At 32.7% G+C, this 230686-nt stretch carries 217 protein-coding genes, 3 tRNA genes and 2 pseudogenes (1 of these 222 cut by a window edge); 112 read left to right on the forward strand and 110 right to left on the reverse strand.

Annotation, left to right across the window (positions count from 1 at the left end):
• From BLV84_RS12585 to BLV84_RS05575, 11 genes and pseudogenes are all read right to left on the reverse strand, one after another.
• A pseudogene (locus tag BLV84_RS12585) lies at positions 1 to 131 on the reverse strand (cation transporter); the annotation flags it as partial.
• Positions 132 to 2622: 2491 nt separating this feature from the next.
• Entirely contained in the window at positions 2623 to 3081 is a 459-nt protein-coding gene (locus tag BLV84_RS05530; RefSeq protein WP_093241173.1) for a GNAT family N-acetyltransferase, read from the reverse strand.
• A 748-nt stretch (positions 3082 to 3829) separates the two neighbouring features.
• Positions 3830 to 4291 carry a hypothetical protein gene (locus BLV84_RS05535; RefSeq protein ID WP_093241178.1) on the reverse strand — a complete coding sequence of 154 codons (462 nt, stop codon included), beginning with the start codon at positions 4289 to 4291 and terminating at the stop codon, positions 3830 to 3832.
• A 61-nt stretch (positions 4292 to 4352) separates the two neighbouring features.
• A complete protein-coding gene (locus BLV84_RS05540; protein WP_093241181.1) occupies positions 4353 to 6095 on the reverse strand; it encodes a tyrosine-type recombinase/integrase in 1743 nt (580 codons plus the stop codon).
• Positions 6096 to 6278: 183 nt separating this feature from the next.
• Positions 6279 to 7712: an MltF family protein gene (locus BLV84_RS05545; protein ID WP_093241184.1), complete on the reverse strand. Its 1434-nt coding sequence runs from the start codon at positions 7710 to 7712 to the stop codon at positions 6279 to 6281.
• A 169-nt stretch (positions 7713 to 7881) separates the two neighbouring features.
• A complete protein-coding gene (locus BLV84_RS05550) occupies positions 7882 to 8493 on the reverse strand; it encodes a porin family protein (RefSeq protein ID WP_093241188.1) in 612 nt (203 codons plus the stop codon).
• A gap of 101 nt (positions 8494 to 8594) precedes the next feature.
• Positions 8595 to 9461 carry a sigma-70 family RNA polymerase sigma factor gene (locus tag BLV84_RS05555; RefSeq protein ID WP_093241191.1) on the reverse strand — a complete coding sequence of 289 codons (867 nt, stop codon included), beginning with the start codon at positions 9459 to 9461 and terminating at the stop codon, positions 8595 to 8597.
• A 247-nt stretch (positions 9462 to 9708) separates the two neighbouring features.
• Entirely contained in the window at positions 9709 to 10143 is a 435-nt protein-coding gene (locus BLV84_RS05560) for an FKBP-type peptidyl-prolyl cis-trans isomerase (protein ID WP_093241194.1), read from the reverse strand.
• Positions 10144 to 10298: 155 nt separating this feature from the next.
• The gene (locus tag BLV84_RS05565) at positions 10299 to 11141 is read right to left on the reverse strand and encodes an OmpA/MotB family protein (protein ID WP_093241198.1); all 843 of its coding nucleotides are present in this window, start codon (positions 11139 to 11141) and stop codon (positions 10299 to 10301) included.
• Between the two features lie 5 nt (positions 11142 to 11146).
• Positions 11147 to 11794: a uracil phosphoribosyltransferase gene (gene upp, locus BLV84_RS05570; protein ID WP_093241201.1), complete on the reverse strand. Its 648-nt coding sequence runs from the start codon at positions 11792 to 11794 to the stop codon at positions 11147 to 11149.
• Positions 11795 to 11839: 45 nt separating this feature from the next.
• A complete protein-coding gene (locus BLV84_RS05575) occupies positions 11840 to 12268 on the reverse strand; it encodes an ArsC family transcriptional regulator (protein ID WP_234953101.1) in 429 nt (142 codons plus the stop codon).
• A gap of 88 nt (positions 12269 to 12356) precedes the next feature.
• Here BLV84_RS05575 and BLV84_RS05580 point away from each other — a divergent pair, with 88 nt between their 5' ends.
• Both BLV84_RS05580 and BLV84_RS12425 read left to right on the forward strand, forming a co-directional pair.
• The gene (locus BLV84_RS05580; RefSeq protein ID WP_093241207.1) at positions 12357 to 13592 is read left to right on the forward strand and encodes an NAD(P)/FAD-dependent oxidoreductase; all 1236 of its coding nucleotides are present in this window, start codon (positions 12357 to 12359) and stop codon (positions 13590 to 13592) included.
• Between the two features lie 206 nt (positions 13593 to 13798).
• Positions 13799 to 13966 carry a Lacal_2735 family protein gene (locus BLV84_RS12425; RefSeq protein WP_143521329.1) on the forward strand — a complete coding sequence of 56 codons (168 nt, stop codon included), beginning with the start codon at positions 13799 to 13801 and terminating at the stop codon, positions 13964 to 13966.
• 1 nt (position 13967) lies between these two features.
• Here the strand turns inward: BLV84_RS12425 and BLV84_RS05585 are convergent, their stop codons facing one another.
• The 5 genes from BLV84_RS05585 to BLV84_RS05605 form a co-directional block, all read right to left on the reverse strand.
• Positions 13968 to 14813, reverse strand: coding sequence for a phospholipase A (locus tag BLV84_RS05585; RefSeq protein ID WP_093241211.1), 846 nt, complete (start codon positions 14811 to 14813; stop codon positions 13968 to 13970).
• A 95-nt stretch (positions 14814 to 14908) separates the two neighbouring features.
• The gene (locus tag BLV84_RS05590) at positions 14909 to 15952 is read right to left on the reverse strand and encodes an NAD(P)-dependent alcohol dehydrogenase (protein ID WP_093241214.1); all 1044 of its coding nucleotides are present in this window, start codon (positions 15950 to 15952) and stop codon (positions 14909 to 14911) included.
• Positions 15953 to 16154: 202 nt separating this feature from the next.
• A complete protein-coding gene (locus BLV84_RS05595) occupies positions 16155 to 16334 on the reverse strand; it encodes a hypothetical protein (RefSeq protein ID WP_093241217.1) in 180 nt (59 codons plus the stop codon).
• Positions 16335 to 16436: 102 nt separating this feature from the next.
• Positions 16437 to 18233 (reverse strand): SLC13 family permease, encoded by a 1797-nt coding sequence (locus BLV84_RS05600; protein WP_093241220.1) that lies wholly within the window; start codon positions 18231 to 18233, stop codon positions 16437 to 16439.
• A gap of 66 nt (positions 18234 to 18299) precedes the next feature.
• Entirely contained in the window at positions 18300 to 18737 is a 438-nt protein-coding gene (locus BLV84_RS05605) for an RrF2 family transcriptional regulator (protein ID WP_093241223.1), read from the reverse strand.
• A 91-nt stretch (positions 18738 to 18828) separates the two neighbouring features.
• Between BLV84_RS05605 and recQ the strand changes: the two genes are divergently transcribed.
• The gene (gene recQ, locus BLV84_RS05610) at positions 18829 to 20904 is read left to right on the forward strand and encodes a DNA helicase RecQ (protein WP_093241226.1); all 2076 of its coding nucleotides are present in this window, start codon (positions 18829 to 18831) and stop codon (positions 20902 to 20904) included.
• Between the two features lie 3 nt (positions 20905 to 20907).
• On the opposite strand, the gene BLV84_RS05615 is transcribed toward recQ, so the two are convergent.
• Positions 20908 to 21540, reverse strand: a complete 633-nt coding sequence (locus BLV84_RS05615) for a LamG domain-containing protein (protein ID WP_093241229.1) — start codon at positions 21538 to 21540, stop codon at positions 20908 to 20910.
• Between the two features lie 167 nt (positions 21541 to 21707).
• On the opposite strand from BLV84_RS05615, the gene BLV84_RS05620 reads away from it, so the two are divergent.
• Positions 21708 to 22679 carry a PepSY-like domain-containing protein gene (locus tag BLV84_RS05620; RefSeq protein ID WP_093241234.1) on the forward strand — a complete coding sequence of 324 codons (972 nt, stop codon included), beginning with the start codon at positions 21708 to 21710 and terminating at the stop codon, positions 22677 to 22679.
• Positions 22680 to 22755: 76 nt separating this feature from the next.
• Here the strand turns inward: BLV84_RS05620 and bcp are convergent, their stop codons facing one another.
• Positions 22756 to 23211 (reverse strand): thioredoxin-dependent thiol peroxidase, encoded by a 456-nt coding sequence (bcp, locus tag BLV84_RS05625; RefSeq protein WP_093241238.1) that lies wholly within the window; start codon positions 23209 to 23211, stop codon positions 22756 to 22758.
• A 31-nt stretch (positions 23212 to 23242) separates the two neighbouring features.
• On the opposite strand from bcp, the gene BLV84_RS05630 reads away from it, so the two are divergent.
• Complete coding sequence (locus tag BLV84_RS05630) at positions 23243 to 23908, forward strand: endonuclease III domain-containing protein (RefSeq protein WP_093241242.1); 666 nt, start codon at positions 23243 to 23245, stop codon at positions 23906 to 23908.
• 106 nt (positions 23909 to 24014) lie between these two features.
• Here the strand turns inward: BLV84_RS05630 and BLV84_RS12555 are convergent, their stop codons facing one another.
• Together BLV84_RS12555 and BLV84_RS05635 are read right to left on the reverse strand one after the other, a co-directional pair.
• Positions 24015 to 24167 (reverse strand): hypothetical protein, encoded by a 153-nt coding sequence (locus BLV84_RS12555; RefSeq protein ID WP_200796263.1) that lies wholly within the window; start codon positions 24165 to 24167, stop codon positions 24015 to 24017.
• A 52-nt stretch (positions 24168 to 24219) separates the two neighbouring features.
• Positions 24220 to 24807: an RNA polymerase sigma factor gene (locus tag BLV84_RS05635; protein WP_093241245.1), complete on the reverse strand. Its 588-nt coding sequence runs from the start codon at positions 24805 to 24807 to the stop codon at positions 24220 to 24222.
• A 320-nt stretch (positions 24808 to 25127) separates the two neighbouring features.
• On the opposite strand from BLV84_RS05635, the gene uvrA reads away from it, so the two are divergent.
• On the forward strand, positions 25128 to 27917 hold the full coding sequence (gene uvrA, locus BLV84_RS05640; RefSeq protein WP_093241248.1) for an excinuclease ABC subunit UvrA: 2790 nt from the start codon (positions 25128 to 25130) through the stop codon (positions 27915 to 27917).
• Between the two features lie 29 nt (positions 27918 to 27946).
• Here the strand turns inward: uvrA and BLV84_RS05645 are convergent, their stop codons facing one another.
• The 3 genes from BLV84_RS05645 to BLV84_RS05655 are packed head-to-tail and all read right to left on the reverse strand — an operon-like array spanning position 27947 to position 31918.
• Entirely contained in the window at positions 27947 to 29230 is a 1284-nt protein-coding gene (locus BLV84_RS05645) for a glycosyltransferase family protein (protein WP_093241251.1), read from the reverse strand.
• Entirely contained in the window at positions 29231 to 31651 is a 2421-nt protein-coding gene (locus BLV84_RS05650) for a YfhO family protein (protein WP_093241254.1), read from the reverse strand.
• Between the two features lie 9 nt (positions 31652 to 31660).
• Positions 31661 to 31918, reverse strand: coding sequence for a DUF4834 family protein (locus BLV84_RS05655; protein ID WP_093241257.1), 258 nt, complete (start codon positions 31916 to 31918; stop codon positions 31661 to 31663).
• 107 nt (positions 31919 to 32025) lie between these two features.
• On the opposite strand from BLV84_RS05655, the gene BLV84_RS05660 reads away from it, so the two are divergent.
• Genes BLV84_RS05660 through BLV84_RS05690 form a run of 7 tightly spaced genes read left to right on the forward strand, consistent with a single transcriptional unit; the run spans position 32026 to position 37648 of the window.
• Positions 32026 to 32982, forward strand: coding sequence for a transporter (locus BLV84_RS05660; protein WP_093241261.1), 957 nt, complete (start codon positions 32026 to 32028; stop codon positions 32980 to 32982).
• An 18-nt stretch (positions 32983 to 33000) separates the two neighbouring features.
• Positions 33001 to 33582 (forward strand): DUF1599 domain-containing protein, encoded by a 582-nt coding sequence (locus tag BLV84_RS05665; RefSeq protein WP_093241264.1) that lies wholly within the window; start codon positions 33001 to 33003, stop codon positions 33580 to 33582.
• A complete protein-coding gene (locus BLV84_RS05670) occupies positions 33572 to 34663 on the forward strand; it encodes a BT_3928 family protein (RefSeq protein WP_093241267.1) in 1092 nt (363 codons plus the stop codon). The genes BLV84_RS05665 and BLV84_RS05670 overlap by 11 nt, the downstream gene beginning before the upstream one ends.
• Before the next feature lie 15 nt (positions 34664 to 34678).
• Positions 34679 to 35746 (forward strand): ABC transporter permease, encoded by a 1068-nt coding sequence (locus BLV84_RS05675; RefSeq protein ID WP_093241270.1) that lies wholly within the window; start codon positions 34679 to 34681, stop codon positions 35744 to 35746.
• Between the two features lie 18 nt (positions 35747 to 35764).
• A complete protein-coding gene (gene tpiA / locus BLV84_RS05680) occupies positions 35765 to 36517 on the forward strand; it encodes a triose-phosphate isomerase (RefSeq protein ID WP_093241273.1) in 753 nt (250 codons plus the stop codon).
• On the forward strand, positions 36514 to 37341 hold the full coding sequence (prmA, locus tag BLV84_RS05685) for a 50S ribosomal protein L11 methyltransferase (protein ID WP_093241276.1): 828 nt from the start codon (positions 36514 to 36516) through the stop codon (positions 37339 to 37341). Before tpiA ends, prmA begins: the two co-directional genes overlap by 4 nt.
• A gap of 31 nt (positions 37342 to 37372) precedes the next feature.
• On the forward strand, positions 37373 to 37648 hold the full coding sequence (locus tag BLV84_RS05690) for an ATP-dependent Clp protease adaptor ClpS (protein WP_093241279.1): 276 nt from the start codon (positions 37373 to 37375) through the stop codon (positions 37646 to 37648).
• Between the two features lie 85 nt (positions 37649 to 37733).
• Here the strand turns inward: BLV84_RS05690 and BLV84_RS05695 are convergent, their stop codons facing one another.
• The 4 genes from BLV84_RS05695 to gyrA form a co-directional block, all read right to left on the reverse strand.
• Positions 37734 to 37937, reverse strand: a complete 204-nt coding sequence (locus BLV84_RS05695) for a hypothetical protein (RefSeq protein ID WP_093241282.1) — start codon at positions 37935 to 37937, stop codon at positions 37734 to 37736.
• Positions 37938 to 38040: 103 nt separating this feature from the next.
• Complete coding sequence (locus BLV84_RS05700; RefSeq protein WP_093241285.1) at positions 38041 to 38700, reverse strand: class I SAM-dependent methyltransferase; 660 nt, start codon at positions 38698 to 38700, stop codon at positions 38041 to 38043.
• Positions 38701 to 38965: 265 nt separating this feature from the next.
• Positions 38966 to 40231: a tetratricopeptide repeat protein gene (locus BLV84_RS05705; RefSeq protein WP_093242244.1), complete on the reverse strand. Its 1266-nt coding sequence runs from the start codon at positions 40229 to 40231 to the stop codon at positions 38966 to 38968.
• A gap of 16 nt (positions 40232 to 40247) precedes the next feature.
• Positions 40248 to 42809 (reverse strand): DNA gyrase subunit A, encoded by a 2562-nt coding sequence (gene gyrA, locus BLV84_RS05710; protein ID WP_093241288.1) that lies wholly within the window; start codon positions 42807 to 42809, stop codon positions 40248 to 40250.
• Positions 42810 to 43018: 209 nt separating this feature from the next.
• On the opposite strand from gyrA, the gene BLV84_RS05715 reads away from it, so the two are divergent.
• Together BLV84_RS05715 and BLV84_RS05720 are read left to right on the forward strand one after the other, a co-directional pair.
• Positions 43019 to 45580, forward strand: coding sequence for an ATP-dependent Clp protease ATP-binding subunit (locus BLV84_RS05715; protein WP_093241292.1), 2562 nt, complete (start codon positions 43019 to 43021; stop codon positions 45578 to 45580).
• A gap of 144 nt (positions 45581 to 45724) precedes the next feature.
• A complete protein-coding gene (locus BLV84_RS05720) occupies positions 45725 to 46411 on the forward strand; it encodes a phosphoadenylyl-sulfate reductase (protein ID WP_093241295.1) in 687 nt (228 codons plus the stop codon).
• Between the two features lie 24 nt (positions 46412 to 46435).
• On the opposite strand, the gene BLV84_RS05725 is transcribed toward BLV84_RS05720, so the two are convergent.
• Together BLV84_RS05725 and yaaA are read right to left on the reverse strand one after the other, a co-directional pair.
• Positions 46436 to 47116 carry a rhodanese-like domain-containing protein gene (locus BLV84_RS05725; protein WP_093241298.1) on the reverse strand — a complete coding sequence of 227 codons (681 nt, stop codon included), beginning with the start codon at positions 47114 to 47116 and terminating at the stop codon, positions 46436 to 46438.
• 85 nt (positions 47117 to 47201) lie between these two features.
• Positions 47202 to 47960, reverse strand: a complete 759-nt coding sequence (yaaA, locus tag BLV84_RS05730) for a peroxide stress protein YaaA (protein ID WP_093241301.1) — start codon at positions 47958 to 47960, stop codon at positions 47202 to 47204.
• 217 nt (positions 47961 to 48177) lie between these two features.
• Between yaaA and BLV84_RS12685 the strand changes: the two are divergent.
• The 3 genes and pseudogenes from BLV84_RS12685 to BLV84_RS05740 form a co-directional block, all read left to right on the forward strand.
• Positions 48178 to 49935, forward strand: a pseudogene (locus tag BLV84_RS12685) (AMP-binding protein); the annotation flags it as partial.
• A 153-nt stretch (positions 49936 to 50088) separates the two neighbouring features.
• Positions 50089 to 52035: an acetate--CoA ligase gene (gene acs / locus BLV84_RS12690; RefSeq protein ID WP_394330498.1), complete on the forward strand. Its 1947-nt coding sequence runs from the start codon at positions 50089 to 50091 to the stop codon at positions 52033 to 52035.
• 70 nt (positions 52036 to 52105) lie between these two features.
• Positions 52106 to 52357 (forward strand): hypothetical protein, encoded by a 252-nt coding sequence (locus BLV84_RS05740; RefSeq protein ID WP_143521330.1) that lies wholly within the window; start codon positions 52106 to 52108, stop codon positions 52355 to 52357.
• Here BLV84_RS05740 and BLV84_RS05745 read toward each other — a convergent pair.
• The gene (locus BLV84_RS05745) at positions 52354 to 53388 is read right to left on the reverse strand and encodes an FAD:protein FMN transferase (protein ID WP_093241310.1); all 1035 of its coding nucleotides are present in this window, start codon (positions 53386 to 53388) and stop codon (positions 52354 to 52356) included. The genes BLV84_RS05740 and BLV84_RS05745 overlap by 4 nt on opposite strands.
• A 78-nt stretch (positions 53389 to 53466) precedes the next feature.
• Between BLV84_RS05745 and BLV84_RS05750 the strand changes: the two genes are divergently transcribed.
• The 4 genes from BLV84_RS05750 to clpB all read left to right on the forward strand — a co-directional run bounded on the left by BLV84_RS05750 (position 53467) and on the right by clpB (position 58404).
• Complete coding sequence (locus BLV84_RS05750; protein WP_093241313.1) at positions 53467 to 53844, forward strand: PH domain-containing protein; 378 nt, start codon at positions 53467 to 53469, stop codon at positions 53842 to 53844.
• 31 nt (positions 53845 to 53875) lie between these two features.
• Complete coding sequence (locus BLV84_RS05755; RefSeq protein ID WP_159429397.1) at positions 53876 to 54901, forward strand: serine hydrolase domain-containing protein; 1026 nt, start codon at positions 53876 to 53878, stop codon at positions 54899 to 54901.
• Between the two features lie 73 nt (positions 54902 to 54974).
• Positions 54975 to 55655, forward strand: coding sequence for an OmpW/AlkL family protein (locus tag BLV84_RS05760; protein WP_093241321.1), 681 nt, complete (start codon positions 54975 to 54977; stop codon positions 55653 to 55655).
• A 151-nt stretch (positions 55656 to 55806) separates the two neighbouring features.
• The gene (clpB, locus tag BLV84_RS05765) at positions 55807 to 58404 is read left to right on the forward strand and encodes an ATP-dependent chaperone ClpB (protein ID WP_093241325.1); all 2598 of its coding nucleotides are present in this window, start codon (positions 55807 to 55809) and stop codon (positions 58402 to 58404) included.
• Positions 58405 to 58495: 91 nt separating this feature from the next.
• On the opposite strand, the gene BLV84_RS05770 is transcribed toward clpB, so the two are convergent.
• Both BLV84_RS05770 and aroC read right to left on the reverse strand, forming a co-directional pair.
• Positions 58496 to 59809 carry a dicarboxylate/amino acid:cation symporter gene (locus BLV84_RS05770; protein ID WP_093241329.1) on the reverse strand — a complete coding sequence of 438 codons (1314 nt, stop codon included), beginning with the start codon at positions 59807 to 59809 and terminating at the stop codon, positions 58496 to 58498.
• Entirely contained in the window at positions 59806 to 60867 is a 1062-nt protein-coding gene (gene aroC, locus BLV84_RS05775; RefSeq protein WP_093241334.1) for a chorismate synthase, read from the reverse strand. Before aroC ends, BLV84_RS05770 begins: the two co-directional genes overlap by 4 nt.
• A 178-nt stretch (positions 60868 to 61045) precedes the next feature.
• Here aroC and BLV84_RS05780 point away from each other — a divergent pair, with 178 nt between their 5' ends.
• Positions 61046 to 61855, forward strand: coding sequence for a hypothetical protein (locus BLV84_RS05780; RefSeq protein ID WP_093241339.1), 810 nt, complete (start codon positions 61046 to 61048; stop codon positions 61853 to 61855).
• 3 nt (positions 61856 to 61858) lie between these two features.
• Here BLV84_RS05780 and BLV84_RS05785 read toward each other — a convergent pair whose 3' ends face one another.
• The gene (locus tag BLV84_RS05785) at positions 61859 to 64780 is read right to left on the reverse strand and encodes an FAD-binding and (Fe-S)-binding domain-containing protein (RefSeq protein WP_093241343.1); all 2922 of its coding nucleotides are present in this window, start codon (positions 64778 to 64780) and stop codon (positions 61859 to 61861) included.
• Between the two features lie 177 nt (positions 64781 to 64957).
• On the opposite strand from BLV84_RS05785, the gene hpf reads away from it, so the two are divergent.
• The gene (gene hpf / locus BLV84_RS05790) at positions 64958 to 65260 is read left to right on the forward strand and encodes a ribosome hibernation-promoting factor, HPF/YfiA family (RefSeq protein WP_093241348.1); all 303 of its coding nucleotides are present in this window, start codon (positions 64958 to 64960) and stop codon (positions 65258 to 65260) included.
• A gap of 94 nt (positions 65261 to 65354) precedes the next feature.
• Here hpf and BLV84_RS05795 read toward each other — a convergent pair whose 3' ends face one another.
• A complete protein-coding gene (locus BLV84_RS05795; protein ID WP_093241353.1) occupies positions 65355 to 66074 on the reverse strand; it encodes an SDR family oxidoreductase in 720 nt (239 codons plus the stop codon).
• A gap of 114 nt (positions 66075 to 66188) precedes the next feature.
• On the opposite strand from BLV84_RS05795, the gene BLV84_RS05800 reads away from it, so the two are divergent.
• A complete protein-coding gene (locus tag BLV84_RS05800; protein ID WP_093241356.1) occupies positions 66189 to 68468 on the forward strand; it encodes a transglycosylase domain-containing protein in 2280 nt (759 codons plus the stop codon).
• Between the two features lie 19 nt (positions 68469 to 68487).
• Here BLV84_RS05800 and BLV84_RS05805 read toward each other — a convergent pair whose 3' ends face one another.
• Entirely contained in the window at positions 68488 to 69366 is an 879-nt protein-coding gene (locus BLV84_RS05805) for a hypothetical protein (RefSeq protein WP_093241361.1), read from the reverse strand.
• Between the two features lie 51 nt (positions 69367 to 69417).
• On the opposite strand from BLV84_RS05805, the gene BLV84_RS05810 reads away from it, so the two are divergent.
• Positions 69418 to 70698: a mechanosensitive ion channel family protein gene (locus BLV84_RS05810; protein ID WP_093241366.1), complete on the forward strand. Its 1281-nt coding sequence runs from the start codon at positions 69418 to 69420 to the stop codon at positions 70696 to 70698.
• An 82-nt stretch (positions 70699 to 70780) separates the two neighbouring features.
• Entirely contained in the window at positions 70781 to 71398 is a 618-nt protein-coding gene (locus tag BLV84_RS05815) for a YqaA family protein (RefSeq protein WP_093241374.1), read from the forward strand.
• Positions 71399 to 71475: 77 nt separating this feature from the next.
• On the opposite strand, the gene BLV84_RS05820 is transcribed toward BLV84_RS05815, so the two are convergent.
• Complete coding sequence (locus tag BLV84_RS05820) at positions 71476 to 72975, reverse strand: DEAD/DEAH box helicase (RefSeq protein WP_093241377.1); 1500 nt, start codon at positions 72973 to 72975, stop codon at positions 71476 to 71478.
• Between the two features lie 304 nt (positions 72976 to 73279).
• On the opposite strand from BLV84_RS05820, the gene BLV84_RS05825 reads away from it, so the two are divergent.
• Both BLV84_RS05825 and BLV84_RS05830 read left to right on the forward strand, forming a co-directional pair.
• Positions 73280 to 73657, forward strand: coding sequence for a hypothetical protein (locus BLV84_RS05825; RefSeq protein WP_093241380.1), 378 nt, complete (start codon positions 73280 to 73282; stop codon positions 73655 to 73657).
• Positions 73658 to 73663: 6 nt separating this feature from the next.
• Positions 73664 to 74380: a YebC/PmpR family DNA-binding transcriptional regulator gene (locus BLV84_RS05830; RefSeq protein ID WP_093241383.1), complete on the forward strand. Its 717-nt coding sequence runs from the start codon at positions 73664 to 73666 to the stop codon at positions 74378 to 74380.
• A gap of 88 nt (positions 74381 to 74468) precedes the next feature.
• Here BLV84_RS05830 and BLV84_RS05835 read toward each other — a convergent pair whose 3' ends face one another.
• Together BLV84_RS05835 and BLV84_RS05840 are read right to left on the reverse strand one after the other, a co-directional pair.
• On the reverse strand, positions 74469 to 74948 hold the full coding sequence (locus tag BLV84_RS05835) for an Lrp/AsnC family transcriptional regulator (protein WP_093241386.1): 480 nt from the start codon (positions 74946 to 74948) through the stop codon (positions 74469 to 74471).
• Between the two features lie 83 nt (positions 74949 to 75031).
• Positions 75032 to 76204 carry a M14 family zinc carboxypeptidase gene (locus tag BLV84_RS05840; RefSeq protein WP_093241395.1) on the reverse strand — a complete coding sequence of 391 codons (1173 nt, stop codon included), beginning with the start codon at positions 76202 to 76204 and terminating at the stop codon, positions 75032 to 75034.
• A 287-nt stretch (positions 76205 to 76491) separates the two neighbouring features.
• On the opposite strand from BLV84_RS05840, the gene BLV84_RS05845 reads away from it, so the two are divergent.
• Complete coding sequence (locus tag BLV84_RS05845) at positions 76492 to 76893, forward strand: helix-turn-helix transcriptional regulator (RefSeq protein WP_093241400.1); 402 nt, start codon at positions 76492 to 76494, stop codon at positions 76891 to 76893.
• A gap of 24 nt (positions 76894 to 76917) precedes the next feature.
• Complete coding sequence (locus tag BLV84_RS05850) at positions 76918 to 77292, forward strand: DNA topoisomerase IV (protein WP_093241403.1); 375 nt, start codon at positions 76918 to 76920, stop codon at positions 77290 to 77292.
• On the opposite strand, the gene BLV84_RS05855 is transcribed toward BLV84_RS05850, so the two are convergent.
• The 7 genes from BLV84_RS05855 to BLV84_RS05885 form a co-directional block, all read right to left on the reverse strand.
• The gene (locus tag BLV84_RS05855; RefSeq protein WP_093241406.1) at positions 77289 to 79856 is read right to left on the reverse strand and encodes a DNA gyrase/topoisomerase IV subunit A; all 2568 of its coding nucleotides are present in this window, start codon (positions 79854 to 79856) and stop codon (positions 77289 to 77291) included. The genes BLV84_RS05850 and BLV84_RS05855 overlap by 4 nt on opposite strands.
• Positions 79857 to 79859: 3 nt before the next feature.
• Positions 79860 to 80345, reverse strand: a complete 486-nt coding sequence (locus BLV84_RS05860) for a hypothetical protein (RefSeq protein WP_093241409.1) — start codon at positions 80343 to 80345, stop codon at positions 79860 to 79862.
• Positions 80332 to 82194 (reverse strand): DNA topoisomerase IV subunit B, encoded by a 1863-nt coding sequence (locus tag BLV84_RS05865; protein WP_093241412.1) that lies wholly within the window; start codon positions 82192 to 82194, stop codon positions 80332 to 80334. The genes BLV84_RS05860 and BLV84_RS05865 overlap by 14 nt, the downstream gene beginning before the upstream one ends.
• A 226-nt stretch (positions 82195 to 82420) precedes the next feature.
• Positions 82421 to 82795 (reverse strand): bacillithiol system redox-active protein YtxJ, encoded by a 375-nt coding sequence (gene ytxJ / locus BLV84_RS05870; protein ID WP_093241415.1) that lies wholly within the window; start codon positions 82793 to 82795, stop codon positions 82421 to 82423.
• 11 nt (positions 82796 to 82806) lie between these two features.
• Positions 82807 to 83844 (reverse strand): RluA family pseudouridine synthase, encoded by a 1038-nt coding sequence (locus BLV84_RS05875; RefSeq protein WP_093241417.1) that lies wholly within the window; start codon positions 83842 to 83844, stop codon positions 82807 to 82809.
• Positions 83837 to 84454 carry a PASTA domain-containing protein gene (locus BLV84_RS05880; protein ID WP_093241420.1) on the reverse strand — a complete coding sequence of 206 codons (618 nt, stop codon included), beginning with the start codon at positions 84452 to 84454 and terminating at the stop codon, positions 83837 to 83839. Before BLV84_RS05880 ends, BLV84_RS05875 begins: the two co-directional genes overlap by 8 nt.
• Positions 84455 to 84594: 140 nt before the next feature.
• A complete protein-coding gene (locus BLV84_RS05885) occupies positions 84595 to 84945 on the reverse strand; it encodes a 4Fe-4S binding protein (RefSeq protein ID WP_093241423.1) in 351 nt (116 codons plus the stop codon).
• Positions 84946 to 85008: 63 nt separating this feature from the next.
• Here BLV84_RS05885 and BLV84_RS05890 point away from each other — a divergent pair, with 63 nt between their 5' ends.
• From BLV84_RS05890 to BLV84_RS05925, 8 genes are read left to right on the forward strand one after another with little or no spacing between them, the layout of a single operon-like run.
• Positions 85009 to 86046, forward strand: coding sequence for an aldehyde dehydrogenase family protein (locus tag BLV84_RS05890; protein WP_093241426.1), 1038 nt, complete (start codon positions 85009 to 85011; stop codon positions 86044 to 86046).
• 2 nt (positions 86047 to 86048) lie between these two features.
• Positions 86049 to 87125, forward strand: a complete 1077-nt coding sequence (serC, locus tag BLV84_RS05895) for a 3-phosphoserine/phosphohydroxythreonine transaminase (RefSeq protein WP_093241429.1) — start codon at positions 86049 to 86051, stop codon at positions 87123 to 87125.
• Positions 87125 to 88078: an NAD(P)-dependent oxidoreductase gene (locus tag BLV84_RS05900; protein WP_093241432.1), complete on the forward strand. Its 954-nt coding sequence runs from the start codon at positions 87125 to 87127 to the stop codon at positions 88076 to 88078. Before serC ends, BLV84_RS05900 begins: the two co-directional genes overlap by 1 nt.
• 5 nt (positions 88079 to 88083) lie before the next feature.
• Positions 88084 to 88839 carry a septal ring lytic transglycosylase RlpA family protein gene (locus BLV84_RS05905; RefSeq protein WP_093241436.1) on the forward strand — a complete coding sequence of 252 codons (756 nt, stop codon included), beginning with the start codon at positions 88084 to 88086 and terminating at the stop codon, positions 88837 to 88839.
• 20 nt (positions 88840 to 88859) lie between these two features.
• On the forward strand, positions 88860 to 89264 hold the full coding sequence (locus BLV84_RS05910; RefSeq protein WP_093241441.1) for a DUF6146 family protein: 405 nt from the start codon (positions 88860 to 88862) through the stop codon (positions 89262 to 89264).
• Positions 89265 to 89282: 18 nt separating this feature from the next.
• The gene (locus BLV84_RS05915) at positions 89283 to 89600 is read left to right on the forward strand and encodes a DUF6787 family protein (protein WP_093241445.1); all 318 of its coding nucleotides are present in this window, start codon (positions 89283 to 89285) and stop codon (positions 89598 to 89600) included.
• A 40-nt stretch (positions 89601 to 89640) separates the two neighbouring features.
• Entirely contained in the window at positions 89641 to 91077 is a 1437-nt protein-coding gene (locus BLV84_RS05920; protein WP_093241449.1) for an MBOAT family O-acyltransferase, read from the forward strand.
• A gap of 6 nt (positions 91078 to 91083) precedes the next feature.
• Positions 91084 to 92025 carry a hypothetical protein gene (locus BLV84_RS05925; protein WP_093241454.1) on the forward strand — a complete coding sequence of 314 codons (942 nt, stop codon included), beginning with the start codon at positions 91084 to 91086 and terminating at the stop codon, positions 92023 to 92025.
• Between the two features lie 74 nt (positions 92026 to 92099).
• Here BLV84_RS05925 and BLV84_RS05930 read toward each other — a convergent pair whose 3' ends face one another.
• Positions 92100 to 93452 (reverse strand): NAD-dependent succinate-semialdehyde dehydrogenase, encoded by a 1353-nt coding sequence (locus BLV84_RS05930; RefSeq protein ID WP_093241459.1) that lies wholly within the window; start codon positions 93450 to 93452, stop codon positions 92100 to 92102.
• A 167-nt stretch (positions 93453 to 93619) separates the two neighbouring features.
• On the opposite strand from BLV84_RS05930, the gene corA reads away from it, so the two are divergent.
• Complete coding sequence (gene corA, locus BLV84_RS05935) at positions 93620 to 94642, forward strand: magnesium/cobalt transporter CorA (protein WP_093242249.1); 1023 nt, start codon at positions 93620 to 93622, stop codon at positions 94640 to 94642.
• On the opposite strand, the gene truA is transcribed toward corA, so the two are convergent.
• From truA to BLV84_RS05985, 10 genes are all read right to left on the reverse strand, one after another.
• The gene (truA, locus tag BLV84_RS05940; protein WP_093241464.1) at positions 94639 to 95421 is read right to left on the reverse strand and encodes a tRNA pseudouridine(38-40) synthase TruA; all 783 of its coding nucleotides are present in this window, start codon (positions 95419 to 95421) and stop codon (positions 94639 to 94641) included. The genes corA and truA overlap by 4 nt on opposite strands.
• 8 nt (positions 95422 to 95429) lie before the next feature.
• A complete protein-coding gene (gene hisIE, locus BLV84_RS05945) occupies positions 95430 to 96035 on the reverse strand; it encodes a bifunctional phosphoribosyl-AMP cyclohydrolase/phosphoribosyl-ATP diphosphatase HisIE (protein ID WP_093241469.1) in 606 nt (201 codons plus the stop codon).
• A complete protein-coding gene (gene hisF / locus BLV84_RS05950; RefSeq protein ID WP_093241474.1) occupies positions 96032 to 96790 on the reverse strand; it encodes an imidazole glycerol phosphate synthase subunit HisF in 759 nt (252 codons plus the stop codon). Before hisF ends, hisIE begins: the two co-directional genes overlap by 4 nt.
• 2 nt (positions 96791 to 96792) lie before the next feature.
• Positions 96793 to 97518 carry a 1-(5-phosphoribosyl)-5-[(5-phosphoribosylamino)methylideneamino]imidazole-4-carboxamide isomerase gene (gene hisA / locus BLV84_RS05955; RefSeq protein WP_093241479.1) on the reverse strand — a complete coding sequence of 242 codons (726 nt, stop codon included), beginning with the start codon at positions 97516 to 97518 and terminating at the stop codon, positions 96793 to 96795.
• 2 nt (positions 97519 to 97520) lie between these two features.
• Entirely contained in the window at positions 97521 to 98114 is a 594-nt protein-coding gene (gene hisH / locus BLV84_RS05960; RefSeq protein WP_093241484.1) for an imidazole glycerol phosphate synthase subunit HisH, read from the reverse strand.
• Positions 98114 to 99247, reverse strand: a complete 1134-nt coding sequence (gene hisB / locus BLV84_RS05965; protein ID WP_093241490.1) for a bifunctional histidinol-phosphatase/imidazoleglycerol-phosphate dehydratase HisB — start codon at positions 99245 to 99247, stop codon at positions 98114 to 98116. The genes hisH and hisB overlap by 1 nt, the downstream gene beginning before the upstream one ends.
• Positions 99244 to 100284 (reverse strand): histidinol-phosphate transaminase, encoded by a 1041-nt coding sequence (hisC, locus tag BLV84_RS05970; protein WP_093241494.1) that lies wholly within the window; start codon positions 100282 to 100284, stop codon positions 99244 to 99246. Before hisC ends, hisB begins: the two co-directional genes overlap by 4 nt.
• Complete coding sequence (hisD, locus tag BLV84_RS05975) at positions 100284 to 101576, reverse strand: histidinol dehydrogenase (RefSeq protein ID WP_093242254.1); 1293 nt, start codon at positions 101574 to 101576, stop codon at positions 100284 to 100286. Before hisD ends, hisC begins: the two co-directional genes overlap by 1 nt.
• The gene (gene hisG / locus BLV84_RS05980) at positions 101576 to 102433 is read right to left on the reverse strand and encodes an ATP phosphoribosyltransferase (RefSeq protein ID WP_093241499.1); all 858 of its coding nucleotides are present in this window, start codon (positions 102431 to 102433) and stop codon (positions 101576 to 101578) included. Before hisG ends, hisD begins: the two co-directional genes overlap by 1 nt.
• Positions 102434 to 102673: 240 nt before the next feature.
• Positions 102674 to 103285, reverse strand: a complete 612-nt coding sequence (locus BLV84_RS05985) for a Tll0287-like domain-containing protein (RefSeq protein ID WP_093241504.1) — start codon at positions 103283 to 103285, stop codon at positions 102674 to 102676.
• A 219-nt stretch (positions 103286 to 103504) separates the two neighbouring features.
• Between BLV84_RS05985 and BLV84_RS05990 the strand changes: the two genes are divergently transcribed.
• The 3 genes from BLV84_RS05990 to BLV84_RS06000 all read left to right on the forward strand — a co-directional run bounded on the left by BLV84_RS05990 (position 103505) and on the right by BLV84_RS06000 (position 106764).
• A complete protein-coding gene (locus tag BLV84_RS05990) occupies positions 103505 to 104728 on the forward strand; it encodes an outer membrane beta-barrel protein (RefSeq protein ID WP_093241509.1) in 1224 nt (407 codons plus the stop codon).
• A 97-nt stretch (positions 104729 to 104825) separates the two neighbouring features.
• Entirely contained in the window at positions 104826 to 105953 is a 1128-nt protein-coding gene (locus tag BLV84_RS05995) for a transporter substrate-binding domain-containing protein (RefSeq protein WP_093241514.1), read from the forward strand.
• A gap of 55 nt (positions 105954 to 106008) precedes the next feature.
• Positions 106009 to 106764: a YoaK family protein gene (locus tag BLV84_RS06000; RefSeq protein ID WP_093241517.1), complete on the forward strand. Its 756-nt coding sequence runs from the start codon at positions 106009 to 106011 to the stop codon at positions 106762 to 106764.
• Positions 106765 to 106853: 89 nt separating this feature from the next.
• Here BLV84_RS06000 and BLV84_RS06005 read toward each other — a convergent pair whose 3' ends face one another.
• On the reverse strand, positions 106854 to 108014 hold the full coding sequence (locus BLV84_RS06005) for a baeRF7 domain-containing protein (protein WP_093241521.1): 1161 nt from the start codon (positions 108012 to 108014) through the stop codon (positions 106854 to 106856).
• Between the two features lie 193 nt (positions 108015 to 108207).
• Between BLV84_RS06005 and BLV84_RS06010 the strand changes: the two genes are divergently transcribed.
• Positions 108208 to 110196 carry an aconitate hydratase gene (locus BLV84_RS06010; RefSeq protein ID WP_093241524.1) on the forward strand — a complete coding sequence of 663 codons (1989 nt, stop codon included), beginning with the start codon at positions 108208 to 108210 and terminating at the stop codon, positions 110194 to 110196.
• Positions 110197 to 110284: 88 nt separating this feature from the next.
• On the opposite strand, the gene BLV84_RS06015 is transcribed toward BLV84_RS06010, so the two are convergent.
• From BLV84_RS06015 to BLV84_RS06065, 11 genes are all read right to left on the reverse strand, one after another.
• Positions 110285 to 111103 (reverse strand): prohibitin family protein, encoded by an 819-nt coding sequence (locus BLV84_RS06015; protein WP_093241528.1) that lies wholly within the window; start codon positions 111101 to 111103, stop codon positions 110285 to 110287.
• Between the two features lie 30 nt (positions 111104 to 111133).
• The gene (locus BLV84_RS06020) at positions 111134 to 113143 is read right to left on the reverse strand and encodes a hypothetical protein (RefSeq protein ID WP_093241530.1); all 2010 of its coding nucleotides are present in this window, start codon (positions 113141 to 113143) and stop codon (positions 111134 to 111136) included.
• 4 nt (positions 113144 to 113147) lie between these two features.
• Complete coding sequence (gene fabG, locus BLV84_RS06025; protein ID WP_093241535.1) at positions 113148 to 113894, reverse strand: 3-oxoacyl-[acyl-carrier-protein] reductase; 747 nt, start codon at positions 113892 to 113894, stop codon at positions 113148 to 113150.
• 74 nt (positions 113895 to 113968) lie between these two features.
• Entirely contained in the window at positions 113969 to 114841 is an 873-nt protein-coding gene (gene sucD / locus BLV84_RS06030) for a succinate--CoA ligase subunit alpha (protein WP_093241539.1), read from the reverse strand.
• An 84-nt stretch (positions 114842 to 114925) separates the two neighbouring features.
• Positions 114926 to 115297, reverse strand: a complete 372-nt coding sequence (locus BLV84_RS06035) for a hypothetical protein (protein ID WP_093241552.1) — start codon at positions 115295 to 115297, stop codon at positions 114926 to 114928.
• Positions 115297 to 116226, reverse strand: coding sequence for a UDP-3-O-(3-hydroxymyristoyl)glucosamine N-acyltransferase (locus BLV84_RS06040; RefSeq protein ID WP_093241557.1), 930 nt, complete (start codon positions 116224 to 116226; stop codon positions 115297 to 115299). Before BLV84_RS06040 ends, BLV84_RS06035 begins: the two co-directional genes overlap by 1 nt.
• A 6-nt stretch (positions 116227 to 116232) precedes the next feature.
• Positions 116233 to 116796, reverse strand: a complete 564-nt coding sequence (efp, locus tag BLV84_RS06045) for an elongation factor P (RefSeq protein WP_093241562.1) — start codon at positions 116794 to 116796, stop codon at positions 116233 to 116235.
• A gap of 9 nt (positions 116797 to 116805) precedes the next feature.
• Positions 116806 to 117588, reverse strand: coding sequence for an acyl-ACP--UDP-N-acetylglucosamine O-acyltransferase (gene lpxA / locus BLV84_RS06050; RefSeq protein ID WP_093241566.1), 783 nt, complete (start codon positions 117586 to 117588; stop codon positions 116806 to 116808).
• Positions 117589 to 117590: 2 nt separating this feature from the next.
• The gene (locus tag BLV84_RS06055) at positions 117591 to 118994 is read right to left on the reverse strand and encodes a bifunctional UDP-3-O-[3-hydroxymyristoyl] N-acetylglucosamine deacetylase/3-hydroxyacyl-ACP dehydratase (RefSeq protein WP_093241570.1); all 1404 of its coding nucleotides are present in this window, start codon (positions 118992 to 118994) and stop codon (positions 117591 to 117593) included.
• Entirely contained in the window at positions 118987 to 120018 is a 1032-nt protein-coding gene (lpxD, locus tag BLV84_RS06060; protein ID WP_093241574.1) for a UDP-3-O-(3-hydroxymyristoyl)glucosamine N-acyltransferase, read from the reverse strand. The genes BLV84_RS06055 and lpxD overlap by 8 nt, the downstream gene beginning before the upstream one ends.
• A 24-nt stretch (positions 120019 to 120042) precedes the next feature.
• On the reverse strand, positions 120043 to 121272 hold the full coding sequence (locus BLV84_RS06065) for an HD domain-containing protein (protein ID WP_093241579.1): 1230 nt from the start codon (positions 121270 to 121272) through the stop codon (positions 120043 to 120045).
• Between the two features lie 33 nt (positions 121273 to 121305).
• Here BLV84_RS06065 and porX point away from each other — a divergent pair, with 33 nt between their 5' ends.
• Positions 121306 to 122850 (forward strand): T9SS response regulator signal transducer PorX, encoded by a 1545-nt coding sequence (gene porX, locus BLV84_RS06070; RefSeq protein ID WP_093241584.1) that lies wholly within the window; start codon positions 121306 to 121308, stop codon positions 122848 to 122850.
• Positions 122851 to 122931: 81 nt separating this feature from the next.
• Here porX and BLV84_RS06075 read toward each other — a convergent pair whose 3' ends face one another.
• Positions 122932 to 123171 (reverse strand): hypothetical protein, encoded by a 240-nt coding sequence (locus BLV84_RS06075; protein WP_200796264.1) that lies wholly within the window; start codon positions 123169 to 123171, stop codon positions 122932 to 122934.
• A 226-nt stretch (positions 123172 to 123397) separates the two neighbouring features.
• Here BLV84_RS06075 and tsaE point away from each other — a divergent pair, with 226 nt between their 5' ends.
• From tsaE to BLV84_RS06090, 3 genes are read left to right on the forward strand one after another with little or no spacing between them, the layout of a single operon-like run.
• Positions 123398 to 123805, forward strand: a complete 408-nt coding sequence (gene tsaE / locus BLV84_RS06080; protein WP_093241588.1) for a tRNA (adenosine(37)-N6)-threonylcarbamoyltransferase complex ATPase subunit type 1 TsaE — start codon at positions 123398 to 123400, stop codon at positions 123803 to 123805.
• A 26-nt stretch (positions 123806 to 123831) separates the two neighbouring features.
• Entirely contained in the window at positions 123832 to 125034 is a 1203-nt protein-coding gene (locus BLV84_RS06085; RefSeq protein ID WP_093241593.1) for an alanine dehydrogenase, read from the forward strand.
• 2 nt (positions 125035 to 125036) lie between these two features.
• The gene (locus tag BLV84_RS06090) at positions 125037 to 125408 is read left to right on the forward strand and encodes a hypothetical protein (protein ID WP_093241597.1); all 372 of its coding nucleotides are present in this window, start codon (positions 125037 to 125039) and stop codon (positions 125406 to 125408) included.
• A gap of 92 nt (positions 125409 to 125500) precedes the next feature.
• Here BLV84_RS06090 and rho read toward each other — a convergent pair whose 3' ends face one another.
• On the reverse strand, positions 125501 to 127222 hold the full coding sequence (rho, locus tag BLV84_RS06095; RefSeq protein WP_093241602.1) for a transcription termination factor Rho: 1722 nt from the start codon (positions 127220 to 127222) through the stop codon (positions 125501 to 125503).
• Positions 127223 to 127403: 181 nt separating this feature from the next.
• Between rho and BLV84_RS06100 the strand changes: the two genes are divergently transcribed.
• Positions 127404 to 127814 (forward strand): DUF4293 domain-containing protein, encoded by a 411-nt coding sequence (locus tag BLV84_RS06100; protein ID WP_093241606.1) that lies wholly within the window; start codon positions 127404 to 127406, stop codon positions 127812 to 127814.
• 143 nt (positions 127815 to 127957) lie between these two features.
• A complete protein-coding gene (locus BLV84_RS06105; RefSeq protein WP_093241611.1) occupies positions 127958 to 128422 on the forward strand; it encodes a protease complex subunit PrcB family protein in 465 nt (154 codons plus the stop codon).
• 84 nt (positions 128423 to 128506) lie between these two features.
• On the opposite strand, the gene rpsA is transcribed toward BLV84_RS06105, so the two are convergent.
• The 3 genes from rpsA to BLV84_RS06120 all read right to left on the reverse strand — a co-directional run bounded on the left by rpsA (position 128507) and on the right by BLV84_RS06120 (position 133354).
• Entirely contained in the window at positions 128507 to 130336 is a 1830-nt protein-coding gene (rpsA, locus tag BLV84_RS06110) for a 30S ribosomal protein S1 (protein WP_093241615.1), read from the reverse strand.
• A 263-nt stretch (positions 130337 to 130599) separates the two neighbouring features.
• On the reverse strand, positions 130600 to 131307 hold the full coding sequence (gene cmk / locus BLV84_RS06115) for a (d)CMP kinase (RefSeq protein ID WP_093241620.1): 708 nt from the start codon (positions 131305 to 131307) through the stop codon (positions 130600 to 130602).
• Between the two features lie 4 nt (positions 131308 to 131311).
• Positions 131312 to 133354, reverse strand: coding sequence for an HD family phosphohydrolase (locus BLV84_RS06120; protein WP_093241625.1), 2043 nt, complete (start codon positions 133352 to 133354; stop codon positions 131312 to 131314).
• A gap of 109 nt (positions 133355 to 133463) precedes the next feature.
• Between BLV84_RS06120 and BLV84_RS06125 the strand changes: the two genes are divergently transcribed.
• On the forward strand, positions 133464 to 134642 hold the full coding sequence (locus BLV84_RS06125) for an acetyl-CoA C-acyltransferase (RefSeq protein WP_093241630.1): 1179 nt from the start codon (positions 133464 to 133466) through the stop codon (positions 134640 to 134642).
• Positions 134643 to 134666: 24 nt separating this feature from the next.
• Positions 134667 to 135419, forward strand: a complete 753-nt coding sequence (locus tag BLV84_RS06130; RefSeq protein WP_093241635.1) for a C40 family peptidase — start codon at positions 134667 to 134669, stop codon at positions 135417 to 135419.
• On the opposite strand, the gene BLV84_RS06135 is transcribed toward BLV84_RS06130, so the two are convergent.
• Positions 135416 to 139135: a metallophosphoesterase gene (locus BLV84_RS06135; protein WP_093241640.1), complete on the reverse strand. Its 3720-nt coding sequence runs from the start codon at positions 139133 to 139135 to the stop codon at positions 135416 to 135418. The genes BLV84_RS06130 and BLV84_RS06135 overlap by 4 nt on opposite strands.
• A gap of 93 nt (positions 139136 to 139228) precedes the next feature.
• Here BLV84_RS06135 and BLV84_RS06140 point away from each other — a divergent pair, with 93 nt between their 5' ends.
• Together BLV84_RS06140 and BLV84_RS12660 are read left to right on the forward strand one after the other, a co-directional pair.
• On the forward strand, positions 139229 to 140074 hold the full coding sequence (locus BLV84_RS06140; RefSeq protein WP_317041009.1) for an HD domain-containing protein: 846 nt from the start codon (positions 139229 to 139231) through the stop codon (positions 140072 to 140074).
• Positions 140074 to 140430: a Pycsar system effector family protein gene (locus BLV84_RS12660; protein WP_317041010.1), complete on the forward strand. Its 357-nt coding sequence runs from the start codon at positions 140074 to 140076 to the stop codon at positions 140428 to 140430. The genes BLV84_RS06140 and BLV84_RS12660 overlap by 1 nt, the downstream gene beginning before the upstream one ends.
• Here the strand turns inward: BLV84_RS12660 and BLV84_RS06145 are convergent.
• Complete coding sequence (locus BLV84_RS06145; RefSeq protein WP_093241645.1) at positions 140422 to 142788, reverse strand: GAF domain-containing protein; 2367 nt, start codon at positions 142786 to 142788, stop codon at positions 140422 to 140424. The two genes, BLV84_RS12660 and BLV84_RS06145, sit on opposite strands and share 9 nt — an antisense overlap.
• Positions 142789 to 142929: 141 nt before the next feature.
• Between BLV84_RS06145 and BLV84_RS06150 the strand changes: the two genes are divergently transcribed.
• A complete protein-coding gene (locus BLV84_RS06150; protein WP_093241650.1) occupies positions 142930 to 144048 on the forward strand; it encodes a TlpA disulfide reductase family protein in 1119 nt (372 codons plus the stop codon).
• A gap of 86 nt (positions 144049 to 144134) precedes the next feature.
• Here BLV84_RS06150 and queA read toward each other — a convergent pair whose 3' ends face one another.
• From queA to BLV84_RS06190, 9 genes are all read right to left on the reverse strand, one after another.
• The gene (queA, locus tag BLV84_RS06155) at positions 144135 to 145184 is read right to left on the reverse strand and encodes a tRNA preQ1(34) S-adenosylmethionine ribosyltransferase-isomerase QueA (RefSeq protein WP_093242259.1); all 1050 of its coding nucleotides are present in this window, start codon (positions 145182 to 145184) and stop codon (positions 144135 to 144137) included.
• A gap of 87 nt (positions 145185 to 145271) precedes the next feature.
• Complete coding sequence (gene aroA, locus BLV84_RS06160; RefSeq protein ID WP_234953102.1) at positions 145272 to 146495, reverse strand: 3-phosphoshikimate 1-carboxyvinyltransferase; 1224 nt, start codon at positions 146493 to 146495, stop codon at positions 145272 to 145274.
• 4 nt (positions 146496 to 146499) lie between these two features.
• The gene (locus BLV84_RS12430; protein WP_143521331.1) at positions 146500 to 146751 is read right to left on the reverse strand and encodes a hypothetical protein; all 252 of its coding nucleotides are present in this window, start codon (positions 146749 to 146751) and stop codon (positions 146500 to 146502) included.
• Positions 146751 to 147077, reverse strand: a complete 327-nt coding sequence (locus BLV84_RS06165; RefSeq protein ID WP_093241660.1) for a nucleotide pyrophosphohydrolase — start codon at positions 147075 to 147077, stop codon at positions 146751 to 146753. The genes BLV84_RS12430 and BLV84_RS06165 overlap by 1 nt, the downstream gene beginning before the upstream one ends.
• A 3-nt stretch (positions 147078 to 147080) precedes the next feature.
• Positions 147081 to 149078, reverse strand: a complete 1998-nt coding sequence (locus BLV84_RS06170) for a DUF3857 domain-containing protein (RefSeq protein ID WP_093241665.1) — start codon at positions 149076 to 149078, stop codon at positions 147081 to 147083.
• A gap of 7 nt (positions 149079 to 149085) precedes the next feature.
• A complete protein-coding gene (locus BLV84_RS06175; protein ID WP_093241670.1) occupies positions 149086 to 150963 on the reverse strand; it encodes a DUF3857 domain-containing transglutaminase family protein in 1878 nt (625 codons plus the stop codon).
• A gap of 56 nt (positions 150964 to 151019) precedes the next feature.
• Positions 151020 to 151463 carry a D-aminoacyl-tRNA deacylase gene (dtd, locus tag BLV84_RS06180; protein ID WP_093241674.1) on the reverse strand — a complete coding sequence of 148 codons (444 nt, stop codon included), beginning with the start codon at positions 151461 to 151463 and terminating at the stop codon, positions 151020 to 151022.
• Entirely contained in the window at positions 151463 to 152416 is a 954-nt protein-coding gene (rsgA, locus tag BLV84_RS06185; protein ID WP_093241680.1) for a ribosome small subunit-dependent GTPase A, read from the reverse strand. Before rsgA ends, dtd begins: the two co-directional genes overlap by 1 nt.
• A complete protein-coding gene (locus BLV84_RS06190; protein ID WP_093241684.1) occupies positions 152417 to 153505 on the reverse strand; it encodes a bifunctional 3-deoxy-7-phosphoheptulonate synthase/chorismate mutase type II in 1089 nt (362 codons plus the stop codon).
• 124 nt (positions 153506 to 153629) lie between these two features.
• Between BLV84_RS06190 and BLV84_RS06195 the strand changes: the two genes are divergently transcribed.
• From BLV84_RS06195 to BLV84_RS06230, 8 genes are all read left to right on the forward strand, one after another.
• On the forward strand, positions 153630 to 154526 hold the full coding sequence (locus BLV84_RS06195; protein WP_093241689.1) for an ATP-binding cassette domain-containing protein: 897 nt from the start codon (positions 153630 to 153632) through the stop codon (positions 154524 to 154526).
• A 138-nt stretch (positions 154527 to 154664) separates the two neighbouring features.
• Positions 154665 to 155225, forward strand: a complete 561-nt coding sequence (locus BLV84_RS06200; RefSeq protein WP_093241694.1) for a helix-turn-helix domain-containing protein — start codon at positions 154665 to 154667, stop codon at positions 155223 to 155225.
• A 95-nt stretch (positions 155226 to 155320) separates the two neighbouring features.
• Positions 155321 to 155911, forward strand: coding sequence for a hypothetical protein (locus BLV84_RS06205; RefSeq protein ID WP_093242264.1), 591 nt, complete (start codon positions 155321 to 155323; stop codon positions 155909 to 155911).
• 72 nt (positions 155912 to 155983) lie between these two features.
• Complete coding sequence (locus BLV84_RS06210) at positions 155984 to 156373, forward strand: group III truncated hemoglobin (protein ID WP_093241698.1); 390 nt, start codon at positions 155984 to 155986, stop codon at positions 156371 to 156373.
• Complete coding sequence (locus BLV84_RS06215; RefSeq protein WP_093241703.1) at positions 156373 to 156723, forward strand: DUF488 domain-containing protein; 351 nt, start codon at positions 156373 to 156375, stop codon at positions 156721 to 156723. The genes BLV84_RS06210 and BLV84_RS06215 overlap by 1 nt, the downstream gene beginning before the upstream one ends.
• Before the next feature lie 2 nt (positions 156724 to 156725).
• On the forward strand, positions 156726 to 157046 hold the full coding sequence (locus tag BLV84_RS06220) for a phosphoribosylpyrophosphate synthetase (protein WP_093241711.1): 321 nt from the start codon (positions 156726 to 156728) through the stop codon (positions 157044 to 157046).
• 11 nt (positions 157047 to 157057) lie between these two features.
• Positions 157058 to 157522, forward strand: coding sequence for a hemerythrin domain-containing protein (locus BLV84_RS06225; RefSeq protein ID WP_093241715.1), 465 nt, complete (start codon positions 157058 to 157060; stop codon positions 157520 to 157522).
• Between the two features lie 21 nt (positions 157523 to 157543).
• Entirely contained in the window at positions 157544 to 158329 is a 786-nt protein-coding gene (locus BLV84_RS06230) for a formyl transferase (RefSeq protein WP_093241718.1), read from the forward strand.
• Here BLV84_RS06230 and BLV84_RS06235 read toward each other — a convergent pair.
• From BLV84_RS06235 to BLV84_RS06270, 8 genes are all read right to left on the reverse strand, one after another.
• A complete protein-coding gene (locus BLV84_RS06235; RefSeq protein WP_093241721.1) occupies positions 158326 to 159534 on the reverse strand; it encodes a hypothetical protein in 1209 nt (402 codons plus the stop codon). The genes BLV84_RS06230 and BLV84_RS06235 overlap by 4 nt on opposite strands.
• Positions 159535 to 160317 (reverse strand): ABC transporter permease, encoded by a 783-nt coding sequence (locus BLV84_RS06240; RefSeq protein ID WP_093241734.1) that lies wholly within the window; start codon positions 160315 to 160317, stop codon positions 159535 to 159537.
• Positions 160310 to 161017 carry an ABC transporter ATP-binding protein gene (locus tag BLV84_RS06245; protein WP_093241737.1) on the reverse strand — a complete coding sequence of 236 codons (708 nt, stop codon included), beginning with the start codon at positions 161015 to 161017 and terminating at the stop codon, positions 160310 to 160312. The genes BLV84_RS06240 and BLV84_RS06245 overlap by 8 nt, the downstream gene beginning before the upstream one ends.
• On the reverse strand, positions 161010 to 162263 hold the full coding sequence (locus tag BLV84_RS06250; protein ID WP_093241741.1) for a nitrous oxide reductase family maturation protein NosD: 1254 nt from the start codon (positions 162261 to 162263) through the stop codon (positions 161010 to 161012). Before BLV84_RS06250 ends, BLV84_RS06245 begins: the two co-directional genes overlap by 8 nt.
• 39 nt (positions 162264 to 162302) lie before the next feature.
• Positions 162303 to 162731: a nitrous oxide reductase accessory protein NosL gene (locus tag BLV84_RS06255; RefSeq protein WP_093241744.1), complete on the reverse strand. Its 429-nt coding sequence runs from the start codon at positions 162729 to 162731 to the stop codon at positions 162303 to 162305.
• Positions 162732 to 162734: 3 nt separating this feature from the next.
• A complete protein-coding gene (locus BLV84_RS06260; RefSeq protein ID WP_093241747.1) occupies positions 162735 to 163343 on the reverse strand; it encodes a hypothetical protein in 609 nt (202 codons plus the stop codon).
• A 77-nt stretch (positions 163344 to 163420) separates the two neighbouring features.
• On the reverse strand, positions 163421 to 165379 hold the full coding sequence (nosZ, locus tag BLV84_RS06265; protein WP_093241751.1) for a Sec-dependent nitrous-oxide reductase: 1959 nt from the start codon (positions 165377 to 165379) through the stop codon (positions 163421 to 163423).
• A 25-nt stretch (positions 165380 to 165404) separates the two neighbouring features.
• The gene (locus BLV84_RS06270; protein WP_093241754.1) at positions 165405 to 165914 is read right to left on the reverse strand and encodes a c-type cytochrome; all 510 of its coding nucleotides are present in this window, start codon (positions 165912 to 165914) and stop codon (positions 165405 to 165407) included.
• Positions 165915 to 166044: 130 nt separating this feature from the next.
• On the opposite strand from BLV84_RS06270, the gene BLV84_RS06275 reads away from it, so the two are divergent.
• From BLV84_RS06275 to BLV84_RS06310, 8 genes are all read left to right on the forward strand, one after another.
• Positions 166045 to 166479, forward strand: a complete 435-nt coding sequence (locus BLV84_RS06275) for an RrF2 family transcriptional regulator (RefSeq protein ID WP_093241757.1) — start codon at positions 166045 to 166047, stop codon at positions 166477 to 166479.
• 56 nt (positions 166480 to 166535) lie between these two features.
• Positions 166536 to 167267, forward strand: coding sequence for an iron-sulfur cluster repair di-iron protein (gene ric, locus BLV84_RS06280; RefSeq protein ID WP_093241762.1), 732 nt, complete (start codon positions 166536 to 166538; stop codon positions 167265 to 167267).
• A gap of 178 nt (positions 167268 to 167445) precedes the next feature.
• Positions 167446 to 167838, forward strand: coding sequence for an OsmC family protein (locus BLV84_RS06285; RefSeq protein WP_093241766.1), 393 nt, complete (start codon positions 167446 to 167448; stop codon positions 167836 to 167838).
• A 65-nt stretch (positions 167839 to 167903) separates the two neighbouring features.
• Positions 167904 to 168287 carry a hypothetical protein gene (locus BLV84_RS06290; RefSeq protein ID WP_143521332.1) on the forward strand — a complete coding sequence of 128 codons (384 nt, stop codon included), beginning with the start codon at positions 167904 to 167906 and terminating at the stop codon, positions 168285 to 168287.
• 90 nt (positions 168288 to 168377) lie between these two features.
• Positions 168378 to 170015 carry a bifunctional metallophosphatase/5'-nucleotidase gene (locus BLV84_RS06295; protein WP_093241773.1) on the forward strand — a complete coding sequence of 546 codons (1638 nt, stop codon included), beginning with the start codon at positions 168378 to 168380 and terminating at the stop codon, positions 170013 to 170015.
• Positions 170016 to 170029: 14 nt separating this feature from the next.
• Positions 170030 to 170434, forward strand: coding sequence for a DoxX family protein (locus tag BLV84_RS06300; protein WP_234953104.1), 405 nt, complete (start codon positions 170030 to 170032; stop codon positions 170432 to 170434).
• A 4-nt stretch (positions 170435 to 170438) separates the two neighbouring features.
• Positions 170439 to 170870 carry a DsrE family protein gene (locus tag BLV84_RS06305; protein WP_093241776.1) on the forward strand — a complete coding sequence of 144 codons (432 nt, stop codon included), beginning with the start codon at positions 170439 to 170441 and terminating at the stop codon, positions 170868 to 170870.
• 91 nt (positions 170871 to 170961) lie between these two features.
• Complete coding sequence (locus BLV84_RS06310) at positions 170962 to 171351, forward strand: DUF302 domain-containing protein (RefSeq protein ID WP_093241779.1); 390 nt, start codon at positions 170962 to 170964, stop codon at positions 171349 to 171351.
• Positions 171352 to 171396: 45 nt separating this feature from the next.
• On the opposite strand, the gene BLV84_RS06315 is transcribed toward BLV84_RS06310, so the two are convergent.
• Positions 171397 to 171921 carry an RNA methyltransferase gene (locus tag BLV84_RS06315; RefSeq protein ID WP_093242274.1) on the reverse strand — a complete coding sequence of 175 codons (525 nt, stop codon included), beginning with the start codon at positions 171919 to 171921 and terminating at the stop codon, positions 171397 to 171399.
• Between the two features lie 82 nt (positions 171922 to 172003).
• On the opposite strand from BLV84_RS06315, the gene mutS reads away from it, so the two are divergent.
• The 3 genes from mutS to BLV84_RS06330 all read left to right on the forward strand — a co-directional run bounded on the left by mutS (position 172004) and on the right by BLV84_RS06330 (position 174896).
• A complete protein-coding gene (mutS, locus tag BLV84_RS06320) occupies positions 172004 to 174610 on the forward strand; it encodes a DNA mismatch repair protein MutS (RefSeq protein WP_093241782.1) in 2607 nt (868 codons plus the stop codon).
• A 122-nt stretch (positions 174611 to 174732) separates the two neighbouring features.
• Positions 174733 to 174804, forward strand: a tRNA-Gly gene (locus tag BLV84_RS06325).
• Positions 174805 to 174811: 7 nt separating this feature from the next.
• Positions 174812 to 174896 (forward strand) — tRNA-Leu (locus BLV84_RS06330).
• A gap of 441 nt (positions 174897 to 175337) precedes the next feature.
• Here BLV84_RS06330 and BLV84_RS06335 read toward each other — a convergent pair.
• The 7 genes from BLV84_RS06335 to nhaC all read right to left on the reverse strand — a co-directional run bounded on the left by BLV84_RS06335 (position 175338) and on the right by nhaC (position 183658).
• Positions 175338 to 175718: a hypothetical protein gene (locus BLV84_RS06335; protein ID WP_093241785.1), complete on the reverse strand. Its 381-nt coding sequence runs from the start codon at positions 175716 to 175718 to the stop codon at positions 175338 to 175340.
• Positions 175719 to 175750: 32 nt separating this feature from the next.
• Positions 175751 to 176491, reverse strand: a complete 741-nt coding sequence (locus BLV84_RS06340; RefSeq protein WP_093241788.1) for a hypothetical protein — start codon at positions 176489 to 176491, stop codon at positions 175751 to 175753.
• Positions 176492 to 176589: 98 nt separating this feature from the next.
• Positions 176590 to 180213 (reverse strand): Eco57I restriction-modification methylase domain-containing protein, encoded by a 3624-nt coding sequence (locus tag BLV84_RS12435; RefSeq protein ID WP_143521333.1) that lies wholly within the window; start codon positions 180211 to 180213, stop codon positions 176590 to 176592.
• Between the two features lie 501 nt (positions 180214 to 180714).
• Entirely contained in the window at positions 180715 to 181161 is a 447-nt protein-coding gene (locus tag BLV84_RS06360) for a DsrE family protein (protein WP_093241791.1), read from the reverse strand.
• Between the two features lie 188 nt (positions 181162 to 181349).
• Positions 181350 to 181425, reverse strand: a tRNA-His gene (locus tag BLV84_RS06365).
• A gap of 52 nt (positions 181426 to 181477) precedes the next feature.
• A complete protein-coding gene (gene bshB1 / locus BLV84_RS06370; protein ID WP_093241794.1) occupies positions 181478 to 182194 on the reverse strand; it encodes a bacillithiol biosynthesis deacetylase BshB1 in 717 nt (238 codons plus the stop codon).
• Between the two features lie 6 nt (positions 182195 to 182200).
• The gene (gene nhaC, locus BLV84_RS06375; RefSeq protein ID WP_093241797.1) at positions 182201 to 183658 is read right to left on the reverse strand and encodes a Na+/H+ antiporter NhaC; all 1458 of its coding nucleotides are present in this window, start codon (positions 183656 to 183658) and stop codon (positions 182201 to 182203) included.
• Between the two features lie 176 nt (positions 183659 to 183834).
• Here nhaC and lpdA point away from each other — a divergent pair, with 176 nt between their 5' ends.
• The 9 genes from lpdA (at position 183835) to BLV84_RS06420 (ending at position 191054) form a co-directional block, all read left to right on the forward strand.
• Positions 183835 to 185238, forward strand: coding sequence for a dihydrolipoyl dehydrogenase (lpdA, locus tag BLV84_RS06380; RefSeq protein WP_093242283.1), 1404 nt, complete (start codon positions 183835 to 183837; stop codon positions 185236 to 185238).
• Positions 185239 to 185359: 121 nt separating this feature from the next.
• Positions 185360 to 186262, forward strand: a complete 903-nt coding sequence (locus tag BLV84_RS06385; RefSeq protein WP_093241800.1) for a sterol desaturase family protein — start codon at positions 185360 to 185362, stop codon at positions 186260 to 186262.
• Positions 186263 to 186447: 185 nt separating this feature from the next.
• Entirely contained in the window at positions 186448 to 187158 is a 711-nt protein-coding gene (locus BLV84_RS06390) for a pirin family protein (protein ID WP_093241803.1), read from the forward strand.
• Between the two features lie 88 nt (positions 187159 to 187246).
• Positions 187247 to 187885, forward strand: coding sequence for an SDR family oxidoreductase (locus BLV84_RS06395; RefSeq protein ID WP_093241806.1), 639 nt, complete (start codon positions 187247 to 187249; stop codon positions 187883 to 187885).
• 3 nt (positions 187886 to 187888) lie between these two features.
• Positions 187889 to 188494, forward strand: a complete 606-nt coding sequence (locus BLV84_RS06400; protein ID WP_093241808.1) for a class I SAM-dependent methyltransferase — start codon at positions 187889 to 187891, stop codon at positions 188492 to 188494.
• A gap of 258 nt (positions 188495 to 188752) precedes the next feature.
• Complete coding sequence (locus tag BLV84_RS06405) at positions 188753 to 189166, forward strand: hypothetical protein (RefSeq protein ID WP_093241811.1); 414 nt, start codon at positions 188753 to 188755, stop codon at positions 189164 to 189166.
• A 64-nt stretch (positions 189167 to 189230) separates the two neighbouring features.
• Complete coding sequence (locus BLV84_RS06410) at positions 189231 to 189923, forward strand: hypothetical protein (protein ID WP_093241814.1); 693 nt, start codon at positions 189231 to 189233, stop codon at positions 189921 to 189923.
• Between the two features lie 51 nt (positions 189924 to 189974).
• A complete protein-coding gene (gene trhA / locus BLV84_RS06415) occupies positions 189975 to 190604 on the forward strand; it encodes a PAQR family membrane homeostasis protein TrhA (RefSeq protein ID WP_093241818.1) in 630 nt (209 codons plus the stop codon).
• Positions 190605 to 190610: 6 nt separating this feature from the next.
• Positions 190611 to 191054 (forward strand): copper resistance protein NlpE, encoded by a 444-nt coding sequence (locus tag BLV84_RS06420; RefSeq protein ID WP_093241822.1) that lies wholly within the window; start codon positions 190611 to 190613, stop codon positions 191052 to 191054.
• On the opposite strand, the gene BLV84_RS06425 is transcribed toward BLV84_RS06420, so the two are convergent.
• Positions 191041 to 191640 carry a pseudouridine synthase gene (locus BLV84_RS06425; protein WP_093241827.1) on the reverse strand — a complete coding sequence of 200 codons (600 nt, stop codon included), beginning with the start codon at positions 191638 to 191640 and terminating at the stop codon, positions 191041 to 191043. The genes BLV84_RS06420 and BLV84_RS06425 overlap by 14 nt on opposite strands.
• A gap of 40 nt (positions 191641 to 191680) precedes the next feature.
• On the opposite strand from BLV84_RS06425, the gene BLV84_RS06430 reads away from it, so the two are divergent.
• From BLV84_RS06430 to BLV84_RS06445, 4 genes are read left to right on the forward strand one after another with little or no spacing between them, the layout of a single operon-like run.
• Entirely contained in the window at positions 191681 to 192313 is a 633-nt protein-coding gene (locus BLV84_RS06430; RefSeq protein ID WP_093241832.1) for a Crp/Fnr family transcriptional regulator, read from the forward strand.
• Positions 192314 to 192323: 10 nt separating this feature from the next.
• Complete coding sequence (locus BLV84_RS06435; protein WP_093241837.1) at positions 192324 to 192623, forward strand: rhodanese-like domain-containing protein; 300 nt, start codon at positions 192324 to 192326, stop codon at positions 192621 to 192623.
• Positions 192624 to 192668: 45 nt separating this feature from the next.
• Positions 192669 to 193736, forward strand: coding sequence for a TlpA family protein disulfide reductase (locus tag BLV84_RS06440; protein WP_093241842.1), 1068 nt, complete (start codon positions 192669 to 192671; stop codon positions 193734 to 193736).
• Between the two features lie 30 nt (positions 193737 to 193766).
• A complete protein-coding gene (locus BLV84_RS06445) occupies positions 193767 to 194315 on the forward strand; it encodes a porin family protein (RefSeq protein ID WP_093241846.1) in 549 nt (182 codons plus the stop codon).
• A gap of 3 nt (positions 194316 to 194318) precedes the next feature.
• Here the strand turns inward: BLV84_RS06445 and BLV84_RS06450 are convergent, their stop codons facing one another.
• Entirely contained in the window at positions 194319 to 194618 is a 300-nt protein-coding gene (locus tag BLV84_RS06450; RefSeq protein WP_093241851.1) for a carboxypeptidase-like regulatory domain-containing protein, read from the reverse strand.
• Between the two features lie 11 nt (positions 194619 to 194629).
• Between BLV84_RS06450 and BLV84_RS06455 the strand changes: the two genes are divergently transcribed.
• Positions 194630 to 196282: a M1 family metallopeptidase gene (locus BLV84_RS06455; RefSeq protein WP_093241856.1), complete on the forward strand. Its 1653-nt coding sequence runs from the start codon at positions 194630 to 194632 to the stop codon at positions 196280 to 196282.
• On the opposite strand, the gene BLV84_RS06460 is transcribed toward BLV84_RS06455, so the two are convergent.
• The 6 genes from BLV84_RS06460 to ccsA form a co-directional block, all read right to left on the reverse strand.
• A complete protein-coding gene (locus BLV84_RS06460) occupies positions 196263 to 197381 on the reverse strand; it encodes an AMP-binding protein (RefSeq protein WP_317041011.1) in 1119 nt (372 codons plus the stop codon). The genes BLV84_RS06455 and BLV84_RS06460 overlap by 20 nt on opposite strands.
• Positions 197382 to 197456: 75 nt before the next feature.
• Positions 197457 to 198368, reverse strand: coding sequence for a CPBP family intramembrane glutamic endopeptidase (locus BLV84_RS06465; RefSeq protein ID WP_093241866.1), 912 nt, complete (start codon positions 198366 to 198368; stop codon positions 197457 to 197459).
• Positions 198347 to 199384, reverse strand: coding sequence for an o-succinylbenzoate synthase (locus BLV84_RS06470; RefSeq protein ID WP_093241871.1), 1038 nt, complete (start codon positions 199382 to 199384; stop codon positions 198347 to 198349). The genes BLV84_RS06465 and BLV84_RS06470 overlap by 22 nt, the downstream gene beginning before the upstream one ends.
• Positions 199385 to 199387: 3 nt before the next feature.
• A complete protein-coding gene (locus BLV84_RS06475) occupies positions 199388 to 201346 on the reverse strand; it encodes an endonuclease (protein WP_093241875.1) in 1959 nt (652 codons plus the stop codon).
• A 145-nt stretch (positions 201347 to 201491) separates the two neighbouring features.
• Positions 201492 to 203954 carry a TonB-dependent receptor gene (locus BLV84_RS06480; RefSeq protein ID WP_234953105.1) on the reverse strand — a complete coding sequence of 821 codons (2463 nt, stop codon included), beginning with the start codon at positions 203952 to 203954 and terminating at the stop codon, positions 201492 to 201494.
• Between the two features lie 92 nt (positions 203955 to 204046).
• The gene (ccsA, locus tag BLV84_RS06485; RefSeq protein WP_234953106.1) at positions 204047 to 207304 is read right to left on the reverse strand and encodes a cytochrome c biogenesis protein CcsA; all 3258 of its coding nucleotides are present in this window, start codon (positions 207302 to 207304) and stop codon (positions 204047 to 204049) included.
• A gap of 153 nt (positions 207305 to 207457) precedes the next feature.
• Between ccsA and BLV84_RS06490 the strand changes: the two genes are divergently transcribed.
• The 14 genes from BLV84_RS06490 to BLV84_RS06555 all read left to right on the forward strand — a co-directional run bounded on the left by BLV84_RS06490 (position 207458) and on the right by BLV84_RS06555 (position 220155).
• Positions 207458 to 208216 (forward strand): Rossmann-like and DUF2520 domain-containing protein, encoded by a 759-nt coding sequence (locus BLV84_RS06490; RefSeq protein WP_093241880.1) that lies wholly within the window; start codon positions 207458 to 207460, stop codon positions 208214 to 208216.
• Positions 208200 to 208706 (forward strand): KdsC family phosphatase, encoded by a 507-nt coding sequence (locus tag BLV84_RS06495; RefSeq protein WP_093241884.1) that lies wholly within the window; start codon positions 208200 to 208202, stop codon positions 208704 to 208706. The genes BLV84_RS06490 and BLV84_RS06495 overlap by 17 nt, the downstream gene beginning before the upstream one ends.
• 47 nt (positions 208707 to 208753) lie before the next feature.
• The gene (locus tag BLV84_RS06500; protein ID WP_093241888.1) at positions 208754 to 209599 is read left to right on the forward strand and encodes a UbiA family prenyltransferase; all 846 of its coding nucleotides are present in this window, start codon (positions 208754 to 208756) and stop codon (positions 209597 to 209599) included.
• 186 nt (positions 209600 to 209785) lie between these two features.
• Positions 209786 to 210046, forward strand: a complete 261-nt coding sequence (locus BLV84_RS06505) for a hypothetical protein (protein WP_093241893.1) — start codon at positions 209786 to 209788, stop codon at positions 210044 to 210046.
• A gap of 5 nt (positions 210047 to 210051) precedes the next feature.
• Positions 210052 to 210687, forward strand: a complete 636-nt coding sequence (locus BLV84_RS06510) for a T9SS type A sorting domain-containing protein (protein WP_093241899.1) — start codon at positions 210052 to 210054, stop codon at positions 210685 to 210687.
• A 90-nt stretch (positions 210688 to 210777) separates the two neighbouring features.
• The gene (locus BLV84_RS06515) at positions 210778 to 211374 is read left to right on the forward strand and encodes a Maf family nucleotide pyrophosphatase (protein WP_093241904.1); all 597 of its coding nucleotides are present in this window, start codon (positions 210778 to 210780) and stop codon (positions 211372 to 211374) included.
• A 71-nt stretch (positions 211375 to 211445) separates the two neighbouring features.
• The gene (locus BLV84_RS06520; protein WP_093241910.1) at positions 211446 to 211961 is read left to right on the forward strand and encodes a mechanosensitive ion channel domain-containing protein; all 516 of its coding nucleotides are present in this window, start codon (positions 211446 to 211448) and stop codon (positions 211959 to 211961) included.
• Positions 211962 to 211982: 21 nt separating this feature from the next.
• Positions 211983 to 214463, forward strand: coding sequence for a PIG-L family deacetylase (locus BLV84_RS06525; RefSeq protein ID WP_093241915.1), 2481 nt, complete (start codon positions 211983 to 211985; stop codon positions 214461 to 214463).
• Positions 214464 to 214570: 107 nt separating this feature from the next.
• Entirely contained in the window at positions 214571 to 216247 is a 1677-nt protein-coding gene (locus tag BLV84_RS06530) for a sodium:solute symporter family protein (protein WP_093241920.1), read from the forward strand.
• Positions 216248 to 216341: 94 nt separating this feature from the next.
• Entirely contained in the window at positions 216342 to 217349 is a 1008-nt protein-coding gene (locus tag BLV84_RS06535; protein WP_093241925.1) for a lipoate--protein ligase, read from the forward strand.
• A 34-nt stretch (positions 217350 to 217383) separates the two neighbouring features.
• Positions 217384 to 218379: a metal-dependent hydrolase gene (locus BLV84_RS06540; protein ID WP_093241930.1), complete on the forward strand. Its 996-nt coding sequence runs from the start codon at positions 217384 to 217386 to the stop codon at positions 218377 to 218379.
• Between the two features lie 65 nt (positions 218380 to 218444).
• A complete protein-coding gene (locus tag BLV84_RS06545) occupies positions 218445 to 219026 on the forward strand; it encodes a PhnA domain-containing protein (RefSeq protein WP_093241935.1) in 582 nt (193 codons plus the stop codon).
• A gap of 3 nt (positions 219027 to 219029) precedes the next feature.
• Positions 219030 to 219557 carry a hypothetical protein gene (locus tag BLV84_RS06550; protein WP_093241939.1) on the forward strand — a complete coding sequence of 176 codons (528 nt, stop codon included), beginning with the start codon at positions 219030 to 219032 and terminating at the stop codon, positions 219555 to 219557.
• Positions 219558 to 219660: 103 nt separating this feature from the next.
• Positions 219661 to 220155: a hypothetical protein gene (locus tag BLV84_RS06555; protein ID WP_093241944.1), complete on the forward strand. Its 495-nt coding sequence runs from the start codon at positions 219661 to 219663 to the stop codon at positions 220153 to 220155.
• 12 nt (positions 220156 to 220167) lie between these two features.
• On the opposite strand, the gene BLV84_RS06560 is transcribed toward BLV84_RS06555, so the two are convergent.
• A complete protein-coding gene (locus BLV84_RS06560) occupies positions 220168 to 220626 on the reverse strand; it encodes a YehS family protein (protein WP_093241949.1) in 459 nt (152 codons plus the stop codon).
• A 210-nt stretch (positions 220627 to 220836) separates the two neighbouring features.
• Between BLV84_RS06560 and BLV84_RS06565 the strand changes: the two genes are divergently transcribed.
• The 6 genes from BLV84_RS06565 to BLV84_RS06590 all read left to right on the forward strand — a co-directional run bounded on the left by BLV84_RS06565 (position 220837) and on the right by BLV84_RS06590 (position 226135).
• Positions 220837 to 222027 carry a pyridoxal phosphate-dependent aminotransferase gene (locus tag BLV84_RS06565; RefSeq protein ID WP_093241953.1) on the forward strand — a complete coding sequence of 397 codons (1191 nt, stop codon included), beginning with the start codon at positions 220837 to 220839 and terminating at the stop codon, positions 222025 to 222027.
• Positions 222027 to 223037, forward strand: coding sequence for a UDP-N-acetylmuramate dehydrogenase (murB, locus tag BLV84_RS06570; RefSeq protein ID WP_093242298.1), 1011 nt, complete (start codon positions 222027 to 222029; stop codon positions 223035 to 223037). The genes BLV84_RS06565 and murB overlap by 1 nt, the downstream gene beginning before the upstream one ends.
• A 22-nt stretch (positions 223038 to 223059) precedes the next feature.
• Positions 223060 to 223263, forward strand: a complete 204-nt coding sequence (locus tag BLV84_RS06575; RefSeq protein WP_093241958.1) for a membrane or secreted protein — start codon at positions 223060 to 223062, stop codon at positions 223261 to 223263.
• A gap of 32 nt (positions 223264 to 223295) precedes the next feature.
• Positions 223296 to 224360 (forward strand): glycosyltransferase, encoded by a 1065-nt coding sequence (locus tag BLV84_RS06580; protein WP_093241963.1) that lies wholly within the window; start codon positions 223296 to 223298, stop codon positions 224358 to 224360.
• Positions 224361 to 224366: 6 nt separating this feature from the next.
• Entirely contained in the window at positions 224367 to 224909 is a 543-nt protein-coding gene (locus BLV84_RS06585; RefSeq protein ID WP_093241967.1) for an RNA polymerase sigma factor, read from the forward strand.
• A 218-nt stretch (positions 224910 to 225127) separates the two neighbouring features.
• Complete coding sequence (locus tag BLV84_RS06590; protein ID WP_093241971.1) at positions 225128 to 226135, forward strand: ornithine cyclodeaminase; 1008 nt, start codon at positions 225128 to 225130, stop codon at positions 226133 to 226135.
• 84 nt (positions 226136 to 226219) lie between these two features.
• Here the strand turns inward: BLV84_RS06590 and BLV84_RS06595 are convergent, their stop codons facing one another.
• On the reverse strand, positions 226220 to 226603 hold the full coding sequence (locus BLV84_RS06595) for a rhodanese-like domain-containing protein (RefSeq protein WP_093241976.1): 384 nt from the start codon (positions 226601 to 226603) through the stop codon (positions 226220 to 226222).
• A 300-nt stretch (positions 226604 to 226903) separates the two neighbouring features.
• On the opposite strand from BLV84_RS06595, the gene BLV84_RS06600 reads away from it, so the two are divergent.
• The 4 genes from BLV84_RS06600 to BLV84_RS06615 all read left to right on the forward strand — a co-directional run.
• A complete protein-coding gene (locus tag BLV84_RS06600; RefSeq protein WP_093241981.1) occupies positions 226904 to 228343 on the forward strand; it encodes an SLC13 family permease in 1440 nt (479 codons plus the stop codon).
• A gap of 69 nt (positions 228344 to 228412) precedes the next feature.
• Positions 228413 to 229825: a 23S rRNA (uracil(1939)-C(5))-methyltransferase RlmD gene (gene rlmD, locus BLV84_RS06605; RefSeq protein ID WP_093241986.1), complete on the forward strand. Its 1413-nt coding sequence runs from the start codon at positions 228413 to 228415 to the stop codon at positions 229823 to 229825.
• 4 nt (positions 229826 to 229829) lie between these two features.
• Positions 229830 to 230312, forward strand: a complete 483-nt coding sequence (locus BLV84_RS06610; RefSeq protein ID WP_093241991.1) for a DUF6452 family protein — start codon at positions 229830 to 229832, stop codon at positions 230310 to 230312.
• Positions 230284 to 230686: the 5' portion of a DUF6048 family protein gene (locus BLV84_RS06615; RefSeq protein WP_234953107.1), read on the forward strand. The gene runs 311 nt beyond the window's last position; the window shows 403 of its 714 coding nt (coding positions 1-403); it begins with the start codon at positions 230284 to 230286; the stop codon falls past the right edge of the window. The genes BLV84_RS06610 and BLV84_RS06615 overlap by 29 nt, the downstream gene beginning before the upstream one ends.

Raw genomic sequence — 230686 nt, forward strand, 5'->3', positions numbered from 1 at the left:
ACGGTCAATTTTCGATTCGGAATATCAAAGTCCAAATTCGCAATGCTTGAAATTCCGTCCAATTTCATTCGGATAAGATTTTCCTCTGAAGGACAATCCATTTTGGTAATTTCAAATATTGTTTTATTCACTTGGTTTCTGGGTTTTTCGGCATTACTTACAACGGATTTGTGTATGAGTAGTAGCGAGATTTTAGCTCGTAACTTTTCTCAATTCTAAAACCATAAATTTATAACTTATTTTTGTTTTTCAACACAGACTTCGCTATTACTTATACATAGTGTTAGCGACTGGTTTTTTCTTTTCGATTTAGCTCGCTTTTTAATCAAATATCAACCTTAAAATTCCTCAAAAAAATTTCGAACTTTTTCACCAGTTTGGGATTTGATCAGATTCATTTTCATTCAGCTAGAAACTTATCTTTATTAAATATCTATTTGGCAGATTTGTGTCCAATTCTACGTAGCGATTTTTAATTCCAACATTTTGGCAAGCTCGTCTTAAGTCTAAAATGAAAAATCTTTTGGTTAGCTATAAATTCATTTTTTCGTAGTGATTTTCAATTCTGATAACTTTGGCGAACTCGTTTTGATTCTTAGTGTTAATTTTCTTTGGCAAGCTATGAATTTTTTTTCAGAGTGTGATTTTCCGATTTCTGATTGTTTTTTGAGTTATAAAATTCAATTTATAATCGAAATTATTTTGAGGAACTCTTTCTTCTCAACTTGTCGCTAACGGTTTTGTGTATGAGTAGTAGCGAGATTTTAGCTCGAAACTTTTCTCAATTCTAAAGCCTTAAATTTATAACTTATTTTTGTTTTTCAACACTGACTTCGCTATTACTTATACATAGTGTTAGCGACTGGTTTTTTCTTTTCGATTTAGCTCGCTTTTTAATCAAATATCAACCTTAAAATTCCTCAAAAAAATTTCGAATTTTTTCACCAGTTTGGGATTTGATCAGATTCATTTTCATTCAGCTAGAAATTTATCTTTATTAAATATCTATTTGGCAGATTTGTGGTCAATTCTACGTAGCGATTTTTAATTCCAACATTTTGGTCAGCTCGTTTTAAGTCTAAAATGAAAAATCTTTTGGTTAGCTCTAATTCATTTTTTCGTAGTGATTTTCAATTCTGGAACTTTTGGCGAGCTCGTTTTGATTCTTAGTGTTAATTTTCTTTGGCAAGCTATCAATTTTTTTTCAGAGTGTGATTTTCCGATTTCTGATTGTTTTTGAGTTATAAATTTAATTTATAATCGAAATTATTTTGAGGAACTCTTTCTTCTCAACTTGTCGCTAACGGTTATGTGTATGAGTAGTAGCGAGATTTTAGCTCGAAACTTTTCTCAATTCTAAAGCTATAAATTTATAACATAATTTTCGTTTTTCATCACCGACTTCGCTATTACTTATACACCTTGTTACACGCAGGCTTGATTCATAGAATCAAAGTATTTTCATTCTTGAATTTCATTTCTAAAATATCTTAGAATTGATTTTTTCGTCGTCGTGAGATTTCATCTTATTATTTTTGCTCAGTTTTGATTTTTAAAGGACTTTCCAATTTTAGAAGTCATTTCTCCGTAGCGATTTTCAAATTCCAACATTTAGGCAAGCTTGTCTTTATTCCTAGAATACGATTCCGTTTGGCTGATCAGAATTCAATCCTATTTTCAGAATGATTTACAATTCCGATAATTCGTTTTAGCTTGACTTTATTCTAAATGTTTATTCGTCGAGTTAGCTTAAAGATTTACATTTTTCCATTCAGCTTAATTTCAGCAAAATTTTTATTTTAAAACTTAAATTACAAATAGGGTAGCAGCTCATTTTTTAGCTTGCGTGTAACGGTTATGTGTAAGAGTAGTAGCGAGATTTTAGCTCGAAATTTTTCTCAATTCTTAAGCTATAAATTTAAAACTTAATTTTCGTTTTTCATCACTGACTTCGTTATTACTTTTACACCTTGTTATCACTAGGTTTTTATTTTTCGTATGATCTCAGGTTTTAACTTTTTATTCAACTTAAAATACTTTAAAAATGTATTATTTATTGGCGCGCTTGGGTTTTCATCGTTTCTGGTTTCGTAAAGGTTGATTTCGTCCAACTATAAATTCGGTCGAATAGCTTTAGTCATATTTTCATAACGATTTTCAATTTCAATTCTTTTGGCGAGCTTGTCTTTAGTCTAAGAATACAATTCCGTTTGGCAGCTCAGAATTCATTTCTCCATAGTGATTTTCAAATCCTTTGATTTCGTTCAGCTCGTCATTATTCACCAGTTAAATATCCGTTTGGTCAACTTTCTGATTTTCTCCGTAGTGATTTTCAATTCCGAACATTTGGCAAGCTTGTCTTCAATCTTAATATTATTTTCTTTTGGCAAGCGACAGAATTCATTTCTATTTTCAGAGTGATTTTTCCAATTCAATATTTTCTTTTCTTAAAATACTAGAAATTTAAAATAGGATAGAGGATTTTAAATGTGCGGCTTAACTTAGTGATAACGGTCTAGTATAACCGTCAGTTACGGGTTTAAAATTACTGTTTTTTGGTTAAGCACAGAAGTTAGCAATTCCGAGTGGATTCGGACGTAGTCGAATCCGCCGTAATTGCGGTTATACATTGTTGGCATTAGTTTTTATATTCATTTCCATTTGATAAAGGTCAAAACCTTTTGCCCAAAAATCCTTTTCAACTTTTTCAAGTTCAAATCCCATTTTCTCGTAAAACTTACAAACAAGTTGAGTTGTCCGAACAACTATTAACTCAATATTTTCTTTTTCTTTTAAATGATTAATTCTGTATTGAGTTAATTTTTTTCCGATTCCATTTCCTTGCGAGTTAGGGTCAATCATATCCCACGAAATTCGTGCGAGATTTTGTTCCGTAAAATAATTAATTCCTCCAGCGCCAATAATTTCAGAGTTTACTTCGCAAACAAAATAATCTTCTATTTCATTGTCAAGGTAATATTCAAAATCCTTTTCTTCTGAAGAGTCAAAATATTGAGGTGTATTTTTTCTCAATAATTCAATTATTTTGGGTTTATCAGAATTTAAATATTTTCTTATCATTCTTTGTTAGTTCGGATTTTTTTCAAATTAATGCCAACGGTGTCGCATATACTTAGTGCGACCTTAATTAGCTTTTATTTTGTTTTCAATTTACTGACTTTTATAAAAATACTCAAACTTATTTTTTCATCACCGAACCCAAGCATTAAGTATATGCATTGTTATACGCAGTTTTTTACTTTTCGATTCATCTCATAAGTTTAATCTTATCTAAACCTTAGAAATCCTCAAAAATTTCGAAATTTTTCGGCGCGCTTGGTTTATCAGTATTTTGGATCCAATAGAGATTTATTTCATTAAATTATAGATTCAATCGGCTAGCGCAAGTCATATTTTCGAAGCAATTTTCAAAACCGTTGATTTCGGTTAATTCGTCGTTTTTCTCCAATTAAAATGCATTTGGCTAGCTCTGAATTCATTTCTCCGTAGCGATTCTTAATTCCGACATTTTGGCAAGCTCGTCTTTATTCGTAATATCAATTTTCTTTGGAAAGCTCAAATTTCAATTTTATTCAGAGTATTGATTTTCAGTTCAGAATATTTTTCTGTTTTCAGATTTTTATAATGAATCGAGATTATTTGAGGATAAGTTTGTCTCAAATTGCGTATAACGGTCTCGCATATCGACTCGTTGCGGGTAAATTAGCAATTATTTTTAAATTATAGATTTTAATTTCCAGAAAGTCCCAAACCTTCGATTTCAATCACAAACTCCGCAATGAGCGATATGCAGTGTTGTAAAACGTTTTTATTTTCTTTTCAGTTTGACAGAATCAACAAAAAAGTCCTTTTTAGAAATATTTTTTTGAAAAAATTGTAATAATTCTGATTCAGATTTAAAATCACTTTCTCTCAATTTATCATTTACCTCTGAGTATGTTAGTGTGTTGTTATCAATATTAAAACCGTAAAATACATTCGTTTTCTTGTCCTCATATTCACTAATTATATTCAATATGTTAAATCCATTAATTGTTTTTGAAAAAGCAATGGATTCGTCCATTTTACCATTTTGTATGGTTATCAGCTTATAAGTCTTTTCATTATTTTTTTCAATTCTTAATATTTCATCATCTTCGTTTGACCACTCTCCTATTAATTCGGTTTTTATTCTTTCATCATTCGGTAATGAAAATTTTGATTCTAATGCACAACTTAAGATTAGAAAAATTAGTGAAATTCCGATAATTTTACCTAAATACTTTTTCATATTTTAATTTTTTAAATGTTTTACAACTAGTATATATCCTCAAAGATATATAACTTTTTGCTCAATTTATCTCTTTATTTTTGTTTTTTAAGCGATCTAATGGACTTTGAATTTTTGAATGACTGCCTTTGCTCACATGTGTGTAAATTGTTGTGGTCTTGATACTGTTATGTCCCAAAAATTTCTGTATGAATCGAATATCTGTCCCGCTTTCTAATAAATGCGTTGCGAAACTGTGTCTTAATGCATGTATACCAACCTTTTTATCGATATTGGCCTTTTTAACAGCTTTCCGCATCACTGATCCAGCACTAGCAGTTGAATAAGGCTCTCCCTTTACACGGCCTTCAAATACATAGTCTTTTGTATCATATAAAGATCTGTATATTTTTATATATTCAACAATAGAATAAGGGAGCATCACTAATCTATCCTTTTTGCCCTTACCAGATTTAATCATGATCTGATGTTTTTCTTCGTCAATATCTCTCCATCGTAATTGACATACTTCACTTACTCTCAATCCTGCGCCATAAGCCATTAACAATAAAAGCTTATGTTTTGGCTGATTAACCGCCTCAAATATTCTCTCACATTCACTTTCTGATAATACTGTTGGTAATTTTTTCTCCTTCTTAGGGCGAGGCATTTTCATAAATGACATATCCTCATCCCATTCTTTGACATTTTTGAAATAAAATTTTAACGCATTGACCACTAAATGTCCACTCGAAGATGATAATCCCATTTCAGTGTAATAGGCTAAATACTTCACAACATCTTTTTTTGTAAACTCCTCTGGATCTTTGTAATTGTAGTATTTCAGAAAATTAATGAATGCGTTTGAATAATTCTTTAAAGTTGAACTGCTGTAATTCATTGCCATCAGCATATCAACCATATCTTCAACACAAGGCTTGGCGTGCTCAGGAACTAAATCAAGAATATATTGACGTGTTGAACTGATTTTTTTTGATTTCGAATTAATAAAATTCGATTTTTTTAAATATTTTTTTGGCAAATGAGATTCAATGTCAACTCCTAAAGCATCTGTATGTAATTGCAGAGCTTCATTCATTTCTGGCGTTGCTGGCAACAAATAGGCGTCCTTAGTTTTACTGTAAACACTATAAGATAATCGTTTTAAACAATCAATAAGTCTGTAGTTATTTGAAAATTTAATCAGCATATACCGTGTATCTTCTTTATAAACAAAGATTTCTATGCGTAACTTTTCTTCATGATTATCTTTAATTAAATAATCATCTCCAAACAAGGGGACTCCAAATATCTTTTCTACATTTTTTTTGGCTTCAGGATGACGATAGACCATATAAACTTTGTGATGAGAGTTCCAATAAACGCCTTTAACTTTTTTGAGTTTTTTGACATACTTAGAAACATATTGACATTGTAATACCCAATATTTACCAACATTATCAAGTACTTTTAATTTGAGACGAGGGTCAATCTGATATTCAGATTTATGTGCAGAATGCAAAGGTTTAGTTTTCTCTGACTGCAGTTCAGCCTTTTGGCTTATGGGCAAAGTGTGTCGCTTTTCAGCGCTTGCCTTGTCTGTATTAATAGTCTTGTCAATACTGATATCATAGGTGTCAAAATCTTGTTTAAATTGATGATAAGCTTTCTTAGAATATGATATATACCAGCAGCTTTTGGACTTACTAAAGCGTGCATTTAAGGATTTAAGCTTTTTTTTCATTGATGTATCGTATGCATCATAAGGAAAAAAAATTCCGATACGATGATCACCACGATGCCATATTTTCTTTAAAGAAATCAAAAAACTAAAATTTTATCACGACTTCGTCATCCTGAGTTACATTTTAAGACATAACATAGGATAACATTTATAGACTAACGAATATAATAAAAAATATAATAATTAGCAGTAAATCAAAGGTGTGAAATGTTATTTTTTCAAAAAAAGATTGTTTAATAAAGAAAACAAGGAAAGAATATTGAATTATTTGTCAATAAATTTTTGATAATGCTCATATCTTTCAAAAATTTCATTAACGTAATTATAAGGCTCTAAGCCTCTAACATAGCCATATTTCACAACTTTATTGATGTAATATTTTGGACTGCTCAATTTAAGAACTGCTTCCTCAACATTTTCATCCCAAATAAGTGGATCGTCTCCTAATGATTCAGCTAGCTTCTGCGCATCTCTAATATGATAAAGCCCCGCATTATATGAAGCTAAAGCAAACTTAATGCGCTGAACGGAATCCTGAATTTTATCATGCGCTGCCATCATTTGTGTTAAATAAGCTGAGCCACCTCTCACACTTTGATCAGGATCATTCGGATTGGTAATTTTTAATTCTTCTGCAGTCTTAGGCATAATTTGCATTAAGCCTTGCGCACCAACCCATGATTTTTCATGCGGATCAAACCTTGACTCTTGATAAATAACTGAAGCTAATAAACGCCAATCCCAATTTAGAGTGTCATTTGCATATTTTTTAATCAAATCATCATATTGACTAATTTTTCCTTCATTTAAGCTATAAAAATCACTTTTTACACGGCGTTTAAACAAACGTTTATTCTTAAAATATTTATTATAAATCACATGATAATCTGTCGTTTTCTTAGCTTTCATAATCCATTCATTAACAACTTTAAGTAATTCAGGATTGTTTTGACGTGTTGCCCAAGCTATGCGTTGAGAGAAACTGACTTTTGTACTGATATCTAAAATAGGATAGTAAGAAGCATTGATAAATGCGATATTTTGATCAGCTACTGTATACTTAATTTCACCTTCAGCGATTTTTTTGATAATTTTATCGGCTGACCAGCTCCCTGGAATTGGATCTATATAAATTTCTTCACCAATCTCACTCGATAAATTTTTGATACGATCTGCATAAGATGATTCCTTTTTAACAGAAATCGTATCGCCACTTAACTCAATAGGGTCGGTAATGAGTTCATTTTTAATTTCATGCAATTTCATCTGACGCCAGTACTCAGGTTTTCGTTGTATTAAAACTTGATAAGAGTTGTAAAGTGCATTTGTAAATGAAATTTTTTTCTTACGATCTTCAGTTATTGTAAAGCCATAAGCCAATAAATCTGCATCACCGCGATTAAGCATTTCAATAAGTTTATCTTCGTCTTCAGCGATAATAATTTCAAGTTCAAGATCTAAGCTTTCAGCTAAGCGCTCAAGCATTTCGTATTCAAAACCCATTGGGCGTCCTTTATAAAGAAAGTAGGTTGTACTGCTGTAAGTTGTGATTGCTCTTAAAACACCTTCCTTCTTAATGTCTTCATAGCTTCTTTGAAATTTTGAAGTCTCAATTTCAGTGTTTTTAGAAGCTGATGTATTCGGATTTTGGCATGCATTAAAAAGAATAATCATGAAACTAAGAAGTAAAATCCGCATAAATCAATTTTTTCTCAATATACTAAAATTTATAAAACTCAATTAATTCATGAAATCCCATTATGAATATATTTAGAGAAGATGAACTTAGACTGTATAATTGATGAATTGACATAAAAAAGGAAGACTGTCAAAGTCTTCCTTTATCATATAAAAAGTGATTGTTTGCTTAAAACATAAATCCAACACCAGCTTGAATAACTGAATTATGAGAATCAGTATCTTTTATCAAGTCAGAGAAACCATAGTTGTAACGTGCATCTACGAAAAATCCGTTATCGAATTTGTAACCTGCACCAACAGTACCGCTAAAATCAAAATCTTGAGCTTCAGGCAGCATTGTGTCATCAACGTTGACATCACCAGACTCACAATCAATTTCTTCATTAACCTTAAATCCAATTTGCGGACCTGCGTAAACATTTAATCCTTCAATTAAATAAACTTTAGCTAACAAAGACACTTGAATGTAGTCTAGTTGATATTCAACCTTATTAGTGTCGAAGTTAACTCCAGCTACATTAATGTCTTCAACTTCAAAACCTTGTCCTGAGTAAAACACTTCTGCTTGTAATGAAAAGCGTTCAGAATAAGGAACTTCGGCAACAATACCAGCGTTAAAACTTGTTCTTGAATCAGGGCTATCAAAATCGTCTCCTGTGACAGAGGCAAAGTTGACACCACCTTTAGCACCTAACTGTACGACTTTTGAATCCGATTGAGCATTTGATGTTAGAATTGTTCCAACTGTAATTGCTACTGTTAGCATTAATTTTTTCATAGTTAAATTTTTATTTGTTCATGACAAATGTAACTGTCCATTACTTAAATCGTTCACAAGTAAAGTTTAAAACTATATTAAAAGTCCAGTAGAATTAGGGCTTAACCTAAATATTTCTTTAAAATTTTGTTTTTAGACTGATGTTTCAATCTGCGAATCCCTTTTTCACGAATCTGTCTTACACGTTCTCTACTTAAATCAAACGTGTCACCGATTTCTTGAAGCGTCATCGCAGGCTGATTGCCAATACCATAGTTTAAACGAATGACATCAGCTTCTCTTTGAGATAAAGTATCTAAAGCGCGATTGATTTCCACGCTTAAAGAATCTCTCATAAGTTGATCATCCGGAGTCGGTGATTCAGCTGAACTTAAAACATCGTATAAGTTAGAATCATTTTCACCTTCTTTAAATGGCGCATCCATCGATAAATGACGACCTGAGTTTTTGAGTGCAATTTTTACTTGCGCTTCACTCATATCGAGTTCCTTTGCAATTTCCGTTGGAGAAGGAGGGCGTTCATTAATTTGCTCAAGATGTGAAAAGGTTTTATTAATCTTGTTAATAACACCAATTTTATTTAATGGCAACCTCACAACACGAGATTGCTCTGCCAAAGCTTGAAGAATTGACTGTCTGATCCACCAAACAGCATAAGAAATAAATTTAAAACCTCTCGTTTCATCAAAACGTTTTGCAGCTTTGACTAAACCTACATTTCCCTCGTTGATTAAATCTGGAAGTTTTAAACCTTGATTTTGGTATTGTTTTGCTACTGAAACCACAAAACGTAAATTTGCGTTTGTTAACTTTTCAAGAGCAACTTGGTCACCTTCACGAATACGTTGCGCTAATTCAACCTCTTCATCGGCTGTAATTAAATCAACTTTACTAATATCTTGTAAATACTTATCTAAAGATTTAGATTCTCTATTTGTAACCTGCTTTGTAATTTTAAGTTGTCTCATATACTAAAAAAGAATATTAATACCGTTAATACTGAATCCCGCCAATATAATGATTTTAATCGAGTATTCCAAATATTATTTGATTTTCAGACAGTTACAAGGTGTAATTTGGCTGAAAATTAGCTTTTGAGACACAAAAACAACATCTTAAATGACTTTAAATTTATTTTATCGTTAACTTTCGAATGTTTAAAACACAAAAAAGCCGCTCGAAAAGCGGCTTTTGAATCTATGTGATGTTGTGAAATTATGATTTAATTTCTACAACTTCAAGGTCGAAAGTTAAATCGTGGCCAGCAAGTGGGTGATTAGCATCAACTACAATGTGATCATCTTTAACTTCAGCAACTCTTAATTGTCTTTCAGTTCCATCAGGATTTTGAGAAACTAATCCCATTCCAACTTTTGGTTCAACTTCTTTTGGTAAGTGCTCTTTGTCAACTTTTTGAAACAACTCATCACGAACGTCACCGTAAGCATCATCTTTAGCGATTTCGATTGTTTTCTTTTCATTAACTTTCATATCAATAACACCTTTTTCAAATCCAGGAATTAACATTCCTTCACCAAGTGTAAACTCTAATGGTTCTCTTTCTAAAGAACTGTCAAATACTTGACCATTAGAAGCAATTTTACCTGTGTAATGGACTTTGATTGTGTCTTTGTCTTTTACTTGACTCATAAAATATATTTTTCAAATTAAATATTGGCGCAAAACTATGGTTTATAATGTGTTTATCCTCATTAATGATGATTTATCTTTAAATAAGACCGATATTTTTACATTTTCGAAAGAAATAAGACTGCTTTTCTTAAAAAAATTATGAAATATTTATTCTATCGTCCTAAAATCTCCATGAAAGTTTTTAAATCAGGTGCTAATTTAATCTCTGTTCGTCTGTTTTGCTGGCGACCTTCAGCAGAAGAATTATCTGAAATAGGTGAAAAATGACTTCGTCCTGAGGCTATAATTCTGCTTCCATCAACACTAAATTTATCTTGAAAAATTCTGACGACTGATGCTGAACGTTTTAAACTTAATTCCCAATTGTCCTTTATATATGTATTTGTTGTCACAGGTTGATTGTCTGTATGTCCTTCAACACGAATCATCATAGTAGATTCAGATTGTAAAATCTTAGAAATATGTTTTAAAAGCTGATAAGCTTTAGGATTGACAAAAGCGCTTCCTGACTTAAATAAGATAGATTCTCCAATAGAAATTTCAACCATAGGTTGATGAACTTTCACTTTTAAATCATCAGCGTATTCAGCATTTTCACCTAATTTATTTCTTAATGAAGCTTTGATGTTTTCTTCAAATGCAATGTTCAATGAATCTTGAAAATTTTCAGCTTCAGCTAATCTTGAATCATCAACTTGACTCAAAATACGATTGACTTTATTCCTTGTACTTGGGCTTTCTAAAGATCCATCTTCGGATAAGCGTAAAGTATTTTCATTCTCATCTTGCAATTTTTCAATTTGTGCTTGATACATCATCAAATCATCTTCCATTGATGTTTGATTGTCTTCACAAATTTCGTTCTCTTCTTGCAATTTTGCTATTTCAGCATCACGCATTTCTAACTTATTTTCAGCTTGTGTCAACTTCTTTTTGGAAACACAACTGACAGAGAGCAAAGCAAACCCTGACAAAACAATAACTTTTTTCAACATAAATTTTAAATTTTTGGGCCGTAAGCCAAATCGCCAGCATCACCAAGACCTGGAACGATATATTTTTTTTCGTTTAAACCTTCATCCATTGTTGCAACCCATAGAGTGACATCATCGTCAAGATGCTGTCCAAGATATTCAACACCTTCTGGCGCAGCAACAACAGCAAGAATATGTAACTTTTCTGGTTTGCAAATCTTATGTAATTCTTTGATACTTTCTAACATTGAAATACCCGTTGCAAGCATAGGGTCGACGAGTAAAAGCGTTTTCCCATCAATGATAGGTAATGATTTGTAAGCGAGTTCTACTTTTACACCTTTATCAGTGTTTACACGATTTGCAGATATAAAACCGCTATCTGACATGTCAAAATAATTCATCACGCCTTGGTGTAAGCTTAAACCAGCTCTGAGTATTGAGCAAATGACAACTTTGTCTTGCAGTTCATGTGTTTTCTTAATGCCTAAACTCGTTTCTGTCTGAGATTCCTCATAATGCAAACACTTACTGACTTCATAAGCCATAATTTCACCGATTCTTTCAATATTACGGCGAAAGCGCATGCGATCACTTTGTATATTTTTATCTCGAATTTCATTTAAAAAACCTGTCATTAAAGAAGGTTCATTATCAAATGTTTTAAGGATCATTTATTTTAAATTTTGTACAAAAATAAGTAATTCTTTATGAAAATTTTATGGAATCGTAATGTCATTTGTATCTGGCTCTTGAAGTTTCATAATATCATTGACATTTGTGATAAAAACAGCTTTTTTTCCGCGCACAGCAATACCGTGTTTAAGTATTTCTTGATTATGAGTCAATAATTTCATGGCTTCATTGTCATAAATCTCAGGTTTTTTATGATCAAACTTTTCTTTAATAATGTCATGATCAAAATTAATTAAATCTTGAGGAGAATCTAAGTTCAAAAGATCAGCCAAATCACCCCATTGTGTTTCAGTCAGTTTAACTTCAGATAAATTAACCACTTTTTTGATTGCTTTAGAGGCTTCAGCAACTGCAATACTCTGTTTTGCCATCCTGTTATCAGGATGAACATATAATTTTATTAAATTCTCGTTTTGTGATAAAACTCCCATATCTTTGTTTTTGTTTGACATACTAATTAATTTTTCGTTTAAACTATTAATTATTTTAGTGCTAAACTATTTTATTAATATAATTTTATATTTCTTAATCTAAATAATAATGAATACAAAAGAAATTGCCATCATTGGAGCTGGAATGAGCGGATTAATTGCTGCTCAAAACTTAGAAGAAAAAGGCTACAATTATACAGTTTATGAAAGCACAGATCGCGTAGGAGGTAGGTTAAAAACTGATTATAGAGATGGTTTGCAATTTGATCATGGTTTCCAGATTTTGATGACAGCTTATCCTGCAGTTCAAAAATATTTAGATTTAGATTTATTGAATCTTGAAAAATTTATTTCTGGAGCCAAAATTTTCAAAAATCAAAAAATTGAAACTATTGGTGATCCTAGACAAGATATTTCCTTGGCATTACCAACATTGACAGCTGATATTGGTAGCTTTTCTGATAAACTCAAAGTATTGAAACTTTCTCAAGAAGTCAAAAAGAAATCTTTAGATGACATTTTTTTAGCTGAAGAGAAAACAACATATAAGTATCTAACTGAATATGGTTTTTCTAAAGAAATAATCGATCGCTTTTTTAAACCATTTTTTAGCGGTATTTTCTTGGAAGAAGATTTAGAAACATCTTCAAGACATTTTGAATTCGTCTATAAGATGTTTAGTTCAGGTAATGTTGCTATTCCCAAAAAAGGAATTCAAGCGATTCCGAATCAAATTTATGCAAAACTCAAAAGAGAAAATATTGAGTTTAATAAGAAAGTTAGCTTAATTAAAAATCAAACAGTTTATTTTGAAAATGGAGATCAGAAGTCTTTTGATTACATCATCATTGCAACTGATGCATCACGATTTATTTCAAATTTAAGGAAGCAAGCGGTAGAATGGTATGAAGTTGAAAACTTTTATTTTAAAGTTGAAAAAAGAATTTATAAAAAGAATTTTATCGGTTTAATGCCAAAAGAATCGTTAGTGAATAATTTTAATTATTGTAACTTATCATCAAATGAGGATGTTTTGTCTGTTAGCGTTGTTCGTCAACATAATTTCAGTCAACCACAATTGATTGAGAAAATTAAAGATGAATTTGAGAAGCATGCCGGAATTACCATCAACGAATGCGTGAAGCATTACAAAATTTCTCAAGCTTTGCCAAAAATGGTCTCTGTCAACTACATGATGCCAAAAACAGAAACGCAATTGACAGATTACATCTTTTTAGCTGGTGATCATTTGTCAAACGCTTCTTTAAATGCCGCAATGCTAAATGGAGAATCTGCAGCTCAAGCGATTATTCAAAAAATAGAGAACGGCATCATCAATACCTAAAAGAAGATGGGATATTGATTTTAAGTTTAAACAATTTTAGAAACTTCTATTTTACATAATATAAATTATAGGACAAATATGATTAGTTTGAAATATAAACTATAAAATCAACTTTAAACAAAATAGATAAATCTCATAATTTTTATAACAAATGAATTCATCAATGAACTCTATTTTTATTTTAGTGTTGAAAAAAATCTATCATTATGTTTGGACTATTTAAAAAGAAATCAGAGAAAGAAAAATTACAAGCGGAATACAAAAAATTGCTTGAAGATGCGCACCGACTTTCAACAACCAATAGAAAATTGAGTGATCAAAAAACTTATGAGGCTGACCAAATCTTAAAAAAGATCGATCAATTGCCTGAATGATTTAATTCAGTAAACCTAAATCTTTAGACCGAATCACATAGCCAACACGAATGGAATGAATTTCATCCGTGTAATTGATTAAACTTTCAGAGTAACCATTGAACAACTCTAACATAAATCCTTGATTATTATCTTTAAACGGTGTGTAATAAATTCTTGTTCTGATGGCGCCTTTCCATTCCCAATTTAATCCTTTCCTGACCATCACCTCTGCTTCTAATTTTTCTGGAATCAAAATACGAGAATAGGTTAACTCTGCTAAACCTATATATTCCAACAAGTCAGGGTTTCCTTCTTTATATTGAAAGGGCAACCAAACTTTGGCTTTTAACTTTGATTTTTCTGATAAACTTGTGCGATAACTCAAATGTAAATTGTTCCAACTTCTTGAATAAATACTATCTCGACCGTTAGATTCGTGCTCAAACATCAATGATAAAACGCCTGTTAGTCTGTCGTTTTTAGTGTAAATGGGTTTGCCTAAACCAATTGAAGGGTTAAAGTTAATTTCCTTAAAAGGACTTGATTCGTCATAAATATTCCAGAAAGATTTTTGACTGTAAGTGACAAATAAATAGGTGTCCCATGGTAAAGTATTTCTGGTAATTAATTGCTTGAAACTGACATTATATTTAACATCAGCAGATTGTCGGTCGACCTTTTCATTCAAAGGGATTCCTGTGATAAAGTAATTGTCTTTATAAATCGAAAATCGAGACATTTTTTGAATACTATCATTGACTTGCTCTCGTGTGAGTTTTTCATTTAGCTCATTTTCTTGAGCTAATAAACTCTGGAAGTTGAATATAAGAATGAAGAATAAAATAAATGATAGAGATTTTTTCATGTTTTAGATTTTCAATATTAAGTTATAAAAAATCTGTCTAAACTTGAATTTAGACAGATTTAATTTTTAAAAATGTTTTATACAGAATAGATGTTTTAATTTAGACTCTCCATATCAATAACAAATCTATACTTTACATCTGAACTTGTTACACGATCATAGGCTGTATTAATATTCTGAATATCAATCATCTCAACATCACAAGTGATATTGTGTTCTCCACAGAAATCTAACATTTCTTGAGTCTCTTTAATTCCTCCGATTAAAGAACCTGAAACACGTTTTCTCCCAGCAATAACGCTTCCACCATGCATTGGCTCCAAAGGTTCAATAGCACCGACTAAACAAATTGTTTTGTCTCTTTTCAATAAGCTCAAATATGGATTTAAATCATGTTTTACAGGAATTGTATTTAGTAGAAAATCAAAACTGTTTTTGTGCTTTTTCATTTCATCTTTATCGGTTGAAATCAAAACTTCATGAGCTCCTAAACTCTTCGCATCTTTAGATTTACTTTCGGATCTCGTAATCATCACAACATGCGCACCAAGTGCATTGGCAAATTTGATTCCCATGTGACCTAAACCACCTAAGCCAATGACGCCAACCTTGTCCCCTTTTTTGATATTCCAGTGTTTTAGAGGTGACCATGTTGTAATACCCGCACATAATAAAGGTGCTGTTCCTTTAGGATCAATGTTTTCAGGAATGTTTAAAACAAAATGTTCATCAACAACAATATCTTGAGAATATCCACCATAAGTATGTCCGCCGCTATGTTTGTCTTTTCCGTTGTAAGTACCAACCATTCTTTCTTCACAAAATTGCTCTAAATCATCTTGACATGATGGGCAAGTTCCGCATGAATCAACCATACAACCAACACCAACACGTTGGCCAGGTTTAAAGTTTTTGACGTCACTCCCAACTTCAACAACGCGACCGATAATTTCATGGCCAGGAATCACAGGATATTTTGATCCGCCCCAATCATTTCTGACCGTATGTATATCAGAGTGACAAACACCACAATATTCAATTTTAATGTGAACGTCTTTTGCTGTGAGCTGACGACGCTCAATATTTAAGGGTTTTAAATTTTCTTCTGGCGTTTCGACGCCGTATGCTTTAACTTTCATAAATTCTTTTTTTGTTGAGGCAAATTAAGATTTTTACAAAAGGTATAAATATTCAAACTCTCATTTGTCATATCTTTAACGCTTTGAAAAGGGTTTCAGCATAAAGTTTATACACTTCAAAAACTTGATTTCAAGACTTTTTATGATGACTACTACTCTTTCAGATATTCTATATTTATCAGTAATAATTGATATGAAAATATTATAAAGAATAAAGTACAATACCGCCAATAATCGCAAAAACAAGAGCGGCGTAAATTACTTTTTTCCATCTCAAAGGAATGGTTTCACTTTTATAAACGCCGTAAAGTCCAAGTGGAGGGACGAGAATCAATAAATAGCCAAGGATATATCTGTTATACCATTTCTGCTTGGTTTTCATAATAAATGATTTATACTAAGATACGAAATTCATATCAATAGAAGTTCAATTAATGTCATTTAAAATTTTGATTATTAAAACCATAACAATTAAAGAACCATCTTAAATCATTCCGTAGTAATAAGGAATCAAAAAACTAGCAACCAACCAAAAGATGAGATTTAAACCGAAACCAACCTTGAAGAAGTCTGTGAATTTGTATTGACCGGCACTGTAAACCATGGTATTAGTTTGGTATCCTATCGGTGTCATAAATGTTCCCGAAGCGGCAAGCATCACAGCGATAAGAAAAGGCATCAACTCGTAATTTGCTGAATGTGCTGTTGCAATAGCGATCGGAGCCATCAGTGCAGCAGAAGCATTATTCGACATCATTTCCGTCAGTAATGAAGTGGCTAAATATAAACCAGAAATCAAGGCAATTGGTCCATAAGCGCCTAAAGACGAAATGAGATTATCAGCGATTAAAAGATCTAAACCTGTTTTTTGCATCGCTGTTCCTAGACTGATCGCACCAGCCAATAGAAATACAATCTTCCAGTTAACAGATTGATAAATTTGTTTGATATCCAAGACTTTAGTTAATGCTAATATCACAACAACAGAAATAGCACCAACCATAATATCAATAATGTTCAGAGCTGCTAAAATCACCATCGCTAAAATCAATCCGCCAACAATTCCAAATTTCTTTCGGTTAAAATCAGTCACATGATTTTCTGATAAAAGCACAAAAGGAGCATCTTCTTTGGCTTCAATCTTCTTTAATTCTTTGATATAATGTGTTTTAACTTCTGCCAAGATAATATCACCAGATTTTAAAGTGACATCATAAAGTTGATCATGCTTCAGCTCTTCTCTATGTTTTAAAGCCAAAGGAACAGCTCTAAAAGACCTTCTAAAATCAATATCTCTCAAGGTTTTATTATGAATCATTGATGAAGATGTGATCACCATTTCAACTAAAACAGAATTCGTTCCTTTTAAATTATTATCGGCTAGTTTTAAGGGTGAAATCTTAATTGATTTCGTTTTATCTTTTAAAGATTTTATTTTTTCAACATTACAGCGAACTTTCAGTAAATCTCCTTTCTGTAAAACAAAATCTCCTTGTGGCAAATTAAATCGAGAGCCATTTCTTTTGACTTCAATAATGTCCATATCATAATCTTTCACCAATTCAGAATCCATAATTTTCTGATTAACAGAAGTTGATTCTTCCAGAATTTCAAGATCGGTTAAATAGTTTTTAAGCTTAAATTTATCTTCAAGATTTTCATCGCTTTTTCTATTTGGTAGAATTCTAATGCCGATAAATCGCATATATAAAATCCCAACAACCAATAAACATAGAGCGATTGGCGTCATTTCAAACATATTAATCTCAAGGCCGGTTTCATTTTTAGAAATCCCGCTCACCAATATATTTGTTGATGTTCCAATCAATGTGCACATCCCACCAAAAATTGACGCGAATGAAAGTGGAATCAACATTTTTGATGGACTTTGACCTGTATTATGAGCAATTTGAATCACGACAGGAATAAAAACTGCCACAACTGGCGTATTATTGATAAAGGCTGAAATGGTTGCGATCAGTAGCATCATCATCAATAAACCTGTATCAAATTTGTATTTGAAAATTTTAGATAAGCGATGAGCCAAATATTGAAGTGCTCCTGTTTTGAGTAAAGCTGCACTTAAAATAAACATAAAAGCAACTGTAATTGTTGCTTTATTACTAAAACCTAAAACACCTTCTTCTGGCGTTAAAACACCAGTTATCACAAGTGAAACAACAATTAATAAAGCAATTAAATCAACTGAAATGATTTCAGTTATAAATAAAATAACGGCAATTAGGATAATAATTAAAGTAATGATTGCTGCTGAAGTCATTGGCTATTTTCTGGCTTCAAATATAATTAGTCTATCGGATGTATAGAGTAATTAATTAAAAAAAGTTTAAATTATATTTTTAAGGTTGCCTTCTCGTTTTATAATCTGCTCTAAATCAGCCTTTTTCAAAAGTTCAACAGTTTTATTTCTCACTTCGTAAAAGACATCACGAATACCGCAAGTTTCTTCATCTATACACTCCTCACAGCGTTCATAATAATTATAAGTCACACAAGGTAATAAGGCGATTGCACCATCAAATAATCGCATCACTTCGGCAAGGTTAATTTCTTTAGGTGCTTTTAACATATAGTAACCTCCACCCTTTCCCTTCTTACTAGCCAAGATGCCAGCTTTTTTGAGATCTAATAAAATGGCTTCTAAAAATTTCTGAGGAATATTTTGAGATTCAGAAATATCACTAATACGAATAGGATTATTATTATCTTGCTTAGCGAGGTAAACTAGTGCGTTAATGGCGTATTTCGTCTTTTTTGAAATCATAGCAGCACAAAGATATCATTTTTGTTTGCTTTGTTTCAGAATTCAAATTGTATTTTTGTCATTCTTTTATAATCCCAATTTTTAGTTTCAAATGCAGGCAACTTTAGAAAATTTAAAGCATTATTTTGGTTACGATTCTTTTCGTTTAACACAACAGGAGGCCATTCAAAATTTACTGAATAAAAAAGATGCCTTGGTGATTATGCCTACTGGTGGCGGAAAATCTTTATGTTTTCAATTACCAGCGCTACAATTTTCGGGTTTAACGCTTGTCATCTCTCCTCTGATTGCTTTGATGAAAGATCAAGTGGATGGTTTAAAAGCCAACGGAATTTCAGCTGAATTTTTTAATAGTTCTCAAAATTTTGAAACACAACAAGAAATTTTAGAAAAAATTAGCCGCAAAGAAATCAAGCTTCTCTACACAGCTCCTGAAAGTTTATCAGGACTTCAAGATGTCCTCAAGTCCAATTACATCAGTTGTGTTGCTGTTGATGAAGCGCATTGTATTTCATCTTGGGGACATGATTTTAGGCCTTCATATAAACAACTTGGTTTTCTCAAGAAATCAATGCCAGATGTTCCCATAATTGCTTTAACAGCAACGGCTGACAAGGCAACTCGTGTTGATATTTTGAACCAACTCTCTATTCCGAAAGCAAAGGTTTTTATCAGCTCGTTTAATCGAGAAAATATTTTCCTCAATGTGAAAATGGCAAATAAAAGATTACAGCAAATTGAAAAATTTCTTGACCGTCGCCCTGATGAAGCTGGTATTGTTTATTGTTTGAGCCGTAAATCAACCGAAAAATTAGCGCAAGATTTGGAAGCTTTAGGTTATCAAGCTGAAGCTTATCATGCAGGCTTAGACCATGAAACCAGAAGTGAGATACAGGAGAATTTTATTTATGACAAAACTCAAATTGTTTGTGCTACAGTTGCTTTTGGAATGGGAATCGATAAATCAAATGTGCGTTGGGTGATTCATTATAATATGCCCAAAAATATAGAAAGCTATTACCAAGAAATCGGTCGTGCAGGTCGCGATGGTTTAGCTTCTCAAGCGTTGATGTTTCACTCTTACGCTGATGTGATTCAGTATAGAAATTTTATTGATAACTCTGGAAATCAAGAGGTTCAGTATGCGAAACTTGATAGAATGAAGCAATTCGCTGAAGCAAAATCTTGTCGTCGAAAAATTCTATTGGCTTATTTCGGTGAGTATTTAGAAGAAGATTGTGGTCATTGTGATATTTGCTTAAATCCTCCACAATTTATGGATGGTAAAATCAATGCACAAAAAACCATTTCTGCTGTTGCGAGAGTGCAACAAAATGAACCTATTGGTGTAATTATCGATATTTTGAGAGGTGCCAAGAATCAAAAGATTTTAGACAGAAATTATGACCAATTAAAAACTTATGGTGCTGGGAAAGATGTTGCTTGGCGTGATTGGCAACATTATGTTTTAGAAATGATAAATCAAGGTGTTCTTGATATTGCTTTTCATGATGGAAATAAACTTAAGCTAAATAGTTTATCTAAAAAAGTTTTGTTTGAAGACTATCAAGTCTCACTAACTAAACCGATTGATCCTAAAGTTGAAAAACGAGAAATGATTACAAAATCAAGGAAAAAGAAAACTTTGTTTGAAAGCTTGCGACAGTTGAGAATGCAAATTTCAAAAGAAGAAGACTTACCGCCTTACTTGATTTTTAATGATGCGAGCTTAAAAGAAATGGAAACTCAAAAACCAAAGGATTTATCAGAATTTATGACAATTTCAGGTGTTACTCAAAGAAAGGCTGAACGATTTGCTGAAGAGTTTCTTAACATCATTAATCAACACACCAAAACGAGAAAAAAATCAAAAGGATCGACCTATTTGAAAACTTTTAGGCTTTATGAACAAGGCTTAAGTCTTGATGAGATTTGCAAAAATAGAGGTTTAAAGGACACGACTATCATTTCACATTTAGCTAAGTTATATGCTGATGGTAAAAATGTTAACTTACTCAAATTTGTAACAAAAAAAGAAATCGATCAAGTTTCAAATGTTTTGAATGACATTAAATATGAAGGTGCTTTAAAACCGATTCATGAAGCTTTAGATGGAGAAATACAATATGGAAAAATAAGATTAGCCCTTGCTTATTTAAAAGTGTAAAATTTATTGATTTCTAACAATAACGGTTGATGCCTTGACCCCTGTTAATAAATTCCAAACATTGTGTGCAATGACTTTACCATTGTCAATAGCCTTAAATTCAGCGGTATTTGGGCCAGAATCTCCTTGATTCAATGCGATAAATTCAACTTTATTGAATCCAACTTCAAGTTGAATCGTGATTTCTTTATAAGCATTTTCAAGGAGTAAGTTTTCGATGACAACTTTTCCATTCAACCTAACCTGTACTCTATCACCATCAAACAACATATGATCTCGACACATGAAAACCATTTTATCAGAAGTAGTGACAAAATCACCTATATGCATATCACGACCAAACTCTTCTTTCATTTTCTGATCGTTTTCATTTTCAGGTTTTGAATTAAATTTCTTAGTGTATAAATCGCTAGGATTTGTCATTTGCTCCTTAGGCTGAAAATTGATTCCCTTTTCGGGTTTCTTAAAAATATTATCAACTTTAGATCGATTAGGAATTCCTAAGGTATTATTACCTGAATTTATTTTCCCGCGACTAAAAACAGCTCCACTATTCTTAGTGTCTGATCTCGATGCATCAATTTGAGAATAAGCCAATTGGCCTAAAAAAAGCAATATGATTAGAAAATATTTCATAATAACAAAGATATGGTAATGAGTGATTTAAAGTCACTTGAAATAATATTTTAACACTTGTTAGGTTTTGTATACCCTTTAAGCTAAAGCTAAGTTAAAAACAATCTCGGCCACAATAAAAATTGATTTAACTGGTTTTATTTGCAAATAACCTAAAAATAAATTTTATGAAAACTATGAAGCCTATGTTAGGTCTTTTTGTTGCAGCTTTAACATTTTACAGCTGTAGCAGCGATGATGATGCAGCACCACAGCCGCCAATGACAAAATCATCATTAACTATTAAAGCCCAATCCGGTTTAAACGGAACCGCTGAGAAGATCACCAACGCAGCATCTGATGTTGAGATCAATCAATTCATGATTAACCTATCAGAAATTGAATTTGAATTTGCCGATAACGATCAAAATCAAGTTTTTTCTGTTGGCGCAATGGATGATGAAGATGATCTAGCTTACGAAGATTTACCAGAGGAAATTAAATCTTATTTAGACGATAATTACCCTGAAGATGCTTTCTGTAAAGCTGAACTTGAAGATGATGGTCCTTATATGTACGAAGTGGAATTAGAAAGTGGCTTTGAACTTTATTTCAGAGATGATTTTACACTTTACGCAACTGAAGCGAGTGATGAACCTTGTAATGATGATGGAAACCAGGGTGGAAACGCTTGGGGAAGTCAAGATGATATTGAATTAGCTGGACCTTTTGAATTAGATTTAAGTCAAGGTGAAGTCACAATCGCCAATGTTGAAATTCCAGTTGGTGTTTATGAAGAAATTGAATTTGAAATGGATATCAATAATGATCCTTCTAGTGATCTTTATCAAAAATCAATCATGATTACAGGTATTATTTCTGGTAAACCTTTCACTTTTTACCACACTTTTGAAGAAGAGTTTGAAATTGATTACGAAGATGCTGGTCAGAACCTAGTCATTGAAGAAGGTAGCGACGCCTCTGTTGTTTTTAACTTCGACTTGCAAGCTGTCATTAATACTGTTGACTTATCTTCTGCTCAAGATTTAAATAACGATGGTACAATAGATATCAGTCCAATTGATGAGGACGGTAACAACGCTTTAGCAAACCAAATTAAAAACGCTATTGTTCAGTATGCTGAATTACTTGATGATTAATTAAACATCTAATTGTTATATAAAAAAGGCTCTGAATTTTCAGAGCCTTTTTGCTTTTATTAAATTAACGAAACCCTTATTCAGTTAATATTTGTTCTGCGTGAGCTTTTGTTTTTACTTTCTTAATGATATCAATGATGATTCCTTTTTCATCAATAATAAAAGTTGTTCTGTGAATGCCTTCATATTCTTTACCCATAAACTTTTTTGGTCCCCAAACACCAAAAGCATCAATGACTGATTTGTCTTCATCAGCAATCAAAGGATAAGGCAATTCATACTTCTTTTTAAAATTTTGCTGACGCCTTTTCGTATCGGCACTTACACCAAGAATTTTAAAGCCTTGTTTTTCAAAAGTCTGCCAATTATCCTTTAAATTACAGGCTTCTGCAGTACAACCTGGAGTGCTTGCTTTAGGGTAAAAAAATACGACAAGCTTACTTCCTTCAAAGTCTTTAAGTTGGTGTGTGTTGCCATCTTGATCTTCTGCTGAAAAATTTGGAGCCTTATCTCCTACATTTAATGATGTCATAATTTTGTATTTTTGTTTAAAAATACAAAATATGCGTAAGACTGAAAAAGTTGACTTTGTTATTAAAACTCTAAAAGAACTTTATCCACGTATTCCTGTTCCTTTAGATCATCATGATCCTTACACTTTACTTATTGCAGTTTTACTTTCTGCGCAAAGTACTGATAAGAAAGTCAATCAAATTACGCCTCAATTGTTTGCAAAAGCTGATAATCCTTATGATATGGTCAATTTATCTGTAGAAGAGATCAGAGAAATTATTAAACCAGTTGGTCTCTCTCCTATGAAGTCAAAAGGTATTCATGGTTTATCGAAAATTCTCATTGAAAAACATAATGGTCTAGTCCCGCAAAATTTTGAAGATCTAGAAGAGTTTCCAGCGGTTGGACACAAAACGGCAAGCGTTGTTTTAGCACAAGCTTTTGGAATTCCGACTTTTCCAGTTGATACACATATTCATCGCTTGATGTATCGTTGGAATTTGAGTACAGGTAAAAATGTCGTTCAAACTGAAAAAGATGCGAAGCGGCTTTTTCCTATTGAGTTATGGAATGATTTACATCTGCAAATCATTTGGTATGGTCGTGACTATTCACCAGCACGTGGTTGGGATTTAGAAAAAGATATTATTACAAAAACTATTGGGCGTCAATCTGTTATTAAAGAATATTATAAAAAGAAATCTAATAAGATATAACATTCAACTAATGGTTCAAGTCGCGTTACTAAATATCAATTAGTCAGTGTGTTATAATGTTTTCAAATAATTGAAATCAGTCTATAAAGATTTTATTGATCCACTTCTAATTCTGAAGAGAATCATATTCTCCATTTGAAGTTTTTATAACTCTCAAAGATTGAGAATAGCTTAGAATAAATTGAATTGTATCTCGACTTGGTCGCAAATCATTTTTGTTTTTAAGTTCTGAAGATTTTTTTGAGTAATTTTTTATCATGATGTTATTGTTTATATCCATCATAATAACGTTTGAACTTAAAAAATATTATCTAATTCACGAGAGTCATATTTTTATCATCTATTTCCTTTCTTAAATTAATCAAAGCGTAACGCATTCTTCCTAAGGCTGTGTTGATACTGACATCAGTTTTAAGGGCGATTTCTTTAAAACTCATCTCCTTAAAAATTCGCATTTGTAAAACTTCAAGCTGATCTTTTGGTAATACTTTAATCAATTCATGCAAATCGCCTTCAATTTGATCTTTAATTAATTTATTTTCTGCATCTAAGCTGTCATCTGAAATTAAATCAAAGATTTCAAAATCACCTTTACTATCAAATTTTGGCATGCGTTTATTCTTTCTAAAATGATCAATAACGAGGTTGTGAGCAATTCGCATAATCCATGGTAAAAATTTGCCTTCTTCATTGTATTTACCACGTTTTAAAGTACGGATCACTTTAATAAATGTTTCTTGAAAAATATCTTCGGCGATTGATTTATCCATCACTTTAGAACAGATAAAGCCAAAAATTTTATGTTCATGCCTATTGATAAGCATAACAAGCGCATTTTCATCACCAGCGATGTAGGCACTTACAAGTTCAGATTCAGGAATAGTTTTTAATTCACTCATAACACTAAGTCTTATAGTTTGGATGTATAAAAAATAAATAACTAATAAGTAGTATTATGCAATAGGCAAGAAATTTGTTTGTTAAAGTTGCTAATATATAAAGAATCATATAAGATTATACATGTTCTTAAAATTTTAACACTATTGGTTTAATTTCTTAGCTTTCTCACAAAATTTAAAAACTGCACAATAAATTAATTTAAGGCCTCTTTCATTTTTAAATGATAATATTGCTTAAATGAGGTTAAATTTTCTTGAAAATTACTGTAAACCTAAATAAAAATGGGCTTTATGGCTATATTTGTTTTAGAATATCTTTTATGAAAAATATCGACAAATTAAGTCCTAAAGACTACATTTTAATAAAATCCGCAGCTTTACATAACCTCAAATCTATCGATGTTGCTATACCACGTCATGAGCTTGTTGTCATTACTGGATTGTCTGGCTCCGGCAAGTCTTCCTTAGCTTTTGATACACTCTATGCTGAAGGTCAACGCCGTTATGTGGAAAGTTTGTCAGCTTATGCAAGACAATTTTTAGGTCGTTTACACAAACCAAAAGTTGATTACATTAAAGGGATTGCACCTGCAATTGCCATTGAACAGAAAGTTAACTCAACAAATCCAAGATCCACTGTTGGTACTTCAACTGAAATCTATGACTATTTAAAACTACTTTTTGCGAGAATCGGTGAGACCTTCTCTCCTATTTCTGGAGATAAAGTCAAGAAACACAATGTTTCTGATGTTATTGATTATGTGAAGTCATTTGATGAAAAATTAAAACTTCTTCTCATAGCGCCAATTACAGTTCACGAGAAAAGAACAGCCGCTGAGCAAATAAAAGTCTTACAACAGCAAGGTTTTAGCCGATTAAAAATTGATGGTAAAGTTCAACGTATTGATAAAATTGATTTAGAAAACTTAGCTGACGATGCGACTTTCGATTTAGTTGTTGACAGGATTGTAGTAAAACATGATGAAGATTTCCTCAATCGTTTAGCCGATGCCATTCAAAATGCATTTTATGAAGGTAAAGGTGAAGTTTTTATTGAAGAAATGACTTCTGGTAGTTCAAAAATTTTTAATAATAAATTTGAACTTGATGGCATGACTTTTACAGAACCGAATGAACATTTTTTCAGCTTCAATAATCCGCTTGGGGCTTGTCCGCAATGTGATGGTTATGGTGATGTCATCGATATTGATGAAGACTTAGTCATTCCAAATACGGGTTTAAGTGTATACGAAAATGCCATCGCTCCTTGGAATGGTGAGAAGTTAAGTAAGTATAAAAAAGATTTGATTAAGAATGCACATTATTTTGATTTCCCTGTTCACCGACCTTACTTTGAATTAACAGATGAGCAGAAAGATTTAGTTTGGAATGGCAACTCTTACTTCAAAGGCATCACACCTTTCTTCAATAAAATAGAATCTAAATCTTACAAAATACAGAATCGTGTTTTACTTTCTCGTTACCGTGGCAAAACAAAATGTAAGCTTTGTCAAGGAAAACGCTTAAAGCCAGAAACAAATTATGTCAAATTAAACGGTCAGAATATTTCTAACTTAGTCGATTTACCCATTGATGAATTACGTGATTTTTTTAAAAAATTAAAGTTAAACGAGCATCAAGAAGATGTTGCAAAACGCATTTTAAAAGAAATAAATTCTCGTCTAACTTTTTTGCATGATGTTGGTTTAGATTATTTGACTTTAAACAGGAAATCAAACTCACTTTCTGGAGGTGAGTCACAAAGAATTAATTTAGCAACCTCACTTGGAAGTAGTTTGGTTGGTTCGATGTACATTCTCGATGAGCCTTCAATTGGTTTACATTCTCAAGATAATGAAAAGTTGATAAAAGTGCTTAAAAATTTACGTGATTTAGGAAATACTGTGATTGTCGTGGAACATGACGAGGATATCATGAAAGCTGCGGATTATATTATTGATATCGGTCCAGAAGCTGGAACTCACGGTGGTGAAGTTGTTGCTGAAGGAAATTATAAAAAGATTCTCAAATCAGATTCTTTGACTTCTCATTATTTGAACGGAAAATTAGAAATTGAAGTGCCTCAAAAAAGAAGGACATCCAGAAAAAGTATCATTATCAAAGGAGCAAGAGAAAATAATTTAAAAAACATTGATGTGACAGTTCCTTTAGATTGTTTTACGGTCATTACTGGTGTTTCTGGAAGCGGGAAAAGTACTTTAGTCAAGAATATTTTATACCCAGCCATGATTAAAGCCAACGGCGGCTATGGTTCTAAAACTGGTCAGTTTGATGGTTTAGAAGGCAATTTCAAACATATCACACAAGTTGAGTATGTTGACCAAAACCCAATTGGTCGTTCTTCACGCTCTAATCCTGTCACGTATATTAAAGCTTATGATGATATTCGTAATTTATTTGCGAGTCAAAAATTAGCCAAAATTAGAAATTTTCAAGCAAAGCACTTTAGTTTTAACGTTGATGCTGGACGTTGTGAAACTTGTAAAGGTGAAGGCGAAGTTACTATTGAAATGCAATTTATGGCGGATGTGCATTTAGAATGTGAAGCTTGTAAAGGTAAAAGATTTAAAAAAGAAGTTTTAGAGGTCAAATTTGCAGATAAAAATATTGACGATATTCTTAATATGACTATTGAGGATGCCATTGTTTTTTTAAATGAAAATGATGAAGAGAAGGTGGCCAGGAAACTTCAACCACTTTTAGATGTCGGTTTAGGTTATGTCAAATTAGGTCAAAGCTCTTCTACCCTTTCTGGTGGTGAAGCGCAACGTATCAAGTTAGCTGCTTTTTTAACTAAAAGTCAAACGAAAAACAAAACACTTTTCATTTTTGATGAACCAACAACTGGTTTACATTTTCATGATATCAAAAAATTACTGAAATCTTTTAACGCATTGATTGAAAAAGGACATTCAGTTATTGTAATCGAACATAATATGGATTTAATCAAATGCGCAGATCACATTATAGATCTTGGACCAACAGGAGGAATAAAAGGCGGACATATAGTCGCAGAAGGAACCCCAGAAGAAATAATCAAGGTTAAAGAGTCTTTAACTGGAAAATTTTTAAAAGAGAAGTTGAGTTGATTTACTTAACATTAAGACGTTTTAAACAATTATTTTAAAATAACTTCAGATAGTTTTTTTGTCAAACTCTGTCTGCTGTATTGAGTGATATTATTGGGCTGCACTTTTAGTTTACCATTTAAAAAAGATTTGAAATAGCTAAGAATTAATGCTTTCAAATTCTCTTTGCTATTATAGTCAATACAGTGTCCTGTTTGCGTTTCTTCAATAATTTTTTCAACATCCCAATGTTTAGGTCCAATCGCTAAGATAGGTCTTCCAGTTCGTAAATATTCAAAGACTTTTCCAGGGATAATACCACGGGTTTCTTCTGAATTAATTTCTATTAATAAAAGAACTTGTGAGCTATGTTGAAAATTTAAAGCCGTTTGATGATCGACATAACCCGTAAGATTGAGATACTCTTTAAGTCCATTTTTATAAATAGAATCAATGATTTGTTCGCTGACATTACCAACCAAACGCAACTCAAAGAAAGATTTGAAATGCTCAACTTCTTGAATCAATTCTGACAAAGCTTGCCATAAAATTTCAGGATTTCTTTGACTCATTAAAGAACCTATATGAGAAAGCGTGAAATTTTCATCGAGCTCGACTTCAACAGGATCAGCTTCATCAAAACCATTTGTAATTAGATGAATTGGCTTAGACGTTTTTATTTCAAATTCATTTTTAGTTTCAAAACTTGTCACCAAAATATCGTCTGCTGAATTGAGTATTTCTTTTTCTAAATCAAGATGTTTCTGAGCTGAACTTTCGCTTAATTTTAAATCTTTATGATAACCAATATTTGTCCATGGATCTCGAAAATCTGCAATCCAATGCAATTGAGGGAATTTACTTTTTAATTTATGTCCAATTAAATGTAAACTATGTGGTGGTCCCGTTGTAATAACACAATCAATTTCTTGAGAATCAATAATTTTTGAAATCGCTTTAAATGATGGATTAATCCAAAACTTTCGTGCATCTGGAATAAAAAAATTACCTCTGACATATAACATTAAACGCTGAAGTCTAGATTGTTTTTCTTTAGATTTTATGATGCCTTTACTCAATGAATTCGATTCTTTTTTTGAAAATAATTGAGCTAAAGTATAAGGTTCAAATATTGACTTTTCAATGATTTCTAAACCGTTAGGGACTTCATTTAAAAGAGAGCGATCTGAAGTTGGGTAGCTCGGATTTTTAGGTTTAAAAACGACTGGTTCAATACCGTATTCTGGTAAATATTTTGAAAATTTCAACCAGCGTTGCACACCTGGTCCACCAGCTGGAGGCCAATAATAAGTAATTATGAGGGCTTTCTTCATTTAGTTAGTTCTCTTTTTTCTTTGAAAAAACAAGCCTGCCAAAAGTAAGATAAAAATACCATAACTCGCTAAAGTAATTGTGTTTCCTCGAGAAATGACTTGAGGTTCAAATTTGAAAGTAATTTGATGCTCACCTTCAGGAAGTTCCAAGCCTCTAAGCACATAATCAACAGCAAAATGATCGATCTTCTCACCGTCTAAATAAGCTTGCCAACCTTTTGGATAATATAATTCAGAAAAAATAGCTAAACGTTTTGAGTTTAATTTATATTCATAAGTCAATTCATTGAGTGTATAACTTGTCAACTCAATTTGATCTCCAAATTGTGGCTGATAATTTTTCTTAGAAATTTGCTGTTTGTACTTGTTTTCAACAATTGCAGTTCTTGCTAAATCAACTGTGTCGAGACTTTTAATAACCTCGTTGGCATTTTTGACAAAGTTTACTTTTTCTGCAAACCATGCATTTCCAAATGCTGATTCATTTTGTTGAATTCGCACACCTTCTTCTGTATTAACTATCAAATATTTGACGTTGAGCATATTTAAAACAGCCTGATTTCCTTCAAAAATATGAAAATCGAAAAGGTCTTGAACTCTTCCTGGTTTTGCAGCATGATAGCCGCCAATTGAATTATGAAAATATGATGCTCTTGCAGAATTTAAAGGACTTCCGCTTAAATCAAAAACACGATAGTGGGATTTATCTTTCATAATTTCAAGATCGTATGGTTGAGCTTGAAAAGGTTGTTTCATTTGAACTTGTGCAACAAAATCATCGTCGTTAACATAGTTTCTGTTGATCGGAATTAAATCGACTAAAACCAAAATTCCTAAACCTAGGATTACAAGATTTTTCTTTACTTTTTCTTGTAAATACAGCCATAAAATCCCTGCTGCGACGAGAACAATTGCTAAAGATCTTAAGGCATCATTGACCAACATATCTTGTCTGTCAATTTTTAGAGCTCGAACAAATTTTGCTCCTAATTGCTGAATTAATTGTGCATCACGTGGTGATGAAAAATCAAATAATACATTCTTAAACAGAATAAATATCAGTGCTAATCCTCCTAAAATACCAGCCGAGTAATAAAGTGCTTTTTCTTTCTCTTTTTTCGATTTTTGAGAACTAAAAAATGCAGCTAAACCAACAACACCCAATACTGGAGCAACAAATTCGATAAGTGTTTGTATAGACGAAACCGCCCTGAATTTATCATAAAGAGGAACGTAATTGATAAAGAACTTAGTTACAAAAGCAAAATTACCGCCCCAGGATAAAACTAAACTTAAAATAACACCGCCAATAATCCATTTTTTAGTTTTAGAATTCACTAAGAAAAGCGCCAAAACAAAAAGGAAAATTATACTTGCACCAATATAAGCTGGCGCGCCTATAAATGTTTGATCGCCCCAATATGTCGGTGCGTTTTCAACAAAACCTAACGCTTGCGTGGGTGACGCACCCAACTGAATTAATTCTTTATAAGATTCTGATGATGAATCTAAAGTTTCAGAACTTGAGCCACCCATAAATCTTGGTATGAATAAGTTGAAACTTTCTAAAATACCATAACTGTATTCTGTAATGTATTCATAACTTAAAGCTGAGGATGCTTTAGGTCTTCCATCAGGGTTAATCGTTAAGCCTGTATCGCCTCTTGTACTAAACTTCGTATATTCTTGTGTCGCCAAAATATTCGTAGAATTCACGCCAATCGCTAATAAAACAGGAATAAGCATCAAGCCAATCGCTGAAAAGTATTGTTTAAGCTCTTTCTTTTTATATGCATCAACTAAATAAACAATTCCAATAACAAGAACCAGTAAAAATAAATAATAAGTCATCTGGAAATGATTGGCTACCAACTCCAATGACATCCCTAAAAACAAAGTGATAAATCCGAGTATTTTCCTTTTCTGAAAAAGCAATAATATCCCGCTAATCACAACCGGAAAATAAGCAATCGCATGTGCTTTAGCATTGTGACCAACACCAAGGATAATAATAAGGTAAGTTGAAAACCCAAAAGCCAATGAACCTAATATTGCAAGTCTATAATCTATCTTCAATGTCAAGAAAAGAATGTAAATCCCAATAAAATAAAGGAAAAGATAATCTGCTGGTCGCGGTAAAAAGCGTAAACCTCTATCAATAGATTTAATGAAGTGATAAGGATAATCAGCACCGAGTTGATAAGTTGGCATTCCGCCAAATGCAGCATCTGTCCAGTAGCTTTCCTCTCCTGTTTCTGCCTTGAAGTCTTTATGTTGTTTTGACATGCCAATATATTGCGCAATATCACTTTGGTAGATAATTTTGTTACTTAAAACAGGACTGAAATATAGAACAGCAACAAGCATAAAACCAAGAACAACAAGTCCATGCTTAGCTAACTGAGGTAATTTTTTCTTCATAATTAAAGTTTATTCAATCTCTTCGTAATCAATATATTCACCAACCTTCTTATCGTTGGTTCGACGTGATGATTTATCATCATTAATAATATTTTGATCACTTTTTTGGTGAGGTCTTGATTGTTGCTGATTGTTGAATTGATTCTCAAATTTATTTTGAACCTTCTTCATGAAAAATTTAAAAATGTAGGGTGCTGCCCACTTAAGAAGTATCCGAAGAGCAAAAAATACGAGAAGTATGATTAATAAGGTTTCTAAAAAATCCATAGAGTTGCTTAAAAATTCAATCTACAAATGTATTGATTCGTTGTTTTAAAAAGTAGTCGAGTCTTATAAAATATTGATAATTTCAATTATATTTGAAAAAAACACGAATGCGGAAAATAATTTTTGTTGCTTTAAGCATTATCGCTGTGCAATTTGCGCAAGCTCAATATACTGAAACAATTAATACCAACCGACCAGGATCTTCACAAGGTGCCTTCTCTCCTGGGAATGGAGTGATTCAGGCAGAAGTTGGTGGTTTTTACAATAATGATAAACACAATTTACTCGATACAAAAACAGAGTCGTTTGGTTTTGATTACCAATTAAGATATGGTTTTGTTTTAGAAAGATTAGAGCTTGTTCTTGATGGCGTTTATGAATCTGCAGAGCTTACATACCCTCAAGGTTCATCAACAGAAAGTACAAGTTATTCTAATTTTAGATCGAACACAATTGGTGCTAAGTATTTGGTGTTCGACCCCTATTTAAGAAGTTTAAAAAAGAAAGAAAAACCTAATTACATCAGTTGGAAGAAAAACAATACCCTGCAATGGAGTGATTTAATTCCTGCTGTTTCAGCTTACGCTGGTTTAAATTTTTCATTTGGTGATAATCCATTTTTGTATGAAGATGAACCTTCATACTCTCCTAAAGTCGGTGTGATTACTCAACACAATTATAGACGTTGGGTGTTGGTTTCTAACTTTTATGCAGACAAAATCTCCACCGATTATAGTTCGTACGCAGGAATCTTCACACTAACTCATTCGTTGGGTGGCCGCTATGCTTTATTTGGAGAGTTTCAAACAATTATTGGCGATTATTACAGTGATGAGATTTTTAGAGGAGGAATGGCTTATTTATTAACCAAGCAACTTCAGTTTGATATTTCTGCTTTTACCAATTTTAAAAATACACCAACCCGTTGGGGAATCAACTTTGGAGTTTCATATCGCATTGATCAGTTTAGAAAAGAAGAAAGAATTTATCTTGATAACGATAAAGATAAAAAGCCTAAAAAGGATGATGATTTCAAATTAGAAGAAAAAGAGGAAGAAGAATAAAAGACCAGCATTTACATAATGAAAAACAATCAAGTGAATCAATTTTCAGAATTAAATACTTCAGCGCAATACGATAAAATTACGGAAGAGTCTAGAGCACTCTTTCTTCAAAAAATGAAAGATTACGGATGTGCTTGGCGCATCTTAAGATTACCATCTTTGACAGATCAAATTTTTATCAAAGCGCAACGCATCAGAAGCCTTCAAGTCAATAAAGTTTCAAAAGTTAATGAAGCACAAGATGCTGAATTTATCGGCATCATTAACTATTCAATCATGGCTTTAATTCAATATTACAAAGGAGTTGTCAATCAGCCAGATATGGAACATGAAGAAGCGATAAAACTTTATGATAAATACTTGCTTGAATCTAAAAATTTAATGCTTGATAAAAATCATGATTATGGAGAAGCTTGGCGAGATATGCGTGTCAGTTCACTGACAGATTTAATACTACAAAAATTACATCGCGTCAAGCAAATCGAAAATAATAGTGGTAAAACACTCGTCAGTGAAGGGATTGATGCGAATTATCAGGATATGATTAATTACGCGGTCTTTGCTTTGATTCATCTCAAAATTCAAAAAAATGCAAAATAAAATTACACAAATAGCGAGATTTTTAGTCGGTATCGTCTTTATCTTCAGCGGATTAGTAAAATTGAACGACCCAATTGGTTTTGGTTTTAAACTAGAAGAATATTTTAGTTCAGGCGTTCTCAACCTTCCCTTTTTAGAGCCTTATGCTTTACTCATCGCTATATTTGTAGTGATTTTAGAAGTCTTACTCGGTGTTGCTCTCATTATTGGTTATGCAAAAACTGTCACGAAATGGACACTTGTTTTGATGATGATTTTCTTCACTTTCCTGACATTCTATTCTGCCTATTTCAACAAAGTAACGGATTGTGGTTGTTTTGGAGATGCGATCCCTTTAACACCTTGGCAATCATTTTATAAAGATATTATTTTGAGTTTCTTGATTATGATTATCTTTTTTAATTCTAGATATATCAAGCCTCTTTTTGCAAAAGCTTCTTTAAAATGGATAGTTTTTGTCGCAACAATTTTATGCTTTTATTTAGGTTATCATGTTTTAATCAATCTTCCTGTTGTTGATTTTAGAGCTTATAAAACTGGCGTTAACATTCAAGAAGATATGAGTATTCCTGAAGGTGCTCAAGAGCCTGTTACTCTTTTTCAGTGGGAATTTATAGTTGATGGTGAGAAAAAGATTTATGAAACAAATGGCGCTTATCCTGAAGTTGATGGCGAATTCGTTAATGTCACCACAGAAATTATCGATGAAGGTTATGTCCCTCCTATTCAAGATTTCACTTTGATGAAAAATGGAGAAGACAAAACTAAAGAGTTATTGAATGAAGAAAAATTATTGATGATCCCTGCTTACAATCTTAGTCGATCAGAGAATCAAGCTTGGCCAGCTATCAAAAAAGTTATCGAGAAGGCAAAAGCTGAAAATTATCGCATTATTGGTGTCAGTGCTTCAGGAAGTGAATCAATCTCTGAGTTAGAAAAAAATCATGAAATCGATTTAGATTTTTATGTTTGTGATGAAACTACAATTAAAGCCATTGTAAGATCTAATCCAGGTATAGTTGTGATTAAAAACGGTGTTATTCAACAAAAATTACATTGGCAAAATGCTGATGAGTTTTAATATAGCAACGATTAAATGAAAAATTTTGCTGTCAAAACTGCTTATGCAATTCTCACCTTATTTGGTGTCGTGACAGCTATTTTTATACTTTTTAATGTCTTGCCTGGCGACCCAACTAAAATGATGTTGGGACAAACGCAAACCCAAGAACAAGTTGAACAACTTAGACATAAATATGGTTTTGATCAGCCAACTCATCAACAATATCTTTATTATTTAAATGATTTATCGATTTTGTCATTACATTCTAAAGATGAAAATGATTATACTTATATCGGTGACAAATCAGTTTCTTATCTGTCACTTTTTGAAATGGAAACATCTCAATTTGTTTTGAAATTCCCATATCTCAGACAATCATTTCAAAAACAAAATAAACCTGTCACTGCAATTATTCAGGAAACATTGCCAAATACAGCTATTTTGGCAATCACAGCAATTACAATTGCATTGATCATTGGTATGACGCTAGGTATGATTTCAGCTTTAAATGAAAACCGTGCAATTGATAAAGGCATTCAAGTGATCAGTACCTTTGGAATGAGTCTCCCTTCTTTTTTTAGTGCGATTTTGTTCGCATGGATTTTCGGGTTTGTTCTTGAAAAATACACCAATCTTAATATGACAGGAAACCTCTATGAACTAGATGATTTTGGTGAAGAAAGACAGCTCGTCCTCAAAAATTTGATCTTACCAGCTTTTGTTTTAGGAATCCGTCCTTTGGCTGTTGTTATTCAATTGATGCGGAACTCTGTTTTAGAGGAACTCTCTAAAGACTATGTGAGAACAGCGAGAGCAAAAGGCTTAAAAATAAATTATATTTTAAGGAAACATGTTTTTAAAAACGCATTAAATCCTGTTGTTACTGCAATTTCAGGATGGTTTGCTTCTATGTTAGCAGGTGCAGTTTTTGTGGAATACATATTTGGTTGGAACGGGCTAGGGAAAGAAATTGTTGACGCACTAAACACACTTGATTTACCAGTGATTATGGGTGCTGTACTTGTAATTTCATCAATATTTATTATGATAAATATTTTAGTTGATGTCATATATCGTATTTTAGACCCTAAAGTGATTTAAATTTTAAAAAATTATATAATGAGAAAGAATATTGTTGCGGGAAATTGGAAAATGAATGCAAATGCAAATGCTGCTTCTGAATTGATTAAAAATCTTAAAAAATCTGATTTTTCAGAAACAACAGAAGTCATTATTGCACCAAGCTATACTAACTTAGCTATAGCAAATGAATTGATAACAGGAAGCTCTATTGAATTGAGTTCTCAAAACATGCATGAATCAGATCGAGGTGCTTTTACCGGTGAAGTTTCTGCTGAAATGCTTAAAAGTGTTGGTGTGACTTATGTGATTCTTGGACATAGTGAACGTCGAGCAATTTATAAAGAAAGTTCAGAATTGCTCAAATCTAAAGTAGATCAAGCTTTAAAAAATGATTTAAAACCTATTTTTTGTGTTGGTGAAGAATTGAAAGATAGAAAAGATGAAAATCATTTTAAAGTTGTGAAAAATCAACTTTCTGAAAGTCTATTTCATTTATCTTCTGAACAAATGAAAAATATTGTCCTTGCATATGAACCAGTTTGGGCTATTGGAACCGGTGAAACAGCATCGCCAGAGCAAGCACAAGAAATGCATGCGTATATCAGAAAATTATTGTCAGATCAATTTTCTTCTGAAATAGCAAATGGGATTTCAATTCTATATGGCGGAAGTGTAAAACCAGGAAATGCCAAAGATATCTTTGCAAATAAAGATGTTGATGGTGGTCTTATTGGCGGCGCAGCTTTAAAAGCAGAAGACTTTACAGCAATTATAAATAGTTTTGAATGAAGTATAAAGCTTACCACTTTACAATAAATCCACTAGAGCCAGCAAGAGAAATCTTGTTGGCTGAACTTGGTCAGTTGGGTTTTGAAAGTTTTGAAGATAAAGAAGATGGCTTATCAGCTTACATTCAGGAAGATCAAGTTAGAGATGATATTCTCTCCGACATTTATGTTTTGAATCAAGATGAATTTGAAATTGATTACCGTACAGAGGATGTTGAAGAACAGAATTGGAATGCTGTTTGGGAATCAAGTTTTGACCCAATTCGTGTTGGTGATCAATGTATGGTCAGAGCTGAGTTTCATCAAGCTGAAAAGGTGGATTATGATATCGTCATTACGCCTAAAATGTCTTTTGGGACAGGGCATCACGCCACAACTTACATGATTCTTAAGTTTATATTGGAAGATGATTTTCAAAATAAAGTTTGTTTAGATATGGGTTGCGGAACTGGTGTTTTAGGAATTTTAGCTTTGATGAAAAATGCTAAAAAAGCAGACTTTATTGATATTGATGATTGGTGTATTGATAATACAAAAGAAAATCTACAAAAAAACAAATTATCTGGACAATGCTTTCTAGGTGGCGCTGATCAAATCAAGGATTCTTATGATGTTATTTTTGCAAACATCAACAGAAATATTCTTTTAAACGACATGTCAACATACGTGAAACACCTAAATAAAGGTGGCGATATTTACTTTAGTGGATTTTATGATGAAGATTTTGATCAAATCATCAATGCTGCTGCTGATCTAGGTTTAGAATATGTTAAACACAATTTAAAAGATAAGTGGGTTGCCGCAAAATTCAAACATTCATTATAAATTTGTATTTTTCGTTTTGAAATAATTGAAAATGAGTACTAAAGAGAAAACACAAAAGAAAACGGTGGTTAAAACTCAGGAAGTCACTGAGAATGAAATTGTTGTTTTTAATGATGATTACAACACGTTCGATCACGTTATTGAAACATTGATTGCAACATGTGACCACTCACCTACTCAAGCTGAGCAGTGCACAATCATCATTCACTATAAAGGTAAATGTGGCGTTAAGTCTGGGAGTTACGAAGAACTGAAACCACGTTGCTTAGAAATATTAGACGCTGGTATTTCAGCAGAGATAATCTAAACTATTTATATTATAAAAACAGCGAAGATTAAGCATAATCTTCGCTGTTTTTTATTTTATTTGAATTAAATCAAGATTAATTGATTTAATCAATTTCGTCAATTTTCTCGTCAATTTCTTTATTGACTTTGTCATCAACTTTTTTAGCGGCACGTTCTAAAGCACCTTCATTTTCAGGAGCTTCTTTTTCAACCTCTTTAATAACAGTTTTTTCTTCTTTCTTTTCTGTACAAGAGGTAAAAGAAACCGTCAATGCTAAAAGACTTAGTGTTAAAATTGCTTTTTTCATGATATTGATATTTAATTAGATTTTATGCTAATGTATTGCTTTCAATGTAAATTGAATAAAATAGATCATTTATTAATAAAAAATTTAGATTTGTTAAAAATGACTAAATCTGATATAATTTAGTGACTAAACATCCTTTTTGGTTTTCTAAAACTATGTTTGATAAAAGTTTTTCAGATTTAACCTTAAAGTTAAAAGGACTCTCTAAAATATCGATACCACTGTTTTTCTTAAGACGAATTCCTTGTCCCGATATAATATCTTTATTTGGAGTAAAACTGCCATGAGGTAAATGTTCAGTCAAAATCAGATACTTATATTGATAAAGTTTATCAAGAATAGATTTGATTTCAGAGTTAGAAAGATGTTGCAAAACTTGCCTCAGAATCGCACAATCAGCTTCAGGTAATTCATTTTTAGCGATATCTAAACACTCAAATTTTACATTCAAATTTTTATATTTTTTTTTGTTAAACTCAATTAAGCTTGGTACAATATCAACAGCCTTATAATTTTTTGTGTGTTTGACAAGCTGTCGTCCCACATTAAAATCCCCGCAACCTAAATCACAGACTTGGATTGGGCTTTCAAAAGAAGTTAAAATGGAAATGACAGCCTCCATATATGGATTAAGGATTAAAGGATGATGAGAACCTTCTCCTGAATAAAAATCAACATTGCCTCCCCATAAATTTTTCTCATAAATCTGAATCATCGCTTCTTTAGTTGGCCATGGTTTCTTGTCTGTTCTATCTTTTTTCATTTCAAAATAGTTTCATCTTAAATAACGAATATAAACTTAGAATTTGATATAAGTAATTTTAAATCTTATCATTTAATTCAAGCATTCTATAAACCTTTATGAACTCTAGGTATTAAATCTCGTTACATTACGGGAACACCAATCTTATTGCGCTTTAACTTATATTGTATCATTTAAACCACTCAGAAAAAATTAAACTATAAGCATAAAAAAAGAGCAGTGTAATAACTGCTCTTTAAGTATAATTCTAAAAAAAAATTAAATCTTATTTACGAATCTCATCAATTCTAGATTTGATTTCTTCTGCTTTTTCATCCTTACCGAGTTGAAAATAGATGTTCATCATTGTCTGCATCGCACCGATATTCTGTGGGTTGATTTCAATAGCTTTTTCTAAATAAGGCAAAGCATCAGAATAGTATTGCTTTTTCTCCTCATTTAGTTTTTGATACTTTTTGTTATCAGCTTTTGAAGTCCCTAAAGAATTCATTTCTTCTACAATTTCACGTTCTTTAGAAAGTGTAGTTGTCGCCATATTAATATATGCATTCTCCATTTCAGGATTTAACTCTATAGCTTGTTTATAATATTTTTGAGCTGTTTTGACGTCTCCTAACTGCTCAGCACTCACACCTAAATTATAGAGTAAATCTGCGTTATCAGGATCTTGCTCAACAGCTTTTTTCATTAACTCGCTATATTTTTCAAGGTTTCCTAAACGATAATGAAGGTCAGCTTCAGCTTGAATAATTGCAATATCATTTGGATTTTCTTTTTTTGCTTCTTCAATTGCTATTAAAGCTTCATCTGTTTTCTCTTGTTGAATATAGATCAATGAAATATTTTTTGCTATTTCACCTCTAACAGATTCTGTTACATCGTCTTTTGGATTCGTGTATTGATCAGATTTTACTGAAAAGTCTCTTTCCTCTTTAGAATTAAAAGTAACTTCTTCACCAGACTCAACATCAGTTGCAATGTAGTTTGTGCGAACACCTGTATATTCTAAATCCATTAAACGCTTATAGTAAGTTAAAGCTTCGTCATAGTCGCGTGCGTTAACAGCAGATGAAGCAGCGTAATACAGATACATTGTATCCTGTTCATTCATTTCATAAGACTTGTAGAGCTTGTCAGCTGCAAGAGAATTTTCTCCCTTTTTCTGATCATCAATAGCTGAATTTACCAGATTGTCTTTAAGATTTGAAATTCCAATATTGGCATCTTCAACATCTCTACCAAGTTTAATAACCTCTTCATAAGAGTTTACAGCAGTATCAATATCACTCATCATATCTTGAGAGTTACCACTAAATGCACGCATTGAATGAGATTGTCCTTGTGCTAAATAAAATCTGGATAACCATTTCTCATTAAGATCAGATTTTAATTTTTTTGCAGTTTTTAAGTAACTAATTGCACTTGAGAAATCCTCATTTTCGATTGCATCTTGAGCATCTTTAATCTCTGATTTTTGTGCAAATAAACTAGTTGTAGCTAAGAGAGCTAAACTGAAAATTGTCTTCTTCATAATTTTTCTTTGTTTCTTAGTTTTCTTCATTTTTATCAGCTGAATCAACATTATCGTCATTCAGATTTTCATCAGCTTGGTTTTCAACATTCTCATCAATTTCGATGTCTTCATCTTTATCTTGGTTAACGATTTTGGCTACTGCAGCAATAGAATCATCATCTTTTAAATTAATTAATTTGACGCCTTGCGCTGCTCTACCCATGACACGAAGATCTGAAACTGACATTCTAATTGCGACACCTGATTTTTTAATAATCATTAAATCATCATCATCCTTAACAGATTTAATAGCAACTAAATCACCTGTTTTTTCAGAGATAGAAATCGTTTTTACACCTTTACCTCCTCTGTTGGTAATTCTGTAAACAGCCTCTCCATCTTCGTCATCTATAAATGTTCGTTTCCCATATCCATTTTCAGAGACAACTAAAATTGTTTCATCCTGAGGATCGTTGATTGGAACCATACCGATAACTTCATCATTATCATTTGCAAGTTTTATGCCACGAACACCAGAAGCGTTTCGTCCCATTGGTCTCGTTTTATCTTCTTCAAAACGAATAGCCTTACCGCTTCTTACAGCAAGCATAACATCACTATCTCCGGTGGTTAAAGTCGCTGAGAGTAACTCATCACCTTCTTTAATAGTGATCGCATTAATTCCGTTACTTCTAGGTCTAGAATATTGTTCTAAAACAGTCTTCTTAACTTGACCTTTTTTGGTTGCCATTAAAACAAAATGATTATTGATGTATTCTTCATCAGTGAGATCTTGAACACATATAAAAGCATTAATTCTATCATCAGGATCAATGCTAATTAAATTTTGAATTGCGCGGCCTTTTGAAGTTTTGCTACCTTCTGGAATTTCATAAACACGCATCCAGAAACATTTACCATTTTGCGTAAAGAATAACATGTATTGATGATTTGTTCCAGCAAACATATATTCTAAAAAGTCCTCATCACGAGTCGTTGAGGCTTTTTGGCCGACGCCTCCTCTATTTTGAATTTTATATTCTGTTAATGGTGTACGTTTAATATAGCCAGCGTGAGATATTGTAATAATCACACTTTCATCTGGAATCATATCTTCAATACTAACGTCTCCTCCAGCTAGGTTGATTTCAGAACGTCTTTCATCTCCATACTTTTCTTTTATTTCTAAAAGCTCATTTTTAATGATTTCCATTCTGCGTTCCTCACTGCCCAAAATATCTTTTAAGTCAGCGATGGTTTCCATCAACTCATCGTATTCAGTTCTTAACTTATCTTGCTCAAGGCCAGTCAATTGACGCAAACGCATTTCAACGATTGCTTTTGCTTGAATTTCTGAAAGCTCAAATCTATCGATTAACTTCTGTCTCGCTTCATCTGCATTTTTAGAACCTCTAATTAAAGCAATCACTTCATCGATATTATCTGAAGCAATAATTAAACCTTCTAAAATATGAGCGCGCTCTTCTGCTTTTCGTAAAAGATATTTTGTACGTCTAATAACGACATCATGTCTGTGATCAACAAAATGAACAATTAAGTCTTTTAAATTTAACTGTTCAGGTTTTCCATTAACTAAAGCAATGTTATTAACGCTAAAAGAAGATTGTAATGCTGTATGCTTAAATAAAGTGTTCAAAACAACATTAGGAACCGCATCACGCTTTAAAAAGTAAACGACACGCATTCCATGTCTATCTGATTCGTCACGGATTAACGAAATACCATCAATTTTTTTCTCATTGACTAAGTCGGCAGTTTTCTTAATCATGTCAGCTTTATTGACTTGATAAGGAATTTCTGTAACGACAATACATTCTTTACCTTTAACCTCTTCAAAGGTTGCTTTAGCACGCATTACAACACGGCCTCGACCTGTTTTGAAAGCTTCTCTTACGCCATCGTAACCATAAATAACACCACCAGTAGGAAAATCTGGCGCTTTGATATGCTGCATCAAACCTTCAACCTCAATCTCTCTATCATCGATATAGGCAATTGTACCATCAATTACCTCTGAAAGGTTGTGTGGCGCCATATTCGTTGCCATACCAACAGCAATACCACTTGCGCCATTCACCAATAAATTTGGAACTCGCGTTGGTAAAACGGTTGGTTCTTCTAAAGTATCATCAAAGTTAAGTGAGAAATCAACTGTTTCTTTTTCAATATCAGATAACATTTCTTCACTAATCTTCTGCATTCTAGCTTCAGTATAACGCATTGCTGCAGGACTATCACCATCAACGGAACCAAAGTTACCTTGGCCATCAACTAACTGATATCTCAAACTCCAACTTTGTGCCATCCGCACCATCGTGTCGTAAACAGAGGTATCACCGTGTGGGTGATATTTACCTAAAACCTCTCCGACAATTCTGGCAGATTTTTTATGTGCTCTATTTGACAATACACCTAATTCATGCATACCAAATAAAACTCTTCTATGCACAGGTTTCAAACCATCCCTAGCATCTGGAAGCGCTCTTGAAACAATAACAGACATTGAATAATCAATGTAAGCAGATTTCATTTCGTCTTCTATGTTGATGGGGATTAACTGTTCTCCTTCAGCCATATATAAAAATTTATTAAATTAAATTTGAAAGCTGCTAATTTACATAAATTATTGACTAAATTAGCATGAATACACATCAAATAAAACCTTGTGATAAGGATTTTTTAAAGGCTGACAAAATTTCATGTTTCGTTAAATTTGCTATTAAATATGGCTTTTACACAATAAGGTATTATAATTGATATATTAAAACCAAAATTAATTAGGTTATGGATGACAATTTTTCTCCAAAGGTGAAGGAAGTTATTGCCTCAAGCAAAGAAGAAGCGCTTCGCTTAGGTCATGATTTCATCGGTACAGAACATTTAATGCTAGGTTTGCTGAAAGATTCTTCAAGCAAAGCGATCAATATATTAGGAACTCTACAAATCGATTTAGAGCATCTCAAAAGAAAAGTTGAGATACTCAATCCTTCTGATCATGAAAATACAGCATTTAGCAATGAAAAGAAAAATTTGCACTTAACGCGTCAAGCTGAACGTGCATTGAAAACTACTTTTCTTGAAGCTAAATTGTTTCAAAGCTCTTTGATCAACACGGCACATTTATTATTGTGTATTTTAAGAAACGAAAACGATCCGACAACAAAACTTCTCAATAAATACAAAGTTGATTACGAGAATGTAAAAGAGGAATTTAAAACGATGTTGACTCAAGATGGGGATTATATAGACATGAATGACGATGAGACATTTAAATCTGAATCACCACAAGCTGATGATGAAACAAGTAAAAACCCTTTTTCAGGAAGTGTTTCTTCTAAAAAATCTAAAACTTCTAAAAAATCTAAAACTCCAGTTTTAGATAATTTCGGACGCGATTTAACTGAAATGGCTGGAGAAGGTAAACTTGACCCTGTTGTTGGTCGAGAGAAAGAAATCGAACGTGTTTCTCAAATTTTAAGTCGTCGTAAAAAGAATAATCCTCTTTTAATCGGTGAGCCTGGTGTTGGTAAATCAGCAATTGCTGAAGGTCTTGCACTCAGAATTATCAGTAGAAAAGTTTCGCGAATTTTATATGATAAGCGAGTTGTAACTCTTGATTTAGCAAGCCTCGTAGCTGGTACTAAATATAGAGGACAATTCGAGGAGCGCATGAAAGCCGTCATGAATGAACTTGAAAAAAATGATGATATTATTCTTTTCATTGATGAAATACATACCATTGTTGGTGCCGGCGGCGCAACAGGAAGCTTAGACGCGAGCAATATGTTTAAACCTGCTTTAGCACGTGGTGAAATACAATGTATTGGTGCAACAACACTTGATGAATACAGACAACATATTGAAAAAGATGGTGCTTTAGAGCGTCGTTTTCAAAAAATTATTGTTGAACCTACAACGATCGAAGAAACTATTGAAATTCTTCATAACATTAAAGAAAAATATGAAGATCACCACAATGTTTTATATTCTGATGAAGCCATTGAAGCTTGTGTGAAATTAACGAATCGCTATATGTCTGATCGTTTTCTTCCAGACAAAGCTATCGATGCTTTAGATGAAGCTGGAAGTCGTGTTCATATTACTAATATGAATGTCCCTGAGCGTCTAATCAAGATTGAAAAAGAACTTGAGGAAATCAGAAAAGAAAAAAATTCTGTTGTCAAAAAGCAAAAATATGAGGAAGCGGCTCGATTAAGAGATAATGAAAAAACACTTGAGCAAAACTTAAAAGAAGCACAAGAAGAATGGGAACGCGAATCAAAAGAAAATAAGATTAACGTTAATGATGAAAATATCGCTGATGTTGTTTCCATGATGACTGGCATTCCTGTTAATAGAATTGCTAAAACTGAAAGCAATAAACTAGCCGAATTACCAAATACCATCAAAGGTAAAGTAATTGGTCAAGAAGAGGCTGTCAATAAAGTTGTGAGAGCGATACAAAGAAATCGCGCAGGACTTAAAAACCCTAACCGACCAATTGGTTCGTTTTTCTTTTTAGGACAAACTGGTGTTGGTAAAACGCAACTTGCAAAAGTACTGGCAAGAGAGTTATTTGACAATGAAGATTCATTGATCAGACTTGATATGAGTGAATACATGGAGAAATTCGCAACTTCAAGATTAATCGGTGCACCTCCAGGATACATCGGTTATGAAGAAGGTGGACAATTAACTGAAAAAATCAGACGCAAACCTTATGCAGTTGTTCTTCTTGATGAAATTGAAAAAGCACATCCAGATGTTTTCAATATGTTATTACAAGTTTTAGATGATGGATATTTAACAGATAGTTTAGGTCGTAAAGTTGATTTTAGGAATACAATTATCATCATGACATCTAACGTGGGTGCAAGAAAACTCAAAGATTTTGGAACTGGTGTTGGTTTTGGAACAAAGGCTCAACAAAGCCAAAAAGATGAAAATAACCGAAAAGTGATTGAAGGTGCTCTTAAAAAAGCCTTCTCACCAGAATTTTTGAACAGAGTTGATGATGTTATTATATTTAATGCGCTTGAAAAAGAAGACATTGAAAAGATTATTCTTATCGAACTAGAACAATTATTTGAACGCATTGCAAATATTGGATATCACTTGAAATTAACTGATGAAGCAATAGCTTTTATTGCCGGTAAGGGTTATGATAGACAGTATGGCGCAAGGCCTTTAAACAGAGCTATTCAAAAATACATAGAAGATGCATTAGCTGAAAAAATTGTCAATTCTGATATAGATGAAGGTGATTCCATTTTAATGGATCACATCAAAGATGATGATAAATTGAGCATCAAAATCACAAAATTATCTCAAGAATTAGATTCTTAATATACAGATTACTTGTTCACAGGTTTAAATAAAATTGACCTGTGAACTATTTAGTTTTAATTAAGATAGTTTTATCCTAAATAATATTTGTTTTTTATTTTCGAAGTAAAAAGTATTTATATTTTTGCCATTATATTCAAATTCATGATTATAGACGAAAAAAGAAAATTTACAACAACTGATGTTGATGAATTAAATAATAAGTATAGAAAACTAAGTGTTTGCCAACGTATTGAAACTCTCTATCAAGACTTTGACATCAGTGAAGTGATGTTAACAAGCTCTTTTGCTGCTACATCTGCTTTTCTTTTAAAAATATTTTCTGACATTAATAAAAATCAAGTTGTTTATTTTATTGATACAGGGTATCATTTTGAAGATACGCTTAAATATAAAGCACAGCTCACCGAAAAATACGGACTTAACGTAAAATCGATTAGTGCTATTAAAGAAGAGCATGAATTCACGACCCAAGATGAAACTTGGAAGAAAAATCCGGACTTTTGTTGCTCAATTAATAAAGTGAAGCCTTTAGAGAGAATTAAAGAGCACTACAATGTTTGGGTTTCTGGTTTGATGAAATGGCAAAGTGATCACAGAGAAACTCTGGACATTTTTGAAGTTAGAAATGGAATTTTGAAGTTTTATCCACTTTTAGATATCACAAAAGAGGAACGAGACGCATTCATTGAAAAATACCAACTTCCCTTTCATCCTTTAGTTGCCAAAGGCTATCACTCAATAGGATGTTCACATTGTACAGTTCCTGGTAAAGATCGAAGCGGACGATGGAATAACAATCCTAAAACTGAATGTGGGTTACACTTATAGAATCTCAGTAGAATTAATGATTTTTTATTTCTGAAAATTGGTTGGACATCTATAAGGTGTCAATTCAATATCATGCTCAATAATCTCACTAAAACCTCCTTCAACATCCTTAACATTATCAAATCCTTTTATTTTTAATAATGATGCAGCAATCATACTTCTATAACCGCCTTGACAATAAAGGATACAAGGTTCTTTTTCAAAGCTCTGCTTCTGCTCTATCATATCATCTAAAGAAATGTTTTCAGCATTTTTAACATGCTGTGAATAGTACTCAGCTTTGTGTCTCACATCGACAACTTTTTTATTTTCAAGACATGCTTTTGAAAATTCATCAACATTAAGTCTTTCTATTGAGTCAGTCTTTTTACTTGAGTTTTCCCACGATTGAAACCCTCCATCTAAATAACCTAAAATATTATGATAATCTAATTCATTTAGTAGAGTTAAACATTGCGAAAGACAAGATTCATCACAAACTAAAACTATTTTTGTTTTTCTATCAGGAAAAATACGTGTCATCCAAGGTGCAAAATTATTACCTATACCTAAATTTAAACTATTTGGGATAAAAGACACCCTAAAAATTTCAGGATCTCTCGTGTCCAAAACATAAACATTATTACTTGATGTTTGACTTGCGAAATCTTCAACTGAAAGCGCTTTTAAATTTAGTTTTTTGGCTTCAACTTGCGTGTTTAACATAATTAAAAACTTATATTTTGAATTGCGAATTTAGAGAAGTTATTTAAATGTTCTAATGTCTTTAATCATATTTGTTTAATATTATTTAACGAATAAAAACAGGTTCTGCATCTTTTTTGGTTTCATCGGCAGTGAATTTATAGCCGTTCATATTAAAGTTTTTAATTCCTTCTAAATCATCAACTTTATTTTTAATAATATGATTTACCATTTGTCCTCTCGCTTTTTTCGCATAAAAACTAATGACTTTGAGTTTACCGTTTTTAAAATCTTTAAATACAGGAGAAATCAATCTCGACTTAAATTTCTTCTTATCAATAGCTTTGAAATACTCTTGACTCGCAAGATTTACGAGTAATTCATCTTCTTTCATTTCGTCCTCAAGTGCTGAAGTTAATTTTTCTTTCCAATACTCATGAAGATTTTTGTTTTCATCTACCTTAAGTTTTGTACCCATCTCTAACCTGTAAGGTGAAATGACATCAAAAGGCCTCAGCATGCCGTACATTCCTGAAAGAATACGAAGTTTGTCTTGCAAATCTTCATATTCGTCTTTTTTAAAAGATTGTATATCTAACCCATCATAAACATCACCATCAAACATAAATATGGCTGCTCTATCATCTTCCGTCTTTCCTGATTTTTTATCTTGATAGCGATCATAATTTAGCGCAGTTAATTTGTCGCTTATGCTCATCAATTCTGAAATTTCTTTTTTAGACATTTCTGCTAAAATATGATTTAGTTTATCAGCTTCTTTAGAAAATTGTTGTTTTGAATTATAACGTTTATCGTAATCTGTTTCTAAATCAAGTGATTTAGCTGGTGATATTAAAATTTTCATTGCAATAATTTTTAGTAAAAATAAGGATTTAAAGCCTATTTCAATAGAAATAAAATCGATTTAGTTAATTTTTATAATTTTCAACAAAATAAAAATATTTTAACAAAAATGACAATAGGTTTGTTTAGTTATTTTTAAGTTTAAATATATATTTGAGTATAATCTAATCAGATTTTAGATTATCACTTATACAATCACTTACCACAATATAACTTTTATGAATTACGAAAAAGAATACAAAAAAAGTATTGCTAATCCTTCACAATTTTGGTTAGATCAAGCAAGCAAAATCAAATGGTTAAAGCCTCCTCAAAAAGGCATAGAACAATCTGATGATGGCATGTATCATTGGTTTGCTGATGGAAAAACAAACATGAGCTACCTCTGCATCGATCAACATATTGAAGATGGTTACGGTGATGAAGTTGCTCTGATTTACGATTCTGCAGTCAGACAAAACATCATCAAATACACTTATAATGATCTCAAAAAAGAAGTTGAAAAACTGGCAGGTGGTCTTAAGAGTTTGGGGCTTAAAAAAGGAGACACCTCTGTCATCTATATGCCCATGATTCCACACGCCATTTTTAGCATGTTAGCTTGTGCAAGACTCGGCATCACTCATTCTGTTGTTTTTGGCGGTTTTGCTCCAAAAGAATTGGCTTTGCGAATTGATGATATCAAACCTAAAGTTCTCTTAACAGCAACTTCTGGGATTGAGGTTGATAGAATTATTCCTTATAAACCAATGGTTGATGAAGCTATTAAAATGGCTAAACACAAGCCAGATAACGTCATTATTCATAACCGAAAATTAGGTGCTGAAAACCCTCAACAAAGTTATGATATAGATTATGATACTTTTGTGGAAAAATCAGAGCCTGAAACATATTTACCGCTTAATTCTGATCACCCACTTTACGTCTTATACACTTCTGGCACAACAGGTTCGCCTAAAGGAATTATGAGGGATACTGGTGGTTATGCTGTAGCTTTAAAATATTCAATGACAAATGTCTACGATGCTAAACCTGATGAAACATTTTGGGCTGCATCTGATATTGGTTGGGCTGTTGGACATAGCTTTACGACTTATGCACCATTAATCAATAGGACGAAAACCGTTTTATATGAAGGTAAGCCTGTCAAAACGCCTGATGCTGGTGCTTTTTGGCGTGTTATTGAAGAGCATCAAGTTAATGTCATGTTTGTTGCACCAACAGCTTTTCGAGCAATTAAACGCGAAGATCCTGAAGGAAAATTGATTAAAAAATATGACATTAGCTCATTAAAATATCAATTTCTTGCTGGTGAGCGTTGCGATGAGCAAACCTTGAATTGGACAAAAAAACATTTAAAAGTTCCTGTTGTTGATCATTGGTGGCAAACTGAATCTGGTTGGCCAATTATTTCAAATTTCATGAACTCAGATCAACCTATTGATCAACCTGTCTCATCTGTCGGTCGTCCTGTTCCTGGCTATCAAGTCGATATTTTAGATGAAGATGGTGAACTGGTTTCTGAAAATACTGAAGGCTACGTTTCCATTAAACTTCCGCTTCCTCCTGGTTTTATGAGTGGTTTATGGGGTTCAATTGAACGTTATCGTGCAGGTTACTTAAACAGGTTTCCTGAATATTATTTTTCTGGTGACGGTGGTTATAAAGATGACAAAGGAAATATATTTATCACTGGTCGTATAGATGATGTGATTAATGTTTCTGGTCACAGATTATCAACTGCTGCACTTGAAGAAGCCATCGCAAGCCATGATGTTATTTCTGAATGTGCAGTTATAGGGATGGAAGATAACCTGAAAGGCCAAGTTCCACTAGCTCTTGTTGTTCCCAAAATTGGCGAAGAAAGCTATGAACACTTTAAGTTAGAATCTGAAATTATTCAAATGGTTCGTGATAAAGTTGGCGCAGTTGCTTCATTAAAAAATGTGATTGTTGTTGATCGTTTGCCAAAAACAAGAAGTGGTAAAATTCTTAGAAAAACAATCCGTAAAATTGTTGATGGCAAAAAATACAGCATCCCTTCTACCATTGAAGATCCGATGGTGATTAATGATATCATCGAAACTTTTGAGAAAGAAAAAGTGGGAGCTTTTGCCTACGATAAAGATATTGTCACGAAATCTTTACGTGCGTTAACTGACACATATTACAATATAGATTCCTTAGCGAAGTATATGGATGTTTATCGTATTTCAGAAAACGATCCTGAAAACTTCTGGCATACAATTGCTGAACGCAATTTTGATTGGCATCAAAAATGGGATCAAATTTTAGATTGGGATAAACAAAATGTTAAAGTGAGCTGGTTTAAAAATGCGAAACTCAACATCACAGAAAATTGTATTGACAGACATCTAGATCGTCACGCCAACTCAAATGCAATTATATGGGAACCCAACAACCCCAATGAGGATACGGTTTACATCACTTATAAAGAATTACACAGACAAGTCAACAAAATGGCAAATGTGTTGAAAAAACAAGGCATCAACAAAGGTGATCGCGTTTGTATTTACCTGCCTATGATTCCTGATTTAACTGTTAGTCTTTTGGCTTGTGCTCGAATTGGTGCGATACATTCTGTGGTTTTCGCTGGATTTTCTGCTTCTGCAATAGCTTCAAGAATCAATGATTCTGGATGTAAATTACTTATTACTTCCGATGGCTCTTATCGTGGCAAGAAAACTTTAAATCTTAAAAACATCTGCGATGAAGCTTTAGAAAATTGTGAAACCATTGAAAAAACTTTGGTTGTCAAGAGAACACATGAAAAAGTAAACATGAAAGAAGGTCGTGATTTATGGATGCATGATCTTCTGAAGTCTGCAAGTTCTGAATGTAAAGCTGAAGTTATGGATGCTGAAGATCCTTTATTTATTCTATATACTTCGGGCTCTACAGGAACACCAAAAGGCATGGTTCATACAACTGCAGGTTATATGGTGAATACAGCTTTTAGTTTTAAGAATGTTTTTCAATATGAAAAAGGTGACGTTTACTGGTGTACAGCTGATATCGGCTGGATTACTGGTCATAGCTATATTGTTTATGGGCCTTTATTAAATGGAGCAACTTCTTTAATGTTTGAAGGAATTCCTTCTTATCCAGATTATGGTCGTTTTTGGGACATTGTTGACAAACATAAAGTCAATCAACTTTACACAGCGCCGACAGCTATTAGAGCTCTTGCTAAACAATCTATCAAGTTTGTTAATAATCATGACTTAAGTTCTCTAAAAGTTCTTGGTAGTGTAGGTGAACCAATTAATGAAGAAGCTTGGAACTGGTATAATGATAATATTGGTAAAAAGAAATCTCCAATTGTTGACACATGGTGGCAAACAGAAACTGGTTCTATTATGATTTCTCCATTACCTTATGTCACGCCAACAAAACCTACTTACGCCACGCTCCCATTACCAGGAATTCAACCCACATTAATGGACGATAATGGCGATGAAATCACGGAAAATTCTGTTTCTGGTCGACTTTGCATTAAGTATCCTTGGCCAAGTATGGCAAGAACGGTTTATAACAATCATCAGCGCTATGTAGAAACTTATTTTTCAGCTTATAAAAATATGTATTTCACCGGTGATGGTGCTTTAAGAGATGAAGTTGGCTATTACAGAATTACAGGTCGCGTTGATGATGTCGTGATTGTTTCAGGTCATAATTTAGGTACTGCGCCAATTGAAGATGCAATTGATGAGCATCCAGCAGTTGCTGAAGCTGCCATTGTTGGATATCCGCATGATATTAAAGGAAATGCTTTAGCAGGATTCATCATTCTTAAAGAAGAAGGAGAATCTCGTGATCATAATAATTTGCAAAAAGAAATCAATCAAATGATCACAAATAAAATAGGTCCGATTGCTAAGCTTGATCGGATTCATTTTGTTGATGCAGTACCTAAAACAAGAAGCGGCAAAATTATGCGACGTATTTTAAGAAAAGTTTCCTCTCAAGAATTTGATAATTTAGGAGATACTTCTACTCTACTTAATCCTGAAACTATTGATAATTTAATTGAAATTGTCAAAAACGAATCATAATAATAAAAAGCCTTTTTGTACTTTTGAAAGCGACTACAAATCATTTGTAGTCGCTTTAATTTTGTTTAAAATGATCTATAAAAAAGCTAAAATATTAGGACTCATTCTTTTTATTGGCACTTATATAATTTTTTGGTTTATCGTTTCTCAATTTACCGATAGCATCGGTATTATAGGTTCTTTATCCGCAGTAATTACATTTATTTTAGCACCGAAAATTCAAAAATCTAGCAATTCAGAATCAGATGAAGTTGAAAAGGTCTCTTGGATGCTTGGTGAAAGTAACTTCAAGAAGCTTTATTACATTCTATTTAAGTCTTAATCTTTGGTTCTCAGATTTGCGGTTTGCCAAGATTTCAAACCATCGTCAGTTTCATAAATCAGAAATGCTTCAACATTACTTTTTTCACTGATAAATGCTTTTGCTTTTTCAAAACCCATCGCCATCATTGCTGTTGCTATAGCATCACTCAAGATTGCAGATTCTGAAATAATACTCACAGAAACTAATTCATGCTTAACAGGAAAACCTGTTTTAGGATTGATGATATGTCCGCGTTTAACGCCCTTTTCATCAATAAAAAACTTTCTATAAGTACCAGATGTACTTAAAGCTTCATTTTGAAGTTCCAATTTTGCCATTAATTGATCCAAACTCGGATCATCTTCTGCAGCAGGATTTTGTAGACCTATCAACCAGTATTTTTCACGAGAACTTTTCCCTTTGGTTCGCATTTCACCTCCGATTTCAACTTTATAATTCTGAATCGATTGTGAATCAAAATAATCTGCTATTTCATCGATGGCAAAACCTTCACCCATAGCCGTAAAATTGACATCAACTGAATCTTTTAATAATTTGATATTGTTTCCTTCAATTTTATAAGCATCTTTAAAACCTATTTTGCTCAAATATTTTTTAACAGAAGCTGTATCAACAGTTGGTTTTGTGTTTTTTCCAAAACCCCAAATTTCAATTAAAGATGAAAGTGTCGGATCAAAATAGCCTTCTGTCAAATTATACATTTCATGCGCTTTATTAAAATGTTCAATTAATAAAGGTGAAACATTTTCTAAAAATCTATTCTTATTTAATCGACTGATTTCAGAATTAGATAAATAAGCACTTGCGGCTTGATCAATAGCTTTAAATATTGAATCAACTTCTTTATTAAACTCTTTATTAGATTGATAATCTATAGAAAAATAAGTGCCATAAACTTCCCCTCTATATTGATGGAATTTAACTTCAGAAGGGTTTGTCTCTATTTTTTGAGGTAATTTATAAATAATGATAGCAATAATCAAAGCGATAATGCCTACAAATAAGTATCCAACTTTTTTTGATTTCATAACTTGAAAATTTCGATTTGCAAAGGTATATTTAATTGACTTTCGTAACTTTAAATTTTAATTAAATAACTTTCATTTATGGGATTTTTCTCTTCATTATTAGGTAACGCTGGTGCTGTAAGTCCAGAGGATTTATCAGAAAAATACAGTCAATTACTTATCGATAATGAGCAAATTGATATCGGTTTTAAACTCATTCGAGACACACTAATTTTCACGAACAAGCGTTTGATACTGGTTAATGTTCAAGGATTAACAGGCAAGAAAACAGAATATTTATCTGTCGCTTATAAAAGTATATCAAGATTCTCAATAGAATCAGCCGGCACTTTTGATTTGGATGCTGAGCTTAAAATCTGGATTTCAAGTGAAAACGAACCGAGTATAATTCAAACCTTTAATAAAAAAGTAAATGTTTATGATGTTCAAAAAGTATTGGCAAAATACACACTCTAAATTTCTTTTATTGTGTTTAGCTTCAATTTTAATGTCTTTTCAAAATTCGGTTCAAGCGCAATCTGAATTTCATCAATTAGCAAAAGAAACTATTGAAAAATTCCCTGTAGAAACTGAGTTTGCTATCGGAATGATTATCAATGGCAAAAAACGATTCATTGGTTTTAGAAAAACACCACATGGTTTAGAACAAGTTCGAAATGAAACGGATGTTTACCAAATTGGTTCTATCACAAAAGTTATGACTGCTAGCATTCTGGCAAGCATAGCAAATAAAGGAAAAATTGATTTGAATATGGATACAAGTCAAATTTACGATACACTTTATAACCATAAAATCACACTGAAAAGTCTTGCTAATCATACATCTGGTTTAAATCGTTTACCGGCTAATTTTGCTGAAAGCGCAATCAAAAATCAAAGCAATCCATACATGAATTATGGACAAAAGGAGTTTTATGAATTTTTAAATAGCAATTTTGAACTCAATAATAAAGAATATAATTATTCAAATTTAGGATACGGATTACTAGGACATAGTTTAGAGAAAGTAACTGAAAAATCTTACGAAGAATTATTACAAGAAGAAATTGCTAAGCCATTAAGTATGAATCAAACTACATCAAATCCTTCAAAAGCTCAAAATCGCGTCAAGGCTCTTGATGCTGAAGGTTATGTTACGGCATTTTGGACATTTGATGCGTTTAAAGGTGTTGGAGGAGTGCTCTCCTCAACAAGCGATATGCTAAAATTCTTGTATGCAACAACCCAAAAATCTCATAACGGAATTAATCTAAGTTTAAAAGAAACACATCAAATTTCAGAGCGACAAGCTATTGGTCTAGGCTGGCATATATTAAATACAAAGTCTGGCAATCGTTGGTATTGGCAAAATGGAGCTGTTGGTGGTTTTACAAGTTGCCTAGTCACAAATCCTGAATCAGGAAACGCTGTCGTTGTTTTATCAAATGTTTCTGCTTATCACCCTGACATGCAATACATCGATAAATTATGCTTTGACTCTATGCAAAAAATAGAAAAAATGATTAAGAAATAAATGTATGACAAGTATCATATTTTATTGTGCAAAGACTGAATATTTTTGAAGTTCACATTAAAATAATTTCAGAATGAAAAAATTAGTATTCACATTCTTTATCGCTCTATTAGCAATTCCCTCAGTTTTATTAGCACAAGAAAATGATAATAACTCAGAAGATTTTTCAAGATGGCAAGTTCGTGTTCGTGGTGTTGCTGTTATACCAGATCCGAGTGCTACAATTGAAGCAATTGGTGGCGATGTCGATATTTCAGATTCGTTTATACCTGAACTAGATTTCACTTACTTTTTTACTGAAAATCTTGCGGTAGAATTAATTTTAGGTACGACAAAACATGAGGTTCATACTGTTGGTTCGGATTTATCGCCAATTGGTGGCGGCATTGCAGATGTTGATTTAGGCGAAGTTTGGTTGCTCCCTCCTACACTGAATTTACAATACCATCGTGAGGTTTTTAAAAACTTTAAACCTTATATCGGTGCTGGTGTGAATTACACAATTTTCTATGATGCTGATGATTTTACAACTGTCAAGTCAGTTTCTTACGACAATGCATTTGGTATTTCAACACAAATTGGTTTTGATTATATGTTTACTGATAAATTTTTCTTTAACGTTGACTTTAAATATATTTTCTTAAAAGCAGATGTTGAAGTTGATGCAAGTAATCTAGCAGACAACTTAAGTATTCCTGCTGAAGTAGAAATTAATCCGATGTTGCTAGGTTTTGGAGTCGGTATGAAGTTTTAAGCTTAAATAAACATACATATAAGTCAAGCTGTTTTGATTTCGGAATAGCTTGACTTATGCCTTTTTGACAGACAAAACAACTTTGAATAAGTCATTTTGACAGAAGTTGTGTTTGGTACAAGCTTTGACTTAATCATATCAAAAAAAGAATATGAATTTTAATAACTATACAATCAAATCTCAAGAAGCCATACAGCAAGCTCAGCAGTTGGCTCAAGAGCTAGGACATCAACAAATTGAAAATGAGCATATTTTTAAAGCCATTTCATTAGTTGATGAGAATGTGACGCCGTTTTTACTTAAAAAACTGAATGTCAACACTCATCTTTTTCAGCAAATTTTAGATAAAACACTTGAAAGCTTTCCAAAAGTTTCAGGGGGCGAGATCGTTTTATCTCGTGAAGCTGGAAAAAGTTTAAATGAAGCATCTATTTTAGCTAAAAAGATGGAAGATGAATACGTTTCCATAGAGCATTTAATCTTAGCGATTTTCAAAAGCTCTAGTAAAGTATCTCAGATTTTAAAAGATCAAGGTGTCACTGAAAAAGGCTTAAAATCTGCTATTGAAGAATTGCGTAAAGGTGAAAAAGTAGACTCACAAAGCGCAGAAGACAACTATAATGCTTTGGATAAATACGCTAAAAATTTAAACAAACTCGCCGAAGAAGGTAAGCTTGATCCCGTTATTGGTCGTGATGAGGAAATCAGAAGAATACTCCAAATTTTATCTCGTCGTACAAAGAATAACCCAATGCTTGTTGGTGAGCCTGGTACAGGTAAAACAGCTATTGCTGAAGGTTTAGCACATAGAATCATTGCTGGTGATGTTCCTGAAAATCTAAAGTCAAAGATTATTTATAACTTAGATATGGGTGCCTTAATAGCAGGTGCGAAATATAAAGGTGAATTTGAAGAGCGTTTAAAATCCGTGATCAAAGAAGTTACAACGAGTGATGGAGAAATTGTTTTATTCATTGATGAAATCCATACACTTGTTGGCGCAGGTGGCGGTCAAGGCGCAATGGACGCTGCTAACATTTTAAAACCAGCATTGGCCCGTGGTGAACTCAGAGCGATTGGTGCAACAACTTTAGATGAATATCAAAAGTATTTTGAAAAAGATAAGGCTCTAGAACGTCGTTTCCAGAAGGTCGTTGTTAACGAACCTGATACAGAAAGTGCGATTTCTATTTTAAGAGGTATCAAAGAAAAATATGAAACACATCACAAAGTTCGTATTAAAGATGAAGCAATTATAGGTGCTGTTGAATTATCTCAGCGCTATATTACCGATCGTTTTTTACCAGATAAAGCCATTGATTTAATGGATGAATCTGCAGCAAAATTACGCATGGAGATCAATTCTAAACCTGAAGAACTTGATGTTTTAGATCGTAAAATCATGCAACTCGAAATTGAAATCGAGGCGATTAAACGCGAAAAAGATGAAGCAAAACTTAAATCTTTAAGAGCTGAATTAGCCGATCTAAAAGATGAACGAAATACTTTAAATGCAAGGTGGAAAAACGAAAAAAGTGTTGTTGATGAAATTCAAACATGCAAAACGGATTTAGAAAACTTTAAACTTGAAGCTGAACGTGCTGAACGTGATGGTGATTACGGAAGAGTTGCAGAAATACGCTATGGGAAAATTAAGGAAACACAAGAAAAACTCGAAAAACTTCAAAAACAAGTTGAAGAGCAAAAGTCGGAAACTTCTTTAATTAAAGAAGAAGTTGAGTATGAAGATATTGCTGAAGTTGTTTCAAAGTGGACTGGCATTCCAGTTACAAAAATGTTACAAACAGAACGAGAGAAACTTCTAAGGCTTGAAGATGAACTTCATAAAAGAGTTATTGGTCAAGAAGAAGCGATTGAAGCGGTATCAGATGCTGTTCGTCGAAGCAGAGCTGGTCTTCAAGATGAAAACAGACCTATTGGTTCATTTCTATTTCTAGGAACAACAGGTGTTGGGAAAACTGAGTTAGCCAAGGCTCTAGCTGAATATTTATTCAGTGATGAATCTGCAATGACGCGGATTGATATGAGTGAGTATCAAGAAAGACATGCAGTATCTCGTTTAGTTGGTGCTCCTCCAGGATATGTCGGTTATGATGAAGGTGGTCAATTAACTGAAGCTGTGAGAAGGAAACCTTATTCAGTTATTCTTTTAGATGAAATAGAGAAAGCGCATCCTGATACTTTTAATATTTTGTTACAAGTTCTTGATGAAGGTCGATTAACAGATAACAAAGGACGTGTTGCTGATTTTAAAAATGCAATTATCGTGATGACATCAAACATGGGAAGTCATATTATTCAAGAAAAATTTGATTCTGAAGTTGATATTGATTCTGCGATGGATGCTGCAAAAACTGAAGTTTTAGGATTATTAAAACAAAGTGTTAGGCCAGAGTTCCTCAACAGAATTGATGACATTGTGATGTTCACACCTTTATCAGAAGAGAATATTAAATCTATTGTAAATCTCCAATTGAACTTGGTCAAAAAAATGCTTGATAAACAAGGAATTACAATTGATGCAACTGAGGAAGCAATAAACTTCTTAGCTAGAATTGGTTATGACCCACAATTTGGTGCAAGACCTGTTAAACGTGTGATTCAAAAACAAGTTTTAAACAAACTCTCTAAAGAAATTTTAGCAGAGAAAGTAAAAACTGATAGTATTATTTTGATAGATGAAATTAACGATCAATTAATTTTCAGAAATCAAGATGAATTGATGTAATTTTAATTTATAGTTAAATATAAAGGGCTCGAAAATTCGAGCCCTTTTTTTATGAGAAAATTTTACTTTTAACTATATCAATAGTATTTAGTTATTTTGCTTCTTCTTTGGTGTATTTATCATCCCAATTTTTAACATGTGGCTCGTGAAGCTTATCTTGAGATTTTGCGACAAGCATTGAAACAGCAGCATCTCCAGTAACATTTACTGAAGTTCTCACCATATCAAGAGGTCTATCAATTGCAAAAATAAGCGCCAAACCTGCTTCTGGGATTCCTGCTTGGCCTAAGACTATAACCAACATCACCATCCCTGCTCCTGGTACAGCTGCTGAACCTATTGAAGCCAAAGTCGCTGTTGCGATAATACCTAACTGAACACCAAGACTTAAATCCATACCAAAAGCTTGAGCAATAAAAACCGCTGCAACAGCTTGGTAAAGACTTGTTCCATCCATATTAATTGTTGCTCCTATTGGTAACACAAAACTTGAGACCTGTCTATCCACACCTAAATGCTCTTCAACACGTTCCATAGTCACAGGTAAGGTTGCCGCACTTGAACTTGTAGATAAACCTAAAAGTTGAGCTGGTGAAATTCCGTTGATAAAAAATAATGGTGATTTTTTCGTAAAAACCCACACGATAAGCGCATAAAAGGCTATCATTAAAACCAAACCTAAAACAACACATCCTGCATAGTAAAGCAATGCCATAAATAAATCAGGACTAGGTGCTTCAACGATTAAAGCTGCTAATAATGCAAATACACCATAAGGCGCAGCTAACATAATTAAGTCAATCATTTTTAAGATAACTTCATTGAGCGCATCAAAAAAGTTTTTGACAGGTCGCGCTTGTTTTTCAGGTATTAATATCATTCCTATCCCAAAAAATACAGCAAAAAAGATGACTTGCAGCATATTTCCATTATCTGATGCTGCGCCAAAAATATTGTCTGGGACTAAATCCTCTAAGGCTTGTAAGGGTCCTGATTCTTTTTGCTTTGCTGCACTTTGACGTGTTAATTCAACTTCTCCTCCATAATTTTCTGTCAATTCGGTTCGCGTATCTTCATCGATTGTTTTGCCTGGTTTAAACACATTGACAATCACAAGACCAATAGATACAGCGACAACTGTAGTTATTAAATAAGTGATTAAAGTTCGTGCTCCCATTTTTGAAAGACTTGAAATATCTTTTAGGTCAGAGACACCTTTAATAAGTGAAGCCAATATAAGCGGAACTGCAATTAATTTTAGGGCATTGATAAAAATAGTTCCAAAGGGTTTGATCCAATCTGTGACGAATTGAGATCCCCATTCAAAATTAGTTAGAATTAACGCAAATAAAATACCTGCTCCCATTCCAATTAATATTTGCCAATGTAAGGCTAACTTCTTCATATATGTGTTGTTTTATGTGATAAATAAGCATCAGCTAAAACCAATGCTGTCATTGCTTCTACAATAGGTATTGCTCTAGGAACAACACATGGATCGTGTCGTCCTTTACCAGTTATTTCTACAGTATCATGTATGTTATTAATACTTCTTTGAGAAGTCATTAAAGTTGCTACGGGTTTAAAAGCGACTTTAAAATATATTGGCATTCCATTACTGATACCTCCTTGAATACCTCCACTGTAATTCGTTTGAGTGTGTCCATCTTTCTCAAATATGTCATTATGATTGCTCCCTAACATTTCCGTACCTGAAAAGCCAGAACCATATTCAAAGCCTTTGACGGCATTAATACTCATCATTGCTTTGGCTAAATTGGCATGTAATTTTTCAAAAACAGGATCACCTAAACCTAATGGTACGTTTTCAACAATACACTTTACTTGACCACCAACTGTATCTCCTTGTTTGCGAATACTCTTAATATAATCTATCATTTCGTCAGCTAGCTTTTGATCAGGACAACGCACAATATTTGATTCAGTTTGATCTAAATTATATTCATGATTTTCATCCAAACTCAACTTTCCTACGGAAAATGTAAAAGCTTTAATTTTAATAAAAGGAATGATTTGTTTGGCGATGGCACCAGCAGCAACCCAGCTCACAGTTTCTCTGGCACTAGACCTTCCTCCGCCTCTATAGTCACGGTGACCAAACTTTTTTTCATAAGTAAAATCAGCATGACTTGGTCTAAATTCATTTTTGATATGACTGTAATCTTTAGATTTTTGATCAGCATTCATAATTTCAAAAGCAATTGGCATTCCAGTAGTTTTGCCTTCAAAAATTCCAGATTTAATTTGAATTGTATCGGATTCTTTTCTTTGCGTCACAATGGAAGATTGACCTGGTTTACGTCGATCCAATTCTTGTTGAATAAGATCTTGATCAATTTCGATACCCGCAGGAACTCCATCTAAAATTCCACCCATTGAAAATCCATGTGATTCTCCGTAGGTCGTTAATCGAAGTATGTTTCCAAAAGAATTCCTTGCCATATTTCGTTTTGAGCAAATGTAACTGATTTTGTCAAAATAATAAAAAAACTAGAATATTTATGAGAAACAATCAATTCATCTATAAATTTTAATCAAAACATTAATAACCGAAATAAAATATATTCAACATTTGTAATTAATTTGTATTAAAATATTATTTTTACTTCAAAATTTAACCATGAAAATTAATTTATCAAACATTCTTTTATTAATCGTGATGGCAAGTTTTGTTTCTTGCTCTGATGATGATTCTCCTTCTTTTAATGAAACCCAAAATTACTTCAACATAGTTGTCGGCAATTCTTGGACATACCAAAACACATACAGTTCTCAAAATCAATTAACTCAGGAAGGAAGCGAAACACTCGTCGTTGATGAACTTATAACTGAAAATGGAAAAGATTTTTACAAACTTAAAAGTATAAATGTTGAAGCACCAGGGATCGTCACTTCCATGTTAACTTCTGGAAAACTCTCTGAATCTGAAGACCAATCGTCACTTTCTTACACAGGAGATTTAAATCTTAGCTTATTAGAAAACTTACCAGAAATAAATTTAGATATCCAAGGACTTAAATTGTATGATCAGAAATTATCGGCTGGAACTAACCTTTATATTAAAGAAGAAGCAATAACTCAAACTGTTAATAATATTCCGTTCACTATTGAAGTAGAAATCTATTCAAATTATTTAGGCAATGTTGGTTCAAAAACAGTTAATGGAGAAACTTATAATGACGTTATTTCAAGTGAAATCATCGTCAAAGCAAAAGTCACCTCTGATCTAGCTTTTTTACCTGTTACAGTTTTAGAGCAACAAGACTTTTTAATATCAACTCTTTATTTTGCACCTCAAATAGGCCTTATTAATAGTGATACAACTATTGAAGCAACGTTTGAAGATCTTTCAAATTTTGGACTGCCTTTGGAAGATATTTTAATTATCTCAGATCAAGAACTAACTGACTTTACGCTACAAGTTGAGTGATTTTTAAATTAAAGCATTTTTTAGAATACTGACAGGGTGCTGTGCATTGATTTGTACAGCATCTTTTATTTGGTGGCGACAACTCGTTCCATTAGCAGATATGATAACATTTTGTTCAATATTTCTTAAATGGGGAAACAATTGAAGCTCACCAATACTCATACTCAAATCATAATTATCTTCTTCATAGCCAAAACTTCCTGCCATACCACAACAACCTGATGATAAGATACTCACCTTAAAATTTTCAGGACAATTCAGCATATCAAAAGTAAATTTTGATTGAGATAATGCTTTCTGATGGCAATGTGCATGAATTTTAATCTGTTTTTCTTCCTTCGAAAATTGATCAGCATTAATATTTCCTAACTTGATTTCATTTGCGATAAACTCTTCAATAAGATAAGTGTTTTGAGACAATTTTTCAACAGCTCTTTTGTTATCTGCTAAACGCAAATAATCATCTCTAAAGCTCAATATAGCAGAAGGTTCGATACCTATAAGTGGCGTTTCAACTGAAATTAAATCTTTATATAATTCAATATTTTTGTTTGCTAGTCGCTTAGCCTGTTTCAAAAATCCTTTAGAAATTAAAGCGCGACCACTAGCTTTATTTTTGATAATTTGAACATCATAGTTTAATGCCGTTAACAGATCATAAGAATCTAATCCAACTTGAACATCATTGTAATTCGAAAATTCATCTATGAATAAATAAAGTTTTTTTATAAATGATTTTTTAGAGGAATTATTTTTCTGTTTTAGCTTTATGCCATCATAAAGTGTTTGTTGAGACAAAACAGGTAAGTCTCTATTTTTGTGAACTTTAAATATTTTAGTGAAAATATTTTTAGTGAATTTATTTGTCAAAGTAAAATTAAATAAACTTGGAAAAATAGAACCAATCTGATTGATTTTGTGATTATAACCAAACACGTAATCTGAAATATGTCTTGAATTTGAACGGTAATATTGGTATAAAAATTCAGCTTTATAACTTGCCACATCAACATTACTTGGACATTCTTTTTTACAAGCTTTACAAGAAATACAAAGCTCAAAAACTTCTTTTAACTCTTGATGGTCAAAAGGATTCTGTTGTGTTGAATTTGTCAAATATTCTCTTAAAACATTTGCTCGACCTCTGGTGCTATCTTTTTCATTTTTTGTGGCTTGATAACTCGGACACATTGTGCCGCCAGATTTCTCTGTTTTACGACAATCTCCGCTTCCATTACAATTTTCGACTGCGTTCAAAATTCCATTTTCTTTAGAGAAATCAAATACAGTCTCTAGTTCTGCTATTTTTTGATCAGGTTGATATCTCAAATTTTCAGTCATCGGTAAAGGATTGATGATCTTACCAGGATTAAAAATTGAAGAAGGATCAAAGATATTTTTGATTTCAGTTAAGGCTTGATAACAGTCATCTCCGACTAGCATCTTAATAAAATTAGATCTTACAATACCGTCGCCATGTTCACCGCTCAATGATCCATTATATTTTTTCACGAGTTTTGCAACACCTCTCGTCATATTCTCAAAATCAGCAATATCCTTTGAATCTTTTAAATTTAGCAAAGGCCTTAAGTGCAACTCTCCTGCTCCTGCATGTGCGTAATAAATCGCTGATTGGTTAAATGTTTGCATCAAGTTTTCAAAATCTTGCATATAATCAGCAAAATCATCAAGTGAAACTGCTGTATCCTCAATACATGCGACTGCTTTTTTGCCTGTGTTTAAACTTCCTAAAAGCCCTAAACCCGCTTTCCGAAGTTCTAATGCTTTGTGAATATCATCGGCTTCTAAAAGAGAGTTTGCATAAGATTTAGTTTGTGTCGTCAACAAATGAATTAAATAATTTTTTTGATTTTCTAAATCTTCAATTGAATCAGAGTTGAGCTCCAATAACAAAACAGCCTGAGGATCATGCTGTATAAAAAACCGATAAGGCGCATATTTCAAGCTTCCTTTCGTGCAGTCTAAAATTTGTTTATCCATCATTTCACAAGTGAACAAATCTGCTTGCATGATGGGTTTAACAGCATTCAAGCAATCAGAAATGCTATTAAAATGAGCGACAACCATCAATCGATGTTGAGGTGGTAAAGGGTCAAGTTTTAAAGTTGCTGAAGTGATGACTGCGAGAGTTCCTTCAGAACCAGCAATGAGTTGCGCAACATTTATAGGTTTTGAGCATGTAAGATCAAAAATTTCAGAATCTAATAAAGAATCGATTGCATAACCTGTATTTCTGCGGTGGATGTCCTTTTTAGGAAAATGAGAATGAATTTCATTTTGAAGTTTTTCTTCTTTTAATAAAGCATATAATTTTCTATAGATTTCTCCTTCACCAGTTTCTAAATCTAATTTTTTGAAGAATTCACTTTTTGATAATTCGCCAAATTCAACCTCTTGACCATCAGATAAAATGCAATTTAATGAGATAATTTTATCACGGGTCACGCCATATTTTATAGAAGTTGTTCCACTAGAATTATTGCCAATCATTCCACCAATCATACACCTATTTGACGTCGAAGTGTTTGGCCCGAAAAATAAGTTATGCTTCTTAAGTTCTTGGTTTAGCTCATCTCGAATTACGCCAGGTTGAACTTTAACAGATTTGTTTTTGACATCAATGTTTAATATGTCTGTAAAATATCGACTGATATCGACAACTATTCCATCAGTCACACATTGTCCAGCTAAAGATGTGCCTGCAGCCCTAAAGGTTAAAGAAATTTTGTGTTTGTCAGCAAAACCAATTAACTTTTTAACATCACTTATATGTCGAGGTATAGCGACTGCTAAGGGAATTTTCCTATACACAGAAGCATCAGTTGCATATAATTTTTGATGCAATTCATCGGTAAGAAATTCACCTTCAAAAGTTTGTGTAAAATCTTTAAATAGAGTTTTCAATTTTAAGCTATTTTTAACCAAATATATCCATTCATAAGGGCTTTATCTACATTTATATTGTATATTTAGCATATTGAATAAAGGCTTTTTGAAATAGAATTAATGACAAATATCATTATTTTTAAACAAGCTTTTTTATAAATTTGAATAAATTGTTTAACAGAAAAACCATATATTATGGATGTAAATTTTAATTATGTGCACGTCTCTGCAAGCGAAAGGCTTGAAGCATTAACTAACAAAAATTTAGAGAAATTAAAAAATAGATACGATTGGATCGTAAGAGCTGAAGTTTTCTTTAAAAAAGAAAATACAACAGATCCTGAAAAAGGAATGATTTGTGAATTTAAAGTAAGTGCGCCTGGTCAAAATTTATTTTCATCATCAAATCACAAAAATTTTGATGCCGCAATTAGTGAAGCAACTGAAGATATGAGAAAACAACTTCAGAAAAAGAAAGAAAAAATGTCAGTACATTAATCACAACTGACTAGAAATATTAAAAGGCTGTTTGAAATTCAAACAGCCTTTTTTAGTTTCAATTTATCCTTATTTCGAAATAAGTGATTAAAATTTATTTTTTTGAAGGTTGAGATGGACGCATTTCAACTTTACTTGGAAGAGTTCGCGGATTCATTTTAAACAAATCAACTGTCATTTCTCCAATATCTTCTGGTTGAATTTTCCAATCATCTTTTGGGCCAGGATTGTTTCCGTTAAAATGAGAAGCAACTGAACCTGGCATAATTGTAGAAACCTTCACGCCTAAATCTCTAACATCTAGCATTAAAGCCTGTGTAAAGCCAGTTACACCAAATTTACTCGCGTTGTAAGCAGAACCATTTGCAAAGAAATTTGTTCCTGCTAAGCTTGAGATGCTAATGAAATAACCTTTCGTTTTCTTTAAAGCATCTAGTGTTGTTTTTGCGGTATTAAATACGCCTGTTAAGTTAGTGTCGATTGTTTCAGACCATTGTTCTGGCGTTAAATCTTGGATGTTTGCATAATGACCCAATCCGGCATTTGCTATTACAAAATCAAGTTGACCAAATTTGTCAATAGTTTGTTCAACAGCTTTGGTTAAATCATCATAATGACGGACATCAGCCTTAACGCCTAAAGCTAAATCTTGACCAATTTCCTTATTCAACTTTATTGCGGCTTCACCAGCACTTTCAAGACTTCGGCTCGTGATGGCTACTTTGACTCCTTCTTTTGCAAGAGATTTTGCAATACCGTAACCAATTCCTTTACTCCCGCCTGTTACAAAGGCAACTTTATCTTTTAATTCCATAATACTTTTTAATCAAAAATATAATTCATGTAAGACTTTCAATTTAATTTTTAAAAGATTTAACGTGAAATCATTAGATTTAAAATATTTTTGCAAATTAAATTCTTGAATAAAATGTCTAAAAATAAAACGAAAATCAAATACTTAAAAATTGCTTTAAGGTTTATCCTTTTAATAGCTATTGTATTTATTGGCTTTTTCGCATCTATATATTTAGGTTTATTCGGGAAGCTCGCTTCAGAAAAAGAATTAGCAGATTTTAATCAAGTCCAAGCTTCAAAATTTATTGATAGAAATGATCAAACTTTTGCGAAAATATACGAGCTAAATCGAGAATCCATTTCGATTGACGCATTGCCTCAACATTTATTAGATGCTTTGATAGCAACTGAAGACGCACGTTTTTACGAACATTCAGGAATTGACACTCGAAGCTTAATGCGCGTTTTATTTAAAACAATTTTGGCTGGAGATGAATCCTCAGGTGGCGGAAGTACCATCACTTTGCAATTAGCAAAGAATCTATTTGGTCGAAAAGATTATGCATTTTTAAGTTTACCTATCAACAAAACAAAAGAAGCAATTGTCGCTCAGCGTATTGAAGATGCTTATACAAAGCGAGAAATTTTAGAACTATATCTTAACACTGTTCCTTTTAGCGGAAATACTTATGGCATTGAAAGTGCTTCTCAAAAATTTTTTAATAAATCTGCTGCTGATTTACAACTTCCTGAGGCTGCTATTTTGGTGGGAACATTAAAGGCAAATCATTCTTATAATCCACGTTTATTTCCAGAAAGAAGTCAATTGAGGCGTGATGTCGTCATCACTCAAATGCTAAAGTATGAAATGATTTCTAAACAAGAAGCAGATGCCGTCATGGTTGAAAGTTTGGAAATTGATTACTCTAAAAATACTTCAAAAAACTCATATTATCTTAAAGAATATTTAGTTGATCAAACACAGGAAATACTCGATTCAATCAATGCGAAAGATGATGAAGATTTTCAGCTTAAGAAAGATGGTTTGATTGTCAAAACAACTATTGATGCAGGAATTCAAGACATATTAGAATCAAATTTAAAAGAACATTTAAAGAAGATACAAAGTCAATTTGAAAGTCAGTATGCTTCCAATAAACCTTGGGAAAATCCTGCGATTTGGAAACCTGAATTACGTAGATCAAAAGCCTATCAAAAACTGATCAAGAATAAATCTGAAGATGAAGTTTTAAAAGAATTAAGCAAAAAAAGAAAAACAGAGTTTTACGATGGTGAGCAATATCAAGTTGTTACTGCTTCAACAATCGATAGCATTCAACATCATCTTAAATTTTTAAACGCTGCCAGTCTTTCAATTGATCCACACTCTGGTGATATCTTAGCGTATGTTGGTGGTTTAGATCAGAATCTATCTCAATATGATTTTATTAGATATGCCAAAAGACAAGTTGGGTCAACTTTTAAACCAATTGTTTACGCATCAGCTTTAAATCAAGGTTTAGAACCATGTGATTATTTATCAGCTAAAGAAATTAGTTATAAAAATTACGATAATTGGAAACCCAAAAATGCATCTAAAAAAGATGAGATTGATCCGCATTTAAATTATAGTTTAAAAAGCGCTTTAACGCAATCATTAAATGTTGTTTCTGTCAAAGTTTTAGAAGAAGCTGGTATCCAGAACACAATTAATTTTGCAAAGAAATTAAAAATAAAATCTGTGATTAAACCTGAACCATCAATGGCTTTAGGTGCTGTTAACATGAATATTAAAGAGCTTGCCCTCGCCTATTCTGGCTTTGTTGCTGACGAAATACCTAACAGATTAAATTTGATTAAAAGCATATCCACGATTGATGGCAAAGTGATTTATGAGGCACCAAAAACTCACCACTCAGAAAATCCTTTAGACGAATTTAAAAGATTACAGATGCTTGCAATGCTTCAAAACGTTGTAAAGGCTGGAACAGGAAGAGCTATCACCTATACATACGGATTAAGGCAAGCTATTGCTGGAAAAACAGGAACAACACAGGACAATAAAGATGGCTGGTTTGTTGGCGTCACTCCGCATTACATCAACGTAAACTGGGTTGGTCACAACAATCAAAAAATCGGTTTTAAAACAACGCGTTTAGGTCAAGGTGCTGTCAGTGCCTTGCCGATATTTGCAAAATCTTATGCAGAGATGATTAACAACAGCGAATATAATGCTATGACGAGAGCTAAATTTAAAGGTTTAAATCAAAATATCTTAAAAAGTTTAGCATGTGAAGACACCAAAAGAGACGGTTTTTTCAAGCGTTTGTTTTCAAATAAAAAAGATGAAAAAGAGTTTGAAAGCAAAAAAGAGGAAGAAAAGAAAAAGAAGAAGTTTTTAGGTATTTTCTAAATTATATAAATCCAATTTTTTATTTCTTTTGCTTGTTTTCTTTAATTTCAATCAATTGAATATTCTGTGGTTCATTCTTGTCTTCTTCATTTGAAATAAAAACTCTTCCTTCTCCATCAAAAGTAAGTCCTTCTGGTTGGGGAAATAGCGTACTATCGAGATAAATAAGTGTTTTTGTAGATTTATCTGGATTTAGAATCAAAAGCTTAGGTGTTCGACCTTCCAAAATATAATATTCTTCAGTAATCGGGTGCTGTGCTATTTCTGAAAGATAAAAATAACGAGAAGGGTGCGAATTCGGTATTTCTGCAAATACTTTATCATCCATTGAAATATTGATCAAAGGCTCTTTATCCAGCTCCATAGTGTTAATATCAAGAGAATAGACCAAAATAGATTCAGGATTCTCTTCTTTTTTATGCTCTTTTATTCCCATTAACAACTGACGATCGTTCACCAGAAACAACCCTTCAAAGTCTAACTTTTTATTATTAAAAATTTGATGAGATTTAATTTTAAAATTCTCATTTCTAAAATTCTCAATCACAGTAATTTCACCATTACTTTTCAAGATGTAGGCTATTTCTTTATTGATTGCAATACCTTCATAGTCACCTTTTTCACCAAATTTGATCTTATCAGTAACTTTTTCAGAAGCTAAATTATAAATGTAAATAATACCATCTTCATCCTGAATACAGGCAATTTCTTGATCTCCCAAATGATAAATACCTGAAATCTCTTTAAGTTCATCAGGTAAAAACCAAGTTTGAACTATATTGATCTTAAAAGGTGATTTATATTCAAAAATAAACTTATTCCTTAACAATAGTATGATAACACCTATCGTTAAAGTGATAAGACCTATAGTCAAAAAAAGACCATTCTTATAATTCATAATACTTTTCTGTTAACTTTGCAGTTTGTAAAATTGCGTAAAATTAATTTAATGAACAAAGCAAATTCAGACCGTATAGTCTATAATTTCTTAGTTGATAACTTTCATCTCAACGATTTAATGGCTAAGTATTTAAATGTCGCCATTAGTTTCATTTTTTTATTGCTTTTTGGCTTTATCTTATTTAAAACTTTAAGATATATCGCCAAGAAAACATTACATCAAATTGCTGTGCGCTCCAAAACACAATTTGATGATTACCTTATTAAAAACAAAACATTCCTTAACCTTTCAAACCTGATTACCCTAAATGTAATTTCGGTTTTATTGCCGATGATATTTGTGGATTTCCCTCAATATTTAGGTTTTTCCCAAGGATTGTTTGATATCCTTATCATTATTTTAGTAGTGATGGTGATTAGAAGTGTTTTGTTGACTATCAAAGACTTTTTAATGACATTGAATGCTTTTAAAGATAAACCGATACAAAGCTACATTCAGGTGTTTATGATTGTTATTTGGCTCATTAGCGGAACCATTATTTTCTCAATTATTACAGGGAAACCTTTATTAGAATTTTTAACAGCTTTAGGTGCATTTTCTGCTGTTCTTTTATTGGTTTTTAAAGATACAATACTTGGATTTGTTGCTAGCATTCAAGTTTCTGTCAATGATACTGTTCGTATTGGTGATTGGATTACTATGGACAAATACGGTGCAGATGGTGATGTTTTTGAAATCAACCTTTCCTCTGTTAAAGTCAGGAATTTTGATAAAACAATCACGACAATACCTACTTATTATCTCATTTCTGACTCTTTTAAAAACTGGCGAGGTATGAGTTCGTCTGGAGGTCGAAGAATCAAACGCTCTCTTATTATTAAATCAAATAGTGTCAAACTTTTAACTGATAATGACATTGAGGAATTAAAAAAGATTGATTTGATTTCAGACTATATCACTGAAAGACAAAGTGAAATAAAATTATACAATAAAGAAAATCAAATTGATAAGTCAATTTTATTAAATGGTAGAAATCTTACGAACTTTGGTGTATTTAGAATTTATGTCGATAACTATTTAAGTCAAAACCCTGATATCAATAAAGAGATGACAACAATGACGCGACAGCTTGCGCCAACTTCTGAAGGAATTCCTCTGGAAATTTACGCTTTTAGTCAAGATAAAGTTTGGGCCAATTATGAACGCATCATCGCAGATATTTTTGATCATCTTTTAGCGGCGACTTCATATTTTGATTTAGAAATTTTTGAAAAACCAAGTGGATCAGATCTTAGTCGTTTGTTAAATCAAACAGATGAACCTGCCTAAAATGCTTAATATTATTAATAAAAAATTAAAAAAAGCAGAACTATTTTGACATCAATTTGAAAAGTTTACTTTTGTTACTTTTATGAAAAATTCTCAGAAAAATAGAAAGAAACCCAGATGGCGTTTATTACACCAATACTATAGCTATACTGGTTTTTATAGTTTTTTAGGACGTAGTTTGCTCAAAGCCACGCCTCCAATACTCATTTTTATTGCAGCTTTATTGGCAGTACATTTTTTTGTGATGGACATCTACACAATGTTGGATTACGTCACTGAAAACTTCCCTGATTACGCTGTTTTTGCTGTGTTTTTCGCATCAGAATCTATTTTAGGACTCATACCACCAGAAATATTTATCGCGTGGTCAGGTCAGTCTATGTCACCTTGGCTCTATCTAAGTTTTTTAGCCATTTTATCCTATGCTGGTGGCGTTTTATCGTATTTTTTTGGTCGTGGTGTCGCTAGTATTCCTTCTGTATTTGTTTATTTGGAAGTTAAAATGGCTAAACATATTAAAAACATGAGAAAATGGGGAGGTTTGCTCATCATTGTTGGTGCACTTCTACCCTTGCCTTTTGCGATTTCCAGTATTGCAGCAGGAATCATCAAATTCCCATTTGGAAGTTATCTCCTATTTGGATTATTAAGGTTAGTCAGATTTGGAATTTATGGCTTTATGATTTTTGAAGCTTTATAATAAATATCAATTTATCCATATACAAAAAAAGCTATCTGCGAAAAGATAGCTTTTTTGATTTTTATTAAAATTGTTTCCTATGTCATAAACATTTCGTTGATTTTGACACGCAATTTACGCGTGTAATCTTCATATAACCAATCTCTGTAGTTCTTAGTATTGTTGATAATGCAACGTGAATATTTCTTGATTCGATCTTTGATATCGCCCTTTAATTCTCTTGCCAAAATTCTTGCATCAAAAACATCTTCAGAGTTTTCAATACACATTTGAGCATGTTGAGCAATCGATTCTTCTAAAACCAATTTTGATTTTTGACCATTATTAACTGCTTCGTGATATTTTGTATGAACATCAAATGAAATATCCTCAGAGTTTTTAAACATTTCTCTGACATCATCTGGCATCTGATATGTAAAACTACTTTCGATTTCTTCATCAGAAATCATATTTTCTAAGAAGTAATCAGGGTTTTCAAAAATCAATTGCCAATCGACAGGTGAATCCCAAGGGCCAAAACGCGCAATATTGTTACCTAAATCAATAACGTTAAAGTAATCTTTATTAGGCAGTTTTCTTGAGCCTCTACCAATCATCTGATAGTAAAGAGTCAATGATTTTGTTGCACGATTTAGAATAATATTTTCAACAGTTGGTTCGTCAAAACCAGTCGTTAAAATACTTACCGACGTTAATATCGCATCTGGTTTTTCTTTAAACCATTTTAATATTTCTCTTCTTTCTCTCTTATTGTGTGTGTTATCAAGGTGTTTTACCTCATAACCTGCATCTTTAAAAGTTTGGTAAACGTACCAAGATGTGTTGATTCCATTATTAAAAATCAAAGTCTTTTTCCCTTTACATCTCTCCTCGTAAGCTTGCAATAATTTTTCCTGCATGTCCAGGTTAGTATAGAGATCTTCAGAGGATTTTACGGTATAATCACCCGTCATTCCAACTTGTAAAGTTCCTAAACCTACATCATAAGCAAACATATTTGCCTTTGCTAAAAAACCTTTATCAATCAATGATGTAATTGAATTACCAACGATTAATTCACGATAATTACGATGCATTGGCAGTTTAATATTCGAACTCAAAGGAGTCGCAGTCACACCAAGAATAAATGCCTTTTCAAGATATTTAAAAAGCTTTGTAAATGAGTTATAATGCGCTTCATCAATAATGGCTAAACCAATATTTTTCATGTTCACCTTGTCCTCGTTGATACGATTATTCAAGGTTTCAACCATGGCAACAAAACACATATATTCGTTATCATCAGAGATTTCTTTAACCTTACTATTGATGATTTTGTTTCGTACACCAAAACCATTCAGCATATTTGAAGTTTGTTTACACAACTCAATTCTGTGCGTAAGAACAACCACCTTTTTGCCAGTTTTTTCTATGTATCGTCTTACGATTTCAGAAAAAACAACAGTTTTACCTCCACCAGTTGGAAGTTGGTAAAGTAAATTATAGTTATCAGGAGCATTTTCAAACTTATCAAAGATTTTCTTTAAATCTGCTTCTTGGTAATCATAGAGTTCTTTTTCAGCAATTTTATCAGCCATATTATTTGCGAAATGTATTAATTTTTAAGTTTTAAGATTTGCAAAAATAAGCAGAAATAAAGCTAACCTAAAATGTTTTAGGTGTTAATCCCTGAAAAAGCCCATAATTAACATCCTTTCAATAATTCATTTTTAATAATTCATAAAATGATTTAAATTTTTGAGTATTCTACACCACTTCATTCGAGACCTGTATCTTGAAATATTTAATTCATGTAAAAAAAATCAAAAATCTTTGTTCGAAAGCTTCAACTTGTCAGTCTAAAATTTATTTTTGTAAAAAAATCAGACTAAATACATAACATTGGAAAATAAAAAAGCATTAAAACTCATTGATCAGATCATAAAGGAAACTCAAGAAGCTAATATCATTACTGATACGACAATCGACCAACTTAAAGAGTTGAGACCTTTTGCTGTTGATGAAAAGCTTCCTGTCGTTGCAAAGTCTATCCGCTTAGCATATGAACATATAGAAGAATATGAGGTTTTCATTATTCCTATTCCACAAGACGAACCTTTAGAAACAGAAGAAGATGCTGATGAAACTGAAGAAGATGATGCAATCACAGGTGTTGAAAGCTTTGTTTACTTTATGAATTTGATTAAAAATCAACATAAAAAAGTCAACGAAGACGAATTGAGAGAATATAACGAAAAATTTGAGGCTTTCGCCGAATAACAGATTATGGGGAGAGCATTTGAGTTTAGAAAAGAGAGAAAAATGAAGCGCTGGTCTGCTATGGCCAAAACTTTTACGCGCTTAGGAAAAGATATTGTCATGGCTGTTAAAGATGGCGGTCCTGATCCTGAAGCAAACTCTAAACTGCGTGCTGTCATACAAAACTGTAAGACTGCCAATATGCCCAAAGACAATATCGAAAGAGCGATTAAACGCGCTTCTGATAAAAGTCTGGGTGACTACAAAAATGTTCTTTTTGAAGGCTATGCACCGCATGGTATCGCTGTTTTGGTTGAAACTGCGACCGATAACAATAATCGAACTGTAGCAAATGTACGCTCTTATTTTAATAAATGTGATGGTAATTTAGGTACATCTGGTTCTGTTGAGTTTATGTTTGACCATATCTGTAATTTCATTATCAAAAATGAAAATATAGACAAGGATGAGTTAGAATTAGAACTCATCGATTTTGGTGCTGAAGAATTATTTGAAGATGAAGATGGCATTCACATCGACGCTCCTTTTGAAAGTTTTGGAAGTTTACAAAAAGAACTCGAAAGCAGAAACTACGAAATTTCATCTTCTGGTTTTGAGAGAGTGCCGCAAGTCACTAAAAAATTAACAGAAGAACAAGAAGTTGAAGTTCAAAAACTTTTGGATTTGCTTGACGATGATGATGATGTTCAAAATGTATATCACACCTTGGATAGTTCTAATTAATTAGACCAAAACTAAGCTTAAAAACACAAAAAAGCTTGTTAGCAATGACTAACAAGCTTTTTTTATATTAAAATCTAAAACTTAAAGTTTACATTTCTTCAAAAATAGATTTCATTAATCTCGTTTTGTCATTTAAGCTTTCTTCTAAAGAAATCATCGTCTCAGTTCGGCTCACACCATCGATATCATCAATTTTAAAAATGACATTTTTAGCATGTTCAGTGTTTTTTGCTCTAATTTTCACAAAAAGGTTAAACTTGCCAGTTGTCACGTGAGCAACAGTAATATTTGGAATATCCTCTAACCTATTTAACACGAACTGGGTTTGTGATGTTTTTTCTAAAAAAATACCAACGTAAGCGATGAAATTGTAACCCAATGAGTTATAATTTAATGTCAATGAAGAACCTTGAATGATCTTAGCTTCTTCCATTTTCCTAACTCTAACGTGAACAGTTCCAGCCGAAATGTTTAATTTCTTAGCGATGTCAGTAAATGGTGTTCTCGTGTTTTCGATTAACATATTGAGTATCTGATGATCAATATCGTCTAATTTGAATTTTGCCATTTATAAATTGTATTATATTTATTTTTAAAAAGAATTGACTGCAAAATTAATTATTAAAAGCAAATTATACGTTAAAAAAATCATTAAATTTCAAATTTCACTACGAAAACGTTTGCGTTAATTGTTAAGGATTTCACAATTGCTTGTAACTCAATTTTTTCTGAATTTATCTGAATATCTTCTAATTCAGCATCCATAGTTTGATGTCCAAAAATATGATCTAGGTTTCCTATTTGATCGATATAAGGCTCAAATATAAGAGTCGATTTTTCTGATAGAATCTCGCGATATCTAATAGATATGTCTAAAGTTTCTGTTTCTGACACCGAATAATTTTTAATCAATAAATCAGTGTAGTTTTTTGAGTTTTCAGGAATTGAATGATAGTATATGTCTGAATTTTCTGATGTTTGAAAATCCTTCAACTCAATCAATGCGCGAATTAAACCAATAAAACACAACTTTCGCGTTTTTTCTCTTGCATAATCATTCCCTGTATGACCTGCTTCAACTAAAACAGTTGGTAAAGCTCTGGCATGCAGGTTGTCACCAAAGCAATTGATATTAAAAGCGTCATCATACCTTCCAATTTGTTCTGGAATAAATTTTTGCAGTACTTGATGCATAGAATTAATCACATGCATTGATTTTAAACGCGTTTCATTAAGTGATCTATCTTTACGATAAGAAGCTGATAGAAAAGAAAGTTGTGCAGCTTGAGATTCTTCAGCTTCAAAAATACTACGCTGATCATGCATATTAAAGCAAAAATCTGGTTTAAAATCGTCGATAATGCGCATTAATAATTTTGTTTCTGGCTGGCTTTGATCTTTTGCATCTCTGTTTAAATCAACTTGATTTGCATTTGTTCGTGTCCATGCAAAACTACCATCAGGATTAAGAACTGGAATAATTTTAATCCTTAAATGATTTAAAAGATCAGCTTCATCAGAATTTTTAAATTTTGAACTCAAAAAATAGTAGATCAAATCATAAACAGCTTTTGTTGTTGTCGATTCGTTACCATGCATTTGTGACCATATCAAAATTTTGAATGAACCTTGACCAAATTCAAAAGAAGAAATAACACGATCTAAAACAGAATTACCTTCATTAACAATTTGATGCTGATGTGAAATCTGATGATTTAATTTATTGATTAATGGTTCAGATAAATATCTCACAGCTCCAATTGGAGATTTAATATCTGAATAATCTTTGTAAAGTTCTTGATATAAATTAAGCTCTTCTTCCATGTTTACAAATGTAAAAAAGTATTTGTTTACAACTTTAAACAAGAAAAGACACTCAACTTTTTACAATTGTAACCGCTTTTCATTAGCAAACCTCAAGTAAAGTTACATTTGCAACCTTCAGGAATCATGATTTATATAAATTATATTATTTGCTTAACTATCAATAAGTTAACTCACACTATATAAACTTTAAGTTTAAACAAAATAAGCTCTTGAAAGCCGTTTTGATGATAGGTTTTAATTGTTTACTTTTGTGTGGTTACAATATTATACAAACATATTTTACAATGATAAACAGTGAAGCCTTTGCTAAACGTCTAGAAGAAATTTTGAAATATTACGATTTATCAGCTTCTTCTTTCGCTGAAAAAATTGATGTTGGTCGTGCTTCTATTTCTCATATCCTATCAGGTCGAAATAAACCTAGCCTAGATTTTGTTATGAAGATTGTAAAGGAATTTTCTGAAGTAGAATTGTATTGGTTGATCAACGGAAAAGGTCAATTTCCTAAAAATAACGAAACTACGCCTCCATCAAAAAAAACTCAACCAGAAAAAAAATCAAATCAAAATTATAAGATTTCTAATGATCAAAATCTTCAATCTGAAAAGCAGTTATCATCTGAAGTTTCTAAAGTTATTGTTTTTTATAAAGATGGTCGTTTTGAAGTATTTGATGAACAAATTTGATATTTTTGCAGAAAATAAAAATTGATGAGAATTCTTAAATTTCTTTTATTGCCACTTCTTTTTAGCGCTTGCTATTCTTCAGAAAGAGATTGTGAAAAGTTCAGAACAGGAACTTTTGAATTTGATGCCTTAATCAATGGTGAAGTCGTGACAACAACTTTTGTCAGAAACGATTCTATTGAAATAGAAACTTACAATGGCAAAACTGACACAGCATCGATCAGATGGATCAATGATTGCCAGTACATCTTGAAGTCTTTAAATCCTGAAAGTATGGCTGAGAAAAAGCCTATTGAGATGCGTATTCTCTACTCTGACGGAAATACTTATACATTTCAGTACAATATCGTGGGAGACACCAATACTCAACAAGGTACGGCAACCAAGATTAGTGATTAAAACAAACTTGCTTGCGTCTCGTCTGAGTCTGGCTTTTCTTCAATAATCTCCTCCTCAGCTTCCTCATATTCGGGAGCTGGTAAAGATTCAATTAAATCGATTTGTTTGACTTTGTCTGTGGTTAATTGATTGCCCTGAGCTTTGATACCTTTCACTGATATGAACTCCTCTAAACTCTCAATTTGATTTGGCTTTCTCTCCTTTCCTTTAGCTTTAACAAACTCAATTTCTATCTGAGGTTTATAATCCGTACTGACTATCTCTAATTGTGAATCTTGATGTTCTGTAATGATCAATTCATCTTTATCAGGCTGTTCAATTAAAAAGCGTTTAACATAAAAACGTTCTTTTTCACCTTCCCAATAAACGATTGAGATTGGCTTTTTAGGATTCCATTTTTCTAAAACAACAATATCGTTTTCAAAGCGTGTTGTCAATTCAGGAATAATAACTTTTGCAAAACCATTTTGACGAATCACTAATAGTCGATCTTCACCTTTAAAAGCACCCAGTAATTCTCCTCTTTCATCAGTATTCAATCTTCTCACAGTATCATCAAACCAAATTTTACGTGGTTTAAGCGTCGAAACGCCTTCTTCTTTGAGTTCAACTTTTTTAACAGGAAGTTTTGTGACTAAATTACCTTTAACGCCACGTCCTTTAATCGCTAATTCAGAAAAATCAATATCAAACTTTAAGCGTTTAAGACCTTTTTTATGTCGCAAGTGAACACTTACAATTTCGGCTTCACCATTTGGATTACATGAAAAATATGAAATTCTCGAACCTGATTTACCACGTGTCATATCGTAGGCTTTATCGCGCGTAACGGAAGTAACCGCAAATCGCTTCATAAAACTATGACCGTTTTTGCCATCATTGTAAATCAAGTTATAAATCGTTCTTTTGTCCTTTCTTTTAAAGATACCAACGTGAATAATGTTTTTACCAATAAAAGTTTTCGTGTCAACCTTTGTCACCATCATTGTTCCACTTTCCGTAAAACAGATAATGTCATCAATATCGCTACAATCTGTGACGTATTCGTCTTTTTTCAAGGCAGTTCCTATAAAACCTTCTTTTCTATTGACGTATAATTTTGTATTTCGAATAACAACTTTTGAAGCTTCAATATCTTCAAAAATGCTAATTTCAGATTGACGTTCTTTTCCTTTTCCGTATTTCTTTTTTAGAGATTTGAAATAATCAATTGAAAAATCAATAAGATTGTCAAGATTGTTTTTGACTTCTTCAACTTCATCTTCTAAAGCTTCAATTTTTTGTTGGGCTTTATCAAGATCAAATTTCGAGATTCTCTTGATCTTAATCTCTGTCAGCCTAACGATATCCTCTTCAGTGACTTCTCTTTTAAGATGACCAGTATAAGGCTTCAAGCCTCTGTCAATCGCCTGAATTACGCCTTTCCATGTTTCTTCTTCTTCAATATCACGATAAATTCTGTTCTCGATAAATATTTTTTCTAGAGAAGAATAGTGCCATTGCGCTTCTAACTCACCTAATTTGATTTCTAATTCAAGCTTAAGCAAACTTACAGTTCTATCTGTACTAATTCTAAGAAGTTCACTGACACCTAAAAATTGTGGTTTATCATCAACAATAACGCAACTCAAAGGAGAAATTGACATTTCGCAATTTGTAAAAGCGTAAAGTGCATCAATTGTTTTATCAGGAGAAATCGACGTTGGGATATGAACTAAAATTTCAACTTGAGAAGAAGTATTGTCTTCTATCTTCTTTATTTTAATTTTTCCTTTATCGTTTGCCTTTAGAATGGAATCAATTAAACTTGATGTATTTGTTCCGTAAGGAATCTCAGAAATGACAAGCGTATTTTTGTCTCGTGCTGAAATTTTTGCACGAACACGAACTTTCCCGCCTCTTAAACCATCATTATAGTTTGTCACATCAATGATTCCAGCAGTCGGAAAATCAGGAAATATTTTAAATCTTTTTCCTTTTAAATGCTTAATTGAAGCATCGATCAATTCATTGAAGTTGTGAGGTAAAATTTTAGTACTTAAACCAACAGCAATACCTTCTGCACCTTGTGCGAGAACCATCGGAAACTTAACAGGTAAATTAATCGGTTCTTCTTTTCGTCCATCGTAAGATAATTGCCAATCAGTCGTTTTTGGATTAAAAACAACCTCTAGAGCAAATTTTGTTAAACGTGCTTCAATATATCTAGGTGCTGCAGCACTATCGCCTGTTAGTATATTTCCCCAGTTTCCTTGTGTATCAATCAGCAAATCTTTTTGTCCAATTTGCACCATTGCGTCTGCTATACTCGCATCACCATGTGGATGATATTGCATGGTATGACCGACAATATTAGCCACTTTGTTGTATCTGCCATCATCTAAATCCTTCATCGAATGCATGATACGGCGGTGTACTGGCTTAAAACCATCAACAATAGATGGTACGGCGCGTTCTAAAATAACATAAGAAGCATAATCAAGAAACCAATCTTGATACATGCTATTAATTTTTACTGAAACGTCTTTATCATCGTTTTCAGGTATATCCGGAAATTCACTCATAGATTAAGAAGCCGTTTGAAGATGTTGATTTTGTTGTAATAATTTGCTTAATGATTTTTTAAGATATCTTACTTTTCGAGGACTTAAAAGCGTTACATTAATGCTGATTTTTTTAGTTTTATCATTTTTCTTATAATGAATAACCAATTTTTTAAAAAACAAAAAATTAATCACTTTACAATCAGTTATACTATCTTTTTTGACTTCATACCTTTTGTCGCGATAATTTGTGATTTGCGAAAGAATAATTCCTCTTGTATAAATACTTAAAAGCGTTCCTTCACTGTCATATTCAAAATATCGTCCTGCATAATATGTGTAAAAAATTGAAAGAACAATCAAAGCTTCTATTGCGTAGAAAAGTTTATTTGATCTGATGAATTGAGCACCTAAAACTTGGTTTAGAAAAATAAACAAAAAGAAAAGCACCACTAGAAAATAGTAGATTCCAGGAATCATTTTTGTCGCACGATAGTTAGTTAATCTCATCTTGTAATTCTTCAGCTAAATCAACTTCAACTTTTAGGTTATCAATAATAAAATCTTGTCTTTGTGGCGTATTTTTTCCCATATAAAACTTCAATAACTCTTCAATACTTTGATCGCGATCAAGCATCACTGGATCTAAACGAATATCTTCACCAATAAAATTAACAAATTCATCTGGTGAAATTTCACCTAAACCTTTAAACCTGGTAATTTCTGGTTTGCCCTTTATCTTTTTTAAAGCATCCTTTCTTTCTTGTTCAGAATAACAATAAAAAGTTTGTTTTTTATCTCTCACTCTAAAAAGTGGTGTTTGCAATATATACAAATGACCACGTTTAATAAGTTCAGGAAAAAATTGCAAGAAGAAAGTGATAATCAATAAACGAATGTGCATACCATCAACATCGGCATCCGTCGCAATCACAATATTGTTATACCTTAAATCTTCTAAAGTATCTTCAATATCCAGAGCAGCTTGAAGTAAGTTAAATTCTTCATTTTCATAAACAATTTTCTTACTTAAACCGTAAGAATTCAAAGGTTTACCTCTTAAACTGAAAACAGCTTGCGTATTGACATTTCTAGACTTTGTGATACTTCCACTCGCCGAGTCTCCCTCGGTAATGAATAATGTAGAGTCTAAATAATTTTCTTTTTTAGTGTCGGTCAAGTGAACTCGACAGTCACGAAGTTTTTTATTGTGTAAACTCGCTTTTTTAGCGCGTTCTTTAGCTAATTTTCTAATACCAGATAAATCTTTTCGCTCTTTTTCAGCCTGAAGAATTTTTCTGTGTATGTTATCAGCAACATCAGTATTTCTGTGAAGGTAATTATCAAGTTTTGTTTTTACAAAGTCAACAACATAAGTTCGTACTGTTGGAAATTTACCTCCCATTTCAGTTGAACCCAATTTTGTTTTTGTCTGACTTTCAAAAATCGGTTCCATCACTTTGATGCTAATCGCCGAAACAATAGATTTTCTGACATCACTTGGCTCAAAATTTTTACCGTAAAACTCTCTTATCGTTTTAACAATCGCTTCTCTAAAAGCTGATTGATGCGTTCCGCCTTGCGTCGTATGTTGTCCATTAACAAATGAATGATACTCCTCGCTATACTGAGCTTTACTGAATGTTAGCGCAACTTCAATATCTTCTCCTTTTAAATGAATAATCGGGAAAAGTTGATCTTTTTCTGCAATACGATCGCCTAATAAATCTTTTAAGCCATCTTCAGAGTAAAATTTTTCTCCGTTAAAAATTATCGTTAATCCCGGGTTGAGATAAACATAATTTTTAAGCATTTTTTCAATGTACTCTTTACGGTAATTGAATTTTTTAAAAATTTCTGGATCAGGTGTGAAAGTGACTTTAGTTCCTCGGCGCCTTGAAGTATCATCTAAAGATTCTGTATCTTTTAATTCACCTTGTTCAAATTCAGCAGAAACGGATTTATTATCTCTAGTCGATTCAACTCTAAAAAAACTTGATAAAGCATTGACGGCTTTTGTACCAACACCATTTAAACCAACAGATTTTTTAAAAGCCTTGGTATCATATTTTCCACCAGTGTTCATTTTAGAAACAACATCTACAACTTTCCCAAGCGGAATACCACGACCGTAGTCGCGGACAATAACGCGTGAATTGTGAACAGAAACTTCAATTGTTCGGCCAGAACCCATCACAAACTCATCAATGGAATTATCTAAAACTTCTTTTAGTAGAATATAAATTCCATCATCGGCGCTCGAGCCATCACCTAGTTTACCAATGTACATGCCTGGTCGCATACGGATATGCGCTTTCCAGTCTAATGATTTAATATTGTCTTCTGTATATGATGTCATGTTTTGGCTCCTAACTTTGGTGTGCGTAATTTATCGCTTTCAAATTTATTAAAATCAACCGAATAATAAGGCTTTTTTATTGAAAATACAATCAATCATGACAATAAAAAGCTTGTTCTTATTGAAGAACATTCATCGTTGAAAAGCTATTCTACCTCATCATGAAAATTAAATCTAATTATTAAATTTCGAATCATTTAACAAATACCTTCAACTCATCGGATTTTTAAAAATCTATAGCGTTAATCGCACTATGTGAAGCATGTGAAACAACCAATTCGTTATCAAGAATAATCAATTGTGGCGATTGATGAATGACTTGAAATTCATGCATCAAAGCATCTGAAACATCTCGGTGAGCTAAAATATCAACGTAAAAATAAAGAACATCTTCTCTATCTTCAACTTTAGATTGAAATTGTCGCCACACCATTCCGCTAATACCGCAGCGTGTTGAATGTTTGAAAATGATAATTTTTTTATCTTTCGATAAATCCTTGATGACATTAATTTGATCAGTAGATGTCAATTTCTTCCACAAACTCGGATTTTGTGATTCTTCAGTTTCCTTTTTGCCAAATATTTTATCGATCAATCCCATTATAAAAAAGCTTATTGTTCCTTAATACTATTGACAGCATAATTTCGCCATTTCTCAATACAATTCTGAATATCACTTGGTATTTCAGAATTAAAACTCATCCATTCACCTGTTGTCGGGTGCTCAAAGCCTAAGGTTTTAGCATGTAAAGCTTGACGAGGTAATATTTTAAAACAATTATCAACAAATTGTTTATATTTTGTAAAAGTTGTTCCTTTCAGAATTTTATCACCACCATAGCGCTCATCATTAAATAAGGTATGTCCTAAATATTTCATATGAACGCGTATTTGATGCGTCCGACCAGTTTCTAAGCGACAAGTCACCAAAGTGACATATCCTAAACGTTCCAAGACTTTATAATGTGTGATGGCTTCTTTCCCAAACTCATTATCATCTTCATAAACCATATATTGCAGTCGGTTTTTAGGATTTCTACCGATATTTCCTTCGATAACACCTTCATCTTCTTTTACATTTCCCCAAACCATCGCCACGTATTCACGTTGACTTGTTTTATGAAAAAATTGACGTGAAAGATGCGTCATCGCTTCTTCGGTTTTGGCAACAACCAAAAGTCCGCTTGTATCTTTATCAATTCTGTGAACCAGACCTGGCCTGTCGCTAGAATTATTAGGCAAATTATCAAAATGAAAGACCAATGCATTGATTAATGTCCCTGAATAATTACCGTGACCAGGATGTACAACCATTCCCGCTTCTTTATTAACAACTAATAAAGCATCATCTTCATAAACAATATCAAGAGGAATATCTTCAGCCGTTAAAAGGTTTTCATAAGGTGGATACTCTAATAAAACCTTGACTTCATCATGTGCTTTGACCTTATAATTTTGCTTAACTGCAACTCCATTGACAAATATGTTTCCATCTTTTGCTGCTGCTTGAATTTTATTTCGTGTAGCATTCTCAATGAAATTCATTAAAAACTTGTCAACACGTAAAGGAACTTGTCCTGAAGACGCCTTAAAACTATGGTGCTCGTATAACTCGTCATTATCTTGTTCTGATCTTTTTTGATCACTCATTGGTTTCTATTTTTAGAGAATCTGATTCTATTTCTTCACTAAACTCTTCATTATATCTAAGACTTCCATCACTAATAACAATAATGATTTCACTATTTTTTTTGAGCATTTCCCCAGCTTCTAAAGTTGCATCGTCGTGTTTCAATTCAAGTACTGAACCTTTTGCCCATCCTGGCTTTTCAACAACTTCAACAATTTTAAAACCCATCGCTTCAAGAGTTGGCTGAACCTGTCTTAAGGTTCTTGAAATTAAGTTTTCAGGAATTTCAACATCGATATAATCAGAAGGATTAACTGTTAAGTAAATTTTTCTATTATCTTTTACCATTGCTCCTGCTTTCGGGTTTTGTTCAATAACAGAGAAAGCTGGATAATCAGGATTGTAATTTGCTGAATCTAGTACTTCAAAGCGCATATTCACTTCATCCAATTTTTTATCAACAATATCTAATGAGAGTTTTGATAAATCAGGAACTTTAATTGTCTCACCGTGGTTTGTTGTAGCTGAGAGCCATTGTGTCGCACCAAAGATGAGAACAACAATTAAAAGAATAGCAATGATGATTTGCTTCAAAAAAGCTTTGCTAGATAAAAACTTAAATAATGACATTTGAAAATGAATTTCTGCAAATATACATATTGTAAGCTTTACTATATTTCTGAGATCAAAAGTTTTATGTTTAAACTTTAATCAAAAAAAAAATCGAACCTCATGAGATTCGATTTTCATTTTTAAGCTTATTTAGACATTTATTTTTTATGCATGAAAGCTTGTTTTTCCAGTAGTTCTTCTTCAGTTTCCACATGATCTTCATCAGGAATACAGCAGTCAACAGGACAAACAGCCGCACATTGCGGTTCTTCGTGGAAGCCCATACATTCAGTACACTTATCAGTCACAATGAAATAAAATTCGTCACTCACCGGCTCATTTGATTCTTCAGCATTCACTTCTTTTCCATCTGGCAAAACGACATCGCCTTCCAGATCAGTTCCGTCAGCATAACGCCAATCATCAGCACCTTCGTAGATCGCTGTGTTTGGACATTCAGGCTCACAAGCACCACAATTTATACACTCATCTGTTATTATTATAGCCATTTTTTCTATTATTTACGTAAGTTTGCTCAAAATTACTCACTATCGACCTGAAAAACAAATTCTATGTCATTAGAAGCTAAAAAAAAAGGATTAAAGCAATTACAAAGTTTTCTTAATAGTTATTTATCAGCATTTCAAAACGATAATTTACATGACGGCTATCAAGAATTTAATGATATTGTTGTCAAATCAAAACAACACAATGCATGGTTTAGCGTTCAAAATATTCATAAAGCAATTGGTTCGTGGGTAGAGGCTTTGTCTGAAGAAAATATCAATACTTGGCTCAAGCCTTATGATTTAAATAATATCAACAAAAAGAAAGTGGCAATCATATCTGCAGGAAATGTTCCGCTTGTTGGTTTTCATGATTGTCTTTCTGTATTTTTAACTGGACACGATCTTGTTTTAAAATATTCTTCTAAAGACAAATTCCTAACTCCTTACCTTCTAAAATTTTTACAAAACACCGGTAATTTTGATTCAAAACTAGAAGTAACAGACGGACAGCTTTCAGATTTTGATGCTGTAATCGCTACTGGAAGCAACAATACTTCTCGTTATTTTGAATATTATTTCAAAAATAAACCCAATATTATTCGTAAAAACAGAAACTCTGTTGCCGTTTTATCTGGGAATGAAACCGATGACGAATTAAAAAACCTGGGAAATGATATTTTTCAATATTTTGGTTTAGGATGCAGAAATGTCTCAAAAGTCTTTGTCCCTAAAGGTTATGATTTTTCAAAATTCTTTGAAGCCATTTATGGTTTTGGCGACTTGATTCATCATCATAAATACGCAAACAATTACGATTATAACAAAGCAGTTTATTTGATGAGTGAAATCAAATTGTTTGATAATAACTTTTTAGTTCTTAAAGAAGATCAATCATACAGCTCTCCTATCGCTTGCTTGTTTTATGAACACTATGAAGATTTAAATCAAATAGAAAAGAAACTCAATATCGATAGAGATTTGTTGCAGTGCAAAGTTGGGCATCTTGATTTTACTGAAATCGGTTTTGGCGAAACGCAATCTCCACAGCTATGGGATTATGCAGATGATGTTGATACAATTCTTTTCCTTAAAGATTTATAAGTATGCAAAGGTTACACAATTTTAGCGCCGGACCTTGCACATTGCCAGATGAAATTTTTGAAAAAGCCTCACAAGCTGTGATAAATTTTGATGGCTCAGGACTCTCAATTCTTGAAACTTCTCATAGAAGCGAAGCATTTACTGAAGTTATTCAGAAGGCACAAAGTTTAGCTTTAGAGCTGTCAGGATTGAAAAACAAAAACTATTACGCTTTATTTCTTCATGGTGGCGCGAGCTTTCAGTTTATGATGACAGCCTATAATTTACTTGTAAATAAAGCTGCATTTATAGAGACAGGTAGATGGTCAGAAAATGCAATTGCTGAAGCTCAATATTTCGGTAAAACAGAAATTATAGCTTCTTCAAAAGATAAAAATCACACCTATATTCCAAAAAAAATCCAGTGTCCAAGCGATGTTGATTACTTGCATTTCACGAGCAACAATACCATCTATGGAACACAGTTCAAAAGCTTTCCTCAAACTGAAGTTCCTTTAGTTTGCGACATGAGTAGTGATATTTTTTCAAGACAGATAGATTTTTCACAGTTTGATTTAATCTATGCAGGTGCTCAAAAAAATATTGGTCCTGCTGGTGCAACTCTTGTTTTAGTGAAAGAAGATATTTTAGGAAAAGTTACTCGGAAAATACCTTCAATTTTAGATTATCAAAAGCAAATTAAAGCGAAAAGTGTTTACAATACGTCTCCTGTTTTTTCAATATATGTCTCAATGTTAAATCTAGAATGGTTAGTGAGACAAGGCGGTTTAAAAGTTATTGAAAAAAGGAATCAAGAAAAAGCTGAAATGCTTTATCACGAAATAGACAGAAACTCTCTTTTTAAAGCTTATGCTAAAAAGCAAGATCGATCAATGATGAATGCCGTTTTCACTTCAGTAGATTCGAAATTTGATGAAAAATTTCTGAATTTTGCAAATCAGCATCAAATAAGCGGAATAAAAGGTCATCGAAGTCTTGGTGGATTTCGTGCATCAATGTATAATGCATTAGGAATTGAAAGCTTAGAAAAGCTTGTGAACTGCATGAAAGAATTTGAAAAAAACACAAATACTATTTAATGAATATATTAATCAACGACGGGCTTTCAGCTTCGGCTGTTAAGCTTTTAGAAGACCAAGACCATAAACTTTATCCTATTAAAGTTGCTCAATCACAGCTTGTTAACTATATCAATAAGCATCATATTGAAGCAATTATAATTGGAAATGACACTAAAATAAACAGCCAGATTATTGATGCTTGTACTGATTTAAAAATCATTGCAAAAACAGGAAGTGAACTCAACAACATTGATTTTGTTTACGCTAAAACCCGAGGCTTAAAAGTTTTCAACTCTCCTGATCAATCATCAGAAAGCGTTGCAGAACTTGTGATTGCTCACGCTCTAAGTTGTATGAGGCATCTGAAAAACACAAATAGAGATATGCCTCTAGAAGGTGATCAAAGATTTACTGAAATCCAGAAAGCAGCAGCTAAAGGTCAAGAACTTAAAGGCAAAACAATAGGAATCATTGGTTTTGAAAAATTAGGGCAAACTCTAGCTCAAAAAGCAATTGCACTTGGTATGAAGATTTTGGCATACGATCCTAAAGTGAATGAAGCTCAAGTCAATCTTGAGTTTTTTGATCAACAAAAATTGAGTTTTAAAATTGAAACAACAGATTTAGAAACTTTATTAACCGAATCGGACATCATTTCATTACATACGCCGAGGTTGAAAAAACCGATTTTATCAGCTAAAGAATTTCAAAAAATGAAACCAACAGCTGGCGTTATCAACACCTCTTTTGGCGGAGTTTTAGATGAAGTTGAGCTCGTTAATGCGCTTCATAACAACACGATAGCTTTTGCGGCTTTAGATGTTTTTGAAAATGAGCCACACCCAGAAATTCAAATTTTAATGCAAGATAAAATTTCTTTAAGTCCTCATATTTCAGGCTCAACATTAGAATCTCAAGAACGCATCGGACTTCATATTGCACAACAAATTATTAACTTTGATAAAAATTAATTTTGATGAAAAATTTTAGTTTCGCGTTAATCATGCTTTTTTCAATGAGCATATTTGCACAGACGCAAACAGGAAAAGCTTCTTTTTATGCTAATAAATTTGAAGGAAGACAAACTGCTAGTGGTGAAATTTACAGTCATCATAAAATGACAGCAGCGCACAGAAAACTCCCTTTTGGCACAAAAGTAAAAGTCACAAACCTAACAAATAACAAGTCAGTTATTGTTGAAATTAATGACCGTGGCCCTTTTATTCGAGGTCGAATTATAGATTTATCGAGATCTGCTGCAAAAAAACTTGACTTTATAGGGCTTGGTGTCGCTGATGTAACAATGCAAGTCTTAGATAGTTCTGCAATTGTTTCTGATGACCATATTGACGACGCTGATGTAGAAGCTCCTCAAACTCCTCCTCAAGACAAAAACTCGCCAATCAGCTCCTCATCTAGCGATGAAGCTAAAGCTGATAAGTTTGAAGGTAAAGAATTTTATAAACTGACCGTTGAAAAATTAAGTCCTGATTTTTTTGGAGTTCAGATTGGAAGTTTTCAAGAATTAGCTAATTTAATTCGTTTAGCAGATAACTTAAAATTGAGCTATAACAAAGAAGTCACAGTACAAGTCAAAGCATTTAACGAAGTTAAAGTTTATACATTAATCCTTGGAGAATTTAAAAACAGATTGGCCGCCGAAAGATTTAGAGATAAAATTGATAAAAAATATCCTGATGCATTTATCGTTGATATGACGGAAAATGATTAAATTGAGGTAAACATTCTGTTATGAGAATTTTTGTAATCATATTTTTATTCATGATTTTAGGCGTTGCAAGTTGTAGCACCTCCAAAACTGTTAATAATCAATCCAGTCAATCAGATACTCAAATTAATGGTGACACAATTAGGATTGCTAATGACAGTCTTGAATATGAGGTTATTGTATTTGAACCAGGCTTCGAAAGTTGGTTACAAACTCAAAAGCCTCGCGGCTATTATTCTAAAAGTTATCTAGAACAACGCAATCAATATAATGTCATTATTTATAATAGTCGGGTTTATTCAAGACCGCGTTTATATCCTCAAGAAATTGACTACCAACCACATATTGATTATGGTTATGAGGTTAACTATATGCTTTATCATTATTTCTTATTTTTTGAACAGAAATACAATCAAAAATTGCGTTGAACATTGTAGTTTTGCAGCATGAAAAAATTAAAAGAACGCTGGAATGTTGAGTCTAACTTTCAGCTCATTATCATCTTTATTGTCTTTTCTTTGACAGGATCAACATCTTTGTTTGTTGCTGGACCTGTCCTTAATTTTTTTAGTATCAATAGAGAGGCTTTTCCTGAAGCTTTTTATGGTGCCATATTCTATTACACGTTGAGGATATTGATTATTTTCCCTATCTATCAAGTCTTATTAGTGATTACTGGTGCAGTTTTTGGCCAATTTAAATTTTTCTGGAGTTTTGAAAAGAAAATGTTATGCCGTTTAGGTTTTAAAAACCTTTGTGAATAGTTTTAAAAATATTATTTATAAATGTTACATATCGTAAAATATGCTATTTAACTCCATTGACTTTGCCATATTTTTACCAATAGTCTTTGCTCTTTATTGGTTTGTAACTCAAAAGCATCTCAAGCTTCAAAACTTATTAATTGTTGCTGCTAGTTATCTTTTTTATGGTTGGTGGGATTGGCGTTTCCTGTCCTTAATCGCCTTTAGTACAATTGTTGATTATACTATTGGTGTTACTCTTTCAAAACAAAAAAACCATTCAAAAAGAAAATTACTTTTATGGATCAGTATTCTCGTCAATTTAGGTTTTCTTGGATTTTTTAAATATTATAATTTTTTTCTTGAAAACTTCATTTCTGCTTTTTCATTTTTTGGAACAGAAATCAATGCGAACTCACTCAACATTATTCTGCCTGTTGGTATTAGCTTTTACACCTTTCAAACTTTAAGCTACACCATTGATATTTACAGGAAAAAACTTGAGCCCACAAAAGATATTGTTGCTTTCTCGGCCTTTGTCAGCTTTTTTCCACAGTTAGTTGCGGGGCCTATTGAAAGAGCGACAAACCTGCTTCCTCAGTTTTACAAAAAACGACAATTTATTTACGCAAACGCTATTGATGGTATGCGCCAAATACTTTGGGGAATGTTTAAAAAGGTTGTAATTGCGGATAATTGTGCACGTTATGCGAATGATATTTTTAATCACTCTGATGATTATTCCGGGAGTACACTCGTTCTTGGTGCTATTTTTTTTACATTTCAGATTTACGGAGATTTTTCAGGTTACTCAGATATCGCCATAGGAACTTCTCGCCTATTTGGATTTAATTTAAAACAAAACTTCGCCTTTCCATATTTTTCAAGAGATATCGCTGAGTTTTGGAGACGTTGGCATATTTCGCTTTCAACTTGGTTTAGAGATTATCTTTATATTCCTTTAGGCGGTAGTCGCGGCGGCACTTCAATGAAGATTCGTAACATATTTATCATCTTTGTTGTGAGTGGTTTCTGGCACGGCGCCAATTGGACATTTATTGTTTGGGGAGCTTTAAATGCAGTTTATTTTCTGCCACTTTTATTGACCAAAAGCAATAGAAATAATCTCGAAATTGTAGCTTACAATAGAAGCTTACCGAAATTAAGTGAGTTTTTATCAATATTACTCACGTTTAGTTTGACTGTCATCGCATGGATATTTTTTAGAGCAGAAAACATTAGTCATGCATTTTCTATTATTTCAGAAATATTTTCAAACTCAATATTTAGCTCACTTGAAGTTTTACCAATAAAAATCATTATTTTGATCTCTTTTATGTTGATTATTGAGTGGTTTGGCCGTAAAAATAAGCATGCATTATCAAATGCTTTACAATTAAAAAAGCGCTACATGAGGTGGAGTTTATATATCTTTATCTGTATATTAATCTTTGTTTTTAAAGGTCATTTACAAGAATTCATCTATTTTCAGTTTTAATCAGTTATGAAAAGATTTATTAAATCCATATTATACTTCATACCTATACTCGGAATTGCTGTTGTCGCCTTAATTTGTATAACAACTTTTATCGATTATAAAAATGCTGATTTTAGTTTTAAAAGTCACCCGAAATACATTATTACTGGTCACTCTCAACCAGAATCTGCTTATAATGATACTATAATTTCAGATTTCAAAAATATTTCATTTACAGCTGAATCCTACTTTTATAATTTTATTAAAATCAAAAAGGTTTTAGAGGATAATAACTCAATAGAAGTTGTGTTCATAGAGTTCACAAATAATCAAATCAATAAAGAAAAAGATCAATGGATTTGGGGTAAAGATTATATGCTCAGAGGCTTTGAAAAATACGCCAGCTTTATGAGTTTTGATGAAAAATTAATGTTGATTAAGAAAAATCCAGTTAATTTTATAAATGCATTGTCTCTATCTGAAAACAATAAAATAACTAGAATTTTAAGTCACAATCATAATTATGAAAAGGCTTTAGGAGGCTTCAGGTATTTGAAACGTTATGAATTAGACTCTCTCATTAAAGTGACTCCTGATGTAAAGTATTTAAGCACTGAAGAAATTGAAGTTTCAGAAAAGAACTTATCTTATTTAGATGATATGATTGAATTCTGTCAAGCTAAAAACAAAAGAGTTATTTTTGTTAGAAGTCCGATTCATGAAAAATATCCTGAATTAAAAAATGATGAAAAGTTTCTTGAAATTTTAAACACACGTTATGCCGACATTGAGTTTTTAGACTTTTTAAAATTTCCCTTATCAACTTCAGAACGCGGTGATTTTCATCATATCAACCATAAAGGTGCAAAAGTTTATTCTGAATGGTTTGCAAATTTATTAAAGGATGGACTATTAGATAAAGAGAATAAACAAGAGTTTATAAACAATAGAATCAAAAGATTTAAATAATTGATTTTAAATTATTTAAAAAAATCCACCTCAAGCTTAAGTCTAAGTAGCTTAAAGTGGATAAATTTCAATAATTACTTGATATAAACCGTTTTTTTATTGATAAATTCCATGATACCATCGTCTGAAAGTTCACGGCCATAACCTGAAGTTTTAGTTCCGCCAAACGGAATTCTCGGATCACTTTTTACAAGTTCGTTGATAAAAACTGCACCATCTTCCAGGTTTACAATCACATCTTCAGCTGCTTTTATATCAGATGAAAATAATGAAACACCAAGACCAAAATTTGATTGATTGACTAAATCAATAGCTTCTTTTTCGTCTTTAAAAGTTGTTACAGCGAGAAGTGGTCCAAAAGTTTCTTCTTCAAAAACTGGCATTCCTGGTTTAACATCATCCAAAATTGTTGGTTCGAAATAAGCTTGATCTCGCTTCCCACCTATTCTGATTTTTGCACCTTGATCAACAGATTTTTGCATTTGCTTTTCGAGTTCTTCTGCTAAATCTTCTCTTGCCATGACGCTGATAAAAGTATTTTCATCATTAGGATCACCTGATTTTAAATCTTTTACTTTGGTAATGAGTTTATCAACAAATTCTTCATGTAAACTTTCATGAATTAATAATCTTTTCCCTGCAATACAGCTTTGTCCTGTATTCTGAAATCTTGCCTGAACGCAAGTTTCTAAAGTTTGATCAATATTTGCATCTTTAAAAACGACTAAAGCATTACTTCCGCCGAGTTCTAAAACAGATTTTTTAATGTGCTTTGCTGCTTCACTTGCCACTGCTTTTCCTGCTTTTTCACTACCTGTTAAAGTAACAGCCTTTACCTTAGGATGCTGTATCACTTTATTGACTTGATCACTTTTAATGGGTAGATTGATAAAAACATCTTTCGGAAAACCTGCTTTTTCAACAAGTTCTTGTATTTTTTTTGCAGAAAGCATCACATTACTCGCATGTTTGAGAAGTCCGACATTTCCAGCCATTAATTGTGGAGCCAAAAACCTGAAGACTTGCCAATAAGGATAATTCCATGGCATTACTGCGAGCACAACGCCTATTGGTTCGTAACTGACGTAAGATTTTTGAGCGTCTGTTTCTATTATTTTATCAGCTAATTGAGATTCAGCATTTTCTGTATAATATTCACAAACCCAAGCACATTTTTCAATTTCTGAAATCGCCTGAGATAAAGGTTTCCCCATTTCTTGAGTGATGGTTTTAGCAAGCTTCTTTTTATCGGACTCTAATGTTTCAGCTAAGTTTAGCATCAATTTCTGACGTTCAGAAAATTTAGTTTTTTTCCAACTTTTAAAGGCTTGATCTGCATCTTCAATAGATTGATTAATTTCCTTTTCGTTGAGTTCTTCAATGTTATAAAGTTCTTCTTGTGTGTAAGGATTATTACTTTTTATCATTTTTTATTTTAAATTTAAAGGTTTGAAAAGAGAAAGCTTTTTAATTTGCACAAACTTTAAGAAATAATGTTTATCAAAAACTAAGTCATTTGAAAAGAAAAACTAAATCACGTCTCCATCCTTTATCGTCGTTAAAACTAAAATCAAAAAAACAGTTCAAAAACGAAATGCCTGGTCAAATTACTTATGTGGGCGATCGATCACAAGAAAATACTGAAATCGACGTCGTAAGTTATGATACAGAAAATTACAATAGGTCTAAAAACATCAGCATTGACGAAACTTTTAAAATGGTGAAAGATCATCCAGATCAAGTACATTGGATTACTTATACTGGTTTAACTGATGTTGATCAACTTCAAAAAATCGGTCAACTTTTCTCTGTACATCCATTAGTTTTGGAAGATATTGCAAATACAAAACAAAGGCCTAGATATGATGAGTTTTCAGAATATATTTTTCTCACTTTAAAAATGATTTATGCTTCAGATAAATTCATTAAAGAACATTATGCATTAATTTTAGGTGAAAATTTCGTTATTTCCTTTCAAGAAAACAAAGAAGATGATATTCTTGATTTTTTACATAAACGTATAGAAACTAAGAAAGGTCGTATTCGAAACTCTGATTCTGATTATCTTTTTTACGCTATTACAGATGCCATTATTGATAATTATTACAATATTTCTGAAGCAATTGAACAAAAGACAGAGCAACTTGAAGATAAAATTTTGAGTGCTCCAGATCATGCTTCTCCTGAGGAAATACAAGTTTTAAAAAGACAAATATTGAGTGTCAGAAAATCTGTTGCACCAACTAAAGAGATCATCAATAGATTACATCTTTCAAAACATCAATTATTTAGTTCAAAAACAAAAAGGTTTTTAGCCGATTTATACGATCATATTCTTCAAGTCAATGAAAATATTGGTATTTATAGAGAGATTGTTTGGGGCTTGATGGATATGTATATGAGTAGCATCAGCAATAAAATGAATGAGGTGATGAAAGTTCTCACCATCATGTCAACCATATTTATTCCTTTAACTTTTATCGTTGGGGTTTATGGTATGAACTTCCAAAACATGCCTGAACTTGGCTATCACAACGCATATTATTATGTGTTAGGCGTTATGTTTATTATTTCTGTTTTATTAATTATTTACTTTAAGAAAAAAAATTGGTTTTAATCTAAATCAACTTTGTGCAAAATCAAACCTGATGCTGGTGCAACATGTGTTAATTTGATTCGATTTTTGCCATCTATATATTTGATAAACTCTTCTAAGCAAATTTTATGTTGTCCTAAATCAAGTAAGGCGCCCATCATTAAACGGATTTGTTGACGTTTAAAACCTTTGCCAATCACTTTTAAATAATAAGATTTTTCAGGAAAGAAATTTGCCTGAATCACGTCATTTTCTAGAATTTCACAGCTTAAAATATGCCCATCAAAATTCGTTGTTGGTGTTGGTCTAAATGTAAATGAATAAAAATCATGTTCTCCCTCAAAGTATTTAGCAGCTATTTGCATCAATTCAAGATCTAGATTTTCTCTGACGTTCAACATAAACGGGGCTGCGAAAGGATGCATTTTTTGACCGTAACAGAAATAATAATGGTATTCTTTTAATTTCGCATGTTGTATGATATTAAATTTAGCATCAGTTTCTTGAATTTGTAAAGCACGAATATCCTGAGGTAAATTCTCATTTAAATACGGTAAAAAAGCTTCTAAATCTAAAGCTTCATCATACATAAAAAGCTCAATAAATGTTTGATTTACAGAAACTTTCGCATCAGTTCTTCCTGCTGCCATCACTTTAAATTTCTGACCTTCCAAAACGTAATTTAATGTTTTGTCTAACATTTTTTCAACAGTAATCACATCAGGCTGTTTTTGCCAACCATGATAACGAAAACCCAAATATTGTAACTTAATGATGTAATAAAATCGTTTCCTTTTCATGTTTGCAATTAAGCCTTTTTACGGGATTTAAGCAAGTTCACAACATCATTAAGTTCATAGCCTTTTGCATTTAATAATATCAAATAATGAAAAAGTAAATCAGCAGATTCATTTAAAAATAAATCATCATTATCGTCCTTAGCTTCAATCACAACTTCTACGGCCTCCTCTCCTACTTTTTGTGCTATTTTATTGATGCCGCTATGAAAAAGAGATTTGACATAGGAATCTGTATTTTCTGAATTTCTTCTATTAGAAATAGTTTCTTCAAGATCAGTTATAAATCCAAATTCTTGCTTGTTTGCATTTCCCCAACAAGTGTCAGTTCCTTTGTGGCAAACTGGTCCAGAAGGATTTACATTCATTAAAATAGCGTCCTGATCGCAATCAATTTGATGATTTATATATGCTAAAAAGTTACCACTTTCTTCACCTTTTGTCCATAATCTTTGTTTTGAACGGCTATAAAAAGTAACTTTTTTTGAGGTTAATGTTTCCTGAAATGCTTCATTATTCATATAACCTAACATCAAAACATTTTTAGTATTAGAATCTTGAATTATCGCCGGCAACAAGCCATCTTTGTTTTTAGAAAAATTGGGTTTTTTAATCATTGTAATCGCATTAAAATATTATTATTAAGAAGGTATTTTTTGAGATCGATGATATCAATTTCTTTGTAATGAAAAACACTTGCTGCAAGCGCGGCATCAGCTTTTCCAATATTAAAAGTCTCTTTAAAATGTGACATTTTTCCTGCACCACCTGATGCGATGATGGGTATCGATAATTCATCAGATAACTTTGCCAAAGCCTCGTTTGCAAAACCGTTTTTTGTCCCATCGTGATCCATAGATGTAAAAAGTATTTCACCTGCACCTAAACTTTCAACTTTTTTAGCCCATTCAAATAAATCTGCATCTGTACTTTTCTGACCGCCAACCAAATGCACTTTCCATTCACCTTCAATTACTCGAGCATCAATAGCAACAACGCAACATTGTGAACCATAACGTTTTGAAATAGCTGTAATTAACTCTGGATTTAAGTAAGCTGATGTGTTGATTGAAACTTTATCAGCGCCTGACTTGAGCAAAACATCAACATCTTCTATTGAATTAATTCCGCCGCCAACTGTAAAAGGAATATTAATGCGTGAAGCAATTTGTTTAACTAAACTTGCAAGAGTTTTACGCTTTTCTTCAGTTGCGGATATGTCAAGAAAAACAAGTTCATCTGCGCCATTTTTTGCATAAAATTCAGCTAATTCTAGAGGATCGCCAGCGTCTTTGATATCAACAAAATTGACGCCTTTCACTGTTCTGCCATTTTTAATATCCAAACAAGGGATTATTCTTTTTGTTAGCATCTTTAATTATTTAAAATGAAATTTTCTAAATCTTTTAAACTGATTTTATTTTCATAAATCGCTTTTCCGATAATCACAGCTTCACAGCCTATTTGCATGACATTTTCTAAGTCAGAAAGTTGAGAAACACCGCCAGAAGCAATGACTTTTAGCTCTGGATTAATGTCAAGTATTTGCTTGTAAAGTTGTAATGAAGGGCCTTGTAACATTCCATCTTTTGAAATATCTGTTGAAATAACATATTTAATCCCTTCTTCGGAAAAGTTTTTAATAAAATTCTCAATTTCAATATCAGAAGTTTCTGTCCAGCCTGAAGTTGCTATTTTTCCTTTTATGACATCAGCTCCTAAAATGATTTTATTTGAGCCATATTTATCTAGCCATTCCAAAAACAAATCTTGATTATTGACAGCAATACTCCCACCTGTAATTTGCTTTGCACCAGAATTAAAAGCTATTTCAAGATCTTCATTTGTTTTTAAACCGCCACCAAAATCAATATTGAGGTTAGTTTTTGTGGCAATACGTTCTAGAACTTTATAATTGATAATCTTCTGAGCTTTCGCGCCATCTAAATCGACAAGATGTAAATTCTCTATGCCATGATCTTCAAAAGCCATGGCGATTTCAAGTGGATCTTCACTATATATTTTTTTGGTTGAATAATCACCTTTCGTCAATCTGACACATTTTCCTTCGATAATATCTATTGCTGGGATAAGACGCATAATTAATTTTTTAAATTCATAAAATTGAGTAATAATTGTTCACCTTGTACTGAACTTTTCTCTGGATGAAATTGTACTCCACAAAAGTTGTTTTTCTGAAAAGCAACACAATAATTCACACCATAATCAGATGAGGCTATAGAATTTTCATTTTGCTCTACATAGTATGAATGAACTAAATACATAAATGATTTTTCTGAAATATTTTGAAACAAGTCTGTCCTTAAATCAGCAATTTGATTCCAGCCAACTTGCGGAATTTTAAGATTTTTGGATGAAAACTTAACAACATCAAGATCAAAAATCCCTAGTCCGTTCGTGTTTCCTTCCTCTGAAAAACGACACATGAGTTGCATGCCTAAACAGATTCCTAAAACTGGCTGTTTTAAATTTTTGATCACTTTATCCAAGCCTTTTGCCTCTAAAGTTTTCATTGCTGAATCAGCTGCACCAACACCAGGAAAAATAACACGATCAGCAGATTGAATTTCAGAAATATCATCTGTTAAGATTGATGAATATCCTAATCTCAATATTGCAAATTCTAAACTTTTCACATTACCAACACCGTAATCTATTATTACTGTTTTGAGCATTAGAGTTTTCCTTTTGTTGTTGGTAAAATCATTTTTGAAGTATCTCTTTTTACAGCCATTTTGATCGCTTTTGCGAAAGCTTTAAAAATCGCCTCTATTTTGTGATGCTCATTGATGCCTTCAGCCTTAATATTCAAGTTAGCTTGTGCTCCATCAGAAAAAGATTTGAAGAAATGCATAAACATTTCTGTTGGCATTTTACCAATCATTTCTCTTTTAAAATCGGCTTGCCATTCCAACCAATTTCTTCCGCCAAAATCAATAGCAACTTGAGCTAAAGCATCGTCCATAGGCAAGCAAAATCCATATCTCTCAATCCCTAACTTATCAGCTAAAGCTTCTTTAAAAGCTTCACCTAAAGCAATTGCTGTATCTTCAATCGTATGATGTTCATCAACCTCCAAGTCACCTTCAACCGATAGTTGAATATCAATTTGGCCGTGTTTTGCGATTTGATCTAACATGTGATCAAAGAAAGAAATCCCTGTTGAAATTTCAGATTCACCTGTTCCATCCAAATTAATCATCAACTCAATATTGGTTTCTTTCGTTTTTCTATTAATTTTTGCATGACGTTGGCCATATTTAAGAAATTCGTAAATTTCATCCCAAGAATTTGTTTTGAGGTCGATAGTTTCTTGAAGATCTTGAATTTCGTTTTTGACTTCTTTTTCACCTAAATTTTGACCATCATAAATATAAATTGCTTTTGAGTTTAAGTTTTGAGCTAATTTCATATCAGTCATCCTATCACCTATTACATAAGAGTTTTCGAGATCATAATCACCTTCAATATATGTTTTTAGCAAACCGGTTTCAGGTTTTCTGTTGGGTGATTTTTCTTTTGCAAAACTTTTATCAATCAGAATCTCTTTGAATATAACATCTTCATTTTCAAAGATTTTCAACATCAAATTATGAACAGGCCAAAAAGTATTTTCAGGAAAAGCTTTTGTGCCTAATCCATCTTGATTTGTAAGCATAATCAACTCATAATCAAGTTCAGCTTCTATTTTTCGAAGTGCTGAAATGACTTGAGGTAAAAATTCAAGCTTAGCGTAATCGTCAATCTGTTGATCTTTTGGCTCTTTTATTAAAGTGCCATCTCTATCTATAATCAGTAATTTTTTCATCGGTCAATTTCTTTTAAAACGTAAATTAATTTTTGATTTTCTTGTGGATTTCCAACACTGATGCGCAAACAATTTTCACACATTTCTACATTGGTTCTGTTACGAACGACAATACCAAAATTCAATAATTCTTGATAGCGTTTATTGGCATCGTCAACTTTGACTAAGATAAAATTAGCATCGCTAGGATAAACTTTTTCAACATAATTTAAAGATTCTAAAACCTTAAATAAAACTGACCTTTCAGACTTTATAATCTCTATCTGGGATTTCATTTTGTCAATATTTTTAAGAAATTGAATCGCTTTTTGTTGCGTTAAAGTATTAACATTATACGGTAATTTAATTTTATTGATCGCTTTACAAATAGCTTGAGAAGCATAGCAAACGCCAAGTCTGATTCCTGCAAGACCAGCCGCTTTTGAAAATGTTTGTGTGATGATTAAATTTTCATAATGTGCTAACTCGTTGATGAAAGAACTGTTTGCAGAAAAATCTATATAAGCTTCATCAATCACAACAATTCCTTTAAAATCATCTAGTACTTTCTTGATTGAAGCCACTTGAAGCAAGGCTCCACTTGGATTATTAGGTGAACACAGTATAATCATTTTTGTATTTTTTGACACTTCATTTAAAAGTGCTTTGACATCAAGTTGGAATTTTGAGTTTAAACGGCATGTTTTGTAAGTCACATTATTAATTTGAGCCAGAACTTCATACATTCCGTAACTTGGAGAAAGACTTAAAATTTCATCTTTTTGAGGTTCACAAAAAACACGAATAATCATATCTAAAATTTCATCACTTCCATTCCCTAAAACAATATTTTCATGACTGATCATTTTGAGATCAGCTAATTTCTTTTTTAAACTTTTTTGATAAGGATCAGGATACCGATTATATTCGGTATCAAAAGGATTTTCATTTGCATCCATAAACTGAAAATCATCTTTTTTATCTGAAAATTCATCTCGCGCCGAACTGTATTTTTTTAGATTTAAAACAGATGGACGTATTAATTTATTGATATTCATTAGATTAATTTTAGGGCATTTAAACGTAAGCGCATCGCATTTTTGTGAGCAGTTAAACCTTCCACTTCAGCCATCACTTCAACAGTTTCACCAATTGATTTAACGCCATTTTCGTCAAGTTTTTGGTAAGTCAATGTTTTCATAAAAGCGTCTAAATTAACGCCGCTATATTGTTTCGCAAAAGCATTCGTAGGCAGTGTGTGATTAGTCCCAGAAGCATAATCACCAGCGCTTTCGGGTGTCAAATTACCAAGAAAAACAGAGCCAGCATTTATCACTTTCTCTGAGAACTCATCAGCTTGATCTGTTGCAATAATCAAATGCTCTGGTGCATAAAAATTAATAAGTTCAAAAGCAGAATCTAGATTTTTCATCAAAATAAATTTAGAATTTGCTATCGCTTTTCTTGCAATTTCTTTTCTGGGAAGTGAATTTATTTGAAGATTTAGTTCAGCTTTTACCTGATTGATTGTCTCTAAATTATCAGCAACAAGAATCACTTGCGAATCTTCACCATGTTCCGCCTGACTTAATAAATCCGCAGCAACAAACTCAGGCACACAAGTTTGATCAGCATAAACTAATAGTTCTGAGGGTCCCGCTGGCATATCGATTGCAACATCATAAGTTGTTGCGATTTGCTTGGCTATTGTCACATATTGGTTGCCAGGGCCAAAGATTTTATAAACTTTAGGAATACTTTCTGTTCCAAATGTCATTCCTGCAATAGCTTGAATACCTCCAACTTTGAAAATCTGAGTCACGCCACAGAGTTGTGCTGTATATAAAATAGCAGGATCAATTTCACCATCTTTAGAAGGTGGTGTACACAAAACAATATCTTCACAACCCGCAATTTGGGCTGGAATCGCTAACATGAGAACAGTTGAAAACAATGGCGCACTTCCACCAGGAATGTAAAGTCCAACTTTTTGAATTGCTTTCTTTTTCTGCCAGCAAAAAACTCCTTTTTTAGTTTCTACAATTGGTAAATCTGGTTGTAATTGCGCTTTATGAAATTTATAAATGGCTTCATAAGCATTTTGTATTGCAGATTTTAAGTCTTCAGAAACATTTTTTTCTGATGCTTTAATTTCTTCTTGTAAAACAGTAAAAGGTTGATTATCAAACTTATCAAAAATTTTTGCATATTTTAAAATTGCTTTGTCACCATTATTCAAAACATCTTTAAAAATTTGTTTAGCCTGATTTTCTAAATCCTGAAAAGATTGGGTAGGTCTTTTTAAAATTGATAGCCAATCTGATGAAATTGGATTTTTTATTGTGCTGATCATAATATCATTTTGTCTATAGAGTTTATAAGAATACTTTCTGCGCCTGCAGTTTTGAGCTCGTCAATGATTTCCCAAAACTGATCTTGATGAATCACAGTATGTACTGAACTCCAATTTTTATCAGCTAAAGGCATAATTGTGGGACTTTTCATACCTGGAAGGATTTTAATAATGTCGTCCAACTTATTATTAGGTGCATTTAATAAGACATATTTTGAATTTTCAGCTCTTAAGACAGAAGAAATTCTGAAGCTCAATTGATCTAATAAAGATTGTTTTTCTTTATTTAATTGTGGTGAGCTCACTAAAACTGCTTCGCTTTCAAGAATGGTTTCAACTTCCTTTAAATTATTTTTAAACAAAGTACTTCCGCTAGAAACAATATCACAAATGGCTTGCGAAAGGCCAATATTTGGTGCTATTTCAACAGAACCATTAATTAAATGAATATCGGCCTTAATGTTTTTTTGATTTAAAAATCTTTTTAAGGTGTTTGGATAAGATGTGGCAATTTCTTTTCCATCTAAATCTTTGATATTTTGATAATCCATAGTCTTTGGAACCGCGATAGAAACACGACATTTCGAAAAACCAAGTTTCTGGACAATTGGTAAATCCTCTCCTTTTTCAATGCAAAGGTTTTCGCCGATAATAGCTAAATCAACAACGCCATCTCTTAAATATTTAGGGATATCTCCATTTCTGAGATAGAATATTTCAAGGGGAAAGTTTGAGGCTTTAGCTTTGAGTTGACCTTTACCATTATTGATCGAAATTCCGCAATCTTTAAGAATTTTAAGTGATTCACCATGCAGTCGACCCGATTTTTGAATTGCAATTTTAAGTGTATTCATTTTTATAATTTTTAAATAAAAAAGCCCGTTTAAACAATTTTGCTTAAACGGGCTTCAATAGCTGATTATCTTTAATTTACATCAAAACAGGTATTGATCGCGCTTAAGCGATGTCAATAAATGATGATGTAAATGTATGTTTCTCATAGTGATGCAAACATAAATATTGTATTTACTTCTCGCAATTAATTTTATAAAATTATGAGAAATTTAAAATATATTCAAGATTATTTTCTTGGTTTATTTGTCAAAATATATTCTCCAAATCCCTCTCACTTCGTTCTCTTGATAACCAATAGCTTTGTCTGCAGGATAAAGCTCAAGGACTTTATCGTAATCTGATTTAGAAATATCCTTACCAACTTCTCCGTGACATTTTAAACACATTGAGTTAGTAACTAAAGGAAAATAAAAAGCAACTTGAGATTCTTGCTCATCAATAATAGGTTCAGGTTTTTCGCCTTTCGCAATCACTTCAGAAAACTCTTTAATAATATCTATTTCTTTTTCTGATGCTGCGTTAGCTGAATTACGATTTTTATTGGAAACTCTTTTAATATCAGCATTATATTTCCTTGACATAGAGTCGGTTATCGGCATCGCTTGAACATTACAAAATTCTAACGCATGAATAGGCCCGTCCTCTTTCATTTTGGTCATTAAATTTTTACCAAGCTCTGCTTTGGTTCCTATCGCATATTCTAAACCTATGCTTTTGTAATCTTTCTGCTCTTTGTTTTCAACTTGAACAGACTCATCTTTCTTTTGATCTGTTTGATCTTGAGATTTATTGTTCTGGCAGCTCGATAAAGTTAAAGCTAAAACGAAAATTGAGATTAATATTTTTTTCATGAAAATTATTTTATCAAAAATAATTAAGAAAATGATACTGGTTTGTAACTCTTGTTACTTATAAAGTTAATTTACAGAACAAAAAATGATGCTTTATAAATTCAAAAAAATAAAAACCATATCCATTGACAAATATTTAATAAATTTTAATATTTTCGGCTTTTCATCAACAACTCACTGATTTTTAAAAAAATCAAAACAAATTCATATTTACTTTCTATGAAAAAGCAATTACTCTCTCTTTTACTCTTTATTATTGGCCTCAATTCGTATGCTCAAATCACCTTTGAAGAAGGTTACTTTATTAATAATTCAGGACAGAAAATAACTTGTCTTATCAAAAATGTTGATTGGAAAAATACACCGACACAAATTGAGTATAAACTTCAAGAAAACGACGAAGCACAACTCAAATCAATAGAGACGCTTAATGAGTTTGGAATAAATGGGATTTCTAAATACATCAAAGCCAAGGTTGAAATTGATAGATCTAGTAAAAATATCAATCGCTTAAGTCAAAACAGAAATCCGATTTTCAGCGAGGAGAATTTATTTTTAAAAGTACTTGTTGAAGGCCAAGCAAATTTATATGAATATAATGATGGTAATTTATTACGTTATTTTTACAGTTTAAAAGATTCAGAAATCAAACAGTTAATTTATAAAAAATATAAAACTGTTAATGGAGATGTTAGCGAAAACAACAGATACAGACAACAACTGTGGAGTGACTTATCTTGTGATGGTTTTGACCAACAAAAACTTGAATATATCAATTACAGCAAAAGAGATTTGGTTAAGCAATTCACTAAATTTAATGATTGTGTTGAGAGTGATTACATAAATTTTAATGCAAAAGACAAAAGAGATTTCTTTCATTTAACCATTAAGCCACGCCTTAATATCTCTTCTTTAACATTTGGCAATTCTCTGTCAGACATTGACCCTATTGAGTTTGATGATGAAACTGGCTTTGGAATTGGCATTGACTTGGAGTTTGTCTTACCTTTTAATAAAAATAAATGGGCGATTACATTAGAGCCTGCTTACCAGAGTTTCAAATCTGAATCATCTTCACCGACTGACAACATAGTGGGTGGCGAACGCGTTGCCATTGTCGATTATAGTTCTATTGAAATTCCGATTGGATTGAGACATTATTTTTACATTAATAAAAAATCAGCTATATATCTAAATGCAGCTTACGTCATGGATTTTAGCATGAGTTCGTCAGTAGAGTTCACAAGAAAAGATGGTTCTAATTTAAATACAATAGAGGTTAAAAAAGGGAATAATATCGCTTTTGGAGCTGGTTATCAATACAACAAAAAGTTTAGTTTAGAATTCAGATATCAAACGAATAGGGATATTTTAGATAGTTATGAATATTGGTCTTCAGATTACAGCAGCATGTCATTCATATTAGGATATCAGCTATTTTAATTTTTTATGGAAGCTACTTTTTAAACTTTAGTAAAAAATGATATCCTTTCAATAAATTTATAGCTTATTTTGTACTTTATAAAAGCATAAATTTACAATGATAATGATCTCATCTCGTTTTCTTATTGATAAAAACAAGATCTTTTTATTTTTAATATTCGTACTCACCACATTTAACTTTGTTCATGCTCAAGAAAATAAAGTTGATACTTTAAAGACGAAAATTCTTAAAATTGGTGTTGCTGGCAATGAACCTTTTGTCTTTACAACTGATGGTGATGTTTCTGGTGGTATCGCTATTGAGATATGGGAAGATATTGCTTTAGAAGAAAATTGGGATTATGAATACCAAATATTTGATAGCGCTGATAAAGCTCTGAGAAAACTTGGCAGAAATGATTTAGATATTGTTGTCGGTCCTTTAAGCATTACGTCTAATCGCTTAGAAAGAATGCAGTTCTCTCAACCTTTCTACAATTCAAGTTTAGCTATTGTTTCTCGCGAAGATGATTTTAGTTTATGGAATGCTATTAAACCGCTTTTTAGCATTAAGCTAATATTAGCTGTTGCTGTTTTTCTTTTTATTCTTGCTATTGTAGGAACACTTCTATGGCTGGCTGAACGAAATAAATCTCCTGATCAATTCCCGCATGATCCAATTAACGGAATTGCAACAGGCATGTGGCTTGCCATTGTCACCATGAGTACAACGGGCTATGGAGACAAAGCTCCGATTACAGTTTCTGGACGCATAATTGCTGGTGCTTGGATGGTTATTTCCATTATTTCTGCAACTTCTATGGTAGCTGGTATTGCCAGTACTTTAACTTTGTCATCTTTAGGGACGACAACAATCACAAATATTGAACAACTTTCTGATCGAAAGGCAGCTACAGTTCAAGGGTCGCCATCTGAAAATTTTCTTCGTGAAAACAAGGTTAAAGTCAGTAATGTTGCTAGCCTTGATGATGCATTTGATCAATTAAAAAGTAATGATGTGGATGCAGTTGTTTACGATAGACCACAATTGCTTTATCATCTAAAAAATGAAACTGAAAATCAATTACACTTGGCCAAAGCTGAATATTACAAACAGGGTTATGGTTTTGCCTTTCCGAAAAATGATAACAGATTTATTTATAGAGTCAATCGCGCTTTATTGGAGCATGCCGAAAAACAAGAAACTGTGCGCATTATTGATTATTACTTAGATAAAGATGAGTAAATTTTATATTTCTATCTTATAATTTAAATTAAAGACATATTGATATTGCAAACTTATGTTTAAGCATCAAGGAAAGAGTAGAACATATAGACACAACCTTAAAATTGCAAGTATACTTTCTTTAGTTGCAGGAATTGTTAATGTCACTGGCTTTTTAGCTATTTTACAGTTAACGACTCATGTCACGGGGCATTTTGCATTAATGATGTACGATGTCCATAATTTTGAATTTGAAAAAGCAGCTGTATTTTTATTTTATATCAATTCATTTTTGTTAGGTTCATTTACCTCTGGCCTCTTAATTCAATTTTTTAAAGAAAACAAGAGACTTAATGTTTATGTGATCCCTATTATGATTGAAGCACTTATCTTAATTGGAGTTGCCATGGTAGGTGATTTCTTAAAGATCGACTATCCAGATGTAATTGCATGTGTTCTATTGTTTTCAATGGGTTTACAAAACTCATATGTTACAAAAATTTCAGATGCAATTGTCAGAACAACACATTTAACTGGTTTGTTTACTGATCTTGGAATTGAACTCTCACAATTATTTTTTCCAAAATCACATCCTCATATTTCAGAAATAAGATCAAGGATTAAAATGAGAATTTATATCATTACTTTTTTCTTTATTGGAGGAGTTATAGGAAACATTTTTTACTCCAATTTTGAATTGAAATTGAAAACCTTAAGCATTGCAGCAGCTATATTAATCGTCAGTTTATTTTATGATGATATGTTGTTTAAAATTAGAAAAGCACGTCGAAAAATCAAGAAGTTTAGAAAAAAAGCTTTGCGATCTATCTAAACTAAACGAGTCTACAGTTTTTATAATAAAAAATCACCTGCTGAATAACACAACAGATGATTTAATTTTTTATTTAAAGTCAGGTTTTTTTAACTAAACCTATACAATGCATTTACTTTAGAGCTTGTATCTGGCATTTGCGCTTTTGGAGTTAAGAAAACGTGGCCACCTTGTGACAAAACTTCCTTTGCAGCCCAATTCATCAAAGAATAATTATCAGCTTGTTGCTTGTCGTGCAAGATAGTTTTCATGTTATTTTTGTTGTAGTGTCCCCAAATATCGTTTTGGTTCTCTAAAAATAATGTATCAACCTTCCCTTGCTGAATTGCAGGAAGAATATCTGTAATTGACGTACCTGTTTTCTCAGTTTTGTTATGTTTATTGAAAGCTTCAGCTTTATCATTTCTCTTTTTTCTTAATAATGGCTCAATGAGTCTCAAAGCTTTTTCATGTAAATCAAATAAATCTCCCTCAGAAGGATTTCCTGGCAAAACTTCTTCATAGAGGTTATTATAATTATTGGCATCTTTATAAAGTGGAAATAGATAATCTTGAGTTGCCACAATAAGAGGTGCTTTATCTCCAGTCAAAACGCTTTCTAAGCCTTTGTCTATCGCTCTAAAATATCTTGTTATTTCATCCTTTCTTTCATCACCGCCTCCACCACCGTGGCCATGGAAAATTGTTTTTTCTCCACCTGAATTCTGTGATCTAAAGCTCAAATGCTTCTCTTTATAATCAAAACCAACACGTTCTTCAAGTCTTGATGGGATTAAATCTTCAACTTCAACCTCTCCAATTGTATATCGTGTTGCTTCATATAAAGTAACCTCTTGCAATTGAAGAGCGAGTATATAGAACCGTTCATCATCATTTAGCATTGGAACCAGTGGCTTGATATAGAATTCATTTGAAACATAGTGATAAGCTTCAAAATTAACTGGAAGTGTAAATATTTTAAAGAAATTTTCTGAGGCAAAAACTGCTAATCCATCACTTTGATGTCGCCAAAAATTTGTGTCATCAATCAATTTCTGAATAGGGTCACTTATTTTACTAATCACATCTTTTGAAGCTTTCTGATTGACTAAGCCTTTCTCAACTTCCTTCAATTGAGATTTTAGATGAAGTTTATTTTTTTCATTTAAGACATTTTGACCAGCACGTTCTGTGGGTATAAAAATAGAAACACATGGCTCACCATGAATACTCAGCAGATTTTTAATATCACTTTTGTTTAACAAACTCATAATTTCAATTTTTAAAGTTAATACCTTGAAGATAAAAGCTTTTAATGTAGAACTAAAATTCTTTAGCAATGCTTTAACGATAATCACATAATTGTTGCTTCATATTTTATGAGTTATTAGATAGATACATTTTAATTTATTGTTAAACAAGGCACATATTCGCCATGTTACTAATAAATTGAAAGTAAAAAACATGAAACAACTTAACGTTACACAGAAACTCATCAAAGAACATTTAATTGAAGGTGAAATGGTTCCTGGTCAAGAAATTGGGATAAAAATAGATCAGGCATTATTGCAAGACGCAACAGGAACATTGGTTCAATTAGAACTGGAAGCCATGGGTTTAGAAAAAGCTCAAACTGAAGTCGCCGTGCAATATGTTGATCATAATCTTTTACAAACCGATTACAAAAATGCTGATGATCATCTTTTCTTACTATCAGCAGCTCAAAAATTTGGTTTATGGTACAGCCGCCCAGGAAATGGTGTAAGTCATCCCGTACACATGGAAAGATTTGGCAAGCCTGGCAAAACGATGGTTGGTTCTGACAGCCACACACCAGCTGCAGGATCTTTAGGAATGCTAGCAATAGGAACTGGTGGTCTTGATGTTGCTGCTGCGATTGCTGGGCAACCTTACTATGTTAAAATGCCTGAGGTTTGGGGTGTTAAACTCACAGGTAAATTGCCAGATTGGGTTAGTGCAAAAGACGTTATTTTAGAAATGTTACGTCGCCATGACGTTAAAGGTGGTGTTGATAAAATTATTGAATACTATGGTGATGGACTTCAACATCTCAGCGCAATGGACAGACATGTTATTGCCAATATGGGAGCTGAGCTTGGTGCAACGACAACAGTTTTCCCGAGTGACCATGAAACTAAAAGATTTTTAAAATCACAAAAAAGAGAAGATGATTGGAAGGAATTAAAAGCAGATGATGATGCAAAATATGATCTTCACGAAGAAATAATTCTTGATGATTTAGTTCCTTTAATCGCGTTGCCTACAAGCCCAGGAAACGTTGTTCCTGTTAGTGAAGTCGCAGGCAAAGAAATCAGTCAAGTTGTTATTGGTTCATCTGCCAATCCAGGTTTAAGAGATTTCTGGATTGCAAGTGCAATTGTTGAAGATAAAGCAGTACATAACGATGTTTCATTTGATGTTAATCCTACTTCAAGACAAATCATACAAAATATGATTGATAACAAAGCTTTCGGAAACCTCATAAAAGCTGGGGCTCGCTTTCATCAATCAGGTTGTATGGGTTGTATTGGTATGGGTCAAGCACCTGCTTCTGGTACGATAAGCTTAAGAACGATGCCTAGAAACTTCCCTGACAGGTCTGGAACTAAAGACGATCAAGTTCATCTTTGTAGTCCTGAAACTGCAGCTGCGTCAGCTTTAACAGGTAAAATTACAGACCCTAGAGATTTAGAAGATTTATATGGAATGACATATCCGAAATTTAAATATCCCGAATTTCATATTATAAAGGACGACATGTTGGTTGCTCCTCCTGAAGATGGTTCGGACATTAAGTTAGAAAAAGGACCAAACATTAGTTCATTACCACATATCGATCCTTTAAAAGATGCTTGTCAAGTTCCTGTTTTACTTAAAATGGGAGATAATATTTCTACCGATGAAATTTTAAAAGCTGGTGCTGATGTCCTTCCATTTAGAAGTAACCTCCCTGAAATAAGCAAGTTCTCATACACAGTGATCGATGATACTTTTTATGATCGCGCCATGAAAACGAAAGAAAGTCATGGTGGTCATGTCGTTGTTGCAAAAGATAATTACGCACAAGGATCAAGCCGTGAGCATGCAGCTTTAGCTCCTAAATATCTTGGCCAAGTTGCTGTTATTGCAAATAGTTATGCCAGAATTGCTTGGCAAAATTTAATCAATTTTGGTATTCTTCCACTTGAATTTTTAAATGTAGAAGATTACGATAAAATCGATCAAGGTGACGAAATCATTTTGAAGAATTTACGTGAAAACGTTGAAAACAGAAATACAATTGAAGTCACTCTTAAAAAATCTGATGGATCTAAAGTCAGATTCCCAACGAAACACAGTTTAAGCGACAGACAGATTCATATCCTGGTGAAAGGTGGAATTATCAATGATTTTAAAGAAAGAATTGAAGAAAATGATTTAGGTGAATCTTAATTTAAAATAATTCAGTTTAGTTAAAACAAAAAAATGGCTTTAGAAATTAAACTCTAAAGCCATTTTAGTTTGATTTTGAAACCTTAAATTAATTGTTACCACCAAGAATTAATGGCATTCCATCATCTCCTGATCCAATAACAATCACTTTACTATTTGTAGATGTTGATAATTCAATAGTCGCTTGAATTCCTTTTTCTCTCAAAATTTTATCTGTCAATGAAGCACTCAAAATTTCGTTTGCACGTGCTTTACCTTCAGCTTCAATACGCTGTCTTTCTTTTTCTTTTTCAGCTTTTTCTAGACGGTATTGATACTCTAAAGACTCTTGCTCTTGCTTCAGTTTACGCTCAATCGCTTGCTTAATTGTTGGCGGTAAAGAAACGTCTCTTACTAAGATACGGTTAACTTGAACAAACTGATCTTTCAACATTTGCTCAGACTCAACGTACATTTCTTCTTGAATTGATTCTCTTTTTTGTGCATATAATTCTTCAGGCTTATAGCGTCCAACAACAGTTCTAGTTGCAGAACGAACCGCTGGGAGAATTAAACGTCTCAAGTAATCTTCACCTCTTTCTTTGTGTAATAAACCTAAACGATCATAATCTGGCTCATACCAAATAGTCACATCAAGTTTGATGTCAAGACCATTTGATGATAAAACAACCATTTTCTCATCGATAGATTGCTGTCTTACTTCATAAACAAAAACATCATTCCAGGGTGCAACTAAGTGAAAACCCTCTCCTAAAGCTGGTTCGTCAGTCACAACTCCGCCTCCAAAACGTTTAAATAAAACGCCAGCTTCACCTGAGTTGATGTTAACTGTTGAATTTGAAATAAAAATAATGACAATAATAATCGCAATAACAATGGGAATGATTGACTTGGGTAATTTTTCCATACGTGGATTTTTAAAATTTAGTTTTGATTTTTAGATTAATCCGAGATATTTTCGGAAGAACCATTCTATTGATAATAAAAAGACTAATATAATTAATAAATACTTAATTTCAATTAAGCTAACGGATTTTGTCTGCTGACTTTCCACATTATAAAATTGATCTGAATTTAATAAAGTTTGTATCAATTTTTCATGCTTATCAACAGGATAAAGATGAGCTTCATCAAATGCATTTTTCAATGAATTGATATCTGCATTTTTTGAAGTTTTTTCAGGATTATAAGCTAATATTTGAAAACGAATTTCTTTTGAAAAACTACCAACAGTCAAATTAGCTTGATACTCTCCAGGTGCTAGTTGTGAAATATTCGATGTGTATTCTTGATTCTTAAGCAGCATTTGGCTTGTAAAAACTTCATCTGTTTCACTGTTTTTAATTTGTAATTCTAAATCAGCATTAGAATCAAATTTAAAGTTTGCATCATAATATTTTGCTTTGATTTCATTTTCTAAACCTTGATTATAAAAGCTTTCACTCGTAAGTGATAAGCGCTCTTTAGGTTCATTTGATGCTAAAAATTGAATATGCTGATTGATAAATGTATTGAATTTCTCAAAATCTGAATTATTCCGATATGATTTTGCCTTCCACTTCCAAATGTTTTCAGCACCAAAAACACTGCGCTTATACTCCCCTTTTTGAATAACAAAAAACAATGGAGAATCTGTTATAGTATTTTGAATTTTACTCATTAAAATATTTTCAGATTGGTCTGTCACTTGAAGATTGCTAAAGTCCGATTTTAAGGGTGGGAAACTTTCAAAATTTAAATCTTCAAATTGATACAAAGAAAAATCTGAATTAAGTTTGCCAAAATAATCTTCATCAACACCAGAAGCAGATTTTCTAAAGCCTAAATCTAAAGAGTTTATCAAACTATAGTCTGTTGATGTACCTAAAAACAACATAAAATTAGATTCATTTTGAATTACTTTCTTGAAAAGTGAATTTGCTCCAGCTTGAGGTTGATAAAAAATAAACAAATTAACATCTTCGAGCGAAGAAATTTCAGATGTTGATTTAATTTGAACTTCATTTTGTTCATTAGACTCAATTGAGGATTTTAAGGCTCCGATATCAGGGTGAATAAAATCAGAAACAATCACGATTTTGTAACGATTATCAATGACATCAATTCCAAACAGTCTTTGGTTATTTGATATATTATTTTCCTCAGATAGGCTTTCTATTTCAACTTTATAGCTTTGACTTCCAACTTGATTAGCATTTACATAAAAGGTATGAGAAAGAGCTGAATTGACTTTAAACTCTAAAACTTTAGATTTAATTCTCTTATCATTTTGATAGAGAATCAGTTTTTTGCTAACGGATTGATCTCCTTTATAATTGACAAAAACTTCAATCGGAAAATTGTTGTTCAAAAAGGCAAATTGATTAACATTCAACATTTCGATTGATAAATCAGGATGTTGTACAGTATCACCCACAACCAAAGCGAAATTTTGTTTAGAATTAGATTTTTTTAATTGATAAGCATAATTAACACCAACAGTTTGACGACCATCTGAGAGTAAAACAAAAGCTGTATTTTCTTGATCATCTGATTGATAAAAATCAATAACACTCGAGATATCTGTTTGTTGTCCTGTAAAAGTTAAACGATCTAGAATATCAACTTCCTGGCTAAATTTGATCATATTCAAATCAAATTTATCATTGAGTTCTTTATGATTTTCAAAATTATTTAAAGCTGATTTCACCTGAGTTGTATCACCTAAATGAGCAATAGACTGCGAATCGTCAATCGCTAAAAGCAACTGAGGTTTTTCTGTAAAAACACTTTTATTTTCAGCCGTGAGATCAATTATGATAAGACCTATAATAAAAAAAGACAAAAACCTAAAGATGGCAAGCATCCATTTGTTTTTGTCTTTTAAATATTTTTGATATAAAAAATAGCTTAGACCAACAGATAGTATGAAGTTAATAACAATCAATAAAATCGTTTGGCCAGACATATTTTTAAGTTAGCATTCCACCATCAACACTTAATGTTTGACCTGTAATATAAGCACTCATATCACTTGCTAGAAAAACACAAGCATTTGCAATATCTTCAGGAGTTCCACCACGTTTTAAAGGAATACTATCTCTCCATCCTTGAACGGTATTTTCATCAAGCTTTTCTGTCATTTCAGTTTCGATAAAGCCAGGAGCAATCACGTTAGAGCGAATATTTCTAGAACCTAACTCTAGAGCAACTGATTTAGAAAAACCAATGATTCCTGCTTTAGAGGCAGAGTAGTTTGATTGTCCTGCATTTCCTTTAATCCCAACAACAGAACTCATGTTAATAATGCTTCCTTTACGTTGCTTTAGCATTGGACGTAAAACAGCTTTAGTTAGATTAAAAACGGAGTTAAGGTTAACTTTAATCACTTTATCAAAGTCTTCTTCACTCATTCTCATCAATAAATTGTCTTTTGTGATTCCTGCATTATTGACCAAAGCATCAATTTGACCAAAATCTTCAAGAACAAGCTTTGCTAATTCTTGTGCTTTATCAAAATCGGCAGCATCTGATTGATAAGCTTTAGCTTTCACACCAAAACCCTCAAGTTCCTTAACCAATTCTTCTGCAGCTTGCGTTGAAGAATTATAAGTAAAGGCAACATTTGCACCATGTTTAGCAAAGGTTGTCGCTATACCACGGCCTATACCTCTACTTCCTCCAGTAATAATAACATTTTGATCTTGTAACAATTTCATGAGATAATATTTTTAAGTAAAAAAACAAACCTCTTTAAGGAATGCTCAAAGAGGTTTAAATATTTTTGAGAAAATTAGCCAATCACCTCAGCAACTTTCTTTCCTATTTCAGCAGGAGAATCAACAACATGAATTCCACTGTCTTTTAAAATTTTCTTTTTAGCTTGTGCAGTATCTTCACTACCACCTACAATAGCTCCAGCATGACCCATTGTACGTCCTGCTGGTGCAGTTTCACCAGCGATAAAGCCAACAACTGGTTTTTTGCTACCGCTTTCTTTATACCATTGAGCCGCTTCAGCTTCAAGTTGTCCACCGATTTCACCGATCATCACAACGCATTCAGTTTCTGGATCGTTAACAAGTAACTCAACAGCATCTTTAGTTGTTGTGCCAATAATTGGGTCACCGCCGATACCAATAGCAGTTGTAATTCCTAATCCTTGCTTAACAACCTGATCAGCAGCCTCATAAGTTAATGTTCCTGACTTAGAAACGATACCTACTTTTCCTTTTTTGAAAACAAAGCCTGGCATGATACCAACTTTAGCTTCTTCTGGTGTAATCACACCTGGACAGTTAGGACCTATTAAACGGCAATCTCTATTTTGAATATAGTTAGAAACTTTAATCATATCAGCAACAGGAATACCTTCCGTAATTGTGATAATGACTTTAATACCGGCATCTGCAGCTTCCATAATTGCATCACCAGCAAATGCAGGCGGTACAAAAATGATTGTTGTATCTGCTCCGGCTTTTTCAACAGCATCAGAGACGGTGTTGAAAACAGGTTTCCCTAAATGTTCGGTTCCTCCTTTCCCTGGTGTTACACCACCAACGATATTTGTGCCGTAGTCAATCATTTGCTCAGCATGGAAAGTTCCTTCACTTCCTGTGAAACCTTGTACAATAATTTTTGAATTTTTATCTACTAAAACGCTCATAACGGTGTTATATTTTTATCAACAAATGTAATTTATTCAATCGAAGATTAAAAGTTTTATCAGCTTAAAATCCCAATGATTTTATTAAGCATCATCAGCTGCAATGCTCATCATTTCAGCTTTGATGATTTGACTTGATTCAATTTCGAAGATCGCCATAAAATGAGCGAGTTCTATTAAGTCTTCAGATTCAATAGTTTCTACAAAATAAGTGAAGTTTGTCACTACTTTTTCTTCAGCTTCTAAAAGCCGTGAAAATTGAGCCGTCATGTTTAAAAAAGTTTTCCCCATTTCTAAAGTTATCTTTTTAAAACCTTCTCTATCAAGTTTAATTTGGCCTTCGTGGCTATGCCATTCAATAATGGCGTTTTCATTAAAGTACTTATCAATGAGATCTAGATTTTTATAAAAATCTGATTCTAAAAATTCAGCAATAAGCTCCTTGTTCTTTGACACTATTTTAATTTTTTATAGATTTCTGGTAATTTTGAGATGTACACCATCTCTTTATATTTTTTTCTTGCTTCTTCAGCAGGCGTTCCAAAATAAGTTTTCCCGCCTTCTAAATCTTTTGAAACTCCTGTTTGTGCTAATAAAATTGCTTTTTTTCCAATATGCAAACCACTGGCTAAACCAACTTGTCCCCAAATGGTAACTTCATCTTCAATGACACAACAACCTGCGATACCAGCTTGAGATGCAATCAAACATTTTTTGCCGATAAAAGTATCGTGTGCAATTTGAACATGATTATCAATTTTGGTTCCTTCACTGATAAAAGTTTCACCAGAAACGCCTCTATCAATTGTAGCGGCAGCACCAATCTCAACATTGTTTTGGATAACAACTTTTCCGCCAGAGATGAGTTTATCAAAACCTTCAGGTCTGTTTTTATAGTAAAAAGCATCCGCTCCTATAACAGCTCCTGCATGGATTGTTACATTGTCTCCAATTTCAGTATGGTCGTATATTGTGACGTTTGGATGAATCAAACAATTTTGACCAATTTTAACATGATTGCCAATAAAAACACCTGGTTGTAAAATTGTAGAATCATGTATTTCTGCTGATTCAGAAATATTTTGAGTTGCTTTTTCGAAAGGTTTAAAAAAGTGTGTTAGTTTATTAAAATCTCGAAATGGATCGTCTGAAACTAAAAGCGCCTTCCCTTCTGGGCAATCTACTTTTTTATTGATTAAAATTACACTTGCCTTTGATCGCAAAGCTTTATCGTAATATTTAGGATGGTCAACAAAGACTATATCACCCTTCTCGACAACATGAATTTCATTAGCGCCTAAAACTTCGTAGTTTTCATCACCAACAAAATCTGCGTCAATTAAATCTGCAATCGTTTTTAAAGCGTAAGGTTTAGGAAATTTCATAAAAACTTACTTAACGCGTTCTTTGTAATGTCCTTTTTCTGTTTCTATCTTAATCATGTCACCTTCATTGACAAAAAGAGGAACATTGACGCTAGCTCCTGTTTCTACAGTTGCAGGTTTAGTTGCATTTGTTGCCGTATTTCCTTTAACACCTGGTTCAGTGTGAGTAACTTCCAGTTCAACATGTGGAGGCATTTCAACAGATAAAGGTGCATCATCTTCGGTATTAATCAAGATTGTCACAACCTCACCTTCTTTTAATAAACCTGGCATATCCAATGCAGCTTCTACTAAACGAATCTGCGTATAATCATCAGTATGCATAAAGTGATAAAACTCACCTTCTTTATATAAAAATTGATATTTGTGAGTTTCAACTCTTACCTCATCAATTTTATGTCCTGCTGAAAAAGTATTATCAAGTGTCTTTCCTGTGGTTACACTTTTTAGTTTCGTTCTGACGAAAGCTGGACCTTTTCCTGGTTTTACGTGTAAAAATTCAACGACTTTATAAATGTCATGGTTGTATTTAATACATAAACCATTTCTGATATCACTTGTTGTAGCCATAATATTGTATTAATTTGAAAAATAGCCTTTCATAATTCCACGCTGCGAGTCTTTGACGAATTGAATGATTTCATCACGCTCAGAAGTTGCCTCCATTTCAGCTTCAAGAATTGAAAGTGCTTGAGAATTGTTATAATTTTTTTGATATAAGATTCTGTAAATATCTTGAATCTCTCTAATTTTTTGTGTGTCAAAACCTCTTCGTCTTAAGCCAACTGAATTTATACCGACATAAGATAAAGGTTCGCGCGCTGCTTTTACATAGGGAGGAACATCTTTTCTGACAAGAGAACCACCTGTGATAAATGCATGCCGCCCAATGCTACAAAATTGCTGTATCGCTGTCATGCCTGCTAAAACCGCATAGTCACCCACTGTAATATGTCCTGCCAATGTTGAATTGTTAGAGAACACACAGTTGTTACCTACTATACAATCGTGAGCAATATGGCAATAAGCCATAATCCAACAATTTTTACCAATTTTGGTTTTCATTTTATCGCTTGTGCCACGATTGATTGTGACGCATTCGCGTATTGTTGTGTTATCGCCTATTTCGGTAATTGTATCTTCGTCTTCAAACTTTTTATCTTGAGGAACAGCTGAAATAACTGCACCTGGAAAAATACTGACATTTTTACCAATGCGAGCACCTTCCATAATCGTCACATTAGATCCGATCCAAGACCCTTCGCCAATAACGACATTGTTATGAATAGTCGTAAATGGTTCAATGACAACATTCTTAGCTATTTTTGCTCCAGGGTGGACGTATGCTAAAGGTTGATTCATAATTATTCTTTTGATTTTACTATTTGTGCCATTAACTCTGCTTCACATGCTAATTTTCCATTAGCGTAAGCATAGGCTTGCATTTGAATGATTCCTCTTCTTATAGGAGAAATTAATTCCAATTTAAATATAAGTGTGTCACCTGGAACAACTTGCTGTTTAAACTTCACATTATTCATTTTCATGAAAAAGGTTAAGTAATTTTCTGGATCAGGAACAGTGCTCAAAGCTAAAATTCCGCCAGTTTGCGCCATCGCTTCAACTTGAAGAACACCAGGCATCACAGGTTTTCCAGGGAAATGTCCAACAAAGAAAGGTTCATTCATTGTGACATTTTTCGTTCCAACAACGGATGAGTCTGTTAACTCATATATTTTATCAACCAACAAAAACGGAGGTCGATGTGGTAGACGATCCATAATTTCAGAAACATCATAAAGAGGCTTTGAATTCAGATCTATTTGTGGAACTTTATTTCGCTTTTCTGCTTTAATCACTTTTGCAAGTTTTTTAGCAAATTGCGTGTTTATTTTATGACCTGGTTTATTTGCGATAACTTTACCTCGTATATGTGTTCCCACAAGAGCTAAATCACCAATAACATCAAGCAATTTATGCCTTGCTGCTTCATTTGGATGATGTAAAGTTAAGTTATCTAAAATACCATTAGGTTTTACTGAAATGTCTTTTTTATCAAAAGCAACTTCTAGTTTTTTCATTATTTCAGGAGACAACTCTTTATCGACGTAAACAATCGCATTATTCAGGTCTCCACCTTTGATTAAACCGTGTTCAAGAAGCGCTTCAAGTTCATGTAAAAAACTGAAAGTCCTTGAATTTGCAATATGATCTTTAAATTCAGTAATAGATTTAATCGAAGCATTTTGTGTTCCTAAAACTTTGGTTTGAAAATCAACCATTGTTGTGACTTGATACTCATTCGCTGGCATCACTAAGATTTCAGAGCCTGTTTCTTCATCAGAAAAAGAGATGACATCTTTCACGATAAACTCTTCACGTTCAGCATCTAATTCTATAACTTCTGCTTTTTCTAAGGCTTCTACAAAATATTTTGAAGAACCATCCATTATCGGAGGTTCAGAAGCATTGAGTTCAATGATCACATTGTCAATACCTAAACCAACACACGCAGCGAGGACATGCTCAGAGGTTTGAATCAAAACACCATTTTTTTCCAGTGTTGTACCTCTATCAGTGCTTGTTACTAAGTTGGCATCAGCTGGAATCATCGGATGTCCTTCAAGATCCATTCGTCTAAAAATAAAACCAGTGCTTGCTTCTGCTGGTTTGAAGGTTAAGATCACATTTTGACCTGTATGAAGTCCGACACCTTCAAGTTTAATTTCCTTAGAAATTGTCGTTTGTTTTTTAGGACTATTACTCATCTTTACTGATTTTTTTCTCTATAGAATTTAGCTGATTAACTATTTTTGGTAAGTTTCTAAAATGCACATAAGACTTGTTAAAGTCTGAATACCCAAGTGCTGGCGTTCCTTGTATGGCTTGACCATCTTTTACGTTTTTACCAACTCCTGTTTGTGCTTGAATTCGCACGTGATCGCCAATTTTAATATGACCGACAATACCAACTTGGCCGCCAATAATACAATGTTTTCCTATACGTGTTGATCCTGCTATTCCAGTTTGAGCAGCAATTGCAGTGTGTTCACCTATCTCAACATTATGTGCGATTTGTATTTGATTATCAAGCTTCACTCCTTTTCGGATAATTGTTGATCCTAAAGTTGCGCGATCAATTGTAGTTCCTGCGCCGACATCAACATCATCTTCTATAATAACATTACCCGTTTGTGGAACTTTTGTAAAAACGCCTTTATCATTTGGCGTAAAACCAAAACCATCTGCACCTATGATAACACCTCCATGTAAAACACAATTTTCACCAATAATACAGTCTGAAAAAACTTTACTACCTGGGTAAATAACAGTATTATCACCTATTTCAACATTATCACCAATATAAGAATTTGGATGTATTGAAACCTTATTTCCAATTTTGGCATTATTTCCGATGTATGAAAAAGCGCCGATATAAATATCCTCACCTAAACTTACATCTTCTCCCATAAAATGTGGATCTTCTACACCAAGCTTTTTTGTTTTTTTGAATTCTTCGTAATAACCTAATAATTTAGAAAAAGCTTCATAAGAATCTTCAACTTTTATCAAGGTAACAGAAGTGTTTTCTTTAGGTTCAAAATCTTTATTAACAATGCAAACACTCGCATTTGTTGAGTGTACATAGTTTGTATATTTCGGATTAGACAGAAATGTAAGTGAGCCTTCCTCACCCTCTTCAATTTTTGATAATTTAGAAACAACCGCTTCAGAATTACCAACAATTTCGCCGTTTAAAATTTCTGCTATTTGATTCGCTGTAAATTTCATTCTTGCAAAAATAGGAAAAAAGTGTTAATAATTGTTTTTTGGGTAACATAAGTAATATTTCGTCACAACTTTTGACAAAGCTTTCAGGTTAAATTGATCTGAAGCCTTAGAAACATCCTTGAGTTTTCCATTTTTATAAAGGATTTTAATCGGCTGATCACTCGTTGTATAAGCTAAATTATTCGCTTCACCTGTGAAAACAAAATAATTTGCTTCTTCTGCTGTCATATCATGATCCTTCATAAAACTTTCAAGTTCAACATGATATTTAGCATTATTAATCGGTTTATCTTTTAGCTTAATTTTAGGAAGCTGCCTATTGATCAGCATTCGAGATAAGTTTTTTAAGACAATATCATCAGCGTTCATCCACATTTTAATGGCGTAAATAACATCAAAATCATCAAGTTTTGCAAAAGTTTCAAGTTCTTTCTTGTTGAAATTATTTAACTCGATATCATTTTTAAGGAAAAATAAAAGCGCTTGACTTCCAAATATATCTTCTCCTTGTTGTACCAAATATTTTGCTCTTTTGATTGCTTTAATCAAAACTTGCTCTGCACATAAACCTGTTTTATGTAAATAAACTTGCCAATACATTAAACGACGAGCAACAAGGAATTTTTCAACAGAATAAATCCCTTTTTCTTCAATAACAATTTCATCGTTTCTTACATTTAACATACTTATTAAACGCTCGCTATTGACATTTCCTTCTGCCACACCAGTATAAAAACTATCCCTTCTCAAATAATCTAACCTATCCATGTCCAGTTGACTAGAAAGCAATTGGCATAAAAACTTTTTAGGATATTGATCAGTGAAAATTTCAATGGCTAAACTGATTTTGCCATTAAATTCATCATTGAGTTGATGCATAAATTTCAACGAAATTTCTTCATGATTAACACCACCAACCAAACTATGTTCCAAAGCATGAGAAAACGGTCCATGACCAATATCATGAAGCAAAATTGCAATTAACAAAGCCTCCTCTTCATCTTCGGAAATTTTTACACCTTTAAATCTTAAAACCTTAATGGCTTTATCCATCAAATGGATGCAACCCAAAGCATGATGAAATCTTGTGTGATGCGCACCTGGATAAACCAAATATGACAGTCCCATTTGTGAAACTCTTCTCAGTCTTTGAAAAAACGGATGCTCGATAATATCGAAAATTAATGGACTAGGAATGGTAATAAAACCATAAATCGGATCGTTAATAATCTTAAGTTTACTATTTTGTTTCACAAACTATTTATTTAAAAACAAAGATACATATATATGACAAAGCTGAAAGTTTTATGGGTTGATGATGAAATAGATTTATTGAAACCTCATGTTTTATTTCTTGAACAAAAGAATTATGAAGTGACAACTTGCCAAAGTGGTCCTGAAGCCATTGAACTCATTCCTAATGAAAATTTCGACATCGTTTTATTGGATGAAAATATGCCTGGTCTGACAGGAATCGAAACTTTAGCTGAAATCAAAACCATTCAAGACAATCTTCCTGTTGTGATGATCACGAAAAGCGAAGAAGAATACATTATGGAAGAAGCCATTGGATCTAAAATTGCAGATTACCTCATCAAACCCGTCAATCCGAATCAAATTTTATTGAGCTTAAAAAAGAATCTTGATCATTCACGTTTAGTCACACAAAAAACAACATCAAACTACCAGCAAGAGTTCAGAAAAATCACAATGGATTTAATGCAAACCAACACTTATGATGCCTGGGTAGAGCTTTACAAAAAATTGGTTTATTGGGAGTTAGAATTAGGAGACATAGATGACGGTGGCATGTTTGAAATATTAGAAACCCAGAAAAATGAAGCGAATATTGAGTTTGGTAAATTTATAGAAAAAAATTACGCGTCTTGGTTTGAAAAAAACACAAAAGCTCCAGAATTATCTCACACGCTTTTTAGAAATAAAATTTTACCTGAAATCTCTAAAGAGCAACCGACATTACTGGTTGTTATAGATAATTTAAGATATGATCAATATAAAGCATTTGAACCGACACTGAATAAATATCTTAAAAAGAAAAAAGAAGAAGCTTTTTTCAGCATTCTACCAACTGCAACGCAATATGCAAGAAATGCCATTTTCTCAGGCTTAACACCTGAAGATATGGAAAAAATATATCCAGAATATTGGAAAAATGACACAGATGATGGTGGTAAAAATTTATTTGAAAAAGAGTTTTTAGAAGCGCAACTCAACCGCCTCGGAAAACCATTAGATTTCTCTTACCACAAGATTACCAATATCAGTCAAGGTGAAAAACTTGTTGACAATTTCAAGCAAGAAAAACATAAAGACCTATCTGTTGTGGTATATAATTTTGTTGATATGCTTTCACACTCAAAAACAGAGCTTGAAGTGATTAAAGAACTCGCATCAACTGATAAATCTTATAGATCATTGACTGAAAGTTGGTTTAAAAACTCACCTTTATTAAAAATTATTCAGCAAGCCAAAGCACTAGGCTTTAAAACAATTATCACTACAGATCACGGAACGATCAACGTTAAAAACCCTTCAAAAGTTATTGGTGATAAAAATACGAGTTTAAACCTTAGGTATAAAACTGGCCGAAGCTTGACTTACGAAGATAAAGATGTGATTGTTGCAAAAGATCCATCTAAATTCAAACTTCCAAAAATCAATATGTCAAGTTCTTATATTTTTGCAAAAAGCAACTATTTTTTAGCTTATCCAAACAACTACAATTACTATGTCAATTATTACAAAAACAGTTATCAACACGGCGGCGTCTCATTAGAAGAAATGATTATTCCGTTTGCTGTTTACGAGTAAAATTGACACTATATTGACACAAAAAAGCACAAGCAAATTAAATTTGACTTGTGCTTTTTTTAAAATAGTTCCTAAATAAATTTACTTCTTCTCTTTTTTCTCTTCTTCCTTACCTTTGTCTAAAACATCTTTAAATTCTATTTCGCTATCTACACTTTCAGTAAAAGCGCTAATCCAAGCATTTTTAAAAATATTAGTTATTGTTGGCCAAACTTTCGAGTCAACTTTATTTAAATCACCTTCAATTGGAACTTTTGTCGCTACGGTATCTGTCCCTTGATTTTTCAAAATAAATTTAAAGATACCGACAAAACCTTCCAAAGAGTTTTCAGGATATCACCATCTTTTCTTTTGATTATATTTCCTTTTACTTTTTGACATGGCTCATGTTTTTAGCTAAAATGACTCAAATATAAGTTATATTCAGTTAAAATATTAATAAATCATATTAGTGATCATAAAGATAATCTCTGATAATTTTGACAAATGATAAGAACTAATTAAGAAATATTATTAAATTTATGACCGTTTGAATTAAAACTTGTCAATGACAATTATAGATTACAATCTTGGCGATTTAGAAAGAATTTCAGAAAAAATACTGAATCACATTTCTTATCGAAAAATTATTTTTAAAGGTGATTTAGGTGCTGGCAAAACAACCTTAATCAAGGCTTTAGTAAAAAAATTAGGTTCAGATGAATTAGTCTCTAGTCCGACTTTTTCTTTAGTCAATGAATATGAATTAGAGAAGTCTAAAATCTTTCACTTTGATTTTTACAGAATTGAAAATGAAGAAGAAGCTTACGACATAGGGTTTGAGGATTATATTGATACAGAAGCTTGGGTTTTCATTGAATGGCCAGAGAAAATTCCAAACCTTTTAGATTTTGGTCATCACTGTATTCACATCAGTTTTAATGAAAAACTCGAACGCATACTCGAATTAAAATAAAGTTTAACCTAATTATCTTTGATATTATGAGCCAAACATCATCATCTCCGTTCACTCAATCTGAATTACTTCCTCAAGAAGAAATGCTCGAATTATCAAAAACAAAAGGACAGCTTTTTATAGGCATCCCAAAGGAAATTAGTTATCAAGAAAAACGTGTATGTTTAACACCTGATGCTGTGAGCGCTTTAACAGCAAATGGTCATCGCGTCTTGATTGAAAAAGGCGCTGGAAATTACGCCAAATTTTCTGATCAAGATTACAGTGAAGCTGGAGCAGAAATTACAAATGATAAAAACAAGATTTTCTCTTGTCCCATTATTTTAAAGGTGGCGCCTTTATGCGATGAAGAACTAGAAATCATACATCCGCAAACCACTTTAATTTCTGCATTACAACTCAAAACGAGAAACAAAAAGTATTTTCAAAAACTTGCTGAAAAACGCATCACTGCTTTGGCTTTTGAGTTTATTAAAGATGAATTTGGCACATACCCAGCAGTTAGAACTTTAAGCGAGATTGCTGGATCAGCATCAATTTTAATCGCAGCCGAGCTTTTGGCTAAAGTCGATGAAGCCAATGGATTAATGCTTGGTAACATTAGTGGCGTCCCACCAACAGAAGTTGTGATTATTGGCGCAGGAACAGTTGGAGAATTTGCAGCAAAATCTGCTATTGGTTTAGGTGCATCCATTAAAGTTTTTGATAGTTCTATCACAAGACTTCGTCATTTAAGAGAAAACCTGAGTCATCATATTTTCACTTCAACAATTCAACCTAAAAGCTTAACAAAAGCGCTTCGTCGGGCTGATGTCGTGATTGGCGCTGTTGCTGGCAAAAACAGATCCCCAATAATTGTTTCTGAAAAAATGGTTCAGAAAATGAAAAAAGGAGCTGTTATTATCGATGTCAGCATTGACATGGGCGGCTGTGTTGAGACATCAGAAATCACCAACCACAACAAACCCACCAAAGTGATTTACGATGTAATTCATTATTGCGTTCCTAATATTCCTTCTCGCTATCCTCGTACGTCCTCAATGTCAATTAGTAATATTTTCACACCCTACTTATTACATATTGCTGAAGAAGGCGGCATAGAAAATACGCTTCGATATGAGAAAGGTCTTCGCAATGGATTATATTTGTACCACGGAATATTAACAAACAAATCTGTTGCAAACTGGTTTGATATGGATTATAAAGATCCAAATCTACTTATTTTTTAAATATGAAATTTATTCAACGCTTAGGTTATTACTCCATTGGTTTAGTTATTGGAGTGATTATTCTTTTATTTTTTTTAGGAGGAAAAAAAACATCTTGTGATTATGGTCTAGATGCGAGAGTCATCAAAAACATTTCAACTAAAAAATCAAGTTACTCATCTGAGGCACTACAAAGTTTTAGTCAATACCAGATTGATACAAGTCAATATAAAACCATTTTACAAGATGCTACTGTAAATTTTGGAGAAAGTCAAACTGATTTAGATTCCTGTAAAATTTATATTTTAGAATCTCAATACGCATCACATAAATATAAACTTCAAATTGAAAATTGCGATTCAATTGCACGAGTTCAAAAGCTTGAAAAACAATAATTAAGTTTGCGCTTAAAAACAAAAAAGGTCTTTCAAAACTGAAAGACCTTTTTTGTTGACTCGAATAACAACGAGACTATTTTAATATAGAATTAATTATTCATTGAAACAATAAACTCTTCATTTGTTTTTGTCTTTTTAACGCGATCACTAATAAACTCCATCGCTTCAATAGGATTCATATCAGCTAAATACTTACGCATCACCCACATTTTTTGAATCATATTTTCATCAAGAAGTAAATCATCACGTCTTGTACTTGACGCTGTTAAATCAATCGCTGGGAAGATACGACGGTTTGCAATCTTGCGATCAAGCTGCAATTCCATATTACCAGTTCCTTTAAATTCTTCAAAGATAACTTCGTCCATTTTAGAACCAGTATCCGTTAAAGCAGTAGCAATAATTGATAAAGATCCGCCATTTTCAATATTACGTGCTGCACCGAAAAAACGCTTTGGTTTGTGTAATGCATTTGCATCAACACCACCACTTAATACTTTACCACTAGCCGGCTGAACTGTGTTGTATGCTCTTGCTAAACGCGTGATTGAATCTAATAAAATCACGACATCGTGACCACATTCAACCAAACGTTTTGCTTTTTCGATAACGATATTTGCAACTTTGACGTGTTCGTGTGCCTCTTTGTCAAAGGTAGAAGCAACAACTTCACCTTTCACACTGCGCTGCATATCTGTCACCTCTTCTGGGCGCTCATCGATTAATAAAACCAATTGATAAACCTCAGGGTGATTTGCCGCTATAGCATTCGCTATTTCTTTTAAAAGAATTGTTTTACCAGTTTTTGGCTGAGAAACAATCATACCTCTCTGACCTTTACCTATTGGTGCAAACATATCCATGATACGTGTTGACATTGAAGGACGTCGATCAGCGATATTAAACTTTTCTTGAGGGAATAATGGTGTTAAATGCTCAAAAGAAACACGATCACGTACCACTTTTGGATCTAAGCCATTTATTTGAATAATTTTGATCAGCGGGAAATACTTCTCTCCTTCTTTAGGAGGACGAACTTGTCCAAGAACTGTATCGCCAGTTTTCAAACCAAAAAGTTTGATTTGAGATTGAGACAAATAAATATCATCAGGTGATGATAAGTAATTGTAATCTGACGATCTTAAAAAACCATAACCATCAGGCATCATATCTAAAACGCCTTCACTCTCAATAATTGCATCAAATTCGTAATCTGATTTCTTATACTTATTACGGCTGTCTTTGTTTCCGTTTTTCTGAGAGTTGGAATGAGTATGACTTTGTGAACTTTTAGAAGATTTTTGATTTTGATTCTTGTCTCTTCCTTTGGTATCTTCACGACGTTGTTTTTCCTGATATTCCTTAGTTTGATTAGGATTTCTCTTATCAGCTTTATCGTTAGACTTAGCCTTAGAATCAGGCTTTGGCTTATTTTGCCTTTTTTGATTGTCTTTATTGTGAGACGGCTTTGGCTTATGATCTGACTTAGATTTATGATCAGACTTAGCATTGTGAGTTTGATTTGCTTCACTTTTACGCTCAGCTTCCTCTTCCATCTTTTTACTAACACGAACACGTTTAGGCGCTTCTTTTTTTGGTTGACTTGATGGTTTAGAAGAATCTTTCTCAGACTTATTAAAATCATTATTTACAACAGATTTGACTTTTTCAGGATTGCTCGCTTGATAGTCTAAAATTTGATAAATAAGATCTAACTTTTTTAAACTTCTAAATTTTGGTACTTCTAACTCTTTGGCGATATTTTGTAACTCAGGGAGTTTTTTCGCCTTTAATTCGTTAATTTCTAACATTGACTATTATTGAAATTATTTTTTTGATATTTTTTTTGAAGAAAAAATAGGGGTTAAATTGATGTGTTTGAAATAATTACATCAAAGTAAATCATTGGACTATGCAATTATACAACAAAAAATTAATTTTTAAATATTTTTTGTCAAATAATCTTCTATTTTTGTATTTCAATTGCATCAAATGATACAGAGAGTACAAAGCTTATATCTTACAATTGTGTTTATCCTCAACGCAGTAATTTTTAATTTACTGCCTGCCTCAGACTTTATTTTTGATAATATTTTGGGCGATAACACTTATATGATTGTAAGTATTTTATTTTATGCAAGTGCATTACTTGCACTGATTAGTATTTTTAAATACAAAAATAGACAACTACAATTCGTCTTAGGACGTTTAAATATGTTATTGAACGCTGTTTTAGTAGGCATTTTCGTTTACGGATCGCTAAATCTACCTGGAGAATCAAGTTTTTCTGAGAAGGGTATTGGGGTTCTTCTTCCTATCATTTCTATCGTTTTTATTGTGATAGCTAATAAAGCTATTAAAAAGGATGAAGACCTTGTAAAATCTGTTGATCGTTTCCGTTAAGCCTCAAATCTTAGTGTATTTAGTGTAAAACCCCGTTCATTCGGGGTTTTTTTATTTATAGCTACAATTTTATGTAAGAATTAAGATACCCAAACATGGATTTGTATTATCTTAAGTGCAATAATCTTTTATAAAAACTAAATATGTTAAAGAAATTAATAGTAATAAGCCTTGTCATAACAGGCATCAGTTGCAAAAGCTATCAAGACCCATCAACAGAAAATATGACAATTATCCATCAATCTGAACTCACTGGCAATGGCGAAGAAGGCATTAATGGCTCTTACCATGTGATTGAAAACCAAGAAGACTGGAATGCCTTAGAAGAAAAAATGAATAGCATCAACGATCAACGTATCAAGATGGATCCAGTTAACTTTAAGAATGAAATGATCATCGCGTTATTTAGTGAAGTGAAAAACTCTGGTGGACATTCCATAAAAATTAAAGAGATCACTCAAAAGGATAATCAAGTCATTATCAAAGTTGAAGAAACGAGTCCTCGCGGCCTTGCGACTAGTATGATGACACAACCTTATTATATTGCAAAAATCCCTAAGACTGATAAAGTAATTGAGTTTGAGACTACAGATCGTCTTCGGAAATAAATGTAATTTTATCTATCAATAAATGCCTAACAAAAAAAGCCTCTCAAAAATTTGAGAGGCTTTTTAGCTATTAGAAAGGACTTCTTACTTTCCTTCCATTTTATCTTTAAGCGCTTGTAATTCAGCATTTGCATCACCAAGAGTAGTTTTGTTCTCTTCAGTTTTAGCTTTTTGCTGAGCTTGCTTAACAATATTTTGCTCTTCTTCTTTATGAATAGCAGTATGCGAAGCAACAACTCTCTTAAATTCTTTATTGAATTCAATGATTACAAAGTCAGCTGATTCACCTTTTGTTAACTTGCTTTCGTCTTCTTTAATCAAGTGACGAGAAGGAACAAATGCAGTGACATCATCGTTAAACTTGATGGTTGCACCTTTATCAACAATATCAGTGATTTCAGCAGTGTGCTTGCTTCCTACAGCAAACTCTTCAGCGTATCTATCCCAAGGGTTCACTTCTGTTTGCTTATGACCTAAGCTTAACTTGCGTCCTTCAACATCTAGTTCAAGTACAACAACGTCTAACTTATCACCAACTTTACAGAATTCTGAAGGGTGTTTAATTTTCTTAGTCCAAGAAAGATCAGAGATGTAAATCAATCCGTCAATTCCCTCTTCTAATTCAACAAAAACACCAAAGTTTGTAAAGTTTCTAACTTCACCTGTGTGTTTAGAACCAACAGGATATTTAGTTGTAATATCAGTCCATGGATCTGGTGTCATTTGTTTAATACCAAGTGACATTTTACGCTCTTCACGGTCAAGTGTTAAGATTTTTGCTTCAATCTCATCACCAACATTTACGAAATCTTGTGCAGATCTCAAGTGCGTACTCCAAGACATTTCAGAAACGTGAATTAAACCTTCAACACCTTCTTCAACTTCGATGAATGCACCGTAATCAGCGATAACTGTGACTTTACCTTTCACAACATCACCAACTTTAATGTTTTCATCTAAAGCTTCCCAAGGATGCTTACTCAATTGTTTAAGACCAAGTTGAATTCTTGTCTTATCTTCATCAAAGTCTAAAATTACAACGTTTAATGTTTGGTCTAACTCAACAACCTCGTTCGGGTGGTTGATTCTTGACCAAGATAAATCAGTAATGTGAACTAATCCGTCAACACCTCCAAGATCAACAAATACACCGTAAGAAGTAATGTTTTTAACAACACCTTCAAGGACTTGTCCTTTTTCTAATTGACCGATAATTTCTTTCTTCTGCTCTTCAATATCAGCTTCGATAAGTGCTTTATGCGAAACAACAACGTTTTTAAATTCGTGATTGATTTTCACAACTTTGAATTCCATGTTTTTCCCAACGTAAGCATCGTAGTCACGAATAGGTTTCACATCAATTTGAGAACCTGGTAAGAAAGCTTCGATGCCGAAAACGTCAACGATCATTCCTCCTTTAGTTCTGCACTTAACTAAACCGTTAACTACAGTTCCGTCTTCTTGTGCTAAATTAACGCGCTCCCAAGCTCTGATAACACGAGCTTTTCTATGAGAAAGAATTAATTGTCCTTCTTCATCTTCACGAATGTCAATAAGAACGTCAACCATGTCACCTTCTTTAAGGTCTGGGTTGTATCTAAATTCGTTTAAAGAAATAACACCTTCACTTTTTGCGTTGATGTCAATAATTGCGTCAAGGTCAGTAATTTTGATAACTTTACCTTGAACAACTTCGTTATGAAGTGTGTCAACAAAATTCTCTTCAACTAATTTCTCAAACTGATCTAACTGCTCATCTGCAACTTCATCAATTCCTTCTTCATACTTGTGCCAGTTGAAGTTTTCAAGAAATTCTTTAGGATTTTTTTGTTGTTCAGAAGCTTCGATTGTAGATTGTTGTGCTTCTGTGTTTGCAACGTCTTGTTGCTCTGTTTTTTTTGAATCTTCAGCCATATGCTGTGATTAAAATTTGTATTTTGTCAGTTCTGAATTTTTACGTGGCAACCAACAAAAGATTGTTAAATGATTTTTATCAATACTTTTAGGAAACTCCAAACCACTCCCAAAAGTTTTGCAAAAGTACAACTTAAATTTTGATACCCAAACAATTAGGTTATTTAATTATGAAAGCGAATTATTTCCCTGAATTTTGGTTTCAGCTAATTTGAGTAGCACTTCCTTCTATTCTTTTTTTGATAAGTTAGTGTTTTATAACTTTATAGCATATTCAATTTACGTAAGCGGATTTGCTTCATAGCTAATTTCAATAATACATCAGCTTGCTCTTCTTTTGTCAAGTTCGTATTGTCAAGCTTTACGGCATCATCGGTTTGTATAAGCGGAGAGGTTTCACGAGAAGAATCTATCAAGTCACGTTCTTGAACATTAGCAAGAACTTCATCAAAATTTAGATCAGAACTACTTCCTTTTAATTCATTAAAACGTCTTTTTGCACGTTCATTTGCTGTGGCTGTCATAAATATTTTGAGTTCAGCTTCAGGGAAAACTACACTTCCAATATCACGACCATCCATAACCAAACCTCCCTTCTCTCCTATTTTCTGTTGAATCTTAACGAGTTTATGTCTTACTTCAGGAATTTTAGCAACATAACTAACTTTGTTAGCAACATCCATTTGACGAATAAAATTTTCAACATTTTCACCATTTAGTAAGATGATGCTTTTCTCTTTGGATTGATCATATTCAAAACTCAAATCAACATCATCTAAAGATTGAATAAGTCTTGTTTCATTTAAAACATCATTCTCAAAAAAACCATTTTTTAAAGCAAAATAAGTCATGGCGCGATACATTGCTCCTGTATCGACATAAATATAATTCAGTGCTTTAGCCAATTCTTTTGCTGCTGTACTTTTCCCTGTTGATGAATGTCCATCAATGGCAATGGTGATTTTTTTCATAAATTTAATCTGGATATTCAATACGTAAATGATAAATGTTATTCAGCTTAGCTTTTAAAATCTTTTTGATTTGCTGTATATCTTTAAAGGTAATATCAGCATTTTCAAACTGATCATCTTCAATTTGTTTATCAATAATTTTTTCTACGAAATTATCAATAATTCGAGTGTTTGGAGATTTTAAACTTTTACTCGCAGCTTCGACACTGTCACACATCATCAAAATAGCTGTTTCTTTACTGAAAGGTTTTGGACCAGGATATTGAAAATCTTTTGGATCAATACGCACACCTTCAGGCGCATTTTCTTGTGCTTGCTTAAAAAAGAAATAAACCTTTGTGGTGCCGTGATGTGTTCTTATAAAATCAATTATACGATCTGGAAGTTTATATCTTTTGGCATATTCAATTCCTTCTAACCTATGGTTCACAATCAGTTTAGCACTTTCATGAGGAGAAAGCTCGTCGTGAGGGGTGACATCTGTTGTTTGGTTTTCAACGAAATAAATAGGGTTTTTCATCTTACCTATATCGTGATAAAGTGCCCCAACTCTTACAAGTAAAGCATTAGCACCAACTTCATTAGCGGCAGCTTCTGCTAAATTTGCAACATTTAGTGAATGATGAAAAGTTCCAGGTGCAACTTCAGCCAATTGCTTCAGTAATTTAGAGTTTGTATCCGATAATTCTAATAATGAAAGGTCTGATACTAGACCAAAAGCTTTTTCATATGTATAAATCAAAGGCTGCACAAATAATAAACCAACACCACAAAGAATGAAATAAATCATATTTGTGTAATTGATATCGACAAAGTCAACATCTTGAATCATGCTAAACGCCATATAAGCAAAAATATAAACACCTGTAATTTGCGCCACAGAGATAAAGAGATTTGCTCTTTTATAAAGTTCTGAAACTGTCAATATTGTAACAATACCTGTTACAATTTGCAAAAACATATACTCAAAACTATTAGGCACTACAAAGCCGAGAATCAAAACTGTAACAACATGTGAGAACAAGCCTAAGCGCGCATCAAAGAACGCCTTCAATGTTAATGGTAAAATACAAAGTGGAACAATATAAATGTACTCATACCCGATTTTCATCACAACTAAGGTGAGAAAAACCATAAAGAGAATATTAAAAAATATAAAGGTGAGTTTGTTGTTATTTGTATAAATATCATTTCTGTATTTACTCAAAAACAACATCAACATAAGCAATGCCAAGGAAACAAGTAATGAATAACCAATCAAGATTGTGACATAGCTTGTCATGTCTAAATCTTGTGATTCATATTCGTTTTTGAGAGAGTTCAGTTTTCGTAATTTTTCACCCTCAATGATTTCACCTTTGGCAATAATTTTACTCCCTTTAGAAACACTTCCACGCGTTGGCGAAATATTTTTATAAGCATCCTCTAAGACTTGTTGATTGAATTCTTTATCATATTCAACATTAGGAGAAAGAATATCGTAAAAAATAGGTTTCAATTTTGCTGACTGAGCATAACTGAATTTTGACAGTTTTTGATCTAAATAACGATCTAAATCAGATTGTTTTAAAATCTTGTCAAGGGTTACTTCTTGTAATCTGATATTTTTTTTAAGGTAAACAAGTTGTTTTTCATCAAAATCTTCACTTTCAACGCGTATGCCATAGTTGTAAACATTTTTAATAATTGTATCAACAAAACTTCTGTCTGCCATTGCGCTAATCAACGAATCTTGATGTGGTGAAATGACTTTCGGCCAGTTTTTCCAGATAGAATCTGCTTTAGCAACATTATATATATAATATGGAATATGATTATCCTTGATTTGCTCTTTTTCAAGTTCTAATTCTTGATCAGATTTTAAGATTGCAAAATCAAATGGAGAATATAAATTTTCATACTGCCAAGGCTTATTTTTGATTATTTCATACTTAAATTTTCCTTGTATCGGAAAGAAATAAACAATTAAAAAAACACTGATTAAGAACAAAAATATTTTGTAAATCAAAGATTGTTTTGTGTAAAGTATGTCTAGCTTAGACTTCATTTAGCCTGTTTTGGTGGTTCAAAATTAGAAAAAAATTAGTCATTTCATTTATAATTCGTTTGTTCTTTTAAAAATCATTAATTTAGCAGCAATCGTAAAAAAATAAAACATGAGTAAAGAAGTCGTTATAGTAAGCGCTGCGCGTACGCCAATCGGGAGTTTTTTAGGAAGTTTATCTTCAATTCCCGCTACAAAACTTGGCTCAATCGCGATCAAAGGTGCTTTAGATAAAATCAATTTAAAACCAGAATTAGTCAACGAAGTTTTAATGGGAAATGTTGTGCAAGCTAACAACGGTCAAGCTCCTGCACGTCAAGCTGCTATTGGTGCTGGCATTCCTGATAAGGTTCCTGCAACCACAGTGAATAAAGTCTGTGCAAGCGGAATGAAAGCTGTTATGCAAGCTGCTCAGTCTATCGCTCTCGGTGATGCTGATGTTGTCGTTGCTGGCGGCATGGAAAACATGAGTATGATTCCTCATTATTTACCTATGAGAAAAGGCAAAAAATTTGGTCCTGCTCAAATGGTAGATGGTTTACAAAAAGATGGACTTGTAGATGCTTACAGTCAAGAAGCTATGGGAACCTGCGCTGACTTATGCGCCACTGAACATAATATTTCTCGTGAAGATCAAGATGCTTTTGCGATTGAATCTTATAAAAGAAGTGCCAAAGCTTGGGAAGAAGGAAAGTTTGATAATGAGGTTGTTCCTGTTGAAATTCCTCAACGTCGCGGAGAACCTATCATTTTCAAAGAAGATGAAGAATATAAAAATATCAAACTCGATAAAATACCAAACCTTCGTGCTGCATTTTCTAAAGAAGGAACTGCTACTGCTGCAAACTCATCAACAATAAATGATGGTGCTGGTGCAATGGTATTAATGAGTCGTGAAAAAGCTGATGAACTTGGTCTTAAAGTTTTAGCTACTATCAAAAGTTATGCTGATGCTGCTCAAGAGCCAAAATGGTTCACAACCGCTCCTGCAAAAACTGTCCCTTTAGCAATTGAAAAGGCAAATTTAAAAATTGAAGATATTGAGTATTTCGAATTTAATGAAGCATTCTCTGTCGTTGGTATTGCTAACACAAAACTTCTTAATATTGATGAAAGTAAAGTAAATGTCAATGGTGGCGCTGTTTCGTTGGGTCACCCACTTGGATGTTCTGGTGTGCGTATTCTTATTACTTTACTGAACGTATTAGAGCAAAATAATGCAAAACTTGGTGCCGCTGGTATTTGTAATGGTGGTGGTGGTGCCTCTGCTGTCGTTTTAGAAAGAGCTTAATTATTTAATTCAAATTATATTCAAATGCAATACGGAATTTGCGAACTCAGCATCGTTCCTGTGAGATCGGAAGCTAATGATGCTTCAGAAATGGTAACACAATTACTTTATGGTGATCATTTCAAAATTATAGAAGAACGTAAAAAATGGGTCAGAATCCGTATTGCATTTGATCATTATGAAGGCTGGATTGACAAGAAACAAGCTAAATTTATTACTGAAGAAATTTATGAGGCTTGCCATAATAATGCTGCTTATTCAGCTGACTTAATCGATATTGTTAATCTTAATGAACAACAAGTCCTCAGCATTTGTGCTGGCTCTAATGTTGCAGCTTCTCAAATCTTAAATCACCATTTTGAAGGAAGATTTCAAACAGGTCAAAACTTCATGAGATCTCAGCTTTTAGATACAGCGATGCTTTACCTCAATGCTCCATATCTTTGGGGTGGAAAAACACCATTTGGTATTGATTGTAGTGGTTTGACTCAAATGGTTTATAAAACTAATGGCATTATGCTTCATCGTGATGCTTCTCAACAAGCACTTCAGGGACAAACACTTTCATTTATTGAAGAAACTCAAATTGGAGATTTAGCATTTTTCGATAACCAAGAAGGAAATATTATCCATGTCGGAATCATGATGGGTGATAATTACATTATTCATGCACATGGAAAAGTTCGCGTTGACAGGATTGACCACACTGGTATTTTTAATGTCGACACACGAACTTACTCACATCAATTAAGAGTTTTAAAAACATATGCCAATTAGAATTTTGTCACCAAACCAAATGAAAAATGGAAACCATCTTTTCCGTGGAAAAGATTAAATTGTCCACTTGCTATTTGAGCTGCATTTATCCAAAATCCTCCTCCATAAGAATTATGCCATTTGTTTGAATCTTCATTTGGAACCCATACTCGACCTACATCTCCTCCTCCAAAAACACCTAATTGAAGAGGTAAAAATGATGTGCGAATTTCATTAAAAACATATCTTATATCTGCATTACCAGCAAGTGTTGATTTTCCTGTAAACCTTTCTCTTCTATAACCTCTTAATCCAGATTGCGCACCTAAGTGAGCTGCTTGATAAAAATTAAAATCCTCCTTAAATCTCAACTGCGACTGAACCTGAGTTCTTAAAACCAAGCGACGTGATTGAGATAATGGATTAAAAAATTCAAGTGATGGGTTTAGGCTAAAAAAGTTATCAGAGCTGGTTAAGTCTTGTGTGAAGCCAGCGTTCAAATCAAAATTCATTCCTTTTGCTGGTGCAAGTTTGTCATCATAACTTTCATATTGGTAAGTTGTCTCTGCATTTAAAAAATGCTGATTTGAGAAGAAGTCTTCATCACTAAGTTCTAAGTCATCACCTATTGCATCGATAAATCGACCTCCTGATCGTTTGACTTTTAAAGCGTTGTAATTCAATCTTAACTCGTAAAAACTACCATATTTAGATTCTCTTCTTAAACCAATGCTCGCCTGTAAATCTCTTAATCTAACGCGGTTGTATTTTTTACCAAAATCACTTTCATTATTAATACTTGTATTGCTATAGCCGAAAAAATTATGAGCAAAACTTGGACTTTTGTATGATACGCCTGCAAATCCATTAAAATCACCAATAATATCTGCGTGAGCTATTTCGTAGGACAAATTATAACTTTGTGTTCCAAAATAAAAGCCTGCTTTAATTTTATGTTGCGTTGTATAATCTTCACCATAAAAACCTTTATGCCTAAAAGTCGCTAATCCACCAATCAAAAAACCATCATCAGGATTGTAACCAAAATTAGGGACAGTCATTCTCGTGTTATGAATTGTTTTTCCTCTTAAAAAAACATTTTCTTCATAGTTATCTGATAATTTCTTTCTTGCTTTAAAATCATCAGAGAATTCACTTTTTGAAGATTTATAATCATGAACTATAACTTTTCTTTGTTTACCAACATTGTAAGTGTCTTTACCATGACCGCCAATTAGCCTGATTTTTATTTTAGATTTATTAGAACCCGTTACTGTAAATATGTCATCATCATCAAGACCATAAATCCAAAGTTCCTGAGTCAACTCATCTGTGTAAGTATTTTCAACAAATAAATCTTCTCTTTCACCCTTTATATTTCTATAGATTTTTAATTGAACTTCTCGATCATTAACAAATTCAAGATCGATAAAATCATCTTTATCTGTCGCGATAACAACCTGATATTTCGCAATGACATCATAAAATTGAGAAATAATATGAACGAGATTATCCCTTCTTTTCTTAACAGTTGCTATCAATTTATCATTGGTTTCACCTTTCACTTCATTTGGCATTTGAGCAAAAGCTTTTTCAATAACATCATCAGTTATTTTTTCTTGAATAAACTCTGCAGCTGTCATCCAATCTTCCTTAGATGAATTTCTTAATAAATTTCTGTCTTGACTTCTAGAATTAAATGAATACCATTTATAATAATCCACATCATCAGAAAAAGTTTGATAAGATTTTGGAAAACTTGCCATTAAACGAACCAAATCAAAAATACCACCATCAAAACTTGCAAATACCTGATCTCTATCTCTTGGTATTGGTGAGAATATATGTGTTTTATCTTCAGTTTTAGTTTCCGCCCAACGCCATTGATCAGCATGCCTATCAAAATCACCAATCAAAATGTCAAATACTCTTGATTTGATGTATTGCTTCTCATCCACTCTATATTTTTCATCACGTTTCAGATGGTCATAAAATTTTCTGGTGCTGACGATATCATGATTCGGTGAACCAAAAAAATCAGCACCTAACCAATCATCTTGCGGCCGTTCTTCAATCATATAAATAAAACCTCCATGTTCTTTATTAAATTTCCCTAAAGCCTTTTGTTTAGGAATATAATAAATTTCAGGATTAGTATGATAAACACCCACGGTCTCGGCCATGACTGGAACCGTCATAAAAGCAAACGGATGTGAAGCCGTCATAAAGTCTTCAAGAACATTTTCTATTAATGTATGGTCAAATTCATCTCTTAAATATTCATCCTCATAAACATTCGATTGTAAAAGTTGAACTGCGTCTTTTTTGATTTGACGAATGTTATATTGTTTACCATTTTCATCTTGCATACGAAGTGAATTCGTTTGATCGCCGCCACCGAGTTGTATCGGCGTTAAGCCACCATAAAGCGTGTCAAGATCAACAGTTTTAAACTTCATTTTTTTGAAATAAAGCGCTCTGTAATGTTCACCGAAAATGCTTTTATAGGTTTTGGAATCTCCTAAGGAAATATCCTCATAAATCGCTTTTGTGACGTATTGATCCTTAGATTCTTCATAGTCTATTTCTTCATCAAGGTAATGCGGTGGATTGATTTGTTGTTGATAAACAGGTACTGCTTTATCATTTTCATATTTATAAAAACGTACATAAGAAGCACCATTTTTAAGGACTGTTAATTCTGCAAAGCCTTGTGTAGGATATGCAAACTCTGAGTATCGGCCTAATTTAGCAAAAGATACTTTTGAGCCAGAGCCACTCACAATTTGCTTTGTCTCTCCTGCTTCTAAATATTGTAAATTATGTTCATGGCCAGAAGCAAAAATAACATTCCCGTATTTTTCCGCATATCTTTCAAGTTTTTTTGTTAAACTCTGGTATAATGCATTTTGAATATCTTGTTTGGAAATTCCTCCGTTAGCTCTCAAAACATTAGCTAGCGTTGCCAGAAATGGCAATGGAATTTTTTTATCTGATGGGAATAAATGCTTAGTTAACTCATATTTCCCACCATGAATTCCACTTGAATGAATTGGATGATGCATAGCCACCAAAACTGTTTTATTTTGATTTTTTTTCAATTCAGTTTCAAATTCTTCTATAAATTGCTCTCTTGTTTTGATGATTGAACAATTTTTATTGATATCAGGATTTTCATCCCAATTTTGCAAAAACCACTCAGAATCTAGAATCAATAAATAAAGTTGATCGCTGAGATCATAACCTTCAATACCACATCCAATATCAGGCTTCCATAGAAACTTAGGATCATTATCAGTGTATTTTTCCATAAACTCTTTTTGCTCAATTAAACCAGGGATTTTATGACGCCAATCGTGGTTTCCAGGAATAAAAATAACATCACCATCAAATTTTTGAAAAACATCAAGTTGCGCTTTATGTCTTTTTTCAGCTTCTTCTCTGGTTTTATGATCTTTAGGCGGCATTCCATTTTGATAAATGTTATCACCTAAAATGATGATTTTTTCAGCATGACGATGCTCATTTTCTTCAATGTAATACTCAACAGCTTTAAGTCCATCAGTGGTTCTTCCTTTGACTGAATTACCTGTATCACCAATCAATATCAACCTATTGGTAATTTCATTTTCTTCAAAATTAACAAACTCATTCTTGGAATCATCCTTAATTTTGATTTGATAATTAGCGCATGACATCAATAAAAAAAGACTGATGAGAGGTAATATTTTGTTCATATTTTTGAGCTTACAAAAAGGATACTAAAATAGCAAAATCTTAAAAGTTTATGACATTATTTTTTTACTTTTATACCTCATTAAATCTAATTCATGAATACAATTGACAAGACAGAAGCTTTTGCAGAAAAACTACTCGTATATGATATTTCAGAAGCATATCTATATCACAACATAAATCATACTAGACGGGTTGTTGAGTCTGCAAAGGAAATACTAGAACATACAAATGTTGATTCTGAGGTAGAAGAAATTATCATTGTTTCAGCTTGGTTACATGATTTAGGCTACACTGTAACTGATAAAGGCCATGAAGAAGAAAGTGTAAAAATTGCCGAAAACTTTTTAAAATCAATAGATAAAACGCCAGATTATATTAGTCGTGTTGTTAATTGTATAAGAGCGACAAAGGTTAACATTATACCTAAATCTTTAGAAGAAGAAATTATCAAAGACGCTGATTGTAGTCACTTTGCCTCTGATGACTTTAAGGAAATTTCTGAACTTCTTAGACAAGAAATTAAGCGTTTAGGTAAGCAAAACTACACCATCAGAGAGTGGCGTGAGGAAAACATAGATATGCTCTCCAATAAGCATAATTTTTACTCATCATACGCAATCAAAGAATGGTCTTCTAAAAAAGAAGATAACTTAATGAATTTGATTAAAAAGAAAAACAAGATTAAGAAGAAATATGAAAAAGAAGAAGCTAAAGCAAAGTACAAAGCGAAATATAAAAACGAAAATCCTGAGAGAAGTATTCAAACATTATTTAGGATCACACTTCGTAACCATCTTAAACTGAGCGATATTGCTGATACAAAAGCTAACATTTTACTTTCTGTCAATGCGATTATCATCTCTTTAGCTTTATCAAACATTATCCCTAAGCTTGACAATCCATCAAATCAACATTTGATGATACCAACCTTAATTTGATGATACCAACCTTAATTTTAGTTATTTTTAGCGTTGCTGCAATTATTTTATCAATAATGTCAACAAAACCAAACGTTACATCAGGTGAATTCAATAAGGAGGAAGTTAAAGAGCGTAAAGTCAATATTTTATTTTTTGGTAATTTTCATAAAATGAAATTTGAAGATTACCATTGGGGAATACAACAAATTATAGACGACAAAGATTATGTTTATGAAGCCTTAACAAAAGATCTCTACTACCTCGGTATTGTTTTAGAGAGAAAATATAAACTCCTACGCATCACCTATACGGTTTTCTTATTAGGAATTATCGTTTCTGTTATGAGTTTTATTATAGCTTTTTATTTAATGTAATTGCTTCATCAACTCATCATAGCTTATTGTTTGCTTCTCGTTTTCTTCCATGTGATAACACACTTCAATACGCAAAGCCTTTAAGCCTGAAACACCTTGTACATCTTCAAGTATCAAATCTTCAACTTGATTAGAAATATATTTTTTACTTTGTAAATAAGAAATATATTTTTTGTACTCGTTTTTCATCTCTGATGATGTATAAACAATTGCAATTTTTCCTTTTTGAGTGATACGTTCATCAGTTCCTTTAATCAAAGCTTTGTCAATTCTTTTTTTAATCACTTCATATCTCGCATTATAGGTTCCATCAACATCAAATTTCTTTTCATCCATACGATAACGTATAGACAACTGGGAATTGAAAACCAATATCATGGATGCAGCTTGAAGTGGTAAATCAGCGTGATCTTGAATTTTATAAAATTCATTTTCCATTTCACACATGACTTGAAGTTGCCATAAACGCAGGTTTTGCAATAATACATGACTGAATTTTTTTGAACTCGAAATACTTTGGCCTATGTATAAGTTATGCTCAACACCATCAGTTTTATAACGTTCAAAGTAATGTGGAAATATTTTCTGCGCTTCAAGTTGTTTTTGATCGATATACTCAGCTAGTTTTTCATTACTTTCGTGAACAGTTTGATCAAATTCTTTTCGACGCTCATAAATTAAATTATTGTCTTTACTTAACAATTGGTTATAGGAAAGTATCTTTTTATCAAGACTAGGTTCCTCGTCTATAATATGGTCAAGAACTGGGTCAAGCTCATTAAAAATTAAACTTGAAACACGCTGCTCAAGATTAGCTGTAAAATTATTTTCTATTTTATCTAAATATTCTCTTATTCTAAAAATTGAGTGTTCATATATGGGTAAAGAGGATAACTTATTAGCGTCCTCAAATATATCCAGCATGATATTTAGCTGTTTATTCAAATCATATTCGATGGCTTTATTCCTTTCTTCAGATGAAGCGACAATATCAATTTGACCATAAAGTGGAAAAACATCACTAAAAATAATATCCTCAAACTCATAATTTTTGCCGTTATCTTTCGCCTCTATATATTTATGTGCTTCTTTCTCAAACCTCCATTCGACACTTTCATGAATTGAAGTACATTTGCTTTGTATAACAGCCTTAACACGGTTTTGTTGCTCAATCTTATTGCGTTCAGCAGAAGCGTATAAATATGGTAAAACCGCATTAAGTTTGATCGCATTAATTTGATTTAACTGATTTTTTTGACGAGCAACTATTTCAAGAATACCTATAATGTTACCTCCTTTAGAGATGGGTGCAAGAATCACAGATTTAAAACCTTTTGAAATTAAATTTTCAGAAAGCTTCATGTCGTTATGATTTTGATTGTATTTTTCAACATCAGAGATACAGAAATAATCTCCCTTTACAGCTAAATTTCGAAGTGAATCTTGACAAATAACATTCTCACATTTCTCAGAAATCAGATCTCCCAATATAAAACTTTCAATTTTTTCACTATCGATGACGTTGAATGTCTTTTTATCTTGATTAAAAAGTGTAAACCCAAACTCTAAATCATCCACATTAAACATGTTGCGAAAAACAGAAGTGAGTTGATCGTAGACAACAACATCATTTTTCAAACTATTATTGATGAGTACCGTTTTGAGCCTTGAAACTTGCTCATCAATTGTGACATCTGAAAAACTAAAGAGTGTAAATCCCTTAAAATGCCAAGAATTTTTCGGAAAATATGATTCCCACAAATCAATATCTTTAGGATTTGACATTAATAAATCAACATCTTCATCTGTTATTTCAACTGCTTTATCTAAAGGTTCTATTTCAACAAAATCAGAGTTAACAAAAAGACGATAAGTTTTTATTTTTCCATCCTTATCTGGAATATCGTAATAAAGAGGAATTCTGTAATCTATCTGACAACCATAATATTCATTTAAAATTATGACGCAAGCAAAAATATAATTTAGCTCTACATTAAATTCCCTTGGCGATAATTCATAACCATCTCCAGCCTCTGACAAAATCTTATCTAACCGATCAGATTTACAGAAAATTGTTGGGATAAAAGGGACAGTGGCCGCTTTAATCTCATTATTCGAGAGCATATTTGGAAAAATATCATCAAGGACAACTTTTATGATATCATCATACAATTTAAGCTTCTTATCAATATCAACACCCTCTACAAGCTCAGGATACTTCGCTATGTATTCTAGCAAAGATTCTATATAATTCTTAGCAATAGGATTTTTTTCGGTTCGAAGTCGTTCTTTATAAAGTTGAATAACTTTTTTAAAGCTAACCGAAATTTTAAAAGGGAATTGATAATTTTGTTTCATAATCTCGCATAATCATAGACAGAGACACGAAAATACGAAATTTTAAATCGAACACTCACACAGGCTGTTACATTAACACCATATTAAACTTTTTTACAAGGAAAATAATTTAATAAATGTAACTTTGTAAAAAATATTTTTATGCGTAAGTTATTAACAATATGCCTTATCGGAAGCGCTCTATTTCAGAGTTGCGAAAAAACTCCTGATACCCAAATTAAAGGAACTGCAAACGATCTCAGTGATGGAACAAATATCTATCTCAGTAAATTAGGTAAATCTCAAAGTATTCAGGCTGTTGATACTTTTCAAGTTAAACAAAATAGTTTTGCTTCAGAATTACCAGAACCAAATCATCAAGAAATTTACCTTTTGAGTGTTGAAGGGCTTGACAGACAAAACTTAATCTTCATCAATGAAGGTCACGATGTGGAAATTGAGTTGAACAAAAACAACTTAAGAGATTCAAAAATTACTGGTGGTCCACAAACTGAGCAAATGACGAAATACCTTGATAAACAAATGGATTTTGCAACTAAAGCAAATAATCTTCAAGGTGAAATCACACAAGCTAAAGTTCAAAACAACCAAGAAGAATTTTCTAAAAAAATGGCAAAATTCAATGAACTTAAAGAAGAGAATTTAGCTTATAGAAAACATATTGTCAATACAAATCCTAACTCAATTGTTAGTCTGTTGATTATCAATGATTTTCTTAATCAAAAATCTTTACCAGTTGAAGAGTCTAAAAAATTATTGGCAACACTTACGCCTGAAGTCAGAGATACTGAGATGGGTCGCAGCATTAATAAAAACTTAGCTTCAGTAAAGGCGACTGATATCGGTGCTTTTGCTCCTAAATTTGAAGGGCCAACACCAGATGGAGGAACACTGTCCCTAGAAGATGCTATGGGGAAAATCACATTGATTGATTTTTGGGCTTCTTGGTGTAGACCATGCCGTGTCGAAAACCCAAATATCGTTGCTATTTACAATGATTACAAAGACAAAGGTTTTGATGTTATTGGAGTTTCTCTTGATCGACCAAATCAAAAAGACCGTTGGTTAAAAGCAATTGAAGATGATAAGTTAGACTGGCATCATGTTTCTAACCTTCAATTTTGGAATGATCCTATTGCAAAATTGTATGGTGTTAGGAGTATTCCTCGCGCTTTTTTAATCGATGAAGAAGGAAAGATTATTGCTAAGAATCTAAGAGGTCAACAATTAAGAGATAAAGTTGCTGAATTATTAGATTAATTTTTTAATAAATTTCATAAAATCAAAAGGCTCTGAAAATTCAGAGCCTTTTTTTATGATTAAAACTGATGACTATTTGAAATTGATTAGATAATCAACATAGCGTCACCATAAGAATAAAATCTATAATTTTCCTTAACAGCTTCCTTGTAAGCTTTCTCCATTAATTCATGGCCAGCGAAAGCAGAAATCATCATTAATAATGTAGATTTAGGCATATGGAAGTTTGTAACCATGCAGTTTGCTATGCTGAAATCATAAGGAGGGAAAATAAATTTATTTGTCCAGCCTTCATATTCATTTAAGCGTTGATTTGAACTTACAGCGCTTTCTAAAGTACGCATAACAGTTGTTCCAACAGCACAAATTCTTCTTTTTTCATCTAAACCTCTGTTGATAATTTCAGTTGCTTCTTTTTCAATACAGATTTCCTCTGAATCCATTTTATGTTTAGATAAATCTTCGACTTCAACAGGGTTGAAAGTTCCTAATCCAATATGTAAAGTAACATCTGCAAAATTAACGCCTTTAATTTCTAAACGCTTCATCAAATGCTTTGAAAAGTGCAAACCTGCAGTTGGTGCAGCTACAGCACCTTCATTTTTTGCATAAATTGTTTGGTAACGTTCTTCATCTTCAGGTGAAACATCTCTTTTAATATATTTCGGTAAAGGCGTCTCTCCTAACTCACGCATTTTAGATCTAAAATCTTCGTAAGAACCATCATATAAAAAACGTAACGTACGACCACGAGATGTTGTATTATCAATAACTTCAGCAACTAAACTCTCATCTTCTCCGAAGTAAAGTTTATTTCCAATTCTGATTTTACGAGCTGGGTCAACCAAAACATCCCATAAACGTGTTTCAGGATTTAACTCTCTTAACAGAAAAACTTCAATTCTCGCTCCAGTTTTTTCTTTATTCCCGTATAAACGTGCGGGAAAAACTTTTGTGTCGTTGAAAACCATGACATCATCTTCATCAAAATAATTGATAAGATCCTTAAACATCTTGTGTTCAATGGTTCCTGTCTTTCTGTCAATAACCATCAATTTAGATTCATCACGGTGCTCCGCTGGATGTTCTGCTAATAAGTCGTCAGCCAATTCAAAAGTGAATTGAGATAATTTCATTCCCATAGTAGTGTTTTTTCGAATTTGCAAATATAAGCTTTGCGCATAGCGGTTGTCAAGTATTCTGACTTATATTTTTATTAAATTTTAACTTTTTATTGAAATACCAAGTTTTCTCAAGTCATTCCAGAAGTTAGGATATGATTTTGAAACCACATTTTCATCTTTAATTTTTATAGGAATTAACAATGTAAGCGGCGCAAAAGCCATTGCCATGCGGTGATCTTGATAAGTATAAACTTCAACATCAGAATTTAAAACACTTGGCGTTTTCATTTTTAACTGAGAAAGATTGATTTCAACTTCTGCTCCAAATTTTTCTAATTCATTTTTTAAAGCAATTAAACGATCGGTTTCTTTAATCTTTAAAGTTTTTAAACCTGATAATTCACAATCGATTCCTAAAGCCAGACAAGTCACAGCTATTGTTTGAGCTAGATCTGGTGTTTCAATAAGATTAAATTTTAAGAAATCAGGATATACCTTAGTCTTCTTATAAAGCATAAGCTGCTTATCTCCTATTTGTTCGACACCGACACCAAATTTTTGATAAAACTTAATGAGTTGAGCATCACCTTGTAAACTTTGTTGACGGTAATTTGATAATTTAATTTTTAAATCATCAGAAATGGCAACAAAACTAAAAAAGTATGAAGCAGAACTCCAATCTGATTCAATATGAAATGCTATAGGTTTAACTTCTTTTAAAGGATGGATATTTATCTTGTCACCAGATTTCTCATATTGAACACCAATTTTATTCAAGATTTGAAGTGTCATTTCGACATAAGGCTTTGAAGTCAATTGATCTTCAATTTGTAAATGCAACCCATTCTCTAATTTAGGAGCGATAAGCATTAATGCTGAAATGTATTGACTACTGACAGCTCCTGAAATAGAAACTTTATCTTGTTTAAGTGTTAAGCCCTTAATTTTTAAAGGCGGAAATCCATCTTTTTCGAGATAAGAAATATCAGCGCCTAAAGTTCTTAAAGCGTCAACTAAAACCGAGATAGGTCGATTGTGCATGCGCTGACTCCCTTTTAAAATGAAAGTTTGAGAATCAGTTACAGCACACAATGCAGTGAGAAAACGCATTGCAGTCCCAGCATGTTCAACGTCAATTTCAATGATTTCTGAAGAATCATCAAAGCGTTTTAGTGCACTTTCAAGATGTTGCGTATCGTCACTATTAGATAAATTAAGAAGTTCAAGGTTTTTAAATAAATGTTTGAGAACCAATAAACGATTAGATTCGCTTTTTGAGCCTGTAATTTGAATATCGGCCTGATCCACCAATTGATTCAACATGAGGCTAATCATCTTCTCTGCGTGCTTGTTCTTTAATTTTGCCTTTAAACTTGAAATAGCTGACAATAAAACCATAAATGCAACCACTTGCAATACCTCCTAAAATCAATTTACCAACGTGCTCAATCGTGTAAACATCAAAATTAGAATCGTTTGTAAAAAAGAAATCTATGATCATGTAAACAACACAAAACATGCCCGCTAGTGCGAATACTGACTTCCAGAATCCTGGGTAATTAACTATTCTTTGAAACATTACTTTAATTTTTTATTGGCGTGATGGCGATCGTGATCACGTTTGGTTTTTATATCTAATTTTTTATCAAAAGCATCTTGAAGATCGATTCCTGTTTGATTGGCTAAGCAAAGTACAACAAAAACAACATCAGCTAGCTCTTCACCTAAATCTTTCTTTTTATCGCTTTCTTTTTCGCTTTGCTCACCATATCGTCTTGCAATAATCCTGGCTACTTCTCCAACTTCTTCAGTGAGTTGAGCCATATTTGTTAATTCATCAAAATAACGAACACCATGTTCTTTAATCCAATGATCAACTGCTTTTTGGGCATCTTCAATATTCATAAATTAGACTTTTTTTAGAACGATTTTTTCATTTTCTTTTTCAACAATTGTTTGGAAAAACTCTTTTAAACTCTGATAAAAATCTGCCGGTAAAATATTGGCTTTAATTGTTGTTGTGACACTTAATTGAATTTTGTTTTCATTAGCTGCTGCAAAATACTTGAACATTCCTTTATCATTTGGTAAAGCTATCACTGATTGCTCAGGCACATAATCTGGCATATATCCTTCAGGGATATTAATTGTCAACATCAATTTAGACTCTCTTGGATAAGTAAAGTCAATTGGGTAATCACGAGTTTTTGTTTTAAAAGGATTTTCATCAAGTGCTAAAAATAACATTGGCGAAATATATAATTTTCCGCCGATGATATCAACATAATTTGATTCAGATTTAAAATCAAATGTTTGCATCACAGGTTTTGAAATATCCTCTACATCGGAATTTGACAGATTAGATATTTTAGTGTTTTGATATTTATTTTCGAGTGTTTCTGTCTGGTCTTCAATTGATTTTTTTGAAATATTTGATCTATAATTCAAAGCAAAATAGTCGAAATAAACTCTTCTAATTTTACCACTAATTTCTCCTTCGGTAGATAAATCAGCACTGAGCATTGTATTTATTTTAGAAACTTTTGTTGGCATTAAGTCAATCTCGCTTGTAAATCCTGATTCTGTAATAATAATACCGTTCCAGTTTAAAGCACGTCTAGGTAACAGATTAGGTTTAGAGTATTTACTCGTTGCATCTAATAAGTAAGTTTGACCGTCAATTCTTACAAGAGATGTGACATAATTAAGACCAGAAATTGTCGGTGAAAAAGGAATCCCATTAGAGATCGTACTACTCAAAACAGGCTTTGCATCAAGTTTAGCATATTGCAACATCGCATTTAACATGATGTTGATATCAGCTGAATTACCTCTTCCTTCTTTATATACTTTTTGAATTTTATCTGAAGTAAACAAACGGTTTTTTTTATTCCATTCCATTTTTGATTTGACAAACTCAAAAATGTGATTCATCTTATCATAATCAGAACCTGACTTTAAAATAATTTTATCAATATCACTTTTAAAATAATTTTGTTTACTGATTTGATCTCCAAAATTATTAGACTTATAGATTGCTTTGGTGACATCCCCCCAATTAACATTCAGAATGTTTCTTTTAGCATTTTGGGCAAAACCACGATAAGCAAGTAATTCATATTTGACTGACGTCAAGTAATTATTAATGTTATTAACGTAAGATTCACCTGAAATTTTTGGAATATTTTCCGCGTGATGAACAATCTTTTTAAAATTTGTTTCAAAAGAAGCTCTTTTTGTACTTCTTGCTGTTTCAGAATTAATTGCATCAACTTTCCCTGATGCAAATTCTTCAGAGGTATAAACATGATGAAAACCTCTGATAATAGGTTTATAATTTAAAAATTTATCAGGAAAATTATAATTTATAACAGAATAATCTACAGGAATATCTTGTTGAAAATTCCATGTTGGCAGTGTACTAACATGTGGTGAAGTGTATCTACAAGAATATTCAATTATAGAACCGTCTTCCACTTTAGGAAAGGCAAATTTGATCTTGTTAACAACATCATTGATCTCTTCTTCAAAAATATCCTTTTTCGAAACTTTAGTTTCAACGATTTCACCATCTACTAAGTTATAAATGACAGCTTTGAGATAACTAATAGATTCGCTTTCTGCATTGGAATTACCTTTGTAATATGGAATTTCAATATTTGCTTGGTCATAACCATCTTGGTTATAAATTTTAATTCTCGTTTTAACATCGAGTCTGTAATTCCAACCACTATCATAATTAAAATCCAAATCTCCTTGATCAAAAAGTATGGCAGCTGAAGCTGTCGAATCTTTGGGATGAACATTTTGTGTTAAATCCTCTATACTCACCTCTTTCATTTCAACTTGGCTGTATGCACTTGTTGATAAAGCAATAAGACAAATGATTATGATATATTTTTTCATGATTTGATTAGTTTAGAATTAATTTGGATTGATCATTTCTAGAGATTTCATTTAAAAAATTGACGAAATCTTCATATTCCTCTTTTTCATAATTATTCTTATAAACTTCTAAATTTCGATTAACAATAAGTTTGTTTTCATCTTGAAGTGAAAAATGAAGCTCATATTTACCGAATTTAGAATCTATAGTTACGTTTTCAGGTAAATAGCCTACTTTATAATCTCCAAGTAAAAATTCGTATTGATCTACATCTTTGTAACCTCGCATCAATTGAAAAGGATTTGTCCTTTCATTATATGTCTTGATAGATGGAGTGTTTTGATTAAAAGGATTGGCTGTTAATATAATATCATTACCCAATTTTTGAAGGAAATTTTGAGCGATTAGGTTGATGCTCTGAGTAAATTTGATTTCTTTCTTATCATTTTCAAAATGATAAGAATTGATTGAAAGACGATTTAAATTTGACCAATATTCTTTATAGAATTCACGCACATATTTTGGGCTTAGCCTTTCAAGAGCAGGTTTACGATTATATTGTGTTCCGTAAGACTCAATTTTAATTTCTGTATGCATGTCAAGCTGACTAAAATTAATTTGAGCGATAGATTTTTGTAAATTTTGACTATTAACATATTTTGGAGTTTCGATAATTTCTCCGCCATTTTCGTCAATTGCCAAAACTTTTCTGTTGTCAGTAAAAGTACCTAGAAAACCAAAAGGCTGAGTTTGACTTGTGCATTCGAGCCAATAATCTTCATCGTCATCTAAAACTTTTAGAATAACATGATTTCCTTGCATCGAAAAAAAATCAGGATCAATGTCGCGTTTTTCAGAGCCTGCGTAAACCACACAATACTTAGATTCAATACCTACAGATTTCAACATTGCTTTTGTATAATTGGTCAAAGCTTTACAATCGCCATATTTTTTATCATAAACATCTTCTGCTGGCATTGGTCTCCAGCCGCCAATACCCAATTGCACACTGATGTACCGACTGTTATCCTGCATAAATTGATAAATCAATTCAGCCTTTTCTCGATTAGTATCTGCATCTTGAGTTAAATTTTCAATCTCTGAAATTAAGTTAGCAGGAAGCTCATCATATCCTTTCAGAAAATTTTCATATTGCCACTGTCCAAACTCTTTCCAATTATGAGCCTCTCCTTGAACACCTTCAAGGTTGAACTTATTTAAAGCGAATTTTACAGATGGAACGAAATTTTCTAAAGACGGGCTATAAGATTCTTTCTTAACCGCAGGAATATTTTCTGCTATAAAATGGAAGTCAGATTTTTGTTTAATGTTAAAATTCTCAAAGTTTTGATTTTTAGATCGAAGTTTAATTGATGTGTTATTAATAATCTTAAATGATGAATTCTCTACCGATTGATAATACCGCCCTACTGGATAAAATGGCCTTATAAAAGCCGTATTAGAAGTTGTTAAAGTATATTCAAATTTTAATGTTACTGGATAACTTTTAGGTTTATAATCCATGTGATAGACGCGACTATCAGAATACAGTGTACCTCCAGAAACAGCGCTTTGATCAATAAAATCACGCTTTTTAAAACGTTCCTTTTCTTCACCTATTAAGTCGTAAACATAAAGATTTAAATCTTTGACTTTTGACACATCATCATAGTAAACATAAGCGCCAACTTGTTTTAAGCCTTCGCTATTAAAAACAGTTATAATTTTTGTGAAATCGATTGACATTTTATCAATCGCATCAATAGTAATCACAACATTTTTATCTCTGATAACAGAATTTGCATCAATTTTTAATGTATCCTTAATTGTTAAGGGAGAATAATCTTGAGCGCATATCGAAGAGATAAAAAAAATTAGAAAAAACTGAAAATAAATAAGTTTCATTTGTTAATTTTCTCAAAAATAGATATTTTGATTTCATTAACAAATAAAAATTCTATTTAATTAATATCGAGTATAATATTTATTGGTCCATCATTTATTGAACTGACTTGCATGTCAGCACCAAAAACACCTGATGAAACTTTATGATGGTATTGATTTTGAAGTTGCTCAACAACATAGTTATACAATTCTTCAGCAAGACCTGGTTTTGCAGCATCCATAAAACTTGGTCGATTTCCCTTTTTAGTGGATGCGTATAAAGTAAATTGACTCACCACGAGTATTTCGCCTTCTACTGAAGAAATATTGGCATTGATCGCTTTCCCTTCAGAAGGGAACAATCTGATTTTTAAAAGTTTATCAATAAATTGGTCAGCAACCTCTTTTGTATCGGTATGGGTGATACCTAAATAAACTAAATAACCTTGTTGGGCTTCTCCTATAATTTTCTGATCAACTTCTACTTTAGCATTTTTAACACGTTGGATAACTGCTCGCATTATTTTGAATTTTGGTATTGATCTTTTCTGTAATTATCATCTTCACTATCTAAAATTTGTAAATAGCTTTGATATCTAAAATAATGAATTTCATCTTCTTCTAAAGCTTCTTTTACGGCGCAATGTGGTTCGTCAATATGTAAACAATTATTGAATTTACACTCTTGTTTTAGAGCTAAAAACTCAGGAAAATAATCGCCTAACTCATTTTTATCAATATCAACAACCCCAAAACCTTTGATTCCTGGTGTATCAATAATGCGTGCATCAAAACTTAAGTCGAACATTTCAGCAAAAGTAGTGGTGTGCTGACCTTGTAAATGTTGTTCTGAAATTTGTGAAGTTTTTAAATCTAAGCCTGGCTCTAAAGCATTGATTAAAGTTGATTTACCAGTTCCACTATGGCCAGAAACCAATGAGGTTTTGCCTGTCATAATTTCTTTAACCTGATTGATATTTTTACCAGTTAAAGCAGAAATTCCGATGCATTCGTAACCAATTTCTCTGTAAGCCTCAGCCAAAAATTTCATTTCAGCAAACTCCTCTAATTCATAAGAATCAACTTTATTGAATAAAAGTGTAACTGGGATGTGATAAGCTTCAGCTGTTACTAAAAATCTATCGATGAATGTTGTGCTGGTTGGCGGATTGTTATATGTAATTAATAAAAAAGCCATGTCAATATTAGAAGCTAAAATATGGGTTTGCTTAGATAAATTGACAGATTTACGGATGATGTAATTATGACGCTCCTTAATTTCATCAATGATACCTAAAGCTTCATCACCTATTTTCTCTATTTCAAAATTAACGAGGTCACCGACAGCAACTGGATTTGTACTTTTCAGACCTTTAATTCTGAATTTACCTTTCAATTTTGCCTTTACAAAATTTCCACTTTCATCTTTTATGAAATACCAGCTTCCTGTTGATTTATAAACACGACCTTCCATTTATTTGTTTTCTTTATTAATAATCTTATGTTGGTGCTGAATAGATTCTTGATGAATTGCTTTGAGAAAGCGATTTGTAAAATCTTCTGATAAATCTATGTCTTTTGCATAGGCCGTTAATCTATCCAAAATTGCATTCCAACGTTCTGGTTGAAAGATAGCAACATTGTTTTCTTTTTTAAGTTCGCCAATCTGATCAACAATTTTCATACGTTTACTAATTGCTTCAAAAATTTGATCATCAACCACATCAACCTTAGAACGCAAGCGTAAAATTTCTTCATTAAAAGCAGACTCACCAGATTTATTCCTAATTCTCAAATCTTTTGTCATCTGATCAAGCATCTCAGGCGTAATTTGCTGTGCTGCATCACTCCAAGCTTTGTTAGGCGTGTGATGTGTTTCAACCATTATTCCATCATAATTAAGATCTAGCGCAGTCTGACAAATATCAAAAACCAAATCGCGATTTCCAGCAATATGAGAAGGATCAACGATGAGTGGTAAATCAGGAAAATTCTTTTGTAACTCAACAGCAATTTGCCATTCAGGATTATTACGATATTTTATTTTTTCATAAGTTGAAAAACCTCGGTGAATAACGCCAAGATTTCGAATATCAGCATTATAAAAACGCTCAACAGCGCCTAACCACAAAGCTAAATCAGGATTAACTGGATTTTTGATCAAAACGACCTTATCGGTACCTTTCAAAGCATCAGCAATTTCTTGAACTATAAAAGGACTTACTGTACTTCTGGCACCAACCCATAAAACATCAACATCAGCTTTAAGCGCAAGATCTACATGAGTCTTATTCGCGACTTCAGTCGCAATTTTTAAACCCGTTTCTTCTTTTGCTTTTTTAAGCCACTCTAAACCTATTGCGCCAACACCTTCAAAATTTCCTGGTCTTGTTCTTGGTTTCCAGATACCGGCGCGCATCACGCTTGTATCAGTGTTTTTGAGTTCATGTGCGATTTTTAAAACCTGCTCTTCTGTTTCAGCACTACATGGACCTGCAATAACAAGCGGATGATCGAGATGAAACTCTTTTAGCCAGTTTTTAATACTTGTATCGTTCTTCATAAGTTTTGTTGTAGCAACAAAATTAAATTATAAAATCAATAAGCCAAGACAAATCATAGCTTTTAGAAATTAATTAGTTATCATTTAATCAAAAAATAGTATCATTGATTTAAAATTTGAAAAGATGGATATTCAAGTTCAAAACTTACATAAATCATATCAAAATCAACATGTTTTAAAAGGGATCAATCTTTCAGTTAAAACAGGAGAAATAGTCGGATTACTCGGCCCAAATGGGGCAGGAAAATCGACTCTCATGAAAATATTAACTGGTTTTACAACCGCTGATGAAGGCGAAGTACATGTAATTGATAAGAATATTAATACTGATAAGCTCAATATACAGAAACAGCTTGGTTATTTACCCGAGCAAAATCCTTTGTATGATGAAATGTATGTGCGCGAATTTTTAAAATTTAATGCTAATATTTTTAAAATTAATAATCAACGCATTAAGGAAGTTATAAAACTCACACAACTGACGCCTGAAGCGAATAAGAAAATACACCAACTTTCCAAAGGTTACAAACAACGCGTTGGTATTGCTGCTGCTCTTTTACATGATCCCAAAATTCTTATTTTAGATGAACCAACAACAGGCTTGGATCCGAATCAATTGGTTGAAATCAGAGCTTTGATTAAAAAAATATCTATTGATAAAACGATTATTTTATCAACGCATATTATGCAAGAAGTTGAAGCCATTTGCAATCGTGTTGTGATTATAAAAAAGGGTGAAATTGTAAAAGATCAATCTTTAACTGATTTACAACAAAGTTCAAATCAGCAAATAATAGATGTTGAATTCAACACTGAAATAGAGATTTCACAATTAAAAGATTTAAATCATCTTATTGATGTTAAGCCGCAAAACAAGAATCATTATTACTTGGTTTTTGACACAATAGAAGATCAACGAAGTCAAGTTTTTGATTATGCTGCAGAACATAATCTCAAAATTTTGAACATGACAGCAATCAATCAAAGTTTAGAAGATTTATTTCATGAATTGACTTCGTAAGTTCAAAATAAATATCACAAAACCATTAAGCCTTACGACAAATAGTTGACAAAACAAATGACGTATGAATGTCAATAAATAAATAGTAATTAAAACTTTCTATTTTTATATTTATGATTGAATCAATGTAAAAATGTCATGAATCTTTTAGCTAAGAAAATAAGTGAACACAGGAAAATTAAAGGACTCACACAAGAAGAGTTAGCTGAGCAAGCCAAAGTCAATTTAAGAACAATACAACGTATTGAAAATTCTGAAAGTGAACCCAGAACTCAAACACTTCAATTAATTTGTGATGTTTTAGAAGTTAATGTTGAAGATATACTTTCAAGAGATCATCAAAGATATCATAAACGAATTGGTACCAAAATTATCAATTACTTCTTCTTAATTGTTATAAACATGATTCTAATGGGCATATTTGGATATCTAACTTTAGATTCAAATGCCAATCCAAATAGTGTTTTTGCAGCCTTTTTATTAAGTTTTTTAATTCATTTTTTTATTGTCATTTTTACTAAAAAAATGAACGGTTTTGAACGCCTACTTAAGTTTGGCTCAGGCTATCTCGTTTATTTCATTATCGTTATTCTTAGTTTTGGATTTCCCAAAGGTTTTGTTTCAGGCCTCTTCCCTTGCCTTCTCATTGGTTTAGCTATCTTAAATTTCGGACACTATTTTTTTAAAAGTAAATTTTAAAAAATGATAATTAGATTCAGTCACAGAGTAATTTAATGACTCTCATACCTTGTGTGAGATATTTTGTATATTTCATGAAAACAAAATTTAACATCATGAAAACCAACATCACAACATTATTTTTACTCCTATTTGGAACAGCTCTTTTTGCGCAAAGCTCAAAAGTTTTACCAAAAGAAGTACAAATCAAAATGGCTTTACAAGTTGCTCCTGAAGAAAGCCAAGCCAATGCAACTGTATATGGCTATGATCAAAAAGGCGAACTTATTCTTCTAAAAAAAGGGACAAACAACTTGATCTGCCTAGCTGATAACCCAAACAAAGAAGGCGTTAAAATTGATTGCTATAGCACGAAACTTGAACCTTTTATGTCACGAGGACGTGACCTCAAAAATGAAGGTAAAAGCGTCACAGAAATAAGAGATATCAGAAAAAAAGAAGTTGAAGCTGGCAAACTTCAAATGCCTGACGAACCAAGCATGCTTTATGTTTTTACTGGTGATGATAAAAATCTTAATCCTGAAACAGGACATCTTAAAGATGGTAAATTCAGATATGTGATTTACATTCCTTATGCCACTGTTGAAGAAACAGGAATTCCTGCAAAACCTCATGCACCTGGCATGCCATGGTTGATGGATCCTGGAACGCACAGAGCTCACATTATGGTTTCTACGCCACATTAATTTCAAGGATTTAATCGGATAAGCTTATCCTTTATCATTCAAAAAGCTTAAATTTGAGAGAAAAATAAAGCTATGAAGAAAGATATTACACATCTTGATGACGTGAAGCTTCTTGTGGATTCGTTTTATACAAAAATTCGTAATGACGGACTTTTGGCCAATATTTTTAATGAAATTATTCAGGATAATTGGCCAAAACATCTTGAGAAAATGTATCAGTTTTGGCAAACAGTTTTATTAGATGAACATACTTATTATGGTGCACCCTTTAGACCTCACGCCCATTTGCCTGTTGATAAAAGACATTTTGAAAGATGGTTGAGTTTGTTTGAAGAAACTCTTGATGAACATTTCAAGGGTGAGATAGCTGAAGAAGCGCGATGGAGAGCCAATAAAATGGCACAGATGTTTTTATTTAAAATAGAGCACCATAGACAGAATAATTCAAATCCTTTAGTTTGATGAAAAGAATTATCTTAAAAAGAGTTTACGATGATGCCAGTCAAAATGATGGCTATCGCATGCTCATTGATAGAGTTTGGCCACGTGGCGTGAGTAAAGAAGATGCAAATCTAGATGAGTGGAATAAAGAAATTGCACCATCTACAGATTTGAGAAAGTGGTTTGACCACGATGATGAAAAGTTTGATGAGTTTAAAGTGAAGTACAAAAAAGAACTCAAAGAAAATTCAGAAGATGTTAAACGCATCAACAAAATTAGGAAAGATCATCAACTCTGTTTATTGTTTGGCGCCAAAAATGAAGAATCTAATCAAGCTGTTGTTCTTAAAGAGTACTTAGAAAATAATTAATTATGGAAAATAGAAAATCATACGACACTGTCTCTGAAGCAATGAACGATTTAATGAAGCGTGGCTATACAACAGACTTTAGTTTAAAAGCAGCTGAAGATTGCATCGTTTGTAATAAACAAAACTTAAGCTTATCTGCAGATGAATTTACAATAGATGAAATCTATCGTTTCGAAGGTGAAACTGATCCTGGTGACCAAATGATACTTTACGCCATCAGCTCTGATGAGCATCAAGTGAAAGGAATGATTCTCAATGCTTACGGTATTTATGCAGATAGCGAAAAATCAAAAATTGTCAAAGAACTAGAAAAACATCTTTAATTTTAAATAGCATGTCAAAACCAAAACCTATTAAAAGGCATAGCGCCCTTATTCCTTTTAGCAGAGAACACCACCACAGCTTACTATTAGGCTGGAAAATCAAAATGGGATTTTCAAAAGATATCGCACCAGAACGCATCAAGAAATATACTGATTGGTTTTTTAAAAATCATATTTTAGAACATTTCGAAGAAGAAGAAAAGTACATCTTTCCAATTTTAGGAAATAACCATCCAATGGTTAAGAAGGCGCTCGCCGACCATCAGCGATTGATTTCTCTATTTAATGAAAAAGAGAACATTGAAGCTTCTTTAAAAAGCATTAAAGAAGAACTCGAAGCGCATATACGTTACGAAGAACGTGAATTGTTTAAAGCCATCCAATCGGATGCAACTCCAGAAGAACTTCAGAAAATAGAAGATATACACAACGAGATTAAATTTGAAGAGAATACCACTGATCAGTTTTGGTTGTAAATCATCAATCGTCATTATATCATGAAAATTGTATTGTTTCTCAATAAAGATATGCATGCAAATATTGCATATCAGTTATTAAAACCCGAACTTTTAAAACATCAAGTTCAAATTTATTACACTGATCAAGTTGGTCATTCTTCTAAAAGATCTGAAATACTTCAACAAATTGAATACTTAGAAAAAGAAAGGTTTTTTAATGAAGTAGCATCACAAGATTCATGCTCAAATTTTGAATTTTTAGATGATTCTTTTAATAGCTTCCCATTTAAGAAAGCTCCAAAAGTCAATTCAAAAGAATTTGTTGATTTCATGAGAAAAGAGCAGCCTGACATATTCATTTCAATACGATTTGGTCAAATTTTCAAAGATGACATCATAGCCATTCCTAAGCATGGTTTACTTAACCTTCACTCTGGAATACTTCCACATTACAGAGGTATCATGGCAACTTTACACGCTTTAATTGATCAGAATGATAAGATTGGATGCACCTTTCATAAAATAACAGATTCAGGTATAGATACAGGAGAGATTATTAGTCAGTCTTTCTTAAAAACAAATTCAAGTAAATCTTTATTATGGCATATTACACACATTTATCGTGGTGGAACAGATCTTATAATTCAAGCTTTAAGGCAAATTGAAAATAGTTCATTCATAAAAACTCATCGTCAAAATATCAACGAAGGTTCTTATTTTTCCTCACCAACATCAAAAGATTTTTTAAACTTAAAGGAGTCTGGTTTTAATTTATATAGTGAAAAAGATTACGAAGACATTATAAAAACTTTTGTTTCAAGCTAAATTTTCTTGGTAAACTGTTTTAGCATGATGATCAATATACCGATAACAAGCAATAAGCTTGCAACAAACAACAATATATATTGAGGTATGGAAAAATCTAGATTAAAAATAAACGAAATAGGTCTCCAAAATATCAAAGCTTCGGTTAAAAGAAAACCTAAAGCATAGAAATAGATGACTGCTTTATTGATTTTTATGAGTTTAAAATAACTCAACAAAACGAAAAGACTCAACGTGATGACGCCTAAAAATGTCCAGTGTAAAAAACCAATTGTCAAGTTTTTATAATTTGTAATTAAATCAGCAATAGGTTTGAATCCAGCGAAAAACTGAATAACAAACTTGATCAGCAAAAGAATTGACACCCATTTAAGAAGAGTAAATTCTAAATGAGAAAATATCTGTTTAACTTTTGTCTTTAAATCAGGTATAGCTTCTTTGATATAATACAAACTCACTAACTGTAAAGCTCCTCCTGCTATTGATAAAATATAATAAATCCCATGTGGTTCAATAAACAAAATTGATAAGAAAAAAGTGAGAATAAGTCCTGAGTTGAAATACATTAAGAAAACCTTGATTGCTTTTTTTTCTATCAAAATACCTTTATGTTCAAGAACATAAACGAATATGCCTATCAGGCCTAAAATAATCCAAGCATTGTACTGAAAATGTAAATAAAAATAAATTGCGATACGGTACCAAACAGAACCTGATCCTAAAGTTGCCATCACTCCGCCAACTGCCCACGGTCCAATACTAGAAATGAGCATATAGATTAAAGCGTATTTGAGGATGCGATAAGAATGGAGTTGTCTTGTTTGCTTAGATGCATGCTTTATGAAGAACCAATAAAACCAATAGCTTGCAAATAAAAACAAAGTTGAAAATGTGATTGAAATTGCAGCATAGCCCTGAAACGGAAAACTGCACAACATACCAACAACAGTAATTAAGGTAAAAACAAAAATACCATTGTATTGCTTTTTATTTTTTTTAGTGTCAAAAAAACACAAACGAATCAAAACGAGCATTGCTAAATAAACCCATCCCATCAAAGCAACATGGGAGTGCGCATGTAGAAAATATTTAAAATCAACCTCTACATCAGCGATAAAAAGAAAACGTAAAAACAAACCAATTACCGCAGCGATTAAAAAAAAGCTTAAAGAAATATTGGTTTGTTTTTTAAGAGATAAACTCACTTAGAAATCTTTTTTCTTCGATTTTCTATAAATATTAAATACAGGTAAAACAACCCAAATCATTAAAGCGCCTAAAGCAGAAAATAAGCCAGTGTTTGTACCAAAAAACTCTTTAAAAATAGCACCTGTATAACCTAATAATGCTGCAATATCCAACTTTAATAAAATTAAAATTCTCGATAAATCAATTGGATTCAGCATGGTCGCTATCAGAGAAAATTTGTCTAATGGATAAGTGTCAAAAATCACTAAAAACATCAAAAATAAACCATCATAAATCACTGCCATAAAAAGCCACATCAAAATAGCATAACTAAAACCTTTAATTTTATTTTCGTTATAAAGCGCAATATTAAATGCGATTGCCGTAAACGCAAGTGTTAATAAGGCTCCTGTTACTAGCAGTAAAGTAAAATCAAAGATAGCTGATGATTGAAACAATCCATAAAAAACAAATGGTAAGCCTAAACCAATCACTAGACTCATCACAAGTGAGAGCGAAACACCGAGATATTGACCTATAAAAATTGATGATCTTTTAACGGGTTGTGCTAATAAAAGTTCTGTAAACTCCTTGGAATCGTAATAATACATCACGCCAAATATGGTTCCGATTAATGGAACTAGAATAATGATGACATTCATTAAAGTAATGACTGCTTTTGATAAATCTTCATTTAAGAAAAGCAACACAAAGCCTAAAAGCAAGTAAAAGAGTAAATATACATAACTCCATCGGCTTCTAATCAAATCAAAAAAACTGTATTTTAATATCTTAAGCATGGTCTTTCATTAAAAGGTTAGCAATAGCATGTTCAAAATCTGCTTCTCCTGTTTTCTCACGGAGTTCTTGAAGATTTCCTTTGAAATAGATTTTTCCTTCAAGGATAAAAACAATTTCGTCTGAAATTTCTTCTACAAAACTCATGATATGAGATGTCACTAATATTGTTTTTCCTTTCTCTTTTTCTTTTTTAATCAGGTTTTTTAAATGAATCAAAGCCACGGGATCTAGCCCAGTTGTAGGCTCATCAAGAATAACGATTTGGCTATCAAACATAAATGTCAGAACGATATTCACTTTTTGCTTGGTTCCGCCTGACAGATTATTCAATTTTTTATTCAAAAATGGTTCGAGTTTAAAAACCTTGATCAGTTCATCATAATCTGCATTAACACCTCTCAAATCTTTGATCATTTTAATCAATTCTTTAACACCTAAGTTGTTAGGAAAGTTAGCAATTTGAGGTAAATAATCTATATCAGATCTATAAGCTCCGTTCTGTTGAGTTTCTTTTCCTTTGATAAATATTTTGCCTTTATCGGGCACCACCATGCCTAAAATAGATTTAATCAAGGTGGTTTTTCCTGATCCATTTGGACCCAAGACTGCAAAAATACCTTTTTCTGGTATGTTGAGATCAACACCTTTGAGGACTTCATTTTTACCAAATTTTTTATGTAGGTTATCTATCTTAATCATTATATTTTCGGATTAAAGGTTCTTCATCCAAGAGATTATCGGGTGTAAAAACTGGTGATACTTTTTCAGAGAAATCAATAATATCAACAAAAAGACTTCTCATTAATATAATCGCTTCTGGAATTTGATTAACAACGTAGCTAAAGAGCTTAACAGGTCGGTAAGGGACATCTCCATAACCATCTTCATCTAAATCATAGCCTGTATATTCGCTCCAGTAATTTTGATGAAAGCGATTGGTGTTCAATCGACTGTTAAAACTCACATCAAAAGAATTATATAGAAAGTTATTGAGTGTAAAAATGTTATCGTAACAAGCACCCAATACTTTAATTGCTGTTCCGTTGTCCTTAAAATCGTTCTTGGTGTATGTAATTCTGTTTGAACCTTCAACATTAATTCCTGTTGTGTTTTCTTCAAAAATATTACTTTCAATGGTGGCATCATTAATTTCTTTTAAAAGAAGTCCGTAGGCTGCTGTTCCCCAATTGTATTTAAATTCATTTCTGATCATTTCAATTCTTTTGGAAAACATCACTGCGACACCTGCACCGTTATTTTCAAAGATATTATGTTGATAAACATCATCATTTGAGAACATGAAATGCAAGCCGTATCTTAAATTATCAATGCTTTTATTATTAGAAATAACACAATCATCAGCAAATTCTAAATAAATACCATCTCTCACTTTTTGAATGAGATTGTCTTCAATTTTTACGTTTTTAGAATACCATAAATGTATGCCGTTTCCTGAATTGTGTTCATTAACTGCATCGCCAAGGATGTTGTTATTCCTGATTGTTCCGTGATGTGATTTTTCTAAATATATACCGAAAAATATTTTTCTCAACTCTAAGTTTTGAATAAGAAAATTTTTAGCACGACTTAAGCGTATTGCTGCAAAATCGGATGTGTAACTTGAGCCAACATTGATGAGCTTAAGACCATCAATTGTGACAGAATCAGCAAATACCTGAAAAATATCTCCTTTATTTTCTCCATCAACTATTGGTAAGTTTTCACCAATAAGCGTGATAGGTTTATCAATGATGATTTTGTGTTCTTTATAAACACCTTCTTTCACAATAATTTTGTCTCCAGGTTTGGCTTGAGAAATCGCATCAGAAATTGATCTAGTTTCACAAGTCTGGCACACCTCAATATCTTGAGCATTGAATGATTGCGTGAACAATAAAAAAATGCTCAAGAAAGAAGTGATTTTTATAAAAAATTTTGAAAACATAGATTCAAAAAATAAGTGTATGTAAAACAATAGCTAAGCTTAGTTTGCTTGCTGTTTAAGCAATTCTTCCCAAGTGTAAAGCTCACCGTCTTTATCGGCTTGAACTTTTTCTGCATCAACCTTAGTGGGGAAAGCAGTGATATACTCACCCATCGGACTTGGTATATTTTCACTGATCAAAAATGTTGCTTGCTCAGCTCTGATAAGTTCCTCTGGCTTTAGGTAGTGATTTGTAAAAAACATATCGACTTTTTCTTTTGTCATATCGTCTTTGAAGTTAATCATGCATTCTATAGCATCAAATTTGTAAACCTTTCCTTTTTGGGTTACAATTTCGGCACCATGAATTTTATCAACGATATTCATTCTGCAAAAGTCACATGCATCACTTCCGTAAACAATTGGTTTTTTCTCATTTGTGCAGCTGCTTAAAGCAAGAATAATCAATAAAGTGAAAACATTTTTCATAGCTTATTTTTTATTTGTTTTGAATCCTACTAAATAGGCAATAAAGGTTAAAAACATTCCTATTGTTAAAAATATACCTCCTGTACCAGGATAAGAGATTGCTGTAAAGTTAAGAATATCTCTTGAGCCTAAAAGTGGTGGCTTATAGCTAAATGGTGTTCCATCTGGTTCAGTCACTTTGATGATTGCATTCGGATCTAGATTTGAACCATAATCAGTCATCCATGCATTAAAATCAAACATACCTAAGACGCCTAAAACTGTCATTAAAATTAGCCAATATAAGAACCAATTATGTGATATTTTTCCTATAAATCCTAGAAACCCGACAATGATTCCTAAAATTGCCATACCTCCTACAACTATAGGAAAAACACTAAACTCCCACATTTCGTGAGCTTTAGGTAAAGTTTGCATTCCGATATAATGGTTTAAACCATCAATATTTTGTAAATCAAATTCAGTAAATCCTTGAAGCCCATTTAAATGAATAAACATTCCTAATCCGTCTGGGTATTGTGGTGCTTCAAGTTCAACAACCCATAAAGGATAAATGAATAAGCTCAATAATAAAGCAGAGCCTATTATCATTATTGTACTAGCAGTTTTCATACTTCTCTAGTTTAGTAATAAAGGCGAGCAATGTGAATCGACTCGCCCTTTGATAATTAAAATTCAGTGATCAGGTGTTATTCTTCACCTAGAGACCAGCTTAACTCAATATCAGAATCTGCTGGAGAAACTCTTATATAACCTTGCATTTCTTGGTGAAGTGCAGAGCAGAAGTCAGTACAATAGAATGGCCATACACCCACTCTATCTGGCTCCCATGTCGTTGTTTTTGTTTGACCTGGCATAATTAATAACTCTGAGTTATTTTGCCCTATCATTGCAAATCCGTGAGGGACATCAAAGTCTTGCTCTAAGTTAGTGATATGGAAGTATACTTTGTCACCGACTTTGATTCCTTCTATATTATCTGGATTAAAGTGGCTACGAATTGTTGACATGTAAACATGAACTGTTTTACCATCTCTTACAACTTTTGTTTCACCTTCATTCTTCACAGCATAAGGATGTTCATTCTCGTCAAGTCTATAAATTTTTCTTGAGTTTGGCGCAACCTTATCTGCTTTAATCGCAGCTGCATAGTGAGGTTCACCGTGCGTTGGGAAGTCAGAAATTAACTCCATCTTATCTCCACTAATGTCATAAAGCTGTGCTGAATGCTCAAGTTCTGGACCCACTGGTAAGTAACGGTCTTTTGTAATCTTGTTCATCGCAAACATATATTTACCATCTGGCTTACGTGAGTTACCTCCAGGAATTGTAAGGTGACCAACAGAGTAGTAAGTTGGTTTTCTGTCTTTAATTTCCCATGAACCTAACTCCCATTTCACAACTTCAGAAGTAATAAAGAATGTTGTATAAGCATTTCCTTTATCATCAAACTCAGTGTGTAGTGGCCCTAAACCTGGATTTTCAACAACACCGGCTAATGTTTCATCAAAGTTTAAGATAGGAATACCATAAGCTTCACCATCAAAACTTTCATTTTCAATTGCCTTAATCATTTTAGGGAATGAGTGAACAGTTAAGTTAGCTGATAATTTACCATTACCAACAATATATTGTCCGTCAGGAGATATATCACAACCGTGTGGTGATTTTGGTGTTGGTAAAAAGAATACTGCACCAGGTACATCAGAAGGATTCACGATTCTAACCTCTTTTTTCATTTCAGATTTTCCGACATGAGTATGGTGATCATAAGTGTTATGTGCATATTCAGCTGGCATCATTTCGCCTCCGCCATTTGCAACATACTCCTCAATTTTCTTCCAGTTAACAGCTGCAATAAAGTCTTTGTCATTTTGTGATGCATTAACCTCTAATAATGTGCTTGCTTCTTCTGTATTATAAGTTGTAAAGAAGAACCATCCGTGAGACTGACCACGACCAGGGTGAGATAAATCATAGTTAAAACCAGGCATCATTAATTGGAAATTGATATCCATTGCACCAGTTTCTTGATCTACTTTAATAAATGATAAAGCACCTTTAAATTTTCCTTTATAGTCTTTAATGCTGATGTCTTGTTGTGGAAATGGAACCGAGAAACGTGTTCCTGCAACAACATATTCAGTGTTTTCTGTTACAAAAGATGAACTGTGGTTACCTGCACTGTTTGGCACCTCGATAACCTCAACAGTTTCAAAAGTTTCTAGATCAACACGTGCGATACGCGGTGTGTTGTTTTCGTTGACAAAAACCCAACGTCCATCAGTTACACCATCTGTTTGAGAAATATCAGGGTGGTGTAAATCTCCCCAAGGAATAAATCCATGTGAAGTGTTTAACATTGCTTTTGTTTCTTCAGAATAACCATACCCAGAAGTTGGGAATTGGCTAAAAACTGGGATTTCTTTAAACATTCTTCCTGAGGGTAAACCGTAAACCAATAGGTTACCGCTATAGCCTCCAGAAATAAATGCATAATAATCATCGTGCTCACCTGGAGCGACGTAAACTTGCTCAGCATGGCTCTTATTTAAAGCGCCATTGCTTCCGCTTTTTTTCTCTGATTTACCACAACTTACTGCGAAGAAAATTGATAGTAAACCGATTCCTAAATTTTTTAAGTTCATACTGTGTTAGGATTAAATTATGTTACTATAGTGTTCGGAAGTATTCTAATACAGATCTTGCTTCTTCCTCAGTAAGACCTTGATTTGCCATTGGCGAACCATTAAACTCCATTAATAAATCTTTAGCTAATGGATCTTTACGAACCATTTCTTCAGGATTTAAGATCATATTCATCACCCATTCAGGTGCACGTCTGTCTAAAATACCTGTTGGTGCTGGACCGATAAAACGTTTATCGATTTTATGACAAGCTGTACACATTTTGTCATATACTGCTTTACCGTTATCAGCCATCTCTTGATTGACATCATCAGCCAAGTCAACATTTTTAATTGGGCCTACACCTTTGTTATCAAGCACAACTCTTTCAGAGGCTTTTACCTTTTTAGTGTCTGACTTTTTACTTTCTTTTTTTGTTGTTTTTTTCAAACTTACTTTGTTGTCTTTTTCAGACTCTTTCTGAGGCTCACCACCACAGTTAACAAGGAAGATTGAAAGCATCAATACAAATGCTAAATTCAAATAATTCTTCATGTTTTTGATTTTTAGATTAACACAGTACAAACTTAATAAGACTAATCTATGTAAAATATGACAAAAGTCATAATAAAGACTAATAAGTCCTGATTAAATATTATATATTTGCAATGTAAATAATTTCATTATGTTTTCAAAGGCTTGTGAATACGGAATTAAAGCTGCTGTGTTTATTACTCAACAAAGTATTGTCAATAAACGAGTTAGTCTTGGCGATATCTCCGATAATATTGACAGCCCTAAAGCATTTACCGCTAAAGTCTTACAGATACTCACAAGAGAAAATATCATACAAAGCTTAAGAGGTGCACATGGAGGCTTTTACATATCTGAAACAAAATATAATAATGTTAAACTTAAAGATATCGTTTATGCAATTGATGGAGACAAGATCTATAATGGATGCGCTTTAGGATTTAAAAAATGTAACAAAAATAGACCCTGCCCTATGCATTATCAGTTCAAATCAATCAGAGATGATCTGAAATCAGTTCTAAGTACAACAAGTCTCCATGATTTAGCCACTGATGTAGAGGTGGGTATTTCATATTTAAAACTTTAAAAATTAAAAAAAAATTTAATTATAAACCGGACAATTTTATCTTAAATACAAAAATTATGACACAATTACTTCAAAAACAGATCGGCGAACTCGTCGCACAAGACTATAGAACTGCGGCTATCTTTTCAAATTACGGAATAGATTTCTGCTGTAAAGGAAATAGACAAATCGATGAAGTTTGCACAAAAAAGAAAATCAATGCAGAAAAAATAGAAGCTGAACTTGATGCGATTTTAAACGCTAAATCAACTGGAGAGCCTGACTTTAAACAATGGCCATTAGACTTATTAGCTGATTATGTTGAAAAAACGCATCACCGCTATGTTGAAAGCAAATCACAACCTTTACTTCAATTTTTAGATAAGCTTTGTAAAGTGCATGGAGAGAGACATCCTGAGCTTTTTAAAATCAATACTGCTTTTAAAGAATTAGCTCAAGAACTAGCTTCACACATGAAGAAAGAAGAACTTATCCTCTTCCCTTTCATTAAAAAATTGGTTCAGGCTGAATTGACTAATAAAGAAATTGAAAAACCTCACTTTGGAAGTGTTGAAAACCCTATCGACATGATGGAGCACGAGCATGAAACTGCTGGAGATTTACTCCGCATCATCGAAAATGAGACAAGCGGTTACCAACCACCAGCTGATGCTTGTAACACATACCGCGTCACTTACGCGATGCTAAAAGAATTTGAAGAGGATTTGCATAAACACATCCATCTTGAAAATAACATTTTGTTTCCAAAATCTATTCAATTAGAAAAAAGACTTAATGTTAGTGTTTGATTGATTTGTGGATAACACCACAATGATCATTTGTTTTATTGTTTGTCGCCTTACTGGTTTTCATGAGCTGGTAAGGCGTTTTTATTGTCCTAAAAAAGATTAGTAAAATCTTAATAACTAAAGCAAGTATTGCTCAATAGATTTAAATAATTTTAGTGAAAATTAAAACAAAATTAAAATGGCAAAAATCACATCAATAGGGACAAACCAAAAATACAAGGTTGATATTAAATCAGAAACAGGACACCATATCATTTCAGATGAACCCAAAGATCTCGATGGCGGAAACTTGGGCATGATGCCAACAGAACTTCTAATCGCAGCGCTTGCTGGATGCACTGGTGCAACACTAAGAATGTATGCCGATAGAAAAGAATGGCCATTGGAAGATGTCCACACCGATATTGAGTTAATTGAAAATAAATTTAAAGATGCCCGCATTATTAAAACATTGCGAGTCACAGGTGATCTCGATGAAAAGCAACGCCAAAGATTATATCAAATCGCAGACAAATGCCCAGTACATAAAATGCTTGCAAGTGGTTTAGAGATTGAAACAATTACAAAATAAGTAAGTCTTATCGATTTGTAACTTATGTCACAGATGTACTCACAGATTAAGTATATTATTGTGACATGATAAAGAACAATGCGACTATAAAAATAATGACAGCTCAACTCATTTTAATGAGTTTGATGCTTATTTTTTCGCATTGTTCTCTTCGTCACACCATAGAGGCTAATCTCAATCTTGATAAATCTAATGCCTCAAGTCAACTCAAAATACAAAAAACACAAGCTCAAAAGTGCTGCCGAGTTGATTTTAACAAAACAAGAGTTACAAAATCTAAGCCTTATAATCATCAGCAATTTCTTTTTGCAGGCGTACACACTGATTTATCTTTTCAAAAACCTCTTATCATCAAACTTCCTTTGGTTATTATTGACCGAAAAGTTCCCAAATTACAAGCAGTTCCGCTTTATATTCTGTACCAAAATATGCGATGTTTTATCAGTTAACTTTTATTTAAAAGATCAAAAAACTGAATTCATGATGTTATGAGTATAGCATCATTTTAAAAAACATATTTATTTTAGATATAAACAATAATGAAACGTATTTTATTTATGGGTCTAATAGTAGGCCTGACAATATCTTGTACAACAAAAGCTAATGAAGTACAAGAAAAAGAATCCGATAAGCTAGAAAACGATACGCTTACAATATTACAAACAGCAGATATTCACGGACAAATCTTCCCTCATGACGAATTGTTTTGGGAGGATGGTGAAATTAAATTTAAGCGCCTAGGAGGTTTAGCACACGTAAAAACACTTTTCGAGACTGAAAGACAAAAAAATCCTGAAGGAACACTCATCATTGATGGTGGCGACCTTATACAAGGGAGTGCTGTGGCAGCCTTATCAAAAGGCTCAGCTTTTTCTCCAATTATTAAGAATATGAATTATGATTTTCTCATCCCTGGAAATTGGGAAGTTGTTTACGGTAAACAAGTGATGCTTGATGTTCTTAAAGCTTATAATACTCCCGTCATTGCTGCAAATATGTATGACGATGAAACTGAAGATCATTTATTTCCTCCTTATTTCATCAAAGAAATGAAAGACGTTAAAATAGGCTTTATTTCATACAACGATCCTGAAATCCCTGTCCGACAAAATCCCTCTTTTAGCCAAGGGATTAAGTTTGATAAGGTGCACGATAATATTAAGATGTTAATTGACAAACTAAAAGATGAAGAAGGTGTCGATATTCTTTTTGTGGTTTCCCATATCGGTATTAGTAAACAATTTGATTTAGCCAACCACCCAAGTTTTGAAAGAGTTGACTACTTGCTTGGTAACGACACTCATGAGCGTATTCGTCAACCTTTACAAGGCAAGTATACTAAAATTACTGAGCCTGGTGCTTTTGCTTCTTTTGTTGGAAAATTGGAACTCATTGTTAATGATGGAAAAATCATAGATGAAAATTATGAGTTAATGGAAGTTGATCCAGAAATATATCCCGCAGATTCTGAGTTGGTCAAAATCATTGATAAAGCTGTTGCACCTTATGAAAAAGAAACAAAAAAAATTTTAGGCTATACATCTACTCCACTTTATCGATATTTCGTTGTTGAAAATCCAATGGACAACTTCATTACAGATGCCATGAGAGAGAAAACAGGTGTTGATATTTCTTTTTCAAATGGCTTTCGTTTTAGCCCTCCTCTCAATCCTGGAAAAGATGGATTAGCTGAAATTACCAGAGCTTATCTATGGAGCATGCTCCCTGTTAACGAGTATGTAAAAACAGGAAAAGCAACAGGCCAACAACTGACAGACTGGTTAGAACAGGAATTACATAATGTTTTTGCAGCTAACCCTTCTGAACGTTTTGGTGGCTGGTTAGTTCGTTTTTCAGGTATGGAACTCAAATTTAATGCACAAAAACCAAAAGGAGAACGCATCGTTTCCATCACTGTTGGTGGTGAACCTCTCAGACTTGATAAAGAATATAGCATTTCAGCTTGTCGTCGTGAGGGAGAGCCTGACCATATGATGTGCCGCATGCCAAATGCAATCAATCCTGTTATTCATGACTATACTGTTCACGATGTTTTGGCTGAACATTTAAAAGAAAAAGGAACGATAGCACCTCGAATTGATGGACGCTCACAAGCCTTGGATTTAGGCGAGAATGTTCTTTCTCAACTGCCAGGAACGAATTATCAATTTCATTAATTAAAAATATAAAAATGCTAAAATCTAATAAAATTGAAGTCAGTCAGCTTTCTATTGTTCTCCTAAGAATGATGCTCAGTTTAATCTTTATTGTTGCCAGTTTAAACCACCTATTCCAGCTTGAAAAAACCGTAGGTCGCATAGAATCTGCAAAATTTGGAATGATTGGCAACTTGATGGGACCGCCAGAAGTTGCTGTAATCACCTCGGGAATCATTATGTTAATAGCGGGTTTAGCTTTATTGATTGGTTTCAAAACCAAATTAGCAGCCATCGCTTTAATTATCGTTTTAATTCCGATTACCTTGACAATTCAAATTGGACAAGTCAGCAGTTTAGGGCCTCTTTTTAAAAATGTAGCCATTTTAGGAGGACTTTTAATTTTCGCTTTAAATAATTTTTCAAAACAAAAATCATAAAACAATGAAACATTTAATTTTAATAACCTTCGCTTTTTTTAGTTTTTTAGGAACTCAAAACCTATTAGCTCAAAAAACTTCACATCTTCCGCATAATGAAAAAGAAAACTATGTCGTTTTAACCAGAAAGGTACCTCAACTCAAGCCTATCATTTATGCTGCAAAAGATTTAGCGACACAAGATGGAAACACTTTTGGTGAGTTCCACGTCGTAATTTGCGGAAAAACAATTTTAGAAACTAAAGATCATGAACAAATGAAAAGCTATTTAGATTTAGCGAAAAATTATAACGTCAAAATATTCGCTTGTGGTTTTTCTATGAAAAAATTTGGTGTGAAAGCTTCAGAGTTACCTCAAGAAATGGAAATCGTCGAAAATGGGATTCTCTATAATTTCCAACTCCAAAAGAAAGGTTTCAAAAGTATTACGTTATAGATTAAGTTTATTAGAAGAGTTGACTTTTAATATGATTTTAAGCCTAATTAAGTCTTAAATCATTAAATTTAAACAACTTAAAAATAAAAACATGTCTTATTATAACAACCGAATTTTCAAAAATACAAGTGTCAAAGACTTACGTCCAAAGGTTGAGGCTGCATTAAAAACACAAGGTTTTGGCGTTTTAACTGAAATTGATTTTCAAGCCACAATGAAGAAAAAAATTGATAAAGATTATCTACCACATCTCATTCTTGGTGCTTGCAGCCCTGAATATGCTGATAAAGTTGTCAGTTTAGAACCTCAAGTCAGTACACTTCTCCCTTGTAATGTCACATTAAGAGAGCTCGATAATGGCGATGTTGAAGTTGCAGCGATGGATCCGTCGGTTGCAATGCAAATGATTGAAAACGAAAAAGTTAAAACACATGCAAAAGAAGTGAGAGATAAACTTGAAAAAGTTTTAGAAGAAATTTAAAAGTTTCTCTGTAATTTATAAAAGCTCCGCTAATCGGAGCTTTTTTTATGATTTGAGTTTGTTGAAAACATCCCACAGGCAAATACCAACACTCACCGATATATTGAAAGAATGTTTTGTCCCAAGCTGAGGTATCTCTAAAACAACATCACTTTGATCAACAACTTCCTGTTGCACACCTTTCACTTCATTCCCGAAAACCAAAGCTATTTTTTGATCTTTGGCGGGTTGAAAGTCATTGAGCATCACTGAATTTTCTGCCTGCTCCACAGAAACAATCTGATGATCTTTCAGCTCTTCAAGTGCTTCTAAAGTCGTTTCAAAATATCGCCATCTAACTGAATCAGTCGCACCCAAAGCCGTTTTTGTAATATCGCGATGTGGTGGCTGAGCTGTGATACCACAAAGCATAATTTCTTCAATCAAAAAAGCATCTGAAGTTCTAAATACAGAACCGATATTGTTTAAACTTCTAACATTATCTAATACAACAGTCATCGGTGTTTTGTCTGTTTTTTTGAAATCATCAACACTCAATCTGTTTAATTCGCTGTTCTTTAATTTTCTCATTTTCGTCTGCTTCATTTTCGTATTAAGCTCGCTCAATTTTGTTCTTTATTACTTTAGAAATCTTATTTTAGCAAAAAAATAGATTTTGAGTAAAGCTGCAAAAGTAACACCTTTAATGAAGCAATATAACGCAATCAAGGAAAAATATCCTGATGCTTTATTGTTGTTTCGTGTAGGCGATTTTTATGAAACATTTGGAGAAGATGCCATCAAAACAGCGCATATTCTCAACATCGTTTTGACCAACAGAAATAATGGAAATGAAAAACTTGAGTTGGCAGGCTTTCCGCATCATTCATTAAACACTTATTTACCAAAACTCGTCAGAGCTGGCGAACGTGTTGCCATTTGTGATCAGCTTGAAAATCCGAGTCAAACCAAAAAAATTGTCAAACGTGGTGTAACGGAATTAGTGACGCCTGGTGTTTCTTATAACGACGATGTTTTAAGCAGCAAATCAAATAACTTTTTAGCAGCGATTTTTTGGCGAAAAAATCATTACGGCATCGGTTTTTTAGATGTTTCTACTGGCGAATTTTTTGTTGCTGAAGGTGATAAAGCTTATATGGAAAAGCTGATTCAAAACTTTCAGCCAAGCGAAATTTTAGTTTCTAAAAAACTTAAAAATACTTTTAAGGAAGAATTTAATCCGCATCTCAACACTTTCTTTTTAGAAGATTGGGTTTTCAAAATTGATTATACACAAGACATCCTCAATCAGCACTTTGAAACAAAATCATTAAAAGGATTTGGGATTGAAGATTTCTATGAAGCGAAGATCGCAGCAGGAACAATTATTCATTACCTCAATGAAACCCGAAATACTGACAAAAAACACATCAGCTCAATTTCACGAATTGTTCGTGACGATTATGTGTGGATGGATAAATTCACCATTCGTAATCTTGAACTTTATCAAGGAAATACATCACAAGCCATCACGCTTTTAGATGTGATTGACAAAACTTCATCAGCGATGGGTAGCCGTTTATTAAAGAGATGGCTTGCCTTACCTTTAAAGCAAAAATCTGCGATTGAAAGTCGACACGCGGTTGTTGATTATTTTAAGAATAAAACAGATTTACATCAAAATATTAAAAATCAACTTCAACAAATCAATGATCTTGAACGCTTGATTTCAAAAGTGGCCACCTTAAAAATTACACCACGTGAAGTTGTTCAACTCAAAAATTCGCTCAATGCTTTAGGCGAAATTAAAAAGCTTTTAAAAGAAAATAAACACGAGAGTTTAAATGCAATTTTAGATAATTTAAACCCTTGTGAAAGTTTAAAAAACACGATCAGCAAAGCCATTCAGGAAGATGCGCCTGTCAATATTATCAAAGGTCAAGCGATAGCTCAAGGCTACTCAGAAGAATTGGATGAACTCAGAGATTTATCAAATTCCGGAAAAAAATATCTTGATGAAATGCTTAAGCGTGAAACAGAAAAAACAGGAATTTCGAGCTTGAAAATTTCGAGTAATAATGTCTTTGGCTATTATATTGAAGTCAGAAACACACATAAAGATAAAGTCCCTGAGGAATGGATTCGCAAGCAAACACTGGTGAATAGCGAACGATACATTACTGAGGAACTCAAGGAGTATGAAGCCAAGATATTGGGTGCCGAGGAAAAAATACAAAGCTTAGAACAGCAACTTTTTTCTGATTTAGTCATTGCAATGCAAGATTACATTAAAGTCATTCAGCAAAATGCTTTAACCATCGCACAATTGGATTGTTTAGCCAGTTTTTCAGAATTAGCAAGAACTGAAAACTACAGAAAACCAAGCTTAAATGATGGTTTAACTATTTCTATTGAAGATGGACGTCACCCTGTGATTGAAAAACAATTACCACACGATGAAAGTTACATCAGCAACTCCATTTATTTGGACAATGCAAGTCAGCAAATCATTATGATAACTGGGCCAAACATGAGTGGTAAATCTGCGATTTTAAGGCAAACAGCTTTAATTGTACTATTAGCACAAATCGGTTGTTTTGTTCCTGCAAAAGCTGCTGATATCGGAATTGTTGATAAAATCTTTACAAGAGTTGGCGCCAGTGATAATATCTCTCAAGGCGAATCCACCTTTATGGTAGAGATGAATGAGACGGCGAGTATTTTGAATAACATTTCTGAACGCAGTTTGGTGATTCTTGATGAAATCGGTCGTGGGACAAGTACTTATGACGGCATTTCGATTGCTTGGGCGATTAGCCAATATTTACATGAACACCCGCATCAGCCAAAAACATTATTTGCAACGCATTATCATGAACTTAATGGAATGACATCACACTTTGAAAGAATCAAAAATTTCAATGTTTCTGTCAAAGAATTAAAAGACACTGTTCTCTTTCTTAGAAAACTAAAAGAAGGTGGCAGCGCACACAGTTTTGGAATTCATGTTGCTAAAATGGCCGGCATGCCTCAATATGTGATTTCAAAAGCGAATACGGTTTTAAAACGTTTGGAAGCCACACATGGACAAGATGAAATTGAAGAAAAGCTAGAACAACAAGCTCAACAAACGGATCAACTCAGTTTTTTTCAGCTTGATGATCCTTTATTGGAACAGATCAGAGATGAGATATCAATATTAGATATTGACACGCTCACCCCAGTAGAAGCCTTGATGAAGCTGAATGAAATAAAAAGAATGATCAAACAAAAAGGCTAAGCGATTTTAAATCAATGAGATATAAAAAACTTCAAAAAAAAGCATCTTTTTTTCATGAAAAAGTTTTGAAAACTCAATTAAAGCAGTAAATTTGCACCCGCAATAAAGTTCTTAAAAATACTGCGAAAGTAGCTCAGGGGTAGAGCATCACCTTGCCAAGGTGGGGGTCGCGGGTTCAAATCCCGTCTTTCGCTCAGACGCGCTCGGATGGTGGAATTGGTAGACACGTTGGACTTAAAATCCAATGACCATTGCGGTCGTGCGGGTTCAATTCCCGCTCCGAGTACTTGTAAAACCTGTATCGTGTTGATTTTCAACACTTTACAGGTTCTTTTGTTTATAATATTCCGAGAATATTCCGAAAATATTTGTTTTTAATCTTTTGTCAATTAAATTAAATACAGCTTTAATTGAAAATCAAGTTTATTGAATTTTGTTATAAGCTAATTAAAAGCATACAGATTAGAATAATAAACAGTACTAATGACGGTAAGCGGTTTGCGTATATGGGTGGCAGGATAAAAACCCCTCGCCTTTCGGCTAAGATTTTAATTTTCTAAAAAAATACTACAATTTGGTATAGTACAAAATCCGCCATAAACTATATACGCTGTTATCTGTAGTCCTTTTTATTCGTCCAGTCATAATTACGTTGGTATACAAGTATAAAAAATTGCACATAAGGTGCTTGTAAAAAATTTATAATGGGTAGTTCGTTTGCTTTCATTTAATTAGAATTTGTAAAATAAATTTTTGTGTCATTTGCTTTCTTATACCCAAAATTATTTTCTTGGATTGTCTTCATCGATTTTAAATTTTTACAATGCCCAAAAATGTCTGATTTTTTACCAATGTGATTTATTTCATTAAAATAAAATAAATCCCCAGCCTTAAAAGAATAATCTTGTGGTTGCTCTTTTCGTTTTTTATTTAAATAAAATTCATGGTTATGAAGTTCATTTATAAAAATGATAGGCTTACTAATAACTTCAGACTTCAAGCATTCATTATTTATGTATAATTTTATAATGGTTTCAAAACTAGAATTAATCGAAATTTCTAAGTTAAAGAGTAAATGCTTATTGAAATTCTCTTTCATATCTATCATATACTCAAAAAAATTGTTTAAGCTATCATGTATTACCACGTTAAGCTTATTATTTGAAGAAAGATTAACTGAAAAGCCGTTATTGTTAAAAGGTAATTTATAATACTTAAATCTTCTCCAGAATTATTCTCTTTTAATTTCAGGTTAATAAAAAAATCTAAATCAATAGTTGAACGAAGTACCTCATAACCATAGTTATAAAGAGTTCTTGTTTGTTTAGCAATTACATATTCAATAGAATTTAAACCATTAAATTTAATGCTCATTAATTGAATAATGTATTTTGGTATTTTATCGGAGTAATGTGAGCCACCAAAAGTGTTTGAATATTTAGACACAACCTTTGATAAAGGTAATTTTATCTCATTGAGAGTAACTGCGCTAAGTTGTAAAAATTCATCTAGAGTATATTTCCTATAGTCCTTTTGATGATTAATTGAGGAATTGATTAAATAAAGGTTTAATTTATTTATTGTTACAAATCTTTCTGCTTCAGTTTCTTTGGCATAAATAAATGGCTTCTTATCGACTAAATTTATAATTTCAATTAACAACGGCTTCAATCCTGAACTATTTTCAAAGAACAGACTTCTCAATTGGCCGCATATCACGTTGAGTTGATAATGACTACCATCATCAAATAGTTTTATACCATCATTAATTATTCTAAGTGAATAATACAATTCATGAAAACGAAATAGTGTGTCTTTTTTGAGTTCTCTAAATATATCATTAGTCTCTAAGTGATTTACCATTTCCTTTTTATCTCCCATAACCTAACTATTTTCAACAATCTCAATTTAGCTCGCTTCATTTATATTTTACTTTGCGGAGCTCGTGGATGAAAAATTATTAAGGCCTATACTTTAATTTACGATTCTTCCACAATTTTTATCTCTTCATCTGTCAACCCATACAACTCATACACCATTTGGTCGATTTCTTTGTCTGTGGTGTCTATTTTAGCTTTAATATCAAGAGCTTTTTGTTGCTCAGCAAGAAAATAATCCTCCCACTCGGCTGCTTCGCTTAGGCTCAGTTTAATTTTTTTCTTTTTAAGTTCTTTGACAAAATCAGCAAAACTCAATTCATACCAATTTTGGAGTTTTTTAGGGAGTTTTTCTAATTCTTCTGGGAATTGGCGTTGGAGTGAGCGTTGATATTTTGAAGATACAGCTTGTAAATCTTTATTTAAAGCCAACATTTGGTCTGCTTTCTCTATAAAGGGCTGTTGTTTTGAAGGAGAAATATCTTTTATTGGAAACTTTCTTAAGTCATTTAAAATTATTTTTGGGAACATTTTTCTAACTGACTTAGCTGTATTTTTCAAAAAGTAATAAGACATCATATTACTATTAATGATTGAAACAATATATTTAAGTGATATTTTTTTTTCTTGTTTGGCTATTATTCCAATATTACTCCTATTATATAAGTATATATCATCATTATATGTAGCTATTATACTATTAGGAAATTTTCCTGTAATCTCCCTAATGATAATTTTCTCACCATTAAATAAATCAAATGTTCTGGGAGAAGCTAACTGTTTACCATAACCTAAATATTGACCTGACCAATTTATTGAATACCGCTGCACATCTTTTCCTTCAAGATATTTATGAGTATTTTCATCAAATTTATAATCATAATCATAAGGTCTGTTTTTAACATCATTAGCACTCTGTTTTGGCTCCCCTTTATTTTTTTCATAAGCTTGTAAACCAGCTCTTATATTAACAAGCTTATCTAAAACTTTTGAATTTAGTTTTAGTTTATTTGTTAATTCAACGCTTTGTTCATTAGAAAAAACCCTAAATTCAAATCCATTGTTTTTTGAAAAATCCTGTTGACACCTACTATGAGATAATATAAATTCTTCTCTAGCACTCAGTAGTACTTTTATAGTATTTAATGGATTAATATTTTTTGTTGCGATAATAATTATCGTTTCTACATTTACACCTTCAAAAGAATATCCGGATAGGTTAATAATTTGATTTACAGAGCAACTTTTTAAAATTAAGCTTCTTAGTCCTTTTGCTGAATCAACCATTAACCATGCGTTTGGTACAATCAAACCAAAATTGGAGTCATCTTTTATAATTTTAATTGATTTTTCAATAAATAACAGATATAGATTGATTTGATACTCTGCTGCCTTGTATATTTTAGAGTAATATTGTTTAATATCTTTAGTAAAATTTTCTCTTGCAAATACATATGGCGGATTCCCAATCACAACATCAAAACCACCTTTAAATTCAGTTTTAAAGGCTTCGTCTATCGTGCAACACATCTGGTTAATCAAGGCTTGGGTTGCTCTAGGGTGTTGGGGTAGTTCGTGCTTACTGCGGTTACGCTGTATATAGTTAATGGTATTATTCAGCTGCTCGTGTGATGTCACTTCCTTAGGCTGTGAATATTTTTGTTGCCACAATGGTTTATTTTTTTCTTCTCGCAAGGGGTCATGACCCCTTGTAGATTCTTCATGACCCCTTGTAGCATGACCCTTTGTGGACTTTCTGGCTTTGTTAACTTTACGCGATGTGACAGATTTTAGCTTTTGCATAATGCTTGGCACCTCTTCTATCTCGCAGGCAATTAATAAATGTATATGGTCGCCACAAATATTATAGGCCAATAGCTTCAACTGGTCTTCTTCTACCATCTCGCTAATGCTTTTGGTGACTATATAGTCATCTTCTGGGGTAAAATACACCACATTCGGGTACGGATTTGTTCCGCCGTCTCGACGTTCTCTTACTTTATAGCGTTTCATTCGGGGTGAAGTTCGGCTGTCGTGAATTGCTGTGGTGATATGGTAAATTTTATTGTTTTTTTCTTGAAACACCTGCGGAAATTCGGTTTCCCAATTAAAGGCTTTAAGACCTGCAACCTCAGGATCATCGATTAAAGAATTACCGCATTTAATGTTATTACTTAAATCGTTGAGTTTACGGTTGGGTTGTGCAGTACGAAGCCATAGAGACAGTTTGGCAATTTCTACCGATTCATTATTAATATCTACCCCAAACAGGTTACTTTCTAAAATACTGTTTTCCACATTCGGAAATACAAAACCGCCACCCATGAGTTTGGTTTCTAATTCATCGACGTAGTGGTGTTCAGCAATTAAGAAGTTTAATGCTTCATTTAAAAAGGCACCAGAACCACATGCAGGATCAACAATTGTAAGCTGTAAAAGCCAATAACGATAAGTTTTAAGTTTTTTTAGTAGTTTTTCTTTTGTTTTCTTTTGACGTTTTAAAATGTAATCTTCTTCATTTATTTCAAGCTTATCTTTTTGTTCTTCGCATAGCTTACCAACAGTATTTTCTACAATGTATTTTGTAATGTATTTAGGTGTATAGAAAACACCATCTTTTTTACGTTTAGAAACCTTGATTTCATCTGAATTTTCTTCAAGCTGTGTTTGAATTTCTTCAATCTCATTCAGTGAATTTTCAAAAATATGTCCGAGTATATTGACATCTACCTCACTATTAAAGTCATATTCAGATAAATTCAGCGTATGTTTATACAGCAAATCATCGTCAATTTCAATGGTATCTAAAACTTCGTCAGGTTTAAACAAACCACCGTTGTATGGATAAACATTGTATTGCTCGCCCTTATGTCCTGTGTTGAGATAACCAAAGTATTTTTTAAAACGGTCAAACAATGGTGTATAAGCATCTAATTCTTTTAGTTGCTTCCATTGTTTTAAAATTAATCGAACAGAATTAGGAGGAAGTAAATGTCGATCTTCTGCAAAAAATAAAAACAAAAAGCGATCGAGTAATTTTTGCGATTTTTTAAATAGTAGCAATGGCTCAACGGCTGGGTTGAGTGCCGTTAAATTATTAAATAGTTCACGCTTAAATAAACTATAATCTTCATAAAGTTGTTTGGTTATTATGTCCTCTTGACTAACAGATTCTTTTTTGAGCTTTAAAGGAATATTTTTCTTGATGTTTTCGTAACCTAAGCATAAGTATAGAAGTCTAAATTCATCTTCTGTAAGCTTAAATAAATCGAATTTGATATGGTTAATAGCATTATCAATATAGAAGCGTAATTTCTCAAAGTTTGAAATAATGACATAATTACAATCTGATTGATTGTTCTTATAACCAAATGCTTGATTTTCTACCTTTGATAAATCTGTTGTATCTGTTCCTTTTAATTCAACAACACCTACAACTTTATTATTGACTATAATACCGCCATCAGCTTTTTTGCTATCCTTGACATTTTTAAGTTCTGTCGTTAAATTGAAGTCAGTTTCAGGGTTTAGTGTGTAGCCTAAAACATCAACAAATAAATCACGAAAAAAGCCCTCTTGGTATTGTTCTTCTTTAACATTCCGAATGTTTTCTTGAATAGTCGGATCATGGAAATGAGTTTTATAAATTTCCCATTTCTGTTTTATTTTTTTTTCGTTGAGTGTTTTAAGATATTTTTGAACAACGGTTGATTGAAGTAAAGACATTTATAAATATTGAATTAATAAATAGCTATAAATTTAGAAAATTCTTTAATATTTAAGGTACTCAATCAAGCATATTTATAGGCTTAATGGATATAGTTTAATCGGTGATAAAATTCATTTATGTTTAAAAAGTATAGCAGTCTCATTTCAATCTTTAGTATTAAATATGTTAGCAGATCTTAGTTTCTCTTTATTAAAGTAGTAGTATTATAATACTGTTATTTCTGTTTTTTTGTTTTTCTGTTGCTACCTATGGTTTGTAGGTATTTCTATAATATAGAATTATTGAATCAACGGTTTAAATGATAAAATCAACCTATTCACATATATTTTATAAAGAGGTCATTGAAAGTTTAAAGATAAATAAAGCCTTCGCTTCAGCAAGAATTTACCTCTATAAAAAAGAAAAAGCCAAGCGTTATAAAACACTTGACTTTCCCTCATCTAACCCTAATCTTGACTTTTAAGTTTTATCGCTTAAAAGTTATTTTTTATAAAATTTTAAATCACAATTAAATTGTAACCTAAAGCTTGAAGTTCAAACAAACGTACATGCGCATCTGGGACAACTTTAATACCATAAGGTAAATCTTCCTTAGAAACATCAAAATAATCTAAAGCGATTTGGCAAACAGTCACTTGAAGACCTTTAACTTCTTGTGCTTTGATGTAATCGTGAAGTTCAGTTCCTTTTTTTAAATCCTTGACAACAGCTCCCCAAATGACAATTTCAAAACGCTTTAGTTTAACGCCAGAATTTTGGAATTTCTGATACATGCTATAAGCGCTTTTAAGTTGACGCTCACCTGAAACACCTATGGCAAAGTTATCTGACTTGTTTAGAGTTTCAACAGTGCTTTTCTCAATTCTGTCAGTTTGTGCTTGCAGCATCATCGGCATTGAAAGCATGAGGATAAATAAGAACATGAAGTTTTTAAAGCCTTTCATTTAGATCGTATTTAATATGAGTTATTCAATTCAACGACAAATTTAAGCATATCAAAACAAGTACAGTGTAACATAGGTTACTGAAGCTTTATATCATGCGCCGGCATTTTATTCAAAAAAAGTGATCAAAAGAAAAGTGAAGAAAAGTATGGAAACAAAAAAAGCCTTGAATTTCTTCAAGGCTTCTTGGGTGACAGGTGGGATTCGAACCCACGACCCTCGGATCCACAAACCGATACTCTAACCAACTGAGCTACAACCACCATTTTGCGAATGCAAATTTAATTAATTTTATCGTTTTACAAAATTTTTTTCATCAAATTAAATCAAAAATTGAATCAACTGCAGGATAACGTTCAACGGTAAATCCTTCTGCATGATCAACGCCAATCATACGTCCTAAATTTCGCGCTCTGTAAGTCACTGAGTCATAAAAATTTGAACTTGTAATCGGTGTTTCAGGTTCCTTGGAATTCGGATCAAAAAACTGTGTTTGATAAGCTTCAACCGAAGTTATTTTTTTTTGCATAAATCCTGAAATATCAACCACAACATCAGGTTCAATCTCTAACCATTGAATATAATGATAAACGATTTTTGGTCGCCAGGCTTCTTGATTTTCGCCATTAAACACAGTTTCTATCTTTTTTAAACCGCTTAAAAAACAAGCATTGCTTACGAGCTCTCCTCCTTTTCCGTGGTCGATATGTCGATCTTTAATCGCATTACAAAAGACGATTTCAGGTTTGTAGTGGCGTATGCGTTTGATGATTTCTAATTGGTGTTTTTCATCATTGATAAAAAAACCATCTCTAAATTTAAGATTTTCTCGTGCTGATAAATTTAATATGCCAGCAGCAGCTGTCGCTTCCTCATATCGGGTTTCTGCTGTGCCGCGAGTACCGAGTTCGCCTTGTGTTAAATCGACAACGCCCACTTTTTTACCGCGTGAAACTTCTTTAGCAAGCGTTCCTGAGCAACTGAGTTCAACATCATCTGGGTGTGCTCCAAAAGCTAATATATCTAATTTCATTTGTTATTATTTTGCAATCTTTCTGATTTTATATCCAATAGCTGCAAAGATAAGTGTCATGATAGGACTCAAGTAGTTAAACATTGCATAAAAGAAATAATCAACAACTGGGACACCTAAAACTCCACTGTGGTATGCACCACAAGTATTCCAAGGAATTAAAACCGAAGTTACTGTCCCCGAATCTTCAAGCGTACGGCTGAGGTTTTCTGGCGCTAAACCTTTATCGCGATAAGCTTTGGCAAACATTTTACCAGGCACAACAATTGCTAAATATTGATCTGAAGCTGTGACGTTAAGAGTCACACAACTTAAAACTGTACTTGAAAAAAGTCCAAAAGTCGATTTAAACAAGCCTAATAAAGCTTTACTAATGGCTTCAAGAGCGCCGATAGCATCCATCACACCTCCAAAAACCATCGCACAGATAATCAGCCAAATTGTTCCGAGCATGCCTCCCATTCCGCCAGCTTCAAACAAATCTTTTAAAGTTTCATTCTCTGTTGGAATCACAATTCCTGTTGTAATTGAATCGATAATTCCACGATAAGCTGTGTGCACATCAAGTTGCTTTCCGCCACCAATCATTTGTACTAAATCTGGTTGAAAAATCAGGGCAAAAACAGCAGCCAAGAGTGTTCCGATTAATAAGGCAATTAAAGGCGGTGTTTTTTTCACAATCAGACCAATCACAACAACGGGAACTAAAAACAACCATGGTGACACTGTAAAAGAAGCTTTTATATCCGCTAAAATTTGGTCTGTTTCAATCACACCAGAAGTGTCTCTGGTTAAACCGATAATAATAAATACAGCCAAAGTGACTAGTATTGTTGGCACAGTGGTGATCATCATATAACGGATATGTGTAAATAAATCTGTCCCTGCCATGGCTGGAGCTAAATTCGTTGTATCACTCATCGGTGATAATTTATCTCCAAAATAAGCGCCGGATAAAACGGCACCAGCCGTCATACTCAAAGGGATATTAAGTGCACCTGCAATACCTATTAAAGCAATACCAACAGTTGCTGAAGTTGTCCAACTAGAACCTGTGGCAATGGAAATCACTGCACAAATCACAACACAAGCGGCAAGGAATATGGTTGGGTTTAAAATTTGAAGTCCGTAATATATCATGGTTGGAATCACGCCACTAATCAACCAAGTTCCGGCTAAAGCACCGACCATTAAAAGAATAAGAATCGGACCTGTGGTGGCTTTGATGTTTTTGGAAACCTCTTCCACCATATATTCAAAATCCACTTTATTAAAAGCGCCAACAATCGCTGCAACGGTCGCTCCCATCAATAAGATGAACTGGTTAGATCCGCCTAAAGAATCATCTCCATATATAAAAACATTATAGGCTAACATTAAAATTAATGCAATCACGGGAATAACAGCAGCAAGGATACTTAAGCTAGGCTTGTTTTGCTGTTCAGACTCATACATTTCGCTCATAAATATAAAATTGATTGTAATGTTACAATTTTGAATTAACAATTACAAAAAATGCTTTCAGAAGCTTTTAAGAAGATGTTGAATCGTCGCTTTGTAAGCTTGTTTTTATATAGATTCTATTGGTCGTTAATTATTATATGATTAATTTTGTTATCCAAATCTTACAAATAAAAAATATGGATTCTTTTGATGTAGTCGTCATCGGCTCAGGACCTGGTGGATATGTTGCAGCTATTCGTTGCGCACAATTAGGAATGAAAACTGCAATTATCGAAAAATATAGTGTCAAAGGCGGAACTTGCCTCAATGTAGGTTGTATTCCTTCGAAGGCCTTACTCGATTCTTCACATCACTATGAAAGTGCTGTGAAAGATTTTGATGAGCATGGAATTGATATCTCTGGTGATGTCAAAGTCAACATCAAGAATATGATGAAGAGAAAAAGTCAGGTTGTTGAGCAGACAACAAAAGGTATCGATTTTTTGATGGACAAAAACAACATCACTTCGTTTGAAGGTGTTGGCTCTTTCAAAGACAAAACCCATATCGAAATTAAAAATGATAAAGAAACTGTTGAAATTGAAGCTAAACACAGCATCATTGCAACAGGAAGTAAACCTTCTACTTTACCTTTTATAGAAATTGATAAAGAAAGAATCATCACATCAACTGAAATTTTGTCTTTAAATGAAATCCCAAAGCACCTTGTTGTAATTGGTGGTGGCGTGATTGGTTTAGAACTTGGTCAAGTTTATAAAAGATTAGGCACTGATGTCACTGTTATTGAATATATGGACAGAATTATCCCAACGATGGATAAGGCGCAAAGTAAGGAATTACAGAAAGTTTTGAAAAAACAAAAGGTCAAAATCAAAACTTCTCACAAAGTCAAATCTGTTGAGCGTAAAGGAAATGAAGTGATCATCAAAGCTGATGATAAAAAAGGCAAAGAAGTTGAGTTTAAAGCTGATTATTGCTTGGTTTCTGTCGGCAGAAAACCTTATACTAAAGGTCTAGGACTTGACAATGTAGGTATTGATACCAATGATAAAGGTCAGATTCCTGTTGATGAAAAAAGAAAAACATCAGTTGACAATATCTACGCCATTGGTGATGTTGTAGAAGGTGCGATGTTGGCGCATAAAGCTGAAGAAGAAGGAAGTATGGTTGCTGAAATCTTGGCTGGACAAAAACCACATATCGATTATAACCTTATCCCTGGCGTTGTTTATACATGGCCAGAAGTTGCTTCTGTTGGAAAAACTGAAGAGCAACTCAAAGAAGATAAAGTAGAGTATAAATCTGGTCAATTCCCGATGAGAGCTTTAGGCCGTTCGCGTGCTAGTGGCGATCTTGATGGATTTGTTAAAATACTAACTGACAAAGAAACAGATGAAGTTTTAGGCGTTCATATGGTCGGTGCACGTGCTGCTGATTTAATTGCGGAAGCTGTCACAGCGATGGAATTTAGAGCAAGTGCAGAAGACATTGCACGTATGAGTCATGCACACCCAACTTATGCTGAAGCTGTAAAAGAAGCTGCAATGGCTGCCACTGGCGACCGTGCTATTCATGTTTAAATTGATTTCAAAATAATTTTTATAAAAGGGATATTCGATAGTTTATCCCTTTTTTTATGAACTTTTTAGTAGCTTAAGTAATCATTAATATTATGTTTGTATCAAAATCTGATTAAAATTTATGGACAAAAAGACTTTGACATTTGAAGATGTCGCTGATTTAGACTTTACGACAATTATATGGATTGCCGCACCTTTGATGTTTTTATTAGTTGCGCTTGAATCCTATTTCAGCTATCGCCAGAAGAAAAAGTTGTATGGTGGTAAAGATTTTATGGCCTCTCTTTCTATTGGCTTAGGAAACATTATCCTGAATGGTTTTATGAAATTTGGCGTATTTGCTGTTTTCTTATTTTTCTATAATATTTCACCATTTCGCATACCACAAACTTGGTGGTCGTATTTAATTTGTTTTGTCGCTTTAGACTTTATGCGATATTGGTCACACAGACTCGCTCACGAGCAACGCTTCTGGTGGTCAACACATGTGGTGCATCACAACTCAGAATATTATAATTTATCGACTTCTTTCAGATTATCGTGGACACAGAACTTAAAGATTGTTTTCTTTTTGCCTGTTATTTTGATGGGCTTCCACCCTTTCGTATTTTTAGTGGTTCATCAGTTGGCTGTTTTATATCAATTTTGGATTCACACAGAATATATCAAAAAATTACCTAAACCTATCGAATATATTTTTACAACACCTTCTCACCACAGAGTTCATCACTCAAAAAATGAGAAGTATATCGATAAAAACTATGGATCAACATTGATTATATGGGACAGAATGTTTGGTACTTTTCAGGTTGAAGAAGAAAAACCAGAATATGGAATTACAATGCCTGTTGACACGTACAATCCTCTTTACTTAATTTTCCACGAGTGGATTGCTTTCTTTAAAGACATCTTTAGAGCTAAAAGTCTTAAAGAAGCTTGGACAACAATTATCGGCAGTCCTGTAGATTACCACAAAAGAGAAATGGCTAAAAAAGCAGATGCAGAAGTTGTTCCTGAGGAATAAATTAAAACATCATATTTCATAGAAAAACGTATCAGGACATATCAACTTGATGCGTTTTTTATTTATCTATTTTAAGTTTTTAGTTTATCAATCTTTGTCACAACAGGTGATTGTAACAAGTTTGATAAAGCAATAAAAGTTGATAAATTTACATTTCACTAAATCTCATAAACTATTAAAAAATCATGAAAACAATTTTTAAGAAATCAAATGAACGCGGAACCTCTGATTTAGGGTGGTTAAAAAGTGCTCACAGTTTTAGTTTTTCAAATTATTTTGATCCTGAAAACATGAGTTTTGGAAGTTTAAGAGTTTTAAATGATGATGAAGTTGCACCACAAATGGGTTTTGGGAAACATCCACACGAGAATATGGAGATTATATCCATACCCTTAAAAGGAAGTTTGAAACATAAAGATACAATGGGCAACGAAGGTATTATTAAGGATGGGGATATACAAGTGATGAGTGCTGGCACAGGCATACAGCACAGCGAAGCCAATGCAAGCAAAACTGAGGAAGTTCATTTTTTACAAATTTGGATTATCCCAAACAAGAAAAATGTTGAGCCAACTTACGCTCAAAAATCAATAGATAGCGACAAACTTCTTAATAGATTTAAAAAACTAGTCTCACCTTATTCAGACAAAGAAGGCTTAAGTATTTATCAAAATGCATGGTTGCATTTAGGATATTTTAATCAAAAAATGACTCAAGAGTATTTATTGAATCAAAAATCAAACGGTGTCTTTGTTTTTGTTTTAGAAGGTCAAGCAAAAGTTGGCAGTTTCCATTTAGAAAAACGTGATGCTTTAGGTGTTTGGGATTGTGAATCCATCAAGATTGATTGTGATGAGAATTCTAAAATCTTGTTGATAGAAGTTCCAGTGTCATAAACAATTTAACGCTTTTTAATTTTTTTTAATGCTTTCTTAAATAAGTTGCGAGTTTAATTTCATTAAATTGACTTTAAAATAAAGATTTATGGAAAAAGTACTTATTATAGGCGCTAATGGAAATACAGGTCGAATTTTATCAGAAATCATTTCTAAAAATGATTTTTATAAACCTGTCGCCATGGTCAGAAAAGAAAGTCAAAAAGAATTGTTTGAAAAGAAAGATATCGAAACTTGCCTCGGAGATTTAGAGCAAAATTTTAAATCCTGTTTTGAAGGGATTGATAAAGTTATTTTTGCTGCTGGTTCTGGCGGACACACAGGTGATGATAAAACTGAAGCCGTCGATAAAAAAGGTGCGATAAAAGCGATAGATTATGCCAAAGAACACAGCATCAAAAAGTTTGTGATGCTCAGTTCAATGGGAACTGAGAATCCAGAACAAGTTCCTGCATTAGAAACTTACCTAAAAGCTAAAAAAGCAGCTGATGAACATTTAATAAAGTCTGGCTTGAACTACTCAATATTAAGACCTGGTTCATTAAGTGACGAAAAAGGAACATCAAAAATTAAACTCACCGATCAGCCAGCGCAAGGCGAAACGATTCCTCGTGAAGATGTCGCACATGCTTTGATGTATTGTTTAAATGACAATCATGCAGACCGCAAAATTTTCAATTTTGTCTCTGGATCAAAAGATATATTAACGACAATTAAAAACTTATAAAATATGAAAGCCTCGTCACATTGGAATGAAAGATATACTTTAAAAAATTACGTTTACGGAAGCGATCCAAACGACTTTGTTAGAGAAATACTACCAACACTACCTAAAGGAAAAATACTTTTCCCTTTAGAAGGTGAAGGCCGAAATGCTTGTTATGCAGCACAAAACAATTTTATGGTTGATGCTTTTGATTATGCCGAACAAGGTAAACACAAAGCACTTCAACTCTGTGAGCGTAACAATGTGATGATTAATTATGAAGTATCATCTGCCGAAGATTTTGATTTTGGTATTGAAAAATATGATGCTATTTTTTTAATTTTTGCACATCTAGCGCCTAAAGAACGCGTTGTAATGCACAAAAAAATTAGCAAAGCACTGAAAAAAGACGGCTATTTAGTGATGGAAGTTTTTCATCCTAAACAGATTGAAGATGCTTATAAATCTGGAGGACCAAAAACAGTCGATATGCTTTATGATGAAGCCATGTTGGTTGGTGATTTCAAAGATTTAGAAGTCATAAAGGCTGAAGAAAAAGAAATTGACCTCAATGAAGGTGATTTCCACGTCGGTAAAGCTTATGTAACAAGGCTTATTGCAAGAAAATAATTTACTAAATATTACTACTAAAAGCTTATTTATTCATTATTTATTATTTAATTTGTAAATTAATCATAAAAACATACAAAATGAAAAGAATTAGTTTGATTTGTACTTTAATAATTATTAGTATAAGTTCTGAGTTCTTGTACTGAAGACTCTTTATTTACAGAAAATGTTCAAACAACAGAAAACTCACCAGAAATAGTTACAAATGGTGCTGGTTTATGGGGAGCTATCGTAGCAATAGTTGCCTCTGTAACTGAAGTGGCTGATGGAAGATACCACCAAATAATCAAATATAAGGACGGAAAAATAATCTCAAAAGAAACTTCTTGCAAAGGATGGTTGGGCACTTGTACGATTTCTAGCCAAAGTGTTACATCTAATGAAAGTTTTAGTACAAATCCTACAATCATTGATAATTTAGATTCTCCAGCTTACAAAATTAATACCGAGTATATTAATACTGAGAGAGGTTTATTTTTAGCTATCAACAAGCAAAAGTATCCTGATGATAGTCGTAGATTTTTTGATGAAAGAATTAAAATTTTCACTTCATCAATTACTATCGATAATAAGGAAATTCTCGATGAACTTAAAGTTTCAAAGCCTATAATAATAGATGGTAAATATGAAGTCTTATCTAATGAGACTTATGATTACATAATTTTAAATTAATTATTTTTATCAAATGCCAAAATATGTAAATTTATTCATGCTTAGTGTTTTTTTAATACTGAGCATGAATTTATTTTCTTGTACTTCTAATGAAGCGAGCAACAAGAAAATTATATTAGAAAAACAATTGCCTAATACATCATACCGTATTTTTGAAACTAAAACAAAAACAAATGAGGATGATGTTGAGCAATGCGCAAAATATGTAAGTTATAAAGTAACTGAAGATGGCTTTAAAATAAGAGGAGCAGATATTTATAATTTGACATCTCTTCTACTTAACATAAATAAAAAAGATATTATAATTTCTAAAAATATTGATACAAGGTTTTTTGAAATTGAATATTCAGGTATTATTAATGATAAAAATAATAAAGAGCTTTTAAACGAATTTTTAAATAAATTGAATTTAAAGATTGAAGAATTTGTACAACTAGAAAGCAATTACGAGTTATATTTTGCTGACAAAAAACTCATTAAAAAATTTGAATCAAAAAACAATAAAACAAATGTCTTGGTTAATGGAGTTCAATATTCTTTTAAAAATATTAGCCTGAGCATTTTAGCTTCATCATTAAAAGATATTTATCAAAAAAACTTTTCCGCTGTAGAAAATACTATTCAATTTGATGCAGAATTAGAATCAGAAAAAAGTCTGAATAAAAATCTAGAATATCTGAAACGTAAATACGGTATTTCTTATAAAAAGAATAAATCTGAAGTTGCCAAATTCAAAATAACTAAAACAAATCATTGAAGCTTTTGGTACAACTCTACAGCAGAATATACTTAACTTTGCCAAAAAAATGTGAATCGCATACAGACCCAAAAAGAAGAGCTTTATAATGTTTTAACCCATTTGTTAGGACTCTTGTTTTCTGTATTTGGCTTTTGGTATTTACAGTTTCATATCGATCATCATTATCCACTTGCGACTTATGCTGTTTGGATTTACAGCAGTAGCATGTTTTTGCTATTTCTTTCTTCAAGTTTATATCATTATGTCAGCAACTCTAGGCTCAAACAAGTCTTTCGAGTTTTTGACCACATCAGTATTTACCTTTTAATAGCAGGAACTTACACACCAATTGTTTTAACGGTTTTACAAGAATCAAAAGGTGAACTTTTATTTATTTTAGTGTGGACAATTGCAGCGATTGGAACGCTTTTAAAATTGTTTTTTACCGGCAGGTTTGAAAAAATATCACTTCTCCTCTACCTGATTATGGGCTGGTTGATTGTGATTGACATCAAGGCTGTTATAGAATTATTGAGCTTTTATCAATTGTTGTTTATCGCTTTAGGCGGATTTTTCTACACAGTTGGCGTTATATTTTATGCTAAAGAAAAATGGAAGTACAATCACGTTATCTGGCATGTTTTCGTGTTATTTGGTTGTTTTTTTCATTACTTAGCAGTTCTATCAATTCTTAAATAAAAAATCATGAAAAATATCTTGATGTTCATATTAGTTGCAACGCTATTGTCCTCTTGTACAAAAACAAAAAAGCAAGAGCAGAAAGAAGAAAAGCAAGAAAAACAGGAAGAGATTATTGATAAGCACACATCACAAACAAGTTTAGATTGGGCTGGCACTTACCAAGGCGTCATACCATGTGCAGATTGCCCTGGGATTGAAATGACTGTTAAACTCAGCGAAGATCAAAGCATCGAAATCAAATCAGTTTATCAAGATAAAGACACTGAGTTTATAGAAGATTCAGAATTTGAGTGGCTTGATGATGGCTTACGCATTTATAGTGAAGTCGATAAACAAAAATATTATTTCAAGATAGAGGAAAATCAAATTGTTTTTCTTGATCAAGAAGGCAACAAAGTTAATTCTGATTTAAACTACACACTTCAAAAACAAACTAGCGAAAACTAGATATTTCTTTCACTTCAGCTTTGTCTAAATCATCAATGTTGATGTTGTCAATTCTGTAACGCACCAATCTTAAAGTTGGGAAATTGACCTTTGCTGTCATTTTCCTGACTTGTCTGTATTTTCCTTCTGTGATTATCACTTTAATCCAAGATGTGGGTCCGTGACGTTCATCGCGAATTCTTTTGTTGCGCTCAGGCAAATAAGTAGGCGTTGAGATTTTTTCAACAACACAAGATTTGGTTTGATAAGGCTTGCCATAAATACTGATTTCAACTCCTTTTTGAAGATTTCTGATAGCTTCATCAGTGATTAAGCCATCAACTTGAACGTGATACTCTTTCTCCAAACCCGTACTTGTAATTCTATAGCTAGCTTTGCCATCAGTTGTCAATAACAACAGGCCTTCAGAAGGTTCATCAAGTCGACCAACCGCCATCGTTTCATCAGGGAAATCACCTAATTCCCCGAGAAGCTTTTTCTTTTGTCGTTGTTTTTGATTGTAAATAAATTGACTGAGATAGCCATCAGGTTTATAAATTTTAAAATAGCGATGATTATTCTCTTCAGGAATTGAATTGTTGGGCATTAATTGTATTTTTAGCTTTTCAAAAATATCATTTTATTCGATGTTAAAAGAATTAAAGGAAAATTATGGGCATCTTTTTGAAGATGAATTACTTCAAGAGATCAATAATGTTGGGACTTTTAAAGAGGTACATCAAGGCGATGAATTGATCAGAATTGGTCAGTACATCAAAAGTATGCCGCTACTACTTCATGGTGCCATCAAAATTTTACGCGAAGATGAAGAAGGCTTTGAGCTTCTTCTCTATTATTTAGAAAGAGGTGAAACTTGTGCTATGACGCTAAGTTGTTGTACAGGAGACGCAAAAAGTTCCATCAGGGCAATTGCAGAAAGAGACTCAACTTTGATTATGGTTCCTGTTGAAAAGCTTGACGAATGGGCTTCAAAATATGCAAGTTGGCGAAGTTTTATTTTCGGTTCATATCATAATCGTTTAAACGAAATTATGGACACCGTTGATAATATTGCCTTCAAGAAGATGGATCAGCGACTGCTTCATTATCTCAAAGAAAAGTCAAAATTTGACGGAAATCATATCATCCAAAGTACACATCAAGATATCGCTTATGACTTACATACTTCTCGTGTTGTGGTCTCAAGACTTTTAAAACAACTTGAAAAAGAAAAGATGATTAAATTAAAAAGAAATAGCATAGAACTTATCAATATTTAAAAATTATAGAATGAATAAAAGTGAAATTTTAAGCAAAGAAGATTACAAAAAAGCAATTTTAAAAGACGTGCAACTCGTCGATGTGAGAACACCTGAAGAATATAATGAGGGTTACATTAAAGATGCTGAGAATATAGATATTAAGTCTCAGGATTTTATTGAAAAAATTGAAACATATTCTAAATCAGAGACTGTTTATGTTTACTGTAAAAGCGGTGGCAGAAGCCAGAAAGCAGCTGAATTAATGATTGATCGTGGATTTAGTCATGTGATTGACCTTGAAGGTGGTTACATCAATTGGATAAACTAAAGCAAGATTCTTATTTACAACACAACAATTTTTAAGAATCGACAAATGATTAATTCATATTTTAAAGGTTTTAAAATTTACACGGCCATTTTAATTATGGCTGTTTTAGTTTCATGTCAAGAAGCAAAAAAAGAAAAGCAAAAAAAGATTCATCACTTTGACTTAACCGTTAATTTATCTGGAGATTATCCTTCTGAAGTTTATCTAAAAACTGACGATATGACTTTAACATCTATAGTTAAAAACAGTCAGGCTCACTTTAAAGACACATTAAGCTTCGCAAAATCAGCTCAACTTTTTATTGATGATTCTAATGGATCCCAACGTTTTTATCTTGCTTTAAACAGTTTGCAAACTGTTAATATAATGATTGATAAAGACAGTATTGAAGATCAATATTTTTATAATATCTCTGCTCCTCAAGTGACGCCAATTATTGAAAGCAGTATCAAATCAAGTTATGCTGCTTATCAAAAAGATGATCTTTCCTTTAAAGATTTTAGCGATGATTTTAGTAACTTTTTAAAATCATACCCAAATCATCAAGTGATTGGTGAAATTTTGACAGATATCAGTCAAAAAAATAAAATGAGTTTTGAAGATCTGAAGTCTTTAAAACAACAAGCCAATTCTTCACATTTTAAGAGAGATGATGCTGAACTTTTTGAGAGATTTTATAAAATCAGAAAGAAATATAAAAAAGGAGAAGCTTTTTATGATTTTGAGCTTGATAACTTACATCAGAAACCCGTTAAACTTCATGACATTAAAGCAAAATTAATTTACGTTGAATTTTGGTCAACTTGGTCTGATGAACCTATGATGAAAACACAAGAATTTTTAGATAATTACAGGTTTTATAAATCAAAATCTTATGAAGTTGTTAGTATTTCTTTAAATACAAATCGTGGGATTTGGCTTCAAAATGTCGTAGAGTCTAATATGCCGTGGGTTAATTTATTGACAGAACAAGGCTATACAAGTCAAATCACATCAGAAATGGGAATTTACAACTTACCCCAAAACTACTTAATTGATAGTCAAGGAAATATCGTTGCAAAAAATGTCAATTATGATAATCTTAAGACATATCAGAATCTCCTTCTGAATTAAAACCTTAATTTTAACAAAAATTATTTAACTATGAATTCAAAAAAGATTTTAATCGGATTAAGTTTTGTGCTTTTATGTTTTGCTCCACAAATCACGAAAGCGCAATCAATTGACCTCGGTATTAAAGCAGGTGCAAACTTTGCAAAACTTTCAGATGCAAGTGGATTAAGTAATAGAACTGGTTTAACTGCTGGTGCATTTGGAGCTGTCAGATTTAATATGTTTTCAGTACAAGCAGAGTTATTGTACTCTGAACAAGGTGCTGAATCTGAATTTGGTGACATCGAGCTAAGTTATGTTCAAGTTCCTGTTTTAGCTAAAATTCACTTTCTAAGACTTTTCAATGTTCAAGTTGGTCCTCAATTTGGATTTTTAACTGATGACAACTTACCTTCTGGAAGTGCTAAAGATGCTGATTTTAGTCTCGTAACAGGTGTTGGTGCTCATTTAGGTTCTTTTAGGATTGATGCGCGTTACAACTTTGGACTCACCAAAACGATGTCAGAAATAGATGGCATTGGTGATGTCAAATCAAAAAACAAATACTTCTCACTAGCTTTAGGTTATAGTTTTTTATAAAACTTATTTTTCCTGAAGCTCAATCTCAAGAGGTGATGCGTTTTTATCTAGTTTATGAAAGTACAATTTGTAACCTTCTAAATTAAATAAAAGTTCGTCGCCTCTTTTTTTTGTATTGATCATAAAGGAACCATCTTCCTTTGATTTTGCATATAAATCAGTACCAACAACTTGCACCATCACATTTTGTAGTGGTTGCTGACTCTCATTTGTTATTGTTCCCTTAATCATTTGTGACTCTTTACCACAAGCGAATAAAGTCATGACAAATAAAAAAAATGTTATTTTCGTAAAAACCTTCATAGCTTCAAATTATGTTTCGAATATACTGTATCATCTCGATTTTACTCCTTAGTTTTTCTGTACAAAGTCAAATTTTAACAAAAAAAAGAAGTCATTTTTCTAAAACAGATTCATTAAGAGGAAGTTTGAGAGCAGAACGCACAAGTTATGAGGTTAAAAAATATGATTTAAAAGTCAAGGTTGAACCAGAGAAGAAATATATTTCTGGTGTTAACAGTATGAATTTCATTGTTAAAGAAAACACCAATCGTATTCAAGTTGATCTATTTGAAAATATGAAACTCGATTCTGTCGTCTATCAAGAAAATCATCTGGACTTTGAAAGACAATATCATGCAATTTTTATCAATTTTAAAAGTGAATTAAAAGCATCAGATCAAACGCAAAACATCAAACTCTACTTTTCTGGCTATCCGATTGTTGCTAAGCGTGCGCCATGGGATGGCGGTTTTGTTTTTGACAAAGATAAAAATGGAAATCACTTCATCGCGACTGCTGTGCAAGGCATAGGCGCAAGTTTATGGTTTCCAAATAAAGATCATCCCGCTGATGAACCTGATGAAGTCACTGTAACAATCATCAACCCATCAGATTTAATCGGTGTTTCAAATGGTCGTTTAACCAATACTGAAAAGCTGAAAGATGGCTTTACAGCATACACGTGGGAAGTTAAAAATCCGATTAACAACTATAATATTTCTGTCAATATCGCTGATTACGCTCATTTTTCTGATCAATTTAATGACTTGGATTTAGACTATTACGTGTTGTCGTACAATTTAGAAAAAGCGAAAAAGCAATTTCAGCAAGTGAAACCAATGCTCGTATGTTTTGAAGAGAAATTTGGCGCTTATGCATTTTATGAAGATGGTTACAAACTCATTGAAACGCCATATTTGGGTATGGAACATCAAAGTGCTGTCGCTTACGGAAATGGCTATAAAAACGGTTATTTAGGGCGAGATTTATCGAACACTGGCGTGGGTTTAAAATGGGATTTTATCATCATCCATGAATCGGCACACGAATGGTTTGGCAACAGTATTTCTTCTTCAGATATCGCTGATATGTGGATTCATGAAAGCTTTACAACTTATGCAGAGAGCGTTTATGTTGAATGCCAATTTGGTTATGATGATGCTGTCAAATACCTGAACGGATTGAGACCACTTATCGCAAATGATGCACCAATTCAAGGCGTTTATGGCGTTCACAATGAAGGCTCAAGCGACATGTATTACAAAGGCGCTAATATGTTGCATACAATCAGATCTGTGGTTAATAATGATGAGTTATGGTGGGAAACATTAAAAGAATTCCATCTTAATTTTCAGTATCAAACGATTGATAAAAATCAGGTGATTGAATTTTTTAATGAAAAATTGAATTTAAACCTCACTCCAGTTTTTGAACATTACCTCAGCTTAGCTGAGATTCCTACTTTAGAATATCGCATAACAAAAAACAATGAATTATTGTTAAGATGGAAGTCGCCTATCACAGACTTTCAAATGCCAATAGACTACTTTATAAAATCTGAGAAACATCGAACTATGATTTCATCGGATCAATGGACAAACACAAATTTAAAAGTCAGAAAAAATAAAGATTTAAACTTTGACACGACATCATTTTACATCAAAACTAAGCGAGTTTCGCAGTAAGTTCAGTTAAAGTCAATTTTCTGTTTATTTTACCTGTCGGTGTGTATGCGAATTTTTCGATGAGATAAATGTCCTTTGGAACTTCAAATTTATCTAACGTTTCACAAGCTTGAACTGCGCTTCTGAGATCGCTTAAATATTCTTCTGAATGCTTTTCTTGAACAACTAAGATCAAACGTTCTCCCAGTTTTTCATCTGGTAAACTCGATGCAAAAAATGCGTCTGTTATCAAGTTCTCAAGTTTTCTTTCTATCGTTTCAGGAAAAACTTTAACGCCACCAGTATTCACAACATTATCAATGCGACCTTTCCAATAAAACTCTTGCGGATTGATCAACTCAACTAAGTCATTTGTTACCAAAGTTTCATCTAAGATACGGTCAGAAGAGATTGTTAGACATCCCCTATCATCAGTTCCAAAATTGATTTTAGGCATGGCTTTAAAAGGTTTTAAAGACTCTCCATTTTCAGAAGATAAACCAGATTTTGGATTTAATCGGCGTGCAGCAACATGTGAAATCGTTTCAGTCATGCCGTATACCTCATAAATTTTAGTTGGCAAACCTTGAATAAGTTGTACCAAGCTATGCGAAACAGTTCCTCCGCCTACAATGATTTTTTTTACAAAATGAAGTCTTTCAAGAGAGTAACTCAACTGAAGTGGTGTCATTGCACAAAAATCAAACTCTTCAAAAATAGAGTCCAGCGGATGCGTTGTTGGTTGAATAATTCTCAAGTCCCAACCTAAAGTTAGCGCGCGAACCAGCATCATTCTTCCTGCGATATAATTAGCAGGCATGCACATCAACGCCTTTGTTTTATTTTTCAATTTAAAAAACTTGTCAGACGCCAAAGCGCTCGCAATCATTTTTTCTTTTTCGATATAATAGACCTTTGGCGTTCCTGTTGACCCTGAAGTTCTCAGTTTTATCGTTTCATAATCTTCATTAAACCAGTCAAGCAAAAAATTACCGACTTGTTCTTCAAACTCATTGCCCTCTTTAATATAGCTGTATGCCACAGAGTACAATTCCTTTGCATTAAAATGCGTTCCATTGAGTTTAAAATCTGGATGGACTTTGTAAGGTGATTTTTTCATCATATTAAATTTCTAGTGGGTTAGTAAAACGAATTTAAAAAATAAAGTGAAGTCTATAAATTAAATATGCTCAATTTATCTTAAAAGTTTTTCTTTCCAATTTGACCACTTATATTTTTTAGAAAATATGAAGAGATAAAGTGGATAAATCACAAATACAGGAATAAAAATTTCTAGACCAACACTGGGTTCAGCAACAGAAATTAGAATTGAATTCGTTTGAAATGCTGTCCAATCTGTTGTCACCAATAAAACAGTGATCAAATTATTAGCAGCATGAAATCCTAGCGCCAACTCGATGCCTTCATCCATCAATGTCATAATACCTAATAAAAAACCTGTCCCGATGTAAGTCACCAATAAAACGTAACCGATTTTACCGATTTCAGGATTGGCAATATGCATAAGGCCAAAAATTACAGAAGTGAAAATTAATGCTAGTAATCGACTTTTAAAAAATCCGCCAATGCCTTGCATCAAATAAGCTCTAAAGAAATATTCTTCAAAACTCGTTTGTAAAGGGATCAAAACAACTGCTAAACCGAGCAGTCCTAAAAACGGTATCAGTTCAAAATTAAGTTTGTAATCAGCAGGGTTTGTGGCATAATCAATCAATGTTAAGCTCACTAAAAAAACTGTTATCAATGCAAAACTAAAGAAAACACGCGACCAATCAATTTTAGGTCTTGTCGTTGTTAGCGATCTTATGCTTTGCTTATGTACAAATTTGACATAAAGTAAAATCAATAAACAAAAAATAGATAATGGTGCAATGGTAGAGACAAAAGTCATATTTCTGCCAATCTCATCAATTTGCTTTTTGATTATTGCAGATTGATCGATATCAAAAGCAATCATTACAGCTAGATTAATTCCTATCAATCCAAAAAACAAAAAACTCGGAATCAAATACTTCCAATACGAACCCTTTTTGTTTTGAGCTTCAGTAATGAAGTTCGCTTCTTTTAAAGAATATTTTTCTGCCATTTTTGAGTTTGCTTATAAAAAATCTGATCACCTTTCACCTCTAATGGCGATGTTATATTATTTATATAAAGACTTCCTGTCCCAAGACCTTGAGGCATTTTTGTATCTAGCGTACTTGTGAATTGTGCAATGGCGTTTAAACCAATATTACTTTCCAAAGCACTGGTTATCCACCAACCAATATTTCTTTCTTCTGCGAGTTTAATCCAATTTAAACTTTCTTTAAATCCACCGACTAAACTAGGTTTTAAAATAATATACTGCGGCTGTATTTGATCTAGCAATTCACCGCGATCTTTTTCTTCAAAAACACCGATTAATTCTTCATCTAAAGCGATTGGTAAAGCTGTTTTTTGACACAATTTATTCATTTCTTCAAACTGACCTGCTTTGATGGGTTGTTCGATGCTATGTAAATTAAATTGACTCAAAGCCTCTAATTTATCCATTGCTGTTTCAGGAGAAAATGCGCCATTGGCGTCAACTCTTAATTCTAACACTTCATCTGAAAAATTAGATCTTATAAATTTTAATAAGTCTAGTTCTTTCTCAAAATCAATCGCGCCAATTTTAAGTTTGATACACCTAAATCCAGCATTCATTTTCTCTTTGATTTGCTCAAGCATAAACTCTTTGGTTCCCATCCAAATCAATCCATTGATAGGAATTCCCTTGTTTTGATTGACAAAATCAGTCTGGAATAATTTAAAAGGATTTGAGCTTTCAAGAGATTTCAAAGCCATTTCCAAGCCAAATAAAATTGAAGGATAAGTTTTTAGCTCTGCAAATAATTCAGCTTTGTTTTTATTGATATGACCACACAACCATTTTAATTTTTCTTCATAATCAGGTCTGTCATCAACACTTAAACCTCTTAAGATTCCGCATTCACCAATCCCAACTTGGTTGCCTTCTTGAAGTTTAAGAAACCATGTTTCTTTTGTTTTTAAAACACCTCTAGAAGTTCCAGAGGCTTTTTTAAACTCTAAAACATGGCGTTTATAAGTCGCTTTCATAAATTATTCGATAATGATTTTCTGGGAAGTTGATTCTTGATCAGAACTCATTTTTAAAATATAAATACCTTGTGCTAAATCAAGATTTAATGTTTTCTCATCAAAATCCTTTTGGTGAAAAAGCTCCTGCCCTGTTAAAGAAAAAATACGAATCTCAACTTGTTTAGGTAAATTCATAAAATTCAATTGACCTTGACTCGGATTAGGATAAACTTTTATCGCAGATGTTTTAAAGTCTTCATTTGACATTGTATTGTTCCAAGTTTCACCAATCATATCACCCCAAATGTAATCAACCAAATCAGGCATATCAATAAACGGGTTTCTATTATTTTGCCAGTTGTAAATCACATTATTTCTGTTCATTTCATAATCATCAGGTGGATCTAATTCATGCCACTCTAATAAAGTTTGTAAATCACCGAGCTGGCCTGCATCAGCTGTTGTTGGAAATCCGTTTACGAGCGACAAATCATTATATCTTAAAGCCATATAGAAAACTGCTCTAGCAACGTCACCTTTAAAGCTTCCTTGATTACCAGTAGGCCCAGTATAATCACCAAAGTTTTTATTCCCACGGCTACTGTTTTCAGAAGATAAAGCTGGTCTTAAATGATGTGCATCAGAGTTTCCGTGGCGAAGTGAATCCGCATTTGTTGTCCAGTCTGGCATTATACCAGTCACAATATCATCATCTTCAATGCTAAAGAATCCACCTCTAGATCTAGGAAAGATGTGTTCTCTATTCCATCGACCTACACTATTTGATCCGCTTTGTTTGAGGTATTTAGCTTTTTGTTGTTCAGTATATAAAAGCCAAACCTTATTGCTGTTTAAAGGACTTTTGTCTGCCTCATCAAGAATAATATAAATGTCAGAATAGGTATGAACTTGAACCGTTGAAGGATCCGATATTAAAGCTGTAATACTTTCTTTTAATTGTTGATCAGCTTTACCATTAAAATCGTTGTAATAATTTGCTGGCGCTGTTGAAGAAACAAGTCCAAAAGTTGGATTTGTCGGTGTTCCGTAACTTTCAACAACAAAATCATTATCGATAACAATGATTTCAATTCTATTTGCATTGAGCACATAAGGCGCTGGTAAATCAGCAACATCAATCAGCAAAACCTCATCTCCTTCATCTTCGCTATCATCAACAATAGCAACTGTTTGAGATATAGAAGACGTGTTTTCTAAAACTGTTAATGATGTATCCCCTACATAATCATCAGTTGTAAAAGTACCGTTTGTCAATGTAAAGCTCAACTCTAAATCACTTGTTAAAACTTCACTTGCTGTAAAAGTCATATCGAAAGCATCACCTTCATCAACAGTTTCTGCAGATACTTCTAAATCTATAAATATTGGCTGGATTCCGCCTCCTTCGTTAGGTTCACGAGGTGTTGGCTCAGCTACAAACCAAGTTCCATCATCAGCACGCTGAATAGATTCAAAATCTTTATTGTTATTTTCATCTTCATCAATTTGCTCAGTCACACCAAGTAAATTCATCAAGCCTACATCATCAGGGTCATTTGTACCATAAACCAAAGCATCAACTAAGTTAGTTGTTGTTGCTAAAGTATATTCAGGGAAATCTGCGCTTGAACCTTGGTAAATAGCAACTGCATCTGCACCATTTTGGAAAGTATTTGTAGGAACAAAAAATTGTGGAGATGGGTTTAATTCAGGTCCACCGATTACAAACAAACCATTAAAATCAGTGACAAATCCATCTAAATCTAGGGCAAAATAACTACTATCTCCCCCACTTGAAGAGCCATTGAATAGAACTAATACATAACCATCAAGAGCTGTGTTTGGATTTGGTGTTTTCAGTTCAACAAACTCTTTATCATCGACACCTTGCGTGTCAGAATCAAGTTCATTTATCAAAATTTGAGAATTGGCAACAAAGCCACTAAAAATAAAGCAAAATAAAAGTAAAAACTGTTTCATCATTTGAAATTTTGAGCAAATGTAATCAAACAAAATGTATGTAGAATGGTATTCGATTAAAAACAAAAAGCTGTTTCTTAAAGAATTTTAAGAAACAGCTTTTAGAAGTTTTAAAAATTAAAATAGCGATTTATAAAGTCAAATTTTAAAACTCACCCTCTCCACCATCTCCGTTGCCTTGACCTCGGCCTTGCTGTCTTGACATTTGTTTATTTTGGTTAAATCGATAAACGAAAGTCGCTGTAATTTGTCTTTCTCTCCATTGAAATTCGCTGTAAGAGGTAAACTGATCAGTAATTGTTCTGTTTTCTCTTTTACGAGAATTAAACAAATCGCTGACGTTAAGAGATATTGTTGCGTTATCATTTAAAATATCTTTACTAAGAGCTAAGTTTAATGAAGCAATTGGTTCTGTTTTCGTTTGCGCATTTTCTCTAGCCCCTCTATAAAAAGCATTTGTTTGCCATTGAATACTCCAAGGAAGATCAACTTTTGAGCTAAATCTCGCAAAGAAGCTTTCGTTATCAGCATCATAATTCACACCGTTAAAATCACCTTCAGTAACAAATTTATAATAATTAATACTACCATTTAATCTTAACCAACGTGCAGGATTATAAAGTAAGCCAAGTTCAGCGCCGTAACGTTCATTACTTGATAAGTTAATTGGTATGGATCTAATTATTGGAATACCATCAGATGTTGTTTGCCCAGTATCTTCTTGAACTCTTTCAAAAGAATCAGTTTCTTTTTGGTAATAGACGGAACTTGTTAAAGTTAATTCTTTGCCCCAACGTTTTAAATAGCCGATATCAAAAGCATCAGAATACGCAGGTTCTAAGCCTGGATTCCCTTGGAATATATTAGTTCGACTTGAGCGCGATGGGAAGGGATTGATATACCATGAACGCGGTCTGTTAATTCTTCTGTTGTAGCCTAAAGTTACATTTTGATCTTCTGATAATTCATAAGTTAAATTAACAGTTGGGAATAAACCTTTGAAGTTTTTATCAAAATCTAACTCAATATCACCAGGTATATCAGCTACATCTCCATATGGTGTTGTTTTACCCTTCAATTGTGTATGTTCAAAACGCAAACCTAATAAGAAAGAAAAGTCTCCAAATTTATTCCCATATTGAGAATAAACGGCAGTAATATTTCTGTCATATTCAAATACATTAGAAACTGAATCATTTAAGACGAAATCACCTAAATTATTCTCGTCATATAATATGTAATCATTCTTCTCATTCTTGTAATTTCCTCTAAATCCTGCCTCGAATTGCGCTTCACCCATTGGTAAAACATAATCAGCTTGTACTAGAAAATCCTTTTCATCAGTTTTTTCAGTCAAACTCTCAGTCACTATGTTGTCTTGGTTGGCGAAAAGTTCATTTTCGTCAATAAAATTACTCGTTTTTTCATTATCGATAGAGTATTGAATATCAGCAGTTAATTTATGCCCTTCTCTATCATATTTCTTTTCAAAGTTTAATGAAACTTGGTGACTATTTTCATCTTCACGCTCATCTTCAGTTCTTAAGGTCTGGCTGCTTAAACTTCCAGCATTGTAACGGTATGTATCATTAAAGGTTTTGTCAACATCATCACCAAATCTTGTAAAATAACTTAATGTAATTTGAGTTGTATCATTAATAAAATAAGTTGAACCAATGTTAGCGTTATAATTTTCTCTATTTCTTTTATATTCTCGTTCTTCCATAAGATTATCATAAACTGAATTGTTGGAAGTGTAATCGTTTTCAAAATAAGCATTGCCATCTGGTTTCCTTTTAGAATAACCTAGGTTAGTAAAGATATTGAACTTGTCTGTTCTAGCATTTGCATTAACAGAAACACCTTGGTTTAAGGGTGTTCCAACATAAGCACGCACTGACCCATTAAAGCCTAGAGTTTTGTCACGCTTTAAAATGATATTTAGAATTCCAGCTGTTCCCTCAGCGTCATATCGAGCAGATGGACTTGTAATAACCTCTACTTTATCAATGGCGTCTGCTGGTAACTGTCGAAGTACATCTGTAGATCCAAAACCAGCAATAGCTGATGGTTTACCATTGATTAATATTCTCACATTTTCATTTCCTCTTAAGCTAATCCCGCCTTCAACATCAACATCAACAGAAGGAACATTCGCCAAAGCATCAGTAATTGTCGCACCTGAAGTGGTTAAATCTTTACCTATGTTATAGATTTTTTTATCAAGTCTCACATCAACGGTTGTTGTTTCTGCTGTGACAACTACTTCCTCTAAGTCTGCTGCTTCAAAACCTAACTTAATAGTGCCCATGTTTTTGTTAGATGTCAAATCAATGTTTTCAAACATCTTAGTTTCAAAAGAAATATACTCAACTTTTAAGTCGTAAAGACCTTTTGGAACTTTAAATTTAAACTCTCCTTGAATATTGGTTACACCTCCATTTACGGTTTCTTTAGTTTCTGCATCAATAACAGAAATTGTTGCGTATTCAAGCGGAAAATTTTGATCTGCATCAACAACTTTACCACTTAATTCACTTTTTTGAGCGAAGATGCTCAATGTACATAGAAAGAAAAATACTATGCTGGTCTTTAGTTTTAAAATCACTTGTTTTTAGTTTTAGTTTGGCATTAAGACAACAACGGCTCTTCATCGTTTAATGAAGAGCCGTTAAAATTAAGTTAATAAAAATATCGAGCTTATTTGTAAAATTTCTTATATTTTCTGTAGGCAAAGAAACCAAGAACTAGCCAAACTCCTAAACTGATTAAAATAAATTTATAGCTTATTATTTGATCACCACTTGCGTAAGAATGTAATCCTGCTAAGTAGAAATTAACACCGAAATAAGTCATTAAAATAGAAGCAAAAGCAATAACTGTTGCCCAATTAAATGCAAACACACCTTTAAGTCCTGGTACTAATCGCATATGAATGACAAAGGCATAAACAAAAATACTAATCAATGCCCAAGTTTCTTTAGGATCCCAACCCCAATAGCGACCCCAGCTTTCATTTGCCCATTGACCTCCTAAGAAGTTACCAATTGTTAACATCACAAGACCAACAATTAATGAAACTTCGTTAATAAGCGACAATTCTCTAATGTTCAGTTTTAATAATTTTTGATTGCTTTTCGTCATAAATATCATTAAAAACAATGATAATAATCCAATGATCGTACTAAGCGCAAATGGTCCATAACTCCCCACAATAACAGCAACGTGAATCATTAACCAATAAGAGTCTAAAACAGGCTCAAGGTTACCAATGCTAGGATCCATCCAATTCCAATGTGCAATCATCAAAATAATTGAACCTACAAATGTTGTTGCAGCTAAGGTTAGGTCACTTTTACGGCCAAATGCTAAACCAAAAAACATTGTTGCCCATGCCACATAAATCATACTTTCATATGCATCACTCCATGGTGCGTGTCCAGAAATATACCACCTCGCTATTAAACCAGCGGTATGTGCTAAAAACAGAATGAGAACAATAATTTTACTGGCGTTAATTGCGATTCGTAAAGGTTTTGAAGGTTTAAAAATTTCAACCAAAACGAGAACAATCATAAAAACACCAACGTATAAGTAGTATTTAAACAACCTATTAAATATGTCTATTTCATTATATAAAATTTCGACTTCAACCTTTTTATCAGCTGGCAAAACCTCTTTTCCGTATTTATGTTGGAAGTTATTGATACTCGTTAATATACTTTCTGGTTTAGTATAATCATCGGTTTGTTTTGCTTCTTGGAGAGATTGTAAGTATAATGACAAAACACTTTTAGTATATAAAGTATCATTTCCAGCAAAATAAGTTTCATCATCTAATTCAGAATAAGAAACCCATTTATTATTGTGATGATTTGGGACAGGGAAAACTTTAAGCATTTTACCCTGTAAAGTATTATAAAGTAAATTGACGCGTTCATCAGCATTTTTAAAATCCTTTTGAAATTGGTTAGGCACTTTGGCGCGATAAGCTGCTTCCAAATAAGGACCCAATTTATAACTTCCATCAGGATTAAAGAAGTTGATTAAAGAAGTATATTTAGCTTTATCTTCAACACCCAAAATATGATGAATGCTATCGTTATCAGCTTTTAGACTGATGATTGGCGCTGTGTACCAAAGTATAGGATTTTCTAACATAGAAATCATAATCTGATCTCCATTTAAGCCTTCATAAGAATCTTGTTTACCTAACTTACGCAGAAGCTGAGATGAGTATGTATTGATAGGCTTCATACGTCCACCAAAATCTTGAATTACGAGTTTACCAAAGTTCTTAGCGTGATCTTTAGGGACAGCAGATTCTTTAATTTTTGCAACAACTTCATCAATATCATTCATTGGAGGCATTGAAGCATTAGAGTTATCATGTTGATGCCCATCATCAGTCTGATTTGTAGCAACAGAATCGACAGACGTTTCTGGTCTTGTTTGCTCTTCAACAACATTTCCACTTTCAGTCTGAGCAAATGAAGTTAGGCTAAAGAAAATAAGAAGAATCGCCGTTAAACTCGCTTTTTTCTTTTTGACTTTATCAATTGATTTTCTAAGCGTTCCAAAACGAGAATTTTTATCAAACATTATTAACATCATACCTAAATACAATAAGAAGTAACCAATATAAGTGACCCAAGTTCCCCACCAATCATGATTAACAGAAAGCACTGTTCCCAACTCATCTGGGTCAAATGAAGCTTGGAAGAATCGGTAACCACCATGATCTAAAACATGGTTCATATAAATACTATAAGGATATGAATCGCTTCCATCAATAACCTCAACATCAGAAATAAAGGCGGCATAACTTGGCGTTGAGCGGTCTGCTGTTCCTGGTTGTTTTTCCGCAATAAAATCAACGAGTTTAAGTGAAAATGGAAGTTGAATTTCACGACTACCATAACGCAAGTGGACATCGTAACCGCCAACATTGGTTTTCTTGAAATTTTGAACCATGCCTTGACCACCGATTAGATTGATTGTATCATTTTCTCCTGCTGCGGTGATCTTTATTTTAACGCCATCGGGTTTTTCCCCTATTGGATTTTCTATTTTCACAAGATCTTCAACACCTTGTATTGTATTTTCAGGAATAACAAATTGCATTTTCCCTACATTGTATAGAGAACGCATTTTGAGTTCTTGAACTGAATCTTTAACAAGCTGACCTTTTGCTTGGTCTGCCATACGCATCCAATCACCATCAAAAGGAGAATCTATTGTAAAGCCAGATTCATTTGTTCCAGTAATATTAATAGCACCGTCAGTTTGTTTATTAAAAGCAAAAAGAACATTATGGATATTAGCAACATCACCAGACTTCAGATAGTGATCATGTCTGTCACCTCCACCTGATTCAACAAGTTTTAGGTAAGTATCACCATTTTGCGCTTCACGAATTCCTTCTTCTGCATTTTGTATAAACCCAATGACTTCAAATTTAATGGGATCACCATTAAAATCTGTATTTATTGTTTTTCCTACACTAATTTTAGGCCCTAAATCGATTTGATGATCCTCAACTCTACGTCTTGGTTCGCCATCAATTTCGCCGTCGATATAAGAAGATATATAAGTTTTTTCAGAAAGCATCACGTCAGTCACCTCGCCTTCTCTTATTGGCATAATACCTTCTTCACCAATGTATCTCGTGATAAAAGCACCAACAAGAATCAAAATAAATGATAAGTGTAAAACTAAAGTTGTCAAGCGTTCTTTACGCCATAATTTGTATCGACTGATATTTCCTAAGAAGTTAATGACAAAGAAAACCATGATGACCTCAAACCACCAAGCATCATAAATCCATTCTCGAGCGGTAATTGTTGCAAATGAGTTTTCTACGAAAGTCCCTACTGCCATGGCCACAGCGTAGATGATAAAAAGAACAGCCATCAATCTCGTGGAGAAAAGTATATTGGCAATTTTTTTTTGAAGCATAGCTATATTTTTGTGGCAGCAAATATATTTAAAAACAAAGGATATTCACCACAATAAACAAGATATCAATATCCGATTTATGAAAAATTTAAGAAAGAAGAAGTTCTTTGAATTTTAAAGTAATAAATCAAAGAGATTTGTAAATTTGCTTTTATGAGAAAGCTGATTTTACTCGGAACTGGCAACGTTGCCTACCACTTATATCATGCCATATCTTCTATTGAAAATTGGGAAGTTGTGCAGGTGTATAATCACCGTGAAGAAAGTTTATCCGACTTTAACACCACAACACAAACAACAACAAATTTAAATGAATTAGTTGATGCCAATTTGATTATTTGTTGTTTAAAAGATGATTTAATCGAATCCTATTTTGAAAAGTTAGTGGATAAGGATTGCTTGATCGTTCATACCTCAGGCGCTAAAACACTACAGAAAAATAGAAAAAAATCAGGTGTTTTCTATCCATTGCAAAGTTTCTCTAAATACAAAACAATGGATTATTCAAAAATTCCATTTTGTATTGAGGCCACTCGGGCAGATGATTTAAAAAAATTAGAAAATTTAGCATTATCTATTTCAGAATCAGTTTATAAAATCAATTCTAAAAAAAGATTACAAATGCATTTGGCTGCAGTTTTTGTCAATAATTTTAGCAATTATATGTTTAAATTAGGTCAAGATTTATGTATTGAAAATCATATTGATGAAGCTATTTTAATGCCGTTAATTGAAGAAACATTTGAAAAATTAAAAGATATAAAAGCTGAAGAAGCGCAAACAGGTCCAGCACGAAGACAAGATCAAGAAACAATAAATCAACATCTTAAACTTCTCAAAAAAGATTCTAAAAAAGAAATTTATAAAATAATCAGTCAACACATTAAAAACGATTATGGAGAAAAATTATAAACAAATTCTCAATGACATTACGACTTTTGTCTTTGATATTGACGGTGTTCTCACAAATGGTCAACTCAATATCACTTTAGAAGGTGATCTTTTAAGAACTATGAATGTCAAAGATGGATATGCTCTCAAAAAAGCGATTCATGAAGGCTACGAAATTCTTATTATTTCAGGCGGCACAAATGAAGGCACCCGAACCAGACTTAAGGATTTGGGCATTACAAATATTCATTTAGGCATTAATGATAAAGTAGAATGTTTAGAAGAATTTTTAGATGTTTACGATATTAAACCTGAAAACGTCGCCTATATGGGAGATGACATTCCTGACATTTACCCGATGAAGAAAGTTGCTTTACCAACTTGTCCACAAGATGCTGTTAACGAAGTTAAAGCGATTTCGCTCTACGTTTCTCATAAAAATGGAGGCCAAGCATGTGTTCGTGATTTAATCGAACAAGTGATGAAGGCTCAAAATAAATGGCAGGTTTAAGCAAATAAGTGAAATTATTTTTCGCCATTAGACCCATAAATCTTTTCATGTTGTTTTTGACAGCGTGTTTGATTTATTGGTCTTTTTTTTCTACTTTTAAAGTTGAGCAAAACATCTCTTTTTCTATTTTCCTTTTGATTAATTTATCCTTATTGGCGGTAAGTGCTGCGGGTTATCTCATCAATGACAAACATGATATTCAAACGGATGCGATTAATCAAAAAACGAAAAAGCATATTTCGCTTTTAAATAGCCCACACTTTAAAAAGCTGTATTTTGGTTTGTTAATAACCGGTTTTATATCAGGTAGTTTTATCTCCATAATTTATTCAAATTGGTTTGCTTTATTTTCTTATTTTTTTGCAGTGGTTACGCTTCATTTTTATAATTCACATCTAAAAAAAAGATTATTATTAGGAAACCTAGCAACAAGCTTATTGATTAGTCTTGCCATTTTAATTTACCCGAGTTTTGAAATTGATTTACTTAATTTCGAGAGTCATCCAACACGTATTCTCTATTTCTTTGCCTTGAGTTCTTTTCTGATTAATTTAGTCAGAGAAATTATTAAAGACATGGAAGATATCAAAGGTGATTATGCTATTGGCCTTGATACTTTACCCATCCTAATTGGTAAAGAGCGTAGCAAAAATATATCATTTTTTATCATGATGATCAGCTCAATTGTGAGCATACTTTTTTACACTTTCTACTTTTTACAGAATGCATATTTACTTTTTTCTGCTTATTTATTTGTGATCATTCCTTCAGTTATCATTGCATATTTAATCAGTCAGTCAAAATTTAAAAAAGATTATTCTCGCATTAGTTTTGCTTTAAAGATTCATGCAGGATTTGGTTTACTAAGTATTTTACTATTTCATTGGTTTTAATTCAATAGACTAAAATTTATAGATAAAAGTAAATTCTATCAAATGAAAGAAGAACATACATCTGACTTTAGACCACTAAAGCAACCTATCTTCATTTAAGAAAAACTTTAAATTATTTTTCGAAAAAACATATTCAACAAGCACTTAATATCAAAACTTTTGATATTTTAGGTCGAAAATTAAAAAATGAATAAAACTCTACTTCCATTATTAGCAATTTTGTTTGCGACAAATATTTACGCTCAAGACACTTCTTTTGAAGCAAGCGATAATTATAGCTTAGGAGAGATTAATGGCCAAAATGGATGGGAAGTCCTCAGCTTTATTTCTGCAGCTTACACTATTTCGGATGAGCAAGCCTCTGAAGGAAGTTACGCTCTTAAACTCGATGTTGATCAAACTGGAATTATACCTGGAGGCAGTATTGCTGGACCGATTAAAACATAAGCAATTTGGCCCCTTCAAATCCAGACTCTTATGAAATTTCTGCTGATTTATATTTTGATTCATCTAGTAATGGCGGCGAAATTGATTTCTACATTTATGGAGAAATGGGTACCGAAGCTTTACCTGGCGCAGCAATGGCTATTTCAGATGAACGTTTATTAATTGTTGAAATGTCAGATTTCTCAACTGCTGTTGATATGCAAATTGAAAACGACATGTTTCACAATCTTAAAATGGCTTTTGATTTCGTCAACCAAGAAACGCTTTATTATCTCAACGGCGATTTACTTTATACAGGATCTTTAAATTTATCGGAATTTACGGGTTATGGGTTTTTAAAAACAAGCAATGGTAAAGGTTATGCTGATAATATTGTGACTTCAGAAAACACCTTAAAAACAAATCAAATTGACAAAGGTGATTTTATTCATTATGTCAATCAAAACAATTTACATCTTCAGAATAACTCTTCTTTAAAAAATATATTGATTTATAATATTTTAGGTCAAGAAGTTATTTCAAAAAACTTAAATTCAAAAAAGGAAAGAATCTATATTGAAAGTTTAAAATCAGGCGTTTACATCGCTAAAGTTTCAACAGATCAAAGCACAAAAACTTTTAAGTTTATCAAAAAGGATTAACTTTTCACAATCAAACTAATTTGACGATCAAAGCAGCATTATTTCTATAAATGCTGCTTTTTTATATAATTTTGTTTCAAAAAATAAATCATGTCTACTGTTATTCAAAAAATAAATCAATTTAAGATCATCCTTGGTTCAGCTTCGCCACGTCGTCAATCTATTTTAAAAGAGTTAGGATTGGATTTTTCAGTTAAAACCATGCCTGTTGATGAGATTTATCCTGATCATTTAAAAAGAGAAGAAATTGCTATCTTCTTGGCAGAACTTAAAGCTAAGGCTTTTGAGGTAAATCAAAAAGAGATCGTTATTACTGGTGACACAGTTGTTTGGCATAACAATAAAGCTTTAGGGAAACCTAAAAACTCAACGGAGGCTAAGGAAATGCTTCAAAGTCTTTCAGGAAAGTCACATGAAGTCATTTCATCAGTTTGCCTAAAAACTAGTGATCAATTGATTTCTACTTACGGTGTCACCAAAGTCTTTTTTAAAGATTTAAGTGAATCTGAAATTGAATATTATGTCAACAACTTCAAACCTTACGATAAAGCTGGCGCTTATGGCGTTCAGGAATGGATTGGGCAAATTGGCGTGACTAAAATTGAAGGATCTTTTTATAATGTTATGGGCTTACCAACTCTTAAAATCTATGAGGCGTTTGAAAAACTCCTTAAATCAATGGATTAGATTTAAATTTCAGCCTTCGTATTTATCAATCATATTTTTATAAATTTACATTTGGATTTCAATCAAAATTAATGTCTGAACCTATTTCAACTTTTCTAAAACCCAGCCTAATTACTTTAGCTGTCGTCATAATTATGCTGCTTCTACGCTTAATTATTAAAACTTCTACGCTTAAAATCGCACGTAAAACTCAAAAAAATGAAGCAAGGTCAAGACAAATTATTCGCTATGTCAATGTTTTGCTTCTCATCACCACCCTATTTGTTGCTATGTTGATATGGGGAATTGATTACACGGATGTTGCGCTTATTTTTTCATCAACTTTTGCTGTAATCGGTGTCGCTTTTTTTGCGATTTGGTCTGTACTTAGCAATATCACTTCTGGCGTGATTATGTTTATTTATTTTCCTTATAAAATTGGCGACAAAATCAAGATTCACGATAAAGACTTCCCAATTGAAGCTGTAATTGAGGACATTAAAGCTTTTCAACTACATTTAAGAACAGAAGAAAATGAATTGATTACTTATCCAAATAATTTATTTTTACAAAAGCCTGTTTCTCTCTTAGAAAAAGACGTTATTTAATCATTTAGAAATTAAGTTTTTATGAAGTATTCAGCAAGTCTGATTTTTAGCATTTTATTATTACAATTCACTTTTGCTCAACAACCAAGCAAACCCACTTCAGGTGAAGTTTTTCAACAGCTAAAATCTCTGAATTTTCTAGGAAATGTTTTATATATCGCTGCACATCCAGATGATGAAAACACCGCTTTCATCAGTTATTTCTCAAATCAAGTCAATGCACGTACAGCTTATCTTTCTTTAACAAGAGGAGATGGTGGGCAAAATTTAATAGGTAACGAACTCGGAGAAGAACTCGGCTTAATACGTACACAAGAGCTTCTAGCTGCTAGAAAAATTGATAATGGCGAGCAGTTTTTCAGCCGAGCTGTCGATTTTGGCTACTCAAAAACGCCTAAAGAAACTTTAAAAATTTGGGACAAGGAAAAAATATTAGCCGATGTCATTTATACAATCAGAAAATTCAGACCAGATGTTATCATCAACAGGTTTGATCACCGCACCTCTGGAAGTACACACGGACATCACACAGCTTCTGCGATTTTAAGCCATGAAGCTTTTGCATTAGCAGCAGATGAAAACATCTATCCTAAACAACTTTCAGAAATTGAAGCTTGGCAACCCAAACGTTTATTTTTCAATACATCTTGGTATTTTTATGGAAGCCCTGAAGCTTTTGAAAAAGTAGATAAATCAAAGTATATCAAAATTAATACAGGTGTTTATTATCCACTTTTAGGTCTTTCAAATAATGAAATTGCTTCTTTAAGTCGCAGTCAGCATCAATCACAAGGCTTTGGACAAATTGGTTCTCGTGGCGATAACATGACTTACGTTGAGTTTATAGAAGGCCAAGAAATGCAATCGGATTCTTTATTTGGAGGCATCAATACAAAATGGTCTCGATTAAAAGACGGTAAAGAAATCGGTCAGATTTTATATCCGCTTGAAGAAAAATTCGATCATCAAAAGCCTTGGCTCATTGTTCCTGAATTGATTCAAGCTTTTAAAAAAATTAAGGAGATTGATGATCTCTATTGGCGCAATCATAAAAGTAATGAAATCAAAAATTTGATTAAAAGCTGTTTAGGTTTATTTATCGAAGCGAAAGCTGAAAAAAATTATGCAACTCTTGGAGAAGAAATAAAGATCGATCTGGAGGCGATTAACAGAAGTCCGATTCAAATTACTTTAGATTCAGTTGACATTCAAGACCAGAGAGCAACTCTAATTGAGCCACTCAAAGAAAATCAGGTTTTAAAAAGCAATTTAAGCATTAAAATAGAAGATACTTTGAATTACTCTTCTCCTTATTGGTTGAATCAGAAACCTAAAAATGGAACTTACTATGTTAATCAGCAAAGTTTAATTGGTTTACCTGAAACACCAAAACAATTAAAAGCTGAATTTATATTTGATATCATCGGAGAAAAAATCAGCTATCAAGAAGATTTAATCTATAAATATAAATCTCCCACTTTAGGTGAAGTCTATAAAAATTTCAAAATACTACCCGAGGTTTCTATTGAAATGTATCCAAAAACTTTAAATTTTAATGATACTGAAGAAAAGGAAATTCAAGTGACAGTAAAAGCTTTTAGAAATATTGAAGAAGCATCTCAGATCGAAATAAAAACTCCAATTGGATGGACCATAAATCAACAAAAAATTAAAATTAACACCCTTGATGAAGGCGAATCAAAATCCTTCAAATTTAGAATTAAACCAAATCAAAACGCCACGTCCTCTTCTTTAGAAATCGAAATGAAAACAGGTGATAAAATTAATAATTCTGTTGTAAAAACAATCGATTACCCTCATATCCCTGAACAAACAATCATCAGAAAAAGTGTCGTAGAACTTAACAAATTCAATATCAAAACAACTGATAAAAAAGTAGCATACATTAAAGGTGCTGGTTCAGTTCTCCCTGAAAACTTAGCATCAATAGGGATTGATATTGACGTCTTTAATTTAGAAGATATCAATGCAAGTTTACTTCAGAATTATGACGTTGTTATCACAGGTTTACGATTATACAACATCTCAAAATCAATTGATTTTAAGCAAAAAATATTACAAGATTTTATCGCTAAAGGTGGACACCTTATCATTCAATACAATACAAACCGCAACCTAAAAATTGATAACTTTAAACCTTTTAATTTTCAAATTTCTCGTGACCGCGTAGTTGATGAAAATGCAGAAATGAGGATTTTAGAACCAGAACATTCTGTACTTCATCAACCAAATAAAATCTCCGATCAAGATTTTGAAAATTGGGTTCAAGAGCGCGGACTTTATTTTACTGATCAATGGGATAAAAATTTAACGCCTATTTTCAGTATGAATGATGTTGATGAGTCTCCAAAAAAAGGAAGTTTGCTCATTGGAAAATATAAAAAAGGTCACGTGACTTATACAGGAATTAGTTTTTTTAGACAATTACCTGCCAATGTAGAAGGTGCATATAAACTCCTTGTAAATTTAATAGCCCTATGAAAAGAGATAAATTTGTCTGGCGAAGATCATTTAGCCTCGTCCTTATTTTAAATACGATTTACATCATATTGTTGTGGATTTTTTCCAACTCATTTAACCTATAGAAAATGGAGTTAATCGATGGCTTAGTTTTAATTTTTACACTTAGTTTTATAGTTATTTATGGTGTTTATAAGACTAGGAAACAAAATAACGTCCAAGATTACATCAAGGGCGGAAATACTTCCAGATGGTGGACAGTCGGTTTATCAGTCATGGCCACCCAAGCCAGCGCAATCACTTTTTTATCAACACCAGGGCAAGCTTTTCATGATGGCATTGGCTTCGTTCAGTTTTATTTTGGTTTACCAATCGCAGTTGTCATTATTTGTTTGGTGTTTATACCAATCTACCATAAACTCAATGTTTACACAGCATATGAATATTTAGAAAGTCGATTCGATTTAAAAACTAGAACATTAACCGCTTTGCTTTTTTTGATTCAGCGCGGATTAGCTGCAGGAATCACCATTTTTGCACCTTCCATCATCCTTTCAGCAGTTTTAGGTTGGAATTTATTCTACCTCAATATCATCATTGGTGCTTTGGTTATTATTTACACCGTTTCTGGCGGAACAAAGGCTGTAAGTGTCACACAAACTCAGCAAATGGCTGTTATTTTTGCAGGTTTAATCACAACTTTTTTCTTGATAATTTATAATTTACCTGAAGATATTACTTTCGGAAATGCTTTGAAAATTGCTGGGACAAATGGCAAATTACAAGCGATAGATTTGTCCTTTGATTTTGATAACCGTTACACACTTTGGAGTGGCCTTATTGGTGGAACTTTTTTGGCTCTCTCCTATTTTGGCACTGATCAAAGTCAAGTACAACGCTATCTTTCAGCGAAAAACATGAAAGAAAGTCAAATGGGAATGCTGTTTAATGGTATGCTTAAAATACCTATGCAGTTCTTTATTTTGATGGTTGGCGTTATGGTTTTTGTTTTTTACCAATTTAATTCTGCGCCTCTGAATTTTAATCCAGCTGCTGAAGAAGCTGTATTGTCATCACCTCAAAAAGAAGAATACGTTGATTTACAAAATCAACTTAAAGAAATTGAACAGGAAAAGAAAACGCTCACAAGTTTTTTAAAAACCCAAAATGAACTGAATCAAGATCAAAAAAATCAACTTCAAGACTTAAACCAACAAGAAGTTAAAATACGAGAGTCTGGAACTGCATTAATCAATCAAGCAGATGAAAATGTAGAGACAAACGACAAAGATTATGTTTTTATACATTTTATACTTAACAACCTCCCGAGAGGTTTAATCGGTTTGCTAATCGCTGTAATTTTATCAGCTGCGATGTCTTCAACAGCCTCTGAACTTAATGCTTTAGCATCGACAACTACGATAGATTTATACAAACGTAATATTAAAGGTAAATCAGAAAAACACTACGTTAATACTTCAAAACTGATGACGCTCGTTTGGGGAATTTTTGCCATTGCTATTGCTAGCACAGCCAATTTATTTGATAATCTCATTCAGTTGGTCAACATCATCGGATCTATTTTTTATGGAAACGTTTTAGGTATTTTCTTATTGGCATTTTTTATCAAATTTATTAAAAGCAATGCTGTTTTTGTTGCCGCATTGATAACGCAAGTGATCGTTATTCTAGGTTATTTTAACGATTGGATGCCTTATTTATGGCTCAATATTTTCGGGTGTTTACTTGTTATTAGTATTGCTTTTCTTTTGGAAATGATTTTTAGAAACACCAAAGCCTTATAGATTTTCTAAAATATAAGCTAAAAGCTGATTAAAATCTTCATTAGAATTAATGACTTCATTAAATTGCAGCTACAAAGTTTTAAACACATTTACTATGATTTTTATTGATAACGAAGGTGTCACAGATCCAAAACTCAACTTGGCTTTAGAAGAATATGCTTTGCGTAATTTTTCTAATAATTCTGATTATTTGTTGTTCTATATCAATGAACCTTCAATTATTATTGGTAGAAATCAAAACACTTTAGAAGAAATCAATCAAGAATATATTGAAGCAAATAACATCCACGTTGTCAGGAGGATTTCTGGTGGTGGCGCTGTTTACCACGATTTTGGTAATCTGAACTTTAGTTTTATGACAGATTACGAGTTTAATAAACTCAATAATTTTAAGCAGTTTACTGCACCTATTGTCAAAATATTAAACGACATGGGAATTCCTGCTGAAATGAAAGGCAGAAATGATATTGTTGCAAATGACAAAAAGATTTCTGGTAATGCACAATTCTCATCCGTTAAGCGTATGTTTAGTCATGGTACTTTATTGTTTGATAGTGATTTAAGCGAAGTGACGAAAGCGCTAAATGTGAAAATGAGTAAAATACAATCTAAAGGTCATAAATCTGCTAGAAGTCGTGTTGCAAATATTTCCGAATTTTTAAAAGAGCCCATGTCAACAACTGAATTTCGTCAGAAAATACTTGATGGTCTATTTGAGGAGAAAACAGATTTTGAAACATATAAGCTTTCAGACGATGAGTGGAAAGCAGTGCACGAACTTAAAAAAGAAAAGTACGATAATTGGGATTGGAACTATGGCAAATCACCAAAGTTTGATATCCAACGTACTAAAAGATTCAAAGGCGGAGAAATTGATTTACGCATCAAAGTGAGAAAAGGCGGACAAATTGAAAACTTGAAAATTTACGGTGACTTTTTTGGAAAAGAACCTGTAGAAAAAATTGAAGATGCACTTGAAAATGTGCGTTATGAGAAATCTGATATCACTGAAGTTATCAACCAATTCGACCTTTATGAGTATTTTGGAGAAATTGATAAAGAAGAATTTATTAATCTAATATATGGTCCAGACGAGTTGTAAAATTCAATTAGCTTTGCACACTTAGAATTTTACAATGGATTCATTAACACAAATTGTTTTAGGCGCCGCTGTTGGTCAGGCTGTTGCTGGACGTCAAATCGGAAATCGCGCGATGCTTTATGGTGCTATTGCAGGCACTATTCCTGATCTTGATGTTATTGCTTCTAACTTTACAGATACAGTTTCCGCCCTTGAAATTCACAGAGGCTTTACGCATTCAATTTTATTTTCTGTTTTATTCGCTCCTGTATTTGGATGGCTTTTTTCATTATTCGAAAAACAAGCAAGTTGGAAAAAACTTTCTTGGCTATTTTTCTGGGGATTTGTAACTCATCCGCTTCTTGATGCTCATACCACTTGGGGGACACAACTCTTTTGGCCTTTAGATTTAAGATTGGCATACAAAAACATTTTTGTCATTGATCCACTATATACTTTACCTTTTTTGATATTTCTGATCATGGCAATGCGTCAAAAAAGAAGTTCGCCTAAAAGAAGAAAGTATAATAAAATCGGACTGATTATTAGCTCTTCATATCTCGCTTTAACACTTGTTTTAAAAGGAATTACTTATTTCAAATTTCAAGATGCGCTGAAAAATCAAGACATAGATTATGTTGATATGCAAACCAAACCCAGTGCTTTTAATAGCGTTTTATGGACGGCAAATGTCAAAACAAATGACGCTTATTTAATAGGCCATTATTCATTTTTTGATTCTAAACCTATCAGTTTTAAAAGTTACCCAAAGAATCACGAATTGATTAATGAAATCAAGGATAAGCCCAAAATGCAACGCATGATCAAAATTTCGGAAAATTGGTTTACCATTTCAAAGGAAAATGAAAAGCTTTATTTTAACGATCTGAGGTTCGGGTTGATGTCTTTATCGCCTAATGCCAAAACTTTTGTTTTTAGTTACGAAATTTCAGAAAAAAACGATACTATATTTTTTAAAGAACGAGACAAGAAACCTGAAGATGGCAAGAAGTTAGTTAAAGAATTATGGGGTCGCCTCAAAGGAAATTAAGTTCTTATAAACCTTATAAAGTCTATTAGTTTAAGTTATCTTTGCATTTTTAAAATTCAGTAAAAATGAGCTTAGAGCAAGATTTAATGCAACGCGCTGATTCTAAATGTGAATTCTGCGGAAGTAAAGAACAATTAGAGATATACGAAGTTCCACCTGTTGAAAAAGTGAGTTCTGAAAATGCTGTCTTAACTTGTAACACCTGCTTTACTCAATTACAAAATTCTGAAAAAATTGAACCTAATCACTGGCGTTGTTTGAATGACAGTATGTGGAGCCAAGTTCCTGCCGTTCAGGTTGTAGCTTACAGAATGCTTCACCAATTGATAAATGAAGGTTGGCCGCAAGATTTACTTGATATGCTTTATCTTGATGAAGAAACTTTAGCTTGGGCAAAAACAACGCTTGAAGATGAAAAAGAAACGGCTAATGAGGTTATACATCGCGATAGTAACGGTGTTCAAATCAATGCTGGTGATAGTGTTGTTTTAATCAAAGACCTACCAGTTAAAGGATCAAGTATGGTCGCTAAAAGAGGAACAGCTGTTAGACGTGTTTCATTGGTTCACGACAATGAAGAACAAATTGAAGGCCGTCTGGAAGGACAACAAATTGTTATTTTAACCAAATTTGTCAAAAAACTTTAAGTTATGAAATTTGTTATTAAAACAGTTTTAGCACATATCTTATTGTCTATAATTGTTTTGTTCATTTTTCAATTGATCTTAAAATTTGTTTTAGGGTCAGATAGCTTTTTAAGTCTAAAAATGGTCGCAGTTATTATGATTGCATCCACAACAGTTACCACACTTTTTACAATTTTTAGCACACGAAAAAGATACCAATACATTACCTCGGCTGATCATTCAAAATCCACTTTATCTGAAACATCTATTGCTTACTTCCCTCCTATTGACATCAATCCATTCAAGTTTCAAGAAAATTTAAAAAAATATTTTCACCTGACGGTAGTCGATCATGAAAACAGAACCTATAAGTTTCATGAAAAATTTGACTACTTTCAATTATCATCGCGTTTTGGTTATTATTTAAAACCTCATGCCTACACCGATCAGTTTTATTTAGAAATTATTCCATACTCACCGCGTTTATTTTCTGAAAAAAAGATTAAAAAAAAGAAAGAACTAGTTGAAAAACTGCTTGAAATCAGCACTTAGCTGTTAACAAGCTTTAAGATAGTTTAAGATATATTTGGCTTGTTAAATTCTTAAATTTAAAAAATACACAATAGTTTTGAGGCCTAACTTAAAACAATTAATCATGAAAATTTTTCGAAATTTATTAATTTTAGGAATCTTAGCATTCTCATTTAATGGTGCATTTGCACAGACAATTTCACAAAACGCATTAGGTTTAAGAATCGGCGACAACGATGGTTTTGGTGCTGAAGTTTCATACCAACGTGCTTTATCTGAAAACAACAGATTAGAGATTGACTTAGGTTTAAGAAGCGGTAGCCATTATGATGGCTTTAAACTTGCTGGTATTTACCAATGGGTTTGGAACATTGAAGGCGGATTTAACTGGTACGCAGGTGCTGGTGCAGGTTTAGGTTCTTATGATTATGAAGACGATTATTACTTAAAAGATAATGGAAGCGAAACATTTGCATTAATCGCAGGTGATATCGGTATCGAATACAACTTCGATATTCCATTGATGTTATCTCTAGACTTCAGACCAGAAATCGGTTTCGGAAATCATTATGATGACTTGGATTTTGATATCGCCTTAGGTATACGTTACCAATTCTAAATTAAAAAATTATTACTTTCGATGCTTTAGCTGCAAACCAGTTAAGAAGTTTCGAAGATACTGATCTAACAGCTGCTGATATTGCGGCTGTTTTTTTTGTCTTAAAAATGAGCTCAATTCATTTTTAGTAATTGGCATTTCAGCAAGCTCAAATAATGACAAAATATCATGAGATTTCAAATTAAGCGCAATCTTTAATTTTTTAAAGATTAAATTATTATCTAATCTTTGCTCAGGTTTCGGTTGCTCTCCTTCTCTTCTACCACGATATTTGTTAATCATTCCGTTTAAAAAAGTTGCCAGATTCTTATCAGATAAATTCACATAAGCTTCATCTTCTTCCTTTTTCATCCAATCGCTAATTTGAGCACGAGTGACCTCAGCATCTGCTTGAGCAAACATCTCGATCATTTGATCATCAGAGTAATCAAAAGTATAGCGAAGACGTCTCAAAATATCGTTATTTGTCATTTTATCAGAATTTTTGACAAAGTTAAATTAATAATTTCAATAGAGATTTAGATTTGCATTGAATAATTGGATCACTTTATTCCAAGTCTTAACTTCATTTGTTAAGAAGGTCAATCTGAAATGGTAATATTGACTAAAAACTGATTTATATCTGTTCTTAAAGCTTCAGAAATAGATTTATATTTTGCACTTTTGCATAAAAACAGACAGATGCCAAAGATTTCTAAGAAAGGTATTTTAATGCCTGAATCTCCAATCAGAAAATTAGCGCCTTATGCTGAACAAGCAAAGGCTCAAAACAAAGAAATATATTTTTTAAATATTGGTCAACCCGATATTCCAACGCCTAAACACGCTTTGGATGCGGTCAAAAATCATGATCTTGATATCCTATCTTATAGTCCTTCATCAGGTTTTGATTCTTACAAAACTAAACTTGCTGAATACTATCAAAAAAATGGTATCAGAATTACGAAAGATGAGCTTATCGTTTCAACAGGTGGCTCTGAGGCATTGATGTTTGCCATGGGAAGTGTCACAGATCCGGGTGATGAAATTATCATCCCTGAACCATTTTATGCAAACTACAATGGTTTTGCAACAGCTTCAAACGTGACTGTTAAAGCTGTCAAGTCAAATTTTGAAGATAACTTCGCCTTGCCTGCTATTGAAAAATTTGAAGAACAAATTACTTCAAAAACAAAAGCAATTGTGATGTGTAACCCTGGTAATCCAACTGGTTATTTGTACACAAAGGAAGAAGTGCAGCAATTAGCAGATTTAGCGATCAAACATGATATATTTATCATTGCTGATGAAGTTTACCGTGAGTTTACTTATGATGGTGCAAAGCATCACTCGATTATGAATGTTGAAGGTTTAGAAAATCACGCCATTATGGTTGATTCTGTTTCTAAACGTTACAGTATGTGTGGTGCACGTATTGGTTGTATCGTTTCTCGTAATAAAGAATTGATGAAAACAGCCATGAAATTTGCCCAAGCAAGATTAAGTCCTCCGACTTTCGCACAAATTGCAAGTGAGGCTGCTCTTGACACGACAAATGAATATTTTGAGGAAGTTAATAAAGAATACGTCAGCAGAAGAGACACTTTAATCGAGGCGCTTTCTAAAGTTGAAGGTGTAAAAGTAGCAAAGCCAAAGGGTGCTTTTTACTGTATTGCAGAATTGCCTGTTGATGATGCTGAGGATTTTGCTAAATGGCTTTTATCTGATTTTGATTATAACGGAAAAACGGTGATGGTTGCACCTGCAGCAGGTTTTTACTCAACACCAAACACAGGTTTAAATCAAATCAGAATTGCTTACGTTTTAGAAGAAAAACACATTTTAGATGCTGTTTCTATTTTAGAGGAAGCTTTAAAAGCTTACAAAAGTTGATTAAAATCATCAAAAACAAGTCTCTTAAAGAGCTGAATACTTTTGGAATAAATGTTCTTGCAGAACAATACATTTCTATTTCAAAAGAAGAAGAATTACAAGAAGTTCTCAGACGCATTTACGCGTCTGAGATTTTTATTTTAGGAGGAGGCAGCAATATGTTGCTCACTAAAAACATAGATAAAACAGTTGTCCACATTAATCTAAAAGGTATTGAAATCCTTGAGGAAACTGATGATTATATTGACCTTAAAGTCGCCGCTGGAGAAAACTGGCATCAATTTGTAATGTTCTGTGTCAATCATGATTATGGAGGTTTGGAGAATCTTTCATTAATCCCTGGTTATGTGGGTACTTCTCCCATTCAAAATATAGGTGCTTATGGTGTTGAGCTCAAAGATCATTTTTTGTCTTGTAGAGCGATTCATAGACAAACATCAGATTTTAAAACTTTTACAGCTGAAGATTGCGAGTTTGGTTACCGTCAATCTATTTTCAAAAATAAACTGAAAGACCAATATATTATCACAAGTGTTAATTTTAGACTTTCTAAAAAGAATCACAAACAAACACTTGATTATGGAGCTATCAAAGAAACATTAGCGAGTAGAGCAATTTCATCTCCAACTATTAAAGATATTTCTGATGCTGTGATTACCATAAGATCAAGTAAGCTACCTAACCCAAATGAACTGGGTAACTCCGGAAGTTTCTTTAAGAATCCTGTTATTTCTGCTGAAAAGTTTAAAAAATTATCAGAAAAAGAAAGTTTACGCTATTATGAATTACCTGATGGTACCTTTAAAATTCCTGCAGGATGGTTGATTGATCAAGTTGGTTTGAAAGGTTATCGAGATGAAGATGCAGGAGTTCACAAAAATCAAGCTTTGGTTCTTGTTAATCATGGAAACGCTACAGGTGAAGATATTCTCAATTTATCAAAATTTGTACAAAGTAAAGTAAAAGAGCGTTTTAACATCGAATTACAACCAGAAGTCAACATATTTTAGTTAGATTCATTAAATTTGTATTATGAAATTATTATTAATCACACTCGTATTATTAGGCCTTGCAGTTGCAGGAATTGCAATCAAAATTTGGGGTAAAAAAGATGGTAAATTTGCAGGAACATGTGCAAGTCAAAGTCCTTACTTAAATAAGGAAGGGCAATCTTGTAGTTTCTGTGGAAAAACTCCTGAGGAACAAATAGACTGCGACGGCTCTGATAAAAAATAAGCACTATCTTGTGGCTTAATTTTTTATTCACCATGTATATTGGGGCTTTTTTATATCAAATAGCCTTAAATCTCTTTTTTCTAAAAACAAAGCTAACTTCAAAAAGTCAAGTTTATAAAGAAAATGATAATTCAGGAATTTCCATTATCGTTTGTGCTCATAATGAAGCATTTAATTTAAACAAAAATCTAAACTCACTTCTTAATCAAAAAGGAGTTTCATTTGAAGTTATTGTTGTAAATGATCACTCGACTGATGCTACATTTTCAGTTTTAAAAAATTTTCAAGAGAAAAATTCTCTATTAAAATGTATTCATCTCAACTCAAAGCAAAAGTCAAAGAGAAAAGCTTTGACTGCTGGCGTTAAAGCTGCCACATATGAAAATATTTTGGTCACTGATGCAGATTGCCAACCTGCTAATGAAAATTGGGCCAGTTTATTTCTGAGTAAAACCACTCAAGAAAAGCAAATGATTTTAGGTGTTTCTCCATATTATTTGGAAAAAACTTATGTCAATCAATTAATCCAAATTGAAACATTTCAGACAGCAATTCAATTTTTAAGTTTTGCTAAAAACCGAATTGCTTACATGGGCTTAGGTCGAAATATGGCTTTTACAAAAGACATATTTCAAAAATATAGCCAATATGAAGTTGATAAAAAAATGACCTCAGGCGATGATGATATGTTTGTGCAGCGTGTACCTCAACAATATATTGACATCTTAACTTCACCTGAAAGTTTTACCTTTAGTCAAGGTAAACAAAACCTTAAAAGTTGGTGGCGCCAAAAAAGAAGACATTATACCACTGCTCCATCTTATAAACTTAAAGATCAAATTTTACTTTCCATAAATGGTTTAAGTTTGTTGGTATTCTGGTTAGCAAGCACCTTCTTAATATCCTACTCTCTAAAAGTTTTGTGGATTATTGCGATTTTTATTATCATAAAATCATTTGTTTTTAAGAAGCATCTCAAGCTGAACAATCAGCAAGAAATTAAGTGGTATTGGCCGTTATTGGATTTAAATTTAGTTATCTTTCAAACATTAATCATTTTACAAAACTTGTTTTACAAACCTAAATTCTGGTCTTAAGTAAGAATGGCATCTGACGAAATAAATATCAAAAAAGCAAAAGAAGGTCATCAAACTGCGTTTAAAAAATTACTTGATAAGTATTGGGATAGCGTTTATGCTTTTCAGTTAAAGCGTACACAAAATGTCTATGACACAGAAGAAATTTGTATCCAGACATTTTCACGTGCTTTTGATAAGTTAGATCAATATCAAGAACAGTATAACTTCAAAACTTGGTTATTGACGATTTCGAAAAATATTCAAATAGATTTACATCGCAAAAAAAACATCAAAACATCTGATATTGATGCTGATAATGCATATCAAATCGCTGACATTGAGCCCACAGTTGAAGACAAAATAATTACCGAGCAAAATTTATCAAAATTGCTTGGACATATTAAAACTCTCAAACCTCATTATCAAGAAGTGATTCATTTAAGATATTTCAAAGAGTTGAGTTATAAAGCCATTGCTGAAGAATTGAATCAACCCATCAACAATATTAAGGTTAAACTTTTAAGAGCAAAAAAACTATTAGCTGAAAGCATCAAAAAAGTTGAATAGCGTATATCTTCATCATTATTTCATAAGCCTATAATTAAATAAATCATCTAAAAAAAACAGTTAAGTCGCTTAAAGTAAGAGCTGTTTGAAATATTTTTGGATTTTATCTTAAAAAACATATAATATTCTTTCTTAAACCCTAAAAAAGCTTAAAACTAACTCAAAAGGATTAATTTTTCGTATTTTTGCACTTGAATAAATAAATTAAATTACGCAAAATGAAAGCTTTACAGATAGAGGATATTAAAAAAATGGTTAGTACAATAGGATACCCAAAATTCTATGAAAAACTAATTAAAACCTTAGAAGAAGATTATTCAAACTGGGAAACATTCGATAAAACACCTAGACTTGCAAATCATGTTCCGGATGGGGTTATTGAATTAATGCCAATATCTAATGATAAATTATATAGTTTTAAATATGTTAATGGACATCCTAAAAATCCATTGCAAAACCATATGACTGTCATGGGGACAGGACAATTGTCTGAGGTTTCAACTGGTGCGCCTTTGATGTACACAGAAATGACATTATTAACAGCCTTAAGAACTGCTGCAAACTCAGTGATGGCTGCTAGGTATATGGCAAAAAAAGAATCAAAAGTTTTGACATTGATCGGAACTGGAGCGCAAAGTGAATTCCAATTTTTAGCCTTTAAAGAATACTTCCCGCTTGAGGAAGTTCGTTATTTTGACACTGATCCAAAGGCTATGGACAAGTTTGAGCGTAACATGAAAAGTTTTGACATGAAACTAACACGTTGCGAAAATGCAAAAGAAGCTGTTCAAGGTGCAGACATTATCACAGTTTGTACTGCCGATAAAAGATACCAAACAATCTTAACTAAAGACATGATTACTTCTGATGTTTACATCAATGCTATTGGTGGAGACTGCCCAGGAAAAACTGAAATTGGTAAAGATTTAGTTGAATCTTCTTTTATTGTATGTGAATTTTTAGAGCAATGTAAAATTGAAGGTGAAATTCAACAATTGGCTGACGACTTTACTTGTACAGAGTTATATGAAGTTGTGAGAGGAGAAAAGAAAGTAAATGTTGAAACACATGGAACTATTCTTTTTGATTCTGTTGGTTTTGCTATCGAAGATTACTCTGCTTTGAGATTAACTTATGATTTAGCAAAAGAATTAAACATAGGAACTGAAATGAATTTTATTCCTGAACTTGATGATGTGAAAAATTTATTTCAATTAATGTCATAAATTATATTTTGATATTTACAAAAAAAGCTGTCTCATTAATTTGAGACAGCTTTTTTTATGGTGAAAACTTCTTCAAGTTTAAATTTAATAACAATCAGTTTTTGCCTTTTCCCAAAGCAACATGCCACCTTTAAGATCGTAAATATTTTTATAGCCTAAATTCTCAAGAATTTCAGAAGCTTTTCCACTTCTGTTTCCTGAACGGCAATACACTAATATTTTTTTGTCTTCAGGTAACTTGCTAAGTTGTTCTTTAAAATCATCATCAAAGAAATTGATTAAAGTTGAATTTTTGATGTGTCCATTTTTGTATTCTTTTGGAGTTCTAACATCGATAATCTGAACATCATCCGATTTCATTTTATCACAAAATTCTTGCGGACTTAAAATTTCATGTTTTTCCTGTGCTTGGATTTCAGATAAAAGTCCAAATGATAAAAAAGCGACTATTGTTATAAGAGTTCTCATTGGTTTTATAATTTTTCAGGTTGATAACGTCGTTTTAAATAAAATTTAAACAATGGTTTTATGCAATTGTATTTCAGCAAAGGATTTTAAATTTCCTAATGTTCTATCTAAATATTGTATCAACAAAAATAGAGATTTAATAGCTGATGAAAAGTTAAGACAATGTTTATTTTAATGACAGTATTTTTTTTGAAATAGTCTTAATTTATATCATTAAAAAAACATATTGCAAAATAACTGGCTTTAGTCATGTTTTTAGATTAAAATAAAATTTAATTTTGGTATAATATTAAGTTTACAATGAATCAAGACTCAAGATCATATTCGCGAAAGTTTTTCAATAAAATTAACTCGACAATTAACTGGAAAAGCAGATCTATACAATTTGTAGCTTCTTTTTTAATTGCTTTGGTTTTAAATTATTTTATCAGTGGAACCTCTTTAGATGAAGCACAGAGTTCTGTACTTTTCATACTTATATTTGCAATCGGTTTGTGGGTAACAGAAGCAATTCCGCCTTTTGCCGTCGGTATTCTCATCATTGGTTATTTGGTTTTTACGATGAGTAATCTCGAATCAGAAAACGTTAAACAGTATATTCAAACATGGTCAGACTCTGTGATTTGGCTCTTTTTAGGTGGTTTTTTTATAGCCGAAGCTATGAAAAAAACGGCTCTTGATATTGCTTTACTTAAATTTTCAGTGCCTTATTTTGGAAATAAGTCTAAAAATATATTACTTGGATTAATGATCATTACTGCTTTCTTATCCATGTTGATGAGTAATACTGCGACAACAGCGATGATGATTGCGAGCATCTCTCCTATTATTTATAAACTTGGCAAAAAAGCGCCATTGACAAAAGCTTTGTTGATTGGTATTCCTTCTGCAGCAGCAATTGGCGGGATGGGAACCATTATTGGTTCTGCGCCTAACGCCATTGCCGTCGGAGCCTTAGATGGCATTGGCATCCGCATTAGTTTTCTTGAGTGGATGATGTTTGGTATTCCTGTTGCCATGATCTTGATTTTATTCTTTTGGCAGGCTTTGCTCAAGAAATATAAAATTAAAACAAGTAATTTGTCCCTTGATTTTCTCACGAATCAACAACTCACTCTCGACAACGAGAAAAACGAAATCACTAAATTACAAACTCGAATTACAATCATTATTATTTTAACCAGTTTACTTTTCTGGTTAACCTCGCAGTGGACAGGCATTCCTGTTGCTGGTGTTTCTGGAATTCCGATTGTTGGTTTGACAATGTTCAGAATTCTCGATGCCGATGATATGCGAAAATTACCTTGGGATACCTTAATGCTAGTTGCCGGAGGTTTGTCTCTTGGTATTGCCGTTCAACAGCAAGGCTTAACCGATTACTTCATTAGTTTTATCAATTTAGAGTCTCTGAATTATTACGTTTTACTTTTCGTATTTGCCATCATTAGTGTTGTTTTTTCAAACTTTATGAGTAACACAGCAACAACAACTATTATGGTGCCTTTAGCACTTTCGGTCACGGCAGCTTTACCAGGAATTTCAGATGAAATTATTCCTTTAATTATCGCTTTAACCGCTTCTTGTGCATTGTTACTCCCAGTGTCAACACCACCTAATGCGATTGCATTCAGTACAGGAAAATTACAACAATCAGACTTTAGGTTTGGTGGTATTTTAATCGGATTTTTAGGCCCTATTATCGTGATTTCATGGATACTCCTCTTGCAATTATTTGTTTAAATATCATTTGCTTAAAAAGAATTTTACACTAAAAAACAGCAAATCCAAACAATGCCTTATTTTTGCGGCATGGCAAGAAAGAAAAATAAAAGAAAATCCTTCGAAGATATTGAAGTGATTGATGCAGGAAGTAAAGGAAAAGGTATTGGAAAAGCACCTGATGGTCGTGTCTTAATCATTGATAAGGTTGTCCCTGGCGATATTGTCAATGTACAAACTTATAAAAAACGAAAAGCTTATTATCAGGCTAAACCCACTGAAATTGTTAAAGCTTCAGATAAAAGAACAGAGCCAGTTTGTCAGCATTTTGGTGTTTGCGGAGGTTGCAAATGGCAAAACATGGCTTATGAGCATCAACTTTTTTATAAACAAAAAGAAGTTGAAGAAAACCTCAACCGAATTGGCAAAATAGATTTACCTGAAACACAACCAATTTTAGGAAGTCAAGAGATTTACTTCTACAGAAATAAAATGGAATTTTCATTTAGCGACAGCCGTTGGCTCACTGAAGATGAAATTAACAGCGAAGAAACCATCAATGACAAAAATGCACTTGGTTTTCATATTCCTGGTATGTGGGATAAAATTTTAAATATTGAAAAATGCCATCTTCAAGCAGATCCTAGCAATGATTTAAGAAATAAGGTAAGAGACTTTGCTGATCAGAATAATCTTGAGTTTTTCAATCCACGCCATAAAACAGGCTTGCTAAGGACCATGATGATCAGAACAACTTCAACTGGTGAAACGATGGTTCTCATTCAGTTTTATGATGATTTAAAAGAAGAAAGAGAATTACTTCTTGATTACATTAAAGATGAATTTCCTCACCTAACTTCTTTACTTTACGTCATCAATCAAAAAGCGAATGACACAATTTACGATCAAGAAATCGTTTGTTATGCTAGTCGAGATCATATTTTTGAGAGTATGGAAGGCTTGAAATTCAAGATTACCGCTAAATCTTTCTATCAAACAAATTCAGAACAAGCCTACGAACTTTACAAAATCACAAGAGATTACGCTGATTTAAAAGGTGATGAATTGGTTTATGACCTCTATACAGGGACAGGAACAATCGCTCAATTTGTTGCCAAAAAAGCGAAAAAAGTCGTTGGTATTGAAGCTGTACCCGATGCGATTGAAGCTGCTAAAGAAAATGCAAAAGCTAATGGAATTGATAACACAAGCTTTTTTGCAGGTGATATGCGAAAAGTTTTTACTGATGAATTTATCGCTAAAAACGGGCAACCTAATGTGATCATTACCGATCCGCCACGTGAAGGTATGCATGCTGATGTTGTTGCACAAATTCTGAAATTAGCTCCAGAAAAAATTGTTTACGTCAGCTGTAATTCTGCTACGCAAGCAAGAGATTTGGCTTTGCTAGATTCACTTTATAAAGTTGACAAAGTTCAACCAGTTGACATGTTTCCGCAAACACATCATGTTGAGAATGTAGTTCGTTTAAGTTTAAAATAAAAATATGAAAGCATTTAAATACTTATGTTTTTCAATCATCACGCTTCTGCTTTTTAGCGCGTGTGAGCGTGATGACATTTGCCCTGAAGATTCACCAAAAACACCTCGACTCGTGATTCAGTTTTTTGATGTTTCTAATCCTGAAATTCTAAAAAATGTTCCAAAACTCAAAATTGTTGCTCCTGGAAATGATACTTTGGATTTTGACACAACATCTGAAATCAAGCTACCATTAAAGACAAGCGAAAATATAACTGAGTATGATTTTATTCAAAAATCTTTATCTAATAGTCCAAATGTTGACCGGTTAATTTTTGATTACGCAAGAACCAATGAATTTGTCAGTCGCGCATGTGGATTTAGAGTTGTTTATCTTGACTTTCAAGGAACACTTGTCAACGACTCAAATGAATGGATTAAAGGCGTTTTAGTGGAAGAATCAAATATCAATAATGAAAATGAAACACATCTCAATATATATCATTAGTAGCTTCCTGTTTTTAAGTCAAATGAGTTTTGCACAAACACAAGATTCCATTACTTATAAGGAACGTTACGGTTTAACATTAGGCGTCGATTTAAGTAAACTTGGGCGTTCATTTTTAGATGATGATTATGAAGGTATAGAAATATTTGGTGATTATCGTCTCACAAAAGATCTCTATATCGCTGCTGAAATTGGTAATGAAGAACATACTTACAACGAAAAAAATTTAGTTTCGACAGCTGATGGAAGCTATATCAAAGCTGGTGTTAATTACAATGTTTATCAAAACTGGATTGGGATGCAAAACATTATTTATGTTGGTGGCCGCGTTGGTTTTTCTAGTTTTAATCAGACTTTAAAAGAATATACAATTT

The sequence above is a fragment of the Psychroflexus halocasei genome, assembly GCF_900107595.1.
GTDB lineage: Bacteria > Bacteroidota > Bacteroidia > Flavobacteriales > Flavobacteriaceae > Psychroflexus > Psychroflexus halocasei.

Bases quoted from the DNA above. Each gene is read 5' to 3' on its own strand.
- BLV84_RS06300 (WP_234953104.1), top strand. From the start codon at position 170,030: ATGCTAAAATCTAATAAAATTGAAGTCAGTCAGCTTTCTATTGTTCTC.
- hisB (WP_093241490.1), bottom strand. From the start codon at position 99,247: ATGAAAAAATTACTGATTATAGATAGAGATGGCACTTTAATAAAAGAG.
- BLV84_RS05875 (WP_093241417.1), bottom strand. From the start codon at position 83,844: ATGAGTGATCAAAAAAGATCAGAACAAGATAATGACGAGTTATACGAG.
- BLV84_RS06445 (WP_093241846.1), top strand. From the start codon at position 193,767: ATGAATTCAAAAAAGATTTTAATCGGATTAAGTTTTGTGCTTTTATGT.
- BLV84_RS05760 (WP_093241321.1), top strand. From the start codon at position 54,975: ATGAAAAAATTAGTATTCACATTCTTTATCGCTCTATTAGCAATTCCC.
- BLV84_RS06520 (WP_093241910.1), top strand. From the start codon at position 211,446: ATGTCTGAACCTATTTCAACTTTTCTAAAACCCAGCCTAATTACTTTA.
- BLV84_RS06530 (WP_093241920.1), top strand. From the start codon at position 214,571: ATGGAGTTAATCGATGGCTTAGTTTTAATTTTTACACTTAGTTTTATA.
- BLV84_RS05585 (WP_093241211.1), bottom strand. From the start codon at position 14,813: ATGAAAAAATCTCTATCATTTATTTTATTCTTCATTCTTATATTCAAC.
- BLV84_RS05655 (WP_093241257.1), bottom strand. From the start codon at position 31,918: ATGGATTTTTTAGAAACCTTATTAATCATACTTCTCGTATTTTTTGCT.
- tpiA (WP_093241273.1), top strand. From the start codon at position 35,765: ATGAGAAAGAATATTGTTGCGGGAAATTGGAAAATGAATGCAAATGCA.
- BLV84_RS06385 (WP_093241800.1), top strand. From the start codon at position 185,360: ATGGACAAAAAGACTTTGACATTTGAAGATGTCGCTGATTTAGACTTT.
- BLV84_RS05930 (WP_093241459.1), bottom strand. From the start codon at position 93,452: ATGATAAAAAGTAATAATCCTTACACACAAGAAGAACTTTATAACATT.
- BLV84_RS05920 (WP_093241449.1), top strand. From the start codon at position 89,641: ATGCTATTTAACTCCATTGACTTTGCCATATTTTTACCAATAGTCTTT.
- BLV84_RS05530 (WP_093241173.1), bottom strand. From the start codon at position 3,081: ATGATAAGAAAATATTTAAATTCTGATAAACCCAAAATAATTGAATTA.
- BLV84_RS05855 (WP_093241406.1), bottom strand. From the start codon at position 79,856: ATGAGTGAATTTCCGGATATACCTGAAAACGATGATAAAGACGTTTCA.
- BLV84_RS05560 (WP_093241194.1), bottom strand. From the start codon at position 10,143: ATGAGTCAAGTAAAAGACAAAGACACAATCAAAGTCCATTACACAGGT.
- BLV84_RS05925 (WP_093241454.1), top strand. From the start codon at position 91,084: ATGAAAAGATTTATTAAATCCATATTATACTTCATACCTATACTCGGA.
- BLV84_RS12430 (WP_143521331.1), bottom strand. From the start codon at position 146,751: ATGTTTCAAAGAATAGTTAATTACCCAGGATTCTGGAAGTCAGTATTC.
- BLV84_RS06540 (WP_093241930.1), top strand. From the start codon at position 217,384: ATGGATTCATTAACACAAATTGTTTTAGGCGCCGCTGTTGGTCAGGCT.
- hisG (WP_093241499.1), bottom strand. From the start codon at position 102,433: ATGAATACACTTAAAATTGCAATTCAAAAATCGGGTCGACTGCATGGT.
- BLV84_RS06335 (WP_093241785.1), bottom strand. From the start codon at position 175,718: ATGATAGATATGAAAGAGAATTTCAATAAGCATTTACTCTTTAACTTA.
- BLV84_RS06360 (WP_093241791.1), bottom strand. From the start codon at position 181,161: ATGAAAGGCTTTAAAAACTTCATGTTCTTATTTATCCTCATGCTTTCA.
- BLV84_RS05550 (WP_093241188.1), bottom strand. From the start codon at position 8,493: ATGAAAAAATTAATGCTAACAGTAGCAATTACAGTTGGAACAATTCTA.
- BLV84_RS06525 (WP_093241915.1), top strand. From the start codon at position 211,983: ATGAAGTATTCAGCAAGTCTGATTTTTAGCATTTTATTATTACAATTC.
- corA (WP_093242249.1), top strand. From the start codon at position 93,620: ATGCCTGGTCAAATTACTTATGTGGGCGATCGATCACAAGAAAATACT.
- hisIE (WP_093241469.1), bottom strand. From the start codon at position 96,035: ATGATTAAAAAACCCAATTTTTCTAAAAACAAAGATGGCTTGTTGCCG.
- BLV84_RS06545 (WP_093241935.1), top strand. From the start codon at position 218,445: ATGAGCTTAGAGCAAGATTTAATGCAACGCGCTGATTCTAAATGTGAA.
- BLV84_RS06595 (WP_093241976.1), bottom strand. From the start codon at position 226,603: ATGAGAACTCTTATAACAATAGTCGCTTTTTTATCATTTGGACTTTTA.
- BLV84_RS06165 (WP_093241660.1), bottom strand. From the start codon at position 147,077: ATGAATATTGAAGATGCCCAAAAAGCAGTTGATCATTGGATTAAAGAA.
- dtd (WP_093241674.1), bottom strand. From the start codon at position 151,463: ATGCGAGCAGTTATCCAACGTGTTAAAAATGCTAAAGTAGAAGTTGAT.
- BLV84_RS06455 (WP_093241856.1), top strand. From the start codon at position 194,630: ATGTTTCGAATATACTGTATCATCTCGATTTTACTCCTTAGTTTTTCT.
- BLV84_RS05910 (WP_093241441.1), top strand. From the start codon at position 88,860: ATGAGAATTTTTGTAATCATATTTTTATTCATGATTTTAGGCGTTGCA.
- bcp (WP_093241238.1), bottom strand. From the start codon at position 23,211: ATGACATCATTAAATGTAGGAGATAAGGCTCCAAATTTTTCAGCAGAA.
- BLV84_RS05675 (WP_093241270.1), top strand. From the start codon at position 34,679: ATGAAAAATTTTGCTGTCAAAACTGCTTATGCAATTCTCACCTTATTT.
- BLV84_RS06010 (WP_093241524.1), top strand. From the start codon at position 108,208: ATGAAACAACTTAACGTTACACAGAAACTCATCAAAGAACATTTAATT.
- truA (WP_093241464.1), bottom strand. From the start codon at position 95,421: ATGAAAAGGAAACGATTTTATTACATCATTAAGTTACAATATTTGGGT.
- recQ (WP_093241226.1), top strand. From the start codon at position 18,829: ATGCAGGCAACTTTAGAAAATTTAAAGCATTATTTTGGTTACGATTCT.
- BLV84_RS05880 (WP_093241420.1), bottom strand. From the start codon at position 84,454: ATGTCATTATTTAAGTTTTTATCTAGCAAAGCTTTTTTGAAGCAAATC.
- BLV84_RS06135 (WP_093241640.1), bottom strand. From the start codon at position 139,135: ATGAACAAAATATTACCTCTCATCAGTCTTTTTTTATTGATGTCATGC.
- BLV84_RS05600 (WP_093241220.1), bottom strand. From the start codon at position 18,233: ATGACTTCAGCAGCAATCATTACTTTAATTATTATCCTAATTGCCGTT.
- BLV84_RS05650 (WP_093241254.1), bottom strand. From the start codon at position 31,651: ATGAAGAAAAAATTACCTCAGTTAGCTAAGCATGGACTTGTTGTTCTT.
- BLV84_RS05900 (WP_093241432.1), top strand. From the start codon at position 87,125: ATGAATATATTAATCAACGACGGGCTTTCAGCTTCGGCTGTTAAGCTT.
- BLV84_RS06310 (WP_093241779.1), top strand. From the start codon at position 170,962: ATGTCTTATTATAACAACCGAATTTTCAAAAATACAAGTGTCAAAGAC.
- BLV84_RS12555 (WP_200796263.1), bottom strand. From the start codon at position 24,167: ATGATAAAAAATTACTCAAAAAAATCTTCAGAACTTAAAAACAAAAAT.
- BLV84_RS05670 (WP_093241267.1), top strand. From the start codon at position 33,572: ATGCAAAATAAAATTACACAAATAGCGAGATTTTTAGTCGGTATCGTC.
- BLV84_RS05715 (WP_093241292.1), top strand. From the start codon at position 43,019: ATGGATGACAATTTTTCTCCAAAGGTGAAGGAAGTTATTGCCTCAAGC.
- BLV84_RS06435 (WP_093241837.1), top strand. From the start codon at position 192,324: ATGAATAAAAGTGAAATTTTAAGCAAAGAAGATTACAAAAAAGCAATT.
- BLV84_RS06260 (WP_093241747.1), bottom strand. From the start codon at position 163,343: ATGAAAACTGCTAGTACAATAATGATAATAGGCTCTGCTTTATTATTG.
- prmA (WP_093241276.1), top strand. From the start codon at position 36,514: ATGAAGTATAAAGCTTACCACTTTACAATAAATCCACTAGAGCCAGCA.
- lpxD (WP_093241574.1), bottom strand. From the start codon at position 120,018: ATGAAATTTACAGCGAATCAAATAGCAGAAATTTTAAACGGCGAAATT.
- BLV84_RS06505 (WP_093241893.1), top strand. From the start codon at position 209,786: ATGAATAAAACTCTACTTCCATTATTAGCAATTTTGTTTGCGACAAAT.
- hisH (WP_093241484.1), bottom strand. From the start codon at position 98,114: ATGCTCAAAACAGTAATAATAGATTACGGTGTTGGTAATGTGAAAAGT.
- lpxA (WP_093241566.1), bottom strand. From the start codon at position 117,588: ATGAATCAACCTTTAGCATACGTCCACCCTGGAGCAAAAATAGCTAAG.
- BLV84_RS06470 (WP_093241871.1), bottom strand. From the start codon at position 199,384: ATGAAAGCGACTTATAAACGCCATGTTTTAGAGTTTAAAAAAGCCTCT.
- BLV84_RS06090 (WP_093241597.1), top strand. From the start codon at position 125,037: ATGAAATTTATTCAACGCTTAGGTTATTACTCCATTGGTTTAGTTATT.
- BLV84_RS06230 (WP_093241718.1), top strand. From the start codon at position 157,544: ATGAAAATTGTATTGTTTCTCAATAAAGATATGCATGCAAATATTGCA.
- BLV84_RS06295 (WP_093241773.1), top strand. From the start codon at position 168,378: ATGAAACGTATTTTATTTATGGGTCTAATAGTAGGCCTGACAATATCT.
- BLV84_RS05665 (WP_093241264.1), top strand. From the start codon at position 33,001: ATGAAAAACAATCAAGTGAATCAATTTTCAGAATTAAATACTTCAGCG.
- BLV84_RS06085 (WP_093241593.1), top strand. From the start codon at position 123,832: ATGAGCCAAACATCATCATCTCCGTTCACTCAATCTGAATTACTTCCT.
- rpsA (WP_093241615.1), bottom strand. From the start codon at position 130,336: ATGGCTGAAGATTCAAAAAAAACAGAGCAACAAGACGTTGCAAACACA.
- hpf (WP_093241348.1), top strand. From the start codon at position 64,958: ATGGATGTAAATTTTAATTATGTGCACGTCTCTGCAAGCGAAAGGCTT.
- BLV84_RS06285 (WP_093241766.1), top strand. From the start codon at position 167,446: ATGGCAAAAATCACATCAATAGGGACAAACCAAAAATACAAGGTTGAT.
- BLV84_RS05770 (WP_093241329.1), bottom strand. From the start codon at position 59,809: ATGAAGAAGTTAGCCTTACATTGGCAAATATTAATTGGAATGGGAGCA.
- aroC (WP_093241334.1), bottom strand. From the start codon at position 60,867: ATGGCAAGGAATTCTTTTGGAAACATACTTCGATTAACGACCTACGGA.
- BLV84_RS06200 (WP_093241694.1), top strand. From the start codon at position 154,665: ATGAATCTTTTAGCTAAGAAAATAAGTGAACACAGGAAAATTAAAGGA.
- BLV84_RS06500 (WP_093241888.1), top strand. From the start codon at position 208,754: ATGTTGTTTTTGACAGCGTGTTTGATTTATTGGTCTTTTTTTTCTACT.
- BLV84_RS05830 (WP_093241383.1), top strand. From the start codon at position 73,664: ATGGGGAGAGCATTTGAGTTTAGAAAAGAGAGAAAAATGAAGCGCTGG.
- BLV84_RS06430 (WP_093241832.1), top strand. From the start codon at position 191,681: ATGTTAAAAGAATTAAAGGAAAATTATGGGCATCTTTTTGAAGATGAA.
- hisF (WP_093241474.1), bottom strand. From the start codon at position 96,790: ATGCTAACAAAAAGAATAATCCCTTGTTTGGATATTAAAAATGGCAGA.
- BLV84_RS06225 (WP_093241715.1), top strand. From the start codon at position 157,058: ATGTCAAAACCAAAACCTATTAAAAGGCATAGCGCCCTTATTCCTTTT.
- BLV84_RS05810 (WP_093241366.1), top strand. From the start codon at position 69,418: ATGAACAAAGCAAATTCAGACCGTATAGTCTATAATTTCTTAGTTGAT.
- BLV84_RS05835 (WP_093241386.1), bottom strand. From the start codon at position 74,948: ATGGCAAAATTCAAATTAGACGATATTGATCATCAGATACTCAATATG.
- BLV84_RS05545 (WP_093241184.1), bottom strand. From the start codon at position 7,712: ATGCGGATTTTACTTCTTAGTTTCATGATTATTCTTTTTAATGCATGC.
- efp (WP_093241562.1), bottom strand. From the start codon at position 116,796: ATGGCTACAACAAGTGATATCAGAAATGGTTTATGTATTAAATACAAC.
- BLV84_RS05890 (WP_093241426.1), top strand. From the start codon at position 85,009: ATGTCATTAGAAGCTAAAAAAAAAGGATTAAAGCAATTACAAAGTTTT.
- BLV84_RS05690 (WP_093241279.1), top strand. From the start codon at position 37,373: ATGAGTACTAAAGAGAAAACACAAAAGAAAACGGTGGTTAAAACTCAG.
- BLV84_RS06100 (WP_093241606.1), top strand. From the start codon at position 127,404: ATGATACAGAGAGTACAAAGCTTATATCTTACAATTGTGTTTATCCTC.
- BLV84_RS05905 (WP_093241436.1), top strand. From the start codon at position 88,084: ATGAAAAATTTTAGTTTCGCGTTAATCATGCTTTTTTCAATGAGCATA.
- BLV84_RS06190 (WP_093241684.1), bottom strand. From the start codon at position 153,505: ATGAAGAACGATACAAGTATTAAAAACTGGCTAAAAGAGTTTCATCTC.
- BLV84_RS05575 (WP_234953101.1), bottom strand. From the start codon at position 12,268: ATGTCAAACAAAAACAAAGATATGGGAGTTTTATCACAAAACGAGAAT.
- BLV84_RS06535 (WP_093241925.1), top strand. From the start codon at position 216,342: ATGATTTTTATTGATAACGAAGGTGTCACAGATCCAAAACTCAACTTG.
- BLV84_RS06195 (WP_093241689.1), top strand. From the start codon at position 153,630: ATGGATATTCAAGTTCAAAACTTACATAAATCATATCAAAATCAACAT.
- BLV84_RS06550 (WP_093241939.1), top strand. From the start codon at position 219,030: ATGAAATTTGTTATTAAAACAGTTTTAGCACATATCTTATTGTCTATA.
- BLV84_RS06130 (WP_093241635.1), top strand. From the start codon at position 134,667: ATGCAATACGGAATTTGCGAACTCAGCATCGTTCCTGTGAGATCGGAA.
- BLV84_RS06205 (WP_093242264.1), top strand. From the start codon at position 155,321: ATGAAAACCAACATCACAACATTATTTTTACTCCTATTTGGAACAGCT.
- ric (WP_093241762.1), top strand. From the start codon at position 166,536: ATGACACAATTACTTCAAAAACAGATCGGCGAACTCGTCGCACAAGAC.
- ccsA (WP_234953106.1), bottom strand. From the start codon at position 207,304: ATGCTTCAAAAAAAAATTGCCAATATACTTTTCTCCACGAGATTGATG.
- BLV84_RS05605 (WP_093241223.1), bottom strand. From the start codon at position 18,737: ATGATTTCAAAAAAGACGAAATACGCCATTAACGCACTAGTTTACCTC.
- BLV84_RS05590 (WP_093241214.1), bottom strand. From the start codon at position 15,952: ATGAAAGTTAAAGCATACGGCGTCGAAACGCCAGAAGAAAATTTAAAA.
- BLV84_RS05565 (WP_093241198.1), bottom strand. From the start codon at position 11,141: ATGTTGAAAAAAGTTATTGTTTTGTCAGGGTTTGCTTTGCTCTCTGTC.
- tsaE (WP_093241588.1), top strand. From the start codon at position 123,398: ATGACAATTATAGATTACAATCTTGGCGATTTAGAAAGAATTTCAGAA.
- BLV84_RS06150 (WP_093241650.1), top strand. From the start codon at position 142,930: ATGCGTAAGTTATTAACAATATGCCTTATCGGAAGCGCTCTATTTCAG.
- BLV84_RS05780 (WP_093241339.1), top strand. From the start codon at position 61,046: ATGAAAATTAATTTATCAAACATTCTTTTATTAATCGTGATGGCAAGT.
- gyrA (WP_093241288.1), bottom strand. From the start codon at position 42,809: ATGGCTGAAGGAGAACAGTTAATCCCCATCAACATAGAAGACGAAATG.
- BLV84_RS06055 (WP_093241570.1), bottom strand. From the start codon at position 118,994: ATGAGTAATAGTCCTAAAAAACAAACGACAATTTCTAAGGAAATTAAA.
- BLV84_RS06240 (WP_093241734.1), bottom strand. From the start codon at position 160,317: ATGCTTAAGATATTAAAATACAGTTTTTTTGATTTGATTAGAAGCCGA.
- BLV84_RS05630 (WP_093241242.1), top strand. From the start codon at position 23,243: ATGCGTAAGACTGAAAAAGTTGACTTTGTTATTAAAACTCTAAAAGAA.
- BLV84_RS06465 (WP_093241866.1), bottom strand. From the start codon at position 198,368: ATGGCAGAAAAATATTCTTTAAAAGAAGCGAACTTCATTACTGAAGCT.
- BLV84_RS06590 (WP_093241971.1), top strand. From the start codon at position 225,128: ATGAAAGCTTTACAGATAGAGGATATTAAAAAAATGGTTAGTACAATA.
- BLV84_RS05860 (WP_093241409.1), bottom strand. From the start codon at position 80,345: ATGAGATTAACTAACTATCGTGCGACAAAAATGATTCCTGGAATCTAC.
- uvrA (WP_093241248.1), top strand. From the start codon at position 25,128: ATGAAAAATATCGACAAATTAAGTCCTAAAGACTACATTTTAATAAAA.
- BLV84_RS06215 (WP_093241703.1), top strand. From the start codon at position 156,373: ATGAAAAGAATTATCTTAAAAAGAGTTTACGATGATGCCAGTCAAAAT.
- BLV84_RS05700 (WP_093241285.1), bottom strand. From the start codon at position 38,700: ATGAAAAAAGATAGAACAGACAAGAAACCATGGCCAACTAAAGAAGCG.
- BLV84_RS05705 (WP_093242244.1), bottom strand. From the start codon at position 40,231: ATGAAGAAGACAATTTTCAGTTTAGCTCTCTTAGCTACAACTAGTTTA.
- BLV84_RS06275 (WP_093241757.1), top strand. From the start codon at position 166,045: ATGTTTTCAAAGGCTTGTGAATACGGAATTAAAGCTGCTGTGTTTATT.
- BLV84_RS06555 (WP_093241944.1), top strand. From the start codon at position 219,661: ATGAAAATTTTTCGAAATTTATTAATTTTAGGAATCTTAGCATTCTCA.
- queA (WP_093242259.1), bottom strand. From the start codon at position 145,184: ATGAAATTATCTCAATTCACTTTTGAATTGGCTGACGACTTATTAGCA.
- BLV84_RS06585 (WP_093241967.1), top strand. From the start codon at position 224,367: ATGGCATCTGACGAAATAAATATCAAAAAAGCAAAAGAAGGTCATCAA.
- BLV84_RS05660 (WP_093241261.1), top strand. From the start codon at position 32,026: ATGCGGAAAATAATTTTTGTTGCTTTAAGCATTATCGCTGTGCAATTT.
- ytxJ (WP_093241415.1), bottom strand. From the start codon at position 82,795: ATGGGATTGATCGATAAAATATTTGGCAAAAAGGAAACTGAAGAATCA.
- BLV84_RS06105 (WP_093241611.1), top strand. From the start codon at position 127,958: ATGTTAAAGAAATTAATAGTAATAAGCCTTGTCATAACAGGCATCAGT.
- sucD (WP_093241539.1), bottom strand. From the start codon at position 114,841: ATGAGCGTTTTAGTAGATAAAAATTCAAAAATTATTGTACAAGGTTTC.
- BLV84_RS06020 (WP_093241530.1), bottom strand. From the start codon at position 113,143: ATGTCTGGCCAAACGATTTTATTGATTGTTATTAACTTCATACTATCT.
- BLV84_RS05995 (WP_093241514.1), top strand. From the start codon at position 104,826: ATGATAATGATCTCATCTCGTTTTCTTATTGATAAAAACAAGATCTTT.
- upp (WP_093241201.1), bottom strand. From the start codon at position 11,794: ATGATCCTTAAAACATTTGATAATGAACCTTCTTTAATGACAGGTTTT.
- BLV84_RS06315 (WP_093242274.1), bottom strand. From the start codon at position 171,921: ATGAGAAAATTAAAGAACAGCGAATTAAACAGATTGAGTGTTGATGAT.
- BLV84_RS05580 (WP_093241207.1), top strand. From the start codon at position 12,357: ATGAATACAAAAGAAATTGCCATCATTGGAGCTGGAATGAGCGGATTA.
- BLV84_RS06490 (WP_093241880.1), top strand. From the start codon at position 207,458: ATGAGAAAGCTGATTTTACTCGGAACTGGCAACGTTGCCTACCACTTA.
- serC (WP_093241429.1), top strand. From the start codon at position 86,049: ATGCAAAGGTTACACAATTTTAGCGCCGGACCTTGCACATTGCCAGAT.
- BLV84_RS06600 (WP_093241981.1), top strand. From the start codon at position 226,904: ATGAATCAAGACTCAAGATCATATTCGCGAAAGTTTTTCAATAAAATT.
- BLV84_RS06610 (WP_093241991.1), top strand. From the start codon at position 229,830: ATGAAAGCATTTAAATACTTATGTTTTTCAATCATCACGCTTCTGCTT.
- nhaC (WP_093241797.1), bottom strand. From the start codon at position 183,658: ATGAGCGAAATGTATGAGTCTGAACAGCAAAACAAGCCTAGCTTAAGT.
- BLV84_RS06565 (WP_093241953.1), top strand. From the start codon at position 220,837: ATGCCAAAGATTTCTAAGAAAGGTATTTTAATGCCTGAATCTCCAATC.
- BLV84_RS05990 (WP_093241509.1), top strand. From the start codon at position 103,505: ATGAAAAAGCAATTACTCTCTCTTTTACTCTTTATTATTGGCCTCAAT.
- BLV84_RS05795 (WP_093241353.1), bottom strand. From the start codon at position 66,074: ATGGAATTAAAAGATAAAGTTGCCTTTGTAACAGGCGGGAGTAAAGGA.
- BLV84_RS06040 (WP_093241557.1), bottom strand. From the start codon at position 116,226: ATGAAATTTCCTAAACCTTACGCTTTAAAAACGATTGCAGATTTAATT.
- BLV84_RS05845 (WP_093241400.1), top strand. From the start codon at position 76,492: ATGATAAACAGTGAAGCCTTTGCTAAACGTCTAGAAGAAATTTTGAAA.
- lpdA (WP_093242283.1), top strand. From the start codon at position 183,835: ATGGATTCTTTTGATGTAGTCGTCATCGGCTCAGGACCTGGTGGATAT.
- BLV84_RS06390 (WP_093241803.1), top strand. From the start codon at position 186,448: ATGAAAACAATTTTTAAGAAATCAAATGAACGCGGAACCTCTGATTTA.
- BLV84_RS06450 (WP_093241851.1), bottom strand. From the start codon at position 194,618: ATGAAGGTTTTTACGAAAATAACATTTTTTTTATTTGTCATGACTTTA.
- BLV84_RS06145 (WP_093241645.1), bottom strand. From the start codon at position 142,788: ATGAAACAAAATTATCAATTCCCTTTTAAAATTTCGGTTAGCTTTAAA.
- BLV84_RS06170 (WP_093241665.1), bottom strand. From the start codon at position 149,078: ATGAAAAAATATATCATAATCATTTGTCTTATTGCTTTATCAACAAGT.
- BLV84_RS06220 (WP_093241711.1), top strand. From the start codon at position 156,726: ATGGAAAATAGAAAATCATACGACACTGTCTCTGAAGCAATGAACGAT.
- BLV84_RS06475 (WP_093241875.1), bottom strand. From the start codon at position 201,346: ATGAAACAGTTTTTACTTTTATTTTGCTTTATTTTTAGTGGCTTTGTT.
- BLV84_RS06420 (WP_093241822.1), top strand. From the start codon at position 190,611: ATGAAAAATATCTTGATGTTCATATTAGTTGCAACGCTATTGTCCTCT.
- BLV84_RS05620 (WP_093241234.1), top strand. From the start codon at position 21,708: ATGAAAACTATGAAGCCTATGTTAGGTCTTTTTGTTGCAGCTTTAACA.
- BLV84_RS06175 (WP_093241670.1), bottom strand. From the start codon at position 150,963: ATGAAACTTATTTATTTTCAGTTTTTTCTAATTTTTTTTATCTCTTCG.
- yaaA (WP_093241301.1), bottom strand. From the start codon at position 47,960: ATGAAAATTTTAATATCACCAGCTAAATCACTTGATTTAGAAACAGAT.
- BLV84_RS06245 (WP_093241737.1), bottom strand. From the start codon at position 161,017: ATGATTAAGATAGATAACCTACATAAAAAATTTGGTAAAAATGAAGTC.
- BLV84_RS05555 (WP_093241191.1), bottom strand. From the start codon at position 9,461: ATGAGACAACTTAAAATTACAAAGCAGGTTACAAATAGAGAATCTAAA.
- BLV84_RS05885 (WP_093241423.1), bottom strand. From the start codon at position 84,945: ATGGCTATAATAATAACAGATGAGTGTATAAATTGTGGTGCTTGTGAG.
- porX (WP_093241584.1), top strand. From the start codon at position 121,306: ATGACAAAGCTGAAAGTTTTATGGGTTGATGATGAAATAGATTTATTG.
- hisA (WP_093241479.1), bottom strand. From the start codon at position 97,518: ATGCGTCTTATCCCAGCAATAGATATTATCGAAGGAAAATGTGTCAGA.
- BLV84_RS05865 (WP_093241412.1), bottom strand. From the start codon at position 82,194: ATGACATCATATACAGAAGACAATATTAAATCATTAGACTGGAAAGCG.
- BLV84_RS06270 (WP_093241754.1), bottom strand. From the start codon at position 165,914: ATGAAGAATTATTTGAATTTAGCATTTGTATTGATGCTTTCAATCTTC.
- BLV84_RS05595 (WP_093241217.1), bottom strand. From the start codon at position 16,334: ATGAAAACCAAGCAGAAATGGTATAACAGATATATCCTTGGCTATTTA.
- BLV84_RS06210 (WP_093241698.1), top strand. From the start codon at position 155,984: ATGAAGAAAGATATTACACATCTTGATGACGTGAAGCTTCTTGTGGAT.
- rlmD (WP_093241986.1), top strand. From the start codon at position 228,413: ATGGCAAGAAAGAAAAATAAAAGAAAATCCTTCGAAGATATTGAAGTG.
- BLV84_RS06005 (WP_093241521.1), bottom strand. From the start codon at position 108,014: ATGAGTTTGTTAAACAAAAGTGATATTAAAAATCTGCTGAGTATTCAT.
- BLV84_RS05725 (WP_093241298.1), bottom strand. From the start codon at position 47,116: ATGTTAAACACGCAAGTTGAAGCCAAAAAACTAAATTTAAAAGCGCTT.
- fabG (WP_093241535.1), bottom strand. From the start codon at position 113,894: ATGAAATTGTTACAAGATCAAAATGTTATTATTACTGGAGGAAGTAGA.
- BLV84_RS06120 (WP_093241625.1), bottom strand. From the start codon at position 133,354: ATGAAGTCTAAGCTAGACATACTTTACACAAAACAATCTTTGATTTAC.
- BLV84_RS06255 (WP_093241744.1), bottom strand. From the start codon at position 162,731: ATGAAAAATGTTTTCACTTTATTGATTATTCTTGCTTTAAGCAGCTGC.
- BLV84_RS06000 (WP_093241517.1), top strand. From the start codon at position 106,009: ATGTTTAAGCATCAAGGAAAGAGTAGAACATATAGACACAACCTTAAA.
- BLV84_RS05915 (WP_093241445.1), top strand. From the start codon at position 89,283: ATGAAAAAATTAAAAGAACGCTGGAATGTTGAGTCTAACTTTCAGCTC.
- BLV84_RS05635 (WP_093241245.1), bottom strand. From the start codon at position 24,807: ATGAGTGAATTAAAAACTATTCCTGAATCTGAACTTGTAAGTGCCTAC.
- BLV84_RS06560 (WP_093241949.1), bottom strand. From the start codon at position 220,626: ATGACAAATAACGATATTTTGAGACGTCTTCGCTATACTTTTGATTAC.
- BLV84_RS06515 (WP_093241904.1), top strand. From the start codon at position 210,778: ATGTCTACTGTTATTCAAAAAATAAATCAATTTAAGATCATCCTTGGT.
- BLV84_RS06440 (WP_093241842.1), top strand. From the start codon at position 192,669: ATGATTAATTCATATTTTAAAGGTTTTAAAATTTACACGGCCATTTTA.
- BLV84_RS05840 (WP_093241395.1), bottom strand. From the start codon at position 76,204: ATGGAAGAAGAGCTTAATTTATATCAAGAACTTTACAAAGATTATTCA.
- clpB (WP_093241325.1), top strand. From the start codon at position 55,807: ATGAATTTTAATAACTATACAATCAAATCTCAAGAAGCCATACAGCAA.
- BLV84_RS05820 (WP_093241377.1), bottom strand. From the start codon at position 72,975: ATGGCTGATAAAATTGCTGAAAAAGAACTCTATGATTACCAAGAAGCA.
- BLV84_RS05800 (WP_093241356.1), top strand. From the start codon at position 66,189: ATGTCTAAAAATAAAACGAAAATCAAATACTTAAAAATTGCTTTAAGG.
- BLV84_RS05740 (WP_143521330.1), top strand. From the start codon at position 52,106: ATGATCTATAAAAAAGCTAAAATATTAGGACTCATTCTTTTTATTGGC.
- BLV84_RS12435 (WP_143521333.1), bottom strand. From the start codon at position 180,213: ATGTCTTTACTTCAATCAACCGTTGTTCAAAAATATCTTAAAACACTC.
- cmk (WP_093241620.1), bottom strand. From the start codon at position 131,307: ATGAAAAAAATCACCATTGCCATTGATGGACATTCATCAACAGGGAAA.
- BLV84_RS05720 (WP_093241295.1), top strand. From the start codon at position 45,725: ATGATTATAGACGAAAAAAGAAAATTTACAACAACTGATGTTGATGAA.
- BLV84_RS05985 (WP_093241504.1), bottom strand. From the start codon at position 103,285: ATGAAAAAAATATTAATCTCAATTTTCGTTTTAGCTTTAACTTTATCG.
- BLV84_RS05745 (WP_093241310.1), bottom strand. From the start codon at position 53,388: ATGAAATCAAAAAAAGTTGGATACTTATTTGTAGGCATTATCGCTTTG.
- BLV84_RS06305 (WP_093241776.1), top strand. From the start codon at position 170,439: ATGAAACATTTAATTTTAATAACCTTCGCTTTTTTTAGTTTTTTAGGA.
- BLV84_RS06425 (WP_093241827.1), bottom strand. From the start codon at position 191,640: ATGCCCAACAATTCAATTCCTGAAGAGAATAATCATCGCTATTTTAAA.
- BLV84_RS06460 (WP_317041011.1), bottom strand. From the start codon at position 197,381: ATGAAAAAATCACCTTACAAAGTCCATCCAGATTTTAAACTCAATGGA.
- BLV84_RS06575 (WP_093241958.1), top strand. From the start codon at position 223,060: ATGAAATTATTATTAATCACACTCGTATTATTAGGCCTTGCAGTTGCA.
- BLV84_RS05695 (WP_093241282.1), bottom strand. From the start codon at position 37,937: ATGAAAAAAGCAATTTTAACACTAAGTCTTTTAGCATTGACGGTTTCT.
- BLV84_RS05615 (WP_093241229.1), bottom strand. From the start codon at position 21,540: ATGAAATATTTTCTAATCATATTGCTTTTTTTAGGCCAATTGGCTTAT.
- BLV84_RS12425 (WP_143521329.1), top strand. From the start codon at position 13,799: ATGTTTGGACTATTTAAAAAGAAATCAGAGAAAGAAAAATTACAAGCG.
- BLV84_RS05645 (WP_093241251.1), bottom strand. From the start codon at position 29,230: ATGAAGAAAGCCCTCATAATTACTTATTATTGGCCTCCAGCTGGTGGA.
- BLV84_RS05535 (WP_093241178.1), bottom strand. From the start codon at position 4,291: ATGAAAAAGTATTTAGGTAAAATTATCGGAATTTCACTAATTTTTCTA.
- BLV84_RS06340 (WP_093241788.1), bottom strand. From the start codon at position 176,491: ATGGGAGATAAAAAGGAAATGGTAAATCACTTAGAGACTAATGATATA.
- BLV84_RS06495 (WP_093241884.1), top strand. From the start codon at position 208,200: ATGGAGAAAAATTATAAACAAATTCTCAATGACATTACGACTTTTGTC.
- BLV84_RS05805 (WP_093241361.1), bottom strand. From the start codon at position 69,366: ATGAATTATAAGAATGGTCTTTTTTTGACTATAGGTCTTATCACTTTA.
- BLV84_RS06290 (WP_143521332.1), top strand. From the start codon at position 167,904: ATGATAAAGAACAATGCGACTATAAAAATAATGACAGCTCAACTCATT.
- rho (WP_093241602.1), bottom strand. From the start codon at position 127,222: ATGTTAGAAATTAACGAATTAAAGGCGAAAAAACTCCCTGAGTTACAA.
- BLV84_RS05850 (WP_093241403.1), top strand. From the start codon at position 76,918: ATGAGAATTCTTAAATTTCTTTTATTGCCACTTCTTTTTAGCGCTTGC.
- BLV84_RS05815 (WP_093241374.1), top strand. From the start codon at position 70,781: ATGAAAAATTCTCAGAAAAATAGAAAGAAACCCAGATGGCGTTTATTA.
- BLV84_RS06580 (WP_093241963.1), top strand. From the start codon at position 223,296: ATGTATATTGGGGCTTTTTTATATCAAATAGCCTTAAATCTCTTTTTT.
- BLV84_RS06400 (WP_093241808.1), top strand. From the start codon at position 187,889: ATGAAAGCCTCGTCACATTGGAATGAAAGATATACTTTAAAAAATTAC.
- BLV84_RS05755 (WP_159429397.1), top strand. From the start codon at position 53,876: ATGTCTTTTCAAAATTCGGTTCAAGCGCAATCTGAATTTCATCAATTA.
- bshB1 (WP_093241794.1), bottom strand. From the start codon at position 182,194: ATGAAATTAGATATATTAGCTTTTGGAGCACACCCAGATGATGTTGAA.
- BLV84_RS06395 (WP_093241806.1), top strand. From the start codon at position 187,247: ATGGAAAAAGTACTTATTATAGGCGCTAATGGAAATACAGGTCGAATT.
- BLV84_RS06125 (WP_093241630.1), top strand. From the start codon at position 133,464: ATGAGTAAAGAAGTCGTTATAGTAAGCGCTGCGCGTACGCCAATCGGG.
- hisC (WP_093241494.1), bottom strand. From the start codon at position 100,284: ATGAATATCAATAAATTAATACGTCCATCTGTTTTAAATCTAAAAAAA.
- rsgA (WP_093241680.1), bottom strand. From the start codon at position 152,416: ATGGAAGGTCGTGTTTATAAATCAACAGGAAGCTGGTATTTCATAAAA.
- BLV84_RS06410 (WP_093241814.1), top strand. From the start codon at position 189,231: ATGAATTTATTTTCTTGTACTTCTAATGAAGCGAGCAACAAGAAAATT.
- aroA (WP_234953102.1), bottom strand. From the start codon at position 146,495: ATGTTGAATCAATTGGTGGATCAGGCCGATATTCAAATTACAGGCTCA.
- BLV84_RS12660 (WP_317041010.1), top strand. From the start codon at position 140,074: ATGATACCAACCTTAATTTTAGTTATTTTTAGCGTTGCTGCAATTATT.
- BLV84_RS06250 (WP_093241741.1), bottom strand. From the start codon at position 162,263: ATGTTTTCAAAATTTTTTATAAAAATCACTTCTTTCTTGAGCATTTTT.
- BLV84_RS05750 (WP_093241313.1), top strand. From the start codon at position 53,467: ATGGGATTTTTCTCTTCATTATTAGGTAACGCTGGTGCTGTAAGTCCA.
- BLV84_RS06015 (WP_093241528.1), bottom strand. From the start codon at position 111,103: ATGGAAAAATTACCCAAGTCAATCATTCCCATTGTTATTGCGATTATT.
- nosZ (WP_093241751.1), bottom strand. From the start codon at position 165,379: ATGAACTTAAAAAATTTAGGAATCGGTTTACTATCAATTTTCTTCGCA.
- BLV84_RS06140 (WP_317041009.1), top strand. From the start codon at position 139,229: ATGAATACAATTGACAAGACAGAAGCTTTTGCAGAAAAACTACTCGTA.